The following is a 208,392-nucleotide window of genomic DNA, read 5'->3' on the forward strand; positions in this document are numbered from 1 at the left end:
GAGGCGATACTGCTGTATCTCGGTGTCTTTCACCGACGGTTCAGTGGGCGTTTCATCGGGAGTGCCGTTCGGTGTTCCGTCTCCGTTCCCGTTTTCATCGCCGTTACCGAGTCCGTTGAGACAGCCGGCGAGCGCGCCGACGAGACCGGCGCCGGCAACTCGGAGGGTCGTTCGTCTGTCGGGGGCCATATCATTGGATCGGTGACCGAGATAAGAGGCCCTTGTGGTGGCTCAAACGAGCGTTTGAGAGACGCCACTGCCACCGCTAACTGGCGGGAACAGCGCGAGTTCGTCGCCCTCCTCCAGTACCGTCTCGTGGCCGTCGTCTTTCACGAAGGGGTTGTGGTCGTTGCGGAGAACGCGGATGTGGTCGCGAATCTCGCCGTCGTCGAGCACTTCGTCTCTGAGTTCGGGATGGGTCTCCAGCAGTTGCTCGAAAGCCTCACCGAACGTGTCGCCGGGACCCGCCTCGACCGTGACACGTTTCGTGCCGGCGGCTTCGGCGAGGTTGGCGAACAGTCGCCATTCCATGGACGTTGGTCGGCGTGGCTCTCCCTTAGCGGTGTCGCCCGCGGACGACTCGGCGGGCGTGTCGACCGAACGCAACCCTTAGTGCTGTCGCTCGGCAACGGCGGTGTAATGCGCGACTCTTTCGAACTCCGGGACGGGGACGGCGCCGGCCGAATCGGCGAGCTCTCGGTCCCGCGGGCCGGTGTCACCGTCGAGACGCCCGCTCTCCTTCCGGTTATCAACCCCCATATCCGCACCATCGAACCCGCAGTGCTCGAAGCCGAGTTCGGTGCGGACGTTCTCATCACGAACGGCTACATCTTCTTCAAATCCGAGCAGTTCCGCGAGCGCGCCCTCGATGAGGGTCTCCACGACCTGCTCGAGTTTTCGGGCGCCATCATGACCGACTCGGGGTCGTTCCAACTGTCGGAGTACGGCGAAATTTCGGTGACGAACGAGGAGATACTCCGGTTCCAACACGACATCGGCTCCGACATCGGCACGCCGATAGACATCCCGACGCCCCCCGATGTCGGTCGCGAGCAGGCCGAATCCGACCTCGAAACGACTCAGGCGAGACTGGAGGCCGCCCAGTCGGTCGACGTCGGAGAGATGCTCGTCAACGCGCCGGTACAGGGGTCGACGTACCCCGACCTGCGGGAGACCGCCGGCGCACACGCCGCGGGCACCGACCTCGACGTGTTCCCCGTCGGTGCGGTCGTGCCGCTGATGAACAGCTATCGCTACGCCGAGATGGTCGAGGTCGTCCTCGCGGCGAAACGCGGCCTCGGTGTCGACGCCCCCGTCCACCTCTTCGGTGCCGGTCACCCGATGATGTTCGCCCTCGCCGTCGCCGCGGGGTGTGACCTCTTCGATTCGGCCGCCTACGCGCTGTACGCCCGCGACGACCGCTATCTCACCGTCTCCGGGACCGAACACCTCGAGGACCTCGATTACCTTCCGTGTGCGTGTCCGGTGTGTGCCGAACACACCCCCGAGAGCCTTCGGGCGACCGACGCCGACCGCCGCGAGGAACTGCTCGCCCGACACAACCTCCACGTCAGTTACCGAGAGTTGCGGACCGTCAAGCAGGCGATTCGGAAAGGGAACCTCCTTGAGTTGGTCGAACGCCGCGCCCGCGGGCATCCGGCGATGGTCGACGGCTACCGGGCGCTCTTGGACGGTGTTGACGAATTGGAGGCCCACGACCCAGTCTCGAAGGGGACGTTCTTCCATCTCTCCGCGGAGTCCGCCCAACGGCCGGAGGTCCGGCGGCACCACGACCGGCTGTCGCGACTCACCGTCGAGGGCGACCGCGTCCTGCTGTCGGAGGGCGACGACAACAGCCGCTTCGACGTGACGTGGCGGCTGCAAGCCCCGTTCGGCCCGTACCCGCCGGCGCTGTCGGACAGCTATCCGCTGACCGCGGAGATTCCGAACCGCCTCGACCCCGCCGCCTACGAGGCCGCCGCCGAGGGAGTCCGACGACTCGCCGCGGCCAACCCCGATACGGAGTTTTGGGTCGGCCACTGGGGGTGGCCCGAGACGGCACTGGCGGCGCTGCCCGAATCGGTCGGGACCGTCCAGTTGGGCGACGACAGCACGATTCCGGCATGGATGGACGGCGAGGCGGAGTGAGACCGAAGGAGGGTTACCCACCGGCCGACGAACCCCTCTATGACCGATTACTTCGAGGTTCACGAGCGCGACGCCGCCGCCCGTCGCGGCGAGTTGCGCCTCGCGGACGCCGTCTCGACACCGGCCCTCGTCGACGAGTTCGTCGACGATTCGGGCAGTCGCTGGCACGAGGCCCGCGAGGTGCCCGACGGCGACGACGCGCGGTTGACCATCCTCCCGCATCGGGCGCTGCCACCGGGAACCGAGCAACCGGTCGCCGAAGCCTTCTCGGGGGAATATCCAGACGTGGACTACCCAAGCGCCGCCGTTGTCTCCCCGGAGACGGCCGCCGACCACGGCACCGACGCCTACGTCCTCGCCGGCGGGCCGGGGTACGCCGGCCACGCAGAGGCGTTCGTCGAGGCAGTTCTCTCGGTTCGGGGTGCAATCCCCGACGACACCGCACTGTATCTCTCCGGGGTCGCGACGCCGGCCAACGCCGCCGTGTTAGTCTATTCGGGCGTCGACCTGCTCGACGAGAAACGCGCGAGAGCGCGTGGCCTGGAGGGGTTTTACCTCTCGACGGACGGCGAGGCGTTCCTCGAGGACCTCGATGAGTTGCCGTGTCCCTGTGAGGCCTGCCGAAAGCCCGTCTCGGAGTTCACCCGGGTCGACTGCGCCGACCACAACGCCAACGCCCTGCGTGCGGAACTCGCACGCGTCCGCCACCGGATTTCGGAGGGCCGACTGCGCGATTACGTCGAGGGACAGGCCCGCCACGAGGCGTGGCTGACGGCGACGTTCCGCCGACTCGACCAGCAGTACGGCTATCTCGAAGCACGGACGCCCGTGTTCCGGCGCAACGAACTGCTCGCGGCGACCGACGACGCGCTCCGGCGGGTCGAAATTCAACGGTTCGCCGACCGCGTGACGAGTCGCTACCGTCGCCGTCTCGACGCGCCGCTTGTCCTCGTCCCCTGTTCGGCCCGGAAACCCTACAGCGACTCCCAGAGCCACCAGCAGTTCTCGGAGGCCATCAAATATCGCGGCCACGTCGTCTCGATGACCTCCCCCATCGGCGTCGTCCCGAACGAACTTGAGACGACCTACCCAGCCCAACACTACGACAGCGTGGTGACCGGCAACTGGACGGAGACGGAAATCGAGTTCGTCGCCGCCGTTCTCGAACGCTATCTCGAACGCGCCGACTACGACCGTCACATCGCCCACGTCCCCGGTGAGGGGTATCGGGAAATCTGTGAACGCGTCGGCGACTCGCTGGACATCGACTTCGAGTACACCGTCGAAGACCACCCGACGACCGACGCCTCCCTCGACAACCTCGCCGCGGCGCTGGAGGGCGAGGATAGCTACTACAAGAGCGAACGCGAGGCGGCGACGGTGCGAGCCATCGCGGACTTCCAGTTCGGCGACGGTGCCGGCGACGAGGTGTTCGGCCCCGAGGTCGAAACCGAGAGCTACTACCCGAAACTCCGGGTCGTCGACGGCGAGGGCGAACTGCTTGCGACGCAGGTCGCCCAGTACGGCACCCTGTCGTTGACGCTGGCCGGCGCCCGGGCGTGGCTCGACAGCGACGCACCGACCAAGCGAGTCGAAATCGACGCCTTCGTCCCCAGCGGAAGCGTCCTCGCGCCGGGTGTCGTCGACGCCGACGACTCGATTCGCCCCGGCGACGAAGTCGTCTTCGAGGGGCCGAAGGCCTTCGGCATCGGTCGGGCGGCCTGCCACGGCGCGGCGATGGTTGAGGGAAGCCGGGGCGTCGCCGTCGACGTACGCCACTGCGAAGAGTCATAGGTTTCTTTTCGCCGGGTGTCGGGAATGGGGGTATGGACCGCCCTGCCCTCCTCGCAGTCCCGGTTGCAGTCGTATCGGCACTCGTCGTTCCGTTGCGGAGTCTCGTTGCTTTTCAATCGCTTCAGGATTTCTTCGGCCTGACTACCCTGTCGCTGCTGATTCGCCCGCTTTGGATGTCCGTCGCCATCGTCGGCTTCGCCGCCGTCGGCTACGCCTACGGAACGACTGCCCGTAGTAAACCGACGGGCGTCCTCGCCGTCGCGGCGCTGGCGGGGTTCGTCGGTTCCGCCGTCGGATACCTCTTCGTTCGCTTCGGGGCCGACACGGTCGCCCAACGGGGGTCGCTCCTCGTCGAGATGGGAATTCTCGGTGGATACGCGATGCTGGATGCGGCCCTGTTCGGTCTTCTCGTCGTCGGCGGGTACGCCCTCACCTTCGAGACGGGTCGGTCGGAATAGTTCCCTCGACGCAGGCGCCGGCCACCTTTTTACTGTCGTGGCACCACTACGCCGTATGGACGAAATTTCGCTCGGCGTCCCACAGCCGCTTCTCGACGCGCTTCCGGAGGACGGACAGGCTGCCGCACAGGATATGCAACGGGCCGTCGAGGGGTACGAACAGCGTCTCAACGGTGCAATCGAGGAGGCCGACGACGACGCCGAAGCCGCGAGCAGCGCGCTCGACCTCATCGAGCACTTCGACGCCCGTCGTGAGCGCTTCGACGAGTTCGTCCCCGAACTCCGGGCGTGGGGGCAGTCGCCCATCTTCGCCATCGCGTGGCGGAACCTCTATGCGGACCTCGTCGCCCAACTGTACGAACACGACTGGCTGGCGGCGCAACTCGACCGCGAACGCAACGCCCGCCTCGTCGAAGACGGCATCCGACTCTCGGATTTATGAGCGGGACGGACCAACAGCAGGGCATGAACCTCGAGTTGCGGTTTTTCGCGACGTTTCGGAAGGCCGTCGGTCAGAAAGTCGTCGAACGGGAGTACGACGACGACGCGACGGTCGGCGACGTGCTCGCGGCAATCGAATCGGAGTGGCCGGAACTCGTCGGCGAAATCCTCGACGACGACGGCGACATCCAGCCGCAGTTGACCATCCTCAAGAACGGCCGGGAGGTGGTCCACATCGACGGCACCGAGACGGAACTGGACGACGGCGACCGGTTGAGCGTCTTCCCGCCGGTGGCGGGTGGATAGATGCAGGAGACCCGGCAGTTCCGCGGTATCTCGAAGCGGTTGGCCGCGGACTACCTCGAAAACCTCGGCGGCGCCCGAACCGACGAGAGCGGTGACCGAATCGAGGGCGACGGCTGGCACGCCGACCTCTCCGAGGAGCAAGTGGATGTCGTCGGGTCGATAACGCTGACCGAAGTGACCGTCGACTTCGAGGGCGACGACGAGACGCTGGAACCGCTCATCGAGGACTTCGCCCGGAAGGCGATGCGTGCGGGTGGGTAGATGGCGGGCGGTCCGCTACAGGGCAACGCGCTCGTCGTCGCGGCCGCGAAAGCCTCGGTCTCCGGCGAAACGCTCCCCGACCTTGTCGACCGAGCCCAGGCGTACCTCGGCGCTCGACGCCCCGACTACGGCCGACGCTACGAATGTGTCCACGAGGACGAATCGACGGCCGTCTTCCTCACCAGCGAGGGCCACTGGGCCGAGATTGGCGAGGAACTGTCCCTTACCGACCGCGAGTGGAAGGCGATACGCCGCGCTCACGCCGAACACCTGAAGCGACTCGGTGACGACCTCGACCGCCGCCAGGAGTTCGAGACGGCACTGGAGGTGCGGGAGGCCGTCGTCATCGGGAAATGAACGCCTCGATGTCGGCGCCCGTTCGCTCGGGGAACTCGGCATGGAGCCAGTGACTCGCCTCCGGGTAGTGTTCGACCGTCACGTCGTCGAGTTCTCGCTGGATGACGTTGGGAATGTGCCCGCCGAGTGCGCGGTCGCGTTCGCCCCACAGCAGTAGCGTCTCGGCGCGGACGCGTCGGCCGGCGTCCCAGCGGTTTCGCCACAGTCGCTGGACGTTCTCCCGCCCGAACGCCCGGTAGTAATCGAGCATCGCCCGAATCGCACCCTCCCGTCGCCACGCCCTCCGGTACGTCGCGATATCGTCGTCGGTGTAGGCTCCCGGGGCAGGGTCCTCACGGAACAGTCGTTCGAGCAACGCGAAGTCGTTGGCCGAAAGCACCCGCTCGGGAATCGCGGGCACCTGGAAGAAGCCGGCGTACCACGACCGAAGCGCCTGTCTGAGTGTGAACTGCCCCTCGAAGGCACCGGGATAGGGTGCGTTGAGGACGACCAGTCGGTCGAGGACTTCGGGTCGCTGGAGGGCGGTCCCGAAGGCGACGACGCCGCCCCAGTCGTGGCCGACGACGTGGGCCGTCTCGTGGCCGGTCGTCCGTATCAGCCCCGCCACGTCCTCGGTTACTGCTTCGAGTCGGTACTGTTCGACCTCGTGGGGCTTCTCCGAGCGATTGTAGCCGCGCAGGTCGGGAACGACGACGTGGAACGATTCGGCGAGCCGGTCGATGTGTCGCCGCCACGCCCACCAGCACTCCGGAAAGCCGTGGAGTAAGACGACCGCCGGTGCTGTGGGGTCGCCCGCGGAGACGTAGTGGAGGTCGAGACCGCCGACGTCCGCGATTCGGTGGCTCCAGCCCCGTTCGTCGGTCCACTCGTCCCGTCCGTCTCGTCGGAGTGCCGGCTGGCTCATACGCGTCGTTGGGCGGCCGGATGCTTGAGCACCGGGTTCGAAGTGCCGTTCGCCGGTTTTTCGATGCCCGCCTACTCGCCCTCGACGCCGGTCGCATCGAAGCCGAGTTCCTCGACACCTTCGACGATGGCCGTCTGGTCGGCGTCGGCCTCGTAGTAGAACACCACGTCGTAGGTGCCGTCGCGGACGAGCTGTTGGCACTCCCAGACGAACTCCTCGTCGTCGAGAGTGAGCCCCTGATGTTGGTTGACGCCGAAGCGGTCGTCGTCGTTGCCGGAGTACACGTAGGTGTCAGTCGGGTCGATGCCGGCGGCTTCGGCGATGATATCGCCGATGTCGAGGGTGGCCTGATGGAGCGTCGGCTCCTCCTCGCCGGTCAATTCGCTCCGGACGATGACGCCGTTCAGTTGGATGTCTCCGGGTTCGAGCAGCGCCCTCGTCCGCTGATAAAGGTCGTCGTCGATAGCGTCTGCCATTGAGATAGCAGAGGCTATCGAGGGTAATACAGGTCACGGTCCGCGCCGGAAGCCCGCACCGCGCCGAAGTCGTAAACGCTGTACCGGTGTGCCGTCTTACAGACGGGTCAGATTCTTCGCGCGCGGGCCCTTCTCGGCTTCCTCGATGTCGAACTCGACTTCCTGCCCCTCCTCGAGGTCAGGACCGCCGACGTCCTCCATGTGGAAGAACACGTCTTCGTCCGCGTCGTCAGTTTCGATGAATCCGTAGCCGCCAGTGTCGTTGAAGAAGTCAACCGTACCAGTCGCCATTGCAACTGTCGGGATGACGTGGGTGCATAAAAAGCCTACGGCTACATGACTGTGAACCGACTGTTTTCGGGGGTCGCTTACCCCGAAGAGCGGGGAAACCGGGCGCTGTGACGCGTGAGGGGCCGTTTATAACCGGGGCGTGTGACTCGAGACAGTCGGCTTCGGCTGTCGCGCGCCGGCCGGACCAACAACACTCATTTGGCTGGGTGTCTTCGGGTCGGATAGATGAGAGGTCCCCGTCGGCTCCTGGAAGCCGCCTACGAGCGCGTCCTGGAGCGCGAAGTGTCCGGTGCCCCGTCCCACGTTGCGGTCATTCAGGACGGCAACCGTCGATACGCCGAAAAGCAGGGCGAAGCGAAGACCGAAGGCCACAGAGCGGGCGCCGACACCACCGAGTCCGTGTTGCGGTGGTGTGCTGACCTCGGCGTCGAGGAGTTGACGCTGTACACCTTCTCGACGGAGAACTTCGAGCGCCCGCCGGAGGAACGCGAGGCGCTGTTCGACCTCATCACCGAGAAACTCCGAACGTTCGCCGACCGCGAGGAGGTCCACGACCGCGAGGTCCGCATCCGCGCCATCGGCGAGGTCGAGCGACTCCCGCCGCGCGTCCGCGAGGCCGTTGACTACGCCGAATCGCGGACCGCACAGTATGACGAACTGTATCTGAACATCGCCTTGGCCTACGGCGGCCGTGCGGAACTGCTCGGCGTCGCCCGCGACATCGCCGAGGAGGCGGCCGACGGCGAACTCGACCCCCAGTCAGTCTGCGTCGAGGAAATCGAACGCCGGATGACCACTCGCCCCACCCGCGCGGTCGACCTCATCATCCGCACCGGCGGCGACGAGCGGACCTCGAACTTCCTGCCGTGGCACGCCAACGGTAACGAGGCCGCCGTTTACTTCTGTACGCCTTACTGGCCGGAGTTCTCTCGCGTGGACCTCCTGCGTGCGGTTCGGACCTACGAATCGCGACAGGAATCCTGGCGCCGGACGCGCGCTCAGCGTGCGGCCGCGCTGTTGCGCGCCGTCGGCGACGTGGAACTCCAGGAAGCCAGCCGCGTCATCGGGCGGTTCCGCGACTCGCTGCCCGACGGAGAACTCGACGACATCGAAGAGGCCGCCGAGGCCGACCCGTCGGTCGAATAGGGGAGTGTCCATTCCATGACGCCAATCGCCTCAACCGACAGCGTCCGACGCGGGAGCGCCCTGCTCGGCGTCGTTCTGAGCGTCGCAACGCTGCTCGCGGCCGCAGCCATCTGGGCGGTGCCGGCGTTGACGCCGGTCGGGACGGCCGCTGCCGTCGTGATTAGCGCGATGACACTGTCGCTGCCGGTCGTGGCGGCAGGACTGCTCTACTCCCTGCGAGACGGTCTCACCGGTGTCGGAGTCCGAGTCGAACGGCTACTGTGGGGTTCGCTTTTGGGGGCGCTTGCCTTCTTCACCACGGGGACTGCCGCCGTGGTGTCCGGCGTCGAGCCGATTCGAACGGTCGGCGATTGGCTCTACGGCATCGGAATCGTCGTCCTGCTCGTGGTTTCGACCGCCACGCTGTTCGTCGACGCGAAGTGAGCGCGAGGTCTGGCGATTCACCTCGCTCATCTTCCGAACCGCCGCTGCCGTTCCTGATACTCCCGTACGGCACGCAGGAAGTCCCGCCGTCGGAAGTCCCGCCAGTTCACGTCGGTGAAATGCAACTCGGAGTAGACGGATTGCCAGATGAGGAAATCCGAGAGCCGTTCGGCGCCGGTCTTGATGACGAGGTCCGGCGGCGTCCGAAAGACGAGGTGGCGCTCGATTTCGGCCTCGTCGATGTCCTGGGGGTCCAACTCACCCGACGCGGCGTCTTCGGCGATGTCGCGGACGGCGGCGGCGAACTCCTCGCGGCCACCGAGGCCGATGGACACTTGCACGGGCGCGTCGGCAGCGTCGTCGGCGTCGGGACCACGGACGGCGACCGTTCTCGGACTCTCCAACTCCGAGAGTGCGTTCCGAAGCGTCGGGACGGCGGCCTTGTCGAGGACGCTCACGTAGATGAGGATTTCCTCGACACCGGTCTCGAAAGCCCACTCCAGAAACGCCGAGAGGGTGTCGTAGGCGCCGCGTTCGAGCAGGTCGTGTTCGGTGATGACGAGTGCGACCCGCTCGGGAACGGCCGCGTCGCTGAGACGGATTCGCGTCGCGAGGTACCGGTCGTACAGTCCCACGTCCGCGTGTTCTCGCCGACGTGCCTGAACGTGTCGGTCCACCTTCGGGAAGGTTAAGTGGGCGACGGCGGAATCTCGGGGCGTGACTGGCGACGTACGTCGGGCCGGCGGCTACTTCCTCGTCGGAGCGCTGTCCCTCCTCGCTCCGGTGTTGGACGGCGTCACGAGCGGTCGACTCGCCGCCATCTCCACCGTCGCCCCCTTCGCGTTCGTCGCCGCCGTGGCGCTGGCATCGACTCGCGGCCCGCTGTTCGAGTTGTTCGCCCGGGAAAGTGACCGCGAGGAGGGCCGGCTGTACGGACTCGCCTCTTTCGCGCTCGCCGTCGCCGGCCTCGCCGTGTTGCTCGTCGGCTTCGAGTTGCCGACGGCGGCGTTCGTCGCGACGGTGTTCGTCCTCACGACGGGAAATCTCGGCCAGATGCTCGTGGCGACCCGGCTGGTGAACCCCTTCGTCGTCGTCTCGGCGTTCGTCGCCTCGGGGATGGCCGGGGCTATCGGGGCGATTTTCCTCGCTGGCACCCTCGGCGCAACGACGCCATCGCTCCCACTGGCGACGTTCTTCGCGGCCAGCGGCGCGCTGTTGGCGGCGCTCATCCGCTCGGCGCTTCACGTCCGTGACGACTCGCTGGTGTTGCTCTCGACGGGACTCGTCATCTGGTTCCTGCTCGAACTGGGGTTGGGCGCGACGACGTCGTCGACTCAAATCGCCGTAGGGCTCGGACTCACCGTCTTACTCGGAGGCCTCGCCTACGGGCTCGGAACCGCCTCGATTACCGGCATGCTCACCGGCGTGTTGCTCGCGCTGTTCGCCGTCGTCCTCGGGGGGTACGGCTGGTTCGTCCTCCTCATGACCTTCTTCGGCGTCGGTGGCCTCGCCTCGAAGTACCGCTACGACGAGAAACTGGAACGCGGCATCGCCCAGGAGAACGAGGGCGCCCGCGACAGCGGGAACGTCCTCGCGAACTCGGCGGTCGCGTTGGTCGCCGTCGTCGCCTACGCCGGTGCGGTCCACGTCAGTATGGACGCCTCCGTGTTCCGATTTGCCTTCGCCGGCGCGGTGGCCGCAGCGCTTGCCGACACCCTCTCCAGTGAGTTCGGCGGGCTCTTCGACAACCCCCGGCTCATCACGACGTTCGAACGCGTCGAGGCAGGCACCGACGGCGGCGTCACGTGGCAGGGCGTCGTCGCCGGCCTCGTCGGGTCGGGGTGCATCGCCGGCCTCGGCGCGCTGTTCTTCGGCCTCGGCGTCCCCGGCACCGTGACGATTCTCGCCGCCGGGTTCGTCGGCATGACCGTCGACAGCATCCTCGGGGCGACGCTCGAAGGCGGTCGCCTCGACAACCAGAGCGTCAACCTGCTGGCGACGCTGTCGGCGGGGCTGGTCGCCGCGGCAGCGGGGCTCGTGGTGCTGTGATTCGGCCGATGGACCCGGCCGACGAACCGGCCGTCCGGTCGCTGCAGTCGACTCTCGACTACGCGGACCCACAGTTAATCGACGCCGCCCTCGACGGCCCGTTCATCGGCCGAGTCGCCGTCCACGAGGGGAGCACCGTCGGCTACGCTATCGCGCTTCCCGGCCAGGAGACGACGCTCTCGGAGTTGGTCGTCGCCGCCGAGTACCGTCGGCACGGGTACGGTCGGTCGTTGGTCGATGCCGTCGCGGAGGCCTCGGGCGCCGACCGAACGGTCGTCACGACGCCAGCGGAAAACGAGAGAGCCGAACACTTCTATCGGGCCATCGGATTCGCGGTCAGCGAGCGCTTGCCGTCGTTTTACGCCGACGGCACGGCCGCATTACGCCTCGTTCGCGGCGAGTAATGCGTCGGCGGTTCTGACACGGACGCTCGTCGGCTGTTTGACGAACTCACCGGTCGAGGCGGCGACGACCTGGTCGACGCCCCGCTGGGCGGCCACGTCGAGGAGCCGCTGGTCCAGTTCACCGTCGACGACGACGGCGGTGGGCACCGTCTCGGCGTCGACCAGACAGTCGAAGGCGTCCGCCGCGGGGCACTCCTCGGTCGCTCGAAAGTCGGCATCCAGCAGTCTGGCGCGGCCGCTCTCGCCGCCGATGATTTCACGGACGTGCCCGCGAAGCGTTCCGGGGTCGCCGTCGTCGTCGCTTTCAGTCGCCGTCGCTTCGGATTCTTCGGGTTCGGTCATCTCGGTGTCGGCCGCCGCGTCGGTGCCGTCCGTCGGCTCCTCGGCGGGGGCTTCGGCCGACGCGTCGACTGCGGCGGTTCCGTTGTTCGTCGGGCCGGATGCCGACGCCACTGACTCCGACGATTCGACGCTCGGTGTCTCGGGAGAGTCCTCCGCTTCGGTGGCCTTGATGGCCTGTTCGTGGGGAACTTTCTCCCGAAGCGCGGCCATCACTTCGTGGCGCGCGAGGTCCTCGACGCATTTCCCCTCCGGTGCGAAGGCGACGTAGTCGATGTCGCCGACCTGCGACAGTTCCTTCCGGATGAGTTCGCCGCCGCGGTCGCCGTCGAGGAAGACGGTGACGGTCTTCGATTCGGTCAATTCGGCGACTGCGTTGGGGACGTTCGTCCCCTCGACGGCGATGGCGTTCTTGATGCCGTACCGGAGCAGCGTGAGCACGTCGGCGCGTCCCTCGACGACGACGATGGCGTCGGAGTCGACGACGCGGGGGCCGGCCGGGAGGCCCTCGTATTCGGTGATGTCCTCGACGCGAACGGCCTCTCGGACTTCCTCGACGAGGTCACGGCTGGAGCGGACCGTATCGTCGAAAGCCTCGCCGAACAGCGCCTTCGCGCGCTCGACGACTTCGCGGCGCTTTGCGGCGCGGACGTCCTCGATTTTTCTGACCTCGATGGTCGAGCGACAGGGACCGACGCGGTCGATGGTCTCCAGTGCCGCCCCGAGAATGGCCGTCTCGACTTGGTCGAGGCTTGTCGCGATGGTGATGCGCCCGAACGACTGGCCGTTCTGGGAGTCGATTTCGACGTCGATGCGGCCGACTTTCGAGGAGTCCTGTAACTCCCGGAGGTCGAGTTCGTCGCCGAGGAGGCCCTCGGTTTGCCCGAAGACCGCCCCCACGACGTCGGAGCGCTCGACCACTCCGTCGGCGGTGATGTCCGCGTGAACGAGATATTTGGCTGTGTCCTGCATTGATGAACTGCCCGTCGCCGGGCGTGGATGATGATGGTGAATCCATGAGCGAACTCATGGGTATATAAATTACGCCGACACGCGTATATAAACCTGCGGACGGACTCGGGCTTTGGCCAGCCTTCGGGACCGTTTATGTACGTCCACGACGAGGGCCGCGTATGGGTATCGACGAACCCGATATCGACCCGACGGCGTTCTTGGAGGACGTGGAGATGCGCATCGGCGAGATAACGAGCGTCGAACCATTCCCGGAGGCCCGAAAGGACGTGTACAAACTCGAAGTCGACTTCGGCTCCGAGACGCGGCAGTCGGCGGCCGGACTCACCGACCTCTATGACCCGGATGACCTCCTCGGTCGACAGGTCGTCGCCGTCGTCAACCTCGGGACGGTGAACATCGCGGGCTTCGAGAGTCAGTGTCTCGTCACGGGTGTCGACAGCGCAGGCGGTGGCATCGTCCACCTCCAACCCGAACGCGACGTGCCGAACGGGACGCGCGTGTACTGATTGCCGTCGGTCTCTGACTGATGAAGAGGATTCTTCTTCGATACTGGCCATTGTCGAGCGATTAGCAACATTTAGGCGTGCGGGTCGGTAAGGAGTGGCAACCAATGGTCTCGACAGCGGAGAAATCTGTGTGATGACGGTCACACGGTGCTTGGATTGCCGGTATGGCTGTAGTGGCATATCGGCTGGATGGTGCTGGCCTCGGCAACCGTCTTGTACTGGCGGCGCACGACACGGGGCGGCATCGTCGCGGGTATCCTCGTCCCGCAGGTCGTCTACGTTGGGTTCAACTTCCTGCCGGAAGTGCCGCTCGGCCCCGTGACGCTCTTTACGGACTCCTACTTCGGCTGGGGGGTCTCCATCTACTGTATGATTCTCGGACTGCTCGTTACGGTGGTCGTCTCCGCCGTCACGGTTCGGTCGCCCGACGAGGATACAGACCTGTACTTCGAGGGGTTGAGCGCCGATTAAAAACGGAAAGCGTCGATTAGTCGTCGGCGGCCGCGACCGCCTCGCCGTGGCTCACTTCGTCGCCCAACAACTCCATGAACCCGGCCAGCCACTCGGGGTGGTCGGGCCACGCCTGTCCGGTGACGAGGTTGCGGTCGGTGACGACGCCGTCGACCCACGAACAGCCGGCGGCCTCACACTCGGCGCGAACCGCCGGATAGGAGGTCATCTCGTAGCCGTCCAGTACGCCGGCGGCCGCCAGAATCTGCGGGCCGTGACACAGCGTCGCGACCGGCTTGTCCGCCTCGAAGAAGTGCTGGACCGCCTCGATGACTTCCTCGTGGGTCCGGAGGTACTCCGGCGCCCGTCCGCCGGGGATACACAGCGCGTCGTAGTCGCTCGGATTCACCTCTGCCATCGTGGCGTTCAACTCGAAGTTGTGGCCTCGTGACTCCATGTACGTCTGGTCGCCACGGAAGTCGTGGATGGCAGTCTTGATTGCCTCGCCCGCTTCCTTGTCGGGACAGACGGCGTGGACTTCGTGGCCCACCATCTGCAGCGCCTGAAACGGCACCATAATCTCGTAGTCCTCGCCGAAGTCACCGACTATCATCAGGATGTCTTTGCCCATCGGTATCACCCAGCAAAACTACACCGACGAGAAGCATAAACGCCTCGGTGGGCTCCCACTCCGGTATCGAATCCGGTCCTCCGGGTTTCGGGAGTGAACCACTTAACAGGCAGTCGGTCGAACGCCCCTCCATGCAAACCCACATCGTCCCGGTCGGCTTCGATTACGACCGGCTCATCGCCCCGCTGGTGCGGGACCAACTCGACGTTGACCGCGTCGTGTTGCTGGAGGGGGCCGTCGGCAGCGAGGCCAACGTCGAGTACTCCCGGAACCTCGCGAAGAAGCTCGAAAAGGACTTCACGAACCTGCTTGGCGCCGAAACCGAGCGGTTCGTCGTCGAGGACGTCTACGACTACGACGCCGCATTCGAGCAGGCCTACGACCTCATCAACACGGAACTCGACGCCGGCGGCGAGGTGTGGGTGAACGTCTCGGCGATGCCCCGGACGGTCTCGTTTGCCTTCGCCACCGCCGCTCACTCCATCATGGTCGAACGCGAGGGCGACCGCGACCGCATCCACACCTACTACACGGTTCCCGAGAAGTACCTCGAAACCGAACTCGCCGAGGAACTTCGCGCCCAGCGTGACCTGCTGGAGGACCTCCTCGACGACGAAATCGACGACGAGCGCATCGAGGAGCACCTCGACCTCGCCGACGACTTACTGGAGGAGTTCGACGAGCGGGGCACCACCATCGGCGCAAAGCAGTTCGGCGACAGCCACATCATCGAGTTGCCGGTCGCCTCGTTCTCGAACGTCAAACCGTTCGAGGAACTCATCCTCTTCACGCTGGGTGAACACGGCGTCTTCGAGTCGGTTTCGGAACTCGCCCAGACGCTCGCCCGCGAGTTGGGCGAGGAGTACACCGACTCCTTCCGGTCGAAGGTCATCTACAACGTCGACCGCCTCGGTCCCGGCGGGAAGGGATACATCGAACAGGAGGAACACGGCAAGTCCTACCGGACACGGCTCTCCCGCATCGGAGAGCTATGGGTCAGGTCGCACGCCGACCAATCGGAGCTGTAATCAGCCGGTCCGAAACGAGAAATCCAGCGCCGACGCGGAGTGGGTCAACGACCCCATCGAAATCACGTCGACGCCCGTCGCCGCGTAGTCGGCTACGTCGTCGATGGTGATGCCGCCGCTGGCTTCGGTCAGCGCCCGGCCGTCGACCGACTGGACTGCTCGTTCGACCGCATCCGGGGCCATGTTGTCCAGCAGGACGATGTCTGCGCCCGCCTCGACGGCGTCGACGGCCGTCGAGGGCTCTTCGACTTCGACCTCGATTTTCGTCGCGAAGGAAACGCGCTCTCGGAACCGCTCGACTGCGCGCTCCATCCCCAACTCGGCGACATGGTTGTCCTTCACCATCACCATATGCGAGAGGTCCAGCCGATGGGTGTCGCCGCCGCCCGCGGCGATGGCGCGTTTCTCGACTCCCCGAAGGCCGGGCGTGGTCTTTCGGGTGCCCGCGATGCGAACGTCGTCGCTGACCTGATGGGCGATATCGACCGCCCACCGGGTTCGGGTGGCGATACCGGAGGCGTGGCCGGCGATGTTGACCGCGACGCGCTCGCCCCGGAGGACGTCCGTGGCGGGCCCCGAGACTCGAAGAACCGGAACGCCGGCTTCGATGGCCGTGCCGTCGGTCTCCCGATTCTCGATAGCCACGCCGAGATACTCGAAGACGGCTTCGGCGGCGTCGAGGCCGGCGACGACGCCGCCCTCTTTGGCGACGAGCCGTCCGGCCGTCTCGCCGGGCACGTCGTTGGTCACGTCGTGATGGCCGAGGTCCTCCCGGAGCCAGCGTTCGACCTGTGAGCGCTCAATCGGCATCGGCGGTCGGTTCCTCGACGAGGTGGTGACAGCCGCGCGATTCCTCCTGTTCGGCCGCCGCCCGTGCGACAAGCAGGGCGGTGACGCAGGCGCCACGGAGTTCGTACAGCGGACGACTCGTCCGGGTACGGGTGTAGGCATCGACCTCGCCCTTCAGCCGCCGGAGGACGGACTGTGCCCGTCGCAAATCATCGGGAGTGCGCTCGATGCCGACGTACTCGTCCATCACGCGCCGGAGACGGACGGCCTTCTCCTCGGCGAACCCCTCGGGAAGTGTGGGGTCGCGGTCCAGCAGTTCGGACGCCTCGATTTCCTCGGCGTCGAAGCCGGTGGCGGCCTCGCCCGCTCGAAGCCCCCAGACGAGGGCTTCCAGCAGGCTGGTCGAGGCCAGTCGGTTCGCGCCGTGGACGCCCGTCCGGGCACATTCGCCGACGGCGAATAGCCGGTCCAAGGAGGCCCGGCCCTCGGTGTCGACGGCGATGCCGCCACAGAGGAAGTGTTCGGCGGGGGCGACCGGAATCCCGTCGTCGGGGTCGACGCCACGTTTCTCGCATTCGGCGTGGAGGTCCGGGAACTCGGCTTCGAAATCGAGTGGAGTCACGTCCAGATACACCTCGCCCGTGCGGTCACGTTCCGTTTCGACGGCGCGAGCGACCACGTCTCGGGGGGCGAGTTCGGCGTCGGCGTGGTACTCCGGCATGAACCGCTCGCCGTCTCCGTTCCGGAGGAGGGCGCCCTCGCCGCGGACGGCCTCGCTGAGCAGGAAGGTGCCCTGTCCGTCCCTATTCGTCTCGCCCGCAAATGCGGTTGGGTGAAACTGGACGTACTCCATATCTTCGAGGTCCGCACCGGCCAGCGCAGCCATGGCGATGCCGTCGCCGGTCGCCGTTTCGGGGTTCGTCGAGCGACCGTAACACGCTCCGATGCCGCCGGTCGCAAGTACCGTCGCGCCGGCGAAACACGGCGCCCACTCGCCATCCTGCTCTAACATTGCACCGTGGACGCGCCCCTCGTGAGTCAGCAATTCGAGGGCAGCGGTGTCCTCCAGTATCTCGACGGCGTCGTGGTCGGCGAGATGGTTCAAAAATGGCGCCAGTAGGTGCTTGCCCGTCGAGGCGTCGACGTGGAGGATTCGGGCCTCGCTGTGGGCGGCCTCCCGACCGTAGTCGGGGGACTTCTCGCCGTCGAACTCGACGCCGAGGGTATCGAGAAACACGTCTTCGACGGCCTCGTCGGCGGAGTCGACCAACACGTCGACGGCCTCGGGGTCGGCGACCCCATCGGCCGCTTTCAGGATGTCGGCTTTGAACGCCTCGGGTTCGCCGCGCGTGACGGCGACGCCGCCCTGTGCCCAGTAGGACGTCGACTCCTCCGGTTGGGTGGCTTTCGTCGCGAGCGTCACGTCGGCGCCTGCTCGGGCCCCCGCCAAGGCGGCCGCACAGCCGGCGACGCCGCTGCCGACGACCAGAAGGTCAGTGGTGCGTTCGTTCATATCTCCAACATCCGTTCTAACGCCAGTCCGGCGAGTTCCTTCTCGCGCGGTGCGACTTCGATGACGTTTCGCTCCTCGCCCTCGGCCAGTCCCTCCAGTACCCACGTCAGGTAGTTGGGGTCGACCTGCCGCATGGCGTTGCAGTCCATGCAGGCGTCGCCACACAGCGGCACCACGTTCACCTCGGGATGCCACCGCTGGAGGTGGTTCGTGAGGTGGATTTCGGTGCCGATGGCCCACGTCTCGCCGGGGTCGGCCTCGGCGACCGTCTCACAGATGGTCGAGGTCGACCCGGCCACGTCGGCGGCCTCGACGACCTCTCGGCGACACTCGGGATGGACGATGACGTTGGCGTCGTCGTAGCGCTCCCGAACGTCTTCGATGTGGGCCTCGGTGAACCGCTCGTGGACCTGACAGTAGCCGTCCCACAGCACGATGTCGGCGTCGGCCACCTCGTCGGCGTCTTTCGATTCGGGGTCCCACGGGTCCCACTCCGCCGTTGAATCTTCCATCCCGAGGCGGTGGGCGGTGTTCTCCCCGAGGTGTTTGTCGGGCAGGAACAGCACCTTGTCGCCGCGCTCGAAGGCGTACTCGAAGGCATCGTGGGCGTTCGAGGAGGTACAGACCAATCCGCCCTGTTCGGCACAGAACGCCTTCAGGTCGGCGTAGCTGTTCATGTACGTGATTGGGATGATGTCGGCGTCCGGGGCCGCCTCGGTGAGTTCGGCCCACGCGGCGTCAACTTGCAGCGCCTCGGCCATCCCGGCCATCGGACAGGACGCCTCCATCGATGGCAGGATGACCGTCTGGTCGTCGTCGGTGATGATGTCGGCCGATTCGGCCATGAACGTCACGCCGCAGAAGACGACGTAGTCGGCGTCGGCGTCGGCGGCACGCTTGCTCAACTCGTAGGAATCGCCGATGAAGTCGGCGTGCTCGACGATTTCCCGCCGCTGGTAGTTGTGGCCGAGGATGATTACGTCCTCGCCCAGTTCCTCCCGGGCGGCGGCGATTCGGTCCGTGCGTTCGCCCTCGTCCAACTCCCGGTACTGTGGCGGAAGCTGTTCGAGGTTGTCGTACTTGAAGAGGCTGAGGTCGGTCTGAAGGTCGACCGTTTCCATTTCGGGCATGGGTGATACTCCGTGGGGTACCCTAGCCCACGGACTGCCATATTGATAAAATTTTGTCTTCAATAACTGATGTTGGTTGGGGCAACGTTCGCTACTGCGCTATCCGAACTGCGCTATTCAATCAAAAACCGGTGTATGCCGGTTTTTTAATCCATCACGGCCACGGTGGACTGTATGACCTCGGCCGAGTCGCTGTTCGTCGCGATTGTCGGTGAGAACCCCGTGATGCAGGCGTTCGTCGGGGGACTCATAATCGCCGGGTTGAATCTGCTTGGTGCGGCGCTCGTCCTCGTCTGGCGGAACCCCTCCGAGCGGTCGCTGGATACGGCGCTCGGCTTCGCCGCCGGCGTCATGTTGGCGGCGAGTTTCACGAGTCTCATCATTCCCGGCATCGACTTCGCGTCGGAGGCGGCGTACAACCCCGTCACCCTCGGCGGGGTCGAGTTGGTCGGTATCGTTCCGGTTCTCGTCGGACTCATCGCCGGAACGCTGTTTCTCGACCGTGCCGACGCACTCGTTCCGCACGCCCACTACCTCGTCACCGGGGAGCGACGGGCCGACGCCGCCGATTCAGACACCGACGGTCTCCCCGATGTCGACGCACGCATCGCCTCCGTCGTGCTCTTCGTCCTCGCGATTACGCTGCACAACATGCCCGAAGGGTTGGCCGTCGGCGTCGGATTCGGCTCCGGCGATTTGGGCGGTGCCCTCGCGCTGATGGTCGCTATTGGCCTCCAGAACATCCCCGAGGGGTTGGCCGTCTCCATCGCGGCGCTGAACGCCGGCCTCGATAGTCGGTGGTACGCGGCGGTCGCCGGACTGCGGGCCGGCGTCGTCGAGATTCCGCTGGCCGTCTTCGGTGCCTTTGCCGTCCAAATCGCCAGTCCCCTTCTCCCCTACGCGATGGGATTTGCCGCCGGCGCGATGCTGTTCGTCATCTCCGACGAAATCATCCCCGAGACTCACACCCGCGGCAACGAACGCGTCGCCACGCTCGGAACGATGGCCGGTATCGTCGTGATGTTGACGCTCGACGTGGTGTTGGCCTGAGTCGAGTCAGGCCCGATAGACGACTTCGCCGTCGACGACCGTCATCGAGATGTCGATGTCGGCGATGGCACCGGCGTCGACTGTCCACGGAGATTCCTCGAGTACGACGAAGTCCGCCCGTTTGCCGACTTCGACGGTGCCGAAACGGTCCTCGTCGTGGCCCGCGTAGGCCGCCCCCGAGGTGTAGGCTTTTAATGCCTCGGTGACCGAGAGTCGCTGGCTCGGTTCCGGGGCCGTCACCGCCTGCTGGACTCCGAAGAGGGGGTCCAACGGCATGCAGTCGCTGCCGAACGCCAGCGGTACGTTCGCATCGAGTACGTCCGCAAAGCGGTTCGATTCGGCGGTTCGCTCGGCGCCGAGGCGGCGCTCGTAGAGGCCGTCTTCCCGTGCCCACCGAAGGAAGTTCGGCTGCATCGAGGCGACGGTGTCGAATCCCTTGAGGTCGGCCGGCAGCAACTCGGCGTGTTCGATGCGGTGGCGGGTCTCGGAGTCTTCCGGGAGGGCGTCGAGGGCGACCTCGATTGCCTCGTCACCGATGGCGTGGACGGCCAACTGCATCCCGAGTTCGTCGACGCGGTCGGCGATATCGGCCAATTCCTCGGGGTCGACGACCCACTCGCCGGTCCCCTCGTGGTCGGCGTAGGGTTCCGAGAGCTTCGCCGTTCCCGCACCCAGCGACCCGTCAGTGTAGGTCTTGATGCCGCCGACGGAGACGCAGGCGCCGCCGTGGTTCGTCACAAGCCCCGTCTCTTCGACCGCATCGAGGTGGTCGGCCCAGTAGTACAGTCGCACGCGCAAATCGAGGTCGTCTTCTACGGCCAACGAACGATAGGCTGCCGGAGCGTCCGAGTGCCGCACCATGTCGTGGACGCCCGTCACGCCGAGTCGATGGGCGCGGTCGCGGGCAGCCTCGACGAGTCGTTTCGTCTCGGCGCGTCCGGGTGCGGTCTCCATCCGCAGGAACTCGGCGGCGTCCTCGGTGACGACGCCGGTCGGATCGCCCGCTTCGCGCTGGATTCCGTCTTCGGGTAAGGACTCCGCGTATCTGTCGAGGACGACCGAGTTCACCGAGGCGGTGTGGAGGTCCTCCCGGAAGGCGACGACCGGCCGGTCACTCGACACCTCGTCTAACTCCTCGCGGGTGAGATAGCGGTCGTCGTCCCACGACGATTCGTCGTAGCCGTAGCCAAGAATCCACTCTTCGTCCGGCGCTTCCCGAAGACGGTCGAGTGCTGCCGTCCGGTCGTCGGTCGCGAGGTCGGCGTGAACGAGTCGCCGCCCGACGATTTCCATGTGGGTGTGGGCGTCGATGAATCCCGGCAGCAGGACACCACCGTCGCAGTCGATGACCTCGGTGTCGACGCCCTCCAGAAACCCGATTTCGTAGGCGGAGTCGACGCGGACAATTCGGCCGTCTCGGACGGCGACGGCCTCGTGTGTTTCGTCGGGGTCGGCCAGCGTGTGTACCTCGGCGTTCGTGAAGATGCGGTCCGCCGCCTGTGTCATACCGGAGTGCGGTCCGGAACGGATATTAATCTGGTCGCTCCCTCGTTCGGTCGACCGCCCCGTCACCGGGACGGAAACCCTTAGTCGCCCGCCCGCAACTCGATGATATGGACACAGAGGAACTCGTCGAAGGCGTACAGGACGGCGAGTTACGCCTACACGAACTCGAACAGCACGCCGACGCCGACGCTGCGGCCGAGGCGCGTCGACTGCTTCTCACCGCCGAAACCGAGGCCGACCTCGACGCCATCGGCGCTTACACCTTCGACGCCGCCGACGCCGGCCCGAACATCGAGAACATGCTCGGCGCCGCACAGGTGCCGATGGGCATCGTCGGCCCCGTCCGCATCGACGGCGGGTCGGTCGAGGGCTCGAAGTACCTCCCGCTTGCGACGACCGAAGGCGCCCTCGTCGCCTCGGTCAACCGTGGCTGTGCGGCCATCCGGGCGGCCGACGGCGCGACCGCTCGGGTGCTGAAGAACGCGATGACCCGTGCCCCCGTCTTCCGCGTCAACGACGTGGGAGAGGCAAGCGAGGTCGCCTCGTGGGTCCGGGCCAACGTCGATACCCTCGCGGAGGCCGCCGAGTCGACGACCAGCCACGGCGAGTTGCGCGACGTGACGCCCTACGTCGTCGGCGACAACGTCTTCCTCCGATTCGCCTATGACACCAAGGACGCGATGGGGATGAACATGGCCACCATCGCCACCGAAGCCGCCTGCGACGTGGTCACGGCGGAGACGCCCGCCGAACTCGTCGCTCTCTCCGGAAACCTCTGTTCCGATAAGAAACCCGCCGCCGTCAACAGCGTCGAGGGCCGCGGCCGGACCGTCGCCGCCGATGTGGAAATCCCGCGGGAAACCGTCGAGAGTTACTTCAAGACGACCCCGGAGGCCATCGCCGAGGCCAACACCCGAAAGAACCTCGTCGGGTCGGCAAAAGCCGGCTCGCTCGGCTTCAACGCCCACGCTGCGAACACCGTCGCCGCGGCCTTCCTCGCGACCGGCCAGGACATCGCACAGGTCGTCGAGGGCAGTAACGCGATTACGACCGCCGACGTGCGTGACGGGGACCTCTACGCCTCGCTGACCATCGCCTCCTTGGAACTCGGCACCGTCGGCGGCGGGACGAAACTGCCGACCCAATCCGAGGCGCTCGATATCGTCGGCGTCCGCGGCGGCGGCGACCCCGCGGGGTCCAACGCCGACGCGCTGGCGGAACTCATCACGACCGCTGCGCTCGCCGGTGAGTTGTCGCTTCTGGGGGCACTGGCTTCGGACCACCTCGCCAGCGCTCACGAGGAACTGGGTCGATAAGACGACGGATACGACGGGCCCCATCCGCACCCGTCTCGTCGTGCCGAACGGTCCCTAGTTTGATAGGAGTTCGAAAACGGGATACACCCATCCTTGCTCAGGAATCGACAGCGAGCTCGGGGGGTTGGAATCGCTACACTCGCGGTGCTGCTCGTGGTTTCGGTTCTCACAGCCGGTGTCGCGGCGTCGACGGGGGCGGCCGCCGGGACCGCTTCGAGCGCCGAACCGACGGCCACGGCAGATATCGACGAGTCGTTACGTGACCGCACGGGGACGGTTCAAGCGGTCGTTCGGTTCCCGGCGGCCGATACCGCGGGCGTTTCGTCGACAGACCGTGTTGAGCGATTGCAACGCCACGCCGAACGCAGTCAGTCGCCCTTTCGGGCGTTCGCGGCCGACACGCCGGGGGTCGACGTCGAACGGTCGTTTTGGCTGACGAACGCCATGCTCGTCTCGGTCGATACGGAGACAACGCCACTGGAGACGCTGGCCGAGGTCGAGGGCGTCAGCCGAATTCACGAGAACTACGGCGGGAATCTTCAGGCGACGGGCGGCGAGACGACGGGAGCCTCGAACGACCACGTTCCACGGCCGAGACAATCGGACGAGGGACCGCCCGTCGCTCCCGGAATCGACCAAATAAGCGCACAGACGGCCTGGCAGTTCCACGACACCCGTGGCGAGGGCAGCGCCGTCGCGATTCTCGATACTGGGGTTGACCCCGAGGGTCACGCAGGTATCGCCGACTCGCTGTCTCGCGGCGGGTGGGCGGAGTTCCACCCACGGACCGGCGAACGCGTCGAGAGCGAGCCATACGACCCGAAGGGCCACGGAACACGTCTCAGCGGCATCGTCGCGGGCGGACAGACTGATGAGGGAGTCGCCTACGGCGTCGCTCCCGAGACCGCGCTGTATCACGGCAAGGTTGTCGGGGAGAGAGGGTTCTCCTTTGCATCGGTCACCGCCGGCATGGAGTGGGCCATCGAAAACGACGTGGATGTAGTGTCTCTGAGCCTCGGTCCGGTCAGATACGCCGACGCCTTCCTCGAACCGGTCGAGAACGCCCGCGGCGCCGGGGTCGTTGTCGTCGGCTCGATCGGCAATGCCGGTCGATACACGAGCGTCGGGCCGGGGAACCTCCCGACGGCTGTCGGCGTCGGCTCCGTCGACTCTGACGGCTCGGTTCCCGAGTGGTCGGGCGGCGAGGCAGTCGACACACAGCGGTATTGGGGAGAGAACGCGCCGTCTCAGTGGGGAGACAACTACACGGTGCCGGAGGTAACCGCGCCCGGTGTCGGCGTCACCGTCTCCCAGCCAGGCGGCGGATACGGGACCGGCGAGGGGTCGAGTTACGCGACGCCACACGTCGCTGGCGTGGCGGCGCTTGCGGCGTCGGCGACCGATGCCGAGATGGCTGAAATCGAATCCGCACTCGTCCAGACGTCGATACACCCCGACGCGCGTGAGCCGTTTTCGGTCGACCCTGGTCGTGACGACCGCCACGGCTCCGGGGCCGTCAACGCTGTCGCAACCGTCTCGCGGCTCCGGGCGAGCGAGACTGTCTCGGGGGTCGTCACGACGGCTGACGGCGAACCACTCGAGGGCGCCCTCGTCGGGTCCGAAGCGGGCCCCCGGACCCGAACGGACGCCGACGGCCGGTACACGCTGGAACTCCCGCCGGGTGAACAGCCGGTCGTCGCTCTCGGTGTCGGCTTCGACCCAACCGTCGAGACGCTTGACCCGGCGACGACCGACCAACAGTCATTCGAACTCACGTCCGGGGCCCCCGGTGCCAGAACGCTCCAACCGCTTGGTGATCGGGTCGACCCCGGACAACCGGCGGTGACGACCCTCGAAGTCGGGTCCGCGGAGTCGGTAACCGTCGAGGTCAACACACAGGGGTTGGTTCAACGGGACGCTCTCACGCTCCGTATCGACGGGGAGGCGGTGAGTTTCGGCGAGACGGTCGACCTTGAGCCCTCGGAGACGCCCCGCCGACTCACGATAGAAATCGACACTGAAGAAGGAACGCCGCCGGGTTCCGTCGAACCAATGGTACGACTGGAGGGTGAAAGCGAGTCGCTCTCGGGCCGCATCGGGCGATTTTACATCCACACCGACCCGGTCCGTATCGGCCCCGATGTTCCGGTGGACATTCAAGAGCCGGTCGACGTTCTTGCGCCCGGAACGACCATCGTTCTCGAAGACGGGACCTACGAGGCCTCCGAGGCCGGCCCTGCGTCGCTCGTCCTCGACCGGCCGATTTCACTCGTCGCTGCCGAGGGGGCGAATCCGACGCTCGTTGCCTCGAGTGACGCCGAAAACGGCGTTCTCATCACCGCGAACGATGTCGAGATACGGGGGCTGGAGATAGACGGCGACGGTGCCGAGACGACCGTTCAGGTCGGTACGCAGGCGACCGGTCGGGAGACGGTCGCTCCCTCCGGTGTCACCGTCGCGGACAACCGACTGCTGGGCGGCACCGACGGCCTCGTTACCTGGGGTGGTCCTGCGCTGTTGGTCGAACGCAATCGCGTCGCCGCCCAACGCGACGGCATCCGGGTCAGTGACCCACAGCGTTCGACCGTCCGTGACAACGTCATTCAGGGTGCCAACACAGGCATCCGAATCGAGGGGTCGGCGACGGATATCGCCGGGAACCGCATCTCCGGTGCCGAAACGGGGATTCACATCGAGGTCCCGCTGGAGGCTCTCGAAGCGCTGGCCGTCGAGTTCGGCCCCATCGCTGGCAACGAAATCAGTGACTCGGCCGAAGGACTCCGTATCGTTGGCGGCGTCCCGGAAGGGTCGGTCGGCGACAACACCTTCCGGAACGTCACGACCAACCGAGTTACCACAGGAAACGGGAGCGGCAGCGCCCCGACCGGCCCGGGCGGTACTGGCGATTCCGCACTCGGGGTCGCCCTCTATGCTGCGACGGGGGTGTCCGTCGCGTTGTTGTTCGTTCCGTACGGTATCCGACGACTCAGGAGGCGATAACATGGCGATGATAGACACTACTGACCTGACGAAACGCTACGGCGACGTGACCGCAGTCGACGGTATCGACCTCACTGTCGAGGCCGGCAGTCTTCACGGCTTCGTCGGTCACAACGGGGCCGGGAAGTCGACAACGATGCAGATGCTCGTCGGCCTCGTCTCGCCGACGGAAGGGGAGGCCTACATCGACGGCGAACCCGCAGGGTCGGCCGCAGCAACCGAAAAAATAGGCTATGCGCCCCAAGAGCCTGAGTTCTACGAGTCGATGTCCGGACGGGCCTACCTCGTCTACATGGGAAAACTGGCGGGGGTGTCGACGCCGGGTGAACGCGCCGAGGAACTACTGTCGTGGCTCGACCTCGCCGACGCCGCCGACCAGGCCATCGGGGGATACAGCGGCGGCATGCGCCGCAAACTCGGGATGGCGCAAGCGATGCTCGAATCCCCGGAGTTACTCGTTCTCGACGAACCGACGGCCACGCTCGACCCCGAGGGTCGGGCGTCAATCATCGATGCTCTACAAGGGTTGACCGACGACGGAACGACGGTGTTTGTCAGCAGCCACGTCCTCGCGGAACTCGAGCAGTTCATCGACACCGTGACGATTCTACAGGGGGGTTCCATCGCCGCGTCGGGGCCCATCGACGAGGTGCTCTCCGACGTGGCGGCCGAGACGTACGTCGTCGACGCCTCGGACAACCGCCAACTCGGGGAACTGCTGGAGGGCCACTCGACCGTCGAGCAGGTCCGGCACCGAGACGACGGCCGTTTGACCGTCGTCGCGACGGACCCCCAGGCGTTCACCGTCGCGCTGCCAGAACTGCTCTACGAGGCGGGCCTCGGTCTCCGGTCGCTCCAACAGGAGGGTGGTCTCGAAGAGACGTTCCTCGACATCGTCAACGGAGCGGGTGAAGATGACGCGTAAGTCCATCACGATTCTTGGCAAGACCCTCGGGGACCTCTCGGACCCTCGGGTGCTGGCAGCGTACGCCGTGGTGTACATCGGCGTTCTCGGGTTTCTCGCCCTCGCGTTCGGACAAAATATCATCCCCGACGGTGGCGGCGACCTTCCGGTCGCCGAGCAGGGGGTCTACATGTTCGGTGCCTTCCTCGCGATGTCGCATCTCTGGGCGCTGGGTATCGGCCTGCTGCTGTTCGGGGCGGTTGCGGGGGCGAACACCCTCGCTCGTGAGGCCGAACGGGGGACGCTGCGTATCGTCCTCAGCAAGCAGGTCCGTCGCTGGGAGGTGTTGCTCGGCACCTTCGTCGGAATCACGCTGTTCGTCGGCTTGGTCGGCGTCGCCAACGCCCTCGTCGGTGCGGTGGCGCTGTTTTGGTTCTCCGACGTGAGTGCGGCGGCGCTGGAAGTCGGCGTCTTCGATGCGCTTTCCGGTACCGTCGCCTACGCGCTGTTCGTGGGAGGGTTCGTCGCCTCCCTCAGTCTCGCGCTGTCGGTGTTCACCAAGAACCGCCTCCAGACGGCACTCGGTCTCTTGGTCGTCCCGGCGCTGTACTTCGCACTCTCGGTCGCCCGCCTCTTCGGCCCGGAGTTCTACGAGGACAACGCGCTGTATCTCGCCGATATGTCCTATCATTTCGGGAATGCCTTCGTCGTGATACACGAGGCAATCGGCGGTGACCTTCCGGTGGAGGCACAGCAGGCACTCAGCATCTTCAGCGGCGTCTACGACCTGCCATCGGGTGAAAATCAGGAGGCGTTACCGGAGTCGCTCGAACTGGCTGGCCACGTGGACCCGATGGTCTCCGTTTCCGTTCTGGTCGGTGTTGCCGCTGTTTCGTTCCTCGTTGCTCTCGTCGGGTTCCAGCGGACCGACCTCTGAGCGGGCGACTCGACACCCATCGTCTCTCTGACCCGGCCGCCACCCGTTCGACGGTATCGATTACACTCGGCGATAGACGCCGTTGGATTCGATAATATCGCCGCTCTGCCGGAGCTTCGTTAGCGCCGTCTCGACGTAGGACTCGGGGACGCCCTCGGCGGTGGCGTACTCGACGACTGCTTCGGTGGTCGGCTCCTCTAGCTCTGAGAGTGCGTCGAGGACGACCTGTTTACGACTCCGAGAGCGCTCCGTGCCACCTTCGGCGCGGTCGCCGGCCGCCGCCACCTCCTCGGCGTCCAGTCCCGAGGCGGTGAGATACTCCTCGTCATCGACGCCGACGCCGTCGATGTCGATTTCCTCGGGGTCGAGAAATTCGCCGTCGTCGGCGCGGTCGGCGAGCATCGAACTCCGGACGCGGGCGGCGGCCTCGGAGGTCTCGGTCTCGGCGAACTGCTTCAGTTTCTCGAACTGGTGGCGTTTTCGACAGCGGGGACACTGCGTCGTCTCGGGGTGCCCCTCGACGACCCACAGTGCCAGACACTCCTTGCACCCGACGACGGAGTACATACGTTCCCGTCCGGCGCCTCGGGCTAAAAGTTCGATGCATCGCCACCCTTCGGACGACCACCTGCTGGGTCACCCGGAAACGTATCAACGCCCAGCGCTCAATAGAGCGTATGCAACGCGTCGGACTCTCCGAGCGGGATTCTGTGGAGGCGGTCGAGGCCGTCCACCTCACACAACTGGCGATGGGCGAGGAGACGAGCATTCAGGCGTTCGAAATCGAGTCGGGGGCGACCGTCCCCGAACACAGCCACCACCACGAACAGACCGGCTTCGTCTACGAGGGCGAGTTGACGTTCGTCGGCCCGGACGGCGAGACGGTCGTCGGTCCCGGGGACTCGTTCACTATTTCCGGCGAGGAACCCCACGCCGCCGAAAACCGCGGCGACGTGACTGTTCGCGGCGTCGACATCTTCGCGCCGCCGCGGGCGACCCCCGACTGGAAGGAGTGACGATGCCGGTCGGCCGGCGTCGGTTCCTCGCGGTGGTTTCGGCACCGCTTTTCGCGGGCTGTAACACCAGCAACTCGAACGCCGAATCCGTGGGAACGCCGACGGCCGTCCCGGTGCCGACCGACCGCCCGACACCGCAACGTGCCCCGCCGCCGGACCTCTCGACGCTCGGCGTCGAGGACGCCCCCGAACTGGCTCGCGGCCACCGTGACAGCCTGCTCGCGGGGCCACACGGCTTCACCCGTGAGGTGGCCGTCACCGAGGACGGCACACCAATTCGGACGCTCCGGGTCAGCGTTCGGTCGGACGCCGACGCCGAGTCCTATCATTTCGTCTTCGACACCGAGGACACCGAGCGGTATCCGACCCAACCCGCCGAACCGTACTTCGAGACGTGGGACGACGGAACGACACACAACCGCTATGGGCGGCGCAATCCGGAGTACTTCGTCTCGGAGAGTCGAGCCTTCGACTCCCCGACCGACGGCACGACCGACCGCTTTCGCATCCGCAGACTGTTCGGCTCGTTCGCGTCGGTGGCCATCTCGGAGACGACTGACGGCGCGTCCGCGGTCGGAACCGACCTCCGTGCCGGGTGGGACGTAACACCCGCACGGATTCGAGTCATCACGACGCTGTATAGCGGGCGCTTCGAGGCGACGGTGCGGTCCAATCCGTTGTACGTCGACGGCTACGACCTCTCGGTTGCGGCGTCGATTTCGGGCCAGCCGGTCGACATCGAGGCGACCGTCGATTACGAGCGACTGGACGAACCGCCGGCTCCCCCAGCGTGGGTCGAGACGGCGAAAGAAGAGGCAGAGTGAGTTACGCGAGGTCTTCGAGGTTGTCGATGACGGCGTTTGCGTACTCGCTGGTGGCGAGTTTCTCGCCGCCCTCGATTTGGCGCTCGATGTCGTAGGTGACCTTCCGGTCGACGATGGTCTGCTCGACGGCGTCACGAACGAGGTCGGCGGCGTCGTCCCAACCCATGAACTCCAGCATGATGCGGCCGGAGAGAATCATCGCCGTGGGGTTGACCTTGTCCTGGCCGGCGTACTTCGGTGCCGAGCCGTGGACGGGTTCGGCCAGCACGCGGCCGTCGCCGACGTTGGCGCCGGGGGCGATGCCGAGTCCGCCGATTTGGGCGCCACAGGCGTCCGAGAGGTAGTCGCCGTTGAGGTTCGGCAGCGCCAGTACGTCGTACTGGTCGGTGCGGGTGAGAATCTGTTGGAGCATGTTGTCGGCGATGCGGTCGTTGACGACGACGGCGTCCTCCGGCGGTTCGCCGTCGCGCTCCTCCCAGAGGGTGTCCTCGGTGATGACCTTCTCGCCGTACTCCTCTTCGGCGACTTCGTAGCCCCAATCGCGGAAGGCACCCTCGGTGAACTTCATGATGTTGCCCTTGTGGACGAGCGTGACCGAATCGCGGTCGTTCTCGAGGGCGTAGTCGATGGCCTTCCGGACGAGCCGTTTCGTCCCGAACTCGGTGATGGGCTTGATGCCGATGCCGACCGGGCCGTCGTGGATGGTCGAATCGAAGCCCATCTCGTCTTCGACGAACTCCTTGACCTGCTGGACCTCGTCGGTGCCGGACTCCCACTCGATGCCGGCGTAGACGTCTTCGGTGTTCTCCCGGAACGATACCATGTCCATCTGCTCGGGTCGCTTGACCGGTGATGGGACACCGTCGAGGTGGTACGTCGGACGGATGTTGGTGTAGAGGTCGAGTTTCTTCCGGAGGGCGACGTTGAGGCTGCGGAAGCCGGCACCGACGGGCGTCGTCAGCGGACCCTTGATGGAGACCTTGAACTCCTTGAGCGCCTCGATGGTGTCGTCGGGGAGGTTCTCGTCGTACTTCTCCCGTGCGGACTCGCCGGCGTAGACGCGCATCCAGTTGATTTCCCGGCCGGTCGCGTTGGCGGCGGCCTGCAGCACGTCCTGTGCCGCCGGGCCGACGTCGACGCCGATACCGTCGCCGTGGATGATGGGGATGATGGGGTCGTCCGGTACGACGAGTTCGTCGTCACCCGTTACCTCGATTTGCTCGCCCTGCTTGGGCACCTCGACTTTGTCGTATCCCATATGCTTGTGCTTCTACCGGCCCCCTGAAAGGCGTACCGCTCTCGCGGCGAATTTTGCATGAACGACCGGGGAGAACTCCCGTGCGGTTTCCGAGCGTTCGGCTTTCGTCCCAACAAGCCGCAAACCGTAACACGGCGGCGGCCGGAACTGGCGTATGCGCGTCATCGTCCACGGCGGGGCCGGCAGTCCGGCCGACGAGCCGACACCGCGACAGGAAGTCCTCGACGCCGCCGCCGAAACCGGCGGGGAGACCGACGACCCGACCGATGCGGTCGTCGCCGCGGTTCGCGTTCTCGAAGGCGACCCACGGTTCAACGCCGGCGTCGGGTCGGCGGTCCAGTCCGACGGCTACATTCGCACCGACGCCGGCCTGATGACCGACGACCGCGAGGCGGGGGCGGCCTGCGGAATGCCCGGCGTCGAAGCCGCAATCGAGGTCGCCCGCCTCGTCAAAGAGGGGACGCCACACGTCCTCGTCTCGGGCGTCCACGCCGTCGACCTCGCCGAGGCCTTCGGCGTCGAGACCGAGGTCGACCTCTGGTCGGAGCGGACCCGCGAGCAGTGGGAGGACCTCGATGAGCGCCCCGCCGGCGACGCCGGGGAACACGCCGAGTGGGTATCCGAACGGTTCGGCGGCGACCCGGAGGGACGGGGCGAAACGCCCGCCGACCACGACACGGTCGGCGCGGTGGCGACCGATGGCGAGACGGTCGCCGCCGCCACCTCGACGGGCGGCCGCTGGCTGGCTTTGGCCGGCCGGGTCGGTGACGTGCCGCAGGTCGGCAGCGGCTTCTACTGCACCGAGGTCGGCGGGGTCTCCGCGACGGGTGCCGGCGAGGACATCGCTCGCCTGAACCTCTCCCGTCGCGCCAGTCAGTTCCTCGAAGACGGCCTCGACGCTCAGGCGGCCGCCGACGCCGCCCTCGCGGAGTTCGGCGACCTCGCCGAGGGGTCGGCGGGGCTCATCGTTCTCTCCCCCGACGGCGACTGTGGGCAGGCGTACAACAGCGAGGCGATGCAGACTGCCGTTTCGGGGTCGGTCTGAGGGCACCCTCGCAAAATTATATGCGTGAAAGCGCCGACTGCACAGTATGCCGCGTCAGATACTCGTTCCGTACGACGGTGGGGACCCGGCGGATGCTGCTCTCTCGTTTGTGCTCCGGGAGTTCCCCGACGCCTCGATAACCGTGTTGCACGTCGTCGAGCCGTTTCCCGACCACACCGCGGCGGGAACGGAGGACCCCTCGGCCGACACTTGGCAGGGACGAGCAGTCGACATTGCCGAGGAGGTGTTCGACGGCGTGTGGGAGCGCACTGCCGATCACGACGCCGACATCGACACTCACTGGGAGTACGGCCGCCCTCGTCACGTCATCGTCGAGTACATCGAAAACAACCCAATCGACCACGTCGTGATGGGGAGCCACGGTCGCGGTGCGGTCTCCCGGTTGATTCTCGGGAGCGTCGCGGAGGCGGTCGTCCGCCGCTCGCCGGTCCCGGTCACGGTCGTTCGTGACCCCGAAGCCGACTGAGTTCGGAGGTCCGCTCTCGTCGGCTCCCCCTATGGTTCTTGCCACGGTTCGTCGACGCTCTCGCCGAACAACTCCCGCATCAACACGACGACGCTTTCCGGTGGGAACTGGCCGCGCTCGGTGACGATGGCGTCGACGTGTCTCGGCGGCGTCACGTCGAAGGCGGGATTGGCGACCTCGATGTCGCCGATATCGGCGCGGGTTTCCTCGTCGATGACCTCCGAGTCGTCGCGCTGTTCGATTTCGACCGCCGCGCCGGTCAGGGTCTTGGGGTGGAGTTTGATGGATTGGGCGGCGACCATCACCTCGACGCCGCGGTCGCGGGCGGAGACGGCGAGGCCGGCGGTGCCGATTTTGTTGACGACGCTGCCGTCGGCGGCGATGCTGTCGGCACCGACGAGTAAGTGGTCGGCGTCGTCGAGAAAGCGGTGGGCGGCGTTGTCGACGACGAGCGTCACCGGCACGCCCAACTCCCGGAGCTGACGGGCGGTGATGTGGCCCTGATTGCGGGGGCGCGTCTCCTTGACGATGGCTTCCAGTTCCGTGCCGGCTTCGACGGCGGCCTCGATGCAGGCCATCGCGTCCGTCGAGTGGCAGTGGGTCATCACCACGTCGCCGTCGGAGAGCCGCCCCGCTCCGATACGGCCCAGACGGTCCTGTGCGTCGTCGAGGTCCGACCGGAAGCGGGTGACGGTTCGCTCCACCGAGCGCCGCAACTCCTCGACGCTGTCGCCGTCCATCCCCGAGAGGACGTACCGGAGGGCGTTCGGGAGGCTGACTGCGGTCGGCCGGGTGTCGTGGAGTTCCCGAGCGGCCGCCCGGAGTTCCGCCCGGAACGCCGACACCGACTCGGCGTCGCTGTCGGCGGCCTGCCTGCCGAGGGCCGCGGCGGCCGCGTCGGCGATGGTGGCGGCACCGCGAACCTCCATCTCGGCGATGCGGTCGGCCGTCTCGCTGACCTCCGGATGTAGCGACGGCGGTTCGGTCATGGTCGTCGTTACCACGGCAGCGGCAAAAGACTCGCGCCCGAATCGCCCTCGGACGGGGCGAGGGGTCGATTTATCCCGTTCGGTTGCGAGGTATTCGGTATGAACCGCGCCGAGTTCGCCGCCCGCATCGACCACACCGTCCTCGGGCCGGAGACGACGTGGGACGACGTGAAAGCGGTGCTCGACGCCGCCGACACGCACGGAATGAACGCCTGCATCCCGCCGTGTTACGTCGCCGAGGCCGCCGAGTACGCCCCGGACGTAACCCTCGTCTCGGTGTGTGGGTTTCCGCACGGACAGGCGGCCCCCGAGACCAAGGAGTTCGAAGCCGAGCGGGCGTGGCAGGACGGTGCCGACGAAATCGACGTGGTGCTCAACGTCGGCCGTCTCCGAAGCGGCGACACCGAGGCGGTCGCCGAGGAACTCGCCTGCGTCGTCGCCGCCGTTCCTCTCCCGGTGAAGGTCATCGTCGAGGCGCCCCTCCTCGAGGAGGCGGAACTGCGGACGGCGTGTGAACTCGCCGCCGAGGCCGATGCGGCGTTCGTCAAGACCGCGACGGGGTTCTCCGATGGTGGTGCGACCGTCGCGGACGTACGCGTGATGACCGAGTATCTCCCGGTGAAAGCAAGCGGGGGCATCGGCTCTTCCGAGGACGCCGTCGCGATGCTGGAGGCCGGCGCCGAGCGCATCGGTGCCTCCTCGGGCGTCGAGTTGGTCGAGGGGTACGAGAACGGCGCGTTCTGATTATTCGAGGGCGTACAGCGTCGCCTCGCCCTCGTCGTTTTGGGCGGCACCGAACACCGCTCCGTCGGCGACTGCGAGTCCAGTGGCGACGGTCCCATCGACGTCGTATTGCCAGCGCTTTGTGCCGATGCGGTAGTCGTCGACGCCCGTCCCGCCGTCCATCGCGTATCCGGCGATGAACCCATCGCCGCCGGAGTAGACGGTGTCGCCGGCGCCGGCCGGCGGCGCTCGCAGGCGGTCGTCGACCGACCAGCGTTCCTCGCCGGTTCGGGTGTGAATCGCTGTGAGGCCACCGCCGACGGCGTAGGTGTTGCCGGCGGCGACGAAGCCGTGGGAACCAGTCGAGTGCGACCAGCGGGCCGCGCCAGCGCTTTCGCCGTCGCGACGACTCGTCGGGCCGCCGAACACCGAGACGACGATGCCGTCGCCGTCGAGCAGGCTGACCTGAATCACTCGTCCGTCCAGCTGTCTCCGCCACATCCCCTTTGGGCCCTGAAGGTCGAAGTAGACGAGCAGTTCGCCACCGGTCGTTCCCGCACAGAGTTGGTCGCCCCACGAGGCGAGCGCCGAGACCGGGGTGAACGTTTCGCGGTCCCACAGTCGTTCGCCACCGATGTCGACACCGACGAGTCCGCCGTCGGTGCCGACGGCGAGTCGCTCCCGGTCGTAGTCGACGACTGGCGCCGTCGTCGGCGAGGCACCGATGTCGACCCGCCAGTTCGTCTCCCCGGTGTCGACGTCGAAGGCCACCAGTTCATCCATCCCGCCGGCATAGCCGACCCCGTCGACGACGATGGGCGCCGTCTCGATGGCGAGTTCTTCGTCTTTGAACCCGACCCGCCAGCGCTCCTCACCAGCGAGGTCGTAGCCGATGAGGCCACCCTGGGCCGGAAGCACCACTCGTCCGTCGGCGACGACCGGTCGTCCGGCCGGCCAGACCGTCTCCACCGCCCACCGCTGTTCGGGTTCTTCGCGGGGGGCGACGGCATCCGCGCGGTAGCAGTCGAAGCGGTCGGTGCCGCCGGGTTGTGGCCACTCGGTGTCGGCGTCGGTACCGGGTGTCGCGTTGCTCGCGGGACCGGCGTCGGTACAGCCGGCGAGTCCGACCGCGGCGACGCTCCCGAGACTGCAGAGAACGCGTCGTCTGGAGGGCATGTTTCAGGAATTTCGAACCTTCGGCAAGTGTTTTTCGGTGGTGTGCCACCGAGGGTGTCGGAGTCGGACGAAACGTCGCCCTTTTGGCCGCGCACATACAATCGAAGCACAAGCCGATGGCCACGTATCACATCGAGACGTACGGCTGTACGTCCAACCGGGGTGAGAGCCGACAAATCGAGCGCAAGCTCCGCGATGCGGGTCACTACCGCGTCGACGGCCCCGAGGAGGCGGACGTGGCCATCCTCAACACCTGTACCGTCGTCGAGAAGACCGAACGCAACATGCTCCGGCGGGCTGAGGAACTCGAAGCCGAGACTTCGGACCTCATCGTCACCGGCTGTATGGCGCTCGCACAGGGCGAGGAGTTCGAGGACCTCGACGTACAGGTGCTCCACTGGGAGGACGTACCGACGGCGGTGACAAACGGCGAGTGTCCGACGACGACCCCCGACGCCGAACCGATTCTGGACGGCGTCGTCGGCATCCTCCCCATCGCCCGCGGCTGTATGTCGAACTGCTCGTACTGTATCACGAAGTTCGCGACGGGCCGGGTCGACTCCCCGCCCGTCTCGGAGAACGTCGAGAAAGCCCGGGCGCTGGTCCACGCCGGTGCCAAGGAAATCCGCATCACCGGTCAGGACACCGGCGTCTACGGCTGGGACACTGGCGACCGGAAGCTCCCGGAACTATTGGACCGCATCTGTGACATCGAGGGGGAGTTCCGGGTTCGACTCGGGATGGCCAACCCCGGCGGTATCCACGGTATTCACGAGGAGTTGGCCGAAGTCTTCGCCGAGAACGAGAAACTGTACAACTTCATCCACGCGCCGGTTCAGTCGGGCAGCGACGACGTTCTCGAAGATATGCGTCGACAACACCGCGTCGAGAAGTTCCGGGAGGTCGTCGATGCCTTCGACGACCGTCTGGACCACTGGACGCTGTCGACGGACTTCATCGTCGGCTTCCCCACCGAAGACGACGACGACCACGAAAAGTCGATGGAACTGCTCGACGACGTTCGCCCCGAGAAAATCAACATCACGCGCTTCTCGAAGCGGCCCGGCACCGACGCCGCCGACATGAAGGGCCTCGGCGGGACGGTGAAGAAGGAGCGCTCGAAGGCGATGACCGACCTGAAGATGGATGTCTGCCGGGAGGTCTACGAGTCGATGGTCGGCGAGACCCACGAGACGTTGGTCGTCGAGGAGGGCACCGGCGACTCGGTGAAGTGCCGCGACGAGGCCTACCGGCAGGTCATCGTCACCGACGCGGAGACGAAGGGCATCGAGGTCGGCGACTTCATCGAGGTCGAGATTACCCAAAACGAGACCGTCTACTGTTACGGCGAACCGGTCTGAGTTTCCTCGGCGTCCTTCCACTCCCCGATACCTGCGGGGTCGAGATGAAGGTGTACGTCGCCGACATCGTCAAACTCGCGGAGACCGTCCATGAGTTCCGTCTCGATGTCGTGGGCCTCGATGAGTGTTAACTCGCCGTCGACCTCGACGTGGGCTTCGACTTCGAGGTCGGTGCCGTCGTAGAAGACGGCGAGGTCGTGGACGCCCTCGACGGCCGGGTCTGAGCGGAGTTCCTCGATGATTCGTCGGCGCTCGGCTTCCGAGGGGGCGGCGCCGACGAGATACGTGACGTTCTCGCGACCGATGTCGGCGCCCTGATACACGACGAGCAGGCTGACGAGGCCACCGGCGGCGGCGTCGAGAACGGGATACCCGAAGAAGACCCCGACGACCCCGACCAGCGCCGCGATGGTAGTATAAATGTCGTTGAGACAGTCGATGGCGAGTGCCTCAAGCGCCGAGGAGCCAATATTCGCGTTGACGCGCTCGGTGTACCAGTAGAGGAGGTACATGTCGGCCATCGCGAACAGCAGCGCACCGATTAAAAACGGGCTGAACGTGACGGTCGGTCCTTCGATGAGGCCGAGTGCGGACTCATACAGAAGGTTCAACCCGAGGATGACGATGACGCTGCCGACGAACAGCGCGGCCAGCGGTTCGACCCGCTGGTGACCGTGAGGGTGTCGCTCGTCGGGGTCGGCGTAGACGCTGCGGCCCCACACCAACACAACGAGGCTGGCGACGAGGTCGGCGACGGAGTGGGCGGCGTCGGCCACCAGCGCGACCGACCCGAACGTCAGTCCGGCGGCGGCCTCGACGACGATTTTGACGGCGTTGCCGAGGACGTTGACGACGCTGGCACGGGTGAATCCCCGCTTTGCGGCGTCGGTGTCCAACCCCGCCTCTGCGACCGCCGTGTCGCTCATTGCCCGGAATACCGCAACCGGAGGCATAAGCGGTCGGGTTAGTTGGGTCGAACCGCGAAGTTCGACGGGACTAAAACTCGATGTGGACCGACCCGCTGTCGGAGACGGCGGCGCCATCCTGCGTTCGGAACGCGTCGTGGAGCGTCTCGTAGGTGTCCTCGACGGCCTCGACGATGACTTTCGTTTCCGAGGTGACGGGCATGAAGTTGGTGTCACCGCGCCACCGCGGGACGACGTGCGTGTGGAGGTGGTCGTCGATGGAGCCACCTGCCGCGTCACCGAGGTTCAACCCGGCGTTGACGCCGTCGGCACCCAATCCCTCCTCGATTGCGCGGATGGTTCGCTGTTTCAGGCGGGCGTGGTCGAGGAGGGTCTCGTCGTCGAGGTCGCCGAACGACCCCGTGTGTGTGCGAGGAATAACCATCGCGTGACCGGGGTTGTACGGGTAGTTGTTCATGAGGACGAACGCGTGGTCGGATTCGGCGACGACCAACGCCTCGCGGGCGTCGTCTCGCTCCGGGAGCACGCAGAACGGACAGCCGTCGATGTCGGCGTTGCCCTCGTCACGCTCGACCCACTCGATTCGCCACGGCGCGAACAACTGGTCCATGTCGGTCGATGGGGCCGGTAGGTGGTTAACGCTGTTATCCGACGGAATGAGGCACTATATAAAACTATTGGCTGTTCAACTATACGAAGCGTGAATGAAGTGTTCAGAACGTTTTCTAAACCGTTTCGAGCGATTTCGAGCGCCGAACGTGCTGTGGGGAAATAATCGCGGGATGAACGGTTCGAACGGAGTCCAACCGAATGGGGTTTTTATGCTTCAATCCCGGCAATCCGGAACTACGCATGGCAACCCGAATCGACGACGACGGTATGACCGAGGAGTGTGAGGAGTGTGGCCGCGAGACATCCCACGAGGTGAGCATCGAACTCCTCACCGAGAGCACCAAAGAGGAGAACGCCGAGTTCTCCCGGGAACCCTACCGCGTGTCGACGTGTCGCGTCTGTGGCACCGAGATGTCGGTACGGATGAACAACGCGTGACGGACGCGCCGCCGAATCGGTAGCTGTTTTCGAAGCCGCGTTACCGCGAACGAGTCGTCACTTCACAGCCGTCCTCGGTGACGATAATCGTGTGTTCCTTCTGGCTGACGAGGAAGCCGTCCTGTTCTTTCAGGACGGGGTAGCCGTGGACCACGTTCTGCTGTTGGAGTCGTCGCAGCGCCATCTCCGCCCGGGAGGTGTCGAGCCATCGGCGGGCGAAAGGCAGCGTTTTGAACTCCTCGACTATCTGTTCGAGGGCTTCCCGGGCCTGTCGGTTGCGCACCGACGCTTCGCGTTCGAGGGCGTAAATCTCCTCTTTGGCTCCCTCGGTGACTTTCCCGCCGCCGTCGGTGGCAAACGGTTCGATGGCGACTACGTCGCCGACCTCCAACTCGATTCCCTGTTCGACGCCGCGGTTCGGGATGTTCGGGTCGGTGTGCTGTTCCCAGTGGCCCAGGCCGTGACCCGAGAGGTTGACGACGGGGTTGTAGCCGTAGCCGTCGATGACTGACTCGATTTCGGCGCCGATTTCGCCCGTCTCGATGCCGGGTTCGATGATTTCGAGGGCGGCATCCAGCGCCTCGGCCGGTGCCTCGGCGAGTTCCGGGTTCCCCGAGAGGTCGACCGTCACCGCCGTGTCGGCGAGCCAGCCATCGACGTGGACGCCGATGTCGAGGTTCACCATCTCCTCGCCGAACGTCGAGTCGTCGTCGGGTTTTGGCGTCGCGTGGGCGGCCTCCTCGTCGATGCTGATGTTGACGGGGAAGGCGGGTTCGCCGCCGAGTTCGCGGATGCGCTCTTCGGCGTACTCGGCTATTTCGAGGTGGCTGGCTCCGACCTCGACGCGGTCGGCAGTTTCGTCGCGGACCTGCGCGAGAATCTCGCCGGCCTCTCGGTTCTTCTCGTAGGACTCTTCGGTGAGGTCGACGCTCATGCCGCCCGGTTCGACGGGTTCGATAAAAGGGGTTGTGTTCGGGCCTCGACCGCTTCCACAATCGCAACGTTTTCCGGCGCTGGCGTCGCTGGATACGGTAGTGTCGCCACTCCCATCGGGGTTCGCCTTGCCCGCCCTGCCGTATCTGGTCGGCCTGCTCGTCGCCGCCGCCGTCGCCGGTGGCCTCCTCTATCGTCGGCGACCGTCGGTCACCGAGGCGACGGTGACGGCGCTGACGCCGTGGATGGCTGCCGGCGGCGGTCTGTACGCGCTGTTTCAGTTCGGCGCCGTGCCGTCGGCCGTCGCACCGCTGTTCGGGTCGCCCGCCGTCTACGCCTCCGTCGGCGTTCTCGCGGCGGTCGTCTGGGCGGCCATCGCCGACCGTCCCGCCGAGGGCTGGGGAACGACCACCGCCCCGGGACTGCTCGCCGGGGCGGGCGGCCTGTTGCTCGCCTCGACGGTCGCTGCCGCCGGCATCGCCGCCGCCACATCCGCCGGTGGCCGCCCCGACGCCTCCGCGGCTATCCTCCTCGCGACGCTCGTCGTCACGGCCGGGGTGTGGGCCGGTCTTCGACGCGTCGCCACCGTCGAGGCAACCGGCCCGGTCGGCGTTCTCGTCGTCTTCGCCCACGCTCTCGACGGCATCTCGACGGCGGTCGGCTACGACCGCCTCGGGTTCGGCGAACAGACGCCGCTGTCGCGAATCATCATCCACGCCGGCGAGGCGCTGCCGACCGCGGAACTCATCGGTGCCGGCTGGCTATTCGTCGTCGTGAAACTCCTGCTTGCGGCGGGCATCGTCGCGCTGTTCGAGGAGTACGTCCGCGAGGACCCGACCGAGGGATATCTGCTCTTGGCGCTCATCACCGCCGTCGGACTCGGGCCGGGCGCACACAACCTCGTGTTGTTCGCGCTCGTTTGAGCCTGGGCGACGGTCGCTGGGGAATTTATCACCGACCGGCACGGAGTCGGGGCCATGCGAGTGGTCTGTGTGGGACACGTAAACTGGGACGTGACGTTTCACGTCGACCGGCTTCCCGGCCCCGACGAGGAGGCACACATTCACGAGCGGTCGGCGGCGGGCGGCGGTAGCGCGGCCAACGCCGCCGTCGCCTTCGCCGCGCTGTCGTGTGAGTCGCGACTGCTCGGCAGCGTCGGCGACGACGACTGCGGGAAGCGAGCGCTCGCCGAGTTGGAGGCCGCCGGCGTCGACACGCGCGTTCGGGTCGTCGAGGGGAGCGAAACGACCACGAAGTACGTCCTCGTCGAGGATTCGGGGGAGGTTGCCGTCCTCGGAACCGACGGCGCAAACGAGGCGCTCGCCCCCGACGACGCGGCACCCGAACTGCTCGACGGCGCCGACGCACTCCACCTGACGAGCCAGCGACCCGATACGGCCGAACGGCTGGCCGAACTCGCCGACGCTGCCGGCGTTTTCGTCAGTTTCGACCCGGGAAGACGGCTCGCCGACCGCGACTACGGGGCCGTCCTCGAGCGGAGTGACCTCCTCTTCGTCACCGATACCGAGGCCGCCCGAATCGACGCCGAGGGAGTTCCGCAGGTGACGAAACGAGGCATCGACGGTGCCGTTCTCCGGTGTCCCGCCGGCACCTTCGAACACCCCGGATACGACCTGCCGTCGGTCGACTCGACGGGCGCTGGCGACGCCTTCGCGGCCGGCTTTCTCGCCGTCTGGCTCGACGACGACGGCCCCGAGCGTGCGCTGGCGGTCGGAAACGCCTGCGGCGCCATCGCGGCCAGCGAGCGCGGCCCGAAACCGGACCTCTCTTGGGAGCGCATCGAGGCGGTGATGGCATGATTCCATCGTCGACGCTGGCGGTTCCGCTGCACGTTCCTGGAGAGGTTCCGCCGCCGTTGAGCATCCGACTCGCCGTCGCGTTGCTCACTGGACTCCTGGCCACCCTCGGCATGACTGTCGTGATGCGACTGCAATCGTACGGCTACGTCCCCGCCTACGTTGCCGCCGGAGCGGTGTGGCAGCGGCCCGCCGAACGCGTTTCGTGGTCGGCGGCAAACGCCGTCCACCTCGCGGCGGGGATGCTCGCCGGCGTCGGCTTCGAGGCGCTGCTCGTCGGCTACGAGCAGGTCCGTGCCGTCCTCGGTATTCGAACCGAAATCGTCGTCGCCAACGTGACGACGGTATCCGAACTCGCCATCGTCGCCGTCGTCGTCGCGTTCCTGTACGGGTTCTTCTCGTGGGCCGTCTTCCCCCGGTACGGCGGCGCCGCCTACGAAACTCGTCCCAAGACGGTTCGCCGGCAGTGGGCCGTCTCGGCGGTCGTCTACGGCGTCTGTCTGTTCGGGTTCGTAACTGTCGTCTACAGGTTCCTGCCGGTATAGACCGGCGAAAGGGGTTTACCTACGACAGCACCTATTCGGTTGCATGACTGTCGGCTACCTCTTCGACCTCGACAAGACGCTCGTCACCTACGAGCCGGAGGTGCCGGGCATCTTCCGGAACGCCTGCGCTGAGGTCGGCGTCGAGCCGACGCCCGAGGCCGTCGATACGCTCGCGCCGAGTTACGTCGAGACGTTCCTCGAGTTCGAGGAGAGCCCCTACGTCGGTGCCGCCCGTGCCGCCCGCGATGCCGGCATGGACATCGACCCCGAATCGTTCGCCGACACCTATGTCGACGCCGAAATCGAGGCAACCCACGTCCCAGAGGGCGTCGGAAACCTCCTCGCGTCCTTAGAGCACGTCGGCGTCGTCACGAACGGCTACGGCCCCGTCCAACGCCGGAAACTCGCCGAAAAGGGGCTGGACGCACACATCGACGCGCTGGTGTGTGCCGACGACGTGGAGGCGTTCAAGCCCGACGACGCGCCGTTCGACGCCATCACCGACGCCGTTCCCGCCGACGACTACGTCATGGTCGGCGACAACGTGAACTACGACATCCGACCGGCCGCCGAACGCGGCTACCGGACGGTGTTCGTCGGCGATGCGGCCGACGCCGAAGGCCTCGCTGACCACCGCGTGTCGGACCCATCGGACCTCGCTCAGATGTCGACCATGATGCGGCCCTGACTCGGCGGTTGGCTCGACGGAAGAATATTCCCGTATTCGGGGTACGAAGCCGTCGACTGTGGTTTTACATACGGTCTTTGCGTACTATCCGTGAGGAATGGGGTTGTGGTTCCGACCATCGGAGAGATTCGAGAATACAGAGAGTCTCGGTTCTGATAATCGGGCAATCGCGCCGGCAATCGGGATAATCCTCCTCGTCGGTATCGTCCTTGTTCTCGCCGCCAGTACGGGGGCGTTCGTCTTCGACGACCGGAAGCAACCCGAGGAGTCATCGCCTGTGACGGCCTTCGACTTCGAGTATCAGCCCGGTGATAGACGGTCCGGCGACGAACTCACCGTGACTCACGTCCGGGGTGATACGATAGTCGGCGAACGGCTCGACCTTCGGATTCGAAACGCTAGATACAAAGAAGAGCGGTTCGGCAGCGAAGCGGATGCCTCACGGAAACCATCGGCGTCGTTTTTCCGAATGGACTCCGTCACTGCGGGCGATTCGACCACCGTGACGACCGGAGATTTCGAACGCGGCATCGCGTTCGGACTGGTCGGTGACCGGGATTTCGACCTCTCGAAAGCGGAGGTCTGTGTCGTCTGGCAGACGGATGGAAACGATTCGGAGTTGCTGAAATGCTGGCGTGGCCCCGATACGGAGGGGTTCGTCGAGTAGGCTCCGAATACGGCAGTCGACACACCGCTGTAGCGACCCGATGCCGACCGACTTTTGACCGTCGGCGGTGACCTCGTCACATGGCAAAACAGCCGCATCTCCTCGTCGAGGACGGCGATGTCGCCGACATCGCGCTCGTCCCCGGCGACCCCGGCCGCGTCGACCGCATCGCCGACCAATGTGACGACAGCGAGACCGTCGCAGAGAACCGCGAGTACAAGGTCGTAAACGCCACCTACGAGGGGCGGGACCTCACCATCTGCTCGACGGGAATCGGGTCGCCGTCGGCGGCAATTGCGGTGGAGGAACTCGCCGCCGTCGGCGTCGAGACGTTCATCCGGGTCGGCACCACCGGCGCGCTCCAGTCCGACATCGAAATCGGCGACATGGTCGTCGCCACCGGCGCCGCCAAAGACGAGGGAACGACGAAGCGCTACGAGGCCGTCGAGGTTCCGGCCGTCGCCGACTACGAGGCGCTGTCGACGCTGGTCGAGTCGGCCGAGCGGAGACAGGCGCCCGTGCACGTCGGCCCAATCGCCACCGACGACGCCTTCTACGCCGAAACCCAAACCTACGTCGAGGCGTGGAACGACGCCGGCCTGCTGTGTGTCGAGATGGAGGCCGCCGCGCTGTTCACGCTGGCCCGCCGAAAGGGACTGGCCGCCGGCGCCATCTGTACCGTCGACGGCAACCTCGTCGAGGGTACCCAGAAGGGCGAAACCGACGACGAGGAACTGCCCGAGAAGGCAAAGGACAATGTCGGCCGGGCCATCCGCATCGCGCTGGACGCCGTCACCGAGTTGTAGCGTCGGTTGGGTTTCGTCGAGCCTCCGAGCGCTCGGAGCGGCGATGGAAACGCCTTTCCGGGTTCACGGATTCGGTTCCGGTAATGACCAGCGTCAAGGAGTTCCGCGTCGAGGAGCCCGCGAGTGCCGACTCGCTCGGGCGCGGTGCCTTCGTCTTCACCGATGACTACTCGGTGTTCGACTGGGGGAAGATGCCCGATTCGATTCCGAACAAGGGGGCGTCGCTGTGTGCGATGGGTGCGGCGAACTTCGAGTTACTCGAATCCGAGGGCATCCCGACACACTACCGTGGCGTCGTCAACGGGGCCGACGTAGTGCCACTCGGTGATGTCGTCACCCCGCCGCGGGAGATGGCCATCGATTTGACACAGGTGCCGGAGCTCCCCCACGAAGGGCGGGAGTACGATTACACGGCGTTCCACGAGGTTGCGGGCGAGAACTACCTGATTCCGCTGGAAATCGTCTTCCGGAACACGGTGCCGGTGGGGTCGTCGCTTCGCGGCCGTGCCGCCCCCGAGGAGTTCGGCCTCGACTACGCCGACTGGCCCGACGAGCCAGTTGACCTTCCCGAGCCGGTCGTCGAGTTCTCGACGAAGTACGAGGAGTCCGACCGCTATCTCTCCCGGGACAACGCCGACTACATCGCGGGCAAAGCGGACATCGACGACCTCGAAACCGTCGCCCGGGAAGTCAACGACCTCGTGACCGAACAGGCTGCGGCGGCGGGACTGAAACACGAGGACGGCAAAATCGAGTGTCTGTACTACGACGGCGAGATTCGCGTCGCCGACGTGGTCGGAACGTTCGACGAGAATCGCTTTTCCTTCGAGGGCCAACAGCTCTCGAAGGAGGTCGTCCGGCAGTACCACAAGCGGACCCAACCGGAGTGGGTAGATGCCGTCGACGCGGCCAAGGCGGAGGCGAAAGCCGAGGGCGTCGCCGACTGGCGCGAGCTGTGTGAACGCGACCCCGAACCGCTTTCGGGCCACGTCGTCGACGCGGTTCGGGACATGTACACCGCCGGTACGAACGCCTACATCGGCCGGGAGTTGTTCGACGCGCCGTCGCTGTCGGAGGCCGTCGAGACGATTCGATCGCTCTGAAGTCGCTGGAACCCCACGCACCGAAAACCCACGAGGTTTTTATTCTCCGACGCAGAACCGCCGGCTATGTTCCCCCTACAGACGATTTCGGACCCGGCGATGGCGGTGGTCGTCCTGAGTGTCGTCATGACGCTCGTGGTCATCTTCGCGTTCATCTGGGCGTACGGAAAGATTCGACAACCGCCGGAAGAAATCGAAGAACACGAAAGCGGCAACGGTCACGGCGCCTGACGCTGTCGCTGCGGTTCGCGGATTTTCGACGTCGAAAGGGACAGACGCGGAGTCGACGGGCAGGCGCCCGCGGCCCGGTTGTGTTGATGCCCACGGTGTGACCGGTGCCGTCCGCTGCGCGAGCGTCGGACCACTCGACCGACTCGCGCTATCGTTTTAGGCGGACCTAAAACACAAAAAGCTATCGACTCCCTACTCCTCGCCTCGGGAAACGACGCTGCCGAGTCCGTCGACGGGGCGGTCGGCCAGCAAATCGTCGACGGCGTTCGGCAGGCCGAACTGGTAGCCCTCGGCGTCCACGTCGTCGCGGAGTTCCGTCCGGCCGTGATACACCGAAATCGCGCTGTCGAGGTGTAACTGGACCGCTTCCAAGAGCGCCTCGGCCTCCAGCGGCTGCCCGCGCCGCTCGATTTCATCGACGCTTGCACCCGCGGGAACGTTGAACGCCCGCTGGGTGATGATGGGGCCTTGGTCTAGGTCAGTCGTCACGTAGTGGGCGGTGACGCCGGCGATGCGGACGCCCTCCTCCCGCGCCTGTCGGTAGGCCTCGGCGCCGGGGAACGCCGGGAGAAGCGAGGGGTGGATGTTGATGATGCGGTCCTCGTATCGGAAGACGACGTTGGGACTGAGGATGCGCATGTATCGGGCCAACACGATGAGGTCGGTGTCGTACTCTGCCAGGATGTCGAGTAGTTCGGCCTCGTCGGGATTGCCCTTCTCGTCGCCGATGTCGTGGAAGTCGACGCCGTAGTGCTCGGCCAGCGGTTCGAGGTCGTCGTGGTTGCCGACGATGACGCTGATTTCGGCGCCCAACTTCCCGTCGGCCCACGCCTCGAACAGCGCCTCCAGACAGTGGGATTCCTTCGTGACCAACACCGCAATGGTTCGGGTCTCACGGTCGGCCGGGAACCGAACCTGGATGTCCATATCGAGGTCGTCGCCGAGGTCGTGAAGCGCCTCGCGGAGTTCCTCTTTTTCGGTCGTCATCTCGGCGGTGTCGACGTGCATCGTCATCCGAAAGACGCCGTCCCGAACCGCCTGGTCGAGGTCCTCGATGTTGATGTCTCGCTCGAACAGAAGCGTCGTCACGCGGGCGATGAGGCCGGTCTTGTCGTCGCCGACGACGGTAATCTCGGTGTACTCGCGGGTCACAAGCGACACCTCCACGTGGTGGCAGCAGTCATACTACCGCCTGAGAGGCGGGTTCTCAAAAGGGCGACGTTCCGTACGTGTGCTCCCGCTGACGCCGGTTGTGGCGAGTCGACGGTCGACCAGCGGCAGAACAATGCACAAACGTGCATACCGATTCGGATACACAACCGTTTTCACGCACGAACACGCCACTTCGCGTATGACCGCCTACACCGCGACCGTCACCGTCCGGCTGAAGCGGGGCGTCCTCGACCCCGAGGCCGAAACGACCCAACAGGCGCTGGAACGGCTCGGGTTCGAGTTGGACGACCTCCGGTCTGCCGACCGCTTCGAGGTCGACCTCGACGCCGCCGACGCCGACGACGCCGAGGCCCGCGCCACCGAGATGGCTGAACGCCTGCTGGCGAACCCGACCATCCACGACTACACGGTCGAGGTCGCCGAAGCATAACTCGATGACCGTCTCTCTCAATCCGATAGCGACGCTCTGCTCCCACACGAGGTGGTCGCTGTGACCGTCGCCATCATCCGATTCGGTGGGTCGAACTGCGACCGCGACGCCCTCCGTGCGCTGGAGCATCTCGGCATCGACGCCGAAATCGTCTGGCACGACGACGGCCTCCCGGCGGACTCCTCGGGTATCGTCATTCCTGGCGGGTTCTCCTACGGCGACTACCTCCGGGCCGGCGCGATGGCCGCCCGTGCGCCCATCATGGACGAAATTCGGGCGGCGGCCGAGGAGGGGACGCCCGTCCTCGGCGTCTGCAACGGCGCCCAAATCGGCTCCGAGGGTGGGCTGACCCCCGGCGCGTTCACGACCAACCGGAGCGCCCGCTTCCAGTGTGAACCCGTCTACCTGCGCGTCGAGAACGCCGAGACGCCGTGGACCGAAGCCTTCGAGGAAGGCGAGGTCATCGAGGTTCCCATCGCACACGGCGAGGGACGCTTCGAGGTCCCCGACGACCACCTCGAAACGCTGAACGACGAGAACCGGGTGCTGTTCCGGTACTGTGACGCCGACGGCAACGTCACCGACGAGGCCAATCCCAACGGGTCGAAAGAGAACGTCGCGGGCGTCCTCGGCGCCGACGACAACGTCGCCGTGTTGATGCCTCACCCCGAGCGGGCGTCGCTGCCCGACATCGGCCCGACGGACGGACAGGGCGTCCTTCTCGGCTTTCAGTAACTACCGCACCAGCGGCTGGTTGTACGTCGTCTCCTCTGCCATCACGTACTCCCAGGTCGCCTCACACTCACATGACACTTCCTCGAACACCGAGGGGTCCTGTCTGAGGTCGAAGTCCTTGATGGCGCGCTGGACGAGGTCGTCACACTCCCCGCAGTTGTGCGGGCCGCGGTCCGACCCGTGACCGACCGGGTCGGAGACGACGATGGCATCCACATCCGCGGTCGATTCGAGCACGTCACACACCGACCACAGCCACGGCGGCCGGTAGCCGCCGTCGTGGAACAGCTCCTCGACCATCGTGTAGCGCTGGACGTTACAGGGGTTCATCGAGACGGTGTGACAGCCCTCGACGGCGGCACAGCGCCGAACCGAGCGCTTCATGTCCTCGACGGCGTCGGGTTCGGCGAGGAACGGCGGCTTCATCAGGAGATACGCTTTGACGCCCGCTCCCGCCGCCCGTGCCTCTTCGCAGGCGGCCTCGAACTCCGAGAAGTCGAAGTACTTGTTGACGGCGTCGTGACGGACGCGGTCGGTCGCGGTTTCGAGACCGACCGCAACGTCGGTTTCCAGCCCCTGTTCGGTGAAATCACGGAGTTTCTCGCGGTCGACGAAATCGGGGAGGGACTCGACGACGATGCGGTCGCGGTCGCCGAAGGTCTCGGCGATGGCGCGGCGGGTCTCGGCAGGCACTTCCCGCTCGTCGAGGAACGACCCGGAGGTATAGATTTTGATGAGGTCCGCCGTTTCGTCGTCGGCGTTTTCGGCTTCGTGGTCCAGACAGTGCTCGATTTGGGTCATCAGGTTCTCGTGGCCGACGCTGCCGCCCTCGACGCTCTCGGCGACGTAGCCACACATCGTACACCCGCCGGCGCGTGCCCACCGACAGCCGCCGGTGTTGAGGATGATGGTGAGCGACTGGACGACACCGTCTGGGGTGTTGTCCTCGTCGAGCCACACCCGCGTCGGCTCCGTGGGATCGTAGGTCGCGTCGTTGCGGCCCCGTATCTCCCGCATCACCTCGTTGTGTGCGTCCATCCCCCGACCTTGCTCGTGTGCGTCGGGACTCGGCTGACTCATTGGCGGGCGTAGCCGACGCGCGCCTAAAGCGGTGTCGTCTGTGGCGCGGGGCTACCGCTCGGCACCGAACCACGGCGCGACCAGCCACCACAGCGCCGCCCCGATGGACGCGCCGCCGGCGTTGACGAGTGCGTCGAAGGCACTCATCGTCCGATAGGAGAGAAAGCTCTGGACGAGTTCGACGCCGGCGCCGTACAGCACCGAGACACCGGCCGCGACGAGAAGCGCCCGGCGGTCGGCAGCCAACAGCGCGTAGCCGACCGCGCCCGCAAAGCCCGCGTAAGCGAGGACATGGAGATACACCGTCACGCCGACGCCGAACAGCGTCTCCGGGGTGCCCTTGCCGGGGTTCAGAACCGAGGCATAGAGGATGACGGCAGCACACGCGAGGACGCCGACGTACCGCAGCGACCGCGGCGCGGGAGGCAACGAAGTGGGCACGGCCGTAGGTGTCCGGCCCCGGACTTCAACGGTGCGGTCCGACTCAAAAGGGCAGCGGCGTGCCGAAGTAGGCGGCGGTCAGGCGGACGCCGAGATACACCGCGAGGACGCCGCCGACCGTGAGAGCCCCGCTTCGGCCGGCGTAACGCAGCGTCACGTCGTCGGTGCCGGCGTCGATGACTCGGTCGGCGTCGAGCGTTCCGCCCGTATCGACCTCGCCGAGGACGGTCAGTTCTCGACCCTCGGCGGCGACCGCCTCCTCGTATCTGTATCGGTCGCCGCCGATGGACGACCGGAGGTTCGAGCCGACGGAACCGGGTTGGGCGTCGTCGGCGTCGTACACCTGCCTGCGGCCGCCGTACAACTCGATGTGCGCCTCTCGGGGGTCGACGGTCACCGCTCCAGTGCCGTCGTCGAGGGCGAACGGGACGCCGCCGGAGCCGACCTGGTCGGTCTGCCAGCCGATGTCGCGGTCGTCCCAGCCGAGTTCCAGCGACCACGTCCAACAAGCCGCCTGCCGGCCGAACACGGGCGACGTTCCGGGTGTTTCTTCGACGAGTCCCGTAACTGCGATTCGTTTCGTGCCCGCCTGACGGACGATATCATCGGTGTTGGCCGCCTTCGCACGGACCAGTCGGAGGACGACGAGGCCGTTGTCGACGGCGACGGCGAGGGCGCCACAGCCGACGACGAGCGGGGCGACGTGTACCAACAGGGCGAAGGCGTCGCCCCGTCCGCCGAACCCCTCCGGTAGTGAGCCGTACAGGGCGATGATGCCGGCCGCGATGACGCCGAGGAATCCGGCCGTCATGTACCACGTTGTCGGCGTGCCGGTCCGCTGCTCGATGATGTCGCCGCTGGATTCGGCGTCGTAGTACCCCGCGACGGCGAACACCGCGACGAACAGGAGGACGACCCCGAAGACGTACCACTCAACCAGCGCGGCCATACCGACTGTCCGACCCCGACGGACAAAATACTCCCCCGGAAACGCCGTTCGGGACCGCGATGTATAATTGCCGTAACCGATTGTGGTTATGTCGCTGTGGCAAGTATTACACCGGTTGCGAACCACTAGCAAGTGTAACTCGTTACTATGACAGACTTAGGCGGTTTCCACGACAACGTAGCTCGGGTCGACCTCTCGGAGGGGAGCGTCGACTACGAGAGCATCGACCAGGAGGACGCGGAGAAGTACATCGGCGCGCGCGGATTGGGTGTCAAGTACGTCTTCGAGCAGGGGCCGGACGTCGACCCCGAGGGGCCGGAGAACCTACTTGCGTTCATGAACGGCCCGCTAACCGGCACGCAGGTGACGATGAGCGGCCGTATCGCCATCTGTACGAAATCACCGCTGACGGGTACGGTTACGGACTCCCACCACGGCGGGTGGTCCGGCGCTCGCCTCAAGTGGGCCGGCTTCGACGGCCTGCTGTTCGAAGGCAAGGCCGACGAACCGGTGTATGCCGTCGTCGAGGACGGCGAAGTCGAACTCCGGGATGCCTCACACCTCTGGGGACAGGGCTTCCACGACACGCGTGATGCCCTCGAAGAGGAAGTCGAGGGGTCTTATGGCAAGAACCTCTCCGTGATGGGAATCGGTGAAGCCGGCGAGAACGGTGTCAAGTACGCCTGTATCATGAACGAGGACGACCGGGCATCCGGTCGCGGCGGCACCGGCTGTGTGATGGGGTCGAAGAACCTCAAGGCCGTCGTCGTCAAATCCTCGACGAAGATGCCCAAACCGGCGGACGAGGAGACGTTCAAGAAAGGCCACAAACAGGCCATGGAGGTCATCACCGAATCGGACGTGACTGCCCCCAACGAGGGCGGGCTTTCGCTGTACGGGACGAACGTCCTGATGAACGCGACCGAGGAGATGTCCGGGTTGCCGTCGAAGAACGGCAAGTACACCTCGACAGCCGACGCCCGCAACGACGGCTACGGCGGCGACGACTTCGACTCCGAGAAGGTCTCCGGGGAGAACGTCCGCGAGAACATCCTCGTCGACGAACCGACCTGTCACTCCTGTCCCGTCGCCTGCAAGAAGGAAGTCGAAGTCGACGTGATGCACAAAGGCGAGGAGTTGAACGTCCGCACCGAGTCCTACGAGTACGAATCGGCGTGGGCACTCGGGCCGAACTCCGGGCACACCGACCGCGACGAAATCGCGCTGATGCTCCAGCGCTGTAACGACCACGGTATCGACACCATCGACACGGGCAACATGATGGCGATGGCCATGGAGATGTCCGAGGAGGGCAAACTCGACGACCTCGAAACCATCGACTGGGGCGACTCCGAGGCCATCGTCGAGATGATTAGCCGAATCGCCCACCGCGAGGAGGGGCTGCCGGACCTGCTCGCTGAGGGGCCACGCCGCGTCGCCGAACGCCGGGACGCCCACGACAACACCCTCGCCGTGAAGGGACAGACGATGGCGGCCTACGACCCGCGCTGTATGAAGGGGATGGCTATCGCGTATGCCACCTCGAACCGCGGCGCGTGTCACCTGCGCGGCTACACGCCGGCCGCGGAGATTCTGGGGATTCCCGAGAAGGTCGACCCCATCGAGTGGGAAGGCAAAGGCGAGTTGACGGTACTGTTCCAGGACATGCACTCGATTTCGGATTCGTTCGACATCTGCAAGTTCAACGCCTTCGCGGAAGGTATCGAGGAGTACGTCATGCAGTACAACGGCATGACGGGCCGCGATGTCGGCGAAGAGGAGTTGATGCAGGCTGGCGAGCGCATCTACACCCTCGAACGGTACTACAACAACCTCAACGGCTTCGACGGGTCCGACGACGACCTGCCGGGCCGGTTCGTCGAGGGCCACGAGGACGCCGTGCCCGGACAGGGTGGTGTCGAGGGCAGTCTCGTCGAACTCGATAAGCTCAAAGAGGAGTACTACGAGGTTCGCGGCTGGGTCGACGGCGTCGTCCCCGATGAGAAACTCGAGGAGTTGAACATCGACATCGGCCCGGGAACCGGCGTCTCGGCCGGCGATTCGGCCGCTCCCGCCGACGACTAACTCCGAGATTCGTCTTTTTTTTCGCGACACGCCGAGCGGCCGGTTTCTCCGGCGAGTTCAAGCCGAGGGGTTCAAGTACGCGGCAGGGCACCGATAGGGTATGAAGAGCCACGCGCGGTCCACGAAGAAACGGACGGGCGGCCGACGCCGCGCCGTTCGCAAGAAGCGCAAACACGAGATGGGTTCCTCCCCGACGGAGACCCGTGTCGGCGAGGAGAAACTGAAAGTCGCAGAGACTCACGGCGGCAACACGAAGGTTCGCGCCATCGCCAAGACCGTCGCCAGCGTCGCCACCGACGACGGCGCCGTCGCCGCAGACATCGAGGACGTCGTCGAGAACCCCTCGAACCCCAACTACGTCCGACGGAACATCATCACGAAGGGCGCCATCATCGAGACCTCCGCGGGACGCGCCCGCGTCACCTCCCGCCCCGGTCAGGACGGGCAGGTCAACGCCGTTCTCGTCGAGTAACGACCGAACGCGTTTTTCCGGCTACGCCAACTCCCGGAGTCGCGACTTCACCATCCCCGACAGCGCCCGGAGTTTCGAGGGCTGGCGGATGCGGTTCATTTCGTCGTCGGTGAGTTCGAAATCGAACACGTCGAGGTTCGATTCGAGGTGGTCGCGACTCGTCGCCTTCGGCACGGTGGCGACGTTCGGTTGTTGGAGGAGCCAACGAATCGCCACCTGTGCGGGCGATTTGTCGTGTCGTGCGGCGATTTCTGCGAGCACCGGGTCGTCGAGGACGCCGCCGTGGGCAAGCGGCGAGTACGCCGTCAACAGCACGTCGTGAATCCGGCAGTAGTCCAGCAGTTCGCCCTGGCTCCAGTAGGGGTTGTACTGGACCTGATTCGTGAGGATTCCGTGTTCGGAGAGTCGGCGGGCGTCGTCGAGGCCGTCGACGTCGAAGTTCGAAACGCCGAGATGGCGGACCTTCCCGGCATCGACGAGTTCGTTCATTGCAGCCAGAGTGTCCCGAAGCGGCGTGGTGACGTTGGGGTGGTGAACCAACAGCAAATCGACGTAGTCGGTGCCGAGTTTCGCGAGGCTCTCCTCGGTCGAGCGGAGTACGTCCTCGTAGCCTCGATTCTTCGTCTCCAGTTTGGTCGCGAGGAACACCTCGTTGCGGTCGACGCTGCTGTCCCGGAGGGCGTTTCCGACCTGCCGTTCGTTGCCGTAGGCCTGTGCGGTGTCGATGTGGCGATAGCCGACGTCGAGGGCGGTGTGGACCGCCTCTCGACAGGTCTCGCCGGTGAGTCGCCACGTCCCGAGGCCGACAGCGGGCACGTCGACACTTCGGACGGTCGTGAACTCCATGATGGCCATACGGCCGCCGCGGTTGTATAGATACGGCTCTCGACGTGCGCCGGTATAGTGGGTGAAAACCACACGCATGCGCGGCGACGTACGGGGAGGATTAAGTGGGAGTCCTCGCTCACTCCGAACGAGAACGACCAACACGAGGACCACCTATGCCAGAAGAATACGACTTACTCATCGTCGGCGGCGGAATCAGCGGGGCATCGTTGCTGTACACTGTCTCGAAGTTCACGGACGTAGAGCGCGTCGCGCTTCTCGAAAAGGAGGAGGACCTTGCGGCCATCAACTCCCATCACACAAACAACTCCCAGACGCTTCACTTCGGGGACATCGAGACCAACTACACCCTCGAGAAGGCCGAGGAAGTAAAGGAAGGCGCGGAGTTGCTTGCGGGGTATCTGGAAGCGGTCGACCCCGACCGGGAGATGTACAGCAAGCGGAGCAAGATGGTGCTCGCCGTCGGCGACGAGGAAGTCGAGGAACTCGAAGACCGCTACTACGAGGAGGGCTTCGGCGACCTCTATCCGAAACTGCGTGCCATCGGGCGCGACGAGATTGCGGACCTCGAACCGGCCGTCGTCGAGGGTCGGGACCCCGACAAGGAGATGCTCGCCCTCCAGACGCCGGACGGCTACACCGTCGACTACGGACAGACGACGAAGTCGTTCGTCGAGGCCGCCCGCGAGGAGGCCGGCGTCGACGTCTACACCGGCACCGAAGTCGAGGAGATAAACGAGACCGATGAGGGATTCCTCGTCGAGACCGACGACGGCTGGTTCGAATCCGAGGCGACGGTCGTCGCCGCCGGGTCCCACAGCCTTCAGTTCGCCCAAGAGATGGGCTACGGCGAACACCTCTCGCTTTTGCCGGTCGCGGGGAGTTTCTTCCTCGCCGACGACCTCCTGAACGGGAAGGTGTACACCCTCCAGATGAAGAAACTTCCCTTCGCCGCGGTCCACGGTGACGCCGACGTTCACGACGACGGCGTCACGCGGTTCGGCCCGACGGCGAAGTTGGTGCCGACGCTGGAACGGGGTCGCTTCTCGACGGTGAGCGACTTCTTCGACGTGTTCGGGCTCCGACCGGCCTCGGCGCTGAGTTACGCGAACATCCTCTCGGACCGCGTCCTGTTGCCGTACGTGCTCCGGAACCTCGTCTACGACATCCCGGAGGTCGGCAAGCGCGCGTTCCTGCCGAACGTGCAGAAGGTCGTCCCCGGCGTCGAACTCGACGACATCGAACGAGCGGAGGGCTACGGCGGCGTCCGACCGCAAATCGTCGACACCGAGCGGAAGTCCCTCGACATGGGCGAGGCGAAACTCGTCGAGGAGGACATCATCTTCAACATCACGCCCTCGCCGGGCGCTTCGACGTGTCTAAAGAACGCGATGCGTGACACCGAACAGGTCGTCGAGTTCCTCGACGCCGACTACACCTTCGACGAGGAAGCGTTCCGGGCGGCGACCATCGACAACTTCCCGCGGGCCGAAGCGGCCGAGGAGTCCGAAGCCGACGCCGACGAGGCGGACGCCGAGCCGACCGACGACGCGGAGACGGCCGATGCCGGCGCTGAAAGCGACGACGACGCGGGTCAGACGGCGGTCCCCTCCTCGACCGATTAGGGGAACTCCCGCAAAGAATCGAGCAGTTCTTCCAGCGGTTTCGTCGTCGTCGCAAGCGAGACGCCGTCGGCTTGCGCGAGTGCCGGGGCGTGTTCCCAGAGGTCCTCGTCGTCGAGGCCGTGAAGGACGACCGCAGAGGGCGTCGGTGTGACCACCCGCAACGCGACCAGCGGCGACTCCCCGCGCGTGACGTTCGTGAACACGAGCGCTCGGTTCGTCGACTGGCCGTACAGGCGATAGAACTCCTCGCTGGAGAGTCGTTTGATGGCCTCGACGCTGTTGATGACGGTGTGGCCGGCGACGGTGTCGGCCCGCCCGGCGACGACTTCTTCGGCATCGATGGCGCGGTACAGTCGGTCAGTCGACACCGTCACCGAGTACTCCCGGAGGTCGTACACCACGTCGGAGTCGAAGCCAGCGGAGATGACGCGGGCGTGTTGACGGACGCGGTCGCCGCCGCGGCGCTCGTCGACGGCGAGCAGTCCCTCGACGACACGCCGAACGACGCCGATTCCCGGGTTCTCCCGACGGCCGCTCTCGTAGTCGGAGACGACCGACGCGGACACGTCGAGTTCGTCGGCGAGCGTCGTCTGTGCTACGTCGAACTCCTCGCGCCACTTCCGTATGGTCGCGCCGGGGTCTTCCGAAAGCGTCACCTCGCCAGCGATGCGCTCGGCGAGTTCCTCCCGTGGATCGCGCATGCCCGGAGGGAGTGGACGATGGGGCATAAGGCTGCCCGAAGGAATTAAGTGAATGTGTAAAGTATGCTTTACTGTAGAGCGAACTTTACGGAAGAGATGCTTTACACCCTTCACCCATGACAGCGAACACGTCCCCAACGACGAATCGGTCCTCCAGTCCACGCCGGTATCGAATCGCGATGTACGGGTTTCTGGCCGTCGGATTCGTCGGCTACATCGCTGGCCTTCGAGTAGACGCACCGCTGGCCGCCCTCGGTATCTACTGGGTCGGCTTCCTCGGATTCCTCGGCGTCTGGAAGGGCAGCTCGGTCACGCTGTACGACGAACGACACGAGGCACTGGAAGCCGAGGCGATGAGGACCACCTTCGGCGTTATCGGTGCGGTGTTGATACTCGTCGGTCCGGCACTCCCGGCGGTTCTCGATGCCGGTTACGAAGTTCCGTCACTCGCCCTCGGCGCGCTGTACGGCTACGGCGCGATGTTCGGCGTCTACATGGTCGCCTCCATCGCAGTTCGCATCCGCTCTTGACCCTTCAACGATGAACTCCACTACTACGACACGGTTCGACCCCACGACGTACAGACGCACGACGTTCGGAGTCACCCTGCTTGCTGCGCTCGCCCTCGCTTTCGGGGTGGTCTTCGAGGTACCGTTCGTCGGCATCGCCGTCTACGCTCTCGGACTGGTGGCGGTGTTTTCGCTGCCGGCCGTCACCGACGTGCGACTGTTCGACGAACGCGACGACGCCATCGCCCGTAAGGCCGCCGGGACGACGCTGACCCTTTTCGGCTGGCTGTCGGCCATCGTCTACCCCTCGCTCGTCGCGCTGTCCGCGACCGGGCAGTTCTCGTGGGGGCCGGCCAGCACCGCGGTCGCCTTCGCGACTGCCGCCGTCTACGCCGTCTACCTGCTCGCGCTCGGCTACCACCGATACCGATGAAAAACAACCTCAAGGAGCGCCGCGCCGAACGCGGCGAGAGTCAAGCCGACCTCGCGGCGGCCGTCGACGTGACGAGACAGACCATCAACGCCATCGAGCGCGAACGGTACGACCCCTCCCTGGAGTTGGCCTTCGCCCTCGCCGCGCACTTCGACTGTGCTATCGAGGACATTTTCGAACCGGAGTGACCGCGCTCCAACCGTCGCCCCGGCCGCGAACTTAAGCCCTCTCGGCCGTACCGACCGGTAATGCCGCCGACTCTCGTCACCGTCGCCGTCGGCGTCCTCATCGGTGTCGCGCTGCTCGGCCCGGCCTTCGACCGGCGGTCGCTGGCCCTCGTCGCGCTCGCGGCCGCACTTCCGAACCTCGACGCTGCGGCTAGCCTCCTCGCTTCTGGTGTGACCAACGCCCTGTTGCACTCCGCGTTCGTTCCGGCGGCCGCCGCCGTCGCGCTCTACTACGACACCGAACGTCGAGAGTCGTCGTGGCTCCGCCAGCGTTACGGCTGGTACGGCGTCCGCGTCGCATGGGTCGCCGTCGCAGCCTACGCCGTCGCCGGCATCGGTCTCGATTTGTTCAACATCGACAGCGCCGCAGTGTTGTACCCGCTGTCGGACCGGTACTACTCGATTACGGGCAAACTCGTCCTCTCGACACAGGAGGGAATCGTCCAGACGTACGTCGAGTGGGGCGACGGCTGGCTGGAAGTGACCTCGCCCGGAACGACCGAAACCCACCGCGTCGAGACGTGGCTCAATCCCTCGTCGGGTGCTGACGGCGACGTAGTCCGCCGCCTCCGGTTCGTCGACTCCGGGTGGCAACTCGTCGTTGTCATCATCGCGGCGGCCGCCGCGCCCGCGAAACGACTGCTCGATGGAGGGAGTGATTGATGCCGTCGACCGTCGTTCACGCCGCGGTCGCGTTCTGCCTCGCGGTCGGCCTCCTCGGGGAGTCCTACGACCGGCGGGCGCTCGTGTTCGTCCTCGCCGTCGTCCTCGCGCCGGAAATCGACACGTTCGCGGGATGGTTCCTCGACGGCGCCCACCGGGCGCTGTTGCACAACCTCGTGTTTACCGCCGTGGCCGCGCCGGTCCTGTTGTGGGACACGACGCGGGAGTCGTCGTGGCTCCGCGAGCGTTTCGGTGCCCGCGGCGTCCGGCTCGTGTGGGTCGGACTGTTCGTCCACACCTTCGCTCACATGCTGTTCGATTGGTCGCATCTCGACGGAATCAACCTCTTTTACCCGATTACGGACCGCTTCTTCAATCTCGACGGCGAAGCGTTCTTCTCGACGGCCGAGGGGTTCACCCAGACGTTCATCGAGGTGACGACCGACCCCGAGACGGGCCAACAGTCGGTCGACGCCGGACAGGGCGGGACGACCGGAAACACCCACGTCTCCAGTCCGGTCGACCCCTCGCCGGACCCCGAGCCGGATGGCGTCGACCGCCGGGCGCCCATCGCGGTCCAGGGGTGGCAGTTGTATCTCATCGTCCTCGGTGCGTTCACGCTCGTCGCGAAGAAGCTACAGTCGCCGCTCCCGTCGGAACGGGACGATGACTGAGGAGCCGACCCTCCGGCCGTACGACCCCGGCGCCGACCGAGAGTCGCTGTGGAAACTGAAGCGGGCTTTCGAGACCGGACTCGGTGCCGAAGGCGGCGACGAGAAGGCCGCCACCTACGAGTCCAAACTCACCGACGAGTATCGACGCGAGTGGCTGGCGTGGGTCGACCGCTGTGTCGCCGACGACGAGCGCTGTGTGACGCTGGCGGTCGCCGACGGCGAGGCGGTCGGCTACGTCTTCGTCCTTCCCGAGCGACTCGCCTTCGTCTGGGACGCCGCCGTCGTCAACGAACTGTATCTCGACGCGGCGTATCGTGGCAGCGGCGTCGCCGAGGCGCTGCTGGAGGCCGCCGTCGACCTCGCGACCGAACAGGACCTCCCGCTGGAGCGGCTGTTACTCGACGTGGACCCGGACAACGAGCGGGCCTACGCCTTCTACGAGAAGTTGGGATTCGAGCCGTGGGGCGAAATCGTCGCCCGAGAGCTATAGGCCGCTGGAGTCGTCTTCGGCCGTCACGGAGGCGATGGCGCCGCCGATGGCGCCGAAGACGACGGGGTAGACGATGCCGGCGAGGATGATTGCGGGCAGGAGGTCGGGTTGACCGCTCGCGCCGCCGGCCTCGACGCGGAACAGGAACGCGCCGACTATCGAGAGTATCAGATACCCCGGGACGACGAGCGCGCCGGCGATGGCGCCGTCGTTGATGTCTGTGACGCCCTGATATCGCCCGATAGCGAGGCCGGAGGCCAGTATCAACGCGACCGGAATGACGTAGAGGAGGGCGGTGAAGCCGTTCTCGCCGCCGATGAAGCTCGTCGTGTCGCCGAAGAAGCCGGCGTCGATGACCGTCTCGGCGAAGTGGGAGTTGAAGAACACCCAGCCGACGAGTTCGTACGTTGCGTCACCGTCGCCGAACGCCTGGGCGAACTGGTTCAGCCCCGACTCGCGGAGGTCGGAACTCACCAGCAGGTACGTGAACACGTATCCGAGGACCCACGCGGCGACACCCGCGAGGGCACCGGGGACCAGTGGAAGGCTGTCAGCATCGATGTTGGACGACATATCAGTTCTTCCGACACGCCGCTGTATGAATAAATTTGTGGCCTCATGAAGGACGGACTACTGGAGTGTCGCCTCGGTGTCGACGCCGTACACTCGCGCTGGAGTTTCGACGTGAGTCCGGTACAGCGCCTCGGAGTAGCCCTCCTCGGCGAGCCACTCGGTGCGTCTGGGGACGGTCTTCGGCCCCATGACCGCGCCCGGGCGGTCGGGGTCGTCGATGAAGTCCGTCTCCATGAAGAACGGCCAGTCGCCGCCACAGGCCCGTTCGAGTTCGTCCTTGTCGCAGATGACGCTCGGAATCGGCCCCTCAACGTAGCCGTTCGAGTAGTGTTTGACCACCTGCTCGCGGGGCAGGCCCTCGGCTTCGGCCCACTCGGTCACCTCCGTGAACGCCTCGCCGCCTTCGGTGTGTAGTTGGACGGCACAGCCGACCTCTGCACCGCGGGCGAAAGCGTGACGCATCACGTCGTTGGAGGCCGCCCAGACCGCGTCGCTCACGTCGTAGTGCGGCCGGCCGGATTTGATGGCCAGCGCCGGTCCCTCGGCGACGTACTCGGCGGCCACGTCGATGCCGGTCTTCATCAGTTCGGCGGCCGCCTCGGCGTCGTAGCCGCGGTCGACGAGTTGGGATATCAACGCCGGATGGACCCCGAGAACGGGCCACGCTTTCCCGGGGAGTGTCTCGTCGGCCTCCCGGGTCACCTCGACGGTGATATCGAACGTCTCCCGGAAGCCCTCGGCGTCGTCGACCTCGCCGACGAGGTGCCACGATGGCTTGTTCAGAACGTTCAGATGCGTCCCGCCGACCTCGGCGAACTCCGCGGCGGCCTCGGCGCCGCGGCCGTTTACCGGGTCGAGATGGAGGTGATTGTCGAGAATCGGGCCGTTGTACATGGGTGTGCGTTGTATTGGGGGCGTCAAAAGGAGTCCGCTCCGTGGAGCTGTTAATTAACCAGCGGCAACTCGACGACGAACACGGCACCTTCTGGATCGTTGTCCTCGACCCATACTTCACCGCCGTAGTGAGTGACCAGGTGCTGGACGAGGTAGAGGCCAAGTCCCGTCCCGGAACTGTCGAGTCCTTTCTCACCCTTCCCAAAGATTTCTTCTTTCTGTCCATCGGGCACCCCCGGACCGTTGTCCGCAATACAGACGGTAGCCCGCTCGTCGCAGGCCGCCGCCGACACCGAAAGCTCCGGTGTGGCTTTATCATTATGTTGAATCGCATTTGAGAGGAGGTTCTGGAACACCGAATTTAACATCCGGTTGGCCTGAATCTGCACTGCTGGTAGCGACCCCTCGACTACCACGTCTGCGTCTGGATACTCGGATTCGACCTTGTCGAGTTCACGCTTGAGGGTGTTGCGGAGGTTGACCCGATTCTGTTGTTGTGCGTCTTCTCGTGAGAGCATCACGTCGGCCATATCACGTGCCGTCTTGGTCAACTCAACTGCATGGTTAGCGCTTTCTCATAACGTATCGAGATGCTCAGCCCCATCCTCGTCGACGTGGTCGGTCAGAACATCGCCGTACCCGGTCACCAACTGCAGGTCGTTCCGAATATCGTGACGCAAAACCTGATTCAGGATGTCGAGGTTGTCGCGTTGCTCTTGTAACTGCTGTTGGGCCTTTTTCCGCGTCGTAATGTCGCGTATCACGAATAACGTCCCAAGCGTCTGCTCGATTTCACTCGTAAAATTGGAGGCTGATATCTCAAGAGTCCGTGTTTCGGTGTTCGTCCCGAGTTGCACCTCGAATGGTGGTGTGTTCTCTGCCTCTCTCAGCATCTGCTCATCTCTGGTATCGAACAGCTCTGAAACCTGCATCCCAGCGAGTGGTGCCGCAACGTCGAGCAACGACCGGGCACTCTGATTAGCATCGATAATTCTTCCATTAGTGTTCACGAGCAAATACCCCTCACTCATATTTTCGATCGTCCGAGAGCGGGCTAACGCTTTCGTGTCGAACGTCTCGTAGCGGAACGCTGCGTAGCCAACTCCTGCCATGCCGACGGAAAACGAGGCGGGCGTCAAAATCGTTCCCGGCGTCTCGAACGGAAGGAGTGAGAACGTCTGAGCGACGGACAAAAGCATCGGGGCGAAGATGGCAGGGACGAGAATCGCCGTCTGGCGCGGGCTGAGACTCGGGTCGGACCACGTCTGGTAGACGATGTAGGACAGTCCGATTGTCGCTATGATGTAGAACGCCGAGAGATACGAGACGTAGATGACCCCGTTTCCGTGTGCAATGACTGAAAACGCGCCGAACGGGGTAAGACCGGGATTTTCAAACAGGATGGGAACAGGGTCGGTGAACAACAAGACGAACACCGGCAACAACAACACCGCGATAACGGAGACTGTCTTCCCATTTACCCATCGGCGTGCGTCTCCCACCGAGAGCCCGTACAAGAGCACCGCGGGTGCGGTGGTGAAAGACCCGAAGTGGAGCATTTTGTACGCCCAATAGGACCGCTCAAACGTGGTCGCAGTTAACTGTAACAGCGCGAAAAACGTCCAAACTGTTATACTAAATGACAAAACGGTAAACGCTATGACCTGTTTGGTTCGCTCATACTTGTTGAGATAATAGGTGGCGTAGGCGGTCGTTAGTACTCCAACCGAAGTTGCTAATACGATGAGAATAAGCGGCAGATGGAATTGGAAACCATCCATATATGGCTTCAAAATAGCCACTTATATAACTGGTATTGTCACTATTAGCTGTGATTCTGTCTCCGGTTCTAATCCCCTCTCTCGCTACTCGTTTTCAGACGGGTCCGGTGTTCGACTCCTCACCCCAGCGTGATTTCGTCGTGGGCGGCGTTCCGAAGGGCATCGGAGCGGCCGTGGGTTCCCGGCGCGACGGCGACCGTCCGGAGGCCACGTTTCGACGCCGTCTCCAACACGGGCTTGAAGTCGGTGTCTCGGGAGACGACGACGACCGTATCGATTTGCTCGGCGACGGCGGCCTCGACGGCGTCGACGGCGAGTTTCACGTCCACGTCGCCGCTGGTCGTCACCACCTCGAACCCCCGTGCCTCGGCGGCCTGAATCAGCCCGCCGGTGGCGTTTTCGTCGACGTAGACGCGGGCGACGGCGACCGTCCCCTCCCCGCGGGCGATGTTCCGGAGTTCGTCGAGGTCGACGTCGAACTCCTCGCGGAACACGTTCGGCCCGTCGACGAAGATACCGACGCGGGTCGAGCGTGGGCGAAGACGGTCGAGCAGTCCCATGACGGCCCCTCCGCGGTCGGTGGTGAAATCGGTGTTGGTCGGCGGCGAGGGGAACTTCTTACTCCCCGGCCGACGAGGTGTCGAGTATGTCCCTTCGAACGCCGCCGCTCGGCGAGACTCACGCCGCGGCGGAGGCGAAACTGACGGAGTTCGGTGGCTGGGAGATGCCCGTCGAGTTCGACTCCATCACCGTCGAACACGAGGCCGTCCGCGAGTCTGCGGGCAAGTTCGATGTCTCGCACATGGGCGAAATCGAGGTTTCCGGCCCCGACTCGACCGAGCTGATGAACCGCCTGACCACCAACGACGCCTCGGCGCTCGACCCCGGTGACGCCCAGTACTCGGCCATCACCGACGAGGCCGGCGACATCATCGACGACACCGTCGTCTATCGCCTGCCCGAGGCCGACGACGCGGCGTTCCTCTTCATCCCCAACGCGGGCCACGACGAGGACGCCCACGACCGCTGGGTCGCCTACCGCGAGGAGTGGGGCCTCGACGCCACCGTCGAGAACGCGACCACGGAGTACGGCATGATAGCGCTGCAGGGCCCCGACGCCCTCTCGTTGCTCGGCGAGTTGTGTGAGGCTCCCGAGGACATCTCGCGGTTCACCGTCGCCCACCGCGACGTGGGCGGCGTCGACTGTCTCGTCGCTCGGACCGGCTACACCGGCGAAGACGGCGTCGAGTTGCTGTTCGACGCCGACGATTCCGAGGCCGTCTGGTCGACACTGGAGTGTCAGCCCTGCGGCCTCGGCGCGCGCGATACGCTCCGACTGGAGGCGGGCTTTCTGCTCTCCGGGCAGGACTTCGACATCGACGAGAACCCACGGAACCCATACGAGGCCGACATCGGCTTCGTCGTCGACCTCGACACCGAATTCGTCGGCCGCGAGGCGCTCGCGGCGGTCGCGGAGGCTGGCGTCGATGAGACATTGGTCGGCTTCCGTCTGCAGGAACGCGGCATCGCGCGTCACGGCTACGACATTACCGTCGACGGCAACGTCGTCGGTACCGTCACGAGCGGGACGATGAGTCCGACGCTGGGCGATGCCATCGGTCTCGGTTACGTCCCACTCGAGCACGCCGACCCCGGGACCGAAATCGACGTGTTGGTTCGGGGGCGTGAGAAACGGGCGAAAGTCGAAGAACTGCCGTTTTACGGTCGCTGATTATCGCATCTCTTCGAGCGACCGAACGGTGTCGGACATGAGCCACGCGGTGTCGCTGTCGGGGTCCTCGATTGAGAGCGCAAAGAACGACTCGCGGCCCTCGTCGACGGTAATCCGGTATCCGCGCCCCACCAAGCCGTCGGACTCGTCGGTAGCGTCGGATTCTGGGGTGTTCACGCTCGGGCCTCAGGGACGACGAAAAATAACGGGCACGGTTCCGGCCGCGAACCGCGCTGAGTCGATACCACTACATTCCCCACCACAGATACGACACCTATGAGCTTCGACGTACCAGACGACTGTCGGTATCTGGAGAGCCACGAGTGGGTCCGCCGCGACGGTGACACCGCCCACATCGGCATCACGGATTTCGCACAGGACGAACTCGGTGACGTGGTGTTCGTCGAGTTACCCGAGGTCGACGAGTCGGTCGACAAAGACGAGGAGTTCGGCGTCATCGAGTCCATCAAGGCGGTGTCAGACCTGTATGCACCCGTCTCCGGCGAGGTAGTTTCGGTCAACGAAGACCTCTTCGACGCCCCCGAACTCGTCAACGAGGACCCCTTCGGCGACGGCTGGATGCTGGAAGTCACCCTCGACGACGAATCTGAACTCGACGCGCTGTTGTCGCCCGCAGAGTACGAAAACCAAATCGCATAAACCGGAAAAACGCCCGCAAAACCCCCCACGTACTGCCGCTTTCTTTCAATTCGCGTACAAACACATAAGGTGGTTCCTGCCGTATGAAGCATGTACTGAATGGTCGACGACACCCAGCTTGCAGAGAGCAAGTCCATCCACAGAGCGACTGGGAAGACCTTCTACTACGCGACGAAGTTGCTGCCCGAGCGTGTCCGCCACGCGACGTACGTGTTGTACGCCTTCTTCCGAGTCGCCGACGAGGTTGTCGACAATCCCGATGGGATGTCGCCCGACGAACAGCGCCGCAGACTCGATTCGATTCGTGAGGCGGCTCTCGGCCGCGATCCGACCGACGACCCCGTCCTGTCGGCGTTTTCCGAACTTCGGGAATCCTACGACATTCCCGACGAGGAAATAGAGGTGTTCATCGACGCGATGTGTGCCGACATCGAGACCTCCCGCTACGACACCTACGAGGAACTCGAAACGTACATGCGCGGGTCGGCGGCCGCCGTCGGCGTCATGATGACGCTCATCATGGAGTGTGACGACCCCGATACCGCGATTCCCCACGCCCGAACGCTCGGCGAGGCGTTCCAACTCACCAACTTCATCCGCGATGTGGGCGAGGACATCGTCGACCGCGACCGCATCTATCTGCCACGGGAGACCCTCGAGGGACACGGTGCCGACCCCGCCGACATCGAAGCACGGCAGTTCACCGACGAAATCGGTGCGGCTATCGAACACGAACTCCGACGCGCGGAAGGGCTGTACCGCGAGGGTGTCGCCGGCATCCAGTATCTGCCCCGGGACTGCCAACTCCCCGTCCTGACCGCGGCCGTCCTCTATGCCGACCACCACCGACTGGTGCGACAGCGGGGCTACGACACCGTCACCGAGACTCCGTCGTTGTCGACGTGGCGGAAACTCTCCTTGGTCGCACGCACTCGGTGGCACTGGTTCTGGAGCAAGGACCCCGAGACGGTGTTCGCGAAGGTGAGTGTCGTCCCGTCGGCGGCCGACCACCGCACAGAGCGCCGACCGAACGAGCCCTCCCCGACGCGATAGCTCACCGCTCCGGGAAGTCGAAGCGGTCCGTTTTCCACAGCGCGTAGCCGTACCCCACCGCCAGCGTCGCGGGAATCCAGTTGCCGAAGTAGGCGTTGATGCCCCCCCACAAGATGACGAAACTCACGAGGTCGTCGAGCATGAACCGACAGGCCTCCAGTCGAGTGAGGACGGCGTTTCGGTCGAAGGCGTAATCGAGGACGGCCACGGCGACGACGGCCGACAACAACCACCCGGCGTAGTTCGACCACGGGACGCCGTAGTAGAGGCCGCCGGCTTCGTAGGCCCAGAAGCCGATGGAGACGGCCGCGGGGTCGAGAACGAGGTCCATGCCGATGACGGCGGCGACGACGGCAGGGACCCGGAGGACGACCCGCCGGGCGGCGTCGCCGAGGAGTAACAGACACAGTAGGTAGGCATTGGCGACGAGCGGGAGGAAAAACAGCGGCAGCGCAACCGGAATCCCGCCGAGCATCGGTCCCAACTCGACGCCGTACTGGAAGGTGCCGTAGGGGTAGCCCGTCGTGACGCCGACGTACTCGATGGCGTAGGTGTAGCCACACAGCGCGGCGAGGCCGACGGCGGCCTTCCGAGTGAGAACCGGCGCGAGGCCGGCGACGAGTGGCAGCCGCATCACCGCAACGCCGAACAAAAGGAAGTAGGGGTTGAAACTGAGTGGCTCCGGGAGCAGGCCCTCCGCGGAGGCCAAAAGCGTCACTGCCCCGAGCGCCGGGAAGACGACGGCGATGGTGAATCGATTCTCGTCGACGAGTTCGTCGAGACGGCCTTCGATGCGTCCTCGGGGCGGGAGTTCGAACTCGGAGACGGCCTCACGCATACAGCATCACCCACAGCGCCGCGAGCGTCAGCACCATCCCGGCGGCCGTGTTCAGCGCCGGGAACCACCAGTAGGCGCGGTCGACGGCCACGTCAGCGACAACGATGCCGGCGACGAAGACGGGATAGACGCCGAGAACCGCCGCGAAGAACGGATGGACCGTCCCGAAGACGGCGGCCGCGGCGAGCCAACACGCCGCGCAGTAGGCGTAGGTTCGTGATTCGCCGAGAAGCGTCGCCGTCGTCTCGATGCCGGCCTCGCGGTCCGGTTCGATGTCGGGAATGGCCGAGAAGGTGTGCATGCCCATCGCCCACAGCCAGCCGCCGGCGACGGCGGCAAGCGGCGGCGCCTTTCCGGCGACGGCGGCGTAGGCGACGACGCCCGGCAGGACGTAGAGGCCGTTCGACAGCGAGTCGAGAAGTGGCGTTGTCTTGAACCGCAACGGTGGGGCGCTGTACTCGATTGCCAACAACAGAAAGCCGACCATTGCGACCGCGCCGGCCGTCGGAAGTGTGGGGAGAAACAGGATGCTGGCCCCCCCCGTCAGCACGACGAGGACGGGCACCAGTCGGTCGCCCTGATAGCGGACTTCGCGGTCGTCTTTCTTCGGGTTCGCCTCGTCGATGTCGGCGTCGAATACATCGTTGACACCGTAGAGGAACACGTTCGCCGGGACGAGGAAGTACGCGAACAGGGCGACGGCGAGCGGGCCGAACAACTCCGACGGTGCGTCGGCGGCGTAGGCGACGCCGACGATGACCGGTCCGGCGAGGTAGAACCAAAAGCGGGGCCGCGACATCCGGAGGACGTAGCCGCTCGGCGTCGCCTCACTCGGCAGCAGACGGTCGATTGCGTGGTCGGTCATGGTCGGCGAGTCCCGTCAGGCGTCCTCGATGAGGGCGTCGGCGGTGTGTTGGCCGCTGATGAGACACATCGGGACGCCGATTCCGGGGGTGGTGTACGAGCCGGTGAAGTACAGCCCCGGACAGGCCTCAGAGCGATGCGGCGGTCGGAGCAGCGAGGTCTGTCTCAGGGTGTGGGCCATCCCGAGTGCCGTCCCCTGTTGGCTGTTGTAGCGGTCGGCGAACTCCGAGACGGAGAATATCTCCTCGAAGACGAGGCGGTCACGCAACTCGACGCCGGTGTTCTCGGCGATGTCGTCGAGGATTACATCGCGGTACCACGTCCGAACCTCCTCGGTGTCGTCGAGGCCGGGAGCGATGGGGACGAGCGCAAAGAGGTTCGAGTGGCCCTCGGGGGCGACGCTATCGTCGGTCTTCGAGGGGACACAGAGGTAGTAGGCGGGGTCTTCGGGCCAGGTCGGGTCCTCGAAAATCTGCTCGAAGTGGCCGTCCCAGTCGGTCGGGAGGACGAGCGTGTGGTGTTCGAGTGGCTCCACGTCGCCCTCGACGCCCATGTACATCAGGAAGGCACTCGGTGCGTAGGTGCGGTCGTCCCAGTAGTCGGCGTCGTACTGGCGTTCGTGTTCCGGGAGCAGTTCCTGTTCGGTGTGGGCGTAGTCGGCGTCGCTGACGACGTACTCCGCCTCGAAGTCGCCGGCGGCGGACTCGACGACGAACGCCTGCTTGCGGTTGACGATTTCTGACACCTCGGCGTCGGTGACGTACTCGACGCCGAGTTCTTCGCCCAACTCGACGCAGGCGTCGACGACCGACCCCAGTCCGTCTTCGGGGTAGTAGACGCCGAGGTTGAAATCGACGTGACCCATCATGTTGTACAGCGCGGGCGTGTTCGACGGCGCGCCGCCGAGGAACACCAGCGTGTACTGCATTATCTGCTGGAGTTTCGGGTTGTCGAAGTAGTCGGCGACGTAGTCGTCCATCGTCCCGAGCAACTGCAGGCCGATGGGCGCGGCCTTCATCACCTCCCAGTCGACCCAATCGCGGAGGCGGGGGCGGTCGGTGTAGACGAACTGCTCCATCGCCACCTCGTAGTGGGTTTCGGAGGTATCGAGATACTCCTCTAAGGCGTCGCCAGCGCCCGTTTCGTAGGATTCGAAGAGGTCGTACATCGCCTCTCGGTCGGAGGTCACCTCGGCGGTGTCGCCGTCCTTGAAGAAGATGCGATAGTGGGGGTCCAACCGATTGAGGTCGTAGTAATCCTCGGGTTCCTTCCCGAAGTGGCCGAAGAACCGCTCGAATACGTCGGGCATCAGGTACCACGACGGTCCCATGTCGAACCGGAAGCCGTCGGCTTCCAGTCGGGAGGCCCGTCCCCCCAGTTGTTCGTTCTTTTCGAGGACCGTCACATCGAAGCCCGCGTCGGCGAGATAACATGCGGTCGAGAGGCCGCCGAACCCGGAGCCGACGACGACAACCTCGCGGGGTGTGGACATGTCCTGACGTAGGGGCGGACCGCCCATAAAACGGGCGTGGTGAACGGTGGCATGGTGCTGGCCTCGCGGACCGGACCACCGGTTGGGAAACGTCCTTGTCGGCACCGCTCTATTGTGCGGTATGAACACTGCAGTCGTCACCGGTGGGTCCCGAGGCGTCGGCGAAGCCGTCGCGAGACTGCTCGCAGCGGAGGGCGTCCACGTCGTGCTGTGCGCGCGGGACGGAGACGCCGTCGAGTCGGTCGTCGAGGCCATCGAAGCCGACGGTGGGGCGGCGACGGGGGTTCGCGCCGACGTTCGCGACGAGTTCGACGTCGAGCGACTGATGGAAACCGCCTCGCGGGCCGGCGAGCGCAGTGGTATCAACTTCGTCGTCGCCAACGCGGGCGTCTACCACGGCGCTCCCGGCGAGACGCCGCTGGCGGAGGCTTCGTACTCGTCGTTCGACGACACGCTCCGCATCAACGGTCGCGGCGTCTTCGCGACGATTCGCGAGGCCGTTCCGCACCTGACCGACGACGCACGCGTCGTCGTCCCGTCGGGCGCTATCGCCCGCGAGGCGAAACCCGGATTCGGCGCCTACGCGGTGTCGAAAGCGACCGCCGAGGCCGTCGCCCGGCAGTTCGCCGCCGAACTGGAGCAAGCCGTCGGCGTCCTCGATTTGGGGCCGGTACAGACGGAGTTGACGAACCGGATGCAGGGACGAGACCCCGCCGACGTCGCGCCGATGTTTCTGTGGTCCGCGACGGAAGCCGACGCCGAAGCCATCGATGGAGAGGTCGTCGGGCTACGGGAGTGGAAGGCGGCGATGCGGTGACTACTCCTCGGCGCCGTCTTCTTTGGTTTCACGGCGGACGACCAACACCGGGCCGACGGAGGCGGCGGCGAGGCGCTCGGATTCGTCGCCCAGCAGGAATTGCGACAGCGACGGTGCGGCTTCGCCGACGACGACCGCGTCGTGGTTGGGGACGGCCTCGATTAGCGTCTCGAAGGGTCGGTCGCTGACGACGCGTTCGGTCGTCACGTCGATGCCGTCATCTCTGAGCCGTTGGGCGCTTCGCTGTAACAGGCCGTCGGCGCCGTCGGATTCGCTGGCGAGAAACAGCGTGATGGCGATGTCACGGTCGCCGACCAGTTCCGTGACGAACTGGAGAACACGGTCGACGGCAACGTTGCCGCTCAATGGGACGAGCAACCGATTTACGTCACCGGTCGCGCCGTTTATCGCATAGGCTCGGGTGCCGATTTCGTCGGCGACGCGCTCGATAGTCTGTTGGCGGTCGTGGGTGAAGACGAGTCGGTAGTCCGCGGCGCCGCCGGCCTTGCGGAACTCCTCGGTGGTGTCTTCGAGCCCCGAGACGGCCCGCTCTTCGTACTGCTCGCGGGCTTGGTCGGCTGGCGTCTGTTCCGGCAGGACGTGATAGCCGAGGACGGTCACGTCCATCGTCCCGAGCAGGTCCATCAGTCCGTAGGCGACCGATTCACCCTCCAGCACCGCCAGCGGCATGAGTACTCGTGTCATCTTACAGTGCCCCCTTGAGTTTTACATCGCGTGCATAGTAGAAGTACCACCCGGCGGAACCAAGCATAATGAGGAAGCCGAGTACCTGCGAAAGCGGTTGCATGAACAGGATGAGCGCGAAACTCGCCACGCCGCCGACTATCGGTACGACTGGGTAGCCGGGGACCCGAAAGTCGGGGTCGTACCACTCCGGTTCGTCGCGTCTGAGCGCGAGTAACGCAACACAGATGAGGCCGTAGGCGACGAGGTGCAGAAACGAGGCGACTTCGGCGAGCACTTCGACGCGGCCGGTCGCCGTCAAGAGGAGAATCGGACCGCCGGCCATGCCCAAAGCGACGTGTGGGGTCCCGTATTTCAGGTTGATACGACTCGCACGTCCCGGCAACAGCGCGTCCTTCGAGACGGCGTAGACGGCCCGTGAGGTCGAGAGAATCGAGGCGTTGGCACTCGACATCGTCGCCAGCAGGCCGCCAAGGATGATTGCGAAGCCCCCTGCCGGACCGAGGAGTTCTCGGCCGACATCGACCATCGCGGTCTCGCCCGCCAGCGACAGCGCGTTGCTCCCGACCGCACTCGTCGCAACGAAAATGGTCACGACGTACAACACGCCGACGATGACTACCGACCCGACCATCGCCAGCGGGAGGTTCCGGCCGGGGTCTTTCATTTCGCCGGCGACGGTCGCAACCTGAGCGAACCCGAGATACGAGGTGAACACCAGCGCGGCCGTCGTCAGAATCGGGAACGGGCCGTAGGGAGCGAACCGTTCCGGCGTGGTCGGTTCGCCGACGAGACCGACGGCGTCGAGGATGCCGAACCCGAGGAAGACGACGAGAATCGACAGCAACAGCGCGACGACGCCGTTCTGGAGTTTCGCCGCGTTTTCGGTGCCGGTGACGTTCAGGAGCGTAAAGCCCGCGCCGAACAGCAACGCAATCGGGATGACGAGGCTCTCTCCGACGGCGATGCCGAGAAAGCCGAGAGCGTCGACGGCGTAGTAGCCGAAGCCGACGAGGTAAAACGCCGTCGCAAAGACCAATCCGAGCCACAGCGAGAGGCCGACGACCGACCCCGCGAGCGCCCCGAGGCCGCGGGAGATGAAGTAGTAGCCGCCGCCGGATTTCGGCATCGCCGTCGCCAACTCCGAGGTTGGAAGTGCGACCAACAGCGCGATGACCGCGCCGATGGTAAACGACAACGCCGCCGCGGGTCCGGCCCGACCCGCCGCGAGGCCGGGAAACACGAAGATACCGGCCCCAATCATCGTACCGATACCGATGGCCAACCCCCCGGAGAGCCCGAGCGTGCGTTCGAGTTCTGCGTTTTCGGTGACCGTCGCCTCATCGGTTTCGACGACGGGTTCCGAAACTGGACTCTCGCCCTCGATGTTCTGTCCGCTGGGCTCACCGCTCATGTACTGTCGACGAACGAGGAGCGGCCTTATTGGTGTTTGGTGGGTCGAGTCGGTTCATTGATGCGAACGCGGCTACAGTCCCGTCGGGTGGTCGACGTACGTCGTCTCGACGCCCCACTCCTCGACTAGGTCGGCGAGGGCTCGAACGCCGAACGTCTCCGTGGCGTAGTGGCCCGCGAGGAAGACGTTCAGCCCCGCTTCGCGAGCCTCGTGGTAGGCCTTCTGCTTGCCCTCGCCGGTGACGAGGGCGTCGACGCCGGCGTCGGTGGCTTCTCGAATCCAGTCGGTGCCGGAGCCGGTGACGATGGCGATGTCCTCGATTCTATCGGGGCCGAAATCCAGCGTCCGAACTGACTCTCCGCCGGTATCGAGGTCCGACAGCCGGTCTTCGAGGTCAGAGGTGGTGTACGGTTCGGCGGCACGGACGCGCTGGCCGATGGTGACGCCGCCGTAGTCGCCGAACGGGTCGACGATTTCACAGTCGAGAAACTCGGCGAGGCCGGCGGCGTTGCCCAACTCGGCGTGGCCATCCAGCGGGAGGTGCGAGACGTACAGCGCGAGGTCGTTTTCGATTAAGGTGGCGACGCGGTCGTAGTCGCGGCCGGCGACGCGGTCGAGACCGCCCCAGACCATACCGTGGTGGACGATGAGGACGTCCGCCCCCGTGTCGGCAGCCGTTTCAGCGGTCGCCTCGACGCCGTCGACGGCGAAGGCGGCACGCTCGACGGGTCGACCGTCGGCCCTGCCTACTTGCAGGCCGTTGGCGCTGGCGTCGACGCCCGCGTAGTCGGCGTGGTTCAGCTGGTCGTTCAGCCGGTCGCGGAACTCCGAGAGTTGCATACCGGACCCTCGCCCGGCTTGCATTTGTATTCCCTGCTCGCCTTAGGCGTCACCGTCCGTGACGTAGTCGCTCTCATCGCCCGAGGCGAGCGTCAGGCTGTCGTACAGCAGTCGAACCAACAGGACCGGAACGACCGTGCCCGAGGTGAGTGCGATTCCCGACAGGACGGCCGCGCCGGGAACCCACTGGACGGCGTTTTTGACGCTGAATCGCGCACGGACGGCCAACAGGCCGGCGGCCGAGACTGCGCCAGCGACGTAGGGGCCGCCGCCCAAGGCGAGGATTGCCTCGATGGCGACACCGAAAAACAACAGCGCCTCGACGGTCGCCCCCGTCGCTGCGACCGCGAGGCGACGGTGAAGCGGCTGCTCGAAGACGACGAGTGATGCCGGGTCGGCGCTGACGCCGCCGCGGAACTTCGCGAGCAGCGCGACGGCGAGCATCGTCCCGCCGAAGGCGATGAACCCGAACAGAAAGCCGTCGACTATCGCGCCGACCGACGGGACGGTAAGGCCAGCGTCGGCGGGCGAACCGGTGGCGACGACCAGAGTGACGACGCCGACGAGAAGCGCCGCGTTCAGCGCTAACCCCCGTCTGAGTCGCGGCCAGTCGGGCGGTTCCGTGTGCCCCCAGTGACGATAGAGGCTGACGATTGGGACGGCGACGACGACACCCAACGCGAGGAGGGATACGAGCGTGGAGGGCGGCATACAGTTCCCCGCAGGTCGGCGCTCGAAATAGTAGTTTTGAACGCGCTGTCGTGGGGTTCGGGTCCGCCGTGTGCGGCGGGCTTCGTTACTCCGAACTGTCGGCGTGGGTGAAGACGAACTCCCGGAGCAGTTTCGCCGCAAGCGATGCGGCCTGGCCGTCGTCGCGGTCGTTGACCTCCACGATGTCGAAGCCGACTGCGGAGGGGGCGACCGCTCGAACGACATCGCGCATCTCTCGGGCGGTGAGTCCGAACGGTTCCGGCGTTCCGGTGCCGGGGGCGAAGGCGGGGTCTGCGGCGTCGATGTCGACGCTCAGGTAAGCCTCGCCGTCGAAATCGGGTCGCCACTCGGGAACCTCCTCGGGGGGAACGACGGTTACGTCGGATTGTGCGGCACGGTCCCACTCGGTCTCGCTGCCGGTGCGTGTCCCGAGGAGAACCGCCTCGTCAGCGATGTCGAGGGCGTGGTGGGTCACCGTTGCATGCGAGTGGTCGTTGCCCGCATACGCCTCATAGAGGTCGAGGTGGGCGTCGAGACAGACATACACGTCGGGGTCGGCCGCGCGGAGGCCGGCGACGGTGACGGTGTGTTCGCCGCCGACCACCAGGGGGAGATGGCCGTCGTCGTGGTGGTCACGCAGACTGCCCGAAAGGAAATCGAGGTAGTCGGCGGCGTCGTCCCACGCGGCCACGTCGCCGGCGTCGAAAACGAGGTCCGAGAAATGTCGGTCGGTTCGCTGGTCGTAGTCATCGAACGGGCGAGCGAACCGTCGGACCCGGTCGGGTCCGAAGCGGGTTCCGGGGCGAAACGTGGTAGAAACGTCGAGTGGTGCGCCGACGACGGCGTAATCGGCGTCGTCCGGGTCGGCGTTCGCACCGGGGAACTCGCCCATACCGCCTCAGACGACCTTGCGCTGTCCTTCGTACTCGAGATACTCGATTTCGTCGTCCGGCGAGGGGTCGAGGTCCTCGGGGATGCGCATCGTGATTGTCTCGTAGGTTTCGAGGTCCATCACTTGCATGTCGCCGCCGGAGACGGAGACGACCTGTCCCTGCTTGCGGTTGATGATGGGAACCCAGACCTTCGCGTCGACGGGCTGGGTGAAGTTTCGCTTCTGGCCGTCGAAGACGCCGGTCCCCTCGACGCGGGCCTTCGCGCTGCCGTGTTTGCCGGGCTTGGACGTGCTGTAGGCGTAGATTTTGCTCGGCACGTCGTCTATCATCACGTAGTTGCCTTCCTGAAGTTCTCGGACCTCAGTCTGCTCTCTCGGCATACCCACGGCTTGCCTTCGGTGCAGTATAAACGGTTTGGAAAGCCCCGACGATGTCACGCGCCCGCGTAGACACCATCGACGCGCTCGGCCAGCCCGAACGTACAGGCCCACTCCAGAAGCCGATTGACGCGCTCGCGCCACACCGACTCGGGGTCGGTGTGCCGGAGTCGCTCCCACTGCGGGAGGCGGTCGGCCAATCGCTCGAAGACAGTCTCGGCGGCCAGTGGTTCCTCGGCAGCGTCCAGCGTCGCGACGACCTCTTCGGCGAGGTACACCCGCTGTAGAAACGCCGACCGCAGCGTTTCGGGGTCGACCTCTTTCGGGAGTCGCCGGTACTTCCCGTCGGTCTCCTCGACTAACCCCAGTGCCCGCAGGAACGTCAGCCACTCCTTGGCGCGATCCTGTGAGGGGACGCCCGCCCGCTCCATCACCCTCACACAGCAGGATGTCTCGCCGTCGGGGACGAGCGGAACCGCCCGCTGTATCTCGGCGATGCGGTCGATTGACGGGGCCGGTTCGGGGACGACTTTGAATTTCATCAGAGTCCGAAACTCTCGGCCAACAGCGCCTCGTCGGTTCGGCCCAGCGCCTCGACGCCCTCGCCGACCACGTCGACGGTCACCTGCGCCGGCGCGAACATCTCGACCGGGAGGTCATAGAAGTCCCACTCGTGGTCCTCGAAGATGTCGACGAAGGGCCGGCCGAACTCCTCGCGGGCCGTCGATGGGACCTCATCGAAGCGGTCGAAGCCCTCGTCGACGCTCATGTGGACCTGTCCGCCGTAGGCGAGTGCGTCGTTCGTCCGTGCCATCGCCATCTCGTCGCTTTCGGCGACGGGGGCGACCGGTGCGGAGGCGGTCACCGTCAGCAACTCGACGGGGTCGTACCCCAACTCCGAGAGCCGGAAGGCGGCGAGTTCGCCGGCTCGCCCCGCCAACGCGACGCTGCCGGTGACGCTGGCCGTCGAGAACGTCGGCAGAAAGACGCTCGAGACGGGCACGCCACAGCGGTCGGCGATGTGTTCGGCGACGGCCTCGCCGGGTAATTCCTCGCTTTCGATGGCGAGGACGGCGAACTCCGAGGCGTCGCGGTAGCCGACGCGGGCGTACTCGTCTTCTTCGGCGACGAGCGCCCGTGCCGGTCCCGACCCCAGCCCCTCGAAGTCCCCGGCCGACAACTCCCAGCCGGCCTTCTGGGCGCACAACAGCGCCAGTGCGGGGTGGTCCGTCGATGTTTCGACGTGCGTGAACGGGACGCCCTCGATTTCGTCCATGCCGATTTGGACCGTCGACAGCCCGCCGGTCTGGATTTCGGTCAACAGCAGGCCGGCCTCGATGCCGCCGACCGCCTCGACGCCGAAGTCGAGAACGACCGCGCCGTTGTCGAGTTCGTGAACCTCGATAGCGAGTTCGTCGGCGAAGTCGATGGCCTCGTCGACCAACTCGACGGCCATCCGATTGAGACTCTCCATACCGACCTCTCGGACGGATTCGGTGAAAAGGGTTCGTGACTCGGGCGTCACCCCGCGAGGAACCACAGGACGCCACCGCCGACCATCACGATGCCGCCGTATCTCGTCAGCATGACCTTCCAGTCGGCGGGTTCGACTTCGGACCATCGGCGTTTGCTACCGATGGCATCGAGTTGCTCTTCGAATCGGGCCATCCGGTACGGCCAGACCGCACTGGGGAGTCCGAACAGGACGAACAGGAGGGCAATCGGCTCCATACACTGGCGCGTCTCCACGTGCTGTAAAAAATCCCACCAGTCGCCCAGCGGAGCGACCGCTCAGTTCGCCGGCGGTTCCACGTCGCCGCCCGGCAGACTGCCCTGCGGGTCGGCGGTGTCGAGGCCCACGGCGACGACGTTGCCGGAGGTGTTGGGGACGGCGACGAACGGCACGCTGTCGTCATCGGCATCTTCGAGCGGTTTTGCCTCCGCCGGGCCGAACTGGTAGACGTTCGAGTCGGCGAGGCTGTCGGGCGCTTCGACGAAGTAGGTGTAGGAAGTCGTCTCGCCGGTCGCGGCGCTGTCGGTGAAGTAGACGAACTGCGGGCCGCCGTCGGTCGACTGTTCGACGCGGTCGACGGTGTCGGAGAGATTGGCTAGAACGTTCCACGACCCCGGGACCACGTCGCGGACGAGCGCCTTCTCGTCGGGGTCGGTCACGTCGACGGTGAGGCGGTTGGCCTGCCCGCCGGTGACTGCCGTCGCGTCGCTGGTCCGTGCGCCGTCGGCCACGTCGAAGGTGTTCTCGGCGGCATCCAGCGCCACGGTGAGGTCGAAGTGACTCTGGACGTCGAAGCCGTTGACGACGCCGGGGACGTTGACCAGTTTGGCAACGACGACGTAGGTCTTGGTCTCGGCGTCGTCGGGGACCGAAACGGACACCGACGGGGCGCCGGTGGCGCCCTGTGCGCGGGCGACGATGTTCGGTTCGCCGCGGTCGGTCGGGTTCGCCGGGTCGTAGACGAACAGGTCGATGTGGGGGTCGTCTGCAGCCATCCCCTTGTTGCCGCCCGAGAGGTGCGACAGCGAGACGCTGACGGTCATCGTCCCGGTCGGCGCCTCGACGTAGCCCGCGGCCGCACGGGAGTCCTCGGGGACGTAGAGGCCGAGAGTCTCCTCGGTGGTCGCTTCGCCGGTCGTCGGGTCGCCGTCTTCGGCGGTGAGTTCGGGCGTCAAATCGCGGGTGACGGCGTCGACGGCGGCGTCGGGGTTGACGCGGCCGTATCCCTCGAAGGGGTCCCGGCCGCCGAAGTCGTAGGTCGGTCCCTTCGGCGGATTCTGTGCGGCGTGATACGGTGCGGCCGTGAATACCGACTCGCTGGCGGTCGCCAACAGCAGGCCCTTCAGCCGATATACGTCGGATTCGGTCGTCTCGACCGGTTCCGGCAGCGTCACGGCCTCGGGTCGGTCGCCGCCGTCGGGTCGGCCGAACTCCATGGCTTCGGCGAGGAGTCCCGCGACGCCGTTGACGTACGGCGAGGACATCGACGTACCGGCCTTGTCAGTGTAATCGCGGGGCGCGAACGGTTCGTCGGCTCCGGTATCCGCCGAGTCGTCGGCGTCGCCGTACGTTTTCTCGGGGGAGCCGTTCTTCGCCGCGCGGGCGAGTTCGTAGTTCGAGGGAATCGGGTACTCGATGCCGACCGGCGGTTCCGGCGCGGGACCGACCGGCGGGTTCGTCGCCAACCCGAGGCCGATGTTCGCCAAGGCGTCCGGCCCGATATCGCCGCCGGGGGCGGTCACGTCGGGTTTGGCGTAGGCGGGGCTGGATTCGGGCGAGCCGTCGCTCTGCTCGTCGACGCCGCCGATGCCGCCGGAGGAGTACGTCGAGATGCCGTCGAACGGACCCGTGGCGACGACGGAGATGGCTTCGTCGGCCGCCGCCGGACCGCCGTTGCCGTTGGCGGGCGTAAAGGAGTTGCCTGCCGACGCACACACCAATATCCCACCTTCGGTGATGCGTCGTACGTCCGCGCGGGTGGAGTCGAGTTGCTCGACTTGGCCGAGAGGGGCGCCCTGAAGCGGTCCCCAGGACATGTTGACCGAGCGGATGTTGAACGCTTCTTTGAACTGCTCGGCGTAGTTGCCGAGGTCAACGGTCGGTTCGCCCAGACCCTGCAGACCGACGATGCCGGCGTTCGGCGCGACGCCGGGGTGAAGCGCCTGCTCGTTTTCGCTCACGTCGCCGGGGACGCCCTCACTTTCGGTGTTGGCTGCGAACTTCGTCGTCCCGACGGCGATGCGTTCCAGCGTCCCCGCCGTCGGATTGCCGGATTGAGCCTGCTCTCCGGCGCCGCTGACGACCGTGTCGGTCTCTCGGGGGCGGACCTGCACGGTGTAGGAACCGTCCTCGTCGATGGGATATTCGAGAATCAGCGAGTCCTTCCGGACCGGCGACTCGTCGAGTTCACGACCCTCCTCGTCGATGATGTAGAGGTTGACGTTCGTCCCAAACGCCGACGCCCAGACGCTCTGTCCGGCGGTGGCGTCGACCTCGTATTCGAGGAAGTCGCCGGGCAGAAGCGTCGCGTTCTCCTCGTGGACCGTCGAGGACTCGATGGTGCTTGCGCGTCCCGACCCGGCCATGATGGAGGAGACGTGGGTTCCGTGGCCGTTCTGGTCGCGCGGGCGGTCGAAACTGCCGTATCGGCTGCCGGCGTCGTACCAGCCGAACGTCTTGTTAGAGGGGTCAGCGAAGGGGTCGATGTCTTCCGTGGCGACGGAGGTCTCCCCGCCCTCGTCGCTCGACACCGCCTCGACGTACGTCGCCTCCACGGTGTACTGGCCGCCGACAGCCGCGTACAGTTCGATGACGAACTGGTACTCCCGGCCCTCGTTGAGGTCGGCCATCAGCGTCTCGGGATTGTCGGCGCTCGCGACGCGGGCGACTTCCGTCCGCTCGCCGGTCACGTCGTCGATGCGGAACTCGAGGTCGTTGCCCGGCGGCGTCCACGACAGTTCGGCGTCGAGTTTGCTCGTCGTCTGTGCGGTGAACGTCGCGCCCTTGACCTCGCTGAACTGCTCGTTGGGCGCGGCGAACGCGCCGGGGGTGAAGGTGCCGCTGTCGGATTCGGTCAGCGGTTCGCCGTCGTCGCCGGTGACGGGTTCGAACTCGGCGCTGCCGCCGGAGTCGCCGTCCGAGCGGGTCAACGAGAACTCGCCGTCCTCGATTTCGACGCGGACGCCGTTCCACGGCCCGAGGTCAGGGTGTCGCCCCTCGACGCCCGAGTCGGTCAGCGCGAGCGTCCGGTCGCGTCGGCCACGAATCCCGCGGTCCCACACCTTCCGTGCCTCGACGGCACGCCAGTTGAGGAAGCGCTCGTCGATAGCGTGGTCGGCGCTCGCAAGCGAGGGTCCCGTCGCTGCCGCGAGGGCGGTTATCCCGACGCCCTTCATGAACGTCCGCCGTGACAGTCCCGAATCGTCTCTACTCATGTCGTGGACGAAACGACCGTCGATACTCCTATGAACGTTCTAACAATCGCATCGAAACGACTGCAACCGGCCGTGAATACGAGGTAAATATAAAAGTCCGTCCATGACCGGTGAAACGGACTTTCGTAATCGGGTCTATCGGTCGCCAAAGGGGGTTACTGAATTGGGACTTCGATTACACACGCTCGTCGTCTGTACGCTGCTCGTCGCTAGCGTTGCTTTCCCCGCAGTTGCGCCGGCCGCCGCAGCGATATCCGACGGTGAAGGCGGCGAGTGGGAGAACGACGAAAGCGAGTGGGGCGACAACGACAGCGACTGGCAACGAAACGACTCCGATTCGGTTCGAAACCTGACGGAGACAGCGACAGGAACTGTCGAGAACGCGACGGGGGCCGTCCTCGACAACGTCACGAACGACACGAACGCGACTGCCGGACCGTCGATGGACGGCACCGACGGCGACGAATCTGTCGACCTGCTCGTATCTCTCCCCGGAGAGCACACGCGGCAATCGAGTCTCGACGCCGGAGTGGTCGGCCTCGATGGTGCGACGGACGCGTCGACGCTCGCCGGAGGTCCAACTATCGACGTGACGTCCGGGGGAGTCGCCGTCGAGGTCGGCTCGACGACGAACTCGGCGCCGGGGCTGGCAGTCGAGGTTCCCCTGTCGGGATCGACGACCTCCGACTCCGGTTCGTCGGTGACGCCGCCGACGGACGCCGATGCTACCGACGCCTCCGAAGTCGCTGCTCCCTCGACAGCGGCGGGGACGGATGGTGACGCCGAGCCGGCGGCCGACGATGTCGAATCAATCGCCGTGGAGCCGACGACTGCCGGTGACACGGCCGACGGCGAGTCGGCGGAACCGAACGCCGAAGACGACGGGGAGGCGCCCGCGTCGCTGCTCGGGTCGCTTGCGTGGTTCGACGGCGCGGCGCTGCTCGATTACACCCCGGCGCTCGGGACGGCGATGTTCGTCGCAGTGGCGCAACCGTGGACCGGCTTCCTCTCGGTGGGCGCCACGCTCGTTGCGGACTGGCTGGGGCGGTTCGGTGCGATGTTCCGTTTCGGCCGTCACGACGGCTCCGACCCCCTCGAACACGAGACACGCGAGCGGATTCACGACCGCATCACGGATTCCCCCGGCGTCTCGCTGTCGGCGCTCGCCGATGAACTCGACACGCCGCTTTCGACTGTTCGCCATCACCTCCGCGTGCTCGAACGCGAACGGCTCGTCACCTCCCGGAAGCTCCGCGGCAACAGACGGCTGTTCCCCATCGGGACGGAAAACGAGGAACTGGCCGCAGCCCTCGAAAAGGACTCCAGCGCCGCCATCATCGACGTGCTTCGGCGGTACGGCGCAGCGACCGTCGGCGACATCGTCGACGAGGTGGAGACGAGTTACAGCACGGTGTCGTATCACCTCTCGCGACTCGCTGACGATGGCCTCGTGGTTCAGGAGAAAGACGGCGCCAGCAAGATTACGCGATTGGCCCCCTCCGTCAGGTCGACGCTCGACACCGGCGAGGACGGCGTCTCCACCGGCAGTGGCCGCGAAGTCAGCGCCGACTGACCGACCCGCCGCCGCGGCTGGGAGTTAAGTTCTCGTGGCCGAATCGGTCGGTATGACGCTGAACGAACTGCCGGCGGTCGACCCCGCCGACGGTGAAGTCGAGACGGCGGAGTTGGTCGTCCACGAAGACGTGCTCGTGAAACTGTTCGCGCTCGGTCCCGGCGCCGCGTTCGACCCCCACGTCCACGACGACTGCGAGAACGTCTTTCACCTACTGGAAGGCGAAGTCGTCGTGACACAGGACGGCACCGAGGAGACGGTTTCCGCGCCCGCGGTCGTCCACAACGAACGCGGCGTCGAACACGGCGCACGAAACGAAAGCGACGAGCGGGCGCTTTTGACGGCGAGTCTCTGTCCGCTCCCCTAGGCGCCTTCGTCGTTTTCTTCGCCATCGTCGTTTTCCTTGCCATCGTCCTCTCGGCGGGCGAGGCCGGCGAGATGGGGTGCCTCGGAGACGACGATGTCGTCGACCGCGAGTCGAACCGCGCTCTCGCTGCCGGGGAGACAGAACACGGGGACGCCGTCGGCGATACCCGCTGTGGCACGCGTGCCGACGACGCGCGTCCCGATATCCTCGACCGACAGCGACCGGAACAGTTCGCCGAACCCCGGCAGTTCCTTCTCGAACAGCGGTTCGACGGCTTCGACGGTCACGTCGTCGGGCGTGACGCCGGTGCCGCCGGTCGTGACGACACAGTCGGTGTCTTCGCGGCCGACGAAGCGGTCGACGGCGTCCTGAACGCTGTCGTAGTCGTCGCCGACGAGTTCCCGAACCACGACGGTGTGGCCCGCTTCCTCCACGAGTTCGGCGATGGCAGCGCCTGAGGGGTCTTCGTTGATGCTCCGCGAGGAGGAGACGGTCAGAACCGCGATGCCGAGTTCCTCAAGGTCGTGGGCGTGGTGGTCGTGGTCTCCTTCATGCTCGTGGTGGTCGTGGCCGTGTTCGTGTGCTCCGTTCTCGTGGTCGTCTCCGTCGTCACTCATGGGTCGGTCTGGGTCGGCCGGCCGCTAAACTCCCCGGGGTCGTCTCCGACTCCGCTACTGTTTTGCACACCCCGCTCCGAAGGGCGAGTATGAAAGCGGTCTTCTACGACGAACACGGCTCGACCGACGTGCTCCAGTACGACGAGTTCCCGGACCCCGACATCGGCCCAGAAGAGGTACTCGTCGACATCAAGGCGGGCGGTCTGAACCACCTCGACGTGTGGACTCGCCGCGGGATGCCGAGTCCCGAGGAACTGCCGCACATCCCGGGCAGCGACGGTGCGGGCGTCGTCAGCGAAGTCGGCGAGCGTGTCACTCGCTTCGAGGAAGGCGACCGCGTCGTCGTCGACCCCGGATTGTACTGCGGTGAGTGTGAGTTCTGCCGGAAGGGCGAGCAGTCGCTGTGTGTCGACTACAAGATGATTGGCGAACACGTCCGCGGCGTCCACAGCGAGCAGGCGGCGGTTCCCGAGGCGAACCTCATCGAGCTGCCCGAGGGCGTCGACTTCGTCACCGCGGCCTCGGCGCCGCTCGTCTTCCAGACGGCGTGGCGGATGCTCATCACGCGCGCCGAAATCCAGCAGAACGACACCGTCCTCGTGTTGGGCGCCTCCGGCGGCGTCGGCCACGCCTGCGTCCAAATCGCTGCCAACGAGGGGTGTGAGGTGTGGGCGACGGCTTCCTCCGAGGAAAAACTAGACCACGCCCGCGACTGCGGTGCCGACCACCTCGTCAACTACGAGGAGGAGGACTTCGCGGAGGTCATCAAATCCGAGACGGACGGCCGCGGTGTTGACGTTGTCGTCGACCACATCGGCGAGGCGACGTGGGACAATTCGCTGTCGGTCGCGGCCCACGGCGGGACCGTCGTCACCTGTGGAGCAACCTCCGGCGTGACGCCGGAGACGAACATCCCGAAGGTGTTCTGGAAGCAACTCGACATCCTCGGGTCGACGATGGGGACGCCCGGCGAGATGGACGACGTGATGGCGAAGGTGTTCGACGGCACCTTCGAACCCCACGTCCGTACGGTGTTGCCGATGAGCGAGATGGCCCGGGCCCACGAGATGCTCGAAGGACGGGAAGGGTTCGGGTCGGTGGTCGTCGTCCCCGACAGCGAGTACGACCCCGACGACTATGAGTGACGGCTACACCCACGACCCCGACGCCTTCGACGAGGACGACGAGTACACGCCGGAGACTTCCACCGGTTCCGATGGCGACGGGAACGAGCGGGACCCGATGACCGTCCACCCCGACGACGTCGACCGTGAGTTCGACAAACGCGGGTGGACGCTCGTCGCGGCTATCTTCGTCGCGTTCATCGTCATTCCGGGCATCATCTTCGCGTACCCGTATCTCGGCCCTCAGCTCGGGCTCTCGTTTTGGGACACGTATCTCGCCCTCCCGATGGTGCCGGCCATCGTCCTCGGGATACTCGCGGTGTGGGCGACAACCCGACCCTGACCCCGCCGCCTGCGAACGTTTTTGAATCCGGACATGGTATCGTCTGGCATGACATCGACTGGGGCTCTCGCGGAGTTCGCGGTGGGCGTCTCCTATGACGGACTGCCCGAGGAGGTTCGGGAGGCGGCGAAGCGCCGCGTGCTCGATGCCGTCGCCGTCGCAATCGACAGCGTCGGCACCTCGCCGACCGACGGCATCCGCCGCACCGTGGCGACACAGAACGCGACGGGCCGATGCAGGCTGTGGGGTTCGGAGTTGAGCGCGGCGGCCTCCGACGCCGCGATGTACAACGGCGCGCTGGCGTGTGCGGGCAACGGGACGGTGTTTCTCGCTCCCGCGCTCGGGTCGGCGTCGATTCCCGTCGCTGCTGTGTTGACGGCCGCGGAGGCCCGAAGCGCGACGGGCGAAGAACTCCTCGCCGGCGTCGCCGCCGCCCACGAGATTCACGGCGAGTTGGCGTGGCACGCGCCGCTGGACGGGTTCCATCCGGCGACCCACGGCGCCATCGCGGCGGCGGCCGGCGTCGGCCGGGCGCTGGGGTTCGGGACCGGTCGTCTCGAAAGCGCAATCGGCATCGCGGCCGGCCGGGGAACGCTCGCGGTCGACGACGAGTTCGACCCGGTCGTGGGCGGAAACGCGACACACGGGGCGGTCTCGGCGTGTCTCCTCGCCGAAAGCGGCGTCGTCGGCCCCGATGCCATCGCAGGACCGGGCGGGTGGCACGACCTCGTCGGGCCGTTCGATTTGGACCTCGACCCCGGCTGTGAGCGGGTTCGCGACGCGGCCATCCGGCCGTACGATGCCCATCCACACGCCCAGTCGACACTTGAGGCTGCGATGGACCTCGCCTCGGACGTGACGCTCGACCCCGCCGACATCGATTCGGTCACCGTCGAGACGTATCCGGAAGCCGTCGAGGCGCTCGACCCCGTGACGCTCGCCGCCGCACTCGTGGACCGCGATGCGACGAAACGCCCCGCCGCCCGCGAGGACCTCCGCCCCGTCGCGTCGACCGTCGAGGCCCGAATCGACGACGAGTTGCGCGAGCGTGCCGAACGCGGCGAACTGCCCGCCCGCGTCACTGTCGACTGCCACGACGGGGCGACACACGAGGCCGAAGAGAAGTGGTTCACCGGTCACCCCGCACGCGCGGCGTCGTGGGGTGTCGTTGAGGAGAAGTTCCATGCGTTGGCCGGCGACCGCTACGACGTCGAGCGCCGGAGCGACATCGTCGAGACGGTTCGTGGGTTGGAAGCGGAGACGGCGGCCGAACTCACCCGGTTGCTCGATTAACCGTCGAGGCGGACGGTGTTCGTGTCGGCGTGTTCTGGCGGTTCGGCGTCGAGGTCGTCGGTCGATGGCGCCGGAACGATGGCGCCGCAGGTTCGGGTGTAGCGGCGCAGTTGCGCACGCGATAGCCCGGCGTGTCGGGCCGCCTCACCCTCCGTCAGCGTGCCGGTCAGGTGTAGTGCAACCGCGGTCCGAACCTTGTTGTTGTACATCGGAACGAATAGGCATACAATACGATATTACCTAAAGCTTTCTACGATACTGTGAGACGAACATTCGTATTTTATCTACAAACCGCGACGAATGTTTTCCAAATCCGCGGACAACGGAATCTGTTCGAGAAGAGCCATTTCGAAGGTGGTTTCTTCACGTTTCGGCCCGAACTCAGAGGTGTCATGTCCGAAGCAACCGAGCGAGTGGTCGAAATCCTGAAGAAGGCCTACAGCGACGAGATGGAGACAGTGATGAACTACCAGACGAACGCCATCGTGCTTGATGGCGTCCGTGCCGAGGAAATCAAAGAGAGCCTCCAACAGGACATCCAAGAGGAGTTAACCCACGCCCAACAGTTGGGCCAGCGCCTCAAGCAGTTGGACGCCCGACCTCCGGGGTCCGCGGAGTTCGTCGCCCGACAGGACACCCTCCAGCCGCCGGAGGATTCGACGAGCGTGATTTCGGTCATCCGCGGCGTTCTCGACGCCGAGGAGGACGCCATCGAGACTTATCGGACGCTCATCACTGCCGCCGAGGAGGCCGACGACCCCGTCACCGAGGACCTCGCGGTGACGATTCTGGCCGACGAGGAAGCACACCGAACGGAGTTCCGCGGCTTCGAGAAAGAGTACCAGAACGATTAACAGCGAGCGTCATACGGATTGCTGTAGTCTTTTATTGGTCATTGCCGACCTGTACTGCTGATAACCGGAGAACCGTTACACCAATCCGTATCAGTCGTCGGCGAAGTCCCGCCGCATCGCGATTTCGAACCACGGACAGAGTCGCAGTTGCCGGTACCACTTCGGGTTCTCGTGGAGTCGCTCGTAGGGAACCCACATCAGCCCCGCGACCTCCTCCTCGTCGGGATCGAGCGTGCGGTCCTCCAGTGTCGCCTGCAGGACCGAACACACCTCCCACTCAAGCCCCTGGTCGAGATAGTAGCGCTTGTACTCGAATTTGTCCGTCACCCGGAGGTCGCCGTACTGGTCGGGCGTGACGCCGAGTTCCTCTTCGAGGCGCTCCCGGGTCGCCTCGATTTGGGTCTGCCCCTCGACGGGATGGGAGGCAACCGTCCCGTCCCAGTAGGTGTCCCACAGGCGCTTGTTCGGCGCACGCTGGGCGAGCAACACGTTGCCGTCGCCGTCGAACAGAAGCGCCGTGAACGCACGGTGGCGGATGCCGTCGCCGGTGTGGGCGTCGAGGCGGTTGACGGGCCCCTCCGGGTTGTCGTCGCCGTCGACTGCGATAACGTCTTGGAGGGCGTTTTCGTGGTCGGGCGTCCCCTCCGTTTCCGACCCCGAGGGGTCGATGTCGTCCGTACTCATGGCTACGAAAACGGGGAGGGTTGTTAAGGAGGCTTCGACTCGTGACCTACTCGGTCAGCGTCTCGTAGGCCTCGGTGAGTCGCTTGAACTCCGCTTCGTCGCCGCCTCTGTCGGGATGGGCCTCCTTGATTCGCTCCCGGTAGGCGCGTCTGATTTCGCCCTCGTCGGCGTCGGTGTCCAGCCCCAACCGGCGGTAGGCTTCGGCGCGACTGAGCCCGGGCGAGGGACCGACATCCGCTCGTTGCCGGCGTTCGCGCTGCTGTCGCTGGTGTTGGCGGCGCTCCCATTCCTCACGCGCCTGCTGGCCGCGTGCGCTATCGAAGCCGCTTCGGGGGCCGGCGCCGAACCCGCCGCGTCCCTCGCCGGTGCTTCGGGCGCCGGGTTGACTGCGGGCGACGCGCTCCCGGAGTTTCCCCGAGGAATGATACCAGAACATGTAGGCGGCGGCACCGAGCGGCAGCGCCACGAAGAACAGCACCGGCTCGACGAGCGCGATGCTCAAAAGCAACACGAGCGCCGTCATGGCGCCGAAGACGACGGTGAGACCAAGGACGAGCCGCTCTTTTTGCACACCCACAGTACGTTCCCGGACACCGTAAATTCGGGGATTGCTTTAGGGGCATGGACGCTCAACGTGTCCCATGAGCGTCGCTGGACTCTGTGAAATCTGTGAGTCCGAGACAGTCGAGGACGGCTGTGACCGCTGTGGCCGATTGGTGTGTGCCAACCACTACGACCGGACCTCCGGGCTGTGTACCGACTGTCTCGCCGAACTGGGCGACCAACCGTCAGACGACTCCGACCGGGAGGAACGGGAGTACCCCGACGGCGTCGACGAGTATCGGTTCTAATTTTCACACGCGAGGCGCGGCCTTTCGAACGACCCCGCGGGAAAAATGGCGACTCGGGAGCGTTATTCGAACGCCTCCTCGGCGGATGCTGGTAGAAGATAACCCGTTCGTTTCATCCCACGATAACGGCAGAGCGTTACGTCTGACTGCAAACCTGACGCTCTCGGTTCGGTGCCTCAAGGTATGGTATAGCGGTCGCTCCTCGGTATTAGAGTGACGGGGTAGGTCAGCCAGCGGCAACTACACGTGGAAACCACGCGAATTGAAAGGTGGCTGTCTGACCGTGCCGTCTGTCTTCTTCTCTCTGCTACCGCTACAAAACCCCTCCGGTACCTACCGGGTGCGTGTCGTTCGAGGAACTCAGTCTGAGCGCGACGACTTCTGTACCGACCGATTGGTGAATCTGCCGACCAGAAACCCCCATCCGTGACGCCGGTTATCGGTATTGATTCAGTCGCTTTTTCAGTCGCTTCGCGGCGTTGCCCGCCGCTCGAAAGTACGCCGTTTCGTCGTCGGCACCCTCCCCCGCGAAGATGATGCCGCGCGAGGAGTTGACGAGGCCGACGCCGTCGGCGAGGCCGTATTCGACGGCGGCCTCGGCGTCGCCGCCCTGTGCGCCGACGCCGGGGACGAGGAAGGGCAAATCGACCAACTCCCGGACGGATTCGAGTTCCTCGGGCGCGGTCGCGCCGACGACCAAGCCGACGTTGTCGTTGTCGTTCCACTCGGCACAGCGTTGGGCGACGTATTCGTACAGCGATTTACCGTTGCCGACTTCGAGGTTCTGGAAGTCCGCGCCGCCGCTGTTGGAGGTCCGACACAGGACGATGACGCCCTTCTCGGGTTTCGAGAGGTACGGTTCGAGGGTGTCGCGGCCCATGTAGGGGTTGACGGTCATCGCGTCGGCACCGAGGCCGTCGTCGTCCAGCAGGTCGGCGTACTGCCGGGCGGTGTTGCCGATGTCGCCGCGTTTGGCGTCCAGGAGGACGGGAACGCCCTTGCCGTGGGCGTAGGCGATGGTCTCCTCCAGCGCCCGCCAGCCGTCGGCGTCCTCGTAGAAGGCGGCGTTGGGCTTGTAGCAGGCGGCGTGTTCGTGGGTGGCGTCGATGATTCGGCGGTTGAACGCCCACCGCGGGAGATCCGAATCGAGGAACTCTGGCAGGCGGTCGGGGTCGGGGTCGAGACCGACCGAGACGACGCTGTTGGTCGACTCGATGCGCGCGGCGAGGTCGTCGAAGAAGCTCATTGTCGGCGCCTTGCGGCGGTGGGGCAAAACGCTGCCGTTCCGCCCGGACGAGACCCGGAGCCGACCCCTATATGTCGTCTGGGCCGCTACGGTCGGTCGTGCTCCGCGCCGTCGCCTTCGACCTCGACGACACGCTCGCGGTTACGGCTCGCGACCGTGAGACACTCTTAGCCGAGGCCGCCGACCGCGCCGACGTGGCACTCGATTTCGGCCGCGAGGACTACCTCGCCGCCCACCGGAAACACAGCGGCACCGAGAGCAGACGGCCGGTGTTCGAAGCACTCGCCGGCGAGCAAGCCCCGGCGTTGACTCACGCCTACCGAGCGGCCGTCGGGGAGGCGATGTCTTCCGTCGACGGCGCCGCAGAGACCGTCGAGAGGCTTCGCGAGCGCTACCGAGTCGGCCTGCTGACTGATGGCCCGGACCGAACCCAGCGGGACAAACTCCGACGGCTGGGGTGGCGTGACTACTTCGACGCCGTCGTCGTGACGGGGGCCGTCGGCGCGCCGAAACCCGACCGCGCGGCGTTCGAGTCGCTGTGTGACGCCCTTGATGTCGCTCCCGAGGAAGCGGCCTACGTCGGCGACGACCCCGACCGGGACGTCGCGGGTGCCGCCGCGGCTGGTCTCCTCGCGGTACAGGTGACTTATGACGGCGGGCCGGCGGTTCACCCCGACGCTGATGCGTCGTTGTCCCGAAAAGAACTGTCGACGCTACCGACCGTCCTCGCGGAGTTGGTCGGCGACGGCACGGACGACGCGTAGCGCCCGCTTTACTTCCGCGCCGCTTTCGACGAAGACGAGCGTCCGCGGCGGGTCAACGGCCTTCGGCCGGACGCGAAGTCCCTCTCTGTCGGCCACTTCGGCGGCCGTCTGGACGCCGGCGAGGAACTCCACGCGGGCGCGGTCGGAGTGGACGTACACCTCGACGATTCGGCGCGGTTCGTCGTCGGTTTCGAACGCCACGCCGTAGGCGAAGGCGCCGAACTCCTCGGGGTCGACATCGGGGTCGGCGTCGACCACCGAGAGCCCCCCGAGGCTACCGCGTTCGTGGCCGTGTATCTCCGAGGAGAGTAGCTGTGCGATTCGCGTACCGTCCGTGGTTTCGTCTTCGACCATTACAGTTCACCTAGCGCCGTCTCGGCGTGTTGCTGTACGTCGACGGCGTTGCGGTGTGCGTACAGCACGGCGGCGGCCTCGATGGTGACACCCAACTCCGACTGGAGGCCGTTGACCGCCGCGACGGCTTCCTGTTTGTCGTGGCCGGCGTCGACCAACGCGTCGAGGACGCGCTCGAACGTCGAGCGCTCTTGGAGGATGGACTCCTCGGGGGTAAACCCCTCGGGGACGTCGACGGACCCGGGGTCGAACGACACCCGCAACTGCCCGTCGTCGCGTTCGAGCAGGCCCTCGCTTGCGGCCACGTCGACCAGTCGCTTGGCCTGGTCCGGCGAGAACCAATCGCGGTCCAAAGACAGCGCGACGACGAAGGCGCTTTCCCCCATCTCGCGGCTCCCGGATTGACGAAACGGCGCCGCGACGGCCGTCCGGAGACTCATGGCCGCGGAGTGAGGCGGCGGCGAGAAATACCCGTCGGTCTCTGACCGACAGTCGTCAAAACTCGTCGAGTGCGGACTGTTCGGCCGCGGCGAGAACGTCATCGCAGGTCGACCACGACTGACGGGCGCAGTCGGGCAACCCTCCCGTTTCGGCGACGTACTCTCGCAAGAACGTCCGGGTCGTCGGGTCGGAGGGGTAGCCGCTGCCTACGTCGCCGAAGTGCTCGGCGAGCGTGGCGACATGGCGCTCGCGGGCGCTCTTGGCGAGAATGCTCGCCGCACCGACCAACTCGTCGGATTCGTCGGCGCGGTGTTCGGCGGCGACGGTCACCTCGGCGTCGAGTCGGTCGGCGACCCGCGACGCGAAGCGGTCGGCGTCGGTGTCGCCGGCATCACACAGTCCGGCGTCGCCTCCCTCGGCCACCTCGGCGAGTGCCTCGGCGTGAGCGTCGACGGTGAGGTCGTTCATGTTGCCCGCGTCGATGCGGTCGGGGGTGATTTCGGCGATGCCGACCGTGATGCGGTCGTCTTCACGGAGTCGGTCGGCGAGTGCCTCTCGGCGCGTCTCGGTCAGTCGCTTCGAGTCGTCGATGCCGTCGGGGAGGGCGTCTCTCGGCGCCCGAACCGCCGCGGCGAACATCGACCCGAGGACGGGGCCTTTGCCGGCCTCGTCGACGCCGAACTCCATAGCGGCCGCTCGAAGGCGGCCGACATAAAACAGTCGTCAGCGTCGTCGCGTCACTGCAGGGCCGCAAGCGCCGTCCGGAACTCCTCGTCGTCGAACTGCTCGGCGAGGTTGACGGTTTCCGAGCGAAGCTTGTCGATTTTCGCCAGCAGGTACTGGTACTGGGGGTCCTCGGCGAGCTCTTCGGGCTCGTGTTGGTTCTCGAGGGCGATCTGCTTGGAGATGGCCGCGAACAACTCGCGGACGTTGTCGTCGTACACCCGTCGATGCAGCAGGTGGTCGACGAGGTCGAACAACTCCTCTTCGCGGACGGGTTTCGTGATGTAGGCGTCGAACCCCATGTCGACGACGTCGACGTCGGGTTCGACGGCGGTGACCATCGCCACCTGACAGTCGGGGGCGCGGTCCCGGATGAGTTTCAGCACCGCGGCGCCGTCCATCCCGGGCATCTGTCGGTCCAGGAGGACGACCTCGACGTCCTCGTCGAACTTTTCGAGGGCTTCCGACCCGTCGTTGGCTACGCGGACCGGATATCGCTCCGAAAGCCACCCACTGTACAGGTCCGCTAAATCCTGCTCGTCCTCGACGACGAGAATGACGTCTTCGCTCATGTGAAACCGTGAAACCGGTTGTAACGGTGTAGGGCGTTGATTCGTAATAAATCCCCGGTCGCGGTAGGATTCGATAGGACCGGTCGACCGGCCGTCTCGGAGGCCGGCTGCGAACGGCCTCTCCCGAATCAGTCCCGCATCTCCTCGGACGGTCGAGAACACTCCCAAAACCACGCATCGGGTAGATCACCGACTCCACGGACTGACCGAACGCTGTTAGAAAGTACCCGGCGGGGAAATCAATACGTCGGACGCAGCGTCGGCGTAGATGTTTAGAATCCACAGATACCTGCAACAGAACTGTTCTTAAGATGTACACAATAGCATGCGCATATGTACACAAGCGTTAAACGTTGTAAATAGCGCACGTGACTCCTGCTTTGGCTGATTGACGAAACTACTATCGCTGTGTCGTGTAGATAACAAGATTAACTGTGTTATGAAAATCCCTACCGATTTTCGGAGGGCCGACAGGTCACCTCTCGCGGATGGTCGATATTTCGAGTTTCTCGAAACGAGTCGGCACGGTTATGAAATAACTACGACCGCGTAAGCTAATGAATTTGGTTGTGTGCCTCTCGAATACACCATCCGGAACAGTCGAAACAGAACAAACCCCACTTCGAACTATTATGTTTGTAGTATATGCCTCTCAAGTGTCCGGTTCTTGGCCTGAACGGCTGCTTACGGGTGTATAACCGGACTGAACATCTGGCCAACCGAGTTACTACGACACCGGGAGCGATTGAGTGTACGAACATGTTTTCGAGCATCTCGAAAGTATTTTCAGACAGCAGGAAGACTACTGGAATAGCAATGACCAATGGCTCACGACAAACGGTCGATCGGGCGTTCGAGATTATCGACGTATTGGCCGAAGAGGGCGGCCTCCGAGGGTCCGCGGTCGCCGACAAGCTCGACATGCCCGTGAGTACCACCCACGACTACCTGCAGGCATTGGTCGCGACGGGATACGTGACCAAAACGGACAACGTCTATCGGATTTCGACGCGATTCCTCGAAGTCGGACAACAACAGCGCCACCGCATGAACGTGTTCTCTGCAGCGCAGGACGAACTCGAGACGGTCGCTGAGGAGACCGGCGAACACGTCACTCTGATGGTCGAGGAAAACGGTCAAGGCGTCCTCCTCGCGATTAGCGAGGGCGAAGACGCCGTGAGCCTCTTTGCGTATCCCGGCGCCCGGATGCCCTTGCACGCGACGGCACCGGGGAAAGCCATCCTCGCGTACCTTCCCCAGGAGTCGGTCGAGGAGATTTTCGATGAGCACGGCCTCGTCGCGGTTACGAACCAAACGATTACCCAACGCGAGGAGCTTTTTGACCAACTCGAAACCGTTCGAGAACAAGGATATGCGGTCGACGACGGCGAACGCATCGCAGGAATGGTCTGTATCGCCGCCCCGGTACTGGACAAATCAGATGACGTGCAGGCGGCTATCTGCGTCTGCGGGCCGCGAAGTCGAATCGACGCGCAACGACGAGCGGAAATCGCGGAGGTCGTCCGCCGGTCGGCGAACGTGGTTCAGGTGAATCTGGACTACGCCTGATCAGTTGACGTACTCGGTCAGGTCCATCGGCGCCTCGCGGAACAACGCCGGGTGCATCTCTGCGAGGTCGTCGGCGATGGTCGGTTCGAACGCCATGTTGTCGATGACGTCGGCCTCCACGTCGACGCCCGGGGCGACTTCGGTCAGCACCAGGCCATCGCTGGAGAGTTCGAAGACGGCCCGCTCGGTGACGTAGACGACGGGTTGGTCCGTCTCGACGGCGTATTCGCCGCTGAAGGTGATCTGCTCGACCGCATCGACGAACTTCGTGCTCTCCCCTTCCGAGGCGATGTCGAGGGTTCCGCCACCGATGTCGACCTCCAACCCGCCCGTGGTGAGCGTCCCACAGAAGACGACTTTCTCGGCGTTCTGCGTGATGTTGATGAAGCCGCCACAGCCCGGCAGTTGCGAGCCGAAGCGACTCACGTTGATGTTGCCCTCGGCGTCGATTTGGGCCATTCCGAGATAGCCGATATCGAGACCGCCGCCGTCGTAGAAGTCGAACTGCTCGGGCGAGGTGACCAGTGCCTCGTGGTTGACGGCCGTTCCGAAGCTGATACCTCCCGATGGCGACCCGCCGATCGGGCCAGCCTCGACGGTCTGGGTGATTTCGTCGCTGATATTCCCCTCGTTCGCGACGGCCGGAATCGTCTCTGGCACGCCGACGCCGAGATTCACGACGGCGTCTGGGACCAGTTCCATCGCGGCTCGGCGCGCGATGACTTTCCGTTCCGTGAGCGGTGTCCGGTCGGTGCCGTCGTCCTGTGGTACTTTGATTTCGCCGCTGAATGCGCCACTGTAGTCCTCCCCGTAGGTCTGTTTGTGGTGGGAAGCGGGCGCCTCGACGACCTTGTCGACGACGACGCCGGGGACATCGATTTCGCGAGCGCTCAGCGACCCCGCCTCGGTGACTCGCTCGACCTGTGCGATAACCGTCCCGCCAGCGTTGTGAGCGGCTTGGGCCATCGCCAGCATGTTCGAGGTGAGCGCCTCGCGCTCCATCGTGATGTTGCCGTTCTCGTCGGCGGTGGTCCCGCGAATGATGGCGACATCGAGTGGCTGTGCGTGGTAGAAGAGGTACTCCTCGCCGTCGATGGTGACGACCTCGACGATGTCCTCGGTGGTCTCCTCGTTGGCCTTTGCGCCTTCCTGACGCGGGTCGACGAAGGTTCGCAGTCCGACAGTCGTGATGGTCCCCGGTTTGCCCGCGGCCGTGTCACGAAGCAGGTGGTCCATCGCGCCGAAGGGAAGGTTGTACGCTTCGACCTCGCCTGCGACGACCTTCTCCATCAGTTCCGGGACGAAGCCCCAGTGGCTGCCGATGACCCGTTCGATCATGCCGTCTTGGACGAGATGTGAGATGCCGTTGCCTTGGCGGTCGCCCTCAGCGGCCGGATGATAGAGCGTGAGATGTCCGGGCGCGCCGGTCGCCGCGTATCGCTCGCCGAGTCCCTCCAAGACGTATTCGGGAATGCTGACGGCGACGAAGCCCCCGATACCGACCACGTCTCCGTCTTCGATGCACTGGACCGCCTCGTCGACGGGTTCTACGAGTACCATGTCGTTCGGAGTACCGTCGCCCCCCGACAAACCTTTTGCTACTCGTAATAACTATCATGAATAAGTCTGAGGGACCCCCTTTCACCGCTGGCAGGCCCTGCGATGGGTCCCAGCAGTATCGTATTCTTTAGGACCCCCCGGTCCAAACGTCCGGTCGATGGACCTCACCAGCGAGCAGCAGATGATTCAGGAGACGGTACGGGAGTTCGTCGACAACGAAGTCACCGAGAACGTCGACGAAGCGGACGAGACGCAGCAGTTCCCCGAAGAGGTTTGGGACGGCCTCGCCGACCTCGACCTGACAGGGTTGACGGTGCCCGAAGAGTACGGCGGCTTCGACGCGGACGAGGTTACTTACAGCATCGTAAACGAGGAACTGGCTCGCGGGCACTTGGCCGTCGCGACGGCCCTGTCGGTCCACGGGCTGGCAACGTCGTGTATCCGTCAGTTCGGGACCCAGGAACAACAGGACGAGTGGCTCTCGGAGATGGTCGAGGGACGCCCCGTCGGTGCGTTCGCGCTTTCGGAGCCCCACGCCGGGTCGAACCCCGCCGAGATGACGACCGAGGCTCGCAAGGAGGGCGACGAGTACGTCATCAACGGCAAGAAGCAGTGGATTACCAACGGCAAGCGCTCGGGCGTCGTTATCCTGTTTGCCAAAACCGATAGCGACGACCCGAACACTGTCACGCAGTTCCTCGTCCCGAAGGACGTCGATGGGCTGGAAGTCGGCAAGAAAGAGGACAAGCTCGGTCTCCGGGCCAGCGACACGACGACGCTTATCTTCGACGACGTTCGCATCCCCGCCGAGAACCGTCTTACCGAGGTCGGCGACGGACTCAAGGCCGCCTTCTCCATTCTGACTGGCGGCCGCATCGCCATCGCCAGCCAGGCCGTCGGCGTGGCACAGGCCGCCCTCGACGACGCCGTCGACTACGCCAACGACCGCGAGCAGTTCGACCAGCCGATTATCGAACATCAGGCCATCGCGCACAAACTCGCCGATATGCAGACGGACGTCCAAGCCGCGCGTCTGCTCACGCGCGACGCCGCCCGCAAGAACGAGGACGATGTCCACCCCAAGTCGGCAAGTATGGCGAAGTACTTCGCCAGCGAGACGGCCGTCGACGTGGCCAACGAGGCTGTTCAGGTCCACGGCGGCTACGGCTACACCAAGGACTTCGACGTCGAACGCTACTACCGCGACGCCAAAATCACGACCATCTACGAGGGGACCTCCGAGATTCAAAAGAAGGTCATCGCGCGACACCTCAAGGAGTAGTACCGCCGCTCAGTCGTATTCGTAGAAACCTTTACCGGTCTTCTTTCCGAGGTCGCCGGCTTCGACTTTTCGCTTGAGCAGATAGGCGGGCTTGTAGCGGTCGCCCAACTCCTCGTGAAGCGTCTCCGTGGCGTGGAGACAGACGTCCAACCCGATGTGGTCGGCCAGCGTCAGTGGCCCCATCGGCACGTTCGTCCCGAGCGTCATGCCCTTATCGAGGTCCTCCTTGGAGGCGACGCCCTCGTCGTAGGCGCGGATGCCTTCGTTAATCCACGGCATCAGCACGCGGTTGGTGACGAAGCCGGGCTTGTCGTCGGACTCCCAGGTCTCCTTGTCGAGGGCCTCCGAGAAGTCGTGAGCCAACGCGACCACGTCGTCATCGGTCTTCTCTCCGACGACGACCTCGACGCCTTTCATCACCGGAACCGGGTTCATGAAGTGAATCCCGACGACCTGCTCGGGACGCTCGGTCGCCGAAGCGATGGTCGTAATCGACAGCGTCGAGGTGTTCGTCGCCAACACCGCCCCCTCGTCGGTCACCTCGTCGAGGTCCGCGAAGATGTCCTGTTTGATGTCGACGTCCTCGACGGCGGCCTCGACGACGAGGTCACAGTCCGCGAGGTCCGCGAGGTCGGTCGTGCCGGTGATACGGTCCTTGGCGGCCGTCGCCTCGTCGGCGGTCAATTTGTCGCTGTCGACCAGACTGCCGAGGCTGGCGTCGATGGTCTCGAAACCGTCCTCGACGAACGACTGTTCTATGTCCCGCATCACGACGTCGTAACCCGCCATTGCGGCCACCTGTGCGATACCACTGCCCATCGTGCCCGCGCCGACGACACCGACGCGGTCTATCGACTCTAGCTGGAGCGACATCACTGTCGAGTCGACACACGAGTAACCTAAGTGTGCCGAAACGGCGCGGCAACCGATAGAACAAAGTTCGTGAACAGGACATCTTCATGCATGCGGAAACTTGTCAATCTTCTCGTCCGACAGGACGGGTTGGACCACGAGGAGTTCGTGGACTACTGGTTGAACGAGCATGCACCGCTGGCAGAGGACCTCCCCGGCGTCAAAAAGTACGCCACGTCGGTCCCCGCCGACCCCGAGAAGGCGGCCTACGACGGAATCGCGGAGCTGTACCTCGCCGCCGATACGACCGTCGGCGACGTGTTCGGAAGCGACGCGGGCCAGCGGGTCCAGGCAGATACGGCGAACTTCGTCGACGACGACGCCGGAGAGATTCTCGTCGTCGACGAGACGGTACAGTTCGACGAGTGAACGCGAACACGCGACCAACGAGCGACACATGACACGAGCACGCATTGCTGGCACAGGGATGACGCCGTTCGGGGAACACCCCGACCGGCCGGGCCGGGACCTCTTCGGTGAGGCCGGGCTCGCGGCACTCGACGATGCCGGACTCACGCTGGACGACGTCGACGAAGTGTTCTACGGCAACTTCGTCGGAACGCTGTCCGAGAACCAGGGTCATCAGGGCCCCATCATGAGCGAGGCCTTCGGGTCGACCGCGCCCGCGAAACGAATCGAGGGCGCCTGCGCATCGAGCGGGCTGGCTATCCGCGAGGCGGTCCGCGTTATCAGAAACGGCGAAGCCGACGTGGTCGTCGCCGGCGGGATGGAACGCATGACGAACATGGGGACTGCCGGTGCGACGGCTGGTTTAGCCGTCGCAGCCGACGACCTCTATGAGGTTCGTCCCGGCGTAACCTTCCCCGCGGCCTACGCGCTCATGGCGCGGGCCTACTTCGAGACGTTCGGCGGCGACCCGACCGACCTCGCACACATCTCCGTCAAAAACCACGAGAACGCCCTCGTCAACGACCATGCGCATCTGCAGACCGAGATATCCGTCGCGGACGTCGTCGAAGCACCGACCGTCGCCGACCCCCTCGGCCTCTACGACGCCTGTCCCATCAGCGACGGCGCCAGCGCAGTCGTATTGACGACCGACGCCTACGCCGAGGCCAATGACCTCGACGCCGGGGTTGCGATTACCGGGAGCGGCCAAGGCGGCGATCGGATGGCGCTGCAGGACCGTGAGTCATTCGCGAAGACGCCGGCAACCCGTGATGCTGCCCGTGAGGCGTACGCCGATGCGAACGTCACCCCAAACGACATCGACCTCGCGGAGGTCCACGACTGTTTCACGATTGCGGAGGTGCTCGCCTTGGAAGCGCTCGACCTCTACGAGGACGGCGAGGCCATCGGCGCAGCGCGCCGTGGCGAGACGACACGAGACGGGCGACTGCCCGTCAACCTTTCGGGCGGGCTGAAAGCGAAGGGCCATCCCGTCGGCGCGACGGGGACGGCACAGATCGCCGCCGTGGCGAAACTGTTGGCTGGGACCCATCCCCGAGCGGACGCCCTCGATTCGCCGACCGTCGGAATCGCCCACAACGCCGGCGGCACCGTCGCCAGCGCGACCGTCCACGTTTTGGAGGTGGTCCGATGAGCGACGCGAGAGACGGGGCGTTCTCGGCCTTTCTCGACGCGATCGAGGCCGGCGAGCCGTTCTACCTCTCCTGTCCCGAAGGACATGGGGCGATCCCGCCACAGCAACTCTGTCACGAGTGTCACAGCCGAGACCTGTCGCGAACGCCGCTCCCGGAGGCCGGTAACATCGAGACCTACACCGTGGTCGCCGTCCCTGCACCGCGGTTCAGCGACGATAGCCCCTATGTCACCGCCATCGCGGACTTCGGCCCCGTCATGCTCACCGGCCAACTCCGTGCGGTCGACCCCGACGCGGTCGAACTCGGACAAACGGTACAGATTGCCGTCGGTTCGGCCGGCGATGAGCGGTTCGTCGCCTTCGAGCGACGCTAACGAGTCGGCTGCGCTCCCATCGTAGCCAGTTGACCGGCATGAGTATTCTCGAGACGCCCTGAAAGTGTCTCGCAAAAACCATTTATACCAACGAATACTAATGGTTATCGCTTATGTACATATGCGTTTTAGATTACGTTCAGTATATGAAGTACTGATTCGTTCCTCAGATGAAGGCGCTAATCCCTCGGTAAGGTCGATTGTCGGCGCGTACCGAGTCGGTCGCGTGCCTTGCTGATTTCGCCTGAATGATTTCCTCGACGTGGGCGAAACCCCGCGGCTCGGTCCGTTGCGGACAGCAACCGGGTCATAGAGTCTGCTCGAAGACGACATCGGTGTCGACGGCCGAATCCACGTCGGATTCTGTTGACTGTCTGTTATCCGAACGGCATCCGCTCGTCGGTGTTGAAAAAGGCCACCTCCCCGGGTTAGATTAAATCGGTAACTGAACCGGTCCGCTGATTTTGCGGCGTATCTGCCCGGTTCGCAGGCACCCAGACAACGGTCGGCTCCTCATCGTCCCCCTCGGCTGGCTCGACATCGACGATTTCGACTTCCGTGCCCGTCTTGACGACACGACAGAGATCGCCGATTTCAAGGCCTCGCTCATCGCGCAGGTACTCGAGAGCTTGCTCACGCTTTCGCTGTTCTTCCTTCACGGGACAGTCGTGACGCATTCGGAGCTCGGAGAGCGTCTCGAATTCCGCCCCGCAGGCATCGCAGATGTGCATAGCCACCCTTCCGCGTCGACCGGTAAATCTCTGCGGTTACGAGCGTCGGTCGAAAAGAGAGAGTCGCGCCTACTCTCCTGAAACCGGCGTTCCCTCTCGATTCACTTGATATTCCTCGGTGAGGAACGGTTCGTCGACGCCCTGTACGTCGATGACGTCGAGCGTTCGGACGGTCGCGCCGACGCCCAGCAGGCCGGCCAGACTCGGTTCGGTTCGCCCCTCGTCGCCGCTGATGAGTTCCTTGATGTAGAGGCCACCCTCGCCGTGGACGTCGATGGTCGCGGTGAGGTCGTCTTCGAGTGTTCCGTCGATTGAGAGGACGGTGCGCTCCCGAACGAGGTCCGCACGCCTGTGGGAGACCCGATGCGGCGTCCGCTGTTCGATGGTGGTGTCGTCCAACTCGGCGAGGGCCGCCTCGAAGTCAGCCTCCGACACGGAGTCGTCGAAATCGACGGTCGCCCGGTAGGTCTTCGTCGCGTCGTGTTCCTTCACGCGCTCGACGATGTCGTAGGTGGCGAAGGCGAGGTCAGTCACCTCGACCTTGCCGTCGGTGCCGGTGTTGACGGCTTCGGCGAGTTCATCCAGGTCGGCGTCCCGTCGCCGCGGTTGTTTGATTTCCAGCGCGAACGGCCGCCCGGAATTGAGCATGAGCGCGTCTACGTCCTCCCGTCCGGCGCCGTGGAAGACGGCCTCGGTACCGCGAAACGCCGACAGAAACGGCGGTGCGACCAGTTCCTCGACGCTCTCGTCGAACTTCTCCCACTCCGTCTGGGGAATGTCCCGCTGCAGTTTCCGGTAGCGGCCGTAAATCGTCACGGAATTGCGCTGGACTTGCACGTCGACATCCTCGCCGGTGAGGTCGATGAGGAACTGCACGTCCGGACGCTCGAAGTCGACTTCGGCGCCGAGTTCCGCGCCGACGCGACGCCCCACCTCGCGGTTCACCTCGGTTTTCAGCGGTTCGCCGGCGTCCTCCTCGAAGCCGGCATCGAGTCGCAGGAGTCGCTCGTTTTCCTCGACCAGCGGTGGGATGCGCGTCCCAACCTGATAGGTGTACAGTTCGGTTTCGCCGAGCGCCTCGACGACGCGGTCGGCCAACTCGTCGAAGCGGTCACAGATGCCCTCACACACCCAGCAGTCGGCCTCGGGTTCCTCGAAGGGGTCGTCGTCGTCGAGTGCGACGGCGGTTCGGAGCGCCCGCCCGCGTTCGGTGTTGGTCAACCCGAAACTGCGGTCGGCGACCGGCCGCCCGAGGCAGGCGTCACACAGCGGCCCGGTCGCGAGCAGCGCGCGGGCGTCGTCGATGAGGCTCATACGGCCCGGTCGGTGCCGCGACGGTAACACGCTTGCCATCCACGACGGTACCGCCTGTCCCGTCCGGCCGATTAGCCGCTACCGGTTCGGAGTCCGTCCAGTTCCTCGCGGCGCGTACGTATCGCTCGTCGGAAGGCCTCCTTGTCTTCGAAGTTCGCCGACTCGAGGCGCGCTTCGAGGACGAGCAGTTCGAGCTGGAGCTCCCGCGCCCGGTCGTGGTGTTCCGGCGGCACGTCCTCGGGTGGTTCCCGCGGATATTCGTCGTCGGCCATACCGACGGTACGGTCGGGAGCCTGCTGTGTGTATCGCTCGCGGAAGCCGCGCTCCGCCGATAGTTTCAACCGGGGCGGCAACGACCCGTCGGTATGGACATCACGACCGGCATCGTCCTCGCAGCGGGGGAGGGGACGCGGCTGCGGCCGCTGACCTTCAACCGACCGAAGACGATGCTTCCCGCCGCCGGACGCCCCATTCTCGAACACGTCCTCGACGTGTTGGTCGACTGCGGCATCGAACGGCTCTGTCTCGTCGTCGGCTACCAGCGCGAACGCGTCCAAGAGCACTTTGGACCCTCCTACCGCGACGTGCCCATCACGTACGTCCACCAGACGAAGCAACTCGGGAGCGGTCACGCCCTCCAGCAGGCCGCTCCGGAGACCGACGGACCCGTGTTGGTGCTGAACGGCGACCGCGTCATCGACGAGCGAATCGTCGCCGACGTTCTCGAGGGGTTCGACGGCACGCCCGCGATGGCGGTGTTGGACCACCCGACACCGACGAGGTACGGCGCCGTCGAGGTCGACGACGGCACGCTGTCGACGCTCGTCGAAAAACCCGACAGCGACGCCTTCGGTCGCATCAACGCTGGCGTCTACGCCTTCGACGAGTCGGTGTTCGATGCCATCGAACGGACGCCGCGTCGCAACGGCGAACTCCACCTGCCCGACGTCATCGGGACGCTGATGGACGACGGCGAAGTTCGGGCGGTGTCGACGGACGGACTGTGGGTCGACGCGACGTACCCGTGGGACCTGCTGTATCTCACGCGTGAGTTACTCGCCAACGGGCGCGTGCAGTTTCCGGAGCGAAGCGACAACGTGTGGGTGGCCGACAGCGCCCGCGTCCACCCCGAGGCGACCCTCCAGGGACCGGTCGTCGTCGGTCCCGACGCCGAAATCGCGGCCAGCGCCGTCGTCGGCCCCGACGTAGCGGTCGGACGGAACGCGACGGTCGGCGGCAACGTGACGCTGCAGAACACGCTGTTGGATTCGGACTGTCGGGTCGGCCCCGGGTCGACGCTCGTCGACTGCGTCGCCGGACAGAGCGTCTCCATCGGCCCCGGAACGGTCGTTCCGGGCGGCCCGAGCGACGTCCGGGTCGGCGACCGGGTGTTCGAGAATCAGGGACTCGGAGCAGTGCTGGCTGACCGAGCGTCGGTCGGCGGCGGCGCCACGTTCGTGCCCGGCACGCTCGTCGGCGCCGACGCGACGGTCGGGACGGGCGCCCACGTGAGTGGCTGGATTCGCAACGGCGCGGAGGTAGTCCGCTGATGTGTGGCATCATCGGCTGTGTTGGCCGTGGCGACGAGACGCTCGATACGCTGCTGCACGGGCTCTCGAAACTGGAGTATCGGGGCTACGACTCCGCGGGCGTCGCGTTGGTCGACGACCGCTCGGTGTCGGTCGTCAAGAAGTCGGGCGAACTCGACGCGCTTCGGGAGGAATTGAGCACCTCCGACATCGGTGGACGGGTCGGCATCGGCCACACCCGCTGGAGCACCCACGGGCCGCCGACGGACGGCAACGCACACCCCCACCGCGACTGCACCGGGGACGTTGCCGTCGTCCACAACGGCATCATCGAGAACTACCAGTCGCTCCGCGACGAACTGGCCGAATCGGGCCACGAGTTCCGCAGCGACACCGACACCGAGGTCGTGCCGCATCTCGTCGAGGCGAGCCTCGAATCGGGAGCCGACCCCGAAGCCGCCTTCCGGGCGGCTATCGGTCGTCTCGAGGGCAGTTACGCCATCGCCTGTGTCATCGCTGGCACCGACTCGGTGTTCGTCGCACGCAACGACTCGCCGCTCGTCCTCGGCATCGCCGAGGACGCGACGTATCTCGCCAGCGACGTGCCCGCCTTCCGGGAGTTCACCGACAAAGTGGTGTACCTCGAAGACGGCGAGTACGCCCGACTCGACACCGACGGCTGGCGTGTCTCCGATGTCGACGGCGGGACCATCGAGAAATCCATCGAGACGGTGACGTGGGACCCCGAAGACACCGGCAAGAGCGGCTACGACCACTTCATGCTCAAGGAGATTCACGAACAGCCGCGTGCCCTCCGGCAGTGTCTCCAGGGCCGAGTCGACGAACTCCGCGGGACCGTCACCCTAGAGGAGTTGGGCGAGTTGTCCCTCGAACGGGTCCATCTCGTCGCTGCGGGAACGAGCTATCATGCCGCCATCTACGGCGCCCAACTGCTGCAAGCCAAGGGCGTCCCCGCCCAGCCGTTTCTCTCCCACGAGTACGCCACCTCGCCCCCGCCGGCCGAGGACGCTATCGTCGTCGGCGTCTCCCAGAGCGGCGAGACGGCCGACACGCTCGCTGCGACCCGGGAGGCCCGCCGTCGCGGTGCCGAGACGCTTGCGCTGACGAACACCGTCGGGTCGACGATGGCTCGGGAGTGCGACCACGTCTGTTACATCCGCTCCGGCCCGGAAATCGGCGTCGCGGCGACGAAGACCTTCGCCGGCCAACAGACCGCGCTGAACCTCCTGACCGAGGCGGCGACGGAGGGCGGGGCCGACCGCGACGTCATCGCCGCACTTCGGAACGTGCCGGGACAGGTCCAGGAGGTCCTCGACAGTTCGAAGGCCGAAGCCGTCGCCGAAGCCTACCTCGACAGCGACGCCTACTTCTTCATCGGCCGGTCGCTGAACTTCCCCGTCGCGCTGGAGGGGGCCCTGAAGATGAAGGAAATATCCTACGAGCACGCCGAGGGGTTCGCCGCCGGCGAGTTGAAACACGGCCCGCTGGCGCTCGTCACCTCGGAGACGCCCGTCTTCGCGACCGTCGTTGGCGACGGCGAACTCGCACGCAAGACGGTCGGCAACGTCAAGGAAGTCGAAGCCCGCGACGCGCCCGTCGTGGCGATTACGGACGGGCAATCCGACGTTGCACGCTACGCCGACCACGTCCTCGAAATCCCCGAGACGCACCCACGGACCGCGGCGATACTGACGAACGTCCAGCTCCAACTCGTGGCGTATCACACCGCCGCGAAACTCGGACGGTCGATAGACAAGCCTCGCAATCTCGCGAAAAGCGTCACCGTCGAGTAATCATTCAGTTTCGGAGTCGGGTTGCTGTCGGTTGTCGTCTGGCGGGTCCGGCGGTGCGAACGCAGCTGCCAGCGCTCGACCAACGCGGGTGTCTCGGATTTCATCCCACGATCGGCGTTCACGGACTGCGAGGAGAGCGATTCCCGACAGCACGAGCCAGCGGCCGAACGCTCCAGACGAGAGCGCTGCGGAAGCGAGTCCCGCGACGGCGACACCGAACAGCACGATACCGACTAGGTGAATCGGTTGAGAGCGGACCCACTGGGCCGCCTTCCGTACGGCCGCAGTCAGTCCGCTCCGTTCTGCCAACCGATTCCCGTGGCCGAGTGCCCACTCGATTGCTCGCAGAATCGGGCCGATGGTATACGTCTCACGCAAATCGATGACGATGACCTCCGGTTCGGGTTCCGCAAGGAACCACTGAACGATGCGCGAACCGCTGGCCCACCTCGATAGCGTGGCTTCGGCGCGCTTGCTCGCCCCTGCGATGCGTGATTCAGCGACCGCTGTTCCGAGACGATGCCGAATCGACTGTACCCAACCGAGCACCCCACTACTCATTCACGCCGACGATTTCGGCTTCGAACTGATAGGTGTTCGTTTCGAGGAAGAGCGTTCGGCCGAGACGGACCGGACCGCCGCCGTACTGTGGGCTGTCATCGACGAGTCGGGTTTCGAGTTCGACCGAGGCTCGAAGTTCGCTATGCGTTTCGTTGACAGCAGTCGTCTCGACGCTTCCAACCGTCGCAACGGTGTCGTCACCGACGGTCTGTTCGTCGCCCGTTCCGACCGCCTCTGCCACCGGGCGGCGAACGGTCGTCGTCACGTTCACCGTCGTACTCTCGGTGTCGAACGCTGGCGAAACATCACGTTCGACGACTCGGGTCCCGACCCGCGCCGTTTCCGTCATGACAGTGTAGCCCTGATTGACTCTCACCGGGTTGCCGGCGAACTGAAAACCCTGCTCCGTTCGGACTCCCTCGAGGGCGACCCGGAGGAAACTCCTGGGACCTGGCGTCCGGTGAATGGCGGTAACCGTCGCACGCTCGTCGCCGACGGTCACGTTTTCGGTTTCGAGCGTGGTCGCAGCGTCATCGGTTGTCACGAGCGTCACGTGGAGGGTATCGGCTGGCGGAGCATCGGAATTGGGTTCGGTTTCGTTCGCGTTCGGGTCGTCACCGAACACCAACGCCGCCCCGGCTGCGAGCACCGCGATTGCGAAGAGGACGACGAGCGCGTCGACGATGTTCACGCGGCCGAACAGTCGGCCCTTCTCGTCGATGAGTTCCATCTGTCCCGGTGTGTTCCCGGCGCTCACTAACGTGTTTCGTTCCTCACGCCACGGCGACGAGCAGTCCCCCAACGACCGCGAGCGTCCCCAGCGAGACACACACCGCCCAGAACGGCACGCGCTCGACGAACCGCATCAAGACGTCGATAGTGAGATAGCCGACGACGGCGCTGGTCCCGAGTGCGACGGCGGCCGCCAGCGGCGAAATGCCCGGCAGGCCCCCACCGCTCACCACGACGAGGGCGGCGGCACCGACGCCGGCCGGGATGGCCAGCAGAAACGACAGTCGCAGCGAGGCGGGCCCCTCGTAGCCACGCAGGAGGAGGACCGAAACGGTCGTTCCCGACCGCGACACGCCCGGGAGGATGGTGAGGCCCTGAAACGCGCCGACGAGTAGCGTATCGACGAGGGCGGGTGTCTCCTTGCCGACGAACCCCATCGAGTCGGCGGCGCGTTGGAGCAGTCCTGTCGCAATCAGCAGGCCGCCGACGACGGCGATGAAGACGCCGCCGGCGAGTCCGGCGACGGCGTCACGCAGTGTGAGATACAGCGGAATACCGACGATTCCTGTCACGAGACTCGCGAGGACGAGGTACGTCACGTCGGCGTTCTCCGGGTCGAACGCTGCATCTGGCCGCCATCCGGGGGCGTTCGAGAGTGCGTCAACGATATCCTCGCGGTAGTAGGCAGCCGCAGAGAAGACGGTTCCAACCTGCACGAACAGTGCGAGGTCCAAGGCGACCACGGGGTCGACGCCCCCGACGGCGGTCGTGACGATAGAGAGGTTACCCTGACTGGAGATGGGGAGCCACTCCAAGACGCCCTGCAGGATTCCCACGAGCAGCGCGAACAGCAACTCGGCGCGGTTCACTGCTGGCACCTCGGAGCGTCGGGTAGAAAACGCCGGTGGTTCCTCACGTCGGTCGGACTCCTCGGGTCGGCGTCGGCGTGGCCCTGCGAGTCGGCCAGTCGACGTGAGAACCGAACGTTCGAGAGCCGTCGACGAACGTTCGCCTGCCGATGGCTGTCCGGAATGAATCAGACTAAACCTCCGGCGCCCGGGAACTATAGTAGAGGCTTTATATTTCATGAACGAACCCTTCTGGCAACTGGTGGATATGTCCCGATGAATCCGAGCCGAGTCGACTTCATGGTTGACATGGCGTACGGTCTCCTGCTGTTGGTTGCGATCGTCCTCATCGCCACCGGGTCGACGGGGATCGGTATCGCCTTCGGACTTGGCGCGCTCGTCTCCTATGCCGTTCACGTCGCCTGGAAGATGGCGCGCTTCGACCCCGACTGGATGACCAAAGAGGTCACCGAGAACATCGAGGAGTCGCTGACCGAGGAGGTCTCCGAGAACGTCGGCGAGAAAGTGACAGAAGAAGTCACCGAGAGCGTCGAAGAGAAGGTGACTGAGGAGGTCACGGAGAACGTCGGGGAGAAAGTCACTCAAGAGGTGACGGAGAACGTCGGGGAGAAAGTCACCCAAGAGGTCACGGAGAGCGTCGAGGAGAAGGTGGCCGAAGAGGTCACACAGGAAGTCACCCAAGAGGTGACCGAGAACGTCGAGCAGACGCTTTCGGAAGAAATCGACACTATCGTCGACCAACTCGAGGCGGTCAACCAACGCATCGACAGACGGCCTCGGAAGGAGGAACTCGACGCCGAAGAGGTCGAAGCGGCGGCCGACGGGGACTCGAAGAGCAACGCCGACGACGAACGGGACGACGAATGATTGGGAGCGTGCGACGACTCGAAACGGAGGTGGTCTGAGGGTGGTCGAGGTACTCATCGGCGTCGGGTTGCTCGTCGCGCTGTTCGTCGGGTTCAACATCGGTGGGTCGACGACGGGGCCGGCGTTCGGGCCGGCCGTCGGCGCGGGCGCGATTTCGAAGTTCCTCGCGGGCGTGTTGATGTCGATATTCTTCGCCATCGGCGCGTGGACCATCGGCCGACGCGTCGTCAACACGCTCGGCCGGGACCTCGTCTACGACCCCGGCGTGTTCACCATCGAGACGAGCATTGTCGTGCTGTTCTTCATCGGCGGCGCGCTGTTCGTCGGCAACTACGTCGGCGTCCCTGCCTCCACGTCGATGACGGCCGTCGGTGCCATCGCCGGCCTCGGCGTCGCAACGGGCGAACTCAACTGGACGGTGATGGGCGAAATCGCCATCTGGTGGATCGTCGCCCCGCTGGTCGGATTCTGGGTGTCGGTGATGATCGGCCGGTACGTCTACCCGACGCTCAACAGCTGGATCGCGATTACCCAAACCGAGGGCGCACTCGTCGAATTCGACCGGTCGGGACTCCTTCCGGTTCCGCAAGCGGGGCCGAACACCACCCGTCGTGAGTTCTTCGGGACCATCGTGTTGGTCTCTATCGGCTGTCTGATGGCGTTCTCGTCGGGAACGTCCAACATCGCCAACGCCATCGCACCGCTGTACGGCGCCGGCGTGTCGATGAACCCGCTGATACTGGCCGGGTCGGCGGCGGTCGCCGTCGGTGCGCTGTCCATCGCCCGTCGGACGCTCGATACGCTCGGCAACGACATCACCGACCTCCCGCTGACCGCGGCCATCGTCGTCGCCGTCGTCGCCTCCGCTATCGTCATCGGGCTGTCGGCTATCGGTATCCCGGCGAGTTTCGTCATCATCGCGACGATGTCAATCGTCGGCCTCGGCTGGGGCCGGGCGACCCGAACCGCGACGGTCTCCGGGAGCATCCGCGGCGAGGACGAAACGAACGTCTCGGTCGGCGCTTTGGCCGCCGAAGAACCAGGGGAGGAAGCCCCCGAAATCGGCGAGGAAGAACCCGAAGACATCCCGAAGGCGTCGGATTTGTTCGACCCTTCGACGACTGGGCGGGTCATCCTGATGCAGAACCTCGTCCCGGTCATCTCGACGCTCGGTTCGTACGTCGCTTTCTGGGCGCTGTTTACGTTCCTCTGGTAAGCGCCCCCGAGCGTTTATTCGGCTCTCGGGCGTAGTCGTGGTATGACGACACGCGTACTCGTCCCGATGGACGATTCGGAACTCGCCGAGAGCGCGCTCAGGTACGCCCTCGAAACCCACGCCGACGCCGACGTCACCGTCATGCACGTCGTCGGAGAGCCGTCGTCGATGCTCGGCGAGGCGACCGCGTTGGCGCTGGAAGATGACATCGAAGCCGCGGCCGAGGAACAGGCGAGTGAGGTGCTCGCCCGCGCCCGCGCCATCGCCGACGAATACGACCGTGACATCGACACGGTTGTCGACATGGGCCGTCCGGGGCGGGCCATCGTCGACCGTGCGGAGTCGTTCGACACCGTCGTCATCGGAAGCCACGGCAGCTCTCTCGTCGACCGTCTGTTCATCGGCAACGTTGCCCAGACAGTGTTCCAACGGTGCCCCGTCCCGGTGACCGTCGTTCGGTAGACCCCTCGCGGCGTCTCGTTCAGGCTGATTTACACCTCCCCTCGCGGAAATTCCTCCCATCGGCGAAGCGGTTTTGCCGTCGCGAACTACAGCGGTACGTGTGAACGATTCTGATGCTCCTCGGCCGCCGGACCGAATTCGTAGCAATCCGATACGGACGGCCGACGACTGGGACGAACAGCGACGGCGCGCCCGAGAGGACCCCGGCGCGTTCCACGGCGACATCGCGAAACGCGAACTCCATTGGTTTCTCCCCGACGACGGCGCGTGGGCGAGTCTCGACGCCGACGCCGAGACGTGGACCGGCTTCGAGGGGTGTATGCCGACGGAACTCGACTACGACGCGGAATACGAACCGTGGGACGTGGCCTTCGACGATTCGGACCCGCCGCTGTATCGGTGGTTCGCCGGCGGCCTGACGAACGCCTGTTTCAACGAAGTCGACCGCCACGTTCTCGCCGGCCACGGCGAGGAAATCGCCTACCACTTCGAGGGCGACCGGTGGGACCAACTGCAAAACGACGGCCGAGGCGGGCCGGTCGTCTCCGAGGCTATCTCCCGACGGGAACTGCTGTACGAGGTCGTCGTCGCGGCCGAGGTGCTCCGTGACCTCGGCGTCGAGAAGGGCGACCGCGTCGCGCTCAACATGCCGAACGTCCCCGAGCAAATCTACTACATCGAGGCCTGCAAGCGCCTCGGCGTCGTCTACACGCCGGTGTTCGGCGGGTTCAGCGACAAGACCCTCTCGGACCGCATCGCCGAACTCGGCGCCGACGTGCTCGTGACAGCCGACGGCGGCTACCGGAACGCCGAGGTGACGCCGTACAAGGAGGCCTACGCCGACCCGGCCCTGGAGGAGTACCTCCCGACGGAGACCGTTCTCGATGTCGTCGACCGGACGCTTTCGACCCTCGACCTCTCCGAGGAGCAGGCCGCGACCGTCCGCGAGGGCGTCGAATCCGCCATCGAGGGCGAGATAACCGTCGACAGAGCCGACGCGATGCGCGGTGTGGGACACGCCCTGGATTCGCTGTCGCTGTCGCCCGAGCGGGCGTCGGCGGTGCGGACCGAACTCGCCTCGGCGCTCGTCGGTGCCGACCACGTCGTCGACGATGTGGTGGTCGTCGAACACACCGGCCACGAGATTCAGTGCTACGAGCGGGACTCGTGGGCCCACGAGTTGGAAGCCGAGGCGGGCGAGCGCGTCCTCGAAAACGCCCGAGACGCCGGCTTCGACGTGGAGACGCCTGAGGCGCTGGAGGAACTCTCCGACCGAGAGTTCGTCGAGGCGCTGTGGGCGAGCAACGAACCCGAACCGGTCGACGCGGAGTACCCGCTGTTCGTCATCTTCACGAGCGGGTCGACGGGGAAGCCGAAGGGCGTCGTCCACGTCCACGGCGGCTACACCGCCGGCATCGCACATACGATGTCGGTGTCCTTCGACGTGGTGCCGGGCGAGGACACGATATTCGTCGTCGCCGACCCCGGGTGGATTACGGGGCAGTCGTATCTCATCAGCGCCTCGCTTTCGACGCGGACGACCGGCGTCATCGCCGAGGGGTCGCCGCTGTACCCCGACGCCGGCCGATTCACCTCCATCATCGAACGCTACGGCGTGACGGCGTTCAAAGCCGGCGTCACGTTCCTGAAGACGGTGATGGAAGACGAGGAGAACGTCGCCGACATGGAGGCGTGGTCGACCGACTCGCTGCGCGTGGCGACGTTCTGTGCGGAGCCGGTCAGTCCGGCCGTCCAGAAGTTCGGCATGGAGGCGGTGTGTGAGTGGTACATCAACTCCTACTGGGCGACCGAACACGGCGGCATCGTCTGGACGCACTTCTTCGGCAACGAGGACTTCGAGTTGCGCCCGGACGCCCACACCTACCCCTGTCCGTGGGTGTTCGGCGACGTGTGGCGCAAAGCGGAGACCGCAGACGGCGTCCGCTTCGAGGACGCCGACGTGGGCGAGCGCGGCGAAATCATCATCCGAGAGCCGTACCCGTATCTGATGCGGACGGTGTGGGGCGACTTGGAGGGATGGGACCCCGAGAATCCGACCGACTGGACGGGCAACCGCCAGCGCTTCGAAGACACCTACTGGGTCGAAAAGGAGGGCGAGCTCGCCTACCTGCAGGGCGACGTGGCAAAGCAGTACGACGATGGTTCGTTCTCCCTGCACGGTCGCTCCGACGAGGTCATCAACGTCTCCGGCCACCGGATGGGCACCGAGGAACTGGAGGGCGCGATGTTGCGCGACAAGCAACTGAACCCGGAGACGCCGGTCGCAAACGTCGTCGTCGTGGGCGCGCCCCACCACGAGCAGGGTCTCGTTCCGGTCGCCTTCGTCCAGACGCGGGAGGGGACGGAACTGACCACGGAGGTCGAACGCCGGCTGGCCCGCCTCGTCAGAGAGGAGAAAGGCGTCGTCGCGGTGCCCGATTCGTTCATCGAGGTCGAGGCGTTCCCCGAGACCCGCTCGGGGAAGTACATGCGCCGAATGCTGACGGCGATGCTGTCGGGTGAGGACCCCGGCGACACGACGACGCTGAAGAACCCGGGGGCGGTCGAGGCGATTCGGCCGAAGGCCGAGCGGTGGCGGCGACGGCAGCGCATCGCCCGCGAACAGGAGGTTCTCGACGAGTATCGGTTCTTCACGGTGCAGTACAACACGGTTCCGGGGGCCGATGCGGACGTGGCGACGGTCGTCATCGACAACCCGCCGGTCAACGCGCTCACCGAGCGGGCGCTGGACGAACTCAACACCGTCGCGAACCACCTCGACCGCCGCGAGGACGTGGACGCGGTCGTCCTCGCCAGCGAGAGCGAGGCGTTCGTCGCCGGCGCCGACATCGAGCAGTTCCTCGAAGAGGTCCACGAGGCCGACACCGCCCGGACGCTGGCGACGAAGGCCCACGAGGCCTTCCGGAAACTGGAGACGCTCTCGGTACCGGTCGTCGCGGCCGTCAACGGCGTCGCCCTGGGCGGCGGCAACGAACTGCAGTTGGCGACCCACTACACCGTCGCCGACGACCACGCCGAGTTCGGGCAACCGGAACTCCGGTTGAACCTCATCCCCGGCTACGGCGGCACTCAGCGCCTGCCGCGAGTCCTCGCCGAGGAGCGCGGAACGGAGGGTATCGTCGACGCGGTGACGATGATAACGAACGGCCGGTCGGTCGACGCCGACGACGCCGAGGCGATGGGACTTATCGACGAGGTGGCGACCGAAACGACGGCCCGGTCGCGGGCGGCGGCGCTCGCACGGGCCCACGTCCGCGGCGAAACGGCGACGCTTCGCGACGCCCAGGAGGACCGAGGGGCCGCTCGCGAGCGCTGGCGGACGCCCGGCGAGTTCGACGAAGATGTCCTCGACGACCCTGACGTGGCTCGCAACCGACGGCAGTGTGAACACGCGAGCGCCGGCCGGGCGGCCGCCTTCGACCGCGCTGTCGACGCCATCCGGACGGGCTTCGAGGACGGCATCGAGACGGGGTATGCGACCGAAGCAGAGCACTTCGGGGCCGCCGTCGTCGACCCCGACGGTGGCAAGACCGGCATCGAGAAGTTCCTCGACAAGCGAAGCGAGCCGTTGCCGCTTCGACCACGGGAGGCTCCCGGTATCGAGGACGCCGAGGAGCTAATCGACTCGGGCGAGGCCATTCCCGTCGGCGAGCCGTTCTACCCCGGCGTCGACGAGGTCCCAGATTGGCAGTTCGGCTTCGCCGTCGAGAAGGCCCCCGAGACGGGCGAACCGAACCACGGCGACCCACTCGAGGCGGAACTCGAGGGTGTCTACCCGGTCGAAGAGCCCGGTCCCAACGAGGTGTTGTTGTACGTCCTCGCCAGCGAGGTGAACTTCAACGACATCTGGGCGGTGACCGGCATCCCCGTCAGCCAGTTCGACAACCACGACAGCGACCGCCACATCACCGGAAGCGGTGGCGTCGCCCTCGTCGTCGAGCAGGGGGCGGCCGTCCGCGGGCAGGGCCGCGTACAGGTCGGCGACCTCGTCACCGTCTACTCGGGACAGAGCGACCTGCTGTCGCCGCGGATGGGCTTGGACCCGATGTACGCGGGTTTCAGCATCCAAGGCTACGAGGAACCCGACGGCAGTCACCAGCAGTTCATGGTCGCACAGGGGCCGCAGGTCCATCCGATTCCGGCCGAGGCGACGTTGGAAGAGGCCGGCTCGTACGTCCTCGCGCTCGGGACGGTGTATCGGGCGCTGTTCACCACCCTCGACATCGAATCGGAGACGGCGATGTTCGTCGAGGGCGGCGCGACCGGCACCGGCTGGGAATCCGTCCGGACCGCCACGCGCAACGGCGTCTCGGTGACCGGCCTGTGTTCGAGCGCCGACCGGGCCGACCGGATTCGCTCCGCTGGCGCTCAGGCCATCGACCGCACCGAAGCGCCGTACGACGACATCTGGGGGCCGATTCCCCGCGACCCCGAGGCGTGGGGCGACTGGAAGGAAGCCGGCCAGCCGTTCGTCGAGGCGTTCGAATCACACCACGGCACGCGTGCGGATTACGCGGTGAGTCACGCCGGCGAGCAGTCCTTCCCCCGAACCTTCCAGACACTCGGGGAGGGCGGCACGCTCACCTTCTGGGGTGCCTCGACGGGCTACGAGTTGACGTTCCTCGGCAAGCCCGGCAGCGAGACGCCCGAGACGATGTTCGACCGCGTCGATTTGCGTGCCGGCGACGGCGTCGTCGTCTACTACGGCACCGATACCGGCCCCGACGATGTTCTGGACGAGGTGGGGTTGCGAGCAATCGAGGCGGCCCGCGAGAAAGACGCGACCGTCGTGGTCGTCGCCTACACCGACGAGCAACGGGAGTTCGTCGAATCGCTCGGCTACGGGGATTCCGTCGCCGGCAGTTACTCCATCGAAGGGTTACAGCGCCGCGAGGACGACTTCGAGTGGCCCGAGACGATGCCGGAACTGCCCCATCCACAAGCCGACCCCGAGGCGTTCAAGCAGGCCGTCCAGGCCTACACCGATTCGGCGTTCAAGCCGCTCGGGAAGGCAATCGGCGAACACCTCCGGACGCCGGAGAACCCACGCGGCTACCCGGACGTGGTGTTCGAACGCGCCGGGCAGGACTCGCTTGGCGTCTCGACGATGCTCGTCCGCCCCCACACAGGCCGCGTCGTCTACAGCGAGAGCCTCGAAGACCGGCGGTACTCGTTTTACGCGCCGCAGGTCTGGATGCGCCAACGCGAGATTCACATGCCGACCGCGTCGATTCTCGGCAGTCACCTGTCGAACGCCTACGAGGTCCAGCAGTTGAACGCCGCTATCGACGCCGGCGCTCTCGACATCACGACTCCCGAACTGGTCGACTGGGAGGACCTCCCCGATGCCCACCAGGCGATGTGGGACAACGAACACGACGCCGAGTCCTACGTCGCGAACCACGCTCTGCCGACCGACGGACTTCGAACACGAGACGAACTGTTCAAAGCGTGGGGGCGGAAGGAGTGAGACGGAGACGGTCGTAACGACCCACTGCGGCCTCACACCAGCGTTCTGTCAGGTCAAGGTTCATTCTGCGTACGCCCCACAGTTAACAACTTTCATCGGCAAACGACGAAAACTTGATATGTAGATTTTTCACCCGAGGGTGGCAACTCCCATGTTGACGCATGCTGCCCTCCAACCGAATTTCGCGTCGACAGTTCGCTACGATACTTGCCACGACGGGTGTCAGTTCACTCGCCGGGTGCTCGAACGACTCCGAGACTGGCGGGACGCCCACGCCGGACGACGCCACCCCATCCGGCACACCGGATGAAGGGGACTCTAGTGTCCCCCTCGCCGCAATCGAGCAACAGTCGGTCCCCGTCGAGTTTTCGGCTTCGTCCGACGGATTCGACACCGTCGCTTCGACCGTCTCGACGGCACCGATAGTCGGCATCGGTGAGAACTCCCACGGGGTGCGAGAGTTCAAAACCGCGCCGTACCACTTGATTCGGCGACTCGTTTCGAATCACGGGTATCGACTGATTGCGATGGAAGGGACGCTCGGTGATTTCGAAGCAATCAACGAGTACGTCACGGGTGGCGACGGACGCCTCGAAGCGGCGATGTCGTCGTTGGACTTCTACTTCTGGCAGACAGCGGGTCTCCGAGAGCTCTTCGGGTGGCTTCGGGAGTTCAACGAGGGGCGCTCCTCTGACGACCAAGCCGTCGTCTACGGGTACGACGCCCAGTTCTACGATACGAACGCCGAGGCGATTCGCTCGTATTTCGAGGCGGTCGATTCGGAGTATCTGAGCGAGATAACGGACAGATTGGAGCCGCTCACGGTGCCGCCCTCGGAGAAGTCGGATGCCGAGTTCATCACCGACGACCGTGTCTCGTTCCTCGAAGAACTCCGAGAACGGCTCCGGACGAAGAAATCAACGTACGTCGACCGGCGTTCGCTGTCGGCGTGGCAACTGACGATGCGACACGTCTGGACGCTCGAACGGGGACTGCGGTTCTTCGAGACGAGCCACCAAGAGGGGACCGCCCACGCCGAGGCGCTCCGTGACGAAGCGATGGCGCGGAACGTTTCGTGGCTGCGTGACTGGACGGGCGCCGACCGCGCCGTCGTCTTGGGGAACTCCAATCACACGATGCGGGGCTACCGCGGGTCGGGCGAGACAAACGCGCGAATGGGCCAGCACCTAACCGACGAGTTCGGGGCGGACTACTATTCGCTCGGACAACTGTTCGGCACCGGGTCGTTTGGCGTCCCGACGAATCACGCTCGGACCGAATTCAAGTCCTTCGACCTTGGCGAGCCGATAGACGGAACGCTTGCAGCGACGTTCGTGTCGGCCTCGAACTCACGGCTCTTCCTCGATTTCGACGACGCTCGAAACGACGCGAACATCGACCGATGGCTGGGTGGCATCTCCGAGATTCAGTTCTCGGTTCCGCGCGCCGCCAAGCGAGGGTCCGTCCCCTTGCCGGCATCCCCCGGTGACACCTACGACGGTGTTCTGTTCGTCCAAAACGTCACGCCGGCGCAGTTCACATCCGGAGAGTAGCTGTCTTGGCCCTCGGCTACGTCGGAAGGTTTGCAACCAGAATCACCGCTCCGATGACGAGGAAGAGGACGGTCGTGACGATGGCGTACCAAAGGACTCCCACTCCGAGTGCGATTCGCCCGCTCAATCCATCGCCAGCCGGTGACCAGATGCCGCGGGCTGGAAGCGTTCGGAGCGCCGCAATCGCTCCGGCGCTCGGAACGGCAAGGTTCACGATGATGACGCCGCCGACGATTGCGGCCACGTCGCCTCCGGTGACCATCCCTATCCCTGCTGCGAGGAGGAACACGGCGAGATACGATAGACACTGAACCAGGAGTATTCCCACTCCGAGGAGAGCGTAATTCAGGGCCATCCAGCGCGTCGGCCAAACGAACAGTGCCCGGAGGCGCTCGACGACCAACAACGGAGACCAGACGAACAGCACGACGGCTGTAAACACGGCGACGGCGCCCAATTCAGTCGACACCACACGACGCCTCTACTTTGTTGATATGAATAAAACGCGGTCCTCTGTTGCAGTCTCTGAAACACTGCCCGGAAATGTAGGCCCCCGCGTTCGCTATGGAGGGTGCGGACACCGCCACGAAACCGGTTCCGAACGGTGCTTGCTGGCTTCGAATCGTCGTTCCGGTGTGTGTCGATTCATCGACTGACAAACGGTCTCGTACATCACCGAAGCGTTTCAGGGCCTGAAACGGTGCTCGGTGACTGATAACCCCTGCGTGTGGAGGTGTCGTTGCTATGCCATCGGACAACGGTACGTTGCAGTCCGCAGTTGCATCAGGAGTCGGTCGACGTCGATTTCTCGCCTTCAGCACGAGCGCAGCGGTCGCTGGGTTCGCCGGTTGTACGCACCTGATGAACAGCCTTGGAAGCCTAGTTCTCGACGACGTAAACCTGTTCAACGAGACGAACGAGGTGCGGGCAGGGTCGATTCAGGTTACCGACCCGAACGACGAACCCGTCCTCGACGAGCAGTTCGAACTCGCGGCGAGTGACGAGGAAGACGACGCGGGCAGCGAGGGAACCGACGACCCCGACGAAAACGGTGACACCACCTACGGAGACGTCCTGACGGACGCCGGGGCGTATACGATTACGCTCGATTTGGATGAGGACAGCGAAATAAACGGCGTCGGGTCGGCCGAACGGTCGGTGGATGTCACCGCGCCGGCGGACGAACACATCGTCGTCGGTCTCGGTGTCGGTAGTTCGGAGAACCCCATCGAGATAACGGTCATCGAAGAACTCAGCGACCTCGAAGACGCCGAGAGCAGTTCCTGATTCCGTCGCCGCCGACTAGCCAAGCAGCAATCGGACGGCGATTCCAGTTGCCCACACGAACGTCCCAAAGACGAGTACGTACGTCATCGGTCCGTACTCCGTCACAATCGGGTTTGCTTCGTATCGAACGAAACCGTATACCGCACCGACGAACAGCACGATACCACCACTGGCCTGCAGCACCGTGGCCGCTGTCGCTTGGAGTGGTTCGGTCGTTCCGATTTGCGCCAACAGCAGGATGCTAACCACGAGAAAACAGGCCGATACCAGACGGGATGGATGCATGGACAGAACTGACCTCTCGATTACCCTCCGACAATCGGGGACAGCGCCGCTTCAGCTCGGGGCTGGGTCACAGCTGTGAGCCTTCCTCGTGCGGTTGAATGACGACGAACCCGTCGGAGCCGGTGAACTCCATCTGTATCGTCTCACCCGAAGTTTGTCCGATTTCAATCATCTTGTTCGTCCTGAACGACGGTGAGAGATTGGTGCTCCACGCGACGGTTGCGTCGGGGTCGGTCACGACCGGCGGTGTCATCACCAATGGGTCGCCGTGCGTCGAGATGGCGACCTGTCCGGGACCGGTGAGATAGACGTTGGTCAGTCCCCCGGCGGCCGCTTCCGAGAGGCTTCCGATGGTGTTGATTTCGTAATCGACCGTGGACCCGAAGCCAAGGATATCGTTGCCGTTGACCGAAATCGATTCGTCGGGGTCGAGGTCGAGGATTTGGACCTTTTTGCCTCGGTCGGCAACGTAGAGCCGACCGCTCCCCTCGGCTTCCATAATCGGCGTCCCCTCGCTCGTCACCGCCTCCTTGACGAACCCGGTGAGTCCACCCTCGGCGGAGGATTTTCCGGTGAACGTCATCTCGCCGGTGTATCCAATCATCGACCCGGCCTTTATCATCACCGTCCCATCGACGGGGATTTCGAGCAGTCGATTGTTCGTCTTCCGAAAGCCGTCTTCGCTCTCCGTGGGGGCGTGCGATTGGGTGAATTCTTCTAAGTTCATGGCGACACCCGAGGTTTCACAACTGATGAGTAAAACCGGCAGGGCACTGTTTCACGAATTGAAACACTGCGGGCGGTTTGATGTTACTTACCTGTGCACGATTAGGTGCCCGCCGAGTCGGAGGCGGGAGCAGTATCCGACGCCGAAGCGAAAATCCGTTCCCTCCACCCCCTCCGTAATCCCCCACTGCCGCCCTCTTTTCGAGGCGACGAAAACGAACGTCCGCATCGAACGGTGCCTCGTTGACGCTGCTCGGTCTATCTACTTTTTTGTCTGTTCTCGTCGACGCGCTTCGGCCGACAGTGCCTCGATTCGGTCCCGCGTCGGCGGATGCGTATCGAAGAGCCGTCGTTCGATTCTGTGGAGCCGTTTTCGAAGCCACCAGTAGGACGGTTCGGTTTCGCCGTCGGGGCCGAGCATCACCTTCTCGGGTTCGTCCGGTTCGAGCGAGAGAATGGATAGCGACGAGACACCCGCAACCGCCCGGAGGTCTTGGTTCGGTGTCTCGGCGATGTTTCGGTCCAGCCGCTGGAGCGCGCTGGCAAGAGCGGCGGGCGAACCGGTCGCCTCCGCGGCAGCCCGGTCGGCTGCCCGCTCTCGGACTCTCGAAAGCCGGGCGACGATTGTTCGTCCGATAACCCAAACGACCGTCGAGAGGAACGCCAGCGGGACGACGACAATGGCGCCCCAACCGGGATTCTCCACCTTCGAAACCCGAGTCCCCAGCCCCTCGGCGAGGACGACCGGGAGCGAAACGGCGGTCATAATCATCGCGTCTCGGTTTTTGACGTGAGCGAGTTCGTGAGCGAGTACCGCTTCCAACTCGTCAGTTCCCTCAAGCGCTTCGAGGGTGCCACGCGAGAGCACCAAGTGAACGGCGTCCGGCCGGAAGCCGACGGCCAACGCTTCGGGTACGTCTCGTTCCGCTATTGCAATACGGGGGACAGGTACGTCGAGTTGGGCTGCGATTCGAGTCGCCGTCTCGTACAGTTCCGGTGCCGCATCTCGACTCACGGTCTGGGCGTCCGCGAACCGCTCTATCGTGTCGACCTGCCTGTATTCGAGATAGCCGACGGTCAACAGGATTATCGCAGTGATTCCGGCCGAAAGCATGGCTGGCGAACCGATTTCGAGAAAAGTGAGAATAGCGTAAAAGACGCCCCACGTTCCCGCGAGAAACCCAACGGTAACAACGCCGATTCCGGCGACGGCACCGACCATTCCAACATACAATTCGAGGTGATTGGAGGGCATCACGAACGGCTTCGGAACAGGTGCTGAAAAACGTTGAGTACCGACTTCGATGGCCGATTCGGGCAGTCGTCCCGTCGTTCAGTTGGTGGGGTTGGAACGCACCCGGTTGACTACTCGCTCGGTGACCAACAGTAGCAGGCAGACGCCGAAGAGGTCGAACGCAGTATCCCAGAGAACGAGGTCACTCTTGGCCCCCGGGTCGACACCGAGAACAGTCAACACACTGCCGAGAGTCAAAAGCAGGAGGCTCAACTGAAAGCCGGCTAGCACCAACGTACGGACGCCGGCGGTGTCACGCATCGTAAGGAACCGACGCAGCGAGAGTTGGTCCAACGGGTTGGCTGCCGTGAGAGGTCGGTCTGCCTCGGCTGGTGGCTGCTCCGAGTCCGGGTCTCTGATGTAGTGCAGCGTCGCCGGCTCGTCGTACGATGTCGTGGCGACGATGTCGCTCGCTCGGAGTTCGTCCAGTTGCTCCAGAAGTATTTCGTCTTCGATATCGGGGAAAACGTCCGTACACAACTGTTTAGTCGAGAGGAACGGCTGATCTGTCTGGAGTAGCGATTCGACGAGTCCGACTCGAATCGCGTCGAAATCGGTCCCCCGGTCGATTCGACGTTCTATCCATGGCGGGAGGGCGGACATGGCAAAGCCCCCTCGTCTCCAGAACGGGATAAATCGGTGCGGAGATTCTGCGGCCACTGGCCGGCAATCGGCGCGCGTACAACGGCGTCGGACGCCCACTGAAGCTATCGCGGCGGCACAAGCCGAGTGACTCCTGAACTGCAGACAGCCAGATACTTGTCTCGGCCAATCCGCATATTCGGCCGATGGTCTCCCTCCAGACCGTACAACACTACAGTCCTCCCGCGGAGACGATAGCCGTCATCGTTGCGAACGCGCTGCCACTCGTCGGCGTCGTCTTCCTGGGCTGGGACCTCGCGGCCCTCGTCTTTCTCTACTGGTTCGAACTCGGCATCCTCTCGTTTTGGGCACTCGCTCAAGCGCTGTTTGCCGGCCGCCCCTCGGAACTCGATGGTTCTCCACTGATTGCGGGCGCGGTGGCGAGTAAGCGAACGACGATTCGACTTCCGTTTACCGACCTCGGGATTCGGCTTTCGACGCTACCCGTCATGGCCGTCGCCATCCCCATCCTCACACTCCTGTGGTTTTTCGCGGGGGTCATGACAGTCGGCGTCATCGGGACCGAAACACCCGACCCGGACGCACTGGTGATGGTGGTACTCGCCGGCTTCGGCATCTTCTGCAGCGAAGGGGCCTCGACGCTCCTCGAGTATTTCTACCGAGGTGGCTACCGCGAACATAGCGCGCAAACCGCGATTCAGGGCGTGTTCATCCGCGCCGCGGTAATCGGTGTCGGCGGAATGTTGACCGCGATGTTCGTCGGGCTTGGTGCGGGGGCGGTCGAACCCGACGACCCGATTACGGCGGTCGACCCGACTGTCGTCGGCTTCCCGCTCCTGGTTGGAATCGTCCTCGTGAAATTCGCGTTCGACCTCGGGGGTCTCTATCGCGACCGGTTGGTCGCCTTCGACGAGGCGTCGTACTTCGAACTCGGGTGGGCGTACGAACCCCCATCCGAAGACTCCATCCTTCCGGCCAAGCCCGTAACCGAACGACTGCGCCCGACCGGCGTGGGCAGAGCCGTGGGCGGCGTTTCGGTCTCGAACGTGCGACGCCATCCGGGTGCGCTGGCCGTCGGTGGCTTCATCCTCCTCGTGTCGCTGCTCTTCGTCATGGGTGGCGTCTGGGATACTGTGCTTGTCTTGGTGGCACTCGCTCTCGTCGTTCCAATGATGCTTCTCCTGCTCGACTACTGGCTGCGGTACGGTGGCATCGAGTATCGGGTGTCGGGAGACACGGTTGTCGCCTACGACCGACTGTTTCGGACGCGGTTGTGGCGAATCGAGCCGTGGGACGAAAGCGGCTTGCGCATCGAGCAGGGTCGACTTGACGGCGTACTCGACACGTCGACGGTCGTCATCGAGTGTTCCGAGCGGGACCTTCGGCTGCCACACGTTCGGAACCCCGACCCGATTATCGACGTGTTCGACCGTCGTGTCAGCGGCGGCTAAGGAAGGGCGGCATCCGAACGGTATTCGGGGGATTCGAACCGAGCAGCCATCGATTTTCCCTCGGCGTTGTCAAAACAGGCCAAGTAGCTCGAGAACCACGTTGACGACCTTGTCTAGCGTTCCTCGCTCCTCCTCGTCGTCGTTCTCCGACGACACGGTATTGCTGTCTCTCATGTTCTTTTGCGCTTTGTACGTCGATGTCGAGTGGTTCACCCCGGACGATATCAACGCTGACGGTCGTCTTCGGTGTCTACGGTCAGTGACTCTCCTGTCGAACGATGTGACCGGTCGAGGGAGACTTCGAAAGAGCCGTCGACGAATTCGACGGTTACCGCCTCGAAGGTCGCGACGTACGTCTCACAGTGGTGGCCGTCCGGGTCGTGTCGCTGCCGCGTCTCGATGAGGTCATGTTCCCGGAGGCGGTCGATGCGTCGATACGTCGTCGCTTTCGAGGTGCCACAGCGGTCCATCAACTCACGCGCCGACAACGGTTCGTCGCTCGTGTGTCGGAGGATGGAGCGTGCGTGCTCGTCTTCGAGGAGGGCTGCGATTCCCTCTAGGTCGACGTCGAGTCCTGCGTTCCGAGGGCTGACTCGCTTCGTAGCGGGGTGTGCATTACTCATCGTTCGACACGAGTTCGGGAACCAGTGGGTACTTCCAAGCCGTTCCGAAGATGGCCTTCCCTGTCGCGATAAACGGGAATATCAAGCCGAGGAACGAGGCGACGATGAACACGAATGCGGAGACGATTGCCACCACCGTGACGACGGTATCCAACGGAGCGGGAAGCGTTATGAGCTCTATTGTCCCTCCCGTCCCGGTTTCGAGTTCTTCGGCACCGAACAGGAAGGTCACGATGGTGATGATTGCGAGGATGGTTATGGATAGATGCCAATTCAGCGCGTGCCGTGCGTTCTCTTTGGTGAATTGGTGACTCGAGGCCAGGTATACGATGCCAGCGCCGACGATACCGGCTCCGAAGAGGCCGGTCAGGAAGCCGAAGATGTGGACCAATATTCCGGTAATCGGGCGTTGCTCTAAGAGGTCGGGCGACGATGTCGTTTCTGTCATTTCGTGGGAGGGTGTGTTCGTGTCTCAGTTGTTTCGATGCGATACGGTCACTCGGCTCCGAACCAGTCCTTGTTACGAATCCAACGCGCGATTCGTTCGCCAATCAACAGGAGCAGACAGATGCCGAAGAGGTCGAAGGCGGCGGCCAGCAGTCGGCTGTCGCTTTGCGTTCCCGCGTTGACTCCGAGAACGAGCGCGACGGCACCGAGTGCGAAAAGCAGCAGACTGAGTTGAAAGCCTGCCAGTACGAGCGTGCGGATTCCCACGGTGTCTTGAAGGGTGAGGAATCCGCGAAGGGAGAGCCGATCCAGCGGGGATTCGCTGGTCAACGCACGCTTGCCTTCGGGTGAGAGCGGCCAGTCCGATTCTCGGTGATCGATGTAGTACAGCGTAATCGATTCGGGATACGTCTCGGTCGCGACTACATCGATTTCCTGTAGCTCCTTGAGTCGGTTCCGGACCGTTCCTTTCCCGACGTCCGGTTTCACACGCGCTTGGAGCTGTCGAATCGAGAAGAACGGTCGATCGGCCTCGAGCATCGTCTCGACGACGTGCTCTTGGGTGAGCGTGTTGTTGAGGTTCCGATCGATACGTTCTTCGATCCACTTCGGCGTCTCTGACACAGCATCCTCGTCTGTGAGTGCCGGGGTAGTAAAACCGGGAGCGATTTTCGCGGTCGCCGGGTGCGATTCGGCGGGCGCCCAACGGTGTTCGATAGCAGTCGAAACGAATAATCGCCGATTAAACGATGGCTTACTGACTAATATCGGGGGTCAGGACCGAAACGGCGAGCGAGGAAAACCGGAGGTGGCTGCAGTTCAGCCCCTACGGTAGTTCAGTTCTCCGCCGAGAGGTCGATTCGGATGATGTCCTCGGAGGAAGTCGTCTCCTCGCTGCCTTCGACTTCCATCGTGAACGTTCCGTCACCGCCACGTTCTATCGAGCTCTCGTTGAGTTGGACCTGATGGAGCTCATCGGAGCTGATTCGCGTGGCGTTCTCGTCGCTGTCGGCTCGTTTCTGGGCATCTACGGTTTCGATGTCGTAGTTGCTCCCATCGATTTCGATGGCGTTGGAGGCGTTGAGTCGGACGGGTTCGTGGGTCCGCGTGACGACTCCGTCGGTGAGGTCGACCTCGGCGATGACTCGCGTGTCATCGGGGGCGTCGACGGGTGCCATGTGGACGGACACGGAGTCCTCGTCGAACGCCGAGGCCCAGAGCTTGAAGTGGACGCCTGTGTCGTCGTCGAAGTAACTCCGTACGGTTTCGTTCGCCCACGCCGCCTCGAGGGCGCGGTCGGCTTCTTCCTCGCTCAGCTCGTCGGGATTGACATTCTCGACGGTGTGGTCGTTCGGTAGTTCGGTTTCTGTCGATTCATCGGTCGGGGTGTCCAGGGTCGCGCCGACGACACCGCCTGTACTGAGGGCAAGCAGTGCGGCGACCGCCAGGACGGCTAGTTTGTGTCGCATCGTGTTCGTTCACCTCGTGTGAGAGCCGCCACGCCCGGCCGGTGGATACGGTAAATCGACCGTCTACCCCTCGCAAACCGTTCGAAATCAGCGAGGGTTCGGGTCCGCCGGTGGGGTGGTGCTCTCGTCGTACCCTTCGAAGAAAGACCTGAAAGTGTTTGATTGGAAATGTGTTCCGAAACGGTTTCGAAAGCCGTTTCAGCGGCTGTAGCGGCTACGTGAGAACAACGACGTTTCCCATCCCTCGTCGTTTGCGCTCGAGTAGGTCCTTGCTTTCGAGGGTATCCAGTGTCCGGCTGACCGTCGCCTTCGAGAGGTCGGTTTCCTCGACGATGTCACGCTGGGGGAGTTTCCCACCGGCGTCCCGAACAATGGTGAACACGGTCTTTTCGTTGTTGTGCAAGCGCTCAATCGTCTCGTCCCAAGCTTCCGACTGTGGTTGAGCGATACCGTCACCGTCGCTGCGCACGGCGTCCGCGTTGTCGGTGCCTCGGCCGACGGGTGTCGTTGTCTGTTGACGCTCTCGCGTCTCGGTGTCCACTCCGTCGGGAGCGTCGTCGAAGAGGAGATAGGTCCCGCTCCCGCCGAGGAGTGTTGCTGCGACGGCGACGACGGCGACTTCGGGATACGTGAAGTACTCACCTAACTGGGTGGTTTCTGCGCCGCTTTGCCCGAGGGAGACCACGACTGGTGTGGGCGTAATCAACTGGAGGGCAAGGACGAGCGTCGCAGCCACGAAGAGAATCGCTGCGAGCAGTCGCTTGCCGTGGAGGGCCGGCAATTCCATACCGATACGTCTCTCACGGCACCGTTTAATGAGTATCGCTCTCTCGTCGAAAAACGGGCGTGAAACGCCTGTGAAACGCCTTTCAAACCGGTTTCCAACGCGTTTCAGCCAAGGACTGATTTGGTGTTTCACCCAATACTGTAGATAACGATGACCGACTTGCGTGCACGTCTCGCTCTCCTCGCTGGGCTTGCTCTCCTCGGTATCGGGCTCGCGGTTACCGGAGCCACTGTGGATGCAACTGATTCCCTCCGCGACTCGGAGTCGCCACCGGCGTTCGTCGTCTCCGATCAGAACGTTACCTTCGAAGCCGGCGACCAGCAAACGACTGTCGTCGGCAACATGGAGCGGGTCGACAGTCTCGAAGTGGAACAAACCAACGACAAGCAGTACACGGTTCACACGGCGACTGCCGACCCGGTGTCTACCGCCGAGCGTCGACGGGCCAAGGAAATCACCCGGGACAACGAGACCATCCAGCGGTCTCTGGCGAAGTTGCATCGCTACGAACTCACCGTCGACCCGATTCACACGCTGACAGCGGAGTCTTCGGTGCGTCTCAATGGCACTGTCCTGGCTGGCGATGTGGAAAGTGACAACGGCACCACTTACACGTTCGATGTGACGGAGCCCGATGGAAGCGTCGTCGTCGACCGACAACCCGACTACGTTGACGACGAAGTCGCCGTCAGAGTCTCGAATCCGGCTACTGACGAACTGTATTTCAGTGTTATCGTCGACCTGGAAACGAACGAAGTCGTCGATACGACCGGAATGGACTGACGGCTGAAGCGAGTGGGCGCTCGTTGGTCTCGGGAATACTGACTGGTTTTATAATCCGCTGGTGTCAAGTTCGCACTGATGCCCTCCTCGAAGCCCGATTCGGTTAGTCCGAGTAGCGTTTTACTCTTGGCCCTCCTCGCGTTCGTGCTCACCCTCATCGCCGTGTGGCTGAGATGACTGCCTGAAACGAACCGCGACGCTCGTTACGGTTCGGTAAACACCACTGACCCCCCGAACTCGTATCGACGAGCGTCACCCCAGTCCGTCTCGACCACCTCGTAGTCGGGGTCGCCGTCGATGATGCGTCGAAGCCCGTCTTCGAGTCGGTCGAGAATCGCCAACTCCTCACCGACGAACGGCGGGTTGTGACTCGTGAGCAATGTCTCGAAGACGCCGGCGTCTCGCAACTCGCGGAGTCGTTCGAACGTCTCCAGATAGGCTCGCAAGTCACCGCCTTCGAGGTGGACGTACAGCCCTTCGTCGACGTGTATCACGTCACCGCCGTAGAGGACGCCCGACTGGCGGTCGAGAAAGCCCAACTGTCCCTGGGAGTGTCCCGGGAGGTGGAGGCTTTCGAGCGTTCGGTCACCGAGGTCGAAGGTCTCGTCGCCCGACAGTGGCGTCGGGTTCTCGACTGGCTCGATGGCGTAGTCGTCGGCGTCGAAGTCGTCGGGCAACGCCTCCCCGGCGGCCTGCCAGCGCTCGAGGAAGTTCGCCGGACGCCCGAGGAACTCCTCGGAGCGACCGTCGAGTGCGACCCGGCCGGCCGGCGAGCGTTCCCGTTCGTGGATGCGAACGTCGTCGAACTGCGCTGCGTTGCCGATGTGGTCCCAGTGCCAGTGGGTGAGCAACAGCGTGACGGGGGTGTCGACCAACCCCTCGACGAGCGCGCGGAGGTCACCGACGCCGATGCCCGCATCGATGAGATACGACCGCTCGGTTCCCGCAGCCAGATACATCCCGTAGTATGGCCCCTCCAAAATCCGGTAGGTGCCATCGGAGACGGCCTCGACGTCGTACCACTCGTCGATGCTGTTCATTGTCACTGCGAGGTAGCGGACCCTCTTGACAGTTTTCGCTCGCGACCCCCGGGTGGTTCGTCCGGTTTGGACGTTCTCAGTATTGTGGAATTTGAGAAATACTTTTGGCACTCCCACCCGAACTATGACGTATGGGTGATACATTTGTCGTCATCGGCGGAGACGCAGCTGGAATGAGCGCCGCGAGCAAGGTCAAACGGGATAACCCGGAGATGGACGTCGTCGTCTTCGAGAAGGGCGAGTGGGTGTCCTACGCCGCCTGCGGGATGCCGTACTACGTGAAGGGCGCCGTCGACGACATCGACGACCTCGTCACCGTCACGCCCGAGGAGTTCCGCGAGGAGCGGGACGTGGATTTGCGGACCGGCCACGAAGTCGTCGGTATCGACCCGGAGGGCCAGACGGTCACCGTCGACGACGGCACGGAGACGTTCGAACAGCCCTACGACGACCTCCTCGTCGCGACGGGGGCGACCGCGATCGAACCGCCGTTCGACGGGATGGACCTCGATGGCGTATTCACCATCCACGACATGGACGAGGCCGAGGCCATCGAGACGTTCGTCAGCGAGCAGTCTCCCGAGACGGCCGCCATCGTCGGCGGTGGTTACGTCGGCATCGAGATGGCCGAGGCGCTGGCCGAACGCGGGGTCGACGTTTCCATCTACGAGATGCTGCCGCACGTGCTCCAGCCCTTCGGGGAGACGGTCGCGGAAACCGTCGAAGAGCACCTGCGAGAACAGGGCGTCGGACTCCATCTCGAGACTGCCGTCTCCGGATTCGACGGCGACGGCTCCGTCGAGGTCGTCGAACTCGAAGACGACACCCAGCTAGCCGACATCGCTATCGTCGGCGTCGGCGTCGCACCGAACGTCGACCTCGCAGAGGACGCCGGCATCGAGTTGGGTCCGACCGGCGCCATCGCGACCGACGACTACGGCCGCACGAACTACGAGAACGTCTACGCCGCGGGCGACTGTGCCGAGGCGCGCCACGTGGTGACCGGCGAACCCGACCACGTTCCGTTGGCGCTGACGGCCAACCGCGCCGGCCGCGCTATCGGACAAACGATTTCCGGGTCACCGACGCCGACCGGCGACATCGCCGGGACGGCCATCGTGAAGGCCTTCGACCTCGGCGCGTCCCGGACCGGGCTCATCGACGAAGAGCGGGCCCGAGAAGCCGGTTTCGACCCCGTCTCGGTGACGATTTCGGCGGCCTCGCGGGCACACTACTACCCCGACGGCTCGGAACTGACGGTCACGCTGATGGCCGACCGGGAGTCCGGTCGCGTCCTCGGGAGTAGCCTCGTCGGACGGGAGGGTGTCAAACGCATCGACACAGTCGCGACCGCACTCGCCGCGGAGATGACCGTCGAGGAACTCCAGAACACCGACCTCGCGTACGCGCCGCCGTTCAGTCCGGTGTGGGACCCGATACTCACCGCGCCAAAGGTCCTGCAGGGCAAACTGGACTGAGCAATCGAGGCCTGATAACGCGAGGTGTCACCTCGAGTGACCCCTTCGTATCGCGATACTAGCACTCACTTCGGTTCGATAGAATTTCGTAAATAGAACAATATTGTCGAATCCTTTTTGTTCCTGCGGTGAGATTGACTCGGTAGAACCATGTCTTCCGTCCCCGAGATGACGCCCGAGGACCTGTACGAGCACATCGAGGCGGGTGAACCGGTCACGGTCGTCGACGTGCGCCAACCGCACGAGTACGAGAAGTGGCACATCGAGGGGCCGAGCGTCGAGACGGTCAACGTGCCCGACCGGACGCTGACCCAGTTGGACCCCGCGGAGGTGCTGGCCGACCATCCGACCGAGACGGTCGTGACCGTCTGTGGGACGGGAAAAATCAGTCGTGAATCGGCGCGTCATCTCCGGCGGGCCGACGTCGACGTCCGAAATCTCGCTGGCGGGATGGAGGCGTGGGCGGACCTCTCGGTGTACACGGAACTGACGACGGACGCCGACGCGACGGTGCTGCAGTTCCGGCGCCCCTCCAGCGGCTGTCTGGCGTATCTCGTCGTCTCCGGTGACGAAGCGGCGGTCATCGACCCGCTGTCGGCTTTCGCCCGGGAGTACGTCGACGTTGCGGCCGACCACGGGAGCGAACTCACCTACGCCGTCGACACGCACGTCCACGCCGACCACGTCAGCGGCGTCCGCGAACTCGGCGAACACACCGACGCGACTGCGGTCGTCCCCGCGGCTGCGGTCGACCGCGGCATCGACTACGACATCTCCTACGAGACGATTGCCGACGGCGAGACGCTCGAAGTCGGGAACAGCACGATTGCGGCGATTCACACGCCCGGGCACACCTCGGGGATGACCGCCTACTACGTCGACGAGGCGGTCCTGCTGACCGGCGATGGGCTGTTCGTCGACAGCGTGGCCCGGCCCGACCTCGAAGCCGGCGCCGACGGCGCACCGGAAGCCGCAGCCCAACTGTATCAGTCGCTACAACAGCGGGTTCTCACGCTACCCGACGAGACGCTCATCGCGCCGGGACATCACGGGACCCACGCCGAACCGGCTGCCGACGGCAGTTACACGGCCCCCCTACGCGATGTCGTCGAGCGACTCGATATCCTGTCGCTGCCCGAAGAGGAGTTCGTCGAGGCCGTCCTCGCCGATATGCCGCCGCGGCCCGCGAACCACACCCAGCTCATCGCGACGAACCTCGGCCAACGCGACATCCCACGACAGCGCGCCCTGCAACTCGAACGCGGGCCGAACAACTGTGCGGCGACGGCCGACTGAACGACGAACTGTTTCTGTGTGGTGACGGGCCCCTCCTTGGAGCGGAAAAGCGTTTAATGCGATTCCGAGGAGTGTTCTTCTATGGAAAGTTCTAGCATACCGCTCGTCGAGGACCGTCCAGTCGTCGCGTTCTTCCTCGGTGCGTATCTCTACACGTGGGTGGTTTCGGCGCCGGCCGTGTTCATGGAGCCGAGTTGGTCGGCCGCGATTCTCGTCTACGTGGGGAGTTTCGGCCCGCCGATTAGCGCCGCGGTCGTCACGTGGCTGCGCGGCGACGACGTTCGGGCGTGGGCGCGACAGATTACTCGCTGGCGGGTCGGCTGGAAGTGGTGGGCCGTCGCCGCCGGCCTCCCGATTGCAGCGGCTGTGGGTATCACGCTCGTGCTCGTCGTCGTTCGCGGCCCCGTCGACCTCGGGCAGGCGTTTCCCTCGCCGATTCTGTTCGCCGTCATCTTCCTGTTCGCGCTGCTGTTGAGCGGCGGTCTCAACGAAGAACCCGGCTGGCGTGGGTTCGCCCAGCCACACCTCAACGAGCGCTACGGGGCGGTGCCGGCGAGCCTGCTCATCGGCGTCGTCTGGGCCGGCTGGCACGCCCCCTACTTCGTCATCCCCGTGACGCCGCACTCCAGTTTCCCGCTCGTCAACACGCTCGGCTGGGTCGGCGGGATTCTCACGCTGTCGATTCTGCTCGGGTGGCTGTACAACAACACCGGCAGCGTTCTGCTCGTGATGGTGCTACACGCGATGGCGAACACCGCCGACGTAGTCATTCCGCTGGCGGCGGACCAAATCGTCATCGACGGCATCATCGACGAAAGCGCCGTCGGCGTCGTCACGGTCGTCCACCTCGCAGTGTACGTCTTCATCGTCTTCGCCGTCATCGCCGTCTACGGCCGGGAACGACTCACCGACGGCGAGATGCCGGACGCGACGGATGCCGGTGCCCGGCCCTGATGTCACGAGGCTGTTTCACGTCGAGTAGTCGATAGCTTCGATGGTCGCCCGCCAGTAGGGGAGGTCACCGTCAGGGAGGGTCCAGGCCACCTCCGCCTCGGTCGGCACTCGCATGCCGTCGCGACGCTCGTAGGCGCGGAAGTGCCCAGTCCACGAGGCGTAGTCGTCGTCTTCTTGTCGGTAGCGTTCGGCAGTGACGCGCTCGATTTCGTCGTCGGCATCGAAGTGGAACACGACCGAGGCCGTCACGTCGCCGTCTTCGAGGGTTGCACGCGCCGAGTCGTCGTCGATGGCCTCCCAGGTGACGCCCGCCTCGGGCAACAATGCGGTCGGCACCCAGACGGCCTCGACGAGATACCGGAGGAGTTCGCCCTCGTTCATCTCAGGGGCGGGGCCGGCGCTCGCCACGGGGATGGCGCCGAACAGCCGCGCTTTCAGGATGCCGTCGCCCGCTCGATACAGGTCGACGACGCGGGCGGGAACGAGTGGGGCGATGTCGATACGTGCGTCCCAGACGAATCCCGGTGGCCGGACGGTGACGTGCTGGGTCGCTTCCAGCGGGCGCCAGTCGGCGTCGGCCCCGCCAAGGCGGAACGTCCCCTGCTGTCGCAATCGCGCCGTTCGGACGTGGGGCTGTCCCGGTTCGAGGACGCGCTCGAAGTACCGGCGGACCGGCGCCGGCAACGACTCGATGTCGTCGGGAGTGAATCGAGGTGGCGCCGGCTGCTCGGAGTCGGCCGCCGCATACAGGGCGTCGACGTGGTCGTTGATTTCGGTGGCAAACCGGCGGCGGGCGAACACGATGGCGGCGATGACGACCCCGAGCGCTGCCGCGAGCAGCGGCCAGCGGCGTCGGGAGGGAGATGGCTCCGAACTTGACATACTCATCGTACCGTGGGAATCAGGATAAATCAACTCGAGGGGGCTCGTCGCGCGGCCCGTCGCTTCGCAGCCCGGGTCAGTCGGGTCGTTTCACCACGAGAACTGGAACGTCGACCGTCCGAAGCACGGTCGAGGCGACGCTACCGAGGAGTTGACGCGTGAGGTTCGACCGGCCGTGTGACCCCATCACCACGAGGCCGATTCCGTTCTCCTCGAGGTATTCTTCGATGCCGGCGGCCGCTCCATCCATCGAAGTCGTCCGTTCGACGGCGGTCTCGACCGTCAGCGACGGGACGGATTCCGTGATGTCCGTCGCGACGCGGTCGACTGCGTCCTGGCCTCTCGCTTCGAGTCGTTCGATGAACGCCCGGTCGAGTCCGCCGGCGTCGAACACGCCGCCTGCAGCTTGCAGGTCGACGACGTTCAACACGTGGAGCGTCGAACCACAGCGTTCGGCGACACCGATACCATGCGGGACCGCCACCTCGGCGTTGTCGCTGCCGTCCGTCGGGATAAGAACGTCCGAATAATCGGCGTCCAGTTCATTCACGTCGCCATCCGGAACGACGAGCACAGGCGTGTCGCCCCGATGGAGGACCTGTTCGGTAACGCCGCCCAACAGACGGCGACCGAGCCCCGTCCGTCCCTGTCTCCCGACGACGAGTAAATCGGCGTCAGTCGACTCTGCGTGGTCACAGATTTGGGCGGCGGGCTTGCCTTCGAGCAGTTCCGTCCGGACGGTGTGGCCGACCTCTGCTGCGATGTCCTCGATTTCTGCGAGGGCTTCCTCGCCGCGTTCTCGCAGTTGGCGCTTCTCGTCGGCCGTCTCCGTAAGTCGGAGCGTTTTCCGCTCGACGACAGAGACCACATCCACCTCCGCATCGAAGGCCTTCGCGAGTGCGAGCCCCCGTCTCGCCGCTCGACGGGCTTCTTCACTCCCATCGACGGCGATTACGATTCGGTCGTACATCTCTGGTGGGACGTTGGCGGGGCACTCCCTTCACCGTTTGCCGACACGATTCGAGCGCCGAAACGGGACGTGTACGGAGTTCTATATCCCTCCCGATACGAGTGGGGAGTATGACTACAGCCGACCCGTTGGACATCGCCTATCGGTCGCACGAACGGGTGCAGGAGTTGATCGACCGGATTCGGGTCTGTATGGAGGACATCAGCCTGTCCTTCGAGCGCTGGGAGGAGCCGTACGTCACCGGCCCGGGGCTGTATTTCGCCGTCGTCTCCGGGCCCACCGTCAGAAATCACGCGGACCCGATGGGGAACAATCGCTGGCCCGACGTCGACAATCGTAATATCCTCGACGACGTGGATGGGTTCTACGAGGCGACGACCGAGGTCGCTCGCACTCGAGACGGTGCGGTGGTCGTGAGCGTCGACGGTGTCGTACAGGAACAGCTGGTCCGGTTCCGAAGCTACTCTCCTGAGTCGGAACGTTCTCGGGAGGACTCAAGTCCGTACGCAGATTGGATGGGGTCTCGGCACATGAGCGCACTCGATACATCCGCTCGGCCGGACGTGGTCACGACGATGACGTTGAGCGAAGAGACCGGTCGTGTGACCGTCTTCGAGGAGGGCGAGTACAGTACGACACCGCGCGAGCAACTGTCACGAACGTGGGTCGACTGAGTACGTGGCGCTCGCACCTGTTCGCGTGGAACGCAGACCGCAGCACTCCCATAGACCACATACCGTCTCCAGGGGGTTCTGGAGAAGATACTTATGCACCTGTTCTGACCCCGATGTATGCGCTCGAATTGGTCTCGGCGTGCCCTCCTCGGCGGCGTTGGCTCGATGACTGTTGTGGGTCTTTCCGGGTGTAGCGGTCCCTTCGCGAGTAGCCGGGGGGCAACTGATGTTATCATACACAACGATGGCGACGTGGCACGGACCGTCGAGCTGACTGTCACACAACGGGACAGTGAGGCTTCCCCAATCGACACCCGTCTTAAACTCAGCCCGAACGAACAGACGGTAATCAACAACAACGTAATAATGGGGGGTGACTACGACGTGGACGTCTCCTTTATCGATTCGACTCGGGACTCGTCGTACTCGGAGACACAAGCGTGGGACGACGCTGGCCAGCCACTTCACGTCATGCTGAACAATCAGATTGTATTCGCAGTCCAGATAGGCTGAGAAACGTTCTGTATCTCATGTGTTTGCTAACTCCCGATAGCGTCTGCTTCTTCGCCAATGTGGGACTCCCCCGAGTGGGGTGAAAAATCCTTAATACGGCTGCCGTTCCCGCCCTACTAGATGTCCCTGTCGAGAGATGCTCTCCTGTTCAGTATCGTGTTGATGCTTTGGGCCGTTCGAATGGTAGTGTTCAGATAAGCTGATTCCATGCGAAGGCGAAGGATCGAAGCCAATCGTCGGCGGTGTCTGCTTCGGCGTTGCTGAAACAGTTTGAGAAGCTGGTAGTTCGTCGTTTTATCTCACGAAAGACACGTTCGACGCTGTTCCGATTTCCGTGTTTTTCGTATCTGAAATCGAGGCCGTGACGACGGCAGGCGTCTTTCAACGAGTGCGAGCCGTCGATGAGAAAGACAGCGTCCTCGACGTTGTGTTTTTTGCGGAGTTCAGCAAAGAATGCTTGAGCAAGAACGCTGTTTGTGGTCGGTTCAAGCGCTGTCTGGAGTACTTCGTTCGTCGTCGGATCGACTGCGGCATACAGCCAGTACTGCTCGTTATTGAGTCGAATCACGGTTTCATCGACTGCAACGTGATTCGGGTTCTGATCAGACTCGGGCTGTAGATCGGCTTTATGAACCCAGTTGTGGACGGTAGATCGCGCCCGATTGACACCGAATATCTCAAGAATAGAAACGGTATTCGAAAGTGATAATCCAGCCAAATGGAGGTGAATACCGAGCTTCATTAGCAGTCGCGGTGTCGCTTCGCGCTCCACAAAACCTAACTCAATCTCGTCCAAACATCCGCTGAGGCGTGTGTTTTCGGGCATGAACCACTCAGAAAACACACCGCCTCACTCTTCATCCTTATCTGAACACCGCCGTTCGAATCGAGGCGAGAGGGTACGGTACGTCCGGAACGATTGTTCTCGCCTCGCTCGGAATTGGGGTACTCGGACTTGCTGGAAGTCTCTTTTCGGCCGTGACTTCCGTAGGGCAGCGTCCCGATTCCGACGCCTCCGAATGATTCGGATTTTCCGCGCGTAACCGTGGTTACCGCCGTAATCCACGCTTAGATTTATATCGGGGGTTGGAGAAACAAGCACAGATGAGGCTGCACAGAGACAACGACCACGGTGAGGCTGGAAATCGCCGAATCGAGGCGACGGGCGACCGTTCTCACCGACACTCACACCGGAGTGTACCGACGGCATTGGGTGGGTCACGGGAGTAGTGAATCGGGATGAATCCATGGATTGACGACGAGACAGACGAGTGGAACCGCTGTAATCGGGCGACGCCGAGGCGTCTCTTGGGACTCAGCTACGCGGGTGGTGTGGTCGTTCTGCTGGCGCTGGCCGGGGTTCTGATATTCGGTGCAACCCCGGCCGTCGGTGGGGGCACGACGAGCGATACGATGGCTGACGGCGACGTGGCGCCGACAATGATGGCCGTTACCAGCAGCCATCCTGTCGCCAGCTGTACTGTTTCGGACACGAGCGTCCAAGTAGGTGAGTCGGTGACTATCGACGCCTCGGCGTCCGAAAACGCCTTTGGCTACCAGTACGACAGGTATGGCGATGGCTCGTTCGGCGAGTATACGTATGAGTCTTCGAGAACGGTCGCGTACTCCGAAGCAGGGACCTACGAACCGCAAGTGAAAGTCTGGTCATCTGATGCTGAATCCAGTGACGTCGCATCCTGTGGCAGTATCACGGTGACCGAAGCAACGCCGACTCCGATGCCTACGGTGACGCCGACACCGACATCGACTCCGATGCCCACAGTGACGCCGACACCGACGCCGACCCCGATGCCTACGGTGACGCCGACACCGACGCCGACCCCGATGCCCACAGTGACGCCAACACCGACGGCAGCTCCGATGCCCACGGTGACGCCCACTCCCACGTCGGCGGCGGTTGCCAGCTGTACGGTCTCGGAGACGAGTGTCCAGGTTGGGGAGTCAGTGACGATTGACGCCTCGAACTCCGAGAACGCCGACGAATTCCAGTACGACCGGTACGGGGACGGCTCCTTCGGCCAGTACACTACTCAGCCTTCCAGAGTGGTCGCCTACTCCGAAGCGGGGACCTACGAGCCGCGGGTGAAGGTCTGGTCCTACAGCGGTGGCGAATCCAGTGACACCGCGTCCTGTGGCACGCTCTCCGTGACCGACGCGACGCCGACACCAACGGCGACGCTCACCCCGACGCCAACAGCCACTCCGACGACGCCAATGCCAACTCTCACCCCGACACCGACGACTTCTCCGACCTCGACCGTCACGCCGACTCCAACCGAGTCGGGGTCGGCAAGCTCGTCGACTGGGACCCTGACCCCGACTCCGACGTCGACGACCGAAACGGCCACGGACAGTGGAGCGTGGTTCCGGTACAGCCCGAACGACCCGAGCGAGAACGACTCGGTCAAACTCACCGCCGAACCGGCAGTAACAGAAGACGCCGTCGAAGCATACAGCTGGGACATTGACGGTGATGGGTCCGCCGACCGACACGGACGAGTCTTGGAACTGCCCGCGAAGACGAGCGAGGAAGCGGCGGTTACGCTCACCATCGAGAGAGCCAACGGAAGCACGGCGCGTGTCACGAGAGTCGTCCCAATCACGGCGAGTCTCGCTGGCCAAACGGTGACTCCCCGAGAGCCAACGGCTGGCATCGGTGGCGGCATCCCGACCGCGGCGCTTTTCGGCCTCGTGGCCATCGCCCTCGCGGTAGTGGTTGCCGCCTGGTCACGGAAGGATTAGTTCGCGCCCTCGATTCTGGGTTTCTCGAGTAGGAAGGGGTCGTGGTATGGGGGCTGATACGCTTCTGACACGTCGTCAACGCCTTTTGCCGTCTCCGACGGTGTCTCAGCGGTTGAGAACCACCCAAAACGCTATCGGGGATGTCGCCGATTATCTCTGTATGGCCCTCCATGCCATCGACGACGTTAGCGACGCGATAGATGTCACACGGGAGTTCCTGTTCCCGTTCGAGTTACGGCGGTGGCTCAAACTCGCCCTCGTCGCCTTTTTCATCGGCGGGTCGACGAGTGCGCCGACGGGGAACTTCAACACCGGCGGGACGCCGAGCGACACGCCGGGGCAACAGCCGGGGCAACTCCCCGACGGCATCCCCTCGACGCTTCCGGACGACTTCCTCCTGATTGTCGGCCTGGTCGTGGCCGCCGTTCTCGTCATCGGCCTCGCGTTCGCGATAATCGGGTCGATAATGGAGTTCGTCTTCATCGAATCGCTCCGCAGCGGCAGGGTGTCGATTCGGCGCTACTGGAATCGACGGTGGAGACAGGGACTTCGCCTGTTCGGCTTCCGTCTCCTTATCGGCCTCCCCTTCCTGTTGCTCGTCGTCGGGTGGTTGGCGCTTCTGTTGGTGCCGCTGCTCACCGGTAACGCTGCCCCGGGTATCGCCGCCTTCGTCATCGGGATTCCGCTCATCTTCCTCGCGGCGCTCGTCTACGGGGTCATCGACGGCTTCACGACCGCGTTCGTCGTTCCGCTCATGATTCAAAACGACAGCGGCGTCCTCGCCGCGTGGGGTCGACTCTGGTCGTCCCTGAAAGCCGAATGGAAGGAGTACCTCGCCTACGCGCTCGTCGCCTTCGGCCTGGGCATCGTCGCCGCCTTCCTGCTGTCGATTGCGGTCGGTATCGGCGCAGTCATCGTGGCTATCCCGTTTGTCATCTTGGGTGGCGTTACGTATCTGGCGCTGTCGTTCTCGACGGCCGGCCTCGTCATCATCGGGGTGCTCGCGGCCGTGTTCGTCGTGGCGCTCATCGTCCTCGCGGCGCTCGCTCAAGTTCCGGTGCTCGCGTACCTGCGGTACTACGCCCTGCTCGTGTTGGGCGATATCGAACCCGACTTCGATCTGATTCCCGACCGCCGTCCCGTCGAGGACGAGTAGACCCTGGGCCCTACGTTTTTGAGGTCCGGCGGTCCAGACTCACCAATGTCCTCCAGAACTGCCGCTGAACCGGCGTTCGACGCGGTCGACACTCGGAAGGTGGGGGCGTTCCTCGCGCTCGCTTTCGGCATTTCCTGGACGAGTGCGGGCGCTCTCTACGTTGCCGGTGTCGAACTGCAAACCATTGCCGGGACCGTCCTCGTCGTCGCCCTGTTCATGTGGGCGCCTGCAATCGCCGCGATACTCGTTCAGTACCGCGCCGGCGGATCGATTCGTGACGGCTGTGGTCTGCGTCTCGGCCGACCTCGGTGGCTGGCCGTTGGCTGGCTCGCCCCCCTCGCTCTCGTCGCCGCGACCATCGGCGTGGGCGCGCTGCTGCCCGGCGTGTCGGTGACGACCGACTACGCGGCATTTCTCCTTGACCTCGGCCTTCCACAGGCGCAAGTCGAGGAAGCCATCGCCCAACTCGAAGCGTTCCCGGGGCCGCCCGCACTGTTGTTCGCCGTCCAGGGACTCGGTGCCGGGCTGACGATTAACGCTCTCGCCGCGCTGGGTGAGGAACTCGGATGGCGCGGTCTGTTGCTCGAGGAACTGTCGCCGCTCGGGTTCTGGAAGGTCTCGGTGCTTACAGGTGCCGTTTGGGGACTCTGGCACGCACCAATCATCCTGCAGGGCCACAACTTTCCGGAGGCACCGATTGTCGGCGTCTTCGTGATGACCGTCGCGACGGTGGCTGTCTCGCCGGTGTACACCTACCTCACGGTTCGTGCGGAGTCGGTGCTGGCCGCGGCGTTCTTCCACGGGTCGTTCAACGGGCTCGGGGCGCTCTCGGTGGTGTATCTCGCCGGCGCTGGGAATCTCGTGACGGCCCCGGTGGGAATCGCTGGCATCGGCGCCGCCTTGCTCGCCACGGGCGCGTGCGTCGCTCACGACCGCATCGTCGCCGCTGAGGCGGTCACAGGTGGGGAGCCGTTGCGGCCGTTTTTGTGATTTTCACGAACACGAAAGCGGGCGAAACGGGGCGGTTTTGTATCGCGAGTACAATCTCTATTCGATGAGCAGTATCCGCCCGAACGAGTTGGCCGACCGCCTCGACTCCGACACGGATTCCGACCCGTTCCTCCTCGACATCCGCCCGGAACGCTCGTTCCAGTCCGGCGCCATCGAGAACAGTCACAACGTCGCCGTCTACGACGACCTACGCGGGGGCGACGACGCCACGCTCCGGCGGCACCTCCACGACATCCCGAGCGACCGCGATGTGGTGGTCATCTGTAAGATGGGCGTCGTCGCGAAACGCGCCACCAGCCTGCTCAACGAGGAAGGATACGATGCGGTGACGTTGCGCGGTGGGATGAGCGGCTGGCGGGGCTACCAGAACGGGTCGTTGAGTTACAAACTCCGGTCGTTGCTCTGGCGGCTCACTTGAGCTACCCACCGCTGAAGCGGTGGGATTCAGCGTGGACTCCCGTTCTCGCCTCGGTCGAGGCAGGTGATTCATACTCACCGTTCTCGTTCAGCGTCCCGCTGTTCAAGCGCACGCCCAAGAGTGCGCCTTCGTCGCTCCCAGTTTGGGTGCGACGAAGATACCGTAGTCCGATATTCTTCGCGGCGTTGTAGTCGGCGTGGTTTTCGTAGCCGCACTTCTGACACTCAAAGGACTCACTCTCGCGGTTATCCGGGTGCGTGAATCCACAGTGAGAACACCGACGCGACGTGTTCTCTGGGTCAACCTGTTCCACGTCTATCCCGTACTCTGCGGCTTTGTATTCGACGTACTTGTAGAGGCGATTGAACGCCCACTTGTGGCCCCACGACGCACCGGTACGCTCACGAATGTCGGTCAAGTCCTCGAACGCGATCACCGAACACTCGTGGTCACGAGCTTCAGCCACCAACTCGTTCGCTATCCGGTGAAGCGTCAGCTTGAACCGGCCTTCCTCTTTGCGTCCGACAGCCTGCATATTCTCGTGTGCCCATCGCGTGCCACACTCTTGTAGGTCGCCACGCCGCTTCTCGTATTCACGCCGCCAGTGGTCGAACTCGTCGCCAGTCCAGAACGTCCCTGTTGAGGTGACGGCGAGGTTGTTCACGCCGAGGTCAACGCCAAGCACCGTTCCGTGCGCGGTCGTTGCCTGGTCCGGGGTGTCAGACTCCACTTCCCTCTTGCAGTGGATATGAAGTTGCCACTCGCCGTGCTTCCGGTGTACCTCCGCCCCAGTCGTCTCGTACTCGTCAGAGAACAGGTATTCGGCGTGGGGCGTGTCACTGTCTTCGTCTGGTAACACGTAGTCGGCTTCAACTCGACCATCCGTGGTGGCGAGAGACACGTAGTCGTCGTAGAACGTGGCGGTGCGGTGGTCGTAGACGACGTGCGGGGAAGTCATACGCGGTTTCGAGGCTTTCTTGCCGGTTTTCCAGCGTTCAACCACACTCTTGCAGGCTTCAGCGGCTTTGTTGCGGGCGTTTTGGACCAACCCTGTGTTCAGGGGTGTCTGGTCGCACACATCGTCGTAGGTTTCGTCTTGCAGCTGGCTTTTGCTTGTGGTAACGTATTCGCCGTGGAAGGCGTGGTCAACCACGTACTGTGCCGCGAACAGAAATTCGTCAACGGTATCGCGGAGAAGTGCGTCGTCGTCACTATCCACGTCAAGCGCGACGGGGACAGTGCGCCGCACTTCCATAAATTAGATGTGGTGTTAGGAGTTTATCAACGTTGGGGGGTCAGAGTGGCTACGTCCGGTGGTTTGTGGAACGGAGCTTACGGATTCATCCCACGGCTAAAGCCGTGGGGTTTCTCCTGCATTTTCTCTAATCACCGCATTCTGTGCGGGCTGTTCAGCTGTCGGTGTCCACTCGGCCGTTCTCGAACAGCAGTCCGGTGGCCATCAGCCGCCGAACGATGGTGACGAGGCCGTTGTCGAATCCGGTCCCGAAAACGCCCTGTTCGTGTGCTCGCCGCTCCGCTTCGGTTTCGGTGAACGAACTCACCAGAATCGCTTCTCGGTCGACCATCAACAGCCGACTGATTTCGGTGTCGTCGTCCGGTAGTGGGGACTGACTCAACCACTCCAGTTCCGACACGAACACCTCGACTTCGGGGAGCGACCCTTGAATCTCGGTGTGGAGCGCCTCGTCGATGGTGCCGACGATGACGTCGACGCCCCGCCTTTGGGCCGCCCGCAACTGCTCGGTCAGGTGGTCGGTGAAAATACTCTCGTGGCCGACGACGAGAATCACTTCCTCTTCGGCCTGCTCGATTAATTGCTCCGTCCGACTCGTGATGCCTTGGTCGTCGGAGAGCATCCACACCCCGTGGGTGACGTCCGTCGATTCTGTGTCCTCGACCGGTTCGAGGCCCCGCAGCGTGTCACGGAGCGATTCGGTGCGCTCGGTGTACTCCGCCTGAAGGGTGTTGATGGCCTCGTCTATCGAGACGGCTCGAAACACCTGTGGATTGGAGTGTTGGGTCTCGACCAGCCCCTTCTCTTCGAGGACCCGAATCGCGTCGTAGACGCGCGTCCGGGGAACTTCGGAGGTCTCGCTGATGTCTTTCGCCGTGCCACTCTGCCGGCGCGTGAGTGCCACGAACGACTTGGCCTCGTACTCCTTGAGCCCAAGTTCCTGGAGCAATCCAATCGCGTGTTCTTGTTTTGACGTATGATCCATTGGTCCCAACCTCAACCGCTAGCGGTTCGTTCATGTCCTAGGTGTTTAGTACGTCGTTTCGTACTCACGAACTGTCACTCGGATAGTCACGATATTCGCCGATAGCACGGGTTCGAGGCGTCGAACGACCGCCTCCGTGAGTGGATTAACCCAGTTAATCACAGTACGTCTATGTGGGATTGGCACGCAGGGTAATATGGCGTGTGGCCGCAGACTGGTCCCAACCTCTCTGTCACTACACGCCGGAACCACCCTGCTCGGTGGTTTTTGAGAACTGTTCGAGACGCGCCTTCGAGTCACCACGAGTGAACGGGGCCCGCCATCGAACCCGAAGGCGGTTCGTTCGAACTTGAGGTCGTCCCCTCCGGAAGTGGTCGGTTCTCGAGAAGCCCCAGCACGCTGGCGGGTGCGGTGATTTCAACTAACACTACTTCAGTAGCTCCTCGACGATGTCGGTGGCGTGGTACCGAATCGTTTCGCGCTGCGGGTCGTATTCGATGACGCCCGCCTCCTGCAACAGCGGCAGATGCGTATCACCTACACCCGCCGTGAACGGCGGGGTTTGTCGGTGAACTCCCGGTCTGTCCACTACACTGTGGAAGGCGAGTAGTCGCCGTTCCCGTTCACTGTTCCCGACTTCAGGGCAAGGTGATAGGTTGCCCCTCCAGAACCAGACTTGCGCCGGTTCTGGATGAATTTGTGTGCAATGTTTCGCGCCGCGTTGTAGTCACTGTGGAGCTCTTTGCCGCATTTCTGGCACACGAACTCGTCGCCGTCACGGTTGTCTTCATGCGTGAATCCACACCCTGTTTCGGAACACCGTTGACTGGTGTAGGCCGGATGGACTGTCTCAACCGTGATTCCTTCTTCGTTCGCTTTGTACTCGACTTGGCGTTTCAGTTCGTTGAATGTCCACTGCTGGAACTTCGAGGCGTTCGAGATGCGTTCTCGGATGTTCTCCAACTCCTCGAATACGATGGTCGTACAGCCCTGAGAAACCGCTTCTTTGACCAGTTCTTTCGAGGCGTGATGTAAGAAGTCCTCTGACCAGTTAGCGAAGGTATCACCGATGGACTGGATGGTGAGGTGTGCGCTTCGTGTTCCCTGTTGTTGGAGGCGAGCGCGGCGACGTTCGTATTCGCGGCGTTTGTGATTTAGCAGGTCTGCGTTCCCGATGAACGCGCCTGTGCTAGTAACGGCAAGATACCCGTCCACGTTCCGGTCGACGCCAAGAACTGTTTTGTTCTCGGCTTCTGCCGACGTTTCTTCGCGTTCCTGCTTCACAGAAACGTGGAGATAGTAGGTATCAGTCTGATGGTCGTACCGGAGTTTCGCACCCTGTTTTGTCCACTTGTCGCTTTCCAAATATTCGGCCTGAATCGAGTCCGTGGGGTAGACGTATTCTGCATGAATGCGACTGCCGCCGTATGCGGTCAACGAACAGTAGCCGTCGAAGTAGGTGATCGCGTTCGTGTTGTACACGGTCGTGTTTGACCTGAACACGGGTTGTGAGACTCGTTCGCCGTCTTTCATCTTCTCGACCACCGATGTGAGAACGTCTGCGGCATGGTTAGCCGCCCCCACGCACAGGTCAGCGTGGAGGGCAGTATCCTCGCGTATGTCGTCGTACACGAGTCGTTGGAGATGATTACCTGATGTAATCACGTACCCGTCGTCGTCCCCCTCCCATCCACGGTCTGCGAACCGCTGTGTTGCGTCCCGAAACGTATTCATTGTTCGTTTCAGGTCGTCACGACGGTTGCTAGGGACGGAGAGTTTCACGACAGCGGTACGATTGATCTCCATCTATCTGCCACTTGTGGCGCTATGTTTATATAAAATTGGGGGGTGGCCGGGTTGTTGAATATTGACTGCTTCTCGGAGCTTACGCGATTCCCGCCGCCGTGAACGGCGGGACTCCCTCGCTGAATTAAGTGGTGAAGTCGAATCTCGAGTTGCTCACGCGCCGTTTCCGGGTCGACCGAGGGTGACGTGTCCGTCAGGAGTGCGTCGACGAGTTGGTCAACCGTCGTGTGTCCGTCTTCGTCAACGACGTGTCGGAGGGCCCTTCGTCGCTGCTCGTGGGCTAATAACTCGAAGGCTGTATCGGTCGACAGCTGTTGTGGAGGTGCGGTCATGTTTTGTCTCACCATGTCCCGACGGGGCCTCTACTCGCGTGAACGTGGTGTAGATAAAGTCACGGTCTATGCAGAAACCTCTGCTTTTAACCCGGATTATCAAACAAAGATGCGATAATTTTAACAAATGGATATGCGGGGCTGTTGCTTCGACAACGGGATGTACCGAGGACAGCTCGAAGTACGTTCATAGTTAGCAATTAACTAAGCCGAAACGAGGGCGACCACTGGGGACGATGAAACTCGCCCTCATCGGCTTCGGGAACGCGGGGTCGAAGATTACGGACAAACTCCTCGAATTCGAACGCGAAACCGGTCGGACGCTGACCAGCGCCGCGCTCGCCGTCAACTCCGCTCGGGTCGACCTCGAACGGCTCGAGTACGTCCCCGACGAGAATCGAGTTCTCATCGGGCAAACCGACCACCGGTCGAAGGGCCACGGCGCGGGTGGCGACCCCGACCTCGGCGCCGAAATTGCCGAACAAGACGCCCACGAAATCGAGCGTGCACTCGACCGAGTCCCGATTTACGCCATCGACGGCTTCCTCATCGTTGCCGGCCTCGGCGGCGGCACGGGCAGCGGCGGCGCGCCGGTGTTGGCCGAGACGCTCCGAGAGACGTACAACGAACCGGTGTACGGGCTGGGTGTCCTTCCGAGCACCGAGGAGGGTGGCCGACCGGCGCTGAACGCCGCCCGGTCGTTGCAGTCGTTTGCGGACGCCACCGAGAACCTCATCCTCTTCGATAACGACGCCTGGCGGCAGAGCGGTGACACCGTCGAGGCGGGCTATGAATCGACGAACGAGGAACTCGCCAAACGCGTGGCGACGCTGCTTTCGGCCGGCGAAATCGACGGCTCACAGGTGTCGGAAAACGCGATGGACTCCAGCGACATTCGCCGAACCCTCGCGACCGGCGGCCTCAGCGTCATCGGTTACGCCGAGGCCGACCGCCGCGGCGCCGACCGGACGGGGCTGCTCGACCGGCTCCGCGGCACCGCGCCGGCCGACACCGACGGCGCCGATTCAGCGACGAAAATCAGCAGTCTCGTCCAGAAAAGCGTTCAATCCCGGTTGACCTGTCCGTCGACTGTCTCGTCGGCCGAGCGGTCGCTCATCGTCGTCTCCGGGCCGCCGGAGGTGTTATCCCGAAAGGGAGTCGAAAGCGGTCGGCGCTGGCTCGAAGGCGAAACCGACAGCAACGAAGTGCTCGCCGGTGACGACCCACGGAGGGCACGCGACGTGATCTCCGTGGCGGTGTTGCTGTCGAACGTGACCGACATCCAGCGCGTCAAGGAACTCCAACAGCAGGCCGTCGATGCCAAAGAACGAATCACTGCCGCCGAACAGCGGCGCGACCAGGAGATACAGGACCTCATCACTGACGACGAGGACGAACTCGACCCGGTGTAGGCGGCCGAGGGTGTTCGTTTTTCCCAGTGGTGCTCTCGAATCAACACGGTGGCCGTATGCTCGGCGTCCGACCGGGACACGCAATTAGTCACGCAAGCAGTACGCCGGCGTCCGCGAACTGCTGCGGCACAACAGGTGAGTCACTCGCCCTGTTCGACTTCGAAGATTTCGTCCGCAGTGAGGCCGTGGGCTTCTTTGTGGACCTTCTCACCGGCTTCTTTGCTGGGGCCTTCAAAGAGACAAAAGACGGCCCCCTCGTCTTCGTCTACCCAGTAATTCAGGTATTTCACACCGTGTTTCTCCTGGGTCTCGAGATCCTTCTTGTGAGCTTCTACGACATCCTCAACGCTTGCATCGACATCCCGATGCACGTCCATATAGAGTGGCATGGTACACATCGTCGGTGGCGATACCCACGGTTAGTTATTTAGCGCCATTTTCCGGTACGACGCACTTATTTAAGAGACAGAAGGTGGTCGGACGCTCGCGGAATAGGCACGGCCAATTTCACGGTTTCGACTAGCCTGAAGTACTGTTTTGATAATATGGGTGAAATTCAGGTGCGTTTTCTTCGTCCACCACGATACGGTAGTATGGAGTACGAGATCGGACCGGAAGAAGCCACGAGTACGGCCGTGGTCCGTGCGGTGAGCGCCGTCGAGGGTCGTGACCCCCAGTCACTTCGGCCGCTCGCGGACGTTCTCGAACCCACTGCGTTGGATTCGCTGTTCGAATCGCAGGATGACGGCCGCTCACGAGTGGGCGGCCGTCTGACGTTCGTCTACAGCAGGTGCTGGGTCACGGTCGACAACGGCGAGTACCTCACGCTCGAACAACTCGAATCCGATATCCGCAACGAGCGTTCGAACGGGGCCGACGGCGACCTCGGGTGACGGGCCAGCGGGCGGCATCCGAGGGCCTACGAGGCGGGGTCGCGCTCGGTCAACAGCCCCTGTGACATGAGCCGACGGGCGATAACGATGAGGCCGTTTCCGAACCCCTCTCCGAAAATCGCTTGTTCCTCTTTCGTCACGGGCATAATCGAACTCACGAGAATCGTCGAGCGGTCGATTAGCAACAACCGACCGATGGCGGTTTCCTCTTCGGTGGCGTCCACACCGTGTAACCACTCCAGCCCCGAGATGAATGTCGTAGCGTCAGGGATGGCGGCTTGAATCTGTTCCTGTAGCGGTTCAGTCAACGCGCCGATGAGTAACTCGGCGCCGCTTTCGACCTCGTTGAGGGTCGTCACGAGGCTATCGGTCAGTAGCGACTCGTCGCCGATGACGAGTACGATTTCGTCGTCTGCCGTCTCGATGAGCTCTTCGGCTCGATTTTCGATGCCGTCGTTCCCGGACATCGACCACACTTGTTGAACCGGCTCTTCGTCGTCTTCATCGACGATTTCGACGGTGTCGAGGGCGTCCTGAAGTCGTTCGACGCGGGCCTCGTATTGGTCGCGGAGCGTTTCGGTCGCTTCTTCGAGTGAAACCGCGCGGAACCGTTGTGGACTCGAATGGTGGATTTCGACCAACCCTTGGGCCTCCAGTACCCGAATCGCGTCGTACACCCTGGTTCGAGGCACCTCGGTCAACTCGCTGAGTTTCTTCGCCGTCCCTGTCTCTACCCGTGACAAGCCGACGAAACACCGCGCCTCGTATTCCTTCAACCCGAGTTGCTGGAGTACTTCGATTGCCTCTTCGATGTTTTCGGGTGCATTCATTGTGTCCCAACCGTCCCGTTTGAACGGGCTAGACTACCAATTGTGCCGGGATACGGATAGAGGTTGTCACTCGAAACATTACTTCGATGTCACACGGGACGGTTTGTACCTCTCACAAAGCAGACAGTCGCCAGCTGCGGGGGTGAATGGCTGGCGTATTGTCACTCAGAAAAGTACAACTACTCTTCGAGAAAACAGACGGACACAACGCGGACTCGTTCGTGCTACTACTGTTTTACTCAACAACTCACAATCGCTATCGTAATGCGAACGAATCCCGTCGTTCACTCGGTCCGTTCGACGCGCTCGACGGCGGTGCCGCACGTCGAACACGTGTGTTTGTCGGTGGCCACGTAGATTTGGTCACATGACGAACAGCTGTACAGATACGGTTGCTGGGCGACACCAGACCCCTCCGTGGTGGAGTCGTCCGGCGGCCCGCCATGCCCGCTAACCGATGTGTGCCCCTGTGGCCACCCGTCACCGACCCCGTCTGCGACCCCCATCTGCAGTCGACCAAGTATGGTCTTGACTTTCCCTAACATATTCTCCCCTCCTCGGGAAGATAGTCGTCGGGCAGTACGTCACTGCGGGCCTCCAACGCGGTGAGTATGGATTCGGCGGCCTCGAAATCGCTCCCTCGCTTCACGGTGCCCGTTTCCTGATTCCACGCGACGAGGTCGTTTTTCTCGAGGAGCGGGAGGTGGACGTGGTGGAGCTGGATAGCTCCGTCTTCTTCGGCCTCGCCACCGGAGAACGGATGGACTTGCTCCTCCTTGCGGAGTGCGATTAGTATCTGTCGACGGCGCTCGTCCGATAGCGCATGCATCACTCCATCAAGGTCATTCATCTTCCAACGAAATAGGGTGCGCTACCGTTTCAACTCATCAATTTTCACAGGTGATGGAATTTTGATTATCCGAGAGACACGTGGGGCATCAGGCAGTATCAGCTCTCTTCGTCGATGTGGCGAACGGCGACAGTTCCGCTACCGGTGACGCTCACCTCGTACGCCGAGGCTGTAAACGAGACGGTGGTGACGCCATTGGTTGGACGTGTCGCACTTGACTCGATGAGGTTGTCTAAGGCATCCGAGTTGACGGAGTCGTACAGCGGCTCGATTTCAGACGGGTCCGTGTTCGCTGCGATGGCTATCGTCTCGATAACGGCCGTACTTGGTGCGACCGACTCCCAGTCGAACTCCGTTTGAACTATCGGGTTCTCATCAGGAACTGAATCATCTTCCCCTGGTCGATTCGGTGTCGTCATGACTGATTTCTCTTCCGTGCGGGTTGGTGTGATTTTGATTGTGGGTTCATATGAAGGATTACACAGAGTGGGGGTTCGTTGGCGGTTATTCCTCTGGGGTCTCTGAATCAAGTCGCCAGGTGAATATCGCCTTCAACACGACGACCAGACTGTTCCTGTCGCCTTCGCCCCAGATGGCGGTCTCCGAGCGTGGGTCGGATGGCGACGCGTCCGCACCGTTGACGAGTGCGCTCACGAGGGTCTTTCGCCCGTCGATCATCATGAGCCGGCCCGCGGACGTGTCCGACCAGACCCACAGCGACTCGAACATCGTCGCCCCAGGGATGTCGTCTTGGATGCGCTCTTGGACAGGTGCCGAGACGCCGCCAAGCTTGATGGAGACACCACGCGCTGCGGCCTCGCTCAACGCATCGATTAGGTCGTCGGTGAGGAGGTCCTCGACCGTCATGTAGACGATTTCCTCTTCCGCGTTCTCGAAGAACTCGATGACTCGGTCCGTGACCGACCGCTGTCCATCGACCGTCCAGACGCCCCGCTGTTCGGTTCGTCGTTCGACGGGTTCGAGGTCACTCAGTGCCACTCGAAGGATGTCAGTCCGATTTTGGAGTTCGTGTTCGAATGTTCGGCTCGCGGTTTCGGCGGAAATCGCCCAGAACTGCTTGGGTGAGGACTGGAGGATATCGACGAGTCCCCGGTCGTGTAATTCGTCGACCGCATCGTACACGCGGGTACGTGGTACGTCTGATACCTGACTGATGTCTCTGGCCGTTCCCGTCCCCAGACTCGCGAGGGCGACGAACGTCCGTGCGGCGTACGCACTCAACCCGAATCGCTCGAGTTGCTCGATTGCTGCCGACTGGGGGTCTTCGATTGGGTCGTTGTTCATCGGTTGGGCTGACGGCCGGTAGTAGGAATCCGGTCACGTGAGGTGACCGGGCTGGCACACAGCAGTGCAGTGGTTGGGACACAGTAACTGACCTGTGTGCAGGTGAGTAGTCGTGGGCGAGTACATTATCTCTTTTGTGATTAAGAGGGTGACAGTAGTAGCTGGGGCCCTTCCGGAGGCGAATCCCCTAAGCACTTGGGGGCAGTCGCCGTGGTAGCTCCATGGATACTCTGGTCCCCGGACGGCCGGATAACGGGGACGGCGAAACGGGGCGTGACGAGAGGGGACTCGGCCGGTGGATTCGCCGGTCTCTTGCAGGCGGCATGCTTGGTTTGGCGCTGTATGCGGGCTACGAATCGGACCGGGAGCCGGAGATACTCCGTGAGCGGTACACGTATCCTGACTCACGGTTCGTGACCGTCGACGGGTTGGCCGTTCACTACCGCGACGTCGGCCCCGAGGACCCCGACGCGCCGACGCTGGTGTGTTGTCACGGGGTTTTCGCGTCGCTCCATACCTGGGAGGGGTGGACCGAGGAACTCTCAGATGAGGTGCGAATCGTGAGCCTCGATCTCCCGGGGTTCGGCCTCACCGGCCCCCACCCGGAAGGACACAACGGCATCCAGGAGACCGTCGACTTTCTCGCGGCCTTCCTCGACGCCGTTGGCATCGAGCGGGCGTCGCTTGCAGGGAGCTCCCGGGGCGGCGAGATTGCCTGGCGGTTCGCGGTTGACTACCCCGACCGCGTCGACCGTCTGGTGTTGGTCGGCGCCGCGGGCTATCCACGCACGGAGACGCGGTGGCTGCGACGGGTCCGGGACCTCGGCCCGCTCTCGTGGCCACTCAGACACCTCACGCCACGAACGTTGACGTTGCTCGCCGTCCGGAAGGCCTACGGCAACCCTGCGCGGATGGCACCCGAGACGGTGACTCGCTACCACGACTTACTCCTGCGGGCGGGCAACCGCGACGCGATCGCCGATCTGGATGTCCAGACCGGCGATCGGAGCGCCGACGTCCCGCGGGTCAACACGCCGACGCTCGTGCTGTGGGGCAGCGAGGACGCAATCATCCCGCCGGCACACGGCGAGCGGTTCGCCCGTGAGATAGCTGGTGCCGAACTCGTCGTCTATGAGGGGTTAGGTCACATCCCGATGGAAGAAGACCCAACGCGGACGGCTCCCGACGTCCGGTCGTTCCTGCTGGACGGAGAGTGATGCACCCGAACAGCCAGAAAAATCACGTGTAACAGAGACACGCCTTAAGGGAGTCCCTCCACGCGGTGGTCTGAGCAGTACACTCTTTTCTGTCCGGGTCAAAGTCTCTTCGTATGCCCGAGAACGTTCTCATCGCCTTCGACGGGTCGCCGCTTGCCGAGCGTGCGCTCACGTACGCGATAGAGAACTTCTCGGATGCGACCCTCACTGCGATGTACGTCATCAACCCGATTAACTCGGTGATGGACGTAGAGGCCGGCGGTTTATCAGCGGCTGAGGACTGGTACGACAATGCCAAAGCGCGCGCAACCAGCATCCACGGGACGGCCACGGACATCGCGGCAGGACACGACATTGACCTCAAGACGGTCACCGAAGTCGGCAGGCCCGCACGAGCGATTCTGAAGTACGCTGACGAAAACGACATCGATCAGATTGTCATGGGCAGTCACGGCCGCTCGGGAATCGACCGGACATTTCTCGGCAGCGTTGCCGAGACCGTCACCCGACGAGCGCGAATTCCAGTTACGATCATCGCATGATTCAAGCAGAACAGAACGAACACGCGTTCAAGAGTCTCGAAGGACTCGAGAAACTCGTTAGCGAATCTAAAACGTCAAATCCCGACACGCCAATGGTATAGAGAACGTGGCCGTTACTGAATCTACCCCGCGCTCTACGTGTACGGTCCGCATTGAACGACGCGGGGGTCGTGGCGAAGCGGGCGCGCGGGCACTCGAAGGCCACCTCAAGGGTATGTCCGGCGTCCACGACGTTGATGTCTCCTTCCGAACGGGGAGCGCTCGAGTCACCTACGACGAGGAAGTCATCTCCGAGGAGACGATTCGAGACGCGGTCCGCGACCGGAACGTCTCGATTCAGGACGACCCCGACACGACAACGGACGAGGTGAGTACGCGGTCGGAACTCCGACGCGAGGCGGTGTTCGTCGGGCTGACGCTGTTCGGGATGGTGACCGGTCTCCTGACGGGGTGGCTCAATGGACCGCCACTGCTCATGTGGGCCGGCTACGGCGTCGCCTACGTCTTCGGCGGCTGGTACGGACTCAAAGGCGCAATCGAGACGCTCCGCCACCGCGCCGTCGACATCGACCTCTTGATGATCGTCGCCGCAGTCGGCGCCCTCTCGATTGGAGCCCCGTTCGAGGGCGCGATGCTCCTCTTTCTGTTCTCGCTATCGAATACACTCCAGCATTACGCGATTGGCCGGTCGCGCCGGGCAATCAAGTCTCTCATCGAGATGCGGCCGGACGAAGCTCAGGTACTTCGCGACGGCGAGGAAGTCACCGTCCCTATCGATGATGTCGTCGTTGGCGACGTGTTCGTCGTCCGCCCCGGCGACCGCATCCCGCTCGACGGCGTCGTCACGTCCGGCGAAGGGACGGTCGACCAGGCCTCCCTCACCGGCGAGTCCGTGCCCGTGCCGAAGGAGTCCGGCGACGAGGTGTTCGGTGGGACGATAAACGAGAGCGGAAGTCTCGAAATCGAAGTCACACGACAGGCTCACGAGTCGGCAATCAGCCGCCTCATCGATATGGTCGAAAACGCACAAAGCGAGAAGGCCCCGACCCAGCGGCTCATCGACCGCCTCGAACAACCGTACGTCCTCGGCGTGTTCGCACTCACGATCGCGGCGATCGGTCTTCCGCTCGCGCTCGGAAGCGAGTTCACCAGCACGTTCTACCGTGCGATGACGCTCATGGTCGCCGCGTCGCCGTGTGCAGTCATCATCTCGACGCCCGCGGCGGTCCTCTCGGCGATCGCCTCCGGCGGTCGGCAGGGCGTCCTGTTTAAGGGCGGCGAACACGTGGAAGCGGCAGCGAACATCGACGCGGTCGCCTTCGACAAGACGGGGACGCTCACGAAAGGCGATACACAGTTGACGGACGTCTTCGTCCGCGAGACGGCCGCGGAGGCGCTAACCGACGACGGACTGCTCTCGCTTGCGGCCGCAGTACAGTCCCGCTCGGAACACCACCTCGCTCGTGCGACGGTGGCCGCAGCAGACGAGCGGTCACTCGACGTCCCCGACGCACGGCGCTTTCAGTCCGCTGCGGGGAAAGGCGTTCGCGCCGAAGTCGAAGGCAGCACCGTCCACATCGGGAATCGAAGTTACTTCAGGACCGTCCTCGAAGACGCAGCGATCGAGGGGCTCGACGCCGGCCTCGACCGCCTCCAAACGCTGGAGGCAGAGGGAAAAACGAGCGTCATCGTCGCCCGGGAGGACGGCGACACCGTTTCCGTTCTAGGGTGGCTCGCGTTCACCGACACGGTTCGGCCCGGAGCTGCCGAGATGATCGCCGAACTGCGGTCGCTCGGCGTGGAGCACATCGTGATGCTGACGGGCGACAACGAGCGCGTCGCACAGCGAATCTCCGACGAGGTCGGTATCGACGAAGTGCAGGCGGAACTGCTGCCCGAGGAGAAAGTGACGACTATCGAAGCTCTCGTCGACCGCCACGAGAACGTGGCGATGGTTGGCGACGGCGTCAACGACGCGCCGGCGCTGGCGACGGCGACGCTCGGCATCGCGATGGGCGGTGCCGGAACCGACGTTGCCCTCGACACTGCCGACGTGGTACTGATGGGCGACGACCTCAGCAAGATTCCCTACGTCCTCGGGCTCGGACGCAAGACCCGCCGGACGCTCACCGTCAATCTCGCCATCGCGTTCGGCGCGATCGCGCTCATGGTCGGCACGATTCTGCTCTGGGGCATCCCGCTGCCACTTGCAGTAATCGGTCACGAGGGCTCGACAGTACTCGTCTCGCTGAACGGGCTTCGGTTGCTTGGGTATCGGTAGTCGGGACGCGTCGACGAGCATCCGCATCGCATCGAGGGGTGATTCCTCGTCGCCGTTCGAGATTACGGTCGCGTTATAGCATTCGCCGCTGTCACCGCGGTAGCTGTATTCGTCGCGACTTAAACAAGCTAGTGCGTACGGCGCAATTCAGTCCGCGGTAGCGGGTCTCCATCTAGATATGTGGTTCGACGAAAACGACTCGATGGAAGCCGGTGGGAGTCGCGCCGAGCGGGCGAACGCTTTCCCCGAGCGTGGCGGTTCGATGTGGTCACCTTCGACAGCTGGTGTGTCGACCGAGACGTTCGACGAGGGACGGTGATAGAGATGGGACGCTGGAACACCACTGACGCCGACGACGATTCGGTCGTTTGTATCGCCTGTGGCGACACCGTCTCGCGGTCGGCGGCGCGGGAGTACGACAAGTACGGCGACCGTTGGAATCGCGACGGCAAGCGATTCGAGTACCTCTGTAAGCCCTGCGACAAAGAGCGATGCAATCACTCACGAGACGGCTTAGAGGCGTTGCTCGTCGAAGCTGAGGCGGGTGACACCGACGAGAAGACGTTTTTGCGGAACTTCGCGGAACTCGTTGAAGAGGACGCTGGCGCGGAATCGAGGCCCTGACTGGCGACGTTCCTCGGCCGTTGTTCGAATGCCGGTCGGTGACGGGGTCTACTGCTCGTCGTCGTCACCGCCAGCGTCGGCTGTACGGTCGGCGAAGACGAACGTGGCGGTGCTGCCCAGCGGGTCGGATACCTCCGCTGTTCGCAGGTTCTCGAAGCCAGCGTCGGCCAGCTGCGAGCGGGTTCGCTCGGGGCCGGGCGCCGAAAACAGCATCCGTCCGCCCATCCACCCTTCCCGGACGGTGTGGAACCGTCCGCTCGGTAGCGTCATCAACAGCGTCCCGCCGGGGCGCAACACTCTGGCGAACTCGCAGTACACCGTCGGGTGGTCCTCGCGGTGGACGTGAAACACGGCGTGGTAGGCGGTGATGGCGTCGACAGAGGCGTCGGCCACTGGCAGCGCGGTCATATCGCCCTGGAGCAGTCGCGCCTCCGGGACGTTCTGGCGAGCCAGCCTCAAGCCCTCCCGAGAGAAGTCAAGCCCAACGCTGCCTGGCGGCAGGTTCGAAAGCGTCCGCGCGCCGTCACCGCAACCGACATCGAGGACCGTCGCCTCCGGCGGGAGCGATGCTGCCAACTCACCGACCAGCGCCGCATCGGAGCCGTCGGCATCCCGGCGGTCGGCGTACGTCGCTGCGATGGCCTCCCAAGCGTCCCTGACCTCCCTTCGATTCATGTCTTTAGTAAGTGTTTGCGCCAGTTAATGTCTCGCTCTCGGTGGCATCTGGTTTCGCCCCCGTCGTAATACTACTACAGTTTTATTTCGGGGGAACTGAATTGTGGACGTATGTTTGAAGCATTTGAACGCGGCGACCGTGTCGAAATCTCGTATCTGTCTGACCGCTCCGGCGGTGAGGTCTCACGGACGGGCACCGTCCTTCAGGTGCCCGAGTCGGAGGGCAAGCGTGGCTTCTTCGTCCAGACCGACGAGGACCAGTTGACCGGCGTCATGGGTGGGCGCGTGTACAGCCTCTCGGTGGGGACCGAAGACGGCGACCGAACCGTCCAGCGGAAGACCTACCTCGGCGACCTCGAAGACGTCACGGCAGCGTAGTTCGGGCTCTTTCGCACGGCCTTCAATTTTGGGTGGGAGCAAGACATCGTGTTTAGTTAAGTGAATTCCACCAGACGGCGAAGGCTTGCAGCCATGTTTCTGCCGTCGTCGGCTGCACGTGGCTAAAGCTATTACTAAACGAAGAAGTTCGTCGTTTTATCTCTCTAAAGATACGTTCGACAGCATTCCGATTTCCATGCCGGATCGTCTGAAATCGGAGCCCTGCTCGGCGGAGTGCTGCCGCTAAATGTTTGGCGTAATCGACGAGAAACACGGCGTCAGAGACGTCGTGTTTCTCACGAAGTTCCTGCAGAAATCGCTGTGTCAATGCAGTTGTAGTGGTCGTAAACAGCCGTACGTGCAGGAATTTGTTTGTCTCTGGATCGACAGCGGCGTACAGCCAAAACTGCTGACCGTTGATTTGGATCACCGTTTCGTCAAGCGCAACGTGATCCGGACTGGTATCGTCGGCTGGCTGTAGATCGGCTTTCTGCACCCAATCGTGAACGGCTTTTCGTGACCGTTCGACACCGAACTTCTCAAGTTCTCGAATGGTATTCGAAAGTGATAGACCAGCCAGATGGAGTCGAATACCGAGCTTCATCAGCTCGCTCGGTGTCCGCTCTCGCTCCACAAAATCTAACTCGATCCAGTCGCTACAACCGCTGAGGCGTGTGATTTCTGCCATAGACACTCAGAAAATCACCACGCCTCACTCTTCATCCTTAACTAAACACGACCGAGCAAGAACGGGACAAATCCTACGTCTCTAGCCGTGGGTAATCACCGGCGTTTTCGGAGGGTGAGCCACGCGATGTTGCCGAGTGTCGTAACGAGGAAGGCGGCGGTACTGGCAATGAGCGAGGAGGGGGCTCCGATTTCGACACTGACCAGATAGATGCCAGTGAATTCGATGGCCGCCACCGTACAGCCGACAACCACCCAGCCGATGGCTTTCCACGTCTGTTCGTACTGCGGCCACAGTTCGTTGTATGCCGTGGGGACCACGACGGCGAGCGTAATCAAGAAGAGGAAACTTCCGGAGGAATCGGACACGGCCGTATTGAACGCGTACAACAACGGGAGCGCGACGAGGATTGCCGTGAAGACGGTGACGTTCTGCTGGGCCGTCATCCAGTCGGTAACCTTTCCAGTGGTGCTTGTGGAGGGCATCGCACAGAACTACTCCGTTTGGAATCATAAAACTGTGTGATTCGGCTTGTCTCGGTAGCATTGGCGGTCATTCGGCCGTTGATTCCTTCGATTCTGAACGAGCGACCCACTCCATTTCATAACGATTAGGCGACAACATCAGCAACACGGACGCGTCCGATACCCTCCCATAACGCAGACGAGCGAGAGTTCTGGGGGACGGTGACTGTCGTGCCCTCGACGATTGTGATGCTCGTGTATCTCTTCGTGGTCGCCGGCGGTATCGTAATCGGGTTGCTGACGACCTGGTACGGACTCTCCGGTCACTTCGCCGCCGCACCCTTGGTACTTGTCGGCCTCGGCATGTATCTCACCGTGACGTTCGGCGTATCGTACGGATCGTATCGGTATGCCGTCTGATGCTACCAGCGCTATACGTTGCCGTAGCGTTCTAGAGAAGCTCTGTTGAAATCATCAGAAAGAGACAGGTTCTATCTCGGTCCGGTCAATACAGTCGCTTTACTTATCGATTTAAATTCTTAAATGTAATTCTGGTTATAAATATGGGACTGAGTGAAGAAACTGCGCTGGCAACTCCTGAAAAAGACGCACAAACCGTGGGGTAGCCTCGAAAAAATTCAGCCTATCGGTACTATTAATATTTATCACGAAAATGCCAGATTGTGAATCGGAGACGATACCTTCTCGGGGTGGCTGCGGCGGTAACTAGTGTCGCAGGCTGCTCTCAGGCATCTGATGGTAACAATAGACAAGGCTCCACAGCGACCCCTACGCCATCTCCTACAGCACAACCAGAAACAGCCACGTCCCAGACTGCCGCAGAAACTCCCAAAGAAGCTGTTCGATCATACTTGACCGCGATATTCGCCGGCCAAGTGCAGGAGGCGAACGCCCTCATCCACCCTGATGGGGAGGTTAGTGAGTACACCGAGGACGCGGCCGAACGAAATGAGGCTCTCAATCTGACAATCCAATCGCTTGAGATTACCGAAGAAAGTGAGACCACCGCCACGGTTGACACGGTGGTCACCCTTGAAAATCCAGAAGCCGATGAGGAATCAACGAGATCTCAAATCTACTACCTCCAAACAGATGACGGCACTTGGAAAATCTATAGTGCTGAGGAAGACGAAGCCGCATAGCCGAGCACATCGGTAGTCGCAGTTGCCGATACGATTTCTCTATCCAAATTCATGGGTGAAATAGCCGGCCAGTTCGCACCCTCATCGACCGACTGTTTCAGGCGGGAATTTATCTGAAGAATGGGATTCCAATAGAGCCTCTCGAGACGTATTCCTACGGGCGGCCCAGAAACTTCGGGATTTGCCCACGGGACGGCTTGTCCAAGGGGTAGAACATGCTCCGACGCTGCCGTAATCAAGCGACGCTACGTCTCAGCGAAAATCGACTCACTAATCGTCGTCGATGTAGAGCCCGTATCGATAGAACTGCTCGTCGTACCAGAGTTGTTTCCCGGTCGCTGCGCTGTCGACTGCTTTGAGCCCGAGAGCGCCAAGGAGGGCGTCCAATGACTCCGAAATCGGCGCCGATTCCGTATACGTACCACGTGCAATCGCCTGTGCAAGCAGCTCTTGGGCGTCGCTCGAAAGCGCTGCTGGCGTGAGTTCGGCATCGACTCGGGAACCGAACACGACCGACCGAAACTGCGAGCGGGAGGCAGCGACCTTGATGGCGAGTGCCGTGTGTGCTGGTTCGCGGAGTTCTTCTTCGGTGACATCGACGCGATACGCCCAATTTCCGCTGTCGGTCATCGTGACGACTCGTCCGTCGAGATCGCCGGTTGCAAGTCGACTCTCGCGTTCTGCTGGCCGCCGCAATACGTAGCCGTCCCCACGGAGTACTTCGGCGGTACTCGCCTCGCCATCACTCTGGGTGTGGGTGTGGAGGATTTTGAGCACGCGGGCACTCGGCTGTGCAAGCGTGTCGGTTAAAACGGCGTCCTCGGGAACGTCTTCTTTGGAGACCGAGTCCACGCGAACGATTTGGCGGGATTGTTTCGACCGCCCGGTGACGATGTATTTCGTCTGGTAGTACGCATCGTCGTGCTCGACGTAGGCATCCTCCGGGAGCGGTCGGTAGCCGTACGTCGTATGGCGCCCGTCCGGAAGAATCGCGGCAAGTGCAGTCCGGGCTGGCGCTCCGAATACTGCTCCATCGTCGGGCTCGTAGAGAGCGTGTTCGATTGGGTCAACCTCGATTGAATCGATACTGAGGGTGTATTCAGTCGTCGGTTCGTTCGACCCGAACAGATCGCCGGCCGTACAGCCGGCCAGCGCGGGCAGGATCGCTGCCCCGCCGACTTGGAGGAGGCGTCGTCGTGTGGGGACCATGTCGGCCGATTCGGCTCCAATAAGTTGGAGGTGGTGATTTCAGTGGAATAGGTGACAATAAGTAATTATTCAGACACAAGTATGCCGACCTGCGTCGAAATCCCGGAGTCCGCATGAGAGATGCGGCGGCCGAAAGCGGGAGTGTGAAAACCCACTGATTCGTTAGCAGTTCGATGGCGCGAACGATGCCTACGAAGGGTGCAACGACTCCGGGATATCTGCGTGTTCAGCAACGGTGTTGCACCCAAGGTAGGATCTCTCATACAGGGCTATTACTGTTGGGGAAGACTGTCATTTACCTTCGCGACGTAGCTGCCTCGTGGGCAGCCACGCCAGCGATTGTTATCGCAATCATGGTCTGTTCGTTCCTGCTCGCGCTGTGTGGACTGTCCGGGCGACTTGGCGGGTTCGTCGGGAGTTGGCTAGCGACGACATTCGGTGGCCAATCGACGGCTTCGGCTGGAGGCTGAGTGCTTGGAGGTAATCCATTGCGGAGCTAGTGCCTGAAAATCGGCAAAAAATGAATAGTGAGGGAATACACCCACGCCACGATGAAGCGGAATCGGCTCCTGAAAGCCGGCCTCGCCGTTCTCGTGGTGACGGTTGTGGTGGTTGCGGGCCTGTGGTTTCTGTTCGTTGCTACGCCGTCACCGACTGAAAGCGACCTGAATGCAACCACGCCGGATCCAAACCTCTCGACAGCGCCACCAGAATTCACGATGACTGCGGCGGTAACGACCCAAGCTATCGAGGAGCCGTCCGATACGACGAACTGGTCGGCCAGAGTTATGTACGATTCCGACGCGGAGGAGCGTCTCGGGTGGCTCAACTCCACGATCGAGGACGGCGAGGTATCTATGGGGCAGTATCAGCGGTACTCTCAAAACGCAACTCAAGAGTACAATCGGTATCACCATCCCGAATCGGACGCCTTCGACTCCAGAGTCGATTCCATTCGTGACGACTTGGACCCGGAGACGGAGTCGCTCTCCGTCAACGACACGTCGCAAACGTACGTCCACTACCGAAAGCGACCACAAAGCCCCTTTGAGGTCGTCCCTGAGTTGATGCCTCCGCTTGGATTCATCGACCGAGTGCCGTTCGAGCACGATGGGTCGACAACGTTCAGAGGTAATCGTGTCGAGAGATACGTACCCACCTCCGGTTGGGTTCAGACACCGGGAACTGTCGATGACGACCCCGACTGGTACATCTCGAATACGAGTGGCGAACTGTACGTGAACAAGGCAACCGGGCATATCGTTCACGTGAACGTGTCGCTGACATCGAAACGCACTGCGATTCGCGCAGGCAAGTGGTTCGCTGAGGGCGGGGACCGAATCCAGATTCGGCTCACCGTCCGTGAGGATGTTCGGGACGATGACCTCCGGCCAGCGTGGGCGACCTAGGTCGCTTTAGTACTCGAACTCGGGGTCGCGATCCTCTAGAAAAGCCGCTGCGGCCTCCTCTGCGTTCTCGCCGGCCCGGAGTTCGGCGTTGTACTCGCGTTCTTGGGCGTACTCCTCGACTGGCCATTCGGGTTGTCCCTCGATGGCCGACTCTTTGGCCGCGCGGACGGCGTCGGGGCTCTTCGCGGCGATGTCGGCGGCGATAGCCTGGGCTGCAGCAGTCGGGTCGTCGGCCAGTTCTTCGACCATCCCTACCTCGTAGGCTCGTTCGGCCGAGACTGAATCGCCGGTGTAGGCCATCCGCCGGGCGATCCCGTCGGGGAAGACACGCTTCATGGGGCCGAGACCGCCGATGACGCCGACGTTTATTTCCGTGACGGCGAAATGGGCGTCCGGACTCGCGACGCGGATGTCACAAAGCGAGGGGAGGATGCACCCCGCGCCCACGGCAGGACCGTCGACGGCGGCGATGATTGGCAGGGGGAATTCATAGACCGTATCGAGCAACGAGAGGTACGTCTCGGTGTGTGCGGGTTCCTCTTCGAGGTCGTAGTCTAAGAACTCGTTGACGTCGTGGCCGGCCATGAACGTCTTCTCGCCAGCCGTCTCGAAGACGATAGCGAGTTCCTCACCACGTGGGAGCTCAGAGAGGAAGTCATCGAGCGCGCCGAGGTCCTCATAGCGCATCGCGTTCACGGGCGGTCGCGAGAGCGTGAGCGTTCCGATCCCGTCTTCTACTTCGTAGTCGATGATCGCGTCCGTCATGAGACTCCCGTGGGTGTAGCGAATAATAAGTTTGAGCTACGATTCCGCATCGATGCTGATCAGCCGGTCGTCGTACCTGACAAACGGCATGTGAGTATCCAACATTTGGAGCGCCTTTGACATCCCTCCCTGAAGGGGTTGGCTTCCGCTCGCTATGTGTCTGCATTCAGGCCGGGTATCTCTGCATGGTTCGTGGAGGCGTTGTCGGATCCCCTCCCGTCCTGAAGGCGGAATTTCCGCCTTGTAGAACGAAAATTGTGGATTCTGGCCGACTCCGAGCCTGGCTGCGGAACAGTGGCGAGTGCGGCCGAGGCCATCTGCACACTCGTTTATATCGGCGGACGGTCGTGTACGCACGGCGTATGGGCTGATTTCGGCCGTGTACACTCATTCGAACGCCCGCAACGTGAAGCACGTGCGATGCTGTAGGCGGGCAGTGCTCGCTGAGTCAGCTTTGAGGTACGTGGATGGTACTGTTGAGTCGCTTTTGCTGGCCTCTGTTTCTTGTCGCATGAGGCGTCAACGGCCAGCATTCGATAGCTGCGATGACACGCGTTTCGACAAGGTGTCCACTCGTTGGACGCTGGCTGATGCACTCATTTTTGATTATCTGAAACCCGCGTACACCCCCGGAAGTATGGGGGTGTATCCGCCGATTTCCAATTCTGGGATGTACGATAATTGGGGGATATGCTTGATCGACTTCTTCTACTGTCTCCGCTTAGACGGTCTCTCTCCCCGATGGCTGATTGCAGCCTGTTTGTCTTGGCCGTACTAGTACCGCAGGCGTTCACCGTACGCACACTGCGGATGCTCGAATGAGTGTACACCTCCGTACAACCGACGTAAATGGTCTCCACCGATCAATTCCTACCTAGTAAGACTGTACAGAAGCCACGCTACTCTCGACTGAGATACTGGTCGAAGACGACCGCATGCCAATACAATCAGCTCCAGCCGTGTTCGTCGACACGCTGTGGCCCCCACGTCCAGCGGTCCGCTGTGCGGACGGAAACGGGTCTGCCCTAGGTACCGGTGGATCCCCATCATGTTGGTCGCTCACAGTTGGTTGGCTTGGGTGGAAGCCCACGTCTTGAGCCGTGGGTCACCGACGTGGACAGGTATTTCTGGGAGAGGAGTTGTTTCTGCATATGGTCGAAGAGCAGGCTGTCTCGCTTTTCGTCAATCTCGCTGCGACCGGCATTACAGCGGGGTCAGGGGTGGCGTCACGGAAGGCCCAGAACGTGCTTCGGCGACGGGCTCATCAAGAGGACCTCGAACATGTCGCAACCGAGTTCAGCAAAGCACTGCGGCAGTCGATTGCCGACGTCGATGCACGAACGGAGACGAACGAACTGGCTAATGTCGCCAACAATTGGGAGACAGTTATCACCGAACTTGCGGAGCTCTCAGAAGACGCCAGCCACGAAGTCCACACCCCGAGCGAGCGTGACCAACTCGACTTCTTGCTCCGATCCGATACCGAGACGGATGCAGTGCAGGAAATCGCCGAAGCAATCGCGACGGCGAAGGGCTTCGAACTCGCACAGACCCCGCAGTTGCGCGAGGAACTGACCGACGCCGTCGCCGAGGCCTACTGTGAGGCGCTGGTGGACTTCCAGCACCGCATCGCCGGGACTGACCTCGCTGACGTGTTCCAGCAGGAACTCGGATTGCATCTCTCCGAGCAGCTTGCGGGCGCCCAGCAACGACTGACGACGCTCACCGAAATCGGCGAGCAGTTGCTGACACAGGCCGCTCGCAACGAAGGATTCCGCCAGCTGTCACCCACATACTTCCAGCGGACACCGGTCACCCCCGAGTTGTCTTGGCGGACGACGTTCAGTCTCGCTGATGTCGCCGCAGACATTCCGGCACAGCGGACAGGTCTCGACGCAGATGTCGCCAGTCAAGAGCTGCTGGAGTCGCTTAAATCGGGGACTGACCGACTGGTTATTGGCCGGGCTGGCAGCGGCAAAAGTACGCTCTGCAAACAGGTCGCAGTCGAGTGGTACCGGGATGACGAGACTGGACCAGTATTTTATCGAGACACCGACCGGGCCGGGAGTCCGTTCGAAAGTCGCGACTCTCTCCGACAGGCGATCGAGCAAGCACAGGGCCACGTCCTCGTTGGGGTCGAAGATGTGGTGCGTTCGGATGCAAGAGCCGTGCTGCGGGTGGTGGAAGAATACGACGACGACCCGGACGTGAGCTTTCTGCTGGACGCTCGCGGCTCGGAACTGGACGAGGAGATGGGCGCACGCGCCTACGACGAGTCCATGGCACGTCGAACGCGAGCAATCATCGACGATGTGGCGCCATATCGCCTGCCGACCGTTTCGAAACCCGACGTCCAACGGGTCGTCGACGCGTTCGAGGATGCGACCGGGCGAACAGTGTCGCAGTCAGCCACAGAATTGTACGAGACGGTCCGTAGCGAAGACATCGACGGGTTCGGCGCGTTCATGCTGCTGGCATTTCACCTGCCACTGGGGGACGACTCGGTGGACGGCGACGGACGAGCCGAAACCGGCTTGGAGGGACACGTCAGATCGCGGTATGAGACAATCCAACGGCCAACTGCTGAGCAGGCCCTCCGGGACCTCTCGCAGTTCGATCCTGACCTCTTGGCTGACGTAGCCGTGATGGTGAATCTGTTGAACGCCAGCGGCATCGGCATCTCTCCCGAGTTGGTCCACGCACTCGGGTACGAGTACGGCCACGATATCGACACGCACGATGAGATTGCCGCGATTCGCGAGGCACTGACGGGCTGGTTTCTCTATCCTGTCGAGACGGGTGAGCAGGCCCACACAACCCATCCCCTGTGGTCGACGCTGTATCTGCGTGTGCTGGCCCAAGACCATGCTGACCAACAGGCTGATAGTCGGCGCCGGAGGCGTTCTGAGCCACGGACCGGTCGGTGTTTGGATGCCCTGTTTCGGCTCTTCGACGACACCGACCACTACGAGTCGACAGCGCGAGAGTTTCCGCAGTCATCGGTGGTGGCGGAGATTGAAACCCACTCGACCGAGACGGCCGACGACTACGTCAGGTCGGTGATGGACCTCAGCCGTGAATGGCCGATTTTGGGTCCACTCGTTGGAACATCGGCGACGGCTCGCTATGCGTTGCCGGCGTGTTGTCCGGACAGCAGTCACCAACAGGCCCGCCTCAGTCGGGCATGGACCCACCTCCAGAACGGCTCGGTCGATCGCGCAAAATCGGAGTATGAGACGGCCCTCGAACGGTCGGACATTCTCACCCCGGGAGACAAGGTCACTGCGCTTGCCGGGCTCGGCGCCATCGCCCATCGACGGGGCGACACCGGGCAGGCAAACGAGATTCAGGAGGAGCGACTCGAGATATGCCGTCGAGCTGGGTACGCCATCGGTGAAGCCGATGCCTTAGACAGCCTCGGGAACATCGCCCTCGTGCGTGGAGAATATCAGACAGCCGAACGGTATTATCACCAAAGTCTCGAACGGTTTCAGGAGATTGGGTTTTCTATCGGTGAAGCGCAGAGCCTCAACAATTTGGGCGTCCTCGCACAGGAGTTGCGTGAGTACGAGCGAGCCCGAGACTACCACAGCCGCAGCCTCGACATCTATCGTGAAACAGGGTCGCGTCAAATGCAGGCCCGCCTCATCAGTGCGCTCGGCAGCGTCGCCAAGTCGCTTGCGGAACTTGAATCGGCACGAGAGTACTATCAGCAAAGCCTCGCCATCTGTCGTGACATCGGTGACCGCTTGGGTGAAGCGAAAAGCTTCGAAGGGCTTGGAACAGTGCGCAAGCAGGCTGGAGACAACCAGCAAGCCGAACAGTATTTCGAACGGAGCCTCGACTTGTTCGAAGCGGTTGACGACCCACGCGGACAAGCCTCGAGTCTCAACAATCTCGGCGATATCGCCAAGCAACATGAGAATCTTGAGCAGGCAGCATCGTATTACCGGAAGAGTCTCTCTCTGTGTCGTGAAGCCGGTGACCGCCGCGGTGAGGCGGGCAGCCTCAACAGCCTCGGGATTCTCGCACGGTCGCGCGGGAATTTTGAGGCGGCAAATGAGTTCTATCACGAGAGTCTCGACATCTTCCGAGACATCAACAAGCGTGGAGACGAGGCGATGGTGCTCGCAAATCTCGGGAATCTTGCGCAAGAACGTGGAGATCTTGCAGAAGCGATGTCCTACCACGAACAGCGACTCGACATCTATCGCGATCTCGACGACAGCCAAGAGGTAGCGAAAAGTCTTGGCAGTCTCGCCGAGGTTGCACTGGCTCGTGGACAGCTGGAGACCGCTACCGAGCACTTTCAGCAGAGTCTCGAAACCTTTCGTGACGTCGGTGATCGGGAGGCCGAAGGGGCGCTCCTTGAGCGTCTCGGTGAGATTGCCGGCGACCGTGGTCAATTCACGCGGGCCAAGCGCTACTATCAAGCGAGTCTCGATATTTTCCAAGATATTGGTACTCCGGCCGATACGGTCTCTATTCGAGTCCAGCTCGGAACGCTCGGGCTTCTCCTCGGCGAGTACCACCAAGCGAGAACGCATCTCCAAGAGAGTCTTGCAATCGCGAGAGATGTCGACCACGCACCCGTTGAGGGGGTCAGCCTCACTCTCCTCGGGGAAGTGGCTCACCGACTGGGCAATGACGAGGCAGCCACTGAATATCTCAACCAGAGTCTGGACATCGCCCGCGAAATCGGATACAAGCAGGGAGAAGCCAGTGTGCTCAGAACGCTTGGAAACGTGGCTCGAAGCCAACAGGCGTACGCGGATGCAAAGAGCCACCTGAGACAGAGTCTCAACAGTTACCGAGCGCTCGACGACGAGCAGAACCAAGCCGAGGTGCTGAGAGACCTCGGAACGACGCTGCTACTGGAGGGTCGTCTCGCCGACGCCCGGAGCCACTTCGAGGAGAGCCTCGATATCGATGTGGATGTCAAGAATCCTCGGCAGGAGGCGCTGTCTCAAGGTACACTCGCAGCTATCGATATCGCTGAAGGGGAGACTATCACAGCGAGAGCCCAACGGGATGAAGCGATTTCGTCGCTTCGCGAGATGGACCTCCTCCCTGATGAACTCCGAGTGCTCCGTCTCCACGTCCACATCGAACGCGAGTATGGCGACGACGAGATGGCCAAAACGCTCTATCAGCAAGCATGTGAGCGAATCGAGAACGCTGACCTCCCTCTGGACCACCACCACGAACGGCTTGACGCCGTCTACCGTTGATAGAATCCCACTGTTTACGGTGTGGAAGGTGTCATCACCCGAAAACAGACAACGGTGGCTGACCGACTTCTACGTCAATTGAACTCCCTAGAAGGCGTCTGATACTCCCGCCCGACGATTTATACTGCTACCTGCTGACCCAAGTTTATGGGCGGTATCGAACTTCGGGACGGGACCCTCATCGTTGAGCGTGCACCGAACCAGCTCGACGAGTTGGCGATTGGGTTCTCCGAGATTCTCGACCAATTCGAGATTGAACACGTCTACATCGCAGGGTACGTCTCGATCCTCGCTGGTCGGGCACGATCTACCGAAGACGTTGATGTTCTCATCGAACGAATCGACGCCGAGACTGCCGACAAACTTGCCACGACACTGGAAGAGGCGGGCTATTGGGGCCCAGCAATGCCGCTGGAATCGATGTATGAGATGCTTGATGGCGGTGATAACATCTGGGTCGCTCCAGAAGACCAAATTACACCACATCTCGAAGTCAAGTTCGTGCGCGATGAGTTCGACCGTGCGTCTTTGAAAAACGCGATTACGGCCCGAATCGGCGGCGAAGTGATTCCGATTGGGCCACTGGAACTCCAGATTGCGTATAAACTCCATCTGGGCGCCCAGAAAGACGTTGAGGATGCGGTCCACCTGTACACGCTTTTCGAGGAAACGCTTAGTGTGTCCCGCCTCGAAGACTGGGTCACGCGACTTGCTGTCGAGACCGAATATGAGCGACTCAAACGCGCCTGACCACCTCGCCACGAAACACGAACGCAACCGCAAACAGCGGATTGCGGGCATCAAGCGATGGGTCGAATACATCACGTCTGAGCCACCGGAGACGTGGGGGCCACAGCAGAATGCGGTCGTCAATGACCAACTCGAGGCCGCCCAAAGCGTCGACACATCGGCCTCTCACCACCAACACGTGAAGACAGTTGCAAAAGACATTCTCGAAGAGAACGACTCCGACGACGAGTCGAGCTAAGTGCGGCTTTTTTGAGCGTCATTGCCGTGGTTTTGACGTTGTCATCACGTCCACGGCCGACCGCGGCTGCCCGGCGAGTTCACAGAACTGCTCGCTGTGGTTGATGCGCTCAAACAGCTCTCCCAAGAGCTCGGGCGCAACCATCTCGTTGTCGTCGAACACCGCTCGTGCCTCGTCGGTCAGGTAGTCACTCGCTGCCGGTGTTGTTGAGCGCGCTGTTCAACTCGAAGAGTTCGCGAACGACGTCGCTGTCTGCGACACGGTACCGGCTCGGGGACGTATTCGGGACTTCTTCGATGAGCTCGACCTCAAGCAGAAGGTCAGTGTAGTTACCGACTGTTTGCCGCGTGACGCCGGCGTGCTCGGCAAATTCGCTTTTGTTGAACTCGCGGTTCGGCGGGAGATCGAGCAATGCGTCGACGAGAATCGGGGTGGCGTCGTGTTGAGTGAGGTAGAGCCACCCGCTGGGATGTTCCTTTCGGAGTTCCTTCTTTTCCCCACGGTCAACCGCGTGTTCCATGCTGTTCATACAGAGAGACATCCGGATAAATCGTCGGGAGTGGCGTGTTCATGACGTTTCATTTGATCCGCTCAATCGATTCAAGACCGGGAACCTCGGCAAGCCAGCATCTCACTTCTGCATCGGTCATCGCCGCGGTCCACCGAAGCGTGATACCGACGGTGACGACCGTGGCCGAAAGCTTCGGGTCGAGACTGTGCAGCTCGTCAATCGAGACCCCATCGATATCTTCGCCCCGCGAGAGGCGCTCTTCGGCGTCGGTGACGATATCGCTGTCTGCGCCACATGGGATCCGGATCGTGACGACAGCAGCCGTAGTCGATTCGGTGTCGTTGTCACTGGTGATTGCCATAGTGTCACCTCTGTTGAAGAGCGTCGCTCGGGCTGTTTGGTCCACGAGCTGCGCTCCGAGTGCGCGAGGGGCGATTCGAACGCCCGTCTCGGTCGTGGCACGACCGCGTGATACCGAACTACACTACTCGCGCGTGACGAAGAAAGATGAGAAGACCGCGCTATGCAGGCTCAAAGGCTTCGATTTCATCGATGACCTGCTTCGGATTCTCGGCGTGTTCGATGAACGGGAGAACGTTCTCCGACCACCCGGAGACGTTGTAGACGTTCTCGTAGCCTTCCGGCGTCACGAGATCGCCGTAGGACGCAAGATCGACGAGATACAGCGCGGTGTCCGCAGACACTTCGTCACGATACGTATCGAACGCGTCTTTGACCGTGTGGGTATCGCGCGCCGTGGATGGCGTGCTGTCCCAGATCTGCATGTCGGTGAAGACGACGACTCGCTCAACGGGTTCTCCTCGGTCGCGGAGATACTCGAACGCCCTCCAGCCGTTCGTCGAGTTCCCGACGTCCTCGTCGATGGCCAGTAACGCACCTTGACGCTGCAGTACTGGCGTGTCGACGTGCATCGGAACGGTCTGGAAGTCGTCACCGAACCCGCCGACTTCGGCACCTTGGTCAGCCAGAATCGCACCGAACAACGCACCGATTTCCTTCAGCCTGAGCGTGCTGTTCGTGGATAGCGCTATGTCCATCGACCCTGAGAGGTCCACGGCGATGAACGTGTCTCCGAGTCCGTCAGGCACCGTCTCGACAGCGACGTCGATTGCGTCTTCGAGCCACTGCTCGACCGCCGGTGCCTGGACATCCGTGTCTTGCAGCGCGGTGTAGGCCTGGTAGTACCGGAACGGGTACAGCGGCGCGTGCCGGACGGCCTCTAAGTCGAGGTGATTCACGACGGTGTCCTCCGGAACGCCGGCTTCGAGCATGTTCCGGAGGTTCCGGATCGACGCGAAGATGGGCAGCGTGTACTCGTCGTCCTCGATGAGCAGTTCCCAGGCGTCTTGGGTGTTGCCGCGCTCGGAAATGACCGTCTCCCACGTATTCGGCGCCGGCAACGGGTCGACGTCGGGATAGTCGTCGAGGCCGCCACGCATGAACCGCTCGAAGAGCGCTTCCTGCTCGGCGTCGACAGGCGTGGGGTGGACACGGTTGAAGACGTCGTGTAGCGTCACCTCGCGCCGCGACAGCTCGTACTTGCCCAGCGTGTAGGCGTCGGCCATCTCCACCAGCGCGTCCTCGATCCCACGTCGAAGCGGCCACGGCGCAGTCCCGCCGAACAGCTGATCGTGGACCGCGAGCGCGGTGGCTGTCTCGTCCATCCGCTGGATGATCGCCGGCGCGCATTCGCGGATGAGCGACTCGGGGGAGTCGTCCTTGAACCGATCGTCGTTGGCTGCCAACACGAGCAGTACTTGCGGGATGTCTCGCAAGTAGAGCTCCTGGCGCGCATAGGCCGCGAGCTTCAGGACGAACTCCGGGTTGTCGTTTGCGGCGGCATCGAACTGGCGAACGACAGCAGCCAGCTGCTCGTCATCGGACTCGTAGAACGAGCCCTCCAGCAGTTGGTTGATTGTGCGCTTGTACAGTGCGAGTCGAGGGTCGACAGGCTCGAACGCTTCTCCACCTTCGTAGTTGGTGGTCCGCGTTGCCTCCGCGACCGTTTGCTTTGGCGTGTTGAATTCCATCCTATCACCCGGAGCCGCAACAGGCGACTCCGATCGCAGCTGCCCACACGCTCTGTGAGCAGCGAGTATCGGGAGAGAAACTTCCCGAACCAGCCTCGCATCGCTCGGCTGGACGTTCCCGGCACGATTCGAACGTGCGACACCCGGCTTCGAAGGCCGGTGTCCTCGTGAGGGTCGAAGACCCGAACGAGGGCTCGTCAGAGTTCACTCTGACGGTGCTCTGTCCTGACTGAGCTACGGGAACACGAGTGGCCGGACAATTTCTGGAGCGAACGACGGGAGTCGAACCCGTAGAGTGCCATCGACGTAGCGCTCCAGATCGACGGCCACTGGCGACACGGCGACCGGAAAACTGTCGGAGCGGGACCGGTGTCGAGCGTCCTCTCGTACGCTCTTTGTCCGGGATGTTCTCGATGGACTGCGCCACCGACAGGATTTGAACCTGCGAGTTCCTGGCGAAGCAACGCTCCGACTCGACGGTCGCCACGTGCGGTCGGGCAACCGGTGGTGCGACGGGCTATGACTCCCGTTGGTGTGCTTTGCGGGCGAAGAAACGCACCACCTCGACGACCACACGCTTGGGGAAAGCCGACCATGACAGCGTCACGGATCCGTGGCTGCCCGCTATGTCAGACACGGGAAAACGCTGTCAGAGCCAGCCCCCGAGTGCTCCCGAGGGGAATCGAACCCCTGGCCTCCAGTGTGAAAAACTGGTGTCTCTCGCCAACGGAGACTCCGGGAGCGCAGTAGGGACGAAATCAAGCGCTGAGGTGCGGCGGACACGCACGGATTATTGCAAGCGCTCGAAGCCCTCGAGTTGCCCGTGCGTGAACGTTACTTGATACGTGACGAGTGTATCGAGGTCCTTGAAGGAGTGTGTGAGCTTGAAGCGGCCGTGGTAGTCGTCTCGTTCGATCCAGTCGTCGTGGACTCGGTTCAGACTGCCGGCCATGTAGCGGAAATCGTCCTCGTCGACGTCGTCACGGCTCGCGTATGGCCGGTCTTCCGGCGGGACCGCTTCGGTGTGCCACTCCTCTTCGAGGAGCCGACCGTCCGTCGTAATCCGAAATGTGGTCATGCTTGGCCGTTCGATGCCTTTCGTCTGCCAGTCGACGTCCTCGGCCGGCGTAATCCCTTCGGGGTACTCCGGTAGGTGGACGTCGTCGTAGAGTTCGACTGTATCGAATAGTCCCATATTTGTCCTCCATTGCGGGACCAGGAGTCGAACCTGGACCTCGGGGATATGAGCCCCGTGGACTGCCATTACCCTATCCCGCAGCACACAATTCGGAACTCACTCATGGGTATCTCTCAGTTCTCCACAGCTGTCCGTCCCTCAGTCTCGTCGGTTGGAAGTGAGAGGTCTCGGACTGTTGGAGAATGCTCCAGCCCGGATTCGAACCGGGGGCTCGGCCGTGAGAGGGCCGTGAGTTTGGCCGCTACTCCACTGGAGCGGGGTGGCCTCGTCTGGAACGGGTCATCGGCCAGTGGATGGATGGCGGTCACCTCGTTCCGTGGAAGTACGCGCCGTCGCCGGTGACGCAGATTCTCACACTTCCAATCGTGTCGATGGACGTTGTTTCGCCGAGCGGGACGTGGCGGAACGCTTCCTCCTCGCAGTCAGGGCAGACATTCTTTGGCATCACGCCGTGTCCCGGAGTCGAACCGGGAACCCGTCGTCGGGGCTGGCATAGCAGGCCAGTGGGGTCTCCATTCCCCAGACACGGCACACTGAGCCGACAAGGGTTCGAACCTCGGTCCTGTGCGCCCGATGCACAGATCGTCGTCCGCTGGACCATCGGCTCACGGGACTGCCGAGCGTTCGGCAGTTGATTATCTATCTGTACGACTTTCCAACTGCGCAACCGCGACCTCTCGGTCGTTATTGCGCGTCTCTACGCGGGGGCGTGCTTCGGGATCTCCCGGGAATACCACACCGGCTCATATAGGTTGCAGACCCTGCTGGGCCCAGCATCGTCGGAACGATCCAACTGATCGCACCAACGAGCTGCCTACCTCGATGGGTATCCCCACGTGGCCACGCCACGCGTCCACGCCGACGCCGGGATTCGAACCCGGATCACGGCCGTGACAGGACCGTATGCTCGCCGGATTACACCACGTCGGCATGTCGCCCCGGCCGGAATCGAACCGGCGACCTCCGGATTCAAAGTCCGGCGTCCCTCGCCAGCGGAGACTCCGGGGCTCGACGTAGCCGCAGCTCTCGCTGCGGGTGATGTGTGCTAGCGACTCCTCGTACGCTCAGCGCGTACGGAATCGCTCGTTCGTCCCACTGTCAGGAACGAACGCAGACCAAACTGCCACGAGCTTCAGTCGCCGTACTCGCGTGACGCTGTGAGCTAAGCGAGTCCTAGGCGAAAGCAGGCGGCACTCCCGTGTTCCCCAGCCCCTGACGGGTAGTCCGCGTGGGAGCCGGGTTATGCGGGTGAGAGTGTCCGGAGGTCGCCGGAGTGCGTCGCACTCTCGTATTCGATGGCGACGCAGGCCCGACGATTTTCGTCCGGTTCCTCCGCACGCTGGTCTTGTAGGTACTCGCTGAACACGCGACCCGCGACTAAGCGAGAACGAGCACGCCGCGGTTTGAAGCGAGTATCGACCATGTTGCGGAATTTTCCGTTTACGAGGTTTGTTTCGGACGTCAGTTACGGATTATCGTGGCAACTGTATTAAAGTTAGTCAGGGTGTGGTAATCATAGGCACTGTTTTGGCGAGTGTAGTTCGCGGTCCGATCATTGAAACAACAATCTCTTTTCTCAAGCTGTAGTCCAGAGGTAGATCTGTGATGACAGGGATGGCACGTCACAACATCTATTGCTGTAGGGAACAAACGAGTAGATAAGATGGCGACCAACAACGACAAAATCCAGTTCCGGGGGGAAGCTGAGAAGGAAGCAACGCAGGTCGTCGACCAGATGCGTCTCGGGGGAATAAACATTAGTGAGCTTGCCCGACAGGGGCTCCGAGAGAAACTTCGAGAAGCCCTTTCGGACGAAGAGAAAATCACTCTTCACCAGCGGTACAAGCAGGGAGATATCTCTGAAGATGTTGCAGAGATTCTTCTCGATGATGGCTTAGAGGAGATCGAGCGCGAGCGGAATGCCTTTGAGGAAGCTTCAGAACTTGATACGACTGGGGTATTCCAAGAGTAGCGATGGCGGACAATGAAGTACGCTATCCAATTATCGTCGATACTGATGCACTGATCGCTGTCGCAAACACCAATCTCTGGTCTCGTCTCACGGAGACGCTGAATCTGACGACAACGAACGTCTGTTACCAAGAACTCGAACGGCATGTTCGAGAGAACTCTGAGTATGCGCCCGAAGGGACGAGGGAGCAATGGATCCATCACGGGAGCAAAAAGGCACTTGAGCCGTTCGCTAAATCTGCTAGATTGAAGAGCCGCACATCCCCGCGCGTGTCAGCGACCTGTTGGAGGTCGTCGGTAAATCCGGAGCGGCTGAACAGTACGTAGAGCGGGTTCCCATCTGCTGGGGCCTCCGACCACTGTACTTCCGATGCTGTTCGTTCAAGATCGGCGAGGACGCCTTCACTCACCGGCTGACTGGTGAACTTACACTCGCCGGCGACGAGTCCTTCACTGGTGAGACCGAGAACGTCGAGTTCGTGTTCTTTGAACCACCATTGGCCGACGTTCCGAAATCGCCGGTCGATGAGCCCTGGGAGCGCCTCTTGGCAGAGGCGCTCGAACAGCGGACTGACGTAATCCGGAAGATCGGGCGCAACGAGTTCCTCGTAGGCGTCGGCTCCGAGTAGCCCGAGTTGGTCTTGTTTCCCGTAGACGAACCGGAACCAGAATCGGAACAGCGGTGCTGCGATTCGATACCGACCGCGTTTTGAGGCCGTTGGCGATGCCGTCACGGGGATGTGGCGTTCGACGAGACGCAGCCGACGAAGCGTCTGGAGGTACGTGCTGAGCGACCCGGACTCGACGCCAGCCATGCCCGCGATTTCGTTGGGTGTCCGTCGTCCGTGGGCGAGGGCGCGGAGAATACTGAAATACGTATTCGGTTGTCGGAGTTCGATTCGGAGCAGGAACTCCGGTTCGGAGTACAACAGCCCCTGTTCTGAGAGAATCGTCTCTTGGACGTTCGATTCCAATGGCTCGTCGGGATCGATCGTTTGGAGATAATACGGCGTCCCACCGTAGATTGACCATGCGGTGATTGCGGTCTCGGGGTCGTACGCCGGGAAGAACTGACGTGCATTGGCAACGGAGAGCGGTTTGAGGTCGATCGTTGCTGTTCGGCGGCCATACAGCGGTGCGCTCCCGGAGAGGACCTTGTCTTCCATGACGCTAATCGACGAGCCAACGAGGACCAGTGTCATCCCGGTCTCCTGTAACGCCGTGTCCCAGACGCGCTGGATTCGCGAGGGCAGTGACTCATCCTCCTCGATGAGAAAGGGGAACTCGTCGATGATCACGATCGCGTCTTGTCCACCGAGGGCTTCGAGCAGTATCTCCCAGTCGCGACGGACGGTTTCCAGCGAGGGGAACTGTGTGGTGGCGGCGTCGACGAACTGTTCGAGCTGGTTCTCGGCGGTCGATTCGACGGCTTGGTAGTAGATCGCGTCGTCCCGATCGGTAATCGACTGGCGGACGAGTTCGCTCTTCCCGAGACGCCGCCGGCCGTACAGCACGACGAAGTCTGCCGTCTCGGACTCATAGCAGCCGGTGAGTTGCTCGAGTTCGGTTTCCCGATCGACGAATCGCTCCATGGCTACCGTACCACGTCCATCAGTGTAGAACTTTTGATTTCGGAAATCTAGATTTCCGAATTTTTGATTTCTTTACTAGGCTTCCGTTTGCGGCCAAGCGCATTCCCGTCGGAAACGGTCTCAGGGTCAAGTGGACGCTTCGAGTAGTTGGCAAATTGGGTGTCGTCCCGCTAGGAAAATGGTACTCTGAAATTGCATACTCAAAAGTATGATTATCTAGGGTATAATCTTCCACAATCTGGATGCTCCACTCGATACATTCCGGTCAGTGGCTGATTCGCCCTGTGTAGAAATCATACTCGTAGAAATTCAGGTGTGCGAAATCGGAAATTCCATCACACGAACCGCTACTACAGCGAACAAACCAGCGGTTAGCAGCCTTTTGATGCTGATTCTACCGGTTGAGACTTAACCTATTCACCACTCCCCCATGACAAAGCCCGATATCGACGATATTTCGGACAATTTCAGCTGGTTGTCTCTACAGAGAGTCGCTTAACCGCAATAATACAGGTGGTTACAGGCTGTAGTTCGGGGCCAAAATTAGCATTATGGATGGTGAAGGTGCGTATGGAGATGGAATGTGTCGCATAGTGGTGAACGTGAGTATGTCGGACTGTGCTGTGATGTTCGGGGTTCGGGAGTGAGGTCCCGGGGGTTGGGTTGCTCTAATTCGAGGTGTCCTGGAACGGTACAGGCGGCCGCTTGCTGGTGGTTCGCTGGGTATCGACGCGGTGTTGGTGCGAGCAGGCTTGTGTACTCGAATCGAGGCGGAAACGAACTCATATGCTCGATATCGGGCGTCTGGGCTACGTTCGGTTGATGGGAGATACAACTTCGTTTTGATAATTATGGAATCTATACCGCCATGTAGTTAGCTACACCGTTGCGCTTGCTGTCGGTTTCATGGATATCGTTCTTGTTATCGTTTTACTGATACCATCCGTAACCGTTCTGCAAACCTGCGTTGAGACGCGCTCTATCGCTTGATTGAGACTTCGATCTTTTGCCCGCTATTCGTTCACTCGTGGGTCCCGCCTGGCGTCTGTACAGAATCCCCGTTTCACGTATTCTTCCGGGAGATTCGGCGCTGTAGTATTTTGGAGGGTGCAGGTGGCGCGCTGATGTCTCCACTGGGTGGCTGTTGACCAAGGCAGTTCGAGGAGTGCCCGGGTGGGTCATGGCAGTGAACTACCCTACCCTACTCACTCGCCGCTAACGCGGCTCGTTCCTTGAGGGTAGGGCTTCCTGCTTCCATGACGCGCTTTGCAGACACCGAATCGGTGTCCGTAGGGAGCGCAGTCTCCACAGGCGTTTTTTCGGAGTGTCCCACTCCTACATCTTGTAGACCGCGAGAAAGGATATTGTATGCCGCGTTCGCGTCTCTGTCCGCCTCGAACCCGCAAGCTGGACAGGAGTGTTCACGGACCCACAACGGCTTGTCGGTCGAAACGCCGCACGACGCGCACTCTTTGGTTGTCCCTCTCGGGTTGACCGCGACGAAGTGCGTTCCCTCCCGCTCGCACTTGTATTCGAGCAACGAGAGAAACGTTCGCCACGCGGCAGACGCCGTGTTGCGACTGTTCGACGGACTTTCCATCATCCCCTTCACGTTCAGGTCTTCGACCGCCACGAGGTCGTACTCCCGAGCGTAGTACGCCGAGAGCTTGTGCAAGAAGTCGCGGCGCTTCCGACGGAGGTCGGCGTGACACTCCGCAACGCGCCGTCGTTGCTTCTCGTAGTTGTTCGACCCGTGTTGCTTGCGCGAGAGTTCCCGTTGCTCGCGCTCCAAGCGTTCACGCTCGTCTGAGAGGTTGAGCGACCCGACCGCCGTGCCGTCGGTGTCGTGGGCGTACGTGAGAATCCCAACGTCGATACCGACGCACTTCTCGGGGTTCTCAGGCGTTTCAGGCGGTTCGCGGTCCATTTGGACGCCGAAGGTGGCGAACCACTCGCCCGTCGGTTCCTTCTTGATCGTGACCTGCTTGAGTGTGGCGTCGTCGGGGATGGCGCGGTGAAGCCGAATCGGTATGTCCGCGAGTTTCGAGAGTGATAGGACAGTCTGACCGCCCTTCTTGTCGAGCTTGAAGCCAGACTGACTGTACGTGAAACTGCGGAACTCCCGTGGCGGCTTCCATTTGAGCTGGCCGACACCGTAGCCGTTCTCCTTGAGCTTGGAAAGTCCGTTGAGGTTGTCGAACAGCCGTTCCACGACGGTTTGGAGAACTTTCGAGTACACGTCGGACAGGCCATCCCACCACACCTTGAGGTCAGGTAGCTCCGACCGCAAGGCGGTCATGGACGGCAATTCACCGTGTTCGTCTTGGTACTCGTTGAGGCGGTAGAGCGTGTGGTTGTACAGTTGCCTACAAATGTTCCGGTGGCGGTCCAACTCCTCGCGGTGGGCGTCGGACGGCTTGAGTCGGTACTTGTAGGCGTAGTACATCAGCTCTCCCGCTGGTCTTCGACGTACTGTTTTAGCACATCCAGAGACACCTGCCCCGTCGAGATGAGGCAGTACGAATCGTTCCAGAACGAGTCACCCCACAGTTCGGTCTTCAGTTCATCCTCGTACTCGTTTCGGATACGGCGGGCGGTCGCGCCCTTGACCGTGTTGATGAACTTCACGAGGTCTGTGGTGGGTTTCGCTCGGAACAGAATGTGAGCGTGGTCGTCCTCTCCGTCGAGGTTCGTCAGTTCGACACCGTAGTTGTCCGTGAACCCGCTGATGACCTCGTGAATGAATTGGGTTCGCTCCTCGGTTAGCACTCCGCGCCGATACTTCGTGGTGAGTATCAGGTGGTAGTGTAGGGAAAACGTCGAGTGCGCTCCCGAGTCGAGGTCGTACTCCATTGGGTTCGGTCAATATTATACTACCCCACTGAAAAAACGTTGTGATTGCGTGGGTCTGTGGGCCTGCCACCGAATCGTGTATGAGAACTGTGCGGCGCTGTATCCCCTCCCTGCTCGCGTCTCCCGTTCGGTCGGTGCTCGCTGAGGAAGGGGGCTTAGCGCCTCAATTCAGCTAAAGCCGTGGGCTTTCGCCTCGCTACCTCTGTAAATCGGTCACGTTGCCATTCATCCATCGGTGCTCATGATTCATCGCGAGGAACGTTCGCCGAACGCTTATACGGCCCGTCACCCAATAACATCCGAAATGGCCAGTTCGACCCAAGACGGGGAGTTCCACGACGGAGAGATCCGACTCTGGCAGGAGGACGACTGGTGGATCGCCAAGGACGTTGAGACGGGCGTCACCACCCAAGGTGACTCCCGGGAGGCAGCCTTGGAGAACCTCGACGACGCTGTTGGGTTGTACAACGGCGAGCGCGGTCGGGCGCCGAGCGACGATGAACTTCGGGCGGCGGGCCTCGATCCGGCAGAGAACGCCACGGGCGACCAAGATCCTCCGGACGTACTCGACTGATCGATGGGGCGGCGGACGTTCTCCGGAATGGAAATTGTGAAAGTACTCGTGAATACAGGAGGCTTCGAGTGGCGACGGACGACCGGTGACCACGCGCAACTGTACTACGAACACCCGTCAAACGAAGACGACCGCCGGCAAGTGACGGTCCCACTGCACGACGAACTCCGTACCGGGACACTTCGCGACATCGCCGAGAGTGCGGGGGCACACGACTTCGACGCATTCTGTGAGTGGATCGACCGGAACGCCTGACAGGGACGTGTCTCATTGCGTGGACTCTCGCTCTGGCCGAACAACTCTCACGGTGGGTTACCTCCGGCGTTCAACGGCAGATAAGAGTCCATATGATACGCAACCCGCCATAGTTTGAGTAAGGCGCGAGCGACTAACACTTCGGGCGTCTGGGTAATACAGGACTTTTCGACCTCGTCAGGCGTTGAGCTCGCAGTGGGTGGCGGGTGGTAGTGTTCGAGTCCGGGAACGTGAATGTAGTCTCATCTATGTGGATGCGCTCCCCAGCGAAGATTCACACCCTCCGTGTCGGTATAGTGGAATTTGTAGTCGTTCTCTGTTGTCCACTGGATGTCGAATCGAGCCTCACCGGCATCACACAGCCCGTCGTTGAGCGAAACTGCAACGACCGATGGATTGAGATACTCGTCAAGTTCGGCTGTCGCAAGCGGCTCCATCTCTTCGATGGTATCACGAATCGTGAGCAGCGCCGGACGATCCGTCGCTCCGCGGAGTGTATGTGCTTCGGATTCGTTCGGCGATCCCAGCATCGCTTAGACCGGGACGCTATCGTCGCTTGAGCGGCGGTCGCCGTCGACGAATCGTTCTGCATTCCTGATTGAGAGGGCAGCGTTCGCGAATGCGAGATTGCGACGGAGGGTTTTCAACTCACGAATCGTCTCCGAATCAATCTCGCGATCTGGGGACTCGGAGTCGGAGAGTGTTTGATTCGTCTGGTCGACAGCAAGCGCTTCCGGGGAGTCGACACCGAATTCGGACCGATACTCGTTGAGCTGGGCTCGCATCTCTCGAATCCGCGTGGCGAGTTCGTCAGTCGAAAGCTGCTCAAGGATATCCGCAGCCTGTTCGACGACCAACGATTCGGGAGACCGGCGATACAGCATTCCCCCGTTCTCGCCGGTCGTCGTCTTTACGAAGCCCTCATCCACGAGGGTATTCAGGTGCTTACGGGCCGTTTTTGGAGCCGTTCGTGCGGCGTCAGCAACTGTATCGGCCGACGTCGGGCTGTAGGTGTGGGCGATGACGTGACGAATACGCTCGTACGGTGTCGTCTCCGATGCCCACTCTTCACCGACCGCCTCATTGATGTCTTTGAACTCCTCTGGCGGCGTTCGGTCGTTCATACAGTTACAGAAGACGTAGAGTAATATAGTACTTTGGCGACGTATTATTTTCCTAAATAAGGTGTGGGCGGCTGCGTTGCCATCCACCTGGCGCTGATAAAGATTCGGCGCGTGACGTACTGGTTCCGTTTTGTCGTGCGCCCGACGGGCGGGCGCAGGCGAGTCCAGCCCTGCACCCGTGATTCCATGCAAAGAGACGAACTAGACAGCCAAGACGACATCAAGAAGCGGACTAAACGAGCACGAACGGAGGATATGACGGTCACCCTCCGTCGAACGGGCGGCATATACACGGTGCAGTCGGAATCCGGAAACGTGTATCGCGTCGATGTACTCCGTAAGGGGTGCACCTGCCCGGATCAACAGAAAACAGCTGTCGAACGGTGTAAACATCTCCGGCGGGTCGACATGGAAATCAAAAACCGAACAGTTCCAACACCGGATGGCAGACTTCCAGAACGCCCACGTGCGGATGGTGGCGTGAAGGAATCTGTGAGAGATCCTTCCCAAGCACCCACCAGTGGCCGGATCGAAGGCCCGCTGCAGGAACTCGACAAGCATGGGAATCCCACCGGGGAGTCGTACGTTCGGTGTCGGGCCTGTGGACGAGAGGCGATGCGCGAGAAGGATCTCGAAGACTGCTGTCCGGAAATCTCTCAGACCGGCGAAAACACGTCGAGAACTCGGTAAGAGCCGCAGCGGGGGTCTGTGGCTAACAAATTAACCAACATAGTGGCTGTTTTGTTGGTTAACACGGAGAGATTGATTCCAGCCGCTTTCAGAGAGAACAGGACAGCAAAACGAATAGTGGTGTCGGCGCGTGGCTAGCGACTGGAATCGTTGTATCGCTCGCGAGCCCGTGATTTTGATTCCTCGGGCACCGTTTGTAACTCTCCGCCGTAGCGATCGATGCTTCGTGTGATCGCCGCGGCGACAGCCTCCTGGCCGCGCCGGGTGTCTGGCGGGTCGGGAGCCAGCGCCGGCCGCATCGACTGCTGTGCCCCCTCGGGTCCAACCAATCGCCCGGCGGCGTTCGTCCGGAGCCAACAGAGCGGGCCGTCCCCAACCGTTCCGGTCTCCTCCTGTTCGAAGTAGTGTTCGACGGCGTCCAGCGACCCGTTCGAGAGGGCGGCTTTGATCTCCTGATTTCGGTCCCGTGATTCAGATCCGTTTCCGGCGCCGCCCGTGACGACAACGCGGGTCTCGGCGTGTTCCTCGACACTGATGTGGACCGGCTCTGCAAGCGTCCTTGCTGGGGGGCCGGCGTAGACAGGAGCTAGCGACACGGGGTCGGCGAGGAGCTTCCGGAACAGATCACCGTCCCCGGGAACCAGTGTATCGACACCATCGACGACGACCGGAAAGGTGCTGTCGGTCGCTGTCGTTTGGGCGCCCTCCCAGAGCCGACAGCAAACAGCCGCCGCCAAGAGGTGGGTGCTGAGAGTGCCATCAATCGTTGGATTCGTCTCTTTGAACGGGTCGATGTCACCTGTAATCAAGATGATCTCGTTCTCCGTGAGAGCCCGAGCCGGATCGTAGGTCGAGTCACCGAGCAGTGGATTGCTTGGGGCGGGGTCGAGCGGCCCGCTGATGAGCGACGCTGCAAGCCGTAAAGGTTGGCCTTCGCGTGTTTGGGCCAGCTCGAACGGTGTCAACGAATCCAGGGCTTCGAGTTCCTCGAGGGCTTCGAAGGAATCCCTGAGATCGGGCTCCCTGAGCGCCTTCGTATACTCGTAATGCGGCTCCTTACCCTCGAACAACGCGGGCAGGATCGCCGAGAGGATGGGAGCGACAGCGGTGTCGAACCGGTCCCACACTGTTGCCGCATCCATGTACGCATTCACTCTGGTGGCGACCGGATCGGTCGTGAACGCGTCCCGATCTGGCGGTGCCTCGAATGGGTTGATCGCCACGCGCGCTACTGCTGGCACATCTAACTGCGAGGCCACTTGCCATCGACCTACGTCGATCCAGACGACGTCTTCGAGGCGTTCCTGGGGAAGTCGAGCCAGAAGGTCGCGTGGCGTTGGGTCAGACGGATGGATGTAACAAAACCCGCGTCCCGCTGCAGCCAATTCGACACACCACCGCTGAACGATGGCAGTCCGCCGGTCGCGGTTGCCGGCGACGTAACAGCCGCCATCGAGCGCGCCAGGCGGCAGCGACACCGTTTTATCGAGAGCATCGGGATCCCGACCGAGTGTGAGTTCCGGCGCTGTGTCACCGCTGTCAGTGGACGACATCGTTGGGCGAAACCTTCAGGCCATTATACTAATCGTTTATCGTTGAAAGAAATGATGCCCCCACATCGCTCGTGCTTCGCGTCTCGCCCCTCAGGTTGTGGGTGCCACCGGCGATGTGTTGATATTGCAGCCTAGAGATGCGAAGAGCCGCACCGATCCATCGCACAAATTGTACTATGCTAGTAACTGGGAGGATCAACAAAAGATGGACCGGGACGTCGGGGAATTCGCGGATTTGTATGAAGTGCTCGCCGACGAATCCGACGAGGAGTAACCACTGTTCTCTTGATAATCCCATCCCGACCTCTGATTCCGGTGATAGGACTCCTGTTTCGGCCTTTGTACCTATGTTTTAGGGTCCATAGGTTTATTGCTATGGAGAGAATACCATAGGGTAACGGATGGCGTCCTACACGTCGATCGCGGACTGGCAGGATGTCAATGATGGCTACGTTGTCGATGTGACCATCCGACAGACGGCGGATGACACGTACCCGAGTGGCTGGGACTATGCCCTCCATCTTGGGGAAGTCGGTGGCGACACCATCCTCCGATATGACAACGCCCACGAACGGACGAAGGGTCACGAGCGCCACACGCGAAACGATATCGAAACCATCCAGTTTCCAGGTATGCTGGCACTCTACGACCGATTCAAACACGAAACGGAGGAGATGGCACCCGTTTCGTGGGACTGGCCGGAGTAGGACGTCTCCAGGAGGAATACACATGCCCACGCTCAAAGTCACCGTCGGTGAACGTAACCGCCTCGACGAGCACACACGCAACCGTCTCAAGGCCGCTCAAGAAGGAGTGGACCTCGAGGATGCCCAGCCGGTGCTGAACTTTGAGACGTACGCCGAGCTCAGTCGGCTGCTCAGCCCGAAGAACTTGGAACTGCTAGAGGCAATCGCTGAACAGGGCCCCGAGAGCATCCGTGAAGCCGCCGAACTGGTGGCTCGGGACTACAAGCAGGTCCACCGGAATCTCTCCGAACTCGAAGACATCGGTGTCATCGAATTCGAAGGGGGTGGGGCGGGCAAAGCGAAGAAACCGAAACTAGCCTACGATGGCCTTGAAATAGACATTCCATTCGCAGGCTCGAACGAGCGCGTCGGGGCTGCCACCCCGTGACTACTCCCACGGATACATTCGGAGACTGAGACCTTCTGATCGTCGTATACCATGAGTCCCGAGTGGCGGTAGTCATCGTGCAATCGGAGAACGTCTGTATCGTTGGTCAGTCGCAAGAATTCATTCCGCGAGTCGACGGTCCCGCTTTCTGACGCCGAAAAACGACGCATGCAAGAAGGCCATGTCAGTTCCGGCACTGAAACGGACGAAGACGATATCGACGAGGTCCTGTATAGGTGCGTCTGCTGATCGATACGGGCGTTCTCTACGCAGGAACGTTCTCGGGCTTCAGCCGGTCGGCCTGGTGGGCAGCAGTCAGATATGACTGGGTCGTCGGAGTGGGTACTGTTTGCGATCCCACTCTCTCAATCTCAAGTGCGAAGTCGCGCCAGAACGGACGGCCAAACACTCAAGAATCATGTAATCCAATATTTATCTATGGCCACCATCGAAATTGACGATGAGGTGTATGACGCATTGCGAATTCCTGAAGGAGAGCGATCGAAGGCGATGAAGCAGGAGTTAGCAGTGTCACTCTACGCACGCGATATTCTCTCGTTCGGCAAAGCCCGAGCGTTAGCCGAGATGTCTAAACGCGAGTTCCATACGCTCCTCGGCGAACGAGAAATCCCTCGACACTACACCGAAGCTGAACTTGCTGAAGACTTCGAATATGCCCAGTAGTGATCTTGTGGTCTCGGATACATCACCGCTCTTGAATCTCGCGCTCATCGATCAACTCGACCTTCTCAAAGCTCAATTTAGCGGTATTTCGATTCCGGACCAGGTTTGGGGTGAACTCACTGAAGGAGATGCTGGGTTGAACGCTATCCGTGAACTGCGAGAAGAGGGGTTCCTAAACGTGGTTGAGGTGGAGCGCTCGGACCTGTTCATCGAAATACGTCGGCAATTGGATCGTGGTGAAACAGCCGCGATTTGTTACGCGATTGGGCAGGATGCCGAACTCATCCTCTTAGATGAGAAAGAAGGCCGACGCGTCGCTCGCGATCATGACTTGACTGTCACGGGAGTAATCGGTGTATTTCTCAAGGGAGCTAACGCCGGCAACGTGGACTTAGAGCGAGAGCTTGCCGCCCTCCGTGAAGCAGGTTTCTGGATTTCTGATGCGCTCTATTCGCAGGTCCTATAGAACGCTGAAAAGTAATCAACTCGTTAGACATCGTTCGATGGCAGCTCAGGTAACCAACTGCGGCGATTCACATTAAAATACAGGGGAAAATTCATGAAACTCGCTGTGGGGGGTGTCCTACGGAACTAGGTAAATAATTTCCGCAGACTGTTTACTCATATGGCCGATGTGGCCGCTAATTAAACAGGGTCCGAAAGGTTTTGATATTCTACTCTGTTGCAAAATTTGATATGTAACGAACGGGAGTCCGTTCATCCCGTGAAACTCCGACTATATTGGTTGTTATCCCTCGTCTTAACCAACAGTATTCCTGAACGTTGGTTAATTCGCCAAGCGGTTCATAGGAGAGCTCCTGTTCGTCAACCGGTCGGGCACAAGCATTGGTTCGCTCGGTGAGTAGCTCTCGGTTCGCCGCGCTCGGCGCTGCTAGCGGTGCGCTCTCGCGACCGACCATTCCGGGCATGCGGGCGCTCTCCGCACCGCCCGCGCCCGTTCCGGGCTGAAATGAATATGGTCTCGACGCCAGCGGGTAAGCGCCGGGGGTTGCGCAAATGCTCACCCCCGACGCTTACTCCGCTGGACGAGCGCACCGCTCAGGTCGCCGGAAGACTCACTTCGTTCGTCTTCCGAGCCCTGCCTCGCTTCACTCGGCAGGACGCACGCGCGCGGCTTGTATCCTCCCCGTCTGTGGCGCGCTCTCGCTCGCGCCCAAAGGGGCGCTCGCGAAGGCGCGAGCGAGAGCGCGCAGTCCAGTCGTGACTAGTCGGGTCGGTTGTGTAGAAAATCCCCGTGCTGGAACACGGGGGCGTCGGGCGCTCAGTGAGCGCCTTCGGAGTTGAAGTACTCCAATGAGTTCTAAGGGAATTATCGAACTTGAAGATTCGGTCGAACAGAATGCAACTGAAAGCGACGATGCGGTCGTCGTCGACGTGCGTGGTGCGGAGTGGCAGTCGACGTGTCCGGAGTGTGACGGCCGGGTGCGGAAGCGGGGTCACGAGTCGATGTGTGCGGACTGTGGATTGGTCGTGCGCGTCGAGACGCTGGATCGGACGCCGACGCTGAAAGACCATGCACCGACGGCGGACGATCGAAGCGGTGAGTGGGCGTGTGAGCCAACGAATCAGCTCCGGGTCGATAAGGGCCTCGTGACGACGTTCTTCCTCTCGACGGACGGAAAGGGCAACACGTTATCGCCGGAGCGGAAGGACAAGATGGAGCGACTGCGGCGGCGGCACAAGCGCTTCACGATGCACGACCGGCGTGACCAACGGCTGAACGAGGGGATGCGCGATATCGGGATGCTCGGTGCCAACCTCGGGCTGCCGGAGCACGTCCAGACCGAAGCCGGCTGGTACCTGAAGGCAGCCAAGCGTGAGCGATTGCCCGCTGGCCGGATGCCCTGGGAGGCGCTGGCGGCGGGGGCCGTGCAGTTAGCAGCCCGCAAGGCCGGCATCGAGCGCGACCCTGTGGATGTCGCCCAGTACGCGAAGGCGTCGCTGGATCGAGTGTGTGCCGGCGCGCGGAAGATTCGCATCGAGACGGATGTGGATGCCCCACCGGTGCGTGACCGGGCGGTCGATCGGGTCGTCGCAGCGCTCGATGATGTCCTCGATGTCGAGGCGGCGATCGAGCTGGTGCGAGTCGGTGAGCGGTTGTTGGCCGTGGCTGATAGCGAGGGCATTGGGCCGGGCACGCATCGGATGGCGATGGCCGGTGCGGCCGTGTATGCGGCCGATCGGCTGACGAGCGAGAAACATCTGACCCAAGCCGAGGTGGTCGAGGCGGCGTCGGCGGTCGTGCCCACGTCGACGAGCCAGATTCGGAGCTACTCGCGAGAAGTCCACGACATCGGGCAGGCGCGGTTCCAGTCGCTGTCGAATGACACGCTACCGGGGCTGGTGCAGGCCGACTGAGGGGACCTCTCCCTCGTTTTTTCGCGACCACCACGCCACGCCCACCGCCCCACCCTCCGCTCCGTGCTCGCTCACTCCGTTCGCTGTGCGCGCAGCCACGACCTACATACTTGAATGTTGAGATACAGAATACCTATGCCAACCGGCTCACGATGCGTGGTATTGGCCCTACCGATTGAGTATCCACTCGAACGGAGTGTGGGGATGCACATACTCGGGACGTGTTCATCAGTGCAGAAGCACCCCGTCACTGAGCTGGTACTGGTGGCTGGAGCGCATCGGTTCCGAGTTCGGCTTCCAGTTCCGCCCACTCGCGTCGGAGTGTCTGCATCTCCTCTGGATCGTCGTGATTGTCCTCGTTCTTCTTAACCAACGGAGTGCTCCAAATGTTGGTTAAGACAACTCCCTAGTTCGATCGGTCGCACTCTTCCATCAGCTACTCGGATTCTGGCGGTCGGCGTTTCGGTGGGGATGGTTCTTTTGCCGAATTCGAAGCTACTGACCTCTACACTCTTCCCAATCGAGTACTACAGCAGAGTCCCGGTGGTTCGTTTGGGATAGCTGAAAGTGGAGACCACGGTTTGAAACACAGAGACACTCCAGTGTTTCAACTGAAGCTGCCCCAGTGTAGTGGTGTGGCTCTGGTACGTGGACTTTCACGAGGCATTCCATATCCGGTGGTGCCTGATGGGGAGTATAAGCAGAGACACCCCACGCTTTCAAGTGAAGCTGACTTGTGGAGAGGCCGTTGGGAAAGCCAGGGGCCGAGTATGAGGATTGACGGATTCGATCGTCTCTTGGGCCATCGCTTCTGAGAACACACGACATAGTGGGGTGTTTCCCGATTTCGAATACTCCCAATTCGTGGTAGGCATCGCAATATACCATCGCTTCACTCGAAATGGTGGGGTGTCTTGGGACTGCAACAACTGAGTACACCAACGATATTACTACGACCACCCCACCGCTACAAGTGAAGTATTTATTGCGATTTCCGCTTACTAAGCAGAGGGTATTGGTTGGAACACCCCACCATTTCGAGTGAAACTTTGAGAAGAATTTTTGAGCAGAACAGCTGTACAGAGCCCGTTTATAGGAGACCGTTCATTGATGCAATCTCTCGAATTGTCTGGATTTCAGCCTCCAGATGGAGAACGTCGGACATCGCATCGACGGCGCTGGTAAATGGAACGTTGAGTTCGTAGCTGTAGTAGTTCCCACGAGAACCAATCCGATTCTCCTAGGCCGAGAGAATCCCGAGCATTCGGAGCTCGGAGAGGTGATTGTGCACCGAGCGTTGGGTTAGTGAATCGGATTCAGCGGACTCACACAGCGAGACGTACTCCTCGTAACACTCGCGAGTTCGAGCCGGTGTTTCCTCCTTCGCCGCTTTCGACACGACGGCCAACAGTGCGAGCTGCCCGTGGGTCGTGAGTTGCCGCATTCCCTCTTCGACGCGCTCCTGTTCTAATTTCGCTCGTGCAGCCTCGACGTGGTCTCGCTCGATTGTATCGAGGTTCCGATTTTCAGCCAGCTCTCCCGCGAGTCGAAGTAGATCAAGTGCCTGTCGAGCACTCCCACTATAGAATAAGTGTATATCCCGTACAAGCCTCCGATCTCTCTCTCAAGGGGTGTATGGTGGAACTGGCCTTTGAGGAGTGTCTCTGTTCTCCTGGATGACGATACTCGACGACGTCGGCCGGCTTGCAGGGTCGGTAAGGGAGAGTACGTTTCGTGTGCTTTTGCAGAGCGATAGCCGCGGGAGCATCACAGAGAGAGTGGATTTCTTGTGCTTGCCACGCTGGTTGTGATGACGCGATTGGCTCGGAGTGAGAGAGGACGTTTCGTGTGCTTTCCTATGTGTCCTTCACAAAATGAGGGCGACGTAACCGATATTTCTGGCTTCAATCGATTTCAACAGTAGCATACGAAACAAACAACGCTTGGCTTTATATATCTATGTCGAATTGGATACGGTATCCATGGGTGGCCCGTTCGACGATCTCACTGAGACGGTATTTGCGGACAAGGCGGTTCTCACAGAAAGCTACCAACCGGAGACGATTCTCGAACGAGACGAAGAGATCAAGGCGTACAGCCACGCACTTCAGGACGTGCTGTTCGGCCGGGAGCCAGAGAACATCTTCGTGTACGGGAAGGCCGGACTCGGGAAGACGGCAGTCACGAAGTACATGATGGACGAGCTTCGCGAAGAGGTAACGACGCGAGAGGCGGCAGACGACCTCCACATCCATACGATCAACTGTAACGGCCGGACGCTGTTCATGGTCGTTCGTGGCCTCGTCAACGAACTGCTCCCCGAGCATGCCAGTCGCTTCCCGAAGCGAGGGCTCGGGACTGGGGACGCCTTCGACGAGTTGTACCGACAGTTCGACCGTTTGGGGGGGACACATCTCGTTGTCTTCGACGAAATCGATCATCTGGAGGAGGCGAACACGCTATTGTACGAACTGCCTCGTGCGCGAGCGAACGGTCACGTCTTGGACGCGAAGGTCGGTGTGGTCGGGATCAGTAACGACTACACCTTTCGGCGAACGCTCTCGCCGAAGGTCAAAGATACGCTGATGGAGACCGAAATCTCCTTTAGCCCGTACGATGCCCAAGAGTTGCGGGAGATCTTAGAGCATCGCGCGGAACGAGCCTTCGTGGAGGGGGCCTGTGACACGTCGGCGATTGCAAAGGCGGCCGCGCTGGCCGCACAGGACATGGGAAATGCCCGGCAGGCGCTCGATTTACTCCGCGTCGGTGCGGAGTTAGCCGAACAAAACGGTGAGACGCTGGTCACGGACGACCATATTGAGGCTGCACGGGAACGGGTACAGCGCGGTCGGTTAGAGAACAAAATTCGCGACCAGACCGAGCACGCCCAGTACATTCTGGAAGCGATTGCGAACCTCCAGACCAGCGGTGCGGTCCCGGCCCGCTCGAAAGAGATTCAACGAACGTACGAGCAGGTCGCTGACTCTCATGCCGCCACACCGCTATCGACCCTGAAAAGCATCCAAGACCACCTCTCGGATCTCCACATGCTGGGATTTCTCCACCGACATGAGCAGAACAAAGGGCTGAGTGGTGGCCAGTACTACGAATACGAGTTGGATCTCGACCCGGGAATCGTGTTAGAGACCCGGACGGAGATCGCCGAACACACGGGATGAAAGCACACGAAATGTACTCTCCGTGAGTTCGTTTGGGTCCGGGGAGTGTGAGCGGAAAAGCACACGAAACGTACTCTCTCACTCCGGTCAAATCTCTCGACTACTGGGCGCGTAACGAGGGGCGTGCTAGTGGGCAGTATTCCGAGTATGAACTCAAGGTCGACTTGATGACAATGTGTGGTTGCTGGTGATTTTGAGGGGATTTCGCTTCCCGATACTGTGGCTCGGCACACCTGAGTTGGAACTTGGCAGAACACTCAACATGGTGGGGTGTGGCTGGTGGTTTGGTGGATAGCATTTGACAGAGTGGGGTGATTCGGAATATTTCTATGTAGTCAGCCATGGAAGGGTATCTTCAGACGGGAGAACACTCGACACGGTGGGGTGTCTCTGGAGGCTCAGGGTTGCTTGACAATATATAGTCCTCTATTATGAGTTAGTTTCCGACTCTAGATAGTACTCAACAGCCTGCTGGAGTCCCTCTTCGAAGGTCCAAGAGGGCTTCCACCCCAGTGCCTCGAGTTTGGAGTTGTCGAGTGCATATCGCTGGTCGTGTCCTGGTCGGTCTTCGACGAATTCGATGAGATCCGCATTTGCATCGACCGCGTCAAGAACTTCGTGAGCGACTTCTAGGTTCGTTCGTTCGTCACCACTCCCGATGTTGTACACCTCGCCGATATTACCGTCTTTCCGAACCGTCTCGATGGCCCGACAGTTGTCCTCAACGTAAATCCACTCCCGAATGTTTGAACCATCACCATAGATTGGGAGTGACTTCTCCTCCGAGGCGCGTTGAATCAACTTCGGGATGAGTTTCTCCGGGTGTTGGCGAGGGCCGAAGTTATTCGAAGATCTCGTAATCACGACGGGAACGTTGTGCGTCGTGTAGTAGCTTTGTGCCAAGTGATCAGCCCCTGCCTTTGTCGCTGCATACGGATTCCGTGGGCTGAGGCTATCGTCCTCGGTAAATTTCTCTTCGAGAATTTCACCGTACACCTCGTCTGTCGACACTTGGATGAATCGCTCTAACTCGGTATCGGCTGCCGCATCCAGTAAGGCACACGTCCCGCCGACGTTCGTGGACACGAATGGGTCGGCGCCGTCGATTGACCGGTCGACGTGTGATTCGGCGGCGAAATTTACGACGATATCGGCATCGTCGACGAGATCGTTGACGAGCTCTCGGTTACGGATGTCGCCTTCGATGAACTGGTGGCGAGGGCTGTCGATGTCTGTGAGGTTCGCTTTGCTTCCAGCGTAGGTCAACGCGTCGAGTGTGGTTACGTCAGCGTCCGTCCTTTTGAGGACGTGCCGGACGTAGTTCGATCCGATAAAGCCAGCGCCGCCTGTGACTAGAAGCCGCATATCGGTTGGTGGCCACCGGCAGGGATTTAGTTTGCGCTCTGTATCTGGTTTCTATGGATGTACTGGTGACCGGGGCTGGTGGGCTTCTCGGGAGTAACGTTGCTGCGGTAGCGGCTGATCGTGGATATTCTGTTCTCGGCACCTATCATAATCGGGAACCGGAACTCGACGTTGAGACTGCACAGCTCGATATTACGGATGCCGACCAGTTCGCGGAGTTGTTCGCAACCCATGCGTTCGATGCTGTGATTAATTGTGCAGCGATGACTGATGTCGATGGGTGTGAACAGCATTCGGAGCAAGCACGGCGTGTAAATGGGAATGCACCCGGAGAGATGGCGAGTATTGCAGCCCAGCATGGGATCGATTTCGTCCAAATATCGACGGATTACGTGTTTGACGGCCGGCGAGACGGCCGATATGCTCCCGGTGACGAGACGAACCCCATACAGGAGTATGGGCGTTCGAAAGCACTCGGAGAGGAAACAGTCCGGGATGGACATCCGGAGGCGCTTATTGTCCGGCTGTCGTTCGTATACGGTCGCAACAACCAGGGGACGATTGAGGGATTCCCGGCGTGGGTGTTGGATCGGCTTGCACGCGAGGAGTCAACACCACTCTTCACCGACCAGTTTATTACACCGACGAGAGCGGGCTCCGCTGCTGAAACGACTCTTGATCTCTCCCGTGAAGCCACGACAGGAACAGTTCACGTCGCGGCACAGGACTGTGTGACGCCGTTCGAACTGGGGACGACACTTGCAGAACTGGCTGGTGAGCCTGTTGATTTGTTGGAGGAGGGCCGAATGGCAGATGTTGATCGGCCTGCTGTCCGCCCGAAGAATACCTGTCTCGCTGTAGAGCAAACCGAGTCATTGCTCGGGCGAGCACAACCCACTCTCGAAGAAGATTTACTAGCTCTGCTCTAGTCCATCTGGTAGGCGTCGCGATTCTCTTCGTAGTGTCCCTGTGTGTCTTCAGGTAGGTCCGCGAATTCGTGGACGCGGTCGCAATCGAGGCCTGGACACGTGATTGCACGCTCAACGAGTAACACGTTGCCAGCGATGACGGTGCCACAGTCGGGACAGGTGTAGGTTTCGATGCGCATGATTATAATCGGAGTTGTGAGTTCTCGCCGACAATCAGTCGTTGGCCGGCCGGTAGGAGGTCGTCGGCGCTCCCGATGGTCGCACCGCGCCCGATGAGACTATCGACGAATCGACCATCGGCGGTCAGCTCGCAGTCGCCGACGATGACGCTGCTTTCGACGTGGGCGTTCACTATGGTACAGTTCGGACCGATTGAGGTGTAGGGGCCAACGTAGGTTCCTTCGGCTATCGTCGTCCCGCTACCGATGCTCACGGGCCCCCGGACGACTGCACCCGCTTCGATACGAGCGTTCTCGTGGAGGTCGACGTGACCACGGACGTCGGCGTTTTCCTCGACAGTACCGTTACGGCTGCCCGGCTGTTCTTCGAGCACGAGTCGGTTCGCATCGAGGATGTCTTCGGGCTTCCCGGTGTCCTTCCACCACCCTTCCACGACGTGGGAATCGATTGCTTCGCCGTCGTCGAGTAGGTGCTGAATGGCATCGGTTATTTCGAGTTCACCGCGCCACGAGGGTTCTAACCGTTCTATCGCATCGAAGATGGTCGGCGAGAAGACGTAGATACCGATTAGCGCGAGATTGCTTTCCGGTTCGTTGGGCTTCTCGACGAGTTCGGTGACCGTTCCATCGTCGTCGACCGTGGCGATGCCGAACTGTTCGGGATTGTCGACGTGCTGAAGGGCGATGCCAGCGGCGTAGTCTCCATCCTCAAAGCTCTGGACGAATTGCTTGATGCCCTGTTTGAGGATGTTATCCCCAAGGTACATCACGAAGTCGTCGTCACCGACGAAATCGCGTGCACATCCCGCGGCGTGGGCGAGGCCGAGCGGTTCGCCCTGGATGATGTACGTGATTTCGACGTTGAATTCCGAGCCGTCACCGAGGAATCGTTGGATGTCGCCACGGCCCTTTTCGCCAAGGACGACCCCGATATCAGTGATGCCGGCGTCTCGAAGGTCTTCGATAGCGTACTGGATTACTGGCTTGTTCGCGACGGGGACGAGTTGCTTGGGCCCTGTGTGCGTAATGGGGCGGAGTCGAGATCCCGTCCCGCCAGCGAGGATGAGCCCCTTCATTCGCGGGGGTCAGCCTCCCAGTCAAGCGGGATTTTGTCTGTATCGTGTGGAAGTCGCTCTTCGTCTGGGTCATCGTAATCGTAGAGGTTCGTCGGGAAGTTGATGAGCAAGGCCTGTTCGTCCCCAACGACCTTGAAGCCGTGCCAACAGTCACCCGGAATTCGGATGGCCTGCTGGTTGTGTTCGCCGATGACGAACGTGTTCAGTTCGCCCTGTGTGGGTGAATCGTCTCTGTCGTCGTAGATCCCGACCTTGATTCGCCCCTGTGGGCAGATGAAGTGGTCAATCTGTCCACGGATGTGTTTGTGCCACGCTCGGATGATCCCTGGATAGGAAAGGGAGTAATACGACATTGCGGGTTCTGGGTCGTACATCTCCCAGTCCTCCCGGAAAATTTCGACGAGATGGCCGCGTTCGTCTACGTTAACCTGTAGGCCGCGTACTTGTACACCATTAATCATGAATAATCAACTTCTCCTTATTTTGATAAGCAACGGTCATCGTATGTAGGAAACATTATGACAGACAAAAAGGTAAGGCATTCCTGAATCAAGTATCGATAGATTTTGATACTAAAATGCTTAATGTCTGTGTCTGTCTGGTGTTCATATGAACCTTGCCCGATCTAGCGTTCGGGTTTTTGTGGCAAATTCCGGGAGCAGTTTTGTTTCTTTCTTGGGAATAGCTTTTTTCGCACGAGAGCTCGGTGCTCATCAGATAGGAATTTTCTTTCTTTTTCAGGCATTGCTTGGTGTGGTAGCTATTCCTGCCGATTTTGGTATCAGAAGTGGACTCACTAAAAGAATTAGTGAAGGCGGCCCCTCTGGTTCAGTCCTTTCAACAGCAGTACTACTAAAAATAGTATTACTAACTCCATTTATTGCAGCTATTTTACTTCTGGAGAGTATTATTAATGAATATCTCGGTGCAGAGTTAGCACTATATCTTGTAGTGGCACTTATTTTACAGGAATCATCAAATTTAACGATACATGTATTAAAAGGAGAACTCAGGGTTGGCGAAACTGCCGGCCCGGTATTCTTGCAAAGAGTTGTATATATTGGTTCTGCTTCGCTTCTTATCATTGAAGGATTCGGAGTAAGAGGAATCATTTGTGGGTTATTTGCGGGTTTAGCTGTTACAATAATTTGGGCCGGAAGTAAATGCTCGATAAATTTAGGGGTTCCATCTCTTGAGCAAGCTCGATCGCTTTTTGATTATTCAAAGTATGCCTTCATCTCGTCTATTGGGGGGTATTTTTACAGCTGGATGGATGTCGCCATCATTGGTTTTTTTCTTTCACAGTCGTCGGTTGGGATTTACGAAGTAGCGTGGCGAGTAACCGCAGTAGTAATGCTGTTTAGCACAGCTATTTCCACTACAATTTTTCCACAAGTGAGTCAATGGGATTCTGAGGGGGCGATGAACCGAATTGAGTCTATGTTATCTGAAGCAATTGCACCGGCACTGTTTATTGCAATCCCCGCATTCTTCGGTGTAGTATTATTTTCCGAAGAAATTCTCGGGTTTGTGTTTGGAGCAGAATATTCGGCTGGGTGGCTTGTTCTTGTTATTCTGATGGGAGAAAAAGTTATACAGTCTGTTCACACTATACTGGGTCGTTCTCTTCAAGGTATTAACCGCCCTGATTTGGCAGCTAGAGCGGGTATCATCGCAATAATAATAAACTTCTTTTTGAATATCATACTTATCCTTGAGTATGGAATAGTTGGAGCAGCAGTCGCTACAACCATCTCCTTCGTGGTTAACAGTATACTTCATGCATACTATCTGTCAAATTTTGTAACTTTCCAGTTTCCGTTTGAGCAGATTGCTGGGTGTGTGGTAGCCTCGGTCGGGATGACTCTCACACTTTTGATACTCGAGTCAATGGTGGTTATTAATAACCTCCCAAAATTAGTAATGGTTATTTTATTTGGAGTAGTAATATATTTTGGGTTCGTGCTTACTATCCCTTCTTCCCGTAAGGTTGTCTTCAAAAATATTCGCCGAGTAGTTTGATGAGCATTTTACGAAACGATTACAGTATTTCAACGATAGAGTTTAACTAGTTAATGCGGAGATTATTCCAGGAAGCAACAACGATTTGGCAGGAAGATGGTTTAGTGAAATTGGTAAGGAAAACCACTAAATTCGGGTATGATAATTTCATTCGACCTTTGCTCCCAACTCATGTAGTTCGGTACAATGGTGTACTTGTACGCGCTTCTCGTGTTGGGGATTCGTTTATCCCTTGGCGCGCCACCGATATCCCAAACTATGAAGACGCACTAGTTTGTGGTATCCGCCGATATGTAGAGAAAAATGACACAGTTGTTATTATCGGTGGGGGCTGGGGTGTTTCTACGGTGGTAGCGGCCGAGCAAGTAGGAAAACGTGGTCGTGTCATCACATATGAAGGAGGCGAAAGGACCGTCGAAAAAATTAAAGAGACGGTACAACTGAATGGCCTAAGTGACCGTATTTCCATTCAACATTCCGTTGTTGGACAAGCAATATCTCTTCGAGATGATAGCGGTGGAGCAAAAGTAGTTTGTCCTATAGAAATTCCGAATTGTGATGTTCTCGTGCTGGATTGTGAAGGGGCTGAAACACAAATCTTGGAGCAGATGGAAATATTCCCGAGAAATGTTGTTGTCGAAACGCATGGTATATACGATGCGCCAAAAGCAACTGTTCTAAGTAAGCTTTCCGACGCAGGGTATGATTTGATTGAAACCAGGGTAGCTGAAAGGCGATTGCTTGAAGAATGTATGAGGAACGGGATCTATGTAGTATATGCAAAAAGATCTGATGAAATAGATTGTTGATGTATAGTTCTTTGTGAATTGTTAAAATGAAATGTCTACTGCTCAATCGGTATTGCTGCTATTTTGCGTAGATGGACCAATTCTCCGTAGGCGATTATACCGATAGTGATTGATACACAAGCAATCATAATAGTATCTCTGGAATAGTAATAAAATATTATTCGTTTACAAAAATATCCATAATAACTAGTAGTTCGGCCAAACATATCTTTTGTCTTTTATCCCATAATTCTGCATCTGTGACTGATGATATTATTGAATACGCAATGAGTCGTTCTAGTGTGGCGAAAAATTTCAAAATTAAATACAAGTTTGTGTACATCCTGCCGTGGTGCTTTTCCAAATATTGAGTTCTCGCTTTATATAATTGGCTCGTAAGATTCTTACTTATATTATTAGATGCACCTCCACCTATGTGGACTAATTTTGATGAAAAATCGATATATAATTGGTAGTTGTTCTGAGATGCACGGTAACAAAAGTCAACATCCTCCCCATAGAAATTGAAACGTTCATCAAATCCGCCGATATCATTGAATGTTGACTTCTCCATAATTAAAAATGCGCCAATCAAATAACCATCAATTGATTGAATGCCGCCCGATCGAAACTCATATTTATCCGATTTAAAATGTTTGGGAATAATGATTTCTTTCGAAACTTTCCAAATATTATGGAACTCATGCCAATTTTTTTGATTATCTCCGTTCGGATAGACGAGCTTTGGTGATATAATATCTACGTCGTTATTTTGAACCTCCCTGATAGCAGTTGAGATCGACTCGCCGCTTATCCATTCAATGTCATTATTTGATAGTGCGATTATATCTTCCTCGGACTCCTTTACACCACGGTTAACGGCACTCGAATAAGTGTTTTTATCATTTTTGATAAACTTCTTTTTAACCCCACTACAATACTGTTGACAGTTATGGATCTGCTGTTCAGAGAATTGCTCGCCGTTATTAACGATAATTATTTCTGAGATTAAATTAGAATCTTTGTGTCCGTCCAAAGAATCTAGCATTGAGTAAAGAAAATTAAGCTCACCGTATTGAATAACGACTAACGATACGTCTTCCATCTTAGTGACTACTTGCCCTATATCGTTTAAATACTATCGGAAGTCGATGATTCCTACTATCGATTAGTATCCCTGTTTTTTATGAGCTTCTGCGATAACTTCTTATGATCAATCCACAAAAGATACCGTTTTATACTGCAATCTATATGGATTAATATATGTGCAAGGTTAGTGTGGTTATACCAACATATAACCGAGCAGATGTTCTTCCCCGGGCAATTAGAAGTGTGCTCAATCAAACGTATACTGACTACGAGATCGTTATTGTTGATGATGGCTCAACTGATGAAACAGAAAATGTAGTCCAATCTTTTAATAATGAAAAAATAAAGTATATAAATCATAAGACGAACAAGGGGCAAAATGTAGCTAGAAATACTGGAATAAAAAACGCTAATGGTGAATACATTTCATACTTAGATTCTGATGACATGTTTCTAGAAAACCATTTACAAAAAGCCGTCAATATTCTTGATAACCTATCTGAAGAGTATGGGGGGGTACATACAGCTCGCGAGGATGTGATTAATGGTGACGTTGTAAGACATGAAGTGAAGGATGGCGAATTAACACTTGAGGAATTGTTTTCATCTGGCAATGCTTATAGGCACTTAGCAGGCTCTATATCACTTACTTATCGAAAAAAAATTATCAGGAGTATTGGACTACACGACGAAGATGTCATTCTTGGCACTGATTTAGACTTTTTTATTCAAATACTTGAAGAATACAAACTATATGGTATTAACGAACCACTAAGTCGAGTCTTTAGACAAAGTAATAGCGTGACTATGGATCCAGAGTACCTTATAGAAGGCCAGAAACAATTATTGGAGAAACATGGCGAGATATTCAATCCAGGGACAAAGGCGAGAAGGTTATATAATATCGGGCTAGGGTATGCGACAGTAGGAAACATGGCTGATGCCCGGAAATATTTCATAAAGAGTATCAAAACAGATCCAACGGAAATAGGGCCGATTTATCACTTGTTTGTATCAATACTCGGTAAGACTGCGTTTGATAAGTTCAATATGACTGATATTGAGGGATGAGTTGAATATAGTGCATTTACACGCTATTTATGTTCCGTCCAATAATTATAAAATTAAGAACTAATAATACTGCCACGAAACCCATATCATTAGGCAAAATAACAAGAAAACAACAAAGAAAGATAAGACTCCATTGATATGTGTCTTTGCTGGTGATAACTGATTTAAATGCAGATATAAGTATAGCTATGAACATAAAAAGGCCTATAACACCTAATTCTACAAGAATAGACAAATACACGCTATGCGCGGTAATGCCAACCTCAAGAGGAAAATGACCACTCCCGATTCCGAATATTGGATTTTCAATAAACAGATGGTAACCCGATAACCAGATCTCTTGCCTATTACCTAAGTCGCCATCTTGAATCAGTTGTGGAACAGTCATAATTCGAGATTGTATTTTTGGAGGTAAAAGTAACCAGCTGAAAATGGTGGTAATGCCAACTATGATAGATGAAACGTATTTATCTCTTTGATTATTGAGCTGAGATGTGGATATTCCCAGAATAGCTGCCATCACTACTGTTAAAACGACTATGGCTGTCCTTGATCCTGAAATAAATGCTGTCAAAATAGCGAAAAAGATGAAGATATAGTTAATAAATTTTTGGTATTCTGTAGTGAGGTTTGACCTGATTAAGTAATACGCGATAGGAACCCCAAGTACCACATGGCTTCCTAATTCATTCGGATTCAAACCAAATGGAGTTGCTCTTGAATAACTGGAAATGACGAAATAATCTACGATGGAGGCAGTCATAAGAATGAATACCCCTATTATATAAGATTGAAAACCAAAATTCAATCTTCTTTCTGATCTATATACATCCCAAAAAGCGATGATAACACCAAATATGTATAGATATCGAACAATATCTTCCACAACTAGAGATATTTTGCTAGCCCAAATGATAGAAACGATAACCCATAGAGTGAATAAGAAGAATAGAATATGGAAAGTATCGGGCTTCCTTATGGATTTTTTTAAATATATGGATATTAACCACGAGATACCTAACATGAGGCCAAAAAGCCAACCAATCGTAATGCTTGTTCCTACGTCTACTATAACGAGAGCATTTCGCCATGGTAGCACAAAAAGGAATATCAGTGAAAAATAAAACGTAATATTTGTCCATATATCTATTCTGTTTGAGAAGTTATGGAAATGTGACATACTGGATTGGTGGGCTATACCGTAATTAACAGTATTGCGCCCACATAAACAATGCCCATTACCCCTGAGCCCCTCATCCAATCTGTATGTTCCCTATTCTCCTACGACGCGATTAAGTTTTGTATAACAAGATTTCGACCCTATTCGTCTTGTTACTCCAAGATTTGACTGCAACCCATATCAATCAAGATATCCAAGGGCTCTCAGCTGACCTTCCGAGTGTTTTTGGTCTCGTTCTCCGGCGATATTGTCTTCGTCAACTGAGGCGGCTTCCGAGACGATGAAGGCAATGTATTCCTCAGTGGAGTCGAAAGCTGTCTCTTGAACCTGTCGCTCACAGCTAGCAATAACTTCATCTTCGAGTTTGATTGTAATCTCTTTCATACTGGACCATCTCCATAAAAACGCAAATCACTGTTGGTCCTCTATTGATTCACCGTTCCTTAATCGAACGATTCATGCCCCAACATTAAGAAGACAACCTGTGACGTCCATCTGCGTACTCTCTACTGTCCATGGGCCGACGAACACTCGGGTGTTCCACAAAGAGGCAAAAGCAGCGTCTGCTGCAGGTTTCGACGTCTCTTACGTTGTTCACGATCCACCTGCTGAGCACGACTCTATTGTTAAATTCCATTCATTAGGAACTAGCCAGTCTCGAATGCAACGGTGGTCTCACCTTCCTCGTACATATAGAATCGCTCAGTCGCTCGACAGCGACATCTACCACTTTCATGATCCAGAACTCTTACCAGTCGGCATCTTACTTCAGACGACGACGGATGCCAGCGTAATCTATGACGCACATGAGGATTACGGATATAATGCCATTGAGTATCGTGAGTGGATTCCTACCGCGATCCGGCCGAGTATAGCTCGGTCGTTCCCCAAAATCCAGTCTGCATTTGCGAACCGACTTGACATGGTTATCACTACAACGGAATCTATTGCGAAGCAGTTTCGGGAACTTGGTCATACGAATGTCGAAGTCATCCACAATTTCCCGAAGACAAAAAATATCACAATTAGCGATTCTCCAGTTGAGCAATCGAAGGATATCACGCTTGTATATGTCGGGAGTTTTGAACACATTCACGGCCTAATTCCAATGCTGCAGCTGGTTGATGAACTCAACCAGCGTGATTATGAGGTCGAACTATGGATGCTTGGAACCTTCGCTGATGATAAAAATGAGGAACGTGCTGCACAATTCATTGCGCAAAATAACCTCTCCGAAGCCGTCCAATTTTTTGGACGAATCCCGTACGAGGATATCTTCCCCTACCTTGCCGAAGCTGATATCGGTCTCTGTTTGGTAGATAAGGAACGTTGCGAGCACGCCTTGCCAACAAAAATATTTGAGTATATGTATTCGAAAACACCTGTACTAGCGACAGATGCCCACTCGATTCGGCCGTATGTGACCGATGATGTCGGTCGGAGAGTGTCTCAAACGAACCCAAGTGAACAGGCGGATGCCGTTCTAAATCTAGTATCCGATGATGAACAACTTGAACAGATGGGTGAGCAGGGGCGGTCACTGGTCATGCAGAAGTACAATTGGGAGCAAGAGGCTCAACGGCTCATCGAGATTTACAACTCATTGATATAGGAGTGCGTCAACAAAGAACTTCGCAGCCCAGTTCGGGTAGCGGAACCACATATACCGTTGCCAGACTGGGTGAGACCCCTTGATGCCACCATTGAGATCTGGGGATGAGCTGTCGATGATTTGGAATTTTTTCAAGTCCTCTATCGTAGTTTTGATGCTTCGCATATAGCGTTGATGTTGCTCAATTGAAGATAGTCGGGACCATACGATAACCATCTGTGCCTCCCCAGTCAGGCAACGGTAGCTACTGCTCTCCCAAGCTTCGTCATAGGTTGCCTTCAAGGAGCCGTCTGACTTCCAAGCTTCGTTCAGTATGTCTGAGGTTCTCTCTGCCGCATCGATGTAACGGTCGATGCCTAATAACAAACCACTCTCTAACAGCCCTCTTATTGTGTAAGCAATCGTATGGAGATAGGGTATCTCTCTTGGGGAGAAGCCAGCGTGCTTGAACCAACCGTTTTCCGCCTGTTGAGACAGAACCCAATCTAAGTGAGCTTTTGCGGCAGAGCGGTAACGCTCTTTTGAAATAATTTGGCTGGCCTCGATCAACGCCCAAGCAACACGTGAGCAGTAGACGTGTCGTTCACCACGATAATCGTATTTGTCCCAGTATCCGTTTTTATGTTGAACAGAAGTCAACCAATCTGCCGCACTTGATGCTGCTCGACGGAAGGCCACATCCGATGTCTCCCTGTACGCTCGAATAAGGCCAAGAAGAATCTGGCCAGTGTTGAACACACTTGGATTCGCCTCTGGTCCGGGATCGACGCCCTCGGGAAACGCGCCTTCATCGAGTTGTAATTCAAGCAGCCATCTCGCCATTTTTTCTGCTCGCTGACGTGCTTCCGACGATTCGGCATATGCTGCGTAGTCATATAGTGTTGGGATGATGTAGCCTGTCGTTTCCGGATACGGTCCAGACCATCCCGTGAGAAGGCTGTAATTCGCTGCAGATCCATTGCTGTCAGTAACGTCTTGGCTTCGAAAGAGCCACCTGACTGTGGCTTCAATATGTTCCTTGTCACTGCGTGGCTCAGTCCTGTTGCCTAACAAATCACGTCTAACGGTACGAGGTAAATCAAGGGGACTCATTTGCTTATTTCGGGCATCTTGAAGTGTTTATCCGCTACACGAACCTCCGTTAGTGTCGAACCCTCCGTCTCAACAGACACTGACTCAACTTGATTTCGAGACAAAAGGAAGCCAAATCCTTGATCATCAGATTGTAATCTTAGTGTCTCTCGTCGGCACTCGACACCGAATTTCGGATAATACCGGGTTGAGCTAACCGAGATGTCGTCCACATGAACTGGAATTCCCTGCAATTGTGTCTCACCAGCTTTAACGAATCGAATTCTTGAGTCGGCTTCAATATCAATCCCAGGCGCACCGTGAAGTCGGCTTACGGTCGTAGCAGTATCCTCGATAGAATCCCAGATTAACCACCAATTCAACCCATCTACGATTGTCCGTCCGTGTTCGTACCGAGCATCCGAAGACGAATATCTACCATAATACACGTCGAAAGAATCCTTGATGTGTTTCGTCGTTGGGTCAATCTGTACTGGCATTAGGAACCGACCACCGTACTTGACTGGCTCTTTTCCCTCAGGGTGTGCAGTGTTGTGTGACTGCACACTCCGCGCTCGCTGTCGTTGATTCCCCGGTTGATAATCAAAAGTTCCTGTATCGGTGATAATCGGCTGATTGCCTCTCCAAACACAGATAGTAAATGGATCGTTATGCGTGTGAGCAAGGAGATTCTCAGGACCCGATGCACCGTAGTCTGCGAGTAATGTAGTCTCGTCGTGCTCAAACCAAACAAGGCCCGAAGCATCAAGATCCGGTTCCGTTCTGCTGGTGAATCCAGCTTTCTTCCCGTACATCGAACAAGCGTTGGCCTGAAGCGTTTCCCCAAGCACGGAGTCATTAAGTAAAGGAATTACTCCATCCGGTCCCGCCAAGTGCTCAATAAACGCGTTTGCATCGTTAGTCACTTCCTGGAGGCTATTGGGGTATGATTTTCCAGCTGCATCAAGCAATAAACATGTCGAAATGAGTCGTTCAGTGACTGCAAGATGATACATCGGGCTTCGCTCGTAGTGGTAACCATCTGCAAGAAACTGTTCGCGTACTGCTTGGTTTAGTACTCCAATCCCACGGTCCACGAACCGTTTACCATTGTCACCGAATGCTAATCCCCCAGCGACCAGTGCTGCGCCATTTTCTATCAAGTGATTCCCACCGACATCTTCCTCGATATGATTATTCAAAAAGAGTAGATTCTTGAATAGAAATTCTTGTACTCCATTATCAACATCGCCACACCATGCTGCGTATCTGGTGAGATTGATAATTCGGTGACACACGGCATACGGCGTCCAAAATCCACGAAGATAGCCAGGGTTCGATCCAATAGGATGTTGATCAGGGGACTCCCGAATCCATTGACCAAGTTGATTAGAATCATCTGCCAGCGATTCCTTCTCCTCAAATCCGAGAGTTACCCACTCTAAAGGTTCGAAGCCGACTAATTTGAGATACCATAAACGCGGGAGCCCCTCAAGTTGGGAGTCCCCTGTCTGTACTGTGGCTGGGTCTTCGATTTCCCGATGGCGGTTGAGAAACGAGACTGACCCATCCAGAAACTCCTCAGCACGGTCACGATATGATCGCCGTTCTTTCTCGGTCAGGACGGCCCGAATCGCTTGGAGGTCTTTGTTGTGAGGTCCGATATTGAACGAGAAATCGTCCGGCACGCCGCGTTCGTATTGTGCATCGAAGTCGATTGGCAACCGATGGACGAATTTATTCCGAAGTTTTCGATCAATGATACCGCTCAACTGTTTCGGAGATTTGCTCAAGGCGGTCCGGGCCAGTAATTCGTAGTCACCTATGACGTCCATATTATATTTTCCCCTTATCCCGGAGTTCGGAAATTTTTCGTCGAATCCGCTGTTTTTCTTCGACGGTTCGGTTACGTCGGTAAATTCGCTCTCGATGTTCCTCTAATCCGTTGGTTAATTCTGAAACCCGTTGGGGTTCTTCGGGTACTCGGTTAGTTTCTTCCCCGGAATCGGTTTTCAGATTGTACAATTCGACATCTTCTGTCTCCTCGTTTCGGATGAGTTTCCACGGTGGTGCGGTGTGTGCACTAAGTATCGCGTTGTTAGTGTTCTGCTGTTTAACAGGGTCGATGTCGTAGACGACCTCGGTGAAAACACTGTCTCTACTTTCTTCAAGAAGATTGATTCCTTCGAACGGCTCGATTCCTTCTTTAACAGCGTTGCTTTGCTGTACAAGTGTTTGAGGAACATCAACGAGTCCCCCGAGTTCCTTGGAATTATCAGGGACGTCTGGTCCTGCGAATAATAAGGGGACTCGAGTCACCTCTTGATACAGGTCTGTCGGGCCATGGCTAAATCCACCATGGTCATTGAGTTCGGTTCCGTGGTCGCCAGCAAGCGCAATTAATGGGCCTCCAGTAGACGAAACAGAATGAACTGTCTCAAGCAATTCTCCGATAGATGCGTCCATTCGTCGAATTTCTGCATCATACAGCCGGTTGATTTGACGCATCATGTGTTCGTCAACGGCTGCGGTTTCCTGTTGGTACTGGTAAGCCACTGTGTGCCAGAGCCGGCCTACCTCGATTCTTGAGAGATCGTCATGGTCCAAGAATTTTTCCGGGGGAACCCATGGATAATGTGGGTCCATATAATGTATCCACAAAAAGAACGGGCTGTCCTGATCCCGGGATTCAACCCAATCTATCGCTGCTCTCGAAACAACTTCTGCCTGTGTTAGGGGTTGTGAGCCAACTATCGCACTGACAACACGACCAAGCTGTCCGAGCTTATCGGTTAATGTGTCGCTGAATCCGACGGCCCGCTTGGCTGTTCGCTTAGCGTCTCGTGTAATCTGGCCGAGACCGAGACCCGACTCTGAGTTGCCCATGAAATCCTCAAATGTATCGAATCCCCGGTCGTACCCGTAGCTTGGAGTTAACCAAGGGTTTTGAGCGTTGAAACCAGCCGTATCGTATCCGGCATCACTGAACACTTCCGCGATAGATTTGGCCGTTTCCGGAAGCCCAATCGACCGGCCATGGCTTAGTGAATGGATTCCACCAAGGAGTGATTTGAACGAATAGTACGTTGGGATCCCGTTGGCAATTCCTTGCTCAAATGTCGTTCCGTCAGCTGCTAATTGGTCTATCTCAGGCGTCGTCTCTTCGCTATAACCGAGATATCCGACGCGGTCAGCACGTATCGAATCGATGGTGATATACAGAACGTCCTTGGTCATTCTATTGTCTCGGATACCAATATTTAATCAAATCTCGTATTCATCTATATCGTATAAATATCAAACCCTTCGCGCTCCCAGCGGTTTTCGTCAATCATATCTCGCGTATCAATAATCACATCCCCCCTCATTAACTCCGAGAACATTCCTGGATCAAGCGCACCATATTCCGGATGGTCGGTGACAATAACACCTGCGTCAGCGCCATTTATACTATCTTCTGTCGACCTTAGAGGACGGCTTAGCGCATCACTATCGACATAAGGGTCAGCCAGCCGTATCTCCGTAACTTCTGCATCATCCAACTGCCGCGTGATTTTGAGTGTAGGGCTTTCTCTTGTGTCTCCGACCCCCCCTTTGTACGCGACGCCAAGGAGTGCAACTCTAGAGTTATAGAGATTATCCAGGGCCGCCGAAAGGAGTTCGACGACAAATCCAGCCATCCCGTCATTGACTGTCCGAGCCGTTTCGATAAGCATCGGAATGTCGTTGTTATGATTCAGGAAGAGTGGATCGACTGGAATACAATGCCCCCCGACACCCGGTCCCGGACGTAGAATCTCTACACGCGGGTGCTCATTCGCGAGCGCAATCGAATCGCGAGAATCAATTCCGAACTCATGCGCTAACTTCGCAACTTCGTTCGCGAATGCGATGTTCGTGTCTCGATAGGCGTTCTGAATCAGCTTGACGAACTCTGCAGTTGTTGCATCGGCTGTCCGAATATCGCCGGCGACGAATGAGTCGTATAACGCAACAATGCGGTCTGCAGGTCGGTTTTCAACCGTCCCGACGAGTCGGTCGTTCTCTCGGAGTTCGGTGAGTGTATCCCCTGGGAGTACTGTTTCCGGACTGTATCCAAGTAGGAAATCTTCGTTTGCGGAGAGGCCAGACGCTTCCAGAATTGAACGAAGTCGCCCTTCCGTAGTCCTTGGTGGAACGGTCGATGAAAGGACGACTGTATCCTCGGGACGGAGTAAATCTGCAATCGTCTCTCCCGCTGCCTCAACGTAGGTGAGATTGGTTCGATCAAGGTCGGTATCGTACGGTGTCGGAACACAGATGAGGTGGAAATCAGCTTCACGAGCAGTATCAACGATGGTTAAGCCATCATCCAGTGCACGTTCGACAAACCGCTCTAAATCAGGCTCATCGAACTGAATCTCCTTTTGCCGTAGCACTGTCCGCCGTTCTGGATCAGCGTCGTATCCATACACCGGATAGCCGGAGTTAGCTAGAATGGCCGCCGTCGGGAGCCCGACGTAGCCAAGCCCATGGACACAAATCGAGGGTTCGTTGTCAGTCATCGTGGTTCAATCACCTCAACAATCTGCTCTGCTGCCGTCCCGTCTCCGAAGGGGTTACTCCACGTTTGCTTTCCTTCTAACATCTCCAGACCGTCCGTACGTATCTGGTCGGGATCGGTGCCCGCAAGTCGGTTCGCGTCAACATCCAGCGTCTCCGGCCGCTCTGTATTGTCGCGAAGGGTCACACAAGGCGTGCCGAGAATACATGTTTCCTCTTGGACGCCACCGGAGTCCGTGAATACGACAGCCGCATTTTGCTCGAGCTTGAGAAAATCAAGATAGTCCAGCGGTTCGACGAATCGGATTGACGCAGGGCGACTCAATCCAAAGTCATTGAGCCGCTCTTCGGCTCGTGGATGGACCGGATAAATAATCTCCAATCCTGTTTCACTGGCGAACGACTGAATTCCGTCCAGTATCTTTTCGAATCGGTTTGCGTCGTCGACGTTTTCAGCACGGTGGGCTGTGAGCAAGGCGTATTTGCCAGCGGCAACGTCGTACTCTTCGAGGACATCACTCCGTGTCTCAGCAAGCGTACCGTGCTCCTCGACAGCATCTACTACTGTGTTTCCGGTCATATAGACGCGGTCTTCTGGGAGATCTTCTTTGAGAAGTTGGTCACGAGCTGTTGTTGTCGGGGGGAAGAGGTAATCTGCCGCGTGGTCGACGAGCCGTCGGTTGACTTCCTCGGGCATTTCTCGGTCGAAGCTTCGCAGACCGGCTTCAACGTGTCCGAGTTCCATCTCTCGTTTACTTGCAGCAAGCCCACCTGCAAGCACTGAATTCGTATCTCCTTGGACGAGAACAACGTTCGGTTGCGTCTCGAGTAAGATTTCGTCGACACCGGTCAGCATCGCTGCTGTTTGTTCAGCGTGGGTTCCGGACCCGGCTTCAAGATTGTAGTCCGGGGTTGGGAGGTCAAGCGTGCGAAAGAACACTGTATCCAGTGTGTCCGAGTAATGCTGTCCCGTATGAATGAGTTGGAACGGGATTCCCCGTCTATCCAGTTCCCGCACGATTGGCGCCATCTTGATTATCTCGGGACGGGTCCCCAAGATGAGACTAACCGCAGGATCCATCTCGAATACTCACTGCTGGAGCGTGATACTGGAACGGATATAAGCCTTAACAACCAGCGCACAACATCCTGATTAGGCTATCGAAGTGAGATGTCCGCTGTACTCTGCGGCAATCGAGTCCCAAGAGAACTCTTCGGCGACGAAGCGACGGCCGTTCTGCCCAAGTTGCTCACGGCGCTCTCGATTCTCGTATAGCTCTGTAATCACAGAGACAAGCGCTGTCGCGTTTTCCGGTTCAAAACATAGTCCTGCTTCGCTTTGTTTGAGAATGCGTTTGGCTTCTCCTTCAACGCCGAGTGCAATTGGGACACCTGCACCCATTGATTCGAACATCTTCGACGGAATGACGGTTCGGAACAGGTCTACGCCGCGGAGGTGAACGAGCGAAACATCTGAAAGCGCGAGGAAATCGGGCACCTCCTCTTTCGGCCGGTAACCAACGAACGTGATGTTATCCAAATCTCGATGTTGTGCTTCCTGCTCAAGGGCATCTGCCTCAGCGCCGTGGCCGACAAGAAGAAACTGAATGTCCGTGTTGTCTGTCAATACGTCGGCGGCATCAAGGACCACCGATAAGCCATGGGCTCTTCCAATAGTCCCGACGTAGGACACGACGAATTGGTCGGCTAAGTCCTCTGCAAGGTCGGCATCGATAACGAACTCTTCGCTGGGACGGTCGAAGAACTCGGGTGTGACGCCGTTCGGGTGAAACCATATGTCCGCCGAGTCAACACCGGCTGCGATAAGATCGGATTCGAAGGCACGAGAGACGGTTACAATCCGGTCTGCGCGTCGATAAATGAATTCGACGGTCCACTCTAGTGGTTTGAGCATCCGAGTGCTCGCATCCGTAAGTGACGTAATGCTCTCTGGCCAGAGGTCCCGAACCTCGAAGACGAAGCGACTCCGTTTCAGCCGGGCAACAATCCACGCACTAACGCCAGTAAGTGGCTGGGGTGATGTCGCGACAACGATATCGCGTCGAGCTAATCGAAGCCCAACGACGGTTGCCAGAAGCATGAACCAGACGAACTTCAGTGCCCGACGTGCCAAGTTCCCTGTCGGTGAGGGAATCGTCTTGACGGTGATAACCGTGACACCGTTCCGTGTCTCTCGCTGTAACCACCCGTTTGTGTATCCGTCATGAATCTCGCCTTCCGGATGATCTGGGACGGTGGTGAGTACTGTGACATCGTGGCCTGCCGCCTGCCAGCGTGAACACAATTCATCGACACGTGTTGGCTCGGCACCTGGCTCGGGCGGGAATCGCTGTGTAATAAATAGAATAGAGGGTACGTTACTTGAGCTGTTTCGGTCAGACTCCTCTTGTTGTTCGAATACCATTTGAGGGTGTAATTCAGTAATTTGTTTGGAGAGAATTGTCTCTATATACCTATTCCACCAAATCGGCTAGAACTTTCCACACCTGTCGAACGACAATCTTCAAATCGAACCAGAACGACCGCCGCCGAATATACTCGATATCGTACCGCAACTTCTCTTCAGGGTCGGTACTGGTCACGCCGTTAATCTGCGCTAGCCCGGTCAATCCGGGCTTGACGAACCAGCGTTTACGCCAGTCATCAGTAACCGATTCCAATTCTGGTTCCTCTTCGACCCACGCGGCCCGTGGCCCGACGACGCTCATGTCGCCTTTGAAGATCGACCATAACTGTGGAATCTCGTCGAGATGCGTCCGTCGAATCACTGCACCGACACGCGTGATGTATGGATTTTCCTCATCGTCGACGGGTTCGGCGTCCTCGACGTCTTCCACCATACTTCGGAATTTACACACCCGGAACGTATCCCCAAACGCTGCCGTCCGCTCCTGTTTGTACAGTATCGACCCGCCATCGTCCAACTTGATGGCCACCGCGATTGCCAGCATGACGGGCGACAACGCAACCAACCCAACGCCCGAAAACGCCACGTCGAACAGCCGCTTCGTCACGTGGTCCAGGGGGTCCCACGGCTCCAGATCCACGTCGACCAACTCACCCGACGCCGTCCCATCCAAGAGCACCACGTCGGCGTGGTCGCGATGGGCTTTCGCGGCGACGCCGTGTTCGAAACACGTGTCGAGCGCGCCGAAGAATTCCGCGCGGTCGGTGTGAGTAAACGCCAACGCGACGGTGTCGATATCATACTCGACGAGCACTTCGTCCAGTCGCGAGAGCCCGCCCAGGCAGGCCAACTCGTCCAACCGTTCGTGCGTCCCACCGTCGGTACTCGCGGGGATTTCACGCCGTGGTTCGCTCGACCCGAAGTACGCCGATGGCGGCGAGACGTAACCGATGACATCGCTGTCGACCGCCTCAAGAATGTCGGCCATCGTCTCGGGGTTGTCACCCACGATGACGGTTCGGCCGTCAGCCCCGCGCGGACGGCGTCGAATCGCGACGAACCACGCGGGCACGGTGAGGAACAACAGCGCCGAGACGACGAGCAGCGTCGCCCGCGGCAGCCGGTAGGTGTAATCGAAGTAGCCGATGCCGGCGAGCGCGATACACGCCAGCAGCACGCGTCGTGAGGCCAACTCGGCGGTATCCAAAATCCGCCGCGGCCGCGGCTTGTACAACGGGACGAGTGCGGCGACGAGCACGATTGCGGTCGTGGCGGCCTCGAAGGCGAACTCCGATCCGCGAGCGGGGTCGAAGGGAAGGTGACCGACGACCGGCAGCAGACTGAAGCCGGCCTGGACGGTCTCGACGTTGGCGACACCGACGGCGATGATGGAGAGACCCACGGCTCCGAAGACACTTCCGAGCCGGTAGCGCCACCCACTCGCCATTACCCCGTCGTCTGGATGGAACGTGAATAAACGCTCCGACTGTGTCGGAGGTCGTGTTTAGTTAAGGATGAAGAGTGAGGCGTGGTGATTTTCTGAGTGTCTATGGCAGAAATCACACGCCTCAGC

The 208,392-nt window shown here is 61.8% G+C and carries 226 protein-coding genes, 7 tRNA genes and 4 pseudogenes (1 of these 237 running past the window's edge); 111 read left to right on the forward strand and 126 right to left on the reverse strand.

Features of this window, described 5'->3' with window-relative positions:
* Together NMP98_RS17680 and NMP98_RS17685 are read right to left on the reverse strand one after the other, a co-directional pair.
* On the reverse strand, window positions 1-189 hold the 5' end (the start) of the coding sequence (locus NMP98_RS17680) for a hypothetical protein (protein WP_254859171.1). Its footprint begins 951 nt before the window's first position; only the first 189 of its 1,140 coding nucleotides appear in the window; the start codon lies at window positions 187-189; the stop codon falls past the left edge of the window.
* Window positions 190-231: 42 nt separating this feature from the next.
* Window positions 232-531 carry a ubiquitin-like small modifier protein 1 gene (locus NMP98_RS17685; RefSeq protein WP_254859172.1) on the reverse strand — a complete coding sequence of 100 codons (300 nt, stop codon included), beginning with the start codon at window positions 529-531 and terminating at the stop codon, window positions 232-234.
* A 108-nt stretch (window positions 532-639) separates the two neighbouring features.
* Here NMP98_RS17685 and tgtA point away from each other — a divergent pair, with 108 nt between their 5' ends.
* Genes tgtA through NMP98_RS17720 form a run of 7 tightly spaced genes read left to right on the forward strand, consistent with a single transcriptional unit; the run spans window position 640 to window position 5,765 of the window.
* Window positions 640-2,148 (forward strand): tRNA guanosine(15) transglycosylase TgtA, encoded by a 1,509-nt coding sequence (gene tgtA / locus NMP98_RS17690; protein WP_254859173.1) that lies wholly within the window; start codon window positions 640-642, stop codon window positions 2,146-2,148.
* A gap of 39 nt (window positions 2,149-2,187) precedes the next feature.
* The gene (arcS, locus tag NMP98_RS17695) at window positions 2,188-3,942 is read left to right on the forward strand and encodes an archaeosine synthase subunit alpha (RefSeq protein WP_254859174.1); all 1,755 of its coding nucleotides are present in this window, start codon (window positions 2,188-2,190) and stop codon (window positions 3,940-3,942) included.
* Window positions 3,943-3,974: 32 nt separating this feature from the next.
* Complete coding sequence (locus NMP98_RS17700; protein ID WP_254859175.1) at window positions 3,975-4,400, forward strand: hypothetical protein; 426 nt, start codon at window positions 3,975-3,977, stop codon at window positions 4,398-4,400.
* A gap of 55 nt (window positions 4,401-4,455) precedes the next feature.
* The gene (locus tag NMP98_RS17705) at window positions 4,456-4,842 is read left to right on the forward strand and encodes a DUF7971 family protein (RefSeq protein WP_254859176.1); all 387 of its coding nucleotides are present in this window, start codon (window positions 4,456-4,458) and stop codon (window positions 4,840-4,842) included.
* A 23-nt stretch (window positions 4,843-4,865) separates the two neighbouring features.
* The gene (locus NMP98_RS17710; protein ID WP_254861340.1) at window positions 4,866-5,147 is read left to right on the forward strand and encodes a ubiquitin-like small modifier protein 1; all 282 of its coding nucleotides are present in this window, start codon (window positions 4,866-4,868) and stop codon (window positions 5,145-5,147) included.
* On the forward strand, window positions 5,148-5,408 hold the full coding sequence (locus NMP98_RS17715; RefSeq protein ID WP_254859177.1) for a MoaD-like domain-containing protein: 261 nt from the start codon (window positions 5,148-5,150) through the stop codon (window positions 5,406-5,408).
* Window positions 5,409-5,765 carry a DUF8048 family protein gene (locus tag NMP98_RS17720; RefSeq protein ID WP_254859178.1) on the forward strand — a complete coding sequence of 119 codons (357 nt, stop codon included), beginning with the start codon at window positions 5,409-5,411 and terminating at the stop codon, window positions 5,763-5,765.
* Here the strand turns inward: NMP98_RS17720 and NMP98_RS17725 are convergent.
* From NMP98_RS17725 to NMP98_RS17735, 3 genes are all read right to left on the reverse strand, one after another.
* Window positions 5,752-6,669 (reverse strand): alpha/beta fold hydrolase, encoded by a 918-nt coding sequence (locus tag NMP98_RS17725; RefSeq protein WP_254859179.1) that lies wholly within the window; start codon window positions 6,667-6,669, stop codon window positions 5,752-5,754. The genes NMP98_RS17720 and NMP98_RS17725 overlap by 14 nt on opposite strands.
* A 71-nt stretch (window positions 6,670-6,740) precedes the next feature.
* Window positions 6,741-7,145, reverse strand: a complete 405-nt coding sequence (locus tag NMP98_RS17730) for a DUF5778 family protein (RefSeq protein ID WP_254859180.1) — start codon at window positions 7,143-7,145, stop codon at window positions 6,741-6,743.
* Between the two features lie 96 nt (window positions 7,146-7,241).
* On the reverse strand, window positions 7,242-7,436 hold the full coding sequence (locus NMP98_RS17735; protein ID WP_156709831.1) for a cold-shock protein: 195 nt from the start codon (window positions 7,434-7,436) through the stop codon (window positions 7,242-7,244).
* 225 nt (window positions 7,437-7,661) lie between these two features.
* On the opposite strand from NMP98_RS17735, the gene uppS reads away from it, so the two are divergent.
* Both uppS and NMP98_RS17745 read left to right on the forward strand, forming a co-directional pair.
* On the forward strand, window positions 7,662-8,582 hold the full coding sequence (gene uppS, locus NMP98_RS17740; protein ID WP_254859181.1) for a polyprenyl diphosphate synthase: 921 nt from the start codon (window positions 7,662-7,664) through the stop codon (window positions 8,580-8,582).
* Window positions 8,583-8,597: 15 nt separating this feature from the next.
* Window positions 8,598-9,005: a hypothetical protein gene (locus NMP98_RS17745; protein ID WP_254859182.1), complete on the forward strand. Its 408-nt coding sequence runs from the start codon at window positions 8,598-8,600 to the stop codon at window positions 9,003-9,005.
* A gap of 26 nt (window positions 9,006-9,031) precedes the next feature.
* Here the strand turns inward: NMP98_RS17745 and NMP98_RS17750 are convergent, their stop codons facing one another.
* Window positions 9,032-9,640 (reverse strand): undecaprenyl diphosphate synthase family protein, encoded by a 609-nt coding sequence (locus NMP98_RS17750; RefSeq protein WP_254859183.1) that lies wholly within the window; start codon window positions 9,638-9,640, stop codon window positions 9,032-9,034.
* An 82-nt stretch (window positions 9,641-9,722) separates the two neighbouring features.
* On the opposite strand from NMP98_RS17750, the gene NMP98_RS17755 reads away from it, so the two are divergent.
* Together NMP98_RS17755 and NMP98_RS17760 are read left to right on the forward strand one after the other, a co-directional pair.
* Window positions 9,723-11,054, forward strand: coding sequence for a DUF92 domain-containing protein (locus tag NMP98_RS17755; RefSeq protein ID WP_254859184.1), 1,332 nt, complete (start codon window positions 9,723-9,725; stop codon window positions 11,052-11,054).
* A gap of 8 nt (window positions 11,055-11,062) precedes the next feature.
* Complete coding sequence (locus tag NMP98_RS17760; protein WP_254859185.1) at window positions 11,063-11,458, forward strand: GNAT family N-acetyltransferase; 396 nt, start codon at window positions 11,063-11,065, stop codon at window positions 11,456-11,458.
* Here NMP98_RS17760 and dnaG read toward each other — a convergent pair.
* On the reverse strand, window positions 11,435-12,769 hold the full coding sequence (gene dnaG, locus NMP98_RS17765; protein WP_254859186.1) for a DNA primase DnaG: 1,335 nt from the start codon (window positions 12,767-12,769) through the stop codon (window positions 11,435-11,437). The two genes, NMP98_RS17760 and dnaG, sit on opposite strands and share 24 nt — an antisense overlap.
* A gap of 161 nt (window positions 12,770-12,930) precedes the next feature.
* Here dnaG and NMP98_RS17770 point away from each other — a divergent pair, with 161 nt between their 5' ends.
* Both NMP98_RS17770 and NMP98_RS17775 read left to right on the forward strand, forming a co-directional pair.
* Window positions 12,931-13,278: a tRNA-binding protein gene (locus tag NMP98_RS17770; protein ID WP_254859187.1), complete on the forward strand. Its 348-nt coding sequence runs from the start codon at window positions 12,931-12,933 to the stop codon at window positions 13,276-13,278.
* 189 nt (window positions 13,279-13,467) lie between these two features.
* Window positions 13,468-13,749 (forward strand): hypothetical protein, encoded by a 282-nt coding sequence (locus tag NMP98_RS17775; protein WP_254859188.1) that lies wholly within the window; start codon window positions 13,468-13,470, stop codon window positions 13,747-13,749.
* A 16-nt stretch (window positions 13,750-13,765) separates the two neighbouring features.
* Here the strand turns inward: NMP98_RS17775 and NMP98_RS17780 are convergent, their stop codons facing one another.
* Complete coding sequence (locus tag NMP98_RS17780; protein ID WP_254859189.1) at window positions 13,766-14,359, reverse strand: DJ-1/PfpI family protein; 594 nt, start codon at window positions 14,357-14,359, stop codon at window positions 13,766-13,768.
* 131 nt (window positions 14,360-14,490) lie between these two features.
* On the opposite strand from NMP98_RS17780, the gene NMP98_RS17785 reads away from it, so the two are divergent.
* On the forward strand, window positions 14,491-15,387 hold the full coding sequence (locus tag NMP98_RS17785; RefSeq protein ID WP_254859190.1) for an HFX_2341 family transcriptional regulator: 897 nt from the start codon (window positions 14,491-14,493) through the stop codon (window positions 15,385-15,387).
* Here the strand turns inward: NMP98_RS17785 and nadC are convergent, their stop codons facing one another.
* The 3 genes from nadC to nadA are packed head-to-tail and all read right to left on the reverse strand — an operon-like array spanning window position 15,388 to window position 18,819.
* Window positions 15,388-16,197, reverse strand: coding sequence for a carboxylating nicotinate-nucleotide diphosphorylase (nadC, locus tag NMP98_RS17790; protein WP_254859191.1), 810 nt, complete (start codon window positions 16,195-16,197; stop codon window positions 15,388-15,390).
* Window positions 16,187-17,689, reverse strand: a complete 1,503-nt coding sequence (locus tag NMP98_RS17795) for an L-aspartate oxidase (protein ID WP_254859192.1) — start codon at window positions 17,687-17,689, stop codon at window positions 16,187-16,189. Before NMP98_RS17795 ends, nadC begins: the two co-directional genes overlap by 11 nt.
* Window positions 17,686-18,819, reverse strand: coding sequence for a quinolinate synthase NadA (nadA, locus tag NMP98_RS17800; RefSeq protein ID WP_367997245.1), 1,134 nt, complete (start codon window positions 18,817-18,819; stop codon window positions 17,686-17,688). Before nadA ends, NMP98_RS17795 begins: the two co-directional genes overlap by 4 nt.
* Before the next feature lie 174 nt (window positions 18,820-18,993).
* Between nadA and NMP98_RS17805 the strand changes: the two genes are divergently transcribed.
* Window positions 18,994-19,869: a ZIP family metal transporter gene (locus NMP98_RS17805; RefSeq protein ID WP_254859193.1), complete on the forward strand. Its 876-nt coding sequence runs from the start codon at window positions 18,994-18,996 to the stop codon at window positions 19,867-19,869.
* A gap of 6 nt (window positions 19,870-19,875) precedes the next feature.
* On the opposite strand, the gene NMP98_RS17810 is transcribed toward NMP98_RS17805, so the two are convergent.
* Window positions 19,876-21,375, reverse strand: coding sequence for an amidohydrolase (locus NMP98_RS17810; protein ID WP_254859194.1), 1,500 nt, complete (start codon window positions 21,373-21,375; stop codon window positions 19,876-19,878).
* Window positions 21,376-21,482: 107 nt separating this feature from the next.
* Here NMP98_RS17810 and hmgA point away from each other — a divergent pair, with 107 nt between their 5' ends.
* The 4 genes from hmgA (at window position 21,483) to NMP98_RS17830 (ending at window position 27,532) form a co-directional block, all read left to right on the forward strand.
* The gene (gene hmgA / locus NMP98_RS17815) at window positions 21,483-22,691 is read left to right on the forward strand and encodes a hydroxymethylglutaryl-CoA reductase (NADPH) (protein ID WP_254859195.1); all 1,209 of its coding nucleotides are present in this window, start codon (window positions 21,483-21,485) and stop codon (window positions 22,689-22,691) included.
* Window positions 22,692-22,844: 153 nt separating this feature from the next.
* Window positions 22,845-25,691, forward strand: a complete 2,847-nt coding sequence (locus tag NMP98_RS17820; RefSeq protein ID WP_254859196.1) for a S8 family serine peptidase — start codon at window positions 22,845-22,847, stop codon at window positions 25,689-25,691.
* A gap of 7 nt (window positions 25,692-25,698) precedes the next feature.
* Window positions 25,699-26,616, forward strand: coding sequence for an ABC transporter ATP-binding protein (locus NMP98_RS17825; RefSeq protein ID WP_254859197.1), 918 nt, complete (start codon window positions 25,699-25,701; stop codon window positions 26,614-26,616).
* Window positions 26,606-27,532 (forward strand): ABC transporter permease subunit, encoded by a 927-nt coding sequence (locus tag NMP98_RS17830; RefSeq protein WP_254859198.1) that lies wholly within the window; start codon window positions 26,606-26,608, stop codon window positions 27,530-27,532. Before NMP98_RS17825 ends, NMP98_RS17830 begins: the two co-directional genes overlap by 11 nt.
* 60 nt (window positions 27,533-27,592) lie before the next feature.
* Here the strand turns inward: NMP98_RS17830 and NMP98_RS17835 are convergent, their stop codons facing one another.
* Window positions 27,593-28,099, reverse strand: a complete 507-nt coding sequence (locus NMP98_RS17835; RefSeq protein ID WP_254859199.1) for a DUF5817 domain-containing protein — start codon at window positions 28,097-28,099, stop codon at window positions 27,593-27,595.
* A gap of 110 nt (window positions 28,100-28,209) precedes the next feature.
* On the opposite strand from NMP98_RS17835, the gene NMP98_RS17840 reads away from it, so the two are divergent.
* A complete protein-coding gene (locus tag NMP98_RS17840; protein ID WP_254859200.1) occupies window positions 28,210-28,548 on the forward strand; it encodes a cupin domain-containing protein in 339 nt (112 codons plus the stop codon).
* A 2-nt stretch (window positions 28,549-28,550) separates the two neighbouring features.
* The gene (locus NMP98_RS17845; RefSeq protein ID WP_254859201.1) at window positions 28,551-29,372 is read left to right on the forward strand and encodes a hypothetical protein; all 822 of its coding nucleotides are present in this window, start codon (window positions 28,551-28,553) and stop codon (window positions 29,370-29,372) included.
* 1 nt (window position 29,373) lies between these two features.
* Here the strand turns inward: NMP98_RS17845 and icd are convergent, their stop codons facing one another.
* Window positions 29,374-30,630, reverse strand: a complete 1,257-nt coding sequence (icd, locus tag NMP98_RS17850; protein WP_254859202.1) for an isocitrate dehydrogenase (NADP(+)) — start codon at window positions 30,628-30,630, stop codon at window positions 29,374-29,376.
* A gap of 154 nt (window positions 30,631-30,784) precedes the next feature.
* On the opposite strand from icd, the gene NMP98_RS17855 reads away from it, so the two are divergent.
* Window positions 30,785-31,675 carry an isoaspartyl peptidase/L-asparaginase gene (locus NMP98_RS17855; RefSeq protein WP_254859203.1) on the forward strand — a complete coding sequence of 297 codons (891 nt, stop codon included), beginning with the start codon at window positions 30,785-30,787 and terminating at the stop codon, window positions 31,673-31,675.
* Window positions 31,676-31,721: 46 nt separating this feature from the next.
* Complete coding sequence (locus NMP98_RS17860; RefSeq protein WP_254859204.1) at window positions 31,722-32,162, forward strand: universal stress protein; 441 nt, start codon at window positions 31,722-31,724, stop codon at window positions 32,160-32,162.
* A gap of 29 nt (window positions 32,163-32,191) precedes the next feature.
* Here the strand turns inward: NMP98_RS17860 and NMP98_RS17865 are convergent, their stop codons facing one another.
* Entirely contained in the window at window positions 32,192-33,151 is a 960-nt protein-coding gene (locus tag NMP98_RS17865; RefSeq protein ID WP_254859205.1) for a ribose 1,5-bisphosphate isomerase, read from the reverse strand.
* 99 nt (window positions 33,152-33,250) lie between these two features.
* On the opposite strand from NMP98_RS17865, the gene deoC reads away from it, so the two are divergent.
* Window positions 33,251-33,895 carry a deoxyribose-phosphate aldolase gene (deoC, locus tag NMP98_RS17870; protein ID WP_254859206.1) on the forward strand — a complete coding sequence of 215 codons (645 nt, stop codon included), beginning with the start codon at window positions 33,251-33,253 and terminating at the stop codon, window positions 33,893-33,895.
* On the opposite strand, the gene NMP98_RS17875 is transcribed toward deoC, so the two are convergent.
* Window positions 33,896-35,050 (reverse strand): outer membrane protein assembly factor BamB family protein, encoded by a 1,155-nt coding sequence (locus NMP98_RS17875; protein WP_254859207.1) that lies wholly within the window; start codon window positions 35,048-35,050, stop codon window positions 33,896-33,898.
* A 116-nt stretch (window positions 35,051-35,166) separates the two neighbouring features.
* Between NMP98_RS17875 and NMP98_RS17880 the strand changes: the two genes are divergently transcribed.
* Window positions 35,167-36,411, forward strand: coding sequence for a tRNA (N(6)-L-threonylcarbamoyladenosine(37)-C(2))-methylthiotransferase (locus NMP98_RS17880; RefSeq protein ID WP_254859208.1), 1,245 nt, complete (start codon window positions 35,167-35,169; stop codon window positions 36,409-36,411).
* On the opposite strand, the gene NMP98_RS17885 is transcribed toward NMP98_RS17880, so the two are convergent.
* Both NMP98_RS17885 and NMP98_RS17890 read right to left on the reverse strand, forming a co-directional pair.
* Entirely contained in the window at window positions 36,393-37,337 is a 945-nt protein-coding gene (locus tag NMP98_RS17885) for a cation diffusion facilitator family transporter (protein ID WP_254859209.1), read from the reverse strand. The genes NMP98_RS17880 and NMP98_RS17885 overlap by 19 nt on opposite strands.
* 70 nt (window positions 37,338-37,407) lie before the next feature.
* Window positions 37,408-37,947 carry an HIT family protein gene (locus tag NMP98_RS17890; RefSeq protein ID WP_254859210.1) on the reverse strand — a complete coding sequence of 180 codons (540 nt, stop codon included), beginning with the start codon at window positions 37,945-37,947 and terminating at the stop codon, window positions 37,408-37,410.
* Window positions 37,948-38,189: 242 nt separating this feature from the next.
* On the opposite strand from NMP98_RS17890, the gene NMP98_RS17895 reads away from it, so the two are divergent.
* Window positions 38,190-38,387 (forward strand): DUF7835 family putative zinc beta-ribbon protein, encoded by a 198-nt coding sequence (locus NMP98_RS17895; protein ID WP_254859211.1) that lies wholly within the window; start codon window positions 38,190-38,192, stop codon window positions 38,385-38,387.
* Between the two features lie 40 nt (window positions 38,388-38,427).
* On the opposite strand, the gene map is transcribed toward NMP98_RS17895, so the two are convergent.
* Window positions 38,428-39,321, reverse strand: coding sequence for a type II methionyl aminopeptidase (map, locus tag NMP98_RS17900; RefSeq protein ID WP_254859212.1), 894 nt, complete (start codon window positions 39,319-39,321; stop codon window positions 38,428-38,430).
* Window positions 39,322-39,421: 100 nt separating this feature from the next.
* Between map and NMP98_RS17905 the strand changes: the two genes are divergently transcribed.
* From NMP98_RS17905 to NMP98_RS17940, 8 genes are all read left to right on the forward strand, one after another.
* Window positions 39,422-40,243, forward strand: coding sequence for a DUF63 family protein (locus NMP98_RS17905; protein WP_254859213.1), 822 nt, complete (start codon window positions 39,422-39,424; stop codon window positions 40,241-40,243).
* A gap of 54 nt (window positions 40,244-40,297) precedes the next feature.
* On the forward strand, window positions 40,298-41,140 hold the full coding sequence (locus NMP98_RS17910; protein WP_411911625.1) for an ATP-dependent ribose-1-phosphate kinase: 843 nt from the start codon (window positions 40,298-40,300) through the stop codon (window positions 41,138-41,140).
* Complete coding sequence (locus tag NMP98_RS17915; protein WP_254859215.1) at window positions 41,137-41,682, forward strand: hypothetical protein; 546 nt, start codon at window positions 41,137-41,139, stop codon at window positions 41,680-41,682. The genes NMP98_RS17910 and NMP98_RS17915 overlap by 4 nt, the downstream gene beginning before the upstream one ends.
* A 43-nt stretch (window positions 41,683-41,725) precedes the next feature.
* Window positions 41,726-42,370, forward strand: a complete 645-nt coding sequence (locus NMP98_RS17920) for an HAD family hydrolase (RefSeq protein WP_254859216.1) — start codon at window positions 41,726-41,728, stop codon at window positions 42,368-42,370.
* Between the two features lie 97 nt (window positions 42,371-42,467).
* Window positions 42,468-43,037 carry a type IV pilin domain-containing protein gene (locus NMP98_RS17925; protein ID WP_254859217.1) on the forward strand — a complete coding sequence of 190 codons (570 nt, stop codon included), beginning with the start codon at window positions 42,468-42,470 and terminating at the stop codon, window positions 43,035-43,037.
* Between the two features lie 80 nt (window positions 43,038-43,117).
* Window positions 43,118-43,843: a guanosine phosphorylase gene (locus NMP98_RS17930; protein ID WP_254859218.1), complete on the forward strand. Its 726-nt coding sequence runs from the start codon at window positions 43,118-43,120 to the stop codon at window positions 43,841-43,843.
* An 83-nt stretch (window positions 43,844-43,926) separates the two neighbouring features.
* On the forward strand, window positions 43,927-44,946 hold the full coding sequence (locus tag NMP98_RS17935; protein WP_254859219.1) for a phosphoribosylaminoimidazolesuccinocarboxamide synthase: 1,020 nt from the start codon (window positions 43,927-43,929) through the stop codon (window positions 44,944-44,946).
* Between the two features lie 66 nt (window positions 44,947-45,012).
* Window positions 45,013-45,177: a hypothetical protein gene (locus NMP98_RS17940; RefSeq protein ID WP_254859220.1), complete on the forward strand. Its 165-nt coding sequence runs from the start codon at window positions 45,013-45,015 to the stop codon at window positions 45,175-45,177.
* Window positions 45,178-45,369: 192 nt separating this feature from the next.
* Here NMP98_RS17940 and NMP98_RS17945 read toward each other — a convergent pair whose 3' ends face one another.
* Window positions 45,370-46,329, reverse strand: a complete 960-nt coding sequence (locus NMP98_RS17945; protein ID WP_367997246.1) for a formyltetrahydrofolate deformylase — start codon at window positions 46,327-46,329, stop codon at window positions 45,370-45,372.
* Window positions 46,330-46,528: 199 nt separating this feature from the next.
* Between NMP98_RS17945 and purS the strand changes: the two genes are divergently transcribed.
* Window positions 46,529-46,780, forward strand: a complete 252-nt coding sequence (purS, locus tag NMP98_RS17950; protein WP_254859221.1) for a phosphoribosylformylglycinamidine synthase subunit PurS — start codon at window positions 46,529-46,531, stop codon at window positions 46,778-46,780.
* A gap of 60 nt (window positions 46,781-46,840) precedes the next feature.
* Entirely contained in the window at window positions 46,841-47,515 is a 675-nt protein-coding gene (gene purQ / locus NMP98_RS17955; RefSeq protein ID WP_254859222.1) for a phosphoribosylformylglycinamidine synthase I, read from the forward strand.
* Here purQ and NMP98_RS17960 read toward each other — a convergent pair whose 3' ends face one another.
* Genes NMP98_RS17960 through NMP98_RS17970 form a run of 3 tightly spaced genes read right to left on the reverse strand, consistent with a single transcriptional unit; the run spans window position 47,516 to window position 49,985 of the window.
* Window positions 47,516-48,595: an archaeosine biosynthesis radical SAM protein RaSEA gene (locus tag NMP98_RS17960; protein ID WP_254859223.1), complete on the reverse strand. Its 1,080-nt coding sequence runs from the start codon at window positions 48,593-48,595 to the stop codon at window positions 47,516-47,518.
* A 51-nt stretch (window positions 48,596-48,646) separates the two neighbouring features.
* Window positions 48,647-49,036, reverse strand: a complete 390-nt coding sequence (locus tag NMP98_RS17965; protein ID WP_254859224.1) for a VanZ family protein — start codon at window positions 49,034-49,036, stop codon at window positions 48,647-48,649.
* A gap of 43 nt (window positions 49,037-49,079) precedes the next feature.
* Entirely contained in the window at window positions 49,080-49,985 is a 906-nt protein-coding gene (locus NMP98_RS17970; protein ID WP_254859225.1) for a GIDE domain-containing protein, read from the reverse strand.
* A gap of 147 nt (window positions 49,986-50,132) precedes the next feature.
* Between NMP98_RS17970 and NMP98_RS17975 the strand changes: the two genes are divergently transcribed.
* Together NMP98_RS17975 and NMP98_RS17980 are read left to right on the forward strand one after the other, a co-directional pair.
* Window positions 50,133-52,070, forward strand: a complete 1,938-nt coding sequence (locus NMP98_RS17975; RefSeq protein WP_254859226.1) for an aldehyde ferredoxin oxidoreductase family protein — start codon at window positions 50,133-50,135, stop codon at window positions 52,068-52,070.
* A gap of 100 nt (window positions 52,071-52,170) precedes the next feature.
* Window positions 52,171-52,542: a 30S ribosomal protein S8e gene (locus tag NMP98_RS17980; RefSeq protein ID WP_254859227.1), complete on the forward strand. Its 372-nt coding sequence runs from the start codon at window positions 52,171-52,173 to the stop codon at window positions 52,540-52,542.
* Window positions 52,543-52,563: 21 nt separating this feature from the next.
* Here NMP98_RS17980 and NMP98_RS17985 read toward each other — a convergent pair whose 3' ends face one another.
* Window positions 52,564-53,388 carry an aldo/keto reductase gene (locus NMP98_RS17985; protein ID WP_254861343.1) on the reverse strand — a complete coding sequence of 275 codons (825 nt, stop codon included), beginning with the start codon at window positions 53,386-53,388 and terminating at the stop codon, window positions 52,564-52,566.
* A gap of 155 nt (window positions 53,389-53,543) precedes the next feature.
* On the opposite strand from NMP98_RS17985, the gene NMP98_RS17990 reads away from it, so the two are divergent.
* Entirely contained in the window at window positions 53,544-55,013 is a 1,470-nt protein-coding gene (locus tag NMP98_RS17990; RefSeq protein WP_254859228.1) for an FAD-dependent oxidoreductase, read from the forward strand.
* On the opposite strand, the gene NMP98_RS17995 is transcribed toward NMP98_RS17990, so the two are convergent.
* Window positions 55,010-55,714, reverse strand: a complete 705-nt coding sequence (locus tag NMP98_RS17995) for a helix-turn-helix domain-containing protein (RefSeq protein ID WP_254859229.1) — start codon at window positions 55,712-55,714, stop codon at window positions 55,010-55,012. The two genes, NMP98_RS17990 and NMP98_RS17995, sit on opposite strands and share 4 nt — an antisense overlap.
* Window positions 55,715-55,830: 116 nt before the next feature.
* Between NMP98_RS17995 and NMP98_RS18000 the strand changes: the two genes are divergently transcribed.
* From NMP98_RS18000 to NMP98_RS18025, 6 genes are read left to right on the forward strand one after another with little or no spacing between them, the layout of a single operon-like run.
* A complete protein-coding gene (locus tag NMP98_RS18000; RefSeq protein ID WP_254859230.1) occupies window positions 55,831-56,244 on the forward strand; it encodes a DUF2178 domain-containing protein in 414 nt (137 codons plus the stop codon).
* Between the two features lie 10 nt (window positions 56,245-56,254).
* A complete protein-coding gene (locus NMP98_RS18005) occupies window positions 56,255-56,656 on the forward strand; it encodes a DUF2178 domain-containing protein (RefSeq protein ID WP_254859231.1) in 402 nt (133 codons plus the stop codon).
* Complete coding sequence (locus NMP98_RS18010) at window positions 56,653-56,844, forward strand: helix-turn-helix transcriptional regulator (protein WP_254859232.1); 192 nt, start codon at window positions 56,653-56,655, stop codon at window positions 56,842-56,844. The genes NMP98_RS18005 and NMP98_RS18010 overlap by 4 nt, the downstream gene beginning before the upstream one ends.
* Window positions 56,845-56,904: 60 nt before the next feature.
* Window positions 56,905-57,546: a hypothetical protein gene (locus NMP98_RS18015; RefSeq protein ID WP_254859233.1), complete on the forward strand. Its 642-nt coding sequence runs from the start codon at window positions 56,905-56,907 to the stop codon at window positions 57,544-57,546.
* Complete coding sequence (locus NMP98_RS18020) at window positions 57,546-58,220, forward strand: metal-dependent hydrolase (RefSeq protein WP_254859234.1); 675 nt, start codon at window positions 57,546-57,548, stop codon at window positions 58,218-58,220. The genes NMP98_RS18015 and NMP98_RS18020 overlap by 1 nt, the downstream gene beginning before the upstream one ends.
* Window positions 58,213-58,710, forward strand: a complete 498-nt coding sequence (locus NMP98_RS18025) for a GNAT family N-acetyltransferase (protein WP_254859235.1) — start codon at window positions 58,213-58,215, stop codon at window positions 58,708-58,710. Before NMP98_RS18020 ends, NMP98_RS18025 begins: the two co-directional genes overlap by 8 nt.
* On the opposite strand, the gene NMP98_RS18030 is transcribed toward NMP98_RS18025, so the two are convergent.
* The 5 genes from NMP98_RS18030 to NMP98_RS18050 all read right to left on the reverse strand — a co-directional run bounded on the left by NMP98_RS18030 (window position 58,705) and on the right by NMP98_RS18050 (window position 62,518).
* On the reverse strand, window positions 58,705-59,283 hold the full coding sequence (locus NMP98_RS18030; protein ID WP_254859236.1) for a DUF7978 family protein: 579 nt from the start codon (window positions 59,281-59,283) through the stop codon (window positions 58,705-58,707). The genes NMP98_RS18025 and NMP98_RS18030 overlap by 6 nt on opposite strands.
* Window positions 59,284-59,340: 57 nt before the next feature.
* Window positions 59,341-60,177, reverse strand: a complete 837-nt coding sequence (locus tag NMP98_RS18035; protein ID WP_254859237.1) for a TatD family hydrolase — start codon at window positions 60,175-60,177, stop codon at window positions 59,341-59,343.
* Window positions 60,178-60,227: 50 nt separating this feature from the next.
* Window positions 60,228-60,728: a sensor histidine kinase gene (locus tag NMP98_RS18040; RefSeq protein ID WP_254859238.1), complete on the reverse strand. Its 501-nt coding sequence runs from the start codon at window positions 60,726-60,728 to the stop codon at window positions 60,228-60,230.
* 24 nt (window positions 60,729-60,752) lie between these two features.
* On the reverse strand, window positions 60,753-61,958 hold the full coding sequence (locus NMP98_RS18045; RefSeq protein WP_254859239.1) for a histidine kinase N-terminal 7TM domain-containing protein: 1,206 nt from the start codon (window positions 61,956-61,958) through the stop codon (window positions 60,753-60,755).
* Between the two features lie 119 nt (window positions 61,959-62,077).
* The gene (locus tag NMP98_RS18050; protein ID WP_178917938.1) at window positions 62,078-62,518 is read right to left on the reverse strand and encodes an NYN domain-containing protein; all 441 of its coding nucleotides are present in this window, start codon (window positions 62,516-62,518) and stop codon (window positions 62,078-62,080) included.
* A gap of 86 nt (window positions 62,519-62,604) precedes the next feature.
* Here NMP98_RS18050 and gcvT point away from each other — a divergent pair, with 86 nt between their 5' ends.
* Window positions 62,605-63,690: a glycine cleavage system aminomethyltransferase GcvT gene (gene gcvT / locus NMP98_RS18055; RefSeq protein ID WP_254859240.1), complete on the forward strand. Its 1,086-nt coding sequence runs from the start codon at window positions 62,605-62,607 to the stop codon at window positions 63,688-63,690.
* On the opposite strand, the gene NMP98_RS18060 is transcribed toward gcvT, so the two are convergent.
* Complete coding sequence (locus NMP98_RS18060) at window positions 63,691-63,867, reverse strand: hypothetical protein (RefSeq protein ID WP_254859241.1); 177 nt, start codon at window positions 63,865-63,867, stop codon at window positions 63,691-63,693.
* 99 nt (window positions 63,868-63,966) lie between these two features.
* Between NMP98_RS18060 and gcvH the strand changes: the two genes are divergently transcribed.
* On the forward strand, window positions 63,967-64,350 hold the full coding sequence (gene gcvH / locus NMP98_RS18065; protein WP_254859242.1) for a glycine cleavage system protein GcvH: 384 nt from the start codon (window positions 63,967-63,969) through the stop codon (window positions 64,348-64,350).
* A 99-nt stretch (window positions 64,351-64,449) separates the two neighbouring features.
* Window positions 64,450-65,403: a phytoene/squalene synthase family protein gene (locus tag NMP98_RS18070; RefSeq protein WP_254859243.1), complete on the forward strand. Its 954-nt coding sequence runs from the start codon at window positions 64,450-64,452 to the stop codon at window positions 65,401-65,403.
* 1 nt (window position 65,404) lies between these two features.
* Here NMP98_RS18070 and cruF read toward each other — a convergent pair whose 3' ends face one another.
* The 3 genes from cruF to crtID are packed head-to-tail and all read right to left on the reverse strand — an operon-like array spanning window position 65,405 to window position 68,597.
* The gene (cruF, locus tag NMP98_RS18075; protein WP_254859244.1) at window positions 65,405-66,241 is read right to left on the reverse strand and encodes a bisanhydrobacterioruberin hydratase; all 837 of its coding nucleotides are present in this window, start codon (window positions 66,239-66,241) and stop codon (window positions 65,405-65,407) included.
* Window positions 66,234-67,106 carry a prenyltransferase gene (locus NMP98_RS18080; RefSeq protein ID WP_254859245.1) on the reverse strand — a complete coding sequence of 291 codons (873 nt, stop codon included), beginning with the start codon at window positions 67,104-67,106 and terminating at the stop codon, window positions 66,234-66,236. The genes cruF and NMP98_RS18080 overlap by 8 nt, the downstream gene beginning before the upstream one ends.
* 15 nt (window positions 67,107-67,121) lie before the next feature.
* Window positions 67,122-68,597 (reverse strand): bifunctional phytoene desaturase/3,4-desaturase, encoded by a 1,476-nt coding sequence (crtID, locus tag NMP98_RS18085; RefSeq protein WP_411911624.1) that lies wholly within the window; start codon window positions 68,595-68,597, stop codon window positions 67,122-67,124.
* 121 nt (window positions 68,598-68,718) lie between these two features.
* On the opposite strand from crtID, the gene NMP98_RS18090 reads away from it, so the two are divergent.
* The gene (locus NMP98_RS18090) at window positions 68,719-69,414 is read left to right on the forward strand and encodes an SDR family NAD(P)-dependent oxidoreductase (RefSeq protein WP_254859247.1); all 696 of its coding nucleotides are present in this window, start codon (window positions 68,719-68,721) and stop codon (window positions 69,412-69,414) included.
* Here the strand turns inward: NMP98_RS18090 and NMP98_RS18095 are convergent, their stop codons facing one another.
* The 10 genes from NMP98_RS18095 to NMP98_RS18140 form a co-directional block, all read right to left on the reverse strand.
* Window positions 69,415-70,119, reverse strand: a complete 705-nt coding sequence (locus NMP98_RS18095; RefSeq protein ID WP_254859248.1) for a universal stress protein — start codon at window positions 70,117-70,119, stop codon at window positions 69,415-69,417.
* 1 nt (window position 70,120) lies between these two features.
* Window positions 70,121-71,533, reverse strand: coding sequence for an APC family permease (locus NMP98_RS18100; protein WP_254859249.1), 1,413 nt, complete (start codon window positions 71,531-71,533; stop codon window positions 70,121-70,123).
* 72 nt (window positions 71,534-71,605) lie between these two features.
* Window positions 71,606-72,373, reverse strand: a complete 768-nt coding sequence (locus tag NMP98_RS18105; protein WP_254859250.1) for a Nif3-like dinuclear metal center hexameric protein — start codon at window positions 72,371-72,373, stop codon at window positions 71,606-71,608.
* Between the two features lie 42 nt (window positions 72,374-72,415).
* Window positions 72,416-73,084 carry a hypothetical protein gene (locus NMP98_RS18110; RefSeq protein ID WP_254859251.1) on the reverse strand — a complete coding sequence of 223 codons (669 nt, stop codon included), beginning with the start codon at window positions 73,082-73,084 and terminating at the stop codon, window positions 72,416-72,418.
* A gap of 85 nt (window positions 73,085-73,169) precedes the next feature.
* Window positions 73,170-73,976 (reverse strand): arginase family protein, encoded by an 807-nt coding sequence (locus NMP98_RS18115; RefSeq protein ID WP_254859252.1) that lies wholly within the window; start codon window positions 73,974-73,976, stop codon window positions 73,170-73,172.
* Between the two features lie 6 nt (window positions 73,977-73,982).
* Complete coding sequence (locus tag NMP98_RS18120) at window positions 73,983-74,357, reverse strand: translation initiation factor IF-5A (protein WP_156707398.1); 375 nt, start codon at window positions 74,355-74,357, stop codon at window positions 73,983-73,985.
* Window positions 74,358-74,410: 53 nt separating this feature from the next.
* A complete protein-coding gene (locus NMP98_RS18125; protein WP_254859253.1) occupies window positions 74,411-74,896 on the reverse strand; it encodes a double winged helix-containing putative transcriptional regulator in 486 nt (161 codons plus the stop codon).
* Window positions 74,896-75,828, reverse strand: coding sequence for a methenyltetrahydromethanopterin cyclohydrolase (mch, locus tag NMP98_RS18130; protein WP_254859254.1), 933 nt, complete (start codon window positions 75,826-75,828; stop codon window positions 74,896-74,898). Before mch ends, NMP98_RS18125 begins: the two co-directional genes overlap by 1 nt.
* Window positions 75,829-75,875: 47 nt before the next feature.
* Complete coding sequence (locus tag NMP98_RS18135) at window positions 75,876-76,085, reverse strand: DUF6199 family natural product biosynthesis protein (protein ID WP_254859255.1); 210 nt, start codon at window positions 76,083-76,085, stop codon at window positions 75,876-75,878.
* A gap of 60 nt (window positions 76,086-76,145) precedes the next feature.
* A complete protein-coding gene (locus NMP98_RS18140) occupies window positions 76,146-79,301 on the reverse strand; it encodes a S8 family serine peptidase (protein WP_254859256.1) in 3,156 nt (1,051 codons plus the stop codon).
* Window positions 79,302-79,464: 163 nt separating this feature from the next.
* Between NMP98_RS18140 and NMP98_RS18145 the strand changes: the two genes are divergently transcribed.
* Both NMP98_RS18145 and NMP98_RS18150 read left to right on the forward strand, forming a co-directional pair.
* Window positions 79,465-80,874, forward strand: a complete 1,410-nt coding sequence (locus tag NMP98_RS18145; RefSeq protein ID WP_254859257.1) for a winged helix-turn-helix transcriptional regulator — start codon at window positions 79,465-79,467, stop codon at window positions 80,872-80,874.
* A gap of 52 nt (window positions 80,875-80,926) precedes the next feature.
* The gene (locus NMP98_RS18150) at window positions 80,927-81,241 is read left to right on the forward strand and encodes a cupin domain-containing protein (RefSeq protein WP_254859258.1); all 315 of its coding nucleotides are present in this window, start codon (window positions 80,927-80,929) and stop codon (window positions 81,239-81,241) included.
* Here NMP98_RS18150 and NMP98_RS18155 read toward each other — a convergent pair.
* Window positions 81,238-81,858 (reverse strand): MogA/MoaB family molybdenum cofactor biosynthesis protein, encoded by a 621-nt coding sequence (locus NMP98_RS18155; protein ID WP_254859259.1) that lies wholly within the window; start codon window positions 81,856-81,858, stop codon window positions 81,238-81,240. The genes NMP98_RS18150 and NMP98_RS18155 overlap by 4 nt on opposite strands.
* Before the next feature lie 89 nt (window positions 81,859-81,947).
* Here NMP98_RS18155 and NMP98_RS18160 point away from each other — a divergent pair, with 89 nt between their 5' ends.
* From NMP98_RS18160 to NMP98_RS18170, 3 genes are read left to right on the forward strand one after another with little or no spacing between them, the layout of a single operon-like run.
* Window positions 81,948-83,003, forward strand: coding sequence for a zinc-binding dehydrogenase (locus NMP98_RS18160; RefSeq protein WP_254859260.1), 1,056 nt, complete (start codon window positions 81,948-81,950; stop codon window positions 83,001-83,003).
* Window positions 82,996-83,325, forward strand: coding sequence for a DUF7977 family protein (locus tag NMP98_RS18165; RefSeq protein ID WP_254859261.1), 330 nt, complete (start codon window positions 82,996-82,998; stop codon window positions 83,323-83,325). The genes NMP98_RS18160 and NMP98_RS18165 overlap by 8 nt, the downstream gene beginning before the upstream one ends.
* A 48-nt stretch (window positions 83,326-83,373) precedes the next feature.
* Complete coding sequence (locus NMP98_RS18170; protein WP_254859262.1) at window positions 83,374-84,618, forward strand: MmgE/PrpD family protein; 1,245 nt, start codon at window positions 83,374-83,376, stop codon at window positions 84,616-84,618.
* On the opposite strand, the gene NMP98_RS18175 is transcribed toward NMP98_RS18170, so the two are convergent.
* Window positions 84,615-84,827, reverse strand: a complete 213-nt coding sequence (locus tag NMP98_RS18175; RefSeq protein WP_254859263.1) for a DUF7317 family protein — start codon at window positions 84,825-84,827, stop codon at window positions 84,615-84,617. The two genes, NMP98_RS18170 and NMP98_RS18175, sit on opposite strands and share 4 nt — an antisense overlap.
* 183 nt (window positions 84,828-85,010) lie before the next feature.
* On the opposite strand from NMP98_RS18175, the gene NMP98_RS18180 reads away from it, so the two are divergent.
* Window positions 85,011-85,472 carry a DUF892 family protein gene (locus tag NMP98_RS18180; RefSeq protein ID WP_254859264.1) on the forward strand — a complete coding sequence of 154 codons (462 nt, stop codon included), beginning with the start codon at window positions 85,011-85,013 and terminating at the stop codon, window positions 85,470-85,472.
* Window positions 85,473-85,562: 90 nt separating this feature from the next.
* Here NMP98_RS18180 and NMP98_RS18185 read toward each other — a convergent pair whose 3' ends face one another.
* Entirely contained in the window at window positions 85,563-86,156 is a 594-nt protein-coding gene (locus NMP98_RS18185) for an NUDIX hydrolase (RefSeq protein WP_254859265.1), read from the reverse strand.
* Window positions 86,157-86,202: 46 nt separating this feature from the next.
* Window positions 86,203-86,727 (reverse strand): J domain-containing protein, encoded by a 525-nt coding sequence (locus NMP98_RS18190; RefSeq protein WP_254859266.1) that lies wholly within the window; start codon window positions 86,725-86,727, stop codon window positions 86,203-86,205.
* 70 nt (window positions 86,728-86,797) lie between these two features.
* Here NMP98_RS18190 and NMP98_RS18195 point away from each other — a divergent pair, with 70 nt between their 5' ends.
* Entirely contained in the window at window positions 86,798-87,007 is a 210-nt protein-coding gene (locus NMP98_RS18195; protein ID WP_254859267.1) for a hypothetical protein, read from the forward strand.
* Window positions 87,008-87,443: 436 nt separating this feature from the next.
* Here NMP98_RS18195 and pyrF read toward each other — a convergent pair whose 3' ends face one another.
* A complete protein-coding gene (gene pyrF, locus NMP98_RS18200; protein ID WP_254859268.1) occupies window positions 87,444-88,253 on the reverse strand; it encodes an orotidine-5'-phosphate decarboxylase in 810 nt (269 codons plus the stop codon).
* 98 nt (window positions 88,254-88,351) lie between these two features.
* Here pyrF and NMP98_RS18205 point away from each other — a divergent pair, with 98 nt between their 5' ends.
* Window positions 88,352-89,017, forward strand: a complete 666-nt coding sequence (locus NMP98_RS18205) for an HAD family hydrolase (RefSeq protein ID WP_254859269.1) — start codon at window positions 88,352-88,354, stop codon at window positions 89,015-89,017.
* Here NMP98_RS18205 and NMP98_RS18210 read toward each other — a convergent pair.
* From NMP98_RS18210 to NMP98_RS18225, 4 genes are read right to left on the reverse strand one after another with little or no spacing between them, the layout of a single operon-like run.
* Complete coding sequence (locus NMP98_RS18210; RefSeq protein ID WP_254859270.1) at window positions 88,967-89,371, reverse strand: DUF7993 family protein; 405 nt, start codon at window positions 89,369-89,371, stop codon at window positions 88,967-88,969. The genes NMP98_RS18205 and NMP98_RS18210 overlap by 51 nt on opposite strands.
* Window positions 89,371-89,811, reverse strand: a complete 441-nt coding sequence (locus NMP98_RS18215) for a DUF2240 family protein (RefSeq protein WP_254859271.1) — start codon at window positions 89,809-89,811, stop codon at window positions 89,371-89,373. Before NMP98_RS18215 ends, NMP98_RS18210 begins: the two co-directional genes overlap by 1 nt.
* A 55-nt stretch (window positions 89,812-89,866) precedes the next feature.
* Window positions 89,867-90,499 carry a ribonuclease HII gene (rnhB, locus tag NMP98_RS18220; protein WP_254859272.1) on the reverse strand — a complete coding sequence of 211 codons (633 nt, stop codon included), beginning with the start codon at window positions 90,497-90,499 and terminating at the stop codon, window positions 89,867-89,869.
* A gap of 50 nt (window positions 90,500-90,549) precedes the next feature.
* On the reverse strand, window positions 90,550-91,107 hold the full coding sequence (locus NMP98_RS18225) for a response regulator (protein ID WP_254859273.1): 558 nt from the start codon (window positions 91,105-91,107) through the stop codon (window positions 90,550-90,552).
* 816 nt (window positions 91,108-91,923) lie between these two features.
* Here NMP98_RS18225 and NMP98_RS18230 point away from each other — a divergent pair.
* Entirely contained in the window at window positions 91,924-92,676 is a 753-nt protein-coding gene (locus NMP98_RS18230) for an IclR family transcriptional regulator (protein WP_254859274.1), read from the forward strand.
* Here NMP98_RS18230 and NMP98_RS18235 read toward each other — a convergent pair whose 3' ends face one another.
* Window positions 92,677-94,236, reverse strand: coding sequence for an acyl CoA:acetate/3-ketoacid CoA transferase (locus tag NMP98_RS18235; RefSeq protein ID WP_254859275.1), 1,560 nt, complete (start codon window positions 94,234-94,236; stop codon window positions 92,677-92,679). It lies immediately after the preceding gene.
* 157 nt (window positions 94,237-94,393) lie between these two features.
* Between NMP98_RS18235 and NMP98_RS18240 the strand changes: the two genes are divergently transcribed.
* A complete protein-coding gene (locus NMP98_RS18240; protein ID WP_254859276.1) occupies window positions 94,394-95,518 on the forward strand; it encodes an acyl-CoA dehydrogenase family protein in 1,125 nt (374 codons plus the stop codon).
* A gap of 9 nt (window positions 95,519-95,527) precedes the next feature.
* Here the strand turns inward: NMP98_RS18240 and NMP98_RS18245 are convergent, their stop codons facing one another.
* Complete coding sequence (locus NMP98_RS18245) at window positions 95,528-96,391, reverse strand: 3-hydroxyacyl-CoA dehydrogenase family protein (protein WP_254859277.1); 864 nt, start codon at window positions 96,389-96,391, stop codon at window positions 95,528-95,530.
* Window positions 96,392-96,481: 90 nt separating this feature from the next.
* On the opposite strand from NMP98_RS18245, the gene NMP98_RS18250 reads away from it, so the two are divergent.
* The 3 genes from NMP98_RS18250 to NMP98_RS18260 are packed head-to-tail and all read left to right on the forward strand — an operon-like array spanning window position 96,482 to window position 98,368.
* Window positions 96,482-96,799 (forward strand): EthD family reductase, encoded by a 318-nt coding sequence (locus NMP98_RS18250; RefSeq protein WP_254859278.1) that lies wholly within the window; start codon window positions 96,482-96,484, stop codon window positions 96,797-96,799.
* A 28-nt stretch (window positions 96,800-96,827) separates the two neighbouring features.
* Complete coding sequence (locus NMP98_RS18255) at window positions 96,828-97,994, forward strand: thiolase C-terminal domain-containing protein (RefSeq protein WP_254859279.1); 1,167 nt, start codon at window positions 96,828-96,830, stop codon at window positions 97,992-97,994.
* Complete coding sequence (locus NMP98_RS18260; RefSeq protein ID WP_254859280.1) at window positions 97,991-98,368, forward strand: Zn-ribbon domain-containing OB-fold protein; 378 nt, start codon at window positions 97,991-97,993, stop codon at window positions 98,366-98,368. Before NMP98_RS18255 ends, NMP98_RS18260 begins: the two co-directional genes overlap by 4 nt.
* Window positions 98,369-98,796: 428 nt before the next feature.
* On the opposite strand, the gene NMP98_RS18265 is transcribed toward NMP98_RS18260, so the two are convergent.
* The 3 genes from NMP98_RS18265 to NMP98_RS18275 form a co-directional block, all read right to left on the reverse strand.
* Window positions 98,797-99,099 (reverse strand): hypothetical protein, encoded by a 303-nt coding sequence (locus NMP98_RS18265; protein WP_254859281.1) that lies wholly within the window; start codon window positions 99,097-99,099, stop codon window positions 98,797-98,799.
* Between the two features lie 69 nt (window positions 99,100-99,168).
* On the reverse strand, window positions 99,169-100,413 hold the full coding sequence (locus tag NMP98_RS18270; RefSeq protein WP_254859282.1) for a tRNA pseudouridine(54/55) synthase Pus10: 1,245 nt from the start codon (window positions 100,411-100,413) through the stop codon (window positions 99,169-99,171).
* Window positions 100,414-100,484: 71 nt separating this feature from the next.
* Complete coding sequence (locus NMP98_RS18275) at window positions 100,485-100,685, reverse strand: hypothetical protein (protein ID WP_156707378.1); 201 nt, start codon at window positions 100,683-100,685, stop codon at window positions 100,485-100,487.
* A gap of 93 nt (window positions 100,686-100,778) precedes the next feature.
* Here NMP98_RS18275 and NMP98_RS18280 point away from each other — a divergent pair, with 93 nt between their 5' ends.
* Both NMP98_RS18280 and glmS read left to right on the forward strand, forming a co-directional pair.
* On the forward strand, window positions 100,779-101,963 hold the full coding sequence (locus NMP98_RS18280) for a sugar phosphate nucleotidyltransferase (protein ID WP_254859283.1): 1,185 nt from the start codon (window positions 100,779-100,781) through the stop codon (window positions 101,961-101,963).
* Window positions 101,963-103,756, forward strand: coding sequence for a glutamine--fructose-6-phosphate transaminase (isomerizing) (gene glmS / locus NMP98_RS18285; RefSeq protein ID WP_156707376.1), 1,794 nt, complete (start codon window positions 101,963-101,965; stop codon window positions 103,754-103,756). Before NMP98_RS18280 ends, glmS begins: the two co-directional genes overlap by 1 nt.
* Here glmS and NMP98_RS18290 read toward each other — a convergent pair whose 3' ends face one another.
* From NMP98_RS18290 to NMP98_RS18300, 3 genes are read right to left on the reverse strand one after another with little or no spacing between them, the layout of a single operon-like run.
* Window positions 103,757-104,317, reverse strand: coding sequence for a hypothetical protein (locus tag NMP98_RS18290; protein WP_254859284.1), 561 nt, complete (start codon window positions 104,315-104,317; stop codon window positions 103,757-103,759).
* Window positions 104,310-105,047 carry a DUF4330 family protein gene (locus tag NMP98_RS18295; protein ID WP_254859285.1) on the reverse strand — a complete coding sequence of 246 codons (738 nt, stop codon included), beginning with the start codon at window positions 105,045-105,047 and terminating at the stop codon, window positions 104,310-104,312. The genes NMP98_RS18290 and NMP98_RS18295 overlap by 8 nt, the downstream gene beginning before the upstream one ends.
* A 43-nt stretch (window positions 105,048-105,090) precedes the next feature.
* Window positions 105,091-105,918, reverse strand: coding sequence for an undecaprenyl-diphosphate phosphatase (locus NMP98_RS18300; RefSeq protein WP_254859286.1), 828 nt, complete (start codon window positions 105,916-105,918; stop codon window positions 105,091-105,093).
* Between the two features lie 279 nt (window positions 105,919-106,197).
* On the opposite strand from NMP98_RS18300, the gene NMP98_RS18305 reads away from it, so the two are divergent.
* The 5 genes from NMP98_RS18305 (at window position 106,198) to NMP98_RS18325 (ending at window position 115,507) form a co-directional block, all read left to right on the forward strand.
* Complete coding sequence (locus tag NMP98_RS18305; RefSeq protein ID WP_254859287.1) at window positions 106,198-106,785, forward strand: hypothetical protein; 588 nt, start codon at window positions 106,198-106,200, stop codon at window positions 106,783-106,785.
* A gap of 40 nt (window positions 106,786-106,825) precedes the next feature.
* Entirely contained in the window at window positions 106,826-108,001 is a 1,176-nt protein-coding gene (locus NMP98_RS18310) for an inorganic phosphate transporter (protein ID WP_156707371.1), read from the forward strand.
* A gap of 42 nt (window positions 108,002-108,043) precedes the next feature.
* Entirely contained in the window at window positions 108,044-108,463 is a 420-nt protein-coding gene (locus tag NMP98_RS18315) for a universal stress protein (RefSeq protein ID WP_254859288.1), read from the forward strand.
* Window positions 108,464-108,563: 100 nt separating this feature from the next.
* Complete coding sequence (locus NMP98_RS18320) at window positions 108,564-113,954, forward strand: AMP-binding protein (RefSeq protein WP_254859289.1); 5,391 nt, start codon at window positions 108,564-108,566, stop codon at window positions 113,952-113,954.
* A 161-nt stretch (window positions 113,955-114,115) separates the two neighbouring features.
* On the forward strand, window positions 114,116-115,507 hold the full coding sequence (locus tag NMP98_RS18325) for an erythromycin esterase family protein (protein ID WP_254859290.1): 1,392 nt from the start codon (window positions 114,116-114,118) through the stop codon (window positions 115,505-115,507).
* A gap of 16 nt (window positions 115,508-115,523) precedes the next feature.
* Here the strand turns inward: NMP98_RS18325 and NMP98_RS18330 are convergent, their stop codons facing one another.
* On the reverse strand, window positions 115,524-115,979 hold the full coding sequence (locus tag NMP98_RS18330) for a DUF8162 family protein (protein ID WP_254859291.1): 456 nt from the start codon (window positions 115,977-115,979) through the stop codon (window positions 115,524-115,526).
* Window positions 115,980-116,251: 272 nt separating this feature from the next.
* Between NMP98_RS18330 and NMP98_RS18335 the strand changes: the two genes are divergently transcribed.
* The gene (locus NMP98_RS18335) at window positions 116,252-116,794 is read left to right on the forward strand and encodes a hypothetical protein (RefSeq protein ID WP_254859292.1); all 543 of its coding nucleotides are present in this window, start codon (window positions 116,252-116,254) and stop codon (window positions 116,792-116,794) included.
* A gap of 15 nt (window positions 116,795-116,809) precedes the next feature.
* On the opposite strand, the gene NMP98_RS18340 is transcribed toward NMP98_RS18335, so the two are convergent.
* The 4 genes from NMP98_RS18340 to NMP98_RS18355 form a co-directional block, all read right to left on the reverse strand.
* Window positions 116,810-117,043, reverse strand: a complete 234-nt coding sequence (locus NMP98_RS18340) for a hypothetical protein (RefSeq protein WP_254859293.1) — start codon at window positions 117,041-117,043, stop codon at window positions 116,810-116,812.
* 103 nt (window positions 117,044-117,146) lie between these two features.
* Window positions 117,147-117,806, reverse strand: coding sequence for an AIM24 family protein (locus NMP98_RS18345; protein ID WP_254859294.1), 660 nt, complete (start codon window positions 117,804-117,806; stop codon window positions 117,147-117,149).
* A gap of 261 nt (window positions 117,807-118,067) precedes the next feature.
* Window positions 118,068-119,060 (reverse strand): M48 family metalloprotease, encoded by a 993-nt coding sequence (locus NMP98_RS18350; protein WP_254859295.1) that lies wholly within the window; start codon window positions 119,058-119,060, stop codon window positions 118,068-118,070.
* A gap of 78 nt (window positions 119,061-119,138) precedes the next feature.
* On the reverse strand, window positions 119,139-119,702 hold the full coding sequence (locus NMP98_RS18355) for a hypothetical protein (protein ID WP_254859296.1): 564 nt from the start codon (window positions 119,700-119,702) through the stop codon (window positions 119,139-119,141).
* 185 nt (window positions 119,703-119,887) lie between these two features.
* On the opposite strand from NMP98_RS18355, the gene NMP98_RS18360 reads away from it, so the two are divergent.
* A complete protein-coding gene (locus tag NMP98_RS18360; RefSeq protein WP_254859297.1) occupies window positions 119,888-121,153 on the forward strand; it encodes a DUF6498-containing protein in 1,266 nt (421 codons plus the stop codon).
* Between the two features lie 224 nt (window positions 121,154-121,377).
* Here the strand turns inward: NMP98_RS18360 and NMP98_RS18365 are convergent, their stop codons facing one another.
* From NMP98_RS18365 to NMP98_RS18385, 5 genes are all read right to left on the reverse strand, one after another.
* Complete coding sequence (locus NMP98_RS18365) at window positions 121,378-121,776, reverse strand: ArsR/SmtB family transcription factor (protein WP_254859298.1); 399 nt, start codon at window positions 121,774-121,776, stop codon at window positions 121,378-121,380.
* Window positions 121,769-122,167 carry a magnetosome magnetite crystal formation protein family gene (locus NMP98_RS18370; protein WP_254859299.1) on the reverse strand — a complete coding sequence of 133 codons (399 nt, stop codon included), beginning with the start codon at window positions 122,165-122,167 and terminating at the stop codon, window positions 121,769-121,771. Before NMP98_RS18370 ends, NMP98_RS18365 begins: the two co-directional genes overlap by 8 nt.
* A 104-nt stretch (window positions 122,168-122,271) precedes the next feature.
* The gene (locus NMP98_RS18375) at window positions 122,272-122,847 is read right to left on the reverse strand and encodes a helix-turn-helix domain-containing protein (protein ID WP_254859300.1); all 576 of its coding nucleotides are present in this window, start codon (window positions 122,845-122,847) and stop codon (window positions 122,272-122,274) included.
* Window positions 122,848-123,059: 212 nt separating this feature from the next.
* A complete protein-coding gene (locus NMP98_RS18380; protein WP_254859301.1) occupies window positions 123,060-123,692 on the reverse strand; it encodes a hypothetical protein in 633 nt (210 codons plus the stop codon).
* Between the two features lie 214 nt (window positions 123,693-123,906).
* Entirely contained in the window at window positions 123,907-124,479 is a 573-nt protein-coding gene (locus tag NMP98_RS18385) for a helix-turn-helix transcriptional regulator (RefSeq protein ID WP_254859302.1), read from the reverse strand.
* A gap of 150 nt (window positions 124,480-124,629) precedes the next feature.
* Between NMP98_RS18385 and NMP98_RS18390 the strand changes: the two genes are divergently transcribed.
* Window positions 124,630-125,262 (forward strand): hypothetical protein, encoded by a 633-nt coding sequence (locus NMP98_RS18390; RefSeq protein WP_254859303.1) that lies wholly within the window; start codon window positions 124,630-124,632, stop codon window positions 125,260-125,262.
* A 203-nt stretch (window positions 125,263-125,465) separates the two neighbouring features.
* On the opposite strand, the gene NMP98_RS18395 is transcribed toward NMP98_RS18390, so the two are convergent.
* Window positions 125,466-126,302: an MBL fold metallo-hydrolase gene (locus tag NMP98_RS18395; RefSeq protein WP_254859304.1), complete on the reverse strand. Its 837-nt coding sequence runs from the start codon at window positions 126,300-126,302 to the stop codon at window positions 125,466-125,468.
* A 131-nt stretch (window positions 126,303-126,433) separates the two neighbouring features.
* Between NMP98_RS18395 and NMP98_RS18400 the strand changes: the two genes are divergently transcribed.
* The 3 genes from NMP98_RS18400 to NMP98_RS18410 all read left to right on the forward strand — a co-directional run bounded on the left by NMP98_RS18400 (window position 126,434) and on the right by NMP98_RS18410 (window position 130,030).
* Window positions 126,434-127,780, forward strand: coding sequence for an FAD-dependent oxidoreductase (locus tag NMP98_RS18400; protein WP_254859305.1), 1,347 nt, complete (start codon window positions 126,434-126,436; stop codon window positions 127,778-127,780).
* A 150-nt stretch (window positions 127,781-127,930) separates the two neighbouring features.
* Entirely contained in the window at window positions 127,931-129,076 is a 1,146-nt protein-coding gene (locus NMP98_RS18405) for an MBL fold metallo-hydrolase (RefSeq protein WP_254859306.1), read from the forward strand.
* An 81-nt stretch (window positions 129,077-129,157) separates the two neighbouring features.
* Complete coding sequence (locus tag NMP98_RS18410) at window positions 129,158-130,030, forward strand: CPBP family intramembrane glutamic endopeptidase (RefSeq protein ID WP_254859307.1); 873 nt, start codon at window positions 129,158-129,160, stop codon at window positions 130,028-130,030.
* Between the two features lie 15 nt (window positions 130,031-130,045).
* Here the strand turns inward: NMP98_RS18410 and NMP98_RS18415 are convergent, their stop codons facing one another.
* Together NMP98_RS18415 and NMP98_RS18420 are read right to left on the reverse strand one after the other, a co-directional pair.
* Window positions 130,046-130,912 (reverse strand): DUF6920 family protein, encoded by an 867-nt coding sequence (locus NMP98_RS18415; protein WP_254859308.1) that lies wholly within the window; start codon window positions 130,910-130,912, stop codon window positions 130,046-130,048.
* A gap of 76 nt (window positions 130,913-130,988) precedes the next feature.
* The gene (locus NMP98_RS18420; protein WP_254859309.1) at window positions 130,989-131,882 is read right to left on the reverse strand and encodes a universal stress protein; all 894 of its coding nucleotides are present in this window, start codon (window positions 131,880-131,882) and stop codon (window positions 130,989-130,991) included.
* 110 nt (window positions 131,883-131,992) lie between these two features.
* Between NMP98_RS18420 and NMP98_RS18425 the strand changes: the two genes are divergently transcribed.
* Both NMP98_RS18425 and NMP98_RS18430 read left to right on the forward strand, forming a co-directional pair.
* Entirely contained in the window at window positions 131,993-132,556 is a 564-nt protein-coding gene (locus NMP98_RS18425; protein ID WP_254859310.1) for a diadenylate cyclase, read from the forward strand.
* A 117-nt stretch (window positions 132,557-132,673) separates the two neighbouring features.
* Entirely contained in the window at window positions 132,674-133,069 is a 396-nt protein-coding gene (locus tag NMP98_RS18430) for a hypothetical protein (protein ID WP_254859311.1), read from the forward strand.
* 190 nt (window positions 133,070-133,259) lie between these two features.
* On the opposite strand, the gene NMP98_RS18435 is transcribed toward NMP98_RS18430, so the two are convergent.
* On the reverse strand, window positions 133,260-133,895 hold the full coding sequence (locus tag NMP98_RS18435; protein ID WP_254859312.1) for an IS6 family transposase: 636 nt from the start codon (window positions 133,893-133,895) through the stop codon (window positions 133,260-133,262).
* A gap of 413 nt (window positions 133,896-134,308) precedes the next feature.
* Between NMP98_RS18435 and NMP98_RS18440 the strand changes: the two genes are divergently transcribed.
* The 4 genes from NMP98_RS18440 (at window position 134,309) to NMP98_RS18455 (ending at window position 138,417) form a co-directional block, all read left to right on the forward strand.
* Window positions 134,309-135,832, forward strand: a complete 1,524-nt coding sequence (locus tag NMP98_RS18440; protein WP_254859313.1) for a hypothetical protein — start codon at window positions 134,309-134,311, stop codon at window positions 135,830-135,832.
* 112 nt (window positions 135,833-135,944) lie between these two features.
* Window positions 135,945-136,988 carry a DUF7544 domain-containing protein gene (locus NMP98_RS18445; RefSeq protein ID WP_254859314.1) on the forward strand — a complete coding sequence of 348 codons (1,044 nt, stop codon included), beginning with the start codon at window positions 135,945-135,947 and terminating at the stop codon, window positions 136,986-136,988.
* Window positions 136,989-137,033: 45 nt separating this feature from the next.
* Window positions 137,034-137,978 carry a CPBP family intramembrane glutamic endopeptidase gene (locus NMP98_RS18450; RefSeq protein ID WP_254859315.1) on the forward strand — a complete coding sequence of 315 codons (945 nt, stop codon included), beginning with the start codon at window positions 137,034-137,036 and terminating at the stop codon, window positions 137,976-137,978.
* Between the two features lie 64 nt (window positions 137,979-138,042).
* Complete coding sequence (locus NMP98_RS18455) at window positions 138,043-138,417, forward strand: rhodanese-like domain-containing protein (protein ID WP_254859316.1); 375 nt, start codon at window positions 138,043-138,045, stop codon at window positions 138,415-138,417.
* A gap of 1 nt (window position 138,418) precedes the next feature.
* Here NMP98_RS18455 and NMP98_RS18460 read toward each other — a convergent pair whose 3' ends face one another.
* The 4 genes from NMP98_RS18460 to NMP98_RS18475 all read right to left on the reverse strand — a co-directional run bounded on the left by NMP98_RS18460 (window position 138,419) and on the right by NMP98_RS18475 (window position 142,463).
* Window positions 138,419-139,672: an RNA-guided endonuclease InsQ/TnpB family protein gene (locus tag NMP98_RS18460; RefSeq protein ID WP_254859317.1), complete on the reverse strand. Its 1,254-nt coding sequence runs from the start codon at window positions 139,670-139,672 to the stop codon at window positions 138,419-138,421.
* A gap of 154 nt (window positions 139,673-139,826) precedes the next feature.
* Window positions 139,827-140,657 (reverse strand): TrmB family transcriptional regulator, encoded by an 831-nt coding sequence (locus NMP98_RS18465; protein ID WP_254859318.1) that lies wholly within the window; start codon window positions 140,655-140,657, stop codon window positions 139,827-139,829.
* Window positions 140,658-141,084: 427 nt separating this feature from the next.
* Window positions 141,085-141,246 carry a hypothetical protein gene (locus NMP98_RS18470; RefSeq protein ID WP_254859319.1) on the reverse strand — a complete coding sequence of 54 codons (162 nt, stop codon included), beginning with the start codon at window positions 141,244-141,246 and terminating at the stop codon, window positions 141,085-141,087.
* Window positions 141,246-142,463, reverse strand: coding sequence for an RNA-guided endonuclease InsQ/TnpB family protein (locus NMP98_RS18475; RefSeq protein WP_254859320.1), 1,218 nt, complete (start codon window positions 142,461-142,463; stop codon window positions 141,246-141,248). The genes NMP98_RS18470 and NMP98_RS18475 overlap by 1 nt, the downstream gene beginning before the upstream one ends.
* Before the next feature lie 568 nt (window positions 142,464-143,031).
* On the opposite strand from NMP98_RS18475, the gene NMP98_RS18480 reads away from it, so the two are divergent.
* Window positions 143,032-144,207, forward strand: coding sequence for a tubulin/FtsZ family protein (locus NMP98_RS18480; RefSeq protein WP_254859321.1), 1,176 nt, complete (start codon window positions 143,032-143,034; stop codon window positions 144,205-144,207).
* 140 nt (window positions 144,208-144,347) lie between these two features.
* On the opposite strand, the gene NMP98_RS18485 is transcribed toward NMP98_RS18480, so the two are convergent.
* Entirely contained in the window at window positions 144,348-144,596 is a 249-nt protein-coding gene (locus NMP98_RS18485; protein WP_156707339.1) for a DUF4242 domain-containing protein, read from the reverse strand.
* 204 nt (window positions 144,597-144,800) lie between these two features.
* On the opposite strand from NMP98_RS18485, the gene NMP98_RS18490 reads away from it, so the two are divergent.
* A complete protein-coding gene (locus NMP98_RS18490; RefSeq protein WP_254859322.1) occupies window positions 144,801-145,100 on the forward strand; it encodes a HalOD1 output domain-containing protein in 300 nt (99 codons plus the stop codon).
* Window positions 145,101-145,126: 26 nt separating this feature from the next.
* Here NMP98_RS18490 and NMP98_RS18495 read toward each other — a convergent pair whose 3' ends face one another.
* The 5 genes from NMP98_RS18495 to NMP98_RS18515 form a co-directional block, all read right to left on the reverse strand.
* Window positions 145,127-145,930, reverse strand: a complete 804-nt coding sequence (locus tag NMP98_RS18495; RefSeq protein ID WP_254859323.1) for a TrmB family transcriptional regulator — start codon at window positions 145,928-145,930, stop codon at window positions 145,127-145,129.
* A 284-nt stretch (window positions 145,931-146,214) separates the two neighbouring features.
* Complete coding sequence (locus NMP98_RS18500) at window positions 146,215-146,475, reverse strand: hypothetical protein (RefSeq protein ID WP_254859324.1); 261 nt, start codon at window positions 146,473-146,475, stop codon at window positions 146,215-146,217.
* On the reverse strand, window positions 146,469-146,780 hold the full coding sequence (locus NMP98_RS18505) for a hypothetical protein (RefSeq protein ID WP_254859325.1): 312 nt from the start codon (window positions 146,778-146,780) through the stop codon (window positions 146,469-146,471). The genes NMP98_RS18500 and NMP98_RS18505 overlap by 7 nt, the downstream gene beginning before the upstream one ends.
* A 98-nt stretch (window positions 146,781-146,878) precedes the next feature.
* Window positions 146,879-147,199 (reverse strand): HalOD1 output domain-containing protein, encoded by a 321-nt coding sequence (locus tag NMP98_RS18510; protein WP_156707334.1) that lies wholly within the window; start codon window positions 147,197-147,199, stop codon window positions 146,879-146,881.
* An 85-nt stretch (window positions 147,200-147,284) separates the two neighbouring features.
* The gene (locus NMP98_RS18515) at window positions 147,285-148,085 is read right to left on the reverse strand and encodes a TrmB family transcriptional regulator (RefSeq protein WP_254859326.1); all 801 of its coding nucleotides are present in this window, start codon (window positions 148,083-148,085) and stop codon (window positions 147,285-147,287) included.
* Between the two features lie 221 nt (window positions 148,086-148,306).
* Here NMP98_RS18515 and NMP98_RS18520 point away from each other — a divergent pair, with 221 nt between their 5' ends.
* From NMP98_RS18520 to NMP98_RS18540, 5 genes are all read left to right on the forward strand, one after another.
* Window positions 148,307-149,302 carry an alpha/beta fold hydrolase gene (locus tag NMP98_RS18520; RefSeq protein WP_254859327.1) on the forward strand — a complete coding sequence of 332 codons (996 nt, stop codon included), beginning with the start codon at window positions 148,307-148,309 and terminating at the stop codon, window positions 149,300-149,302.
* Window positions 149,303-149,415: 113 nt separating this feature from the next.
* Window positions 149,416-149,844, forward strand: a complete 429-nt coding sequence (locus NMP98_RS18525; protein WP_254859328.1) for a universal stress protein — start codon at window positions 149,416-149,418, stop codon at window positions 149,842-149,844.
* Between the two features lie 106 nt (window positions 149,845-149,950).
* On the forward strand, window positions 149,951-152,125 hold the full coding sequence (locus tag NMP98_RS18530; RefSeq protein ID WP_326494499.1) for a heavy metal translocating P-type ATPase: 2,175 nt from the start codon (window positions 149,951-149,953) through the stop codon (window positions 152,123-152,125).
* Between the two features lie 178 nt (window positions 152,126-152,303).
* Window positions 152,304-152,444 (forward strand): hypothetical protein, encoded by a 141-nt coding sequence (locus tag NMP98_RS18535; RefSeq protein ID WP_254859330.1) that lies wholly within the window; start codon window positions 152,304-152,306, stop codon window positions 152,442-152,444.
* A gap of 5 nt (window positions 152,445-152,449) precedes the next feature.
* A complete protein-coding gene (locus NMP98_RS18540; protein ID WP_254859331.1) occupies window positions 152,450-152,749 on the forward strand; it encodes a DUF7562 family protein in 300 nt (99 codons plus the stop codon).
* Between the two features lie 48 nt (window positions 152,750-152,797).
* On the opposite strand, the gene NMP98_RS18545 is transcribed toward NMP98_RS18540, so the two are convergent.
* Entirely contained in the window at window positions 152,798-153,424 is a 627-nt protein-coding gene (locus tag NMP98_RS18545) for a class I SAM-dependent methyltransferase (protein ID WP_254859332.1), read from the reverse strand.
* A gap of 111 nt (window positions 153,425-153,535) precedes the next feature.
* Here NMP98_RS18545 and NMP98_RS18550 point away from each other — a divergent pair, with 111 nt between their 5' ends.
* Window positions 153,536-153,802 (forward strand): hypothetical protein, encoded by a 267-nt coding sequence (locus NMP98_RS18550; protein WP_254859333.1) that lies wholly within the window; start codon window positions 153,536-153,538, stop codon window positions 153,800-153,802.
* A gap of 52 nt (window positions 153,803-153,854) precedes the next feature.
* Here the strand turns inward: NMP98_RS18550 and NMP98_RS18555 are convergent, their stop codons facing one another.
* Together NMP98_RS18555 and NMP98_RS18560 are read right to left on the reverse strand one after the other, a co-directional pair.
* A complete protein-coding gene (locus NMP98_RS18555) occupies window positions 153,855-154,490 on the reverse strand; it encodes an IS6 family transposase (protein ID WP_254857797.1) in 636 nt (211 codons plus the stop codon).
* A gap of 95 nt (window positions 154,491-154,585) precedes the next feature.
* A complete protein-coding gene (locus NMP98_RS18560; protein WP_254859334.1) occupies window positions 154,586-154,975 on the reverse strand; it encodes a DUF7987 family protein in 390 nt (129 codons plus the stop codon).
* Between the two features lie 177 nt (window positions 154,976-155,152).
* Here NMP98_RS18560 and NMP98_RS18565 point away from each other — a divergent pair.
* Together NMP98_RS18565 and NMP98_RS19685 are read left to right on the forward strand one after the other, a co-directional pair.
* A pseudogene (locus NMP98_RS18565) lies at window positions 155,153-155,374 on the forward strand (hypothetical protein); the annotation flags it as partial.
* Between the two features lie 290 nt (window positions 155,375-155,664).
* Window positions 155,665-156,117: a hypothetical protein gene (locus tag NMP98_RS19685; protein ID WP_497007565.1), complete on the forward strand. Its 453-nt coding sequence runs from the start codon at window positions 155,665-155,667 to the stop codon at window positions 156,115-156,117.
* 270 nt (window positions 156,118-156,387) lie between these two features.
* Here the strand turns inward: NMP98_RS19685 and NMP98_RS18575 are convergent, their stop codons facing one another.
* A complete protein-coding gene (locus NMP98_RS18575) occupies window positions 156,388-157,326 on the reverse strand; it encodes a hypothetical protein (protein WP_254859337.1) in 939 nt (312 codons plus the stop codon).
* Window positions 157,327-157,877: 551 nt separating this feature from the next.
* On the opposite strand from NMP98_RS18575, the gene NMP98_RS18580 reads away from it, so the two are divergent.
* The gene (locus NMP98_RS18580; RefSeq protein WP_254859338.1) at window positions 157,878-158,735 is read left to right on the forward strand and encodes a hypothetical protein; all 858 of its coding nucleotides are present in this window, start codon (window positions 157,878-157,880) and stop codon (window positions 158,733-158,735) included.
* A gap of 6 nt (window positions 158,736-158,741) precedes the next feature.
* On the opposite strand, the gene NMP98_RS18585 is transcribed toward NMP98_RS18580, so the two are convergent.
* On the reverse strand, window positions 158,742-159,500 hold the full coding sequence (locus NMP98_RS18585) for an enoyl-CoA hydratase/isomerase family protein (protein WP_254859339.1): 759 nt from the start codon (window positions 159,498-159,500) through the stop codon (window positions 158,742-158,744).
* Window positions 159,501-160,651: 1,151 nt separating this feature from the next.
* Between NMP98_RS18585 and NMP98_RS18590 the strand changes: the two genes are divergently transcribed.
* The 3 genes from NMP98_RS18590 (at window position 160,652) to NMP98_RS18600 (ending at window position 165,719) form a co-directional block, all read left to right on the forward strand.
* Complete coding sequence (locus NMP98_RS18590) at window positions 160,652-164,731, forward strand: tetratricopeptide repeat protein (protein WP_254859340.1); 4,080 nt, start codon at window positions 160,652-160,654, stop codon at window positions 164,729-164,731.
* 147 nt (window positions 164,732-164,878) lie between these two features.
* Window positions 164,879-165,481: a hypothetical protein gene (locus tag NMP98_RS18595; RefSeq protein ID WP_254859341.1), complete on the forward strand. Its 603-nt coding sequence runs from the start codon at window positions 164,879-164,881 to the stop codon at window positions 165,479-165,481.
* The gene (locus NMP98_RS18600; protein ID WP_254859342.1) at window positions 165,459-165,719 is read left to right on the forward strand and encodes a DUF8150 family protein; all 261 of its coding nucleotides are present in this window, start codon (window positions 165,459-165,461) and stop codon (window positions 165,717-165,719) included. The genes NMP98_RS18595 and NMP98_RS18600 overlap by 23 nt, the downstream gene beginning before the upstream one ends.
* Window positions 165,720-165,737: 18 nt before the next feature.
* On the opposite strand, the gene NMP98_RS18605 is transcribed toward NMP98_RS18600, so the two are convergent.
* From NMP98_RS18605 to NMP98_RS19490, 14 genes are all read right to left on the reverse strand, one after another.
* Window positions 165,738-165,881 carry a hypothetical protein gene (locus NMP98_RS18605; protein WP_254859343.1) on the reverse strand — a complete coding sequence of 48 codons (144 nt, stop codon included), beginning with the start codon at window positions 165,879-165,881 and terminating at the stop codon, window positions 165,738-165,740.
* 25 nt (window positions 165,882-165,906) lie between these two features.
* Window positions 165,907-166,248: a hypothetical protein gene (locus tag NMP98_RS18610; protein WP_254859344.1), complete on the reverse strand. Its 342-nt coding sequence runs from the start codon at window positions 166,246-166,248 to the stop codon at window positions 165,907-165,909.
* 49 nt (window positions 166,249-166,297) lie between these two features.
* Window positions 166,298-166,636: a hypothetical protein gene (locus NMP98_RS18615; RefSeq protein ID WP_254859345.1), complete on the reverse strand. Its 339-nt coding sequence runs from the start codon at window positions 166,634-166,636 to the stop codon at window positions 166,298-166,300.
* Between the two features lie 15 nt (window positions 166,637-166,651).
* Window positions 166,652-166,724: transfer RNA gene (locus tag NMP98_RS18620), tRNA-Gly, on the reverse strand.
* A gap of 27 nt (window positions 166,725-166,751) precedes the next feature.
* Window positions 166,752-168,281, reverse strand: coding sequence for a TROVE domain-containing protein (locus NMP98_RS18625; RefSeq protein ID WP_254859346.1), 1,530 nt, complete (start codon window positions 168,279-168,281; stop codon window positions 166,752-166,754).
* A 113-nt stretch (window positions 168,282-168,394) separates the two neighbouring features.
* Window positions 168,395-168,525, reverse strand: a tRNA-Arg gene (locus NMP98_RS18630).
* A 423-nt stretch (window positions 168,526-168,948) separates the two neighbouring features.
* Window positions 168,949-169,024 (reverse strand) — tRNA-Glu (locus tag NMP98_RS18635).
* Between the two features lie 47 nt (window positions 169,025-169,071).
* Window positions 169,072-169,476: a hypothetical protein gene (locus NMP98_RS18640; RefSeq protein WP_254859347.1), complete on the reverse strand. Its 405-nt coding sequence runs from the start codon at window positions 169,474-169,476 to the stop codon at window positions 169,072-169,074.
* 12 nt (window positions 169,477-169,488) lie between these two features.
* Window positions 169,489-169,559: transfer RNA gene (locus tag NMP98_RS18645), tRNA-Met, on the reverse strand.
* A gap of 103 nt (window positions 169,560-169,662) precedes the next feature.
* Window positions 169,663-169,735: transfer RNA gene (locus NMP98_RS18650), tRNA-Glu, on the reverse strand.
* Between the two features lie 48 nt (window positions 169,736-169,783).
* Window positions 169,784-169,924, reverse strand: a complete 141-nt coding sequence (locus NMP98_RS18655; protein ID WP_254859348.1) for a hypothetical protein — start codon at window positions 169,922-169,924, stop codon at window positions 169,784-169,786.
* Window positions 169,925-170,335: 411 nt separating this feature from the next.
* A tRNA-Asp gene (locus NMP98_RS18660) sits at window positions 170,336-170,409 on the reverse strand.
* A gap of 3 nt (window positions 170,410-170,412) precedes the next feature.
* Window positions 170,413-170,488: transfer RNA gene (locus NMP98_RS18665), tRNA-Gln, on the reverse strand.
* Window positions 170,489-170,719: 231 nt separating this feature from the next.
* Window positions 170,720-170,845: a hypothetical protein gene (locus NMP98_RS19490; protein WP_303049592.1), complete on the reverse strand. Its 126-nt coding sequence runs from the start codon at window positions 170,843-170,845 to the stop codon at window positions 170,720-170,722.
* Window positions 170,846-171,142: 297 nt separating this feature from the next.
* Between NMP98_RS19490 and NMP98_RS18670 the strand changes: the two genes are divergently transcribed.
* Both NMP98_RS18670 and NMP98_RS19690 read left to right on the forward strand, forming a co-directional pair.
* Window positions 171,143-171,451 (forward strand): DUF8065 family protein, encoded by a 309-nt coding sequence (locus NMP98_RS18670; protein WP_178917848.1) that lies wholly within the window; start codon window positions 171,143-171,145, stop codon window positions 171,449-171,451.
* Window positions 171,452-171,453: 2 nt separating this feature from the next.
* Window positions 171,454-171,633, forward strand: a pseudogene (locus tag NMP98_RS19690) (hypothetical protein); the annotation flags it as partial.
* Window positions 171,634-171,650: 17 nt separating this feature from the next.
* Here NMP98_RS19690 and NMP98_RS18675 read toward each other — a convergent pair.
* The 3 genes from NMP98_RS18675 to tnpA form a co-directional block, all read right to left on the reverse strand.
* The gene (locus NMP98_RS18675) at window positions 171,651-173,042 is read right to left on the reverse strand and encodes an ATP-binding protein (protein ID WP_254859349.1); all 1,392 of its coding nucleotides are present in this window, start codon (window positions 173,040-173,042) and stop codon (window positions 171,651-171,653) included.
* A gap of 1,201 nt (window positions 173,043-174,243) precedes the next feature.
* Entirely contained in the window at window positions 174,244-175,488 is a 1,245-nt protein-coding gene (locus NMP98_RS18680) for an RNA-guided endonuclease InsQ/TnpB family protein (protein ID WP_254859350.1), read from the reverse strand.
* Window positions 175,488-175,895, reverse strand: coding sequence for an IS200/IS605-like element ISHmu6 family transposase (gene tnpA, locus NMP98_RS18685; RefSeq protein WP_254859351.1), 408 nt, complete (start codon window positions 175,893-175,895; stop codon window positions 175,488-175,490). Before tnpA ends, NMP98_RS18680 begins: the two co-directional genes overlap by 1 nt.
* A 304-nt stretch (window positions 175,896-176,199) precedes the next feature.
* Between tnpA and NMP98_RS18690 the strand changes: the two genes are divergently transcribed.
* A complete protein-coding gene (locus tag NMP98_RS18690; RefSeq protein WP_254859352.1) occupies window positions 176,200-176,469 on the forward strand; it encodes a type II toxin-antitoxin system HicB family antitoxin in 270 nt (89 codons plus the stop codon).
* Between the two features lie 3 nt (window positions 176,470-176,472).
* Entirely contained in the window at window positions 176,473-176,724 is a 252-nt protein-coding gene (locus tag NMP98_RS18695) for a type II toxin-antitoxin system HicA family toxin (RefSeq protein ID WP_254859353.1), read from the forward strand.
* Window positions 176,725-176,771: 47 nt separating this feature from the next.
* Here NMP98_RS18695 and NMP98_RS19580 read toward each other — a convergent pair.
* Both NMP98_RS19580 and NMP98_RS18705 read right to left on the reverse strand, forming a co-directional pair.
* Window positions 176,772-177,254: pseudogene (locus tag NMP98_RS19580) on the reverse strand (toxin-antitoxin system TumE family protein).
* 3 nt (window positions 177,255-177,257) lie between these two features.
* Entirely contained in the window at window positions 177,258-177,848 is a 591-nt protein-coding gene (locus NMP98_RS18705; protein ID WP_254859355.1) for a DUF7342 family protein, read from the reverse strand.
* Window positions 177,849-178,256: 408 nt separating this feature from the next.
* Between NMP98_RS18705 and NMP98_RS19695 the strand changes: the two genes are divergently transcribed.
* Window positions 178,257-178,538 (forward strand): DUF8118 domain-containing protein, encoded by a 282-nt coding sequence (locus NMP98_RS19695; RefSeq protein WP_497007566.1) that lies wholly within the window; start codon window positions 178,257-178,259, stop codon window positions 178,536-178,538.
* Between the two features lie 134 nt (window positions 178,539-178,672).
* On the opposite strand, the gene NMP98_RS18710 is transcribed toward NMP98_RS19695, so the two are convergent.
* Window positions 178,673-179,779: a hypothetical protein gene (locus NMP98_RS18710; protein WP_254859356.1), complete on the reverse strand. Its 1,107-nt coding sequence runs from the start codon at window positions 179,777-179,779 to the stop codon at window positions 178,673-178,675.
* 713 nt (window positions 179,780-180,492) lie between these two features.
* On the opposite strand from NMP98_RS18710, the gene NMP98_RS18715 reads away from it, so the two are divergent.
* The 5 genes from NMP98_RS18715 (at window position 180,493) to NMP98_RS18735 (ending at window position 184,288) form a co-directional block, all read left to right on the forward strand.
* Window positions 180,493-180,798 carry a toxin-antitoxin system TumE family protein gene (locus NMP98_RS18715; RefSeq protein WP_254859357.1) on the forward strand — a complete coding sequence of 102 codons (306 nt, stop codon included), beginning with the start codon at window positions 180,493-180,495 and terminating at the stop codon, window positions 180,796-180,798.
* Between the two features lie 22 nt (window positions 180,799-180,820).
* On the forward strand, window positions 180,821-181,225 hold the full coding sequence (locus tag NMP98_RS18720; RefSeq protein ID WP_254859358.1) for an HVO_A0114 family putative DNA-binding protein: 405 nt from the start codon (window positions 180,821-180,823) through the stop codon (window positions 181,223-181,225).
* Window positions 181,226-181,663: 438 nt separating this feature from the next.
* Window positions 181,664-181,909, forward strand: coding sequence for a UPF0175 family protein (locus tag NMP98_RS18725; RefSeq protein WP_254859359.1), 246 nt, complete (start codon window positions 181,664-181,666; stop codon window positions 181,907-181,909).
* Window positions 181,899-182,375: a PIN domain-containing protein gene (locus NMP98_RS18730; RefSeq protein ID WP_254859360.1), complete on the forward strand. Its 477-nt coding sequence runs from the start codon at window positions 181,899-181,901 to the stop codon at window positions 182,373-182,375. Before NMP98_RS18725 ends, NMP98_RS18730 begins: the two co-directional genes overlap by 11 nt.
* Window positions 182,376-183,223: 848 nt before the next feature.
* Window positions 183,224-184,288, forward strand: a complete 1,065-nt coding sequence (locus tag NMP98_RS18735; RefSeq protein ID WP_254859361.1) for a transcription initiation factor IIB family protein — start codon at window positions 183,224-183,226, stop codon at window positions 184,286-184,288.
* A gap of 247 nt (window positions 184,289-184,535) precedes the next feature.
* On the opposite strand, the gene NMP98_RS19495 is transcribed toward NMP98_RS18735, so the two are convergent.
* Both NMP98_RS19495 and NMP98_RS19585 read right to left on the reverse strand, forming a co-directional pair.
* A complete protein-coding gene (locus tag NMP98_RS19495) occupies window positions 184,536-184,661 on the reverse strand; it encodes a hypothetical protein (protein WP_268105585.1) in 126 nt (41 codons plus the stop codon).
* Between the two features lie 717 nt (window positions 184,662-185,378).
* A pseudogene (locus NMP98_RS19585) lies at window positions 185,379-185,870 on the reverse strand (Cdc6/Cdc18 family protein); the annotation flags it as partial.
* A 400-nt stretch (window positions 185,871-186,270) separates the two neighbouring features.
* On the opposite strand from NMP98_RS19585, the gene NMP98_RS18745 reads away from it, so the two are divergent.
* On the forward strand, window positions 186,271-187,467 hold the full coding sequence (locus NMP98_RS18745; protein ID WP_254859363.1) for an orc1/cdc6 family replication initiation protein: 1,197 nt from the start codon (window positions 186,271-186,273) through the stop codon (window positions 187,465-187,467).
* Window positions 187,468-187,896: 429 nt separating this feature from the next.
* Here NMP98_RS18745 and rfbB read toward each other — a convergent pair whose 3' ends face one another.
* The gene (gene rfbB, locus NMP98_RS18750) at window positions 187,897-188,832 is read right to left on the reverse strand and encodes a dTDP-glucose 4,6-dehydratase (protein WP_254859364.1); all 936 of its coding nucleotides are present in this window, start codon (window positions 188,830-188,832) and stop codon (window positions 187,897-187,899) included.
* A 53-nt stretch (window positions 188,833-188,885) separates the two neighbouring features.
* Between rfbB and NMP98_RS18755 the strand changes: the two genes are divergently transcribed.
* Window positions 188,886-189,761, forward strand: a complete 876-nt coding sequence (locus tag NMP98_RS18755) for an SDR family oxidoreductase (RefSeq protein ID WP_254859365.1) — start codon at window positions 188,886-188,888, stop codon at window positions 189,759-189,761.
* Here the strand turns inward: NMP98_RS18755 and NMP98_RS18760 are convergent.
* Genes NMP98_RS18760 through NMP98_RS18770 form a run of 3 tightly spaced genes read right to left on the reverse strand, consistent with a single transcriptional unit; the run spans window position 189,758 to window position 191,477 of the window.
* Window positions 189,758-189,940, reverse strand: a complete 183-nt coding sequence (locus NMP98_RS18760) for a hypothetical protein (protein ID WP_254859366.1) — start codon at window positions 189,938-189,940, stop codon at window positions 189,758-189,760. The two genes, NMP98_RS18755 and NMP98_RS18760, sit on opposite strands and share 4 nt — an antisense overlap.
* Before the next feature lie 2 nt (window positions 189,941-189,942).
* The gene (locus tag NMP98_RS18765) at window positions 189,943-191,016 is read right to left on the reverse strand and encodes a glucose-1-phosphate thymidylyltransferase (RefSeq protein WP_254859367.1); all 1,074 of its coding nucleotides are present in this window, start codon (window positions 191,014-191,016) and stop codon (window positions 189,943-189,945) included.
* Window positions 191,013-191,477 (reverse strand): dTDP-4-dehydrorhamnose 3,5-epimerase family protein, encoded by a 465-nt coding sequence (locus tag NMP98_RS18770; protein ID WP_254859368.1) that lies wholly within the window; start codon window positions 191,475-191,477, stop codon window positions 191,013-191,015. Before NMP98_RS18770 ends, NMP98_RS18765 begins: the two co-directional genes overlap by 4 nt.
* Before the next feature lie 148 nt (window positions 191,478-191,625).
* On the opposite strand from NMP98_RS18770, the gene NMP98_RS18775 reads away from it, so the two are divergent.
* The gene (locus NMP98_RS18775) at window positions 191,626-193,038 is read left to right on the forward strand and encodes an oligosaccharide flippase family protein (RefSeq protein ID WP_254859369.1); all 1,413 of its coding nucleotides are present in this window, start codon (window positions 191,626-191,628) and stop codon (window positions 193,036-193,038) included.
* 53 nt (window positions 193,039-193,091) lie between these two features.
* On the forward strand, window positions 193,092-193,847 hold the full coding sequence (locus NMP98_RS18780; RefSeq protein WP_254859370.1) for an SAM-dependent methyltransferase: 756 nt from the start codon (window positions 193,092-193,094) through the stop codon (window positions 193,845-193,847).
* A 157-nt stretch (window positions 193,848-194,004) separates the two neighbouring features.
* Here the strand turns inward: NMP98_RS18780 and NMP98_RS18785 are convergent, their stop codons facing one another.
* Window positions 194,005-194,931: a glycosyltransferase family 2 protein gene (locus NMP98_RS18785; protein ID WP_254859371.1), complete on the reverse strand. Its 927-nt coding sequence runs from the start codon at window positions 194,929-194,931 to the stop codon at window positions 194,005-194,007.
* A gap of 173 nt (window positions 194,932-195,104) precedes the next feature.
* On the opposite strand from NMP98_RS18785, the gene NMP98_RS18790 reads away from it, so the two are divergent.
* Window positions 195,105-195,986 (forward strand): glycosyltransferase family 2 protein, encoded by an 882-nt coding sequence (locus tag NMP98_RS18790; RefSeq protein WP_254859372.1) that lies wholly within the window; start codon window positions 195,105-195,107, stop codon window positions 195,984-195,986.
* A gap of 16 nt (window positions 195,987-196,002) precedes the next feature.
* Here NMP98_RS18790 and NMP98_RS18795 read toward each other — a convergent pair whose 3' ends face one another.
* Both NMP98_RS18795 and NMP98_RS18800 read right to left on the reverse strand, forming a co-directional pair.
* A complete protein-coding gene (locus NMP98_RS18795) occupies window positions 196,003-197,166 on the reverse strand; it encodes an O-antigen ligase family protein (protein ID WP_254859373.1) in 1,164 nt (387 codons plus the stop codon).
* Between the two features lie 180 nt (window positions 197,167-197,346).
* Window positions 197,347-197,550, reverse strand: coding sequence for a hypothetical protein (locus NMP98_RS18800; protein ID WP_254859374.1), 204 nt, complete (start codon window positions 197,548-197,550; stop codon window positions 197,347-197,349).
* Window positions 197,551-197,701: 151 nt separating this feature from the next.
* On the opposite strand from NMP98_RS18800, the gene NMP98_RS18805 reads away from it, so the two are divergent.
* Window positions 197,702-198,778, forward strand: coding sequence for a glycosyltransferase family 4 protein (locus tag NMP98_RS18805; RefSeq protein ID WP_254859375.1), 1,077 nt, complete (start codon window positions 197,702-197,704; stop codon window positions 198,776-198,778).
* On the opposite strand, the gene NMP98_RS18810 is transcribed toward NMP98_RS18805, so the two are convergent.
* The 7 genes from NMP98_RS18810 to NMP98_RS18840 form a co-directional block, all read right to left on the reverse strand.
* Window positions 198,767-199,870, reverse strand: coding sequence for a prenyltransferase/squalene oxidase repeat-containing protein (locus NMP98_RS18810; RefSeq protein ID WP_254859376.1), 1,104 nt, complete (start codon window positions 199,868-199,870; stop codon window positions 198,767-198,769). The two genes, NMP98_RS18805 and NMP98_RS18810, sit on opposite strands and share 12 nt — an antisense overlap.
* The gene (locus NMP98_RS18815) at window positions 199,867-201,684 is read right to left on the reverse strand and encodes an alginate lyase family protein (protein ID WP_254859377.1); all 1,818 of its coding nucleotides are present in this window, start codon (window positions 201,682-201,684) and stop codon (window positions 199,867-199,869) included. Before NMP98_RS18815 ends, NMP98_RS18810 begins: the two co-directional genes overlap by 4 nt.
* A gap of 1 nt (window position 201,685) precedes the next feature.
* Complete coding sequence (locus NMP98_RS18820) at window positions 201,686-203,086, reverse strand: sulfatase (RefSeq protein WP_254859378.1); 1,401 nt, start codon at window positions 203,084-203,086, stop codon at window positions 201,686-201,688.
* Between the two features lie 44 nt (window positions 203,087-203,130).
* A complete protein-coding gene (locus tag NMP98_RS18825) occupies window positions 203,131-204,393 on the reverse strand; it encodes a nucleotide sugar dehydrogenase (RefSeq protein WP_254859379.1) in 1,263 nt (420 codons plus the stop codon).
* On the reverse strand, window positions 204,390-205,472 hold the full coding sequence (gene wecB, locus NMP98_RS18830) for a non-hydrolyzing UDP-N-acetylglucosamine 2-epimerase (protein WP_254859380.1): 1,083 nt from the start codon (window positions 205,470-205,472) through the stop codon (window positions 204,390-204,392). The genes NMP98_RS18825 and wecB overlap by 4 nt, the downstream gene beginning before the upstream one ends.
* Before the next feature lie 72 nt (window positions 205,473-205,544).
* Window positions 205,545-206,816, reverse strand: a complete 1,272-nt coding sequence (locus tag NMP98_RS18835; RefSeq protein ID WP_254859381.1) for a glycosyltransferase family 4 protein — start codon at window positions 206,814-206,816, stop codon at window positions 205,545-205,547.
* Window positions 206,817-206,865: 49 nt separating this feature from the next.
* Window positions 206,866-208,266: a sugar transferase gene (locus NMP98_RS18840; protein WP_254859382.1), complete on the reverse strand. Its 1,401-nt coding sequence runs from the start codon at window positions 208,264-208,266 to the stop codon at window positions 206,866-206,868.
* Between the last annotated feature and the right edge of the window lie 126 nt (window positions 208,267-208,392).

It is taken from the genome of Natronomonas gomsonensis (assembly GCF_024300825.1).
Lineage (GTDB): Archaea > Halobacteriota > Halobacteria > Halobacteriales > Haloarculaceae > Natronomonas > Natronomonas gomsonensis.

Coding starts and splice junctions, on each gene's coding strand:
- NMP98_RS18505 (WP_254859325.1), bottom strand. CDS start 146,780: ATGAATGACCTTGATGGAGTGATGCATGCGCTATCGGACGAGCGCCGT.
- NMP98_RS18290 (WP_254859284.1), bottom strand. CDS start 104,317: ATGAGTAGTGGGGTGCTCGGTTGGGTACAGTCGATTCGGCATCGTCTC.
- NMP98_RS17935 (WP_254859219.1), top strand. CDS start 43,927: ATGACCAGCGTCAAGGAGTTCCGCGTCGAGGAGCCCGCGAGTGCCGAC.
- nadC (WP_254859191.1), bottom strand. CDS start 16,197: ATGCCGATTGAGCGCTCACAGGTCGAACGCTGGCTCCGGGAGGACCTC.
- NMP98_RS18125 (WP_254859253.1), bottom strand. CDS start 74,896: ATGAAATTCAAAGTCGTCCCCGAACCGGCCCCGTCAATCGACCGCATC.
- NMP98_RS18015 (WP_254859233.1), top strand. CDS start 56,905: ATGCCGCCGACTCTCGTCACCGTCGCCGTCGGCGTCCTCATCGGTGTC.
- gcvH (WP_254859242.1), top strand. CDS start 63,967: ATGAGCTTCGACGTACCAGACGACTGTCGGTATCTGGAGAGCCACGAG.
- NMP98_RS18765 (WP_254859367.1), bottom strand. CDS start 191,016: ATGAAGGGGCTCATCCTCGCTGGCGGGACGGGATCTCGACTCCGCCCC.
- NMP98_RS18450 (WP_254859315.1), top strand. CDS start 137,034: ATGTCCTCCAGAACTGCCGCTGAACCGGCGTTCGACGCGGTCGACACT.
- NMP98_RS17885 (WP_254859209.1), bottom strand. CDS start 37,337: ATGAGCGACACGGCGGTCGCAGAGGCGGGGTTGGACACCGACGCCGCA.
- NMP98_RS17805 (WP_254859193.1), top strand. CDS start 18,994: ATGACCTCGGCCGAGTCGCTGTTCGTCGCGATTGTCGGTGAGAACCCC.
- NMP98_RS18305 (WP_254859287.1), top strand. CDS start 106,198: ATGGTTGACATGGCGTACGGTCTCCTGCTGTTGGTTGCGATCGTCCTC.
- NMP98_RS18455 (WP_254859316.1), top strand. CDS start 138,043: ATGAGCAGTATCCGCCCGAACGAGTTGGCCGACCGCCTCGACTCCGAC.
- NMP98_RS18415 (WP_254859308.1), bottom strand. CDS start 130,912: ATGTCAAGTTCGGAGCCATCTCCCTCCCGACGCCGCTGGCCGCTGCTC.
- NMP98_RS18545 (WP_254859332.1), bottom strand. CDS start 153,424: ATGAATCGAAGGGAGGTCAGGGACGCTTGGGAGGCCATCGCAGCGACG.
- NMP98_RS18195 (WP_254859267.1), top strand. CDS start 86,798: ATGAGCGTCGCTGGACTCTGTGAAATCTGTGAGTCCGAGACAGTCGAG.
- glmS (WP_156707376.1), top strand. CDS start 101,963: ATGTGTGGCATCATCGGCTGTGTTGGCCGTGGCGACGAGACGCTCGAT.
- NMP98_RS17855 (WP_254859203.1), top strand. CDS start 30,785: ATGCGCGTCATCGTCCACGGCGGGGCCGGCAGTCCGGCCGACGAGCCG.
- NMP98_RS17725 (WP_254859179.1), bottom strand. CDS start 6,669: ATGAGCCAGCCGGCACTCCGACGAGACGGACGGGACGAGTGGACCGAC.
- NMP98_RS18610 (WP_254859344.1), bottom strand. CDS start 166,248: ATGAACAGCATGGAACACGCGGTTGACCGTGGGGAAAAGAAGGAACTC.
- NMP98_RS18210 (WP_254859270.1), bottom strand. CDS start 89,371: ATGGTCGAAGACGAAACCACGGACGGTACGCGAATCGCACAGCTACTC.
- NMP98_RS17760 (WP_254859185.1), top strand. CDS start 11,063: ATGGACCCGGCCGACGAACCGGCCGTCCGGTCGCTGCAGTCGACTCTC.
- NMP98_RS18535 (WP_254859330.1), top strand. CDS start 152,304: ATGTGGTTCGACGAAAACGACTCGATGGAAGCCGGTGGGAGTCGCGCC.
- NMP98_RS18670 (WP_178917848.1), top strand. CDS start 171,143: ATGGCGACCAACAACGACAAAATCCAGTTCCGGGGGGAAGCTGAGAAG.
- NMP98_RS18255 (WP_254859279.1), top strand. CDS start 96,828: ATGACACGAGCACGCATTGCTGGCACAGGGATGACGCCGTTCGGGGAA.
- NMP98_RS18360 (WP_254859297.1), top strand. CDS start 119,888: ATGGTCTCCCTCCAGACCGTACAACACTACAGTCCTCCCGCGGAGACG.
- NMP98_RS18715 (WP_254859357.1), top strand. CDS start 180,493: ATGGCGTCCTACACGTCGATCGCGGACTGGCAGGATGTCAATGATGGC.
- NMP98_RS18250 (WP_254859278.1), top strand. CDS start 96,482: ATGCGGAAACTTGTCAATCTTCTCGTCCGACAGGACGGGTTGGACCAC.
- NMP98_RS18555 (WP_254857797.1), bottom strand. CDS start 154,490: ATGGCAGAAATCACACGCCTCAGCGGTTGTAGCGACTGGATCGAGTTA.
- NMP98_RS18420 (WP_254859309.1), bottom strand. CDS start 131,882: ATGTACGACCGAATCGTAATCGCCGTCGATGGGAGTGAAGAAGCCCGT.
- NMP98_RS18490 (WP_254859322.1), top strand. CDS start 144,801: ATGGAGTACGAGATCGGACCGGAAGAAGCCACGAGTACGGCCGTGGTC.
- NMP98_RS18265 (WP_254859281.1), bottom strand. CDS start 99,099: ATGCACATCTGCGATGCCTGCGGGGCGGAATTCGAGACGCTCTCCGAG.
- NMP98_RS18230 (WP_254859274.1), top strand. CDS start 91,924: ATGACCAATGGCTCACGACAAACGGTCGATCGGGCGTTCGAGATTATC.
- NMP98_RS18150 (WP_254859258.1), top strand. CDS start 80,927: ATGACGCTGAACGAACTGCCGGCGGTCGACCCCGCCGACGGTGAAGTC.
- NMP98_RS18465 (WP_254859318.1), bottom strand. CDS start 140,657: ATGGATCATACGTCAAAACAAGAACACGCGATTGGATTGCTCCAGGAA.
- NMP98_RS18280 (WP_254859283.1), top strand. CDS start 100,779: ATGGACATCACGACCGGCATCGTCCTCGCAGCGGGGGAGGGGACGCGG.
- NMP98_RS17780 (WP_254859189.1), bottom strand. CDS start 14,359: ATGGGCAAAGACATCCTGATGATAGTCGGTGACTTCGGCGAGGACTAC.
- NMP98_RS18175 (WP_254859263.1), bottom strand. CDS start 84,827: ATGTACAACAACAAGGTTCGGACCGCGGTTGCACTACACCTGACCGGC.
- NMP98_RS18575 (WP_254859337.1), bottom strand. CDS start 157,326: ATGGTCCCCACACGACGACGCCTCCTCCAAGTCGGCGGGGCAGCGATC.
- NMP98_RS18105 (WP_254859250.1), bottom strand. CDS start 72,373: ATGCAACTCTCGGAGTTCCGCGACCGGCTGAACGACCAGCTGAACCAC.
- NMP98_RS17940 (WP_254859220.1), top strand. CDS start 45,013: ATGTTCCCCCTACAGACGATTTCGGACCCGGCGATGGCGGTGGTCGTC.
- NMP98_RS18215 (WP_254859271.1), bottom strand. CDS start 89,811: ATGAGTCTCCGGACGGCCGTCGCGGCGCCGTTTCGTCAATCCGGGAGC.
- NMP98_RS18590 (WP_254859340.1), top strand. CDS start 160,652: ATGGTCGAAGAGCAGGCTGTCTCGCTTTTCGTCAATCTCGCTGCGACC.
- NMP98_RS18385 (WP_254859302.1), bottom strand. CDS start 124,479: ATGGAATTGCCGGCCCTCCACGGCAAGCGACTGCTCGCAGCGATTCTC.
- NMP98_RS17910 (WP_411911625.1), top strand. CDS start 40,298: ATGCGAGTGGTCTGTGTGGGACACGTAAACTGGGACGTGACGTTTCAC.
- NMP98_RS18345 (WP_254859294.1), bottom strand. CDS start 117,806: ATGAACTTAGAAGAATTCACCCAATCGCACGCCCCCACGGAGAGCGAA.
- NMP98_RS17795 (WP_254859192.1), bottom strand. CDS start 17,689: ATGAACGAACGCACCACTGACCTTCTGGTCGTCGGCAGCGGCGTCGCC.
- NMP98_RS18180 (WP_254859264.1), top strand. CDS start 85,011: ATGTCCGAAGCAACCGAGCGAGTGGTCGAAATCCTGAAGAAGGCCTAC.
- NMP98_RS18800 (WP_254859374.1), bottom strand. CDS start 197,550: ATGAAAGAGATTACAATCAAACTCGAAGATGAAGTTATTGCTAGCTGT.
- NMP98_RS18625 (WP_254859346.1), bottom strand. CDS start 168,281: ATGGAATTCAACACGCCAAAGCAAACGGTCGCGGAGGCAACGCGGACC.
- NMP98_RS18170 (WP_254859262.1), top strand. CDS start 83,374: ATGACATCGACTGGGGCTCTCGCGGAGTTCGCGGTGGGCGTCTCCTAT.
- NMP98_RS18365 (WP_254859298.1), bottom strand. CDS start 121,776: ATGAGTAATGCACACCCCGCTACGAAGCGAGTCAGCCCTCGGAACGCA.
- NMP98_RS17915 (WP_254859215.1), top strand. CDS start 41,137: ATGATTCCATCGTCGACGCTGGCGGTTCCGCTGCACGTTCCTGGAGAG.
- NMP98_RS18325 (WP_254859290.1), top strand. CDS start 114,116: ATGCTGCCCTCCAACCGAATTTCGCGTCGACAGTTCGCTACGATACTT.
- NMP98_RS18680 (WP_254859350.1), bottom strand. CDS start 175,488: ATGTACTACGCCTACAAGTACCGACTCAAGCCGTCCGACGCCCACCGC.
- NMP98_RS18600 (WP_254859342.1), top strand. CDS start 165,459: ATGAGCGACTCAAACGCGCCTGACCACCTCGCCACGAAACACGAACGC.
- NMP98_RS18495 (WP_254859323.1), bottom strand. CDS start 145,930: ATGAATGCACCCGAAAACATCGAAGAGGCAATCGAAGTACTCCAGCAA.
- NMP98_RS18795 (WP_254859373.1), bottom strand. CDS start 197,166: ATGTCACATTTCCATAACTTCTCAAACAGAATAGATATATGGACAAAT.
- mch (WP_254859254.1), bottom strand. CDS start 75,828: ATGGAGAGTCTCAATCGGATGGCCGTCGAGTTGGTCGACGAGGCCATC.
- NMP98_RS18010 (WP_254859232.1), top strand. CDS start 56,653: ATGAAAAACAACCTCAAGGAGCGCCGCGCCGAACGCGGCGAGAGTCAA.
- tnpA (WP_254859351.1), bottom strand. CDS start 175,895: ATGGAGTACGACCTCGACTCGGGAGCGCACTCGACGTTTTCCCTACAC.
- NMP98_RS18655 (WP_254859348.1), bottom strand. CDS start 169,924: ATGCCAAAGAATGTCTGCCCTGACTGCGAGGAGGAAGCGTTCCGCCAC.
- NMP98_RS18160 (WP_254859260.1), top strand. CDS start 81,948: ATGAAAGCGGTCTTCTACGACGAACACGGCTCGACCGACGTGCTCCAG.
- NMP98_RS18390 (WP_254859303.1), top strand. CDS start 124,630: ATGACCGACTTGCGTGCACGTCTCGCTCTCCTCGCTGGGCTTGCTCTC.
- NMP98_RS18425 (WP_254859310.1), top strand. CDS start 131,993: ATGACTACAGCCGACCCGTTGGACATCGCCTATCGGTCGCACGAACGG.
- arcS (WP_254859174.1), top strand. CDS start 2,188: ATGACCGATTACTTCGAGGTTCACGAGCGCGACGCCGCCGCCCGTCGC.
- deoC (WP_254859206.1), top strand. CDS start 33,251: ATGAACCGCGCCGAGTTCGCCGCCCGCATCGACCACACCGTCCTCGGG.
- NMP98_RS18030 (WP_254859236.1), bottom strand. CDS start 59,283: ATGTCGTCCAACATCGATGCTGACAGCCTTCCACTGGTCCCCGGTGCC.
- NMP98_RS17890 (WP_254859210.1), bottom strand. CDS start 37,947: ATGGACCAGTTGTTCGCGCCGTGGCGAATCGAGTGGGTCGAGCGTGAC.
- NMP98_RS17775 (WP_254859188.1), top strand. CDS start 13,468: ATGGTGCTGGCCTCGGCAACCGTCTTGTACTGGCGGCGCACGACACGG.
- NMP98_RS18050 (WP_178917938.1), bottom strand. CDS start 62,518: ATGGGACTGCTCGACCGTCTTCGCCCACGCTCGACCCGCGTCGGTATC.
- NMP98_RS18110 (WP_254859251.1), bottom strand. CDS start 73,084: ATGCCGCCCTCCACGCTCGTATCCCTCCTCGCGTTGGGTGTCGTCGTC.
- NMP98_RS17930 (WP_254859218.1), top strand. CDS start 43,118: ATGGCAAAACAGCCGCATCTCCTCGTCGAGGACGGCGATGTCGCCGAC.
- NMP98_RS18550 (WP_254859333.1), top strand. CDS start 153,536: ATGTTTGAAGCATTTGAACGCGGCGACCGTGTCGAAATCTCGTATCTG.
- NMP98_RS18095 (WP_254859248.1), bottom strand. CDS start 70,119: ATGACACGAGTACTCATGCCGCTGGCGGTGCTGGAGGGTGAATCGGTC.
- NMP98_RS18185 (WP_254859265.1), bottom strand. CDS start 86,156: ATGAGTACGGACGACATCGACCCCTCGGGGTCGGAAACGGAGGGGACG.
- NMP98_RS18525 (WP_254859328.1), top strand. CDS start 149,416: ATGCCCGAGAACGTTCTCATCGCCTTCGACGGGTCGCCGCTTGCCGAG.
- NMP98_RS17925 (WP_254859217.1), top strand. CDS start 42,468: ATGGGGTTGTGGTTCCGACCATCGGAGAGATTCGAGAATACAGAGAGT.
- uppS (WP_254859181.1), top strand. CDS start 7,662: ATGAGAGGTCCCCGTCGGCTCCTGGAAGCCGCCTACGAGCGCGTCCTG.
- NMP98_RS17865 (WP_254859205.1), bottom strand. CDS start 33,151: ATGACCGAACCGCCGTCGCTACATCCGGAGGTCAGCGAGACGGCCGAC.
- NMP98_RS18485 (WP_156707339.1), bottom strand. CDS start 144,596: ATGCCACTCTATATGGACGTGCATCGGGATGTCGATGCAAGCGTTGAG.
- NMP98_RS18540 (WP_254859331.1), top strand. CDS start 152,450: ATGGGACGCTGGAACACCACTGACGCCGACGACGATTCGGTCGTTTGT.
- nadA (WP_367997245.1), bottom strand. CDS start 18,819: ATGCCCGAAATGGAAACGGTCGACCTTCAGACCGACCTCAGCCTCTTC.
- NMP98_RS18350 (WP_254859295.1), bottom strand. CDS start 119,060: ATGCCCTCCAATCACCTCGAATTGTATGTTGGAATGGTCGGTGCCGTC.
- NMP98_RS18440 (WP_254859313.1), top strand. CDS start 134,309: ATGAATCCATGGATTGACGACGAGACAGACGAGTGGAACCGCTGTAAT.
- NMP98_RS18755 (WP_254859365.1), top strand. CDS start 188,886: ATGGATGTACTGGTGACCGGGGCTGGTGGGCTTCTCGGGAGTAACGTT.
- NMP98_RS17995 (WP_254859229.1), bottom strand. CDS start 55,714: ATGCGCGATCCACGGGAGGAACTCGCCGAGCGCATCGCTGGCGAGGTG.
- NMP98_RS17970 (WP_254859225.1), bottom strand. CDS start 49,985: ATGGCCGCGCTGGTTGAGTGGTACGTCTTCGGGGTCGTCCTCCTGTTC.
- NMP98_RS18760 (WP_254859366.1), bottom strand. CDS start 189,940: ATGCGCATCGAAACCTACACCTGTCCCGACTGTGGCACCGTCATCGCT.
- NMP98_RS18335 (WP_254859292.1), top strand. CDS start 116,252: ATGCCATCGGACAACGGTACGTTGCAGTCCGCAGTTGCATCAGGAGTC.
- NMP98_RS18520 (WP_254859327.1), top strand. CDS start 148,307: ATGGATACTCTGGTCCCCGGACGGCCGGATAACGGGGACGGCGAAACG.
- NMP98_RS18515 (WP_254859326.1), bottom strand. CDS start 148,085: ATGAACAACGACCCAATCGAAGACCCCCAGTCGGCAGCAATCGAGCAA.
- NMP98_RS18410 (WP_254859307.1), top strand. CDS start 129,158: ATGGAAAGTTCTAGCATACCGCTCGTCGAGGACCGTCCAGTCGTCGCG.
- NMP98_RS17810 (WP_254859194.1), bottom strand. CDS start 21,375: ATGACACAGGCGGCGGACCGCATCTTCACGAACGCCGAGGTACACACG.
- NMP98_RS17895 (WP_254859211.1), top strand. CDS start 38,190: ATGGCAACCCGAATCGACGACGACGGTATGACCGAGGAGTGTGAGGAG.
- NMP98_RS18135 (WP_254859255.1), bottom strand. CDS start 76,085: ATGGAGCCGATTGCCCTCCTGTTCGTCCTGTTCGGACTCCCCAGTGCG.
- NMP98_RS17700 (WP_254859175.1), top strand. CDS start 3,975: ATGGACCGCCCTGCCCTCCTCGCAGTCCCGGTTGCAGTCGTATCGGCA.
- NMP98_RS17710 (WP_254861340.1), top strand. CDS start 4,866: ATGAACCTCGAGTTGCGGTTTTTCGCGACGTTTCGGAAGGCCGTCGGT.
- NMP98_RS17825 (WP_254859197.1), top strand. CDS start 25,699: ATGATAGACACTACTGACCTGACGAAACGCTACGGCGACGTGACCGCA.
- NMP98_RS18585 (WP_254859339.1), bottom strand. CDS start 159,500: ATGACGGACGCGATCATCGACTACGAAGTAGAAGACGGGATCGGAACG.
- NMP98_RS18430 (WP_254859311.1), top strand. CDS start 132,674: ATGCGCTCGAATTGGTCTCGGCGTGCCCTCCTCGGCGGCGTTGGCTCG.
- rnhB (WP_254859272.1), bottom strand. CDS start 90,499: ATGGAGTTCGGCGTCGACGAGGCCGGCAAAGGCCCCGTCCTCGGGTCG.
- NMP98_RS18785 (WP_254859371.1), bottom strand. CDS start 194,931: ATGGAAGACGTATCGTTAGTCGTTATTCAATACGGTGAGCTTAATTTT.
- NMP98_RS17685 (WP_254859172.1), bottom strand. CDS start 531: ATGGAATGGCGACTGTTCGCCAACCTCGCCGAAGCCGCCGGCACGAAA.
- NMP98_RS18090 (WP_254859247.1), top strand. CDS start 68,719: ATGAACACTGCAGTCGTCACCGGTGGGTCCCGAGGCGTCGGCGAAGCC.
- NMP98_RS17770 (WP_254859187.1), top strand. CDS start 12,931: ATGGGTATCGACGAACCCGATATCGACCCGACGGCGTTCTTGGAGGAC.
- NMP98_RS17705 (WP_254859176.1), top strand. CDS start 4,456: ATGGACGAAATTTCGCTCGGCGTCCCACAGCCGCTTCTCGACGCGCTT.
- NMP98_RS18245 (WP_254859277.1), bottom strand. CDS start 96,391: ATGTCGCTCCAGCTAGAGTCGATAGACCGCGTCGGTGTCGTCGGCGCG.
- NMP98_RS18380 (WP_254859301.1), bottom strand. CDS start 123,692: ATGCGACACAAACTAGCCGTCCTGGCGGTCGCCGCACTGCTTGCCCTC.
- NMP98_RS18400 (WP_254859305.1), top strand. CDS start 126,434: ATGGGTGATACATTTGTCGTCATCGGCGGAGACGCAGCTGGAATGAGC.
- NMP98_RS17785 (WP_254859190.1), top strand. CDS start 14,491: ATGCAAACCCACATCGTCCCGGTCGGCTTCGATTACGACCGGCTCATC.
- NMP98_RS18480 (WP_254859321.1), top strand. CDS start 143,032: ATGAAACTCGCCCTCATCGGCTTCGGGAACGCGGGGTCGAAGATTACG.
- NMP98_RS17720 (WP_254859178.1), top strand. CDS start 5,409: ATGGCGGGCGGTCCGCTACAGGGCAACGCGCTCGTCGTCGCGGCCGCG.
- hmgA (WP_254859195.1), top strand. CDS start 21,483: ATGGACACAGAGGAACTCGTCGAAGGCGTACAGGACGGCGAGTTACGC.
- NMP98_RS18405 (WP_254859306.1), top strand. CDS start 127,931: ATGTCTTCCGTCCCCGAGATGACGCCCGAGGACCTGTACGAGCACATC.
- NMP98_RS18770 (WP_254859368.1), bottom strand. CDS start 191,477: ATGATTAATGGTGTACAAGTACGCGGCCTACAGGTTAACGTAGACGAA.
- NMP98_RS18165 (WP_254859261.1), top strand. CDS start 82,996: ATGAGTGACGGCTACACCCACGACCCCGACGCCTTCGACGAGGACGAC.
- NMP98_RS17880 (WP_254859208.1), top strand. CDS start 35,167: ATGGCCACGTATCACATCGAGACGTACGGCTGTACGTCCAACCGGGGT.
- NMP98_RS18120 (WP_156707398.1), bottom strand. CDS start 74,357: ATGCCGAGAGAGCAGACTGAGGTCCGAGAACTTCAGGAAGGCAACTAC.
- NMP98_RS18005 (WP_254859231.1), top strand. CDS start 56,255: ATGAACTCCACTACTACGACACGGTTCGACCCCACGACGTACAGACGC.
- NMP98_RS18045 (WP_254859239.1), bottom strand. CDS start 61,958: ATGGATGGTTTCCAATTCCATCTGCCGCTTATTCTCATCGTATTAGCA.
- NMP98_RS17845 (WP_254859201.1), top strand. CDS start 28,551: ATGCCGGTCGGCCGGCGTCGGTTCCTCGCGGTGGTTTCGGCACCGCTT.
- rfbB (WP_254859364.1), bottom strand. CDS start 188,832: ATGCGGCTTCTAGTCACAGGCGGCGCTGGCTTTATCGGATCGAACTAC.
- NMP98_RS17715 (WP_254859177.1), top strand. CDS start 5,148: ATGCAGGAGACCCGGCAGTTCCGCGGTATCTCGAAGCGGTTGGCCGCG.
- NMP98_RS19695 (WP_497007566.1), top strand. CDS start 178,257: ATGGAAATCAAAAACCGAACAGTTCCAACACCGGATGGCAGACTTCCA.
- tgtA (WP_254859173.1), top strand. CDS start 640: ATGCGCGACTCTTTCGAACTCCGGGACGGGGACGGCGCCGGCCGAATC.
- NMP98_RS18270 (WP_254859282.1), bottom strand. CDS start 100,413: ATGAGCCTCATCGACGACGCCCGCGCGCTGCTCGCGACCGGGCCGCTG.
- NMP98_RS18825 (WP_254859379.1), bottom strand. CDS start 204,393: ATGACTGACAACGAACCCTCGATTTGTGTCCATGGGCTTGGCTACGTC.
- NMP98_RS17730 (WP_254859180.1), bottom strand. CDS start 7,145: ATGGCAGACGCTATCGACGACGACCTTTATCAGCGGACGAGGGCGCTG.
- NMP98_RS18595 (WP_254859341.1), top strand. CDS start 164,879: ATGGGCGGTATCGAACTTCGGGACGGGACCCTCATCGTTGAGCGTGCA.
- NMP98_RS17860 (WP_254859204.1), top strand. CDS start 31,722: ATGCCGCGTCAGATACTCGTTCCGTACGACGGTGGGGACCCGGCGGAT.
- NMP98_RS18690 (WP_254859352.1), top strand. CDS start 176,200: ATGGCCAGTTCGACCCAAGACGGGGAGTTCCACGACGGAGAGATCCGA.
- NMP98_RS18355 (WP_254859296.1), bottom strand. CDS start 119,702: ATGTCCGCCCTCCCGCCATGGATAGAACGTCGAATCGACCGGGGGACC.
- purS (WP_254859221.1), top strand. CDS start 46,529: ATGACCGCCTACACCGCGACCGTCACCGTCCGGCTGAAGCGGGGCGTC.
- NMP98_RS18025 (WP_254859235.1), top strand. CDS start 58,213: ATGACTGAGGAGCCGACCCTCCGGCCGTACGACCCCGGCGCCGACCGA.
- gcvT (WP_254859240.1), top strand. CDS start 62,605: ATGTCCCTTCGAACGCCGCCGCTCGGCGAGACTCACGCCGCGGCGGAG.
- NMP98_RS18820 (WP_254859378.1), bottom strand. CDS start 203,086: ATGACCAAGGACGTTCTGTATATCACCATCGATTCGATACGTGCTGAC.
- NMP98_RS18395 (WP_254859304.1), bottom strand. CDS start 126,302: ATGAACAGCATCGACGAGTGGTACGACGTCGAGGCCGTCTCCGATGGC.
- cruF (WP_254859244.1), bottom strand. CDS start 66,241: ATGCGTGAGGCCGTCTCCGAGTTCGAACTCCCGCCCCGAGGACGCATC.
- NMP98_RS18020 (WP_254859234.1), top strand. CDS start 57,546: ATGCCGTCGACCGTCGTTCACGCCGCGGTCGCGTTCTGCCTCGCGGTC.
- NMP98_RS18815 (WP_254859377.1), bottom strand. CDS start 201,684: ATGGACGTCATAGGTGACTACGAATTACTGGCCCGGACCGCCTTGAGC.
- NMP98_RS18725 (WP_254859359.1), top strand. CDS start 181,664: ATGGCCACCATCGAAATTGACGATGAGGTGTATGACGCATTGCGAATT.
- NMP98_RS18810 (WP_254859376.1), bottom strand. CDS start 199,870: ATGAGTCCCCTTGATTTACCTCGTACCGTTAGACGTGATTTGTTAGGC.
- NMP98_RS17975 (WP_254859226.1), top strand. CDS start 50,133: ATGACAGACTTAGGCGGTTTCCACGACAACGTAGCTCGGGTCGACCTC.
- NMP98_RS18730 (WP_254859360.1), top strand. CDS start 181,899: ATGCCCAGTAGTGATCTTGTGGTCTCGGATACATCACCGCTCTTGAAT.
- NMP98_RS18080 (WP_254859245.1), bottom strand. CDS start 67,106: ATGACCGACCACGCAATCGACCGTCTGCTGCCGAGTGAGGCGACGCCG.
- wecB (WP_254859380.1), bottom strand. CDS start 205,472: ATGGATCCTGCGGTTAGTCTCATCTTGGGGACCCGTCCCGAGATAATC.
- pyrF (WP_254859268.1), bottom strand. CDS start 88,253: ATGAGCTTCTTCGACGACCTCGCCGCGCGCATCGAGTCGACCAACAGC.
- NMP98_RS18225 (WP_254859273.1), bottom strand. CDS start 91,107: ATGAGCGAAGACGTCATTCTCGTCGTCGAGGACGAGCAGGATTTAGCG.
- NMP98_RS18460 (WP_254859317.1), bottom strand. CDS start 139,672: ATGGAAGTGCGGCGCACTGTCCCCGTCGCGCTTGACGTGGATAGTGAC.
- dnaG (WP_254859186.1), bottom strand. CDS start 12,769: ATGCAGGACACAGCCAAATATCTCGTTCACGCGGACATCACCGCCGAC.
- NMP98_RS18435 (WP_254859312.1), bottom strand. CDS start 133,895: ATGCCCGAAAACACACGCCTCAGCGGATGTTTGGACGAGATTGAGTTA.
- NMP98_RS17985 (WP_254861343.1), bottom strand. CDS start 53,388: ATGGAGTTCACGACCGTCCGAAGTGTCGACGTGCCCGCTGTCGGCCTC.
- NMP98_RS18840 (WP_254859382.1), bottom strand. CDS start 208,266: ATGGCGAGTGGGTGGCGCTACCGGCTCGGAAGTGTCTTCGGAGCCGTG.
- NMP98_RS18035 (WP_254859237.1), bottom strand. CDS start 60,177: ATGTACAACGGCCCGATTCTCGACAATCACCTCCATCTCGACCCGGTA.
- NMP98_RS18735 (WP_254859361.1), top strand. CDS start 183,224: ATGAGTTCTAAGGGAATTATCGAACTTGAAGATTCGGTCGAACAGAAT.
- NMP98_RS18000 (WP_254859230.1), top strand. CDS start 55,831: ATGACAGCGAACACGTCCCCAACGACGAATCGGTCCTCCAGTCCACGC.
- NMP98_RS18240 (WP_254859276.1), top strand. CDS start 94,394: ATGGACCTCACCAGCGAGCAGCAGATGATTCAGGAGACGGTACGGGAG.
- NMP98_RS17835 (WP_254859199.1), bottom strand. CDS start 28,099: ATGTACTCCGTCGTCGGGTGCAAGGAGTGTCTGGCACTGTGGGTCGTC.
- NMP98_RS17960 (WP_254859223.1), bottom strand. CDS start 48,595: ATGAGTCAGCCGAGTCCCGACGCACACGAGCAAGGTCGGGGGATGGAC.
- NMP98_RS18155 (WP_254859259.1), bottom strand. CDS start 81,858: ATGAGTGACGACGGAGACGACCACGAGAACGGAGCACACGAACACGGC.
- NMP98_RS18675 (WP_254859349.1), bottom strand. CDS start 173,042: ATGGAGCGATTCGTCGATCGGGAAACCGAACTCGAGCAACTCACCGGC.
- NMP98_RS17745 (WP_254859182.1), top strand. CDS start 8,598: ATGACGCCAATCGCCTCAACCGACAGCGTCCGACGCGGGAGCGCCCTG.
- NMP98_RS18100 (WP_254859249.1), bottom strand. CDS start 71,533: ATGAGCGGTGAGCCCAGCGGACAGAACATCGAGGGCGAGAGTCCAGTT.
- NMP98_RS18115 (WP_254859252.1), bottom strand. CDS start 73,976: ATGGGCGAGTTCCCCGGTGCGAACGCCGACCCGGACGACGCCGATTAC.
- NMP98_RS18560 (WP_254859334.1), bottom strand. CDS start 154,975: ATGCCCTCCACAAGCACCACTGGAAAGGTTACCGACTGGATGACGGCC.
- NMP98_RS18295 (WP_254859285.1), bottom strand. CDS start 105,047: ATGGAACTCATCGACGAGAAGGGCCGACTGTTCGGCCGCGTGAACATC.
- NMP98_RS18695 (WP_254859353.1), top strand. CDS start 176,473: ATGGGGCGGCGGACGTTCTCCGGAATGGAAATTGTGAAAGTACTCGTG.
- NMP98_RS18315 (WP_254859288.1), top strand. CDS start 108,044: ATGACGACACGCGTACTCGTCCCGATGGACGATTCGGAACTCGCCGAG.
- NMP98_RS18475 (WP_254859320.1), bottom strand. CDS start 142,463: ATGGAGATCAATCGTACCGCTGTCGTGAAACTCTCCGTCCCTAGCAAC.
- NMP98_RS18140 (WP_254859256.1), bottom strand. CDS start 79,301: ATGAGTAGAGACGATTCGGGACTGTCACGGCGGACGTTCATGAAGGGC.
- NMP98_RS17990 (WP_254859228.1), top strand. CDS start 53,544: ATGCCAGAAGAATACGACTTACTCATCGTCGGCGGCGGAATCAGCGGG.
- NMP98_RS18500 (WP_254859324.1), bottom strand. CDS start 146,475: ATGTTAGGGAAAGTCAAGACCATACTTGGTCGACTGCAGATGGGGGTC.
- NMP98_RS17875 (WP_254859207.1), bottom strand. CDS start 35,050: ATGCCCTCCAGACGACGCGTTCTCTGCAGTCTCGGGAGCGTCGCCGCG.
- map (WP_254859212.1), bottom strand. CDS start 39,321: ATGAGCGTCGACCTCACCGAAGAGTCCTACGAGAAGAACCGAGAGGCC.
- NMP98_RS18745 (WP_254859363.1), top strand. CDS start 186,271: ATGGGTGGCCCGTTCGACGATCTCACTGAGACGGTATTTGCGGACAAG.
- NMP98_RS17840 (WP_254859200.1), top strand. CDS start 28,210: ATGCAACGCGTCGGACTCTCCGAGCGGGATTCTGTGGAGGCGGTCGAG.
- NMP98_RS17980 (WP_254859227.1), top strand. CDS start 52,171: ATGAAGAGCCACGCGCGGTCCACGAAGAAACGGACGGGCGGCCGACGC.
- NMP98_RS18640 (WP_254859347.1), bottom strand. CDS start 169,476: ATGGGACTATTCGATACAGTCGAACTCTACGACGACGTCCACCTACCG.
- NMP98_RS17920 (WP_254859216.1), top strand. CDS start 41,726: ATGACTGTCGGCTACCTCTTCGACCTCGACAAGACGCTCGTCACCTAC.
- icd (WP_254859202.1), bottom strand. CDS start 30,630: ATGGGATACGACAAAGTCGAGGTGCCCAAGCAGGGCGAGCAAATCGAG.
- NMP98_RS18775 (WP_254859369.1), top strand. CDS start 191,626: ATGAACCTTGCCCGATCTAGCGTTCGGGTTTTTGTGGCAAATTCCGGG.
- NMP98_RS18835 (WP_254859381.1), bottom strand. CDS start 206,816: ATGGTATTCGAACAACAAGAGGAGTCTGACCGAAACAGCTCAAGTAAC.
- NMP98_RS18510 (WP_156707334.1), bottom strand. CDS start 147,199: ATGACGACACCGAATCGACCAGGGGAAGATGATTCAGTTCCTGATGAG.
- NMP98_RS17735 (WP_156709831.1), bottom strand. CDS start 7,436: ATGGCGACTGGTACGGTTGACTTCTTCAACGACACTGGCGGCTACGGA.
- NMP98_RS18260 (WP_254859280.1), top strand. CDS start 97,991: ATGAGCGACGCGAGAGACGGGGCGTTCTCGGCCTTTCTCGACGCGATC.
- NMP98_RS18275 (WP_156707378.1), bottom strand. CDS start 100,685: ATGGCCGACGACGAATATCCGCGGGAACCACCCGAGGACGTGCCGCCG.
- NMP98_RS18780 (WP_254859370.1), top strand. CDS start 193,092: ATGCGGAGATTATTCCAGGAAGCAACAACGATTTGGCAGGAAGATGGT.
- NMP98_RS18720 (WP_254859358.1), top strand. CDS start 180,821: ATGCCCACGCTCAAAGTCACCGTCGGTGAACGTAACCGCCTCGACGAG.
- NMP98_RS18705 (WP_254859355.1), bottom strand. CDS start 177,848: ATGAACGACCGAACGCCGCCAGAGGAGTTCAAAGACATCAATGAGGCG.
- NMP98_RS18235 (WP_254859275.1), bottom strand. CDS start 94,236: ATGGTACTCGTAGAACCCGTCGACGAGGCGGTCCAGTGCATCGAAGAC.
- NMP98_RS17830 (WP_254859198.1), top strand. CDS start 26,606: ATGACGCGTAAGTCCATCACGATTCTTGGCAAGACCCTCGGGGACCTC.
- crtID (WP_411911624.1), bottom strand. CDS start 68,597: ATGTCCACACCCCGCGAGGTTGTCGTCGTCGGCTCCGGGTTCGGCGGC.
- NMP98_RS18580 (WP_254859338.1), top strand. CDS start 157,878: ATGAAGCGGAATCGGCTCCTGAAAGCCGGCCTCGCCGTTCTCGTGGTG.
- NMP98_RS18070 (WP_254859243.1), top strand. CDS start 64,450: ATGGTCGACGACACCCAGCTTGCAGAGAGCAAGTCCATCCACAGAGCG.